Raw genomic sequence first — 202,741 nt, 5'->3', positions numbered from 1 at the left:
GAAACGGCGTTTCGAGCTATTGGGGAGAAGCTGCCAAGGACTGCTCGGCGGCCATGTCAGGCTACTATAAATGAGGAAAGCCTGAGAGCAGCCTTGGGTGACGCCTGTCAATGCACTTGACAGTCAGCCCCCCGTTTTCTGAAGCAATGTCCAAGGCCTGCCTTCCGACAGGGATGGACTGCATCTTGAAAGAGTTCCCCCGGCGCAATCCGCGCCTGAGGGAACCCCTGATGGCACGACTTTACCCGAATACAGACAAGGCCCGTGTTATCTTCGCCAGCCAGGCGGAGGAACAGTTTTACCAGCACTGCAAACAGCTCAGCAGTGACTGGACGGTTTATTACTCCTGCACTCTCACCGGTATCGAAGGTGATCAGGGCCTGACGGATAATGAAATCGACTTTGTCCTCTATCATCCGCGCTACGGTCTTATCGTGATGGAAGTCAAAGGCGGGCGGATCTCCTACAACCCTGACAACCTCCAGTTTTATACTGAAAACCGCTTTGGCGAACGATTCACGATCAAAAATCCCTTTGCCCAGGCCTTGAACTGGAAAAGCCGTTTCCTGCGCTATCTGAGAAAGAAAAACGTCAAAGTCCCCATGACCCACATGGTGTGTCTGCCGTCGGTGCATGAACAGGATTTTCCTGATCGCCCGGATGTCGAGACGATGCTTCTGATTGGCCGTCAGCGCCTGGAAAATCTGGAGAAAGCCCTGACGCAAGCGGTAACCGCCGCCCAGCCTGAACGGTTCCTGCAGTTTGAAGACGCTGCCGACGCTCTGGATAAAATTCTGCGCGGCTCGCATTACACCAGCCGGCTTTATATCCGCGATTATATCGATCAGCATGAAAGCAAGGTCAAGGATGTTGAGCATATTCACGACACCCTGATCTCGCCGATGGTAAGCACCAAACGGCTGGCCGTCGAAGGCGAAGCCGGTACCGGGAAAACCATGCTGGCCATGGCCCTGGCCAAGCACTTCCGGGATCTCGGGCAGACGGTCCTGATCCTGTCACCGAATCCGGTTCTGAACCAATATATTCAGGAGCAGGTCGGCAGTCGCATCGAGGTGCAAACCTATGCGGAGTTCGCCTCGCACTTCGGCGTGGATATCCTCAAGCGCGCGCCGGATTTCGAAGGCAGTCGCGAGGACTGGATCCAATACGTGGGGCCGGAGCGTCTCAAGGCCTCCATCCTGAAAAGCACCAAACGCTTCGATGTGCTGCTCTGTGACGAGGCTCAGGATGTGCAGCCCTTCTGGTGGGAATCGATTGAGGCCTCGCTGCAGAGCCCCGAGAGTCACTTTTATATCTTCTTCGATCGGAGCCAGGGTGTCTTCGGTTCCGGCTCTTCTGAGGGCCATTTCGTGCCCGAGGATGTGCTTCCGATCAGCACCCCTTACTTTCCTCTGGTGAATAACTATCGCACGACCAAGGAGATCTCGACCTTCTCGCGCAATTTTCGGACGGGACGGCAGATCCTGAACAGCCATTCCGGCCGACTCGGATATATTCCTGAGCTGATTTTGTACAAGGATGGGGCGGAAGCGCAGGAAAAGATTCAGGAACTTGTAACACGCCTTTGTGACCAGGAAGGGCTGCGAAGCGCAGAGATTACAATCCTGTCAGCACGACGCCCCTTGCAGGAGGGGTCGGTCCTCCAAAATGTTCAGAAATTAGGCAATTTTGAACTATGCGATATTGGCAATAATCGAAAAGCACCAAGGACCCAGCAAACCCTTGCTGTATCTACTATTCAGGCCTTTAAGGGCCTTGAAACCTCGGTGGGCATTATCGCCAACCTGAGTGAATACAACATGCCGCTGAGCAATCCGATTATGGCGAGCCTGCTGTACGTGGCCTGCACGCGGGCCAAGCACATGTTATATATTTTACTCCAGGATGATGATCCAAAAAAGGAGGCCATCCAAAAAGCTATTGATGCCATCAGCAATAAAGGGTCCCTGGTCATTGGTGAAAATTCGCATGACCATGCTTATGCAGGGACGGTCAGTTACTTCAATCCGGAACGCCTCGGATGGCTTACGGTTGAAGACCCGAGTCTGCAGCGCTCGACGCTGATGTTCTTTCCATGTGACTTGAAGGATATAAGCAAGGATAAAATAGAAGTGGGTACCCGCTTGAGTTTCCGGGTGCGGCTCGAAGGTTTTGCACCGATTGCAACGGATTTGAAATTGATCAGGACGACCCCGCTGGAAAGCGAGGCGCCTGTTATCAAAAAAGTGGAAAAAACCAGGAAAATAAAGCCAAAGAACGCGAAAAAGAGCGGCGTGGCTTAAGCCAGACCAATCTCTTTCAAACGCTGCATCAGATATTCATCCGCCGTGATGTTCGGATAAACCTGCTTGCCACCTGTGGCTGCAATGCATGAGGGCAGCGGGTTCAGGGACACTTCACCGCGCGCATGCACAAAGAAGGGCGCAGAGTAACGACGTTCACGGCTGTTATCCGGATTCACCACGCGATGCGTGGTCGACTTGAAAAAGCCGTTGGTCAGGTTCTGCAGCATATCGCCGGCATCCACGATAATACAGCCTTTGGGTGTGACCACAGGCACCCACTGATTGCGACGATCCAGGATTTCAAGTCCGGATGCTGTGGCATCAATCAGCAGCGTAATGAGGTTGATGTCCTCATGAGCCCCGGCGCGAATACTGTTGGGATCACGATCCGCAGGAACAGGCGGATAATGGATCAGACGCAAAATCGAATTCCCATCGACCGCAGTATCACGAATCGAGGATTTTTCCTCGCCAATATACAGGGCGCAGGCTTCCAGAATGGAAAAGGCCGCGGACTCCAGACGACGATAAACGTCGACCATCACGCGGTGGAAATCCTTCAGCTCCTTGGGCCAGACGTTCGCAGGATAATGAGCGGAGCGTGGATGTTCGGCCGATAGTTCCTGACCCACATGCCAGAATTCTTTCAAATCAGGAGCCTTGGAATCCTTCGCATGCTCCTTGCCAAAGGATGTGTAACCGCGCTGGCCTTTGAGTCCAGGCACCTCGTACGATCGCTTGGTGGCCTCGGGCAGGTTGAAGAGTTCAGCAGTCTGAGCGTAGGTGTCGCGGATCAGCTCGGGACTCACGGTGTGATTGGTCAGAGCGAAGAAACCCATTTCCCGCAAGGCATTGCCCACGTCTTTAATGAAGCGGTCCTTCTGCTCCGCTGTGCCGTGCAGGTAGTCATGAAGATCGACGACAGGGATCGAGTAATGCGAACTCATGGAACTCTCCTCATCGAGGTCTGAAAAAAGGTGCTGTAACGGTGGCTCTTGACTAACAAAACCCACAAAGGACTGCAAAGTCCATCTTTCGCTAAAACATATCCAAAATTTCGAAGGCCTGGTCTGGCCCTTGGCATACATAAATAATAAAGGCGCTTCCCCTTGCAGGGAAACGCCTCATTTTGCGGTTTGAGTCAGACTTAATGGGTTTTGCCACTCTTCGCACTCGACTCATGAGAAGCCGATTTGCGCGCGGTTTTCATGGGGCTGTCCGGGCCATTCCGATAATCGTAATAAGCCATAATGGATTCGGCCGCGAGGTTGGTGGCTTTGAAACGCCAAAGATTTTCCAGCATCACGACCGCGGCCACCGCAATTTCGGGGTCCTCCAGAGGGTAGATGCCGGCGAACCAGGTGGTCAAACCCTGAGGATGATTGCCGGTCAACGTTCCCGTTTTTCCACCTACCTCCGTGCGCAAAAGGCGCAAACGACCGCGGCTGAATGCATGCTTGGCGGTTCCGTCCATGACGGTTGAATCCATAATGCGTTTCAAATTAATGGCGGTTGATTCTTCAAGAACCCGGGTTCCTTGATTGGGCTTGTTGGCTGGTGTGTCCTTGAAAAAGCGCAGGGGCATCGCGATGCCGTTGTTCGCAATCACGCTCTCCTGCCAGGCCGCGTGTACGGCAGAAATGGAAACGGATCCAAATCCGGCAGCAAACTTGCCAATGGTATGGATGCTGGATGATGTCGCTTTGGGTTCGCGCAGAGGACTGGGCGGCACCAGGAAGTCGGCAGGCAGCGACTGATTGTTCCAGCCAAGTCTCTTGGCCATGTTCAGAATGGGGCCGAGACCGATCCGATTCACCGCAAGCTTGGCAAAGAAACCATTACAGCTGTTGCCATAGGCGCGACGCAGGCTCAGGCCATGCCTGGGATTGCGGCTTTCCTTGGGCGGCCAAATGCCGCGCGGATGCACGTGCGAGCAGCCTCCAAACATGCTGAGGGTTGCTTCCGTGTCCAGTTCCGCAATTTCAAACGCTGTCGCGGCCACAACCGTCTTGAACAGAGAGGCCGTTGGAAACCCGATGTGCAGGGCTGAATGCGTTTCGGCACCCCACTTGCCGGGGTCCTCTCCCTGTGTCATGGCGAGGATTTCCCCGGTTTTCACATTGATTATGACCACGGCTGCGATGGGGCTGCCGCCATTGCGAATAAAACGCGAGATTTGATTCTGAATTTGAGGCACGATAGTGACAGGACGACCCGCCAGGAGGGGTGTGCTATCGGTATCACTCCATTCGGGCAGGTCAAGGGGCAGGGTGGTGACACTCTGCGGCTTGCTGCTGTCCGCAACGGGTTGAGAAGCTGTGGTATCGTCGCCTTTCTGAGCCGAGGACTGCTGACAGGCAAGACAACCCGCCAGCCACAGAAGAGAAAAATAGAGCCGGCCCCGGCGAGTAGTATGGGAGTTTGACACTCTTATCCTCTACCATTATAAAGGTTTTTTTATGGTTGGATCGAAATTTTGAGCTGTTATGAGCCTATTATACAGGATCAGAAGATTTTTTACACGGCCTTGGATACTATTGCAAACTCTGCGTTCTTGCTCATGGACGCGCAATCCGCGATAATATTGGGTCGGGCCGTATAGGAGTTGCGTTATCACTCTCTTTTTCTACTTGATTCTGGAAATCATGCCGCAGTTTGTGACGGTGTTTTGCGTCATGAGCGCTGTCATCGTGATCTCGCAGCTGGTTCGGCTTTCGGAAATTCTCGTGACTTTCGGTCTTTCCGTTGAAAACCTGCTCCTGCCTTTTCTCTTTATCCTGATGCCCTTCATTTCCATCATTGTACCCATCTCGATCATGTTTGCCATCCTTTTAGCATTCAGTCGCCTGTCTGCGGATGGCGAATTCACGGCCATGATAGCTTCAGGATACTCCCTGCGTCGCGCCCTGCGGCCAGTCATGGCGATCACGTTCGTCGCCTGCCTCATCGCCTTGGTGGGCGCGGTTTACTTCGAAGCCTGGGGCCGACGTGAGACGCTGCAGTTCTATCATCGCAAAACTCAGACTGAATTAGATAACATGATTCGCTATCGAATGAAGCCTGGAGTTTTTCTCGATGACTTTCTGGGTTACGTGCTCTACGCCGAGCATATCTCGCCGGATCGCACGCGTTTTGAAAATGTGATGCTCGGCCCTGGTCACAACACGCAGAATCAGCACTTTACTCTGCTCGCGCCAGCCGCTGCCATCACGGGTTCGGTGGAAACAGGTGATTTGCGCATGTCGTTTGACTATGGAATCATCTACACCACCAAGGCTGACAATGATGATGTATCCGTCATCAAATTCAAACGCGCCGAACTCGATCTGCTTTCGATTTTCCGCGAGCAGATTTTTGGTCCCGGATCCACGGAAGACGACTATCGCAGCTATACACCCATTGAGCTGAGCCGCTTTATCGATTCGCTCAAGGACACCAAGGATCCCAAGGAGCGGGAAACCTGGCAAAAGGCACGGTTTCTTTTTCATCAAAGACTCAGCATGCCCTTCGCGTGTTTCGCTTTTGCACTCTTCGCCATGGTGCTCGGAATCCAGGATGAACGGCGCGGGAAGAGTCATGCCTTTCTTGGTTCCAGTCTTGCCATCGTCATCGGCTACATTGCCATGATGTCATTTAAATTCCTGACGGAAAAAGGACTGCTCTCCGCACCTTTAGGTGCCTGGTTGCCGCACATAATCATGACAGCTTTTGGTGTCTTTTTGGTCTACCAAAAGAACCGCCTGCCACCCTCGGAATCCGTCTTTGATTTACGTCATATTCCCGGCTTAAGGAATTTGCGTAGGCGTGCTAAAATGCGCGCAGACTACGGGTGACGAGCATACAACTGATCGCTGGTCGAGCCGCTGCAAGCGTGATATGACTGGGGACACTCTTGGATGAGGGTTCAGCCGGGTCTAGGCGATAGCCATTCAACAGCTTGAAGGTGGAGTCATGAGACGAGTTGTCATCACAGGTTTGGGAATCGTTGCACCGACCGGTAACAATGTACAGGAAGCCTGGGAGAATGCCGTCGCTGGTCGCTCAGGAACCGCCCGCATTACCCTTTACGATCCCACAGGGCACCGGGTTCAAGTGGCCGGTGAAGTTAAAAATCTAAAAACTGACGGCGTCATTGACCCCAAGGACGCCAATCGACTCAGCCGCTTTATCATTTTTGCAACCATGGCATCCGATGAGGCCCTGAAAGACAGCGGACTGCCGCTGGATGTGAATCAGGACCGCAATGGCTGTGTCATCGGTGTCGGAATGGGCGGCATTGCTGATATCGAAGAGTCGACCAAAACATTGATGGAAAAAGGTGAGAAACGCATCTCGCCATTCTTTATTCCTTACGCCATACCTAACATGGCAGCCGGGTTTGTATCCATTCAGTATGGACTGCGTGGACCGAATGCCTGTACCGCCACCGCGTGTTCCAGTGGAACGCATGCCATCGGTGAAGCCTATCGCTTCATTCGTGATGGTCTGGCGGATGCCATGGTTTGTGGTGGCGCGGAAAGTGCTATAAGTCCTCTGGGGATTGCGTCATTCGCTGCGTTAAAAGCGCTCAGTACAAATAATGACGAACCCGAACGGGCTTCACGACCTTTCGACCTGAATCGCGATGGCTTCGTGATGGGAGAAGGGGCCGGCATTCTGGTTCTGGAAGACCTGGAAAGCGCCAAAAAACGTGGGGCGAAGATTTATGCCGAGGTTATCGGCTATGGTCTTTCCGGTGACGGACATCATATTACGGCGCCTCGTGAACGGGGCGAAGGTGGACGTCGATGCATGCAGATGGCACTGGATTCAGCAGGGCTGGTGCCGGAAGACATCGACTATATTAATGCCCATGGAACGTCGACCAAGATCAACGATCAGTATGAGTCGGAAGCGATCATGGATCTCTTTGGCGCTCATGCCCATAAATTGGCGATCTCCTCGACCAAGGGTGTGACAGGGCACTGTCTCGGCGCAGCGGGCGGCATCGAGGCAGTCTATACTGCGCTGACGATTCATCGCAGTCTGGTGCCACCCACGGCGAATTTTGAGACGCCGGACCCGGACTGTCCGTTGGATTACACGACTCGGGAAGCCATCGAGAAAAAGGTGCGTGTCGCCCTGTCGAATTCCTTCGGATTCGGAGGCACCAACGCGACGATCGCCCTTCGTCGCTACCAGTAAAATGTATTTTTTCAACCTGCTGTTTGGTGTACAAGCAGCAGGTTGTTGTTTTTTTTGGCCATGCCAACTAAAAAGACAGCGGCAAAGCCCAAAAAATTCGTAATTTTACAAGATCTCAAGTTTTGAAGGGTGAGAAATGACTGCGAAGAAGAAGACTCCCTTGGAGCGGGCTCCCTTGGAGCGGGCTCTCCTTGTCCAGATGTACAAGGACATGGCCCTGTTCCGCAGATTTGAGGAACGTGTAGGTCTGGCCTACACCAAGCAGAAGTTTTCCGGCTTCTGTCACCTCCACATCGGCCAGGAAGCTCTGGCGGTTGGGGTGCAGAGCGCTCTCCGTGATACGGATTACATGCTCAGCGGTTATCGCTCCCACACCCAGGCCATTGGCAAGGGCATTTCACCCGAAGCGGTGATGGCGGAGCTCTTCGGCAAGGTCGATGGCTGCTGCCGTGGCAAAGGCGGATCGATGCATATGTTCAGCAAGGAGCATCGTTTCCTCGGCGGTCATGGAATCGTCGGCGGGCAGACTCCTATCGCGGCTGGCGTGGGTTTTTCCATTCGTTATCGCAATGAAGATGATGTCTGCGTTTGCTATATGGGTGACGCCGCCACCAACCAGGGGCAATTCTTTGAAGCCATGAACATGGCCGCGACCTGGGACCTGCCGGTGCTGTTCATCATTGAAAATAACAAGTACGGCATGGGTACCGATATCCGGCGCACCACCTCGGTGGACGCTCTGTGGAAGCGTGCCCTTGCTTTTGATATGGCTCATTCGGATGTCGATGGCATGAACGTGGTTACCGTTCATGAGCATGTGAAGGCCATCGTCGATCAGATGCGCAAGGATCATAAGCCTTATCTCCTCGAAGCTCTGACCTATCGTTACCGCGGTCACTCGGTGTCCGATCCCGGAACCTACCGGACCAAAGAGGAAGTCGAAGACTATCAGAAAAACCGCGACCCCATTTTGCAGCTCGAACGTTATATGACAGAGCTGAACCTGGCGTCGGAAGCTGAGTTCAAGGCCTGGGACAATGAGGCCAAGGAACGTGTGAAGGCGGCGGAGGAGTTTGCGGATAACTCGCCGAATCCGCCGGTTGAAGAGCTGTGGGACCACGTTTTGGTTCCTTGAGGGGAAGGAGAAAATACAAATGGCGATTATATCAGTTCGTGAAGCCCTGGGTCAGGCGATGGCCGAAGAGATGGAACGCGATCCGAACGTGTTTCTGATGGGCGAGGAAGTTGGTCTTTATAATGGTGCTTATAAGGTTTCCAAAGGTCTTTTGGATCGCTTTGGACCACGTCGTGTCTGGGATGCGCCGATTTCCGAACTCGGCTTTGCCGGTTTAGGTGTGGGCGCGGCGATGACGGGCACGCGGCCCATTATCGAATTCATGACCTGGAACTTTGGGATTCAGGCCCTGGACCAGATCGTCAACCACGCTGCAAAAATGCTTTATATGTCCGGTGGACAATTCAATGTGCCGATCGTCTTCCGCGGTCCCAATGGGGCAGCGCACATGCTCGCGGCGCAGCATAGCCAGGCTTATGAGCCGATGCTCACCAACATTCCTGGTTTGAAAGTGGTGACCTGTTCCACGCCTTATGATGGCAAGGGTCTTCTGAAGTCCGCGATTCGGGATAACAACCCCGTGTTGTTCCTGGAAAGCGAGATGATGTACGGCCTGAAAGGCGAAGTGCCGGATGAGGAATATGTTATTCCCCTGGGTGTCGGCGACATCAAGCGCGAGGGCACGGACGTGACCGTCATCGCCTGGAATAAGGTTCTGCATAAGGTGACGGAAGCTGCGGAAATCCTGGCCAAGGACGGCATTTCGGTCGAGATTCTGGATCCGCGCACGCTGCAGCCTTTGGACGAGGATTTGATCTTTGCCTCCGCCCGGAAAACCCACCGTGTGGTGATCGTTGAGGAAGCCTGGAGTTTTGGTTCGGTGGGTTCGCAGATTGCCGATCGCATTCAATTGGAATGCTTCGATGATTTGGATGCACCGATCGGTCGCGTGACCAATGAATTTGTTCCCATGCCTTACAACGAGGCCCAGGAGGAGCGAGTGTTGCCCTCTGTGGAACGCATTGTGGCAGCGGTGAAAGAAGCTCTTTACCTTTAAAACGCAGCAGGAAGTGTTATGGCAGAAGTCATAGAAATGCCCAAGCTCAGCGACACCATGGAAGAAGGTGGAATCGCTGCCTGGTTGAAAAAAGAAGGTGATTTCGTCAAGGAAGGCGAAGCGTTTGTCGAGATTGAAACCGACAAGGCGACGATGGAGTACAATTCCCCGGTCGAAGGCACGCTGCTCAAAATATTGGTGCCAGCGGGCAAGGCTACTGCCTTGAATGAGCCCATCTGTGTGATCGGTGAGAAGGGCGAAAGCTTTGACCTCGGAAAATTGGGTGGCAAGGCGCAAAAGGAACCAGCCAAAGCTGAAGCTCCGAAGACGGCAGCTGCTGCGGCTCCGGCTCCTGCGAGAGGTCCGGCCCCTGCACCCGCGAAGGCGCCAGCCCCGCCTGCCGGCGAGCGTTTTCGGGCATCGCCGCTTGCCAAAAAAGTGGCGGAAGAAAAGCGTATTGATCTGCATCAGCTTCAAGGCACAGGGCCGAACGGTCGCGTTGTGATTCGCGATGTGGAGCAGGCTCTGGCCGGTGGCGGCGCCGCGCTTAAGTTGGCCACGCCGGCGAAGGAAATCACAACTCCGGTTCAGCCGATTCCTTTGCCCCAGATTGGCGATCAGGATATTCCTGTGAACATGATGCGCAAGACGATTGCCAAGCGTTTGCTTGCGGGTAAAAACGAGGCGCCGCATTTCTATTTGACCCGTTCTGTCAACATGAGTCGCCTGAATGCCTGGCGTCAGCGTTTGAATGCCGAGGCCGAAGCTCAAAAGCAGCCCAAAGTGAGCGTCACGGATCTTCTGATCCTGGCCGTATCGCGGGCGCTGATGAAGCATCCCGAAGTGAATTCCTCGTGGCAGGGTGATTTTATTCGTCGTTACGGAGCCGCGCACGTGGCTGTGGCCGTGGCGATTCCTGATGGTCTGATCACTCCTGTGGTCCGGAATGCCAACCAGCTGGGGGCTCGGGATATTGCGCAAATAACGAAGGACCTGATCGGGCGGGCCAAGTCCGGTTCCCTGAAGCCTGATGAATATCAGAATGGGACCTTCTCCATTTCAAACCTGGGAATGATGGGTATCGAACACTTCACGGCCATCATCAATCCCCCCCAGGCCGCAATCCTGGCCGTTGGGGCGACCGTCCCCACCCCTTGGGTCAATGAAGCGGGTGCGGTGGAGGTTCAGCCACGGATGACCATGACCATGTCCTGCGATCACCGCGTCGTGGATGGGGCTGTGGGCGCGACCTTCCTGCAAACCCTGGCCTCGTACCTGGAAGATCCCTTGCTGATCCTGTCTTAAGCTGTTACTAGAAAATTGAAGGGGTCTCCGCGAGACCCCTTTCCGCGTCTGAATGGCCCTATAGTTAAATGGATATAACGGTCCCTTCCTAAGGGACAGTTCTTGGTTCGATTCCAGGTGGGGCCGCCATCTTTTGAAATCAAAGACAAAATCAAATTTAATGATAGATGCGGGCCCGCTTCGCGGTCCCAAGGCTTTATGTTGTGCCTGCTTCGCAGACTAAGAGGGGCTCTCCCAAATCGTAGCAATGGCGTTCGGTTTAGACTTCGTGCCTGAATCTATGTCATTCGGATCTTGACCCACTTTCCAATTGGCCTCCTGGACTTTCTTTCGTAACTTCTGTTGGGTCTAAAACGCTGCCTATATCGACCGACTCGAATGAACAAGGCTGAAAAACATTCAATTAGGCGCTTCTTTCCTGCGGCGAAAAGAATTGGCAATTGGTCACGGATGCTTATCAAGCAATTCTTGAAATTGACGCGAAACGGTTCGCACGTGGTTCGTTCTTTTTTTTAATATAGCGCTTTTTTCGGAAGCTTTTTTCGGCTAAAGGCAAGTTTGATTCAATTTCATTCGAAAATATTCTACCCAAAGTTATCAAAAGCATTTGCGCGAATATCTCTTGTTTTACTGACGACTCACATCGTCCATGGAAAGTCTCTATTTCCGTAACCCGCTTCAAAGTTTTGAAAAGATCCTCTATGTCCCATCGTTTTGCGTACAGATCCATCAGCCGATCTGGCGAATAGGCGTCCTTGTCCAGCAAAGTTGTCACCAAATAATATAGATTTCCTTTGATTCTGTATTTTACAAGACGGAGACGAATGCGATCCAACTGCCTTAATCTCAGTCTGGCCTTTACACGTCTCGTGTATCGTGAGCTATCCGGCTTTATGTCAATTTCATTGTCCATCGTGCGACGCTCAATAAGCTTCTGGAGTCGACCCATGTTCCCTTTACTTTTTATTCTAAAAACAGCATGAATGCCTCGCGCTATGTGCTCTTTTGCCAAGTCGTAACTGAAATAACCTCGGTCATAGACGACCACGTCTCCTGCCTTTAGATAATCGAGATGCAGAGGAACACATATGCGCTCACTCATGAGTGGCTCAAGCTGGAAATCGTATGGGATCTTTGATGCGAGATCAAACAAGCAACTTAATAATCCTTGTGGATAATGGCACGACTTATTCGACGGCATGTACCCATTCTCTTTGAGTTCTACTGGGAGATTGATTTTACTGGCATCAATCGCAAATATGCGGTGTCCAAGCCACTTATTGCTTTCGCCGCGGCCCTGCATGTATGCTTCAATAATTTCACAATGGATATCTCGAAAGACTTTGGGGTTTAATTTGGATCGCGCTTCAGAAAAGGATGAAGCTGATATTGGCTTTGAAGAGCGGAGTCTGGGAATAGCGAACTGCACTGCAGGCCAAAGTGAAGAAATGCTCGAGCTATAGCCTTGCCTAGAAAATGATATGCGAAGAAGAATTAGAATGAGAAGAAAAGAATCAACCTTGCGTTTTCTTACTATCCACTCTTTGTCATACCGGGATGCAATCTTTCGGACGATAGCGGAAATACTATTCCAGAGCCTTGCGAATTGATCATCGTCCATGATTAGAATTCTCCAACTTGTGATAATAGAGTCACTTGAAGGAGTCTATCCCATCATTTTATCAACTTTAATAGGAGGTTATATTCATAACCGAATGCCATTGCAAATCGTAGTGGGTCCATCTCTGGAGCCCTTTACCGGCACATGTTCAAAACCCTGAGTCGATAGTTTTTGAACTTCTTAGAACCCTAATAGGGCTGATGGTAAGCCTTGGCAAGTGCTTTCGGAAAACAATACCCAGCCAATCCTTCGAGCGCTGAATATAGCGGAGTCGTCACCTGCTTTCATGTCCTTCAACTCAGCAAATGCTTTTCAAATGATATTGCAGCTCTCCATCAATCTGAAGAAACCCTTAAAACCCGAGAGTAAAAATCTGAGAGAGTTTTCATTCCCATTTCTAATGTTGTTTCGCGAAGGCTGCAATTTTTTGCCATGGTCTCATATTCACCATGCCAAGAAAATGGCGGCATGCTGATTGTTGAAGGAATTTCGTGCGTGGCTCGATGTTTGAATATGTCCTGGAGAGCTTGCCGGCACTCCTGCTCATCGACGTCATGCTGATTTATTATGATCACAAGATCGATGAGATCCTTGACTCTGCTGTTTCCTTTTTCGCGCGGTTTTGTAAGAGCATGGACTTTCTCGGCGAATTTTTGAGGCGACGTTATGGTCGTGGCTTCAGAATCGACGTCTGCTATTTCATTAAGAGTTTTTGTTTTGACTTTCTCTATCCTGGATTTATCTAGAAAGTCTTCATGCGTAACATCTATCAGGAATGCTTCGAATTTTCTTCCATCCATCTTTGCAGTGACAGGATATCGATAACCACCGATGTCCAATTCGAGCGAAGCCCGTCCGAATTCAAAGTCAAAGTATTTGCTTGGCCAAGTGTCTGGTTTAATATTGGAAAGATCTTCGAGAGTCATTCTTATCGAAAATTCGACATTATCAGTGGCTGTTTTGAGTCGATATACGAAGTCCATGTCTCGTGTCGGTCTTGCTTTAAGCGTATGCGCTGGATTTTTGAGTTCCATGGCATAACCGCCTTTCAAGATAAATGTGCCATCGCCAGAAATACGTTCCAGCAAAGCGTCAAATGCAAATTTTCGGCGTATTGTGCTAATGTCAGAACCATCTTTTTCGGCTTTTTGCCTGATACGATCTTCGATAGCGCTTCGGGCGGCCTTTGCATCTTTATAGTCTCTCAATCACTGTTCTCCAGACTTGTAAAGAGTTTGCGAATTTTGACTTCCTCAGAGGCTTTAATGAGTCCTATATCAAGAGCTTTTTCAAAGGTGTTTTTGAGGAGAGTCATTTGGCCTAGATGATATTTTAGAGAGATCGCAATTGCATCAGCCGCTCTTTGCAGGGGAAGACCGTTGTGAAAATGGATCTGGCCTTCTGTAATCTGGCTATCGAGTTTATATGTTTCAAACGTCAGTGGAGGCTTCTTTTCAGTTTTGTAGTTGGCCTCAACGACGAACTGAAGTGACGAAGGCATGAGTTCGGTGATGCCCATGATGTCAAGCGCAGAGATGGCGCCGATTATTCCATAATAGCCACCATTTGGCTTTTTGAAAAATGATGACATCATATGATAGTCCTCGTGCTCTCCTGATGGAACGAGGGTCATCCTATACAGGCCAGTTGCCACCTTTTTGAGGGTGCCTGTTTCGACGAGGTGCCGGATGCTGCCATAGGCAATGCCGAGTTGAGCTATTTCAGCGGCGGTTATAAAACCGCCGCTTTCTATAGATCGCTCCAGTATTTTATCTTTGGCTGTCACAACTGCATTCCTGACATGTTAACGTTCATAGACTAATATCGGTATATTTAACAGTGGTTTAAGAGAAACCACAAGAAATTTGTGGTTTCCTATAAGTAATTGTAATTAATAATATTTTTGTCACACGAACAAGTCAGAATAGAGAGGTAGAACGCTAAAATGACGATGCCGCTTGAACCCAAGGGATCAACAAATCCAAGCGATTTCTTTTGAGATTCCGAAAAGAGTTGAGCACACCTGCAATGATTTCAGTGCGTTCTGTGCGCGCCTTCTAAAACTTACTCGAAATCAAAATCAAACAGGTTGATTTTCAACCCCGCCGTTTGCCTATTTTTTCGTCACGATTTTGGGTTCGATTCCAGGTGGGGCCGCCATCTCCTTCGTCAGAGCCGAAAAATCCAGAATCCAAGCTAGAGTGGTGCCAGCGTTGCGGTCACCTGGACTTTTATAGGCGTTTGATAGACTGAAGCGCTTTATTTTCCAGTAACTGCTTTTTCCAGTAGAGCAAGACGCCGTTCAAAGGTCCGCCATTTTTCTGCAATTCTCACACAGCAGACTCCTTTCGAAGAATTCAACTTGCCTTAAGCGCGCTCTCATCACAAAAGTACATTATTCCGTCACCACTTGCTGAATGAGAGGAATGCCAAATCAAGACTGAAAAATACCTGATCGTGTTCGGCGAGCACCCTGAACAGCAGATCAAACGTCATCTGGATAAGATCAAGTCTTACAAGGAAGCCCAATGGCTTTACGATGGCCTTCTCTATCAGGAGGAGGATTTGAGCGAGGATATCGTGAACATTATCTTTCGGGATCCAAAATTTGCCCCGAATGCCGTTATGGACAATAGCAAGTGGCTTTCGCCGCAGCTATTTGGCAATAATCAGCAAGTCTGGCGAGCGGCTCTCGCGCAGTGCTTTGCGATGACGGCTCGTCATCAGATACACTGCTTTTCGTATGTGGATTGAGGTCAACTATGGACGGAACTCAACGCCAATCCATCAAAGTCGGTCTGAAAGTTTCCATCGTTCTTAAGAAGGATCAAAAATCAGGTCATTTAACCGAAGGAATCGTCAAAGACATCCTCACGAACTCGTCTTATCATCCGCATGGAATCAAAGTCAGGTTGGAAAATGGCGAGGTAGGACGGGTCAAGGAGATTCATCCGTAGAAGCGAAAAAGAATAATGAGACACTTGCCGTCCTCGTTTGATGAAAACCGGGTGCTTTCCTTTCGGAGCTGGTCCATGATGATCGGTAGGACGATTCCTATTGGATGCAGGCCGGGAGTGAAACGTTGGCAAAGTTTCCGAAGAACGTATGGGTCCTGGTCGTCGCAGCACCACTGACGATGTCGGTAACCTCTGTTATGGTCCTGGCTGGCAGCTTCCTCGCTCGGAATATCGCGCCAAGGCCGGAACTCGCGACTCTTCCCATAGCTTTTATAGTCATCGGCATGGCTGGGGGTGTGGTGCCCTCGATTTATCTTATGAAAAAGTGGGGCCGGCGCACGGGTCACCTTGTGGGTATCAGTGCTGCCCTGCTGGGATCCCTGCTGGCCATGACAGCTTCACTGCTTGGAATTTTCGCCCTGCTTCTTTTCAGCTCACTGTGTTTCGGCCTGAGCCAGGCTTTTGTTCAGCAGTACCGCTTCGCAGCCATTGAAAGCCTCGATGACCCCAGGCAAACGCCCCAGGTGCTTTCGTTTCTTATGCTGAGCGGTATTGTAGCGGCCTTTATCGGCCCTGAAATCGCGGTCCGCGGCAAGGACTGGATTCCCTCAGCCGCAGGTTTTGCCGGTTCCTTCCTGCTCCTGGCGCTCTTCAGCGCCACATCGTTTATCATCATGCTGAATTTTAAGAATCCGGTCTTCAAGCAGGAGATCATAGCCAGCCCGAGCAGGGGATTGTCCGAGATTGCCCGACAACCTCTTTTCCTCCTGGCCATGCTTGCAGCTGTCGTCGGCAATGGGGTCATGAGTTTTTTGATGACCGCGACGCCCTTGAGTATGCATGATATCGACGGGATTGGCCTCAATCACACCAAGCAGGTGATACAAAGCCACATTATAGCCATGTTCGCCCCCTCACTCGTGTCCGGGTCCTTGATTAAAAAGTTCGGCATCGCACCGATACTGGTCGGCGGGTCCCTCATTTATGTCGCGACCCTCGTGATGGCCTGGAGCGGACACCAGCTCCTCCATTACTGGTGGGCTCTGGTCCTGCTTGGATTAGGATGGAATGCTCTCTTTCTGGGAGGCACGACCCTTCTGTCCCAGTGCTATGCTCCCCACGAGCGATTCAAGGTGCAGGCCTTGAATGATTTTTCGGTGTTCTTCCTCCAGGCTTTGGCGTCGCTTTCTGCAGGATGGATCCTGTTCCGATACGGCTGGTCCATGATTGTGATCATCGCCGCGCCTTGTGTCCTTTTTATTCTGATGTTCTGCCTCTGGTACCTCGGACTTCATTGGCGTCGCCGGCCAATATAGTGGATACCAAGGCGGATCGCATTCTCCCGCATCTGCATATTGCTTCAGTGCTTGAATGGGGAGTTTCGGGGAACCCCTCACCCGGACAACTCTATGATTAAAGGGTGGATCGCCCTGGAAGTTCCATGCGATTAAGCTGATGATCGTAAAATACCGAATTTTTCCAGATTATTGCATAAGAGCCTCACTTGATGCCTGTTGTGTAACATCATAGTCAGACCCTTTGGATTGTTTGTCCTGCGTGGCGGGTGCTTCGGGAAAACAGGGGCATACATCGTGTCCCTGGCCTTCCCCGGAGACGACGAAGGATGACCTAACGCCGACTCCCTTGTAACTTGGAAAGCAAGCGCAGGAACTCCAAATAGAGCCAAATCAAAGTCACCATGAGGCCGAAGGCCGCATACCATTCCATGTACCTGGGCGCCCTGCGCCTGGCTCCCTCTTCAATGAAGTCGAAATCCATGACCAGATTGAGCGAGGCGATTACGATCACGAAGAGGCTAAAGCCGATGCCGATGATGCCCCCTTCATGGACGTAGGGGATGCGGACGTTGAAAAAACCGAGGACCATCTGCAGCATGTAGAAGAGGAAGATCCCGCCCGTGGCCGCGGCGACGCCGAGCTTGAAGTTCTCCGTGACTTTGATGAGCCCTGACTTGTACGCCATCAGCAACGCCAGGAGCGTTGTAAACGTCAAGCCGACCGCCTGGATAACGATGCCGGGGAAGCGCGCTTCGAAAAAGGACGAGATACCGCCCAGCGCCAGTCCCTCGAGCGCCGCATAGAGCGGAGCCGTCACGGGTGCCCAAGTCTTCTTGAAGACCGTGACGAGAGCCACCACAAGGCCGCCGAAGACTCCCACCATCATATACAGATTGATGGCGCCGGGATCGCGCATGGTAAAGAACAGGTTCCAGACATAATAGGCTGGCACCAGCAGAATGAGGAGCAGGACCAACGTCTTGTTCACCGTTCCCTGAATCGTCATCTGATCCGCGGGTGATTGAGCCAGCGTGCCGCGAAAGGTGTCGGTGCTGAGGGCTGGGTTTGATGAGCGCATCATCGTCGAGGTCTCCCTTACGGTTGCCGTCATAAAAAGATCCGGGTCTATCCTAACATCGTTCTCAGGCCTTGTGCCAACCTCTTGATGACCCGGTTCTGTATGCAAACTACATGGAAAGCGCTTTGATCTAAGCAAAATCGAGAATATTGAAATGTCAGATGGGACGCCCCAGCCTTAAATTCTGTGTATGCATGGTCCCGAGGTTCACGGCCCACGGACCCATTCTTGAACGCAGATCCTGCACCTTTTAGATGCGCATAACGATATAATATTGCTGGTCTATATTTACCAATTTCAGGTTTTCTCACGGTATTCCGATACGTTTTCTGCACATTGACTGAAAGGAAAAAAGCCATGGCAGGACTCGTATCCCAAGTTTTTTCTGTGTTGATTTCGTTGACTCTGGTGCTTTTTCTGGGCGCCTGCGGTCAGAGTAAAAAATCCGGGGGCACAGCAGCTGCATTGGCTCCCATTGCAGCAGAAAACACCGGGGTTACGTCCGGCAGCGGTGATGCCGTGGCTGTCCCTGCTGACCAATGTAAAGAGGACGACAACGAAGGTGAGGATGAAGAAGATGACATTGAGGTCGAAGTGGAAAATGGTTTGGCTCTGAAAAAGGATAAACCAAAGAAAGATAAGAAGGTCTGTGTTCCGAGCACGGGCGTAGGTTCCAATCCTGCTGCGACCGGTTCAGCTTCTTTAGTGGAAGGCCAGAAAATATACACTGCCAATTGCCAGATCTGTCATGGAGCTCTTCCAGGACAAAAGCAGGGCCGGTCAGCGGAGGCGATTCTTGCCGCTGCCTCGCTTGGGACACACAAGAGTATCACGCCATGGCCGGCAGCCGCTGCCTCGACGCTTTCTGCGGAACTTGCAGCAGAATCCCTGGCCTTGGTGTTGAAATAAGCTTTTGAGGTCTGTGGCCTCCCATGTTGGGAGGCCTGGCCCAGCTTTCGCTCAGCTTGTTGTATAGTTTCCGAACATTGGGCGGGCGTTGTTCTGATTCACGGACAGCGGAGGTCGAGGCTGGAGATTTGTTTTATTTCAGGCCAAGGCCGAAAGCGAGAGCGTTCGCGCCTAGGAATTTGGCTCCATAGGGATTGGCCATAGCCTCGTCCTGAGTGGTTTCCACCCAGTGGTTGGCCTGATCCACGCGCCGCATGAAAATGATGCGTTGGAAAGGAAGCCTGTTTTCCACAAGGGCGCGATCCAGATGTTTATTGTAGCCGATAGGAAAACCTATCAGCACATTGTCGGGAGTCCTGACCATTTTCCTCAAAGCTTCAAGGGCCTGGATGGGCTTATTGGGGTCTTTGATTTCCTCGTCAAAACCTATGTGCTCCAAAGTGGAAATCGAAGCAATGGCGTCATACTGCTTCCTGGGCACATAGTCGACGATATCCGTATTGATCGCGTCACGATGCTTTTCGTATTTGTCCACGACATCATGCGAAAAAGTGCCGAAGTATCGCGAGACGTTTCCGAGTTCGAGAATGTTTTTTCCTCGATGACGTTCCAGAAACTTCAGAAGGATAGGCACTTCCACACAGCGTTCATTGCGCCAGGTAGCTGTATAAGGGAAAGCGGCATAGTGATAGGTCTCGCCGTCATAGTGGAATGACTCACGGCTATACGTCAGAAACTTATAAGGGTAGGTCACATACACGGAAACTTTGTCAGCAAGCTGAAACAGCGTTGAAGCCAAGCCCCGCTCTTTCCATAGGGTAAAAAAACGTCGACTCAAACGTGTAACTTCTGACATATTTGGACCTGCTCAAAGTAAAGCGGAGGATTAAGTAGGCTCCTGATTTTTACCTTAGCCCTGCCGCTTCGTCAATCTTGTAAGCTTAGTTTGCCTGTCGGTAAGAGTTCTTATCTCTGCGGTACATAGTGAGTGATCTTGGCATAAACATTTTGAAATTAATAAGCGTAATCTTCGATGCCGCCAGCGTAGCAAAATGCCACCTAGAAAACTCATTTCATCGGGAACATGTCGCGAAATCCTCCGCCCCATAAATCATCGCAAAGTTTGGCTGTCCAAAGTCGGATCAACTCATGATGAGTCACCGAACTTCGAGCCAAAGCTGACCTGCCCTTTCTTCCAGAAGCTTATTGTCGGACAACCTTAGGACGCGTTCAGCTGATGCAATCGTTTCAGGGCGATGGGCAATGATTATACGGGTAATCTTGAGTTCTTTGATCGCGTTATTAATGGCCCGTTCCAGGTCAACATCGAGGTTGCTGGTCGCCTCGTCCAGGAAGAGGATGCGAGGCTGTCGATAGAGGGCGCGTGCCAGGAGTATGCGTTGCTTTTGGCCGCCGGAGAGATCTGAGCCCATGTCGGAAACCAGACTATAATAGCCCATGGTCATCGCCATGATTTCGTCATGAATGCAGGCGATCATCCCACACTGTTGAATTCTTTCCATACTGGGTTCCGGGTCAAAGAACGCGATATTTTCTGCGACCGAACCTGTCAGCAGACGATCGTCCTGCATAACGGTTGCGACCTGACTGCGATATTCCACCGTGACCTTGCGGATATCATGGCCGTCCACCAGGACCTCACCCTTTTCAGGATCCAACAGACCCAAAAGAATCTTCACAAGAGTGGTCTTGCCTGATCCCGATGGTCCTGTAATGGCAACGGATTCGCCGCTGCGAATGTCAACACTGAGGTTTTCAAAAAGGTACGGTTCCTGTGGGCTGTAACGGTACGAGAGGAACCTCGCGGAAAGGCTCCCCTCCAGGCTGATCCGCGTGGGATTGGGCTGCATGAGCTCCTGATTCTGCAGAACAATGTCGCCCATGCGCTCCAAATGCAGGCTGAGAAGCCTGAAATCAAGGAATTTCTCAATAAGCGACGCCATTCTCTCGGTGAACTGGGTCTTGTAGGAAAGGAAGGCCACGAATACGCCGATCGTCAGGTCTCGATCGAGTACGCTTCTGGCGCCGAGATAGATAACCAGGAGGTTCTCCAAACCGAACAAAAGACGATTGGCAGCAGTGCCCCATATCTTCGCCTTGCTGGCGCGGACACTGGCGTTCATGACTTTCATGTAGAGCTGCATCCAAACTGTGATGCGGCTCCTCTCGCCGCCATAGAGCTTGATGGCTTGAATGCCACGAATGGTCTCCAGGAGATTGCTATTTTCCATGCCTTGGGCCAGGAGGACCTCTTCGGACGCCTGGCGATAGGCCCGATAGGCAATCGTTCGCAACACAGCATAAATGGCCAGCGTCGCCAGCACCAAAAGAGAAAGTCGTGGCGAATATGCTAGCATCAGGATAAAGGCCAGACTCATGATGACCCCATCAATCAGGACGGAGACAATCTCTTCGGTCAGGATGCGTTTGACAAAATCCAACGAACCAAGACGTGACATGATATCGCCGACGTGCCTTTTTTCAAAGTAAGTCAAGGGTAGATAAATCAGGTGCCGCACGAGATTACGGCTCATCTGCACGGCAAACTGGGAGCCAATATAAAGTACGATGTAATCACGCAGAAGATTAGCGACCGCATAGAATACGGCTACAAATCCAAAAGAAATGCACAGGAGATTGAGCAACGACAGATCGTGGCTCGTCACGACTTCATCGATCACGAACATGGAGAGATAAGGGCTTAAAAGAGTAAGCGCCAGGAGCGCGCAGCATACGGCCAGGAGGAGACCGACGCTTTTCTCTATACCGACCAGATTTGACCAAAACTGCGACAGGCGGATTTTCTGGGTGTAAACAACAGGTTTGAAATCTGCATGTGGGCTAAGCTCGAGAGCTACTCCTGTGAAGGATTTGGAGACCTCCTTCCACGCCAAGCGTCTCCTGCCGACAATAGGATCCAGGATGGTGACAGATTTGGTCGTCACCTTCTCGCATACGACGAAGTGGTTCATGTCCCAATGCAGGATGCAGGGAAGTTCCAGAGAATTCATATCGTCCAGTTCAACCCGAACAGGACGGGAGTCGAGTTTCAAGTCTGCTGCGATGTCTATAAGATGTCCAAGGTGGAGACCTCGCGATGAGACGGGGAAGCGAAGCCGCAGGGCGCTCAGGTCAATATCGTGGCCGTGGTAGTTTGCAATCATGGCGATGCAGACAAGGCCGCACTCGGTGACTTCCGTCTGCAGCATTGGCTGAAGAGACCGGCGCTTGAAGATCTTGTCAACGTCAGTCCATTCCATGCCAGCCCCGCGCTCTGTAGAACGGATCCATTATCCAGTCGATAAGGCGACGCCTGCCGAGGAGAATATCGGCCTCCAGGAGAAATGCCGCGCTTTGATCCACTTTTTTCAGTATGGTTTCGGCTTTGCCGATAAGCTCCGCTTTCACAAGAAATCGAGGTTCTTCAAGAGTCATGTTACTCAAGTCCTTTGGATGAATCGGTACGCGGCTAACGGTCTGCACTTTGGCTCGAAAGGTGCCGTATTTTGCAGGAGGAAACGCCTCCATTTGCAGCCATACATCCTGACCGTTCCTAATGAAAGGCGCTGCCTGGGAGGAGACGAACAAGTGGACTTCGAGGTCAGCATTTCCAGGAACCAGAGTAAAGAGTACCTGTCCCGATTGGACCGTCTGGCCCGAGTGAACGATGAGGCCACTCACGTATCCAGGACTGAAGGCCTTCACAACCATGCTCTCTTCGCTGTTAATGTCAATCAATCGAATCCGGATCTCAGTATCTTCTTCGTCCAGTTTGGATAGCTGCGATGCAAATGACTCTTTGAGTTTCTCGAGCTGCAGCTTTTTTTCTCTGGATGCATGGATAAAGCTGAATTTTCTGCGCGTTTCCTCAGCAATGGCTTCATCTATGCCGGTGACAGTGGCCAGATGGCTTTCGTATTCACTTCGGCTGATTACCTTTTGCTGATAAAGCCGCCGGGCAGCCTCAAAAGTCTTGTCGGCCTCAGCTTTCTGCCGCTGTTTGCTCAACAGGATTTGCTCGACCTGAGTACGGCTTTGATCATGGTCGTGAATCTGGTTGAAGAGCTCTTCCGTCTCGAGCTGAGACTTCTTCTTCAGTTGGTTTCGCTGGGCCTCAAGTTGAGCGATGCGGCCTTGCAGCTCAGTCTCCTGCTCCCTGAGTCGACCCTTGTTATTTCGGAGAAAGGACTCGCGGGAAATGGTGAGCAAGGGCTGACCCTCTTCAACCCAATCACCTTCCTTGACCATAAGTTCCACAATCGAGCCGGACACTTCAGACGATACCGTGGTCAGGCCCTGCTTGGGCAAAAGAATACCTGTCGCTCGTTCCTTGCGTTGGTAACTGCCAAATAGCAGTACAAGGATGCCAGCAATCGCCACCAGGCCGTAAAAAGCGACGATGGTCTGAAACCGGGGACGCCAGAGAATAACGACATCGCCAATGAGTTTATTGCCTTGTTCGGCCAGCACTTCTTTGCGAAAGAGATCGTACTCTTCATCCGAACCTTCCTCTGGAACTTCGCCTGGAGGGCTGAGATCGGGATTGGATTCCATAAGCAAAGGCTCCCTTGTCTTATAGGAATATCGGCATTTACAAGCATTTTTTGATAGGGACCGGTTGCATAATATGGATAAAACGGAGGGAAGCCTCAGTCATGTTCAGGGGATTGCGTTCTTTTGTTCGGTCAGGTCGTGTTGGCCGCAAAAATCAAAAAGCGTCTGAATTGCCTTATCATCAAGACGCCCTATGGCGTTCCAATGTGTCCAGAGGAGTGAAAAAAAGTCGTGAAGGGATCGGTAGTATATCTGATGGGCCTCGTGGAACTGAGACATTGGCGCCAGGGACGCATCGAAGGATTTCAGGCCATTTCTATGCTCTTCCATGACGGCAGAGAGATTTTTTCGGGCATATTCTTTGAGTCGGCGCGCGTGTTCAAAACGCTTTAGAAACAGGGCAAGTTTTTGTCCAATGTCTTTCTCCACCAGCTTTTGATTCTGGCGAACCTTCATCAACTCCATCTCGGCTATCGCAAGCCGGGTGGAGGCCAGGTGCGTCGCGTAACTGCTCCTCCATCCTTCAAATATGGTCCAGTTCAAAGATAAACCTACGGTCCTGAGTTCACCCGCCCTTGGCTCGACCAAACTGGTGGATCCCTGCGAGTCGATGGCGTAGGTTTGTGATGTACCTTTGAAAGACTGCCACTCTGCAAAGGCCGATATACGAGGCCAGTATTCAGCTTGGGCCTCGTTCAATGCACTTTGGAGACGCTTTTCCTTGAGAACTGCCAACGCCACATCGAAATCATCTCGGTGCGGCTCTGCCTGCAGGCTGTCGATCCAGCCTTTACTGGGAATAAATTCAGGCTTTCTCAGACACAGCCTCAAATCATCGAGTGCCGCCCAGGTTTTCAGCTGATTGACCAGCTCCGCAAGATTCACCTCAACCTGCTGGGCTTGAAGTTCGATCTGGCTGATGCTTAGGTCCCATTGAAGAGCATGGTCCCGAGTACGGAGTTCGCTATCCAGTGCCATCTGGCCCTGCTGCTTCAGGCGATCTGTCAGCGGATGGAAAACTTTGCGATAGTGGATCTGCTGATCAGCGAGAAGTACAGCCCGCCAGTAGGTGAGCAAAACAGCCAATCGCAGGGCATCACGCCTGCCCTGCAGGCGACGATAGTCCCACTCTCTCGTCATCCTGACCGCCTGCAGTCGATGCCATAATCCAAGATCAAATAGGACCTGCTCCACGCGTATGCTTGAGAGAATCCCGCGATCGGTAGCAGACAGCTCAGAATATTCACTGGTCTGATCAAAGTAGTTGATGTGGGTTGAAATCCGGGGGAAAAGAGCACTCTGGTCTACGCCAAATGATTCCTCAACCCCATCTTCTTCCAGCCGGATCGAGCGGATTTCTGGATGGTTATGCAGGATTTTTTCCCAATACTCCCAGACGGAAGAAAAGGCGATATCTGCGCCAAAGATCACGCTGAATATCAGGATCACTATGATTTGGTAAACCTGCAAACCTTACTCCCCTCTTCCGTGGAGCGTTTCGGCCTTTTTCTGGTTTCGGTTAATGCCCGAAAAAACAAGCACTGCAGTGTTCTCGAGAGAGAAAGGAAGCAGGGTCCATCCCGGAAAGAGGTGACCGTGCTTCATTTCGCTTTTTATACCAGGACCCTGCGTCGCTTGAGTAACTTGCAAAATCAGGACATAACATCGGGCATTGATTATGAAATAAATCTTAACTTGGGAAGGTGGAGGGCATGGCCGATAAGGGATGAAATTCAATGATCAAAATGGCCCCATCGGGGGTGTCTTCATCTGAATAGGAGAATTTCCATGAAAAAGCCAATCCCTGTGAAGCAAGTGAAATCTGTTAGCGGAGGCCGACTGGTACGCGAAATACGCTAGTGCCACCTTCAGCGGATTCTGAAATGACCAAAATGGGCACCATCGGGGTGTCTTCATCTGTTAAGGAGAAAGTCGATGAAAAAGCCAATCCCAGTGAAGCAAGTGAAGTCAGTCAGTGGAGGCAAGCTGCCCTTCCAAAGACTCGTACGCGAGTAGTGTTGATACGTTTCCGCGGGTCCCTTCCGGGGGCCCGTTCTCCGGCCAAAGCAAGCAGCCTGCACACGACAAATTCTCGCCCTAAATTCTTTCATAGATGAACTTTTCGGTCACGATAGGGTCCGCATAAGGATCGAGTGTCGCACGCACATAATCAAAAGCCAAAATAATTACTTGGATAAATCATTGAATTTATGGAATGATTTGGCAAGATCAGTCGAGGTTGCAAAATTGCTCGACGAAATATATTTCGTAAACGATCAAGTCGGCTCTTGGTGTTTCGACATTTCCAGTTAAGCCAGAGTCAAATCATCCGATAAATAGCTATCCTTTTCGCTATTTTTGGATACAAGAATGTTCGACTTGGTCTCGCTGCGCTTCAGCCCCCACCCAATACTCTTCATCCCGATACGAAGAGTTTGGCTGACGGCATTGCTGGCCATCCTGATCTCCGGCTCTCTTTTGGCGAATCCTTTGAATCTCACGTTCGAACAATGGAACCTCAAAATCGCGGATGATCCACACGCGGTTCACCGCATGATCGAACAGTCGTGGAACGCTCTGGATCCGGTGCAGACGCCTGATATTTACCTCCGGACTCTTGCCATGGATTGCCTTGTTCGGGCCCAAATTGGCAAGGATTTCCGGGACGAAAAAATCATCGAGGAAGGGCTACATCAAGCTTTTCGCGCCGAGGCGTGGGACGAGGCAATTCTACTCACTTCATGCAAAGCACGCATCCGAACTAAAACGGGTCAGTATGACGAAGGGCGTCACCTGCTGGAAGAGGCTGTCATGATGGCGGCACAGCATGGGAGAAGCAGCCTTCAGATCCGAACTCTGGTTCTCCTCTCTGATATTCACCTCTATAACAATGACCTCAGAAAGGCGCTGGCTCTACTTCAAGAAGCTCAAGTTATCCTGGAGAACGACAATAAGCTCGCACGGATTGAAAAGGAGCGCCTGAAGGTGGAAATCGCCATGGGGCTGGAAGCGGCCGGATCCCATGATGTTGGCATCAAAATTTATGAAAGCGCTCTGCAATTCTTTACACAGGAAGGTCTGCGTAACTATCAAGTGGTAATGCACTATAACTTGGCCGTATACTACTCATCCCGAGGCACATCCGCAGACCTAACCAACGCACGTGCCCACTTTGAATCCGCTGCGGATATCGCACTCAGTTTGCAGGATGAGCTTTCTTATGTTCCAGCGCTCTCCGGAATTGCTGACATTGAACGGCAACTGAAGAATTATGCGCTTGCTGAGCGCCTGATGGAAAAAGCCATCAATGTCATCAAGGATAAGGACAGTGCTTGGTGGGCAGAGAGCCTTATCATCCTTAGTGCTATAAAGAAGGATCAGTCAAAATTTGAAGAAGCACTCGCTACTCTGCAGAAAGCGGAATCTATTCTACCCAAGGGGGAGGCAGCCACGCTGGAATCCATCAAGATAAAAAAGGAAGAAATTTTCCTGGAACTCGAGCGGTACCAGCTGGCATATGAACTCCGCAAAGAGGTCTCCGAATCCCGGATTGCCAAACTCAAGAGTGATGCAGAAAAGGAATATTCCAAGCTGAAGGTGGATCTTGGGCTCGCCGTCGAGGAGGAGAAGGCAGCCCTTCTGCAGCAGGAAAACGACCGCGAGCGCAAAATATCGTATTACAAGACCGTTGCCACCGTCTTTCTGGGTGCACTCCTGCTGGCTCTTGCCATCTCCATGGTCTGGCTCAAAATTCAGCACGATAAAATCAAAAGCATGCAGCACTACATTCAGGAAAATGTCCTGCAGCGCTTTCTCCCACCTCAAATCATCGAAGGCGCCCTGTCGGGCAATTCCCCTCTGGACGATGCCGCACAGGAAGCCACGGTCACCATCCTCTTCTGCGATCTGGTGGACTTCACTTCGTCCTCAGAACGTCTGGGGGCCGATAAGATTGCCCGCGTTCTGAACCAGTTCTTCAAGGAAATGACCGACGAGATCTTCGAAACACACGATCGACAAGTTCATCGGCGACGCGATCATGGTCCTGTTTGGAGCTCCGATCCATGCGGAAGGTTCAGCCCAGGCTCAAAAGGCCTTCGCCTGCGCCGAGCGCATTTTAAAACGTATGCAACAATTGAATGAACGTTGGAGGGAAGAGGAAGGCGCGGAGTTTGCGATACGGATCGGTGTGCATCAGGGCCAGGCGATCGTCGGTTCCTTCGGCAGCCAGAAGCGCAGCGACTATACAGCCATCGGGCTTCATGTCAACATCGCTGCCCGGATTGAAACAGCCGCCCAACCCAATACCATCTATTTCAGCGAAGCGATTGCCAGGCATCTCGCTCCGAATCTCTATACGTCGACGGGCCACTTTCGCCTGCGCGGCATCAGTGAAGAATTGGAACTCTTCACCAGCCTTCCCGCAGAGTCCAATGCCCAGCGGCTGGTCAGCTAAACCACTATTCGATCAGTCCAGCCAGCCCGGTTTCCAATGGTCCGGATCACGAAGGGACGCGCGGCTCACCCAGACCCGCACACTCCTATCGCAAACCGCCATCATCTCAAGTTCCAATTTTCCGGATTCCGAGCGACGCCTTGCGGTGATGCGGTAGTGCTTCCATCCCGCAAGGTTGCTCGTCGAGGTCCAGTTGGAATTGATCAAAAAGAGTTTCTTCGAGAAATGTCGATGCCTGGATTGCATGATCCTCTCTCTTACTTGGACTGGCGGCTCAGGATGGCAAGCATCATATCCGCGAGATACTCACTCGTCGGCACACTCAGATGCAGACCGTCGGGAACCAGGTCCTTCATCGTATAGCGCTTGCCTTTGATCTCAAGATAGCCGTCCTTCAGCACCTGCCGATGCAACTGATCGAAGGGCATCAGAAAGCAATCCTTATAGGAAGCGCATTTCCTCTTGATCTCCTGATTCAGTTTTGTCCGTTGAACCTGGCGTCCGGGCAGCAGTTCCGGAATCTCGCCGAGGACGATCGGTAGCCCAAGGCGCGAGGCCTGGGACATGATGCTGTCCAAGGCTTTAAGGCTGGGCCCGACCTCGGAAAGAGTGGAATCCCAGAAAAGGAAGTCAACCGCCATGATTATGCTGCGATCCTCAAGATGCTTCGGACTGATCTCCTTGATCACATCACGACCGGGTCGGCCGCCAAAGGCTATGGTTCTGATTTTGGACTTGTCCGTATAACGGAGCGCGAGGGTCTTACCCGGACTGGATGTGCTCCAGTCAGCACTGACGCTGGCCCCTGTGATCAGAGGTTTTTCAAGCAGTGTGGCGGGCGAAATGCTACTGGCCTGGGCCGCGGTATGAAACGAAGCGGCCGCTGTCGCAGCGATCGCTGTGCTTTTCAGAAGGTTAATAATGTTCATAAGGGAGTCTCTTTCATGATGCATGACAGGCGGCATGATCATAGGAGTTCCTTAATGAAAATTCACTAAGCAGCCTCACCAGGGCGGACCTTCGATCGAACACAAATTTTTGTTTGATTTATCGCGTCAGAGAGGGTTGGAGAGGGGAGCGCAGCCCCGTGGACTGCGCTTAAGAACAGATCCAATCAGGGAGCAGCGGCAGCAGCCGGAGCGGCCTTCGCTTCTTCTGCAGCCGGAGCAGCAGCCGGAGCAGCAGCAGCTGGTGCAGTGGCTTCAGCAGCCGGAGCAGTGGCTTCAGCAGCTGGAGAAGCAGGAGCTTCCACGGGCGCTTTTTCCACGGCCTGAGGAGCTTCCACGGCTGCAGGAGCAGGAGTTTCCGCAACAGGATCATCAGCCTGAGCAGGCTTCACAGCAGCTACAAAGAGACTCGATACCCAAAGGCCATCCGTGGTTTTCAGCCAGGTGTTTTTCTCTTCACCCGTTAACGAGATGCCTTCACCAAACTTTGCCAGGCGTGCGACGGCATGGCTTTTTCCAGGACCCTGACGCACGTTCAAAAGCGAAGTCGTGGGATAGACAATCTTTTCAGCACTGGCCGCAGGCGCAGGTGCTGCGGCTGGGGCCGGGGCTGCGGCTGGGGCTGCAGCCAAATCCTCAGCTTTAGCGGATTCGGCCTTGGCCTCAACCGCTTTGGTCTCTTCAGCAGCCTTTTCCTTGACGTCCGCCTCAGGTTTGGCGGCAACGGAAGCGGGAACGTCCGCATCAGTTTTCAGATTTTCCGCTTCCGTTTCATCCGAGGTGGAAGAACAGGCCACAGAAAGACTCAGGATCAGGCTCAGCAACATCGCGGATTTCATCAAAAGAACCTCCACTGTCAAGAATTTCGACACCTGAAGGGTGTCTGGGCATAGGCACCCGAGACAGGACGGGCACCTAAGGTCGAAGCAGACCCTTGACAGCAAGATCCTCGCCATGGAGAGAAACCTTAACGGCGGAAGAACTGCAGCAGTGAACGCGCCCGATAGGGTTGACCAATTCGCACGAAGTGCCAGCCAAAGAGAATAAACCAGGCAAACAGCGCCGCCACCAGACTGGCCCCGATGAGCAGATCCAGCTGGCGTTCGGGGGATCTGACCGCAATAAGGATCACAGCGACCATGGTCATCGACACCGCAAACGCCGCGAGCGCCATGCGGCTGCCCAAATGGTGCAGGACCTGGGGCAGATTCTCAAGCTGTGGGTTCAGCGCCCGCACCTGTAGATTGCCCGATTCGGCATCGTGCAGAATCTGATCCAGCTGGGTGGGAAGCTGCTTCAGCATGCTCGACAGCCCGGTCACAGATGCCAGCGAATCCTTCAAAAGCGTGCCAGGTGAAAGGCGTTCCGCCATGAGACGCTGAATATAAGGCTGCGCGATGTCCAGAGCATTGATGTCTGGATAAAGATTGCGAATGAGACCTTCAATGGTCAAACTTGCCTTGGTCAGGACGGAATATTCCGGCGCCAGCTTGATTTGAAAGCGCTGCGCGGCGCTGACAAATTCATCCGCAAGTTCCTGGGATCTAAAATCCTGCACGCGGTTGACATTCAGATAACGATCCAGAATGCGCGTGATTTCGGCCTTGAATTCGCTCAGGTTGATCCGCTTCATAGGGGTTCCCATCCGCAGGAAAACCCGGGCGATGGTGCCGGCATCGCGTGAAATGGCGGCAATAATCAGAGTCACGATATCCGCACGCTGATCATCCCGAAGCTGTCCCACCAGACCCAGATCAATCATGCAGATCATGCCCTCATCATTGATCAGGATATTGCCGGCATGCGGATCGCCATGAAAGAAGCCATCGATCAGAACCTGCTTGCAGGCGGCATGCAGAATTTCGGTAACGGCGTGTTTGGCTTCAGGCGACTGCGGCACGATGCGGCGCAGGGAACGACCGGCGAAAAATTCCATGGTCAAGACCTGGTGGCTCGAAAGCTCGGGATAGGGTTTGGGCACCACAACCTTACGCTCCGGATCCAAAAGCTCGCGTGCGGTTTCAAGATTGGCCAGCTCCTCCGTAAAGTCGAGCTCACGCAGAAGCGCGATTTCAAATTCAGCCACAATCTCGGAGGGCGCGAGCAGCCGCATTTCCTCAATGCTGACCTCGAGGGCCTTGGTCAACATGAAGAGAAGATCAAGGTCCCCGCGCATGGTCTGCTCGATCATGGGACGCTGCACCTTGACGATGACGCTCTCACCATTCCGGGTGACGGCCCGATGCGTTTGAGCAATGGAGGCGGTGGCCAAAGGCTCGCGACTGAATTCTGCAAAGAGTTCGGACAGGGGTTTGCCGAGACTGCGTTCCACCACAACCTGGATGGCCTCAAAGGGAACCGGGGGAGTCTGATCCTGGAGACCCTCGAGCGCGGTGATATAGCTCGCCGGCATGATGTCAGGACGCATGGACATGATCTGGCCAAATTTTATGTAGGTCGGCCCCAGATCCTCCAGCAGGCGCCGAAATCGAGTCGCAGCAGGCTGATCACGCCAGCGTTCACTTTGACCCTCAACCTTCACCTGACTGAAAAAGATTTTTCCGATCGATGAGCGGAGAAAGAGCTCGCCGAAACCATGGCGGGCTATGATAAGAAATATAGCCTGGAGTCGCTTGATGTCCCGGGCTGCCACGCCCAGAATGGAGTTGCTGGGTTCAAGGGATTCTTTATCATTATTGTTGCTGGCCATATCACACCCTTTGGGGTTTATGTTTATGGCAATATAGCTCAAATCACAGGGTTTTTCGCAGGCGTTTTTCAATGTCATGTCACCCTTTAACATCAGGATGGAAGCCATGCAAAAACACACGAGTATCAATCGGCAGGTTCTTTTAGCCAGTCGCCCCACAGGCAAGCCGACGGTTTCGAATTTCAAGCTGGTTGAAACCCCCATTCCCGAACCTCAGGATTCCCAGGTTCTCCTCAAGACGCTGTATCTGTCCCTGGATCCCTACATGCGCGGGCGTATGAGCGAGGCCCCTTCGTATGCGCCGCCCGTCAAGCTTGGTGACGTGATGTGCGGAGGCACGGTGTCGCGCGTGATCAGCTCACGTCATCCGCAATTCAAGGAAGGGGATCTCGTTCTCGGTTACGCAGGCTGGCAGGATTATGCCATCTCGGATGGACGCGATCTGCAGCCTCTTGGTGAAATGGGCCAACCATCCCTGGCTCTGGGTGTGCTCGGCATGCCTGGTTTTACGGCGTACATGGGCCTCATGGATATCGGCCGGCCGCAGAAGGGGGAAACGCTGGTCGTGGCTGCGGCGACCGGGGCGGTGGGCTCGGTCGTCGGACAGATTGGCAAGATTATGGGCTGCCGCGTGATCGGCATCGCCGGCAATCCCGAGAAATGTCACTATGCGGTCGCGGAGCTGGGCTTTGATGCCTGTCTCAATCATCATGAGGCGAAGCTGGAAGACATTCTGCGGGAGGCCTGCCCTGAAGGCATTGATATCTATTTTGAGAACGTTGGCGGCAAGGTGCTGGACGCTGTTCTGCCTTTGCTCAATAACAAGGCGCGCATACCCGTCTGCGGTTTGATCGCCGATTACAATCGCACCGCTTTGCCGGAAGGTCCGGATCGTTTGGGTCTCCTGATGAGCCTGATTCTACGCAAGCGTCTTCTGCTGCAGGGTTTCATCATTAGCCTCGACTATGGTCCCCGCTATCAGGAGTTCCGGCAGCCTATGGAACAATGGGTCCGCGAGGGTCGCATCAAGTATCGTGAGGATATCGCCCTTGGCCTTGAGAAAGCCCCCGAGGCCTTCATAGGGTTATTGGAGGGTGCGAATTTTGGCAAGCTTGTGGTGAAACTTTAGAACCGACGGCAAAGTTCCGCAGGACCCAGGTGCTGATGGAATCCATCAGCCGGTTTCTTTGATCCACAAAGGTATAAAGATGATCCGCCTCGGTGTGGAGTTCGAGGGTCAGTATCCCGGAAGCATCCACGCCTTTTAACATGTCGTGAAACTGATTTTCATAATTGTAGAGATAATTGTAACCACCCGTGTAAATCACGAGGCAGGGCATCTTTCGTTCGACAAAACCCTGGAAATCCAGCCGAATCTTGTCGAGCGTGGGAAAAGGCACCCAGAACTGATCCTTGGCTTCCAGCTCCTCCCGATTTTCATCCGGGGAAAAGAGTTTGCGAGCGAGACGCTTCCAGTAGGCCCAGCTTGTGACACGATTGAGGACATAGTGTTTGTAATATTCACCGACCCTATAGGCATAGGTATCAACCATGGAAAGGCCGATCACGCGCGGATCCGCCTGGGCCACATAGTGGGCATCAATCGCTCCTGAACAGATGCCATGCAAAATGAATTCCTCGAATCCCCATTCCTTTTGCAGGTAATTCATTGCCTCGCGAACATCCAGCACAGGCGAGGCGATTTCACCCTTGCGGGGTAAACTATCGCCGCGTCCGGTCAGGTCGAAACGAAAGACCGGCAGGCCGAGGCGGGTCAGGGTGTGGCTCAGATCCACGGCGACCCGATTCGGTCCGATTTTATGCGAGATGCCGGTGTTCCAGGTCAGCACCACTTTCTTTGAAGGGCCATCCGGGTGATCCGCTGTCGCCAGAATTCCGGTCATTTCCTGATAACGTCCAAAGCGGACCGCGATCTGCTTCATGAAGCACCTCGAATGGCACTGATTACGGTGTGGATCAACTGGTTCGGAAAATCCTGGAACTGCAGAGCCCGGGCATTCCCCCATTTGAGGTTGTCACTGATCCGCATGAAACGGACTTCCTCGAGCCGGGATGTCAGATGCTCGATGAGATCGGCTGGATCCGGGCAGCCCTGGCTGGTGATAATGGTCGCGGCCTTGGCCTTGATGGTGGCCGGCAGACCTTCGAGATTTTGCAGCTGCCACAGGAGATAAGCTTGATGCGGAATCCCCAGAAGCTGTCCGTACAACGCACTGGGCGCATAGGAAGGAGCGTTCCGCAGATGAAGCTGCAGCATGGTCTCCTGCATGGCTTGCGCTTCCGTGAGGCAGGCCGATCCATCCAGGATGGGATCGATCAGAATAAGCTTGCGAACCCGCTCGGTGGCCACGGCCTGCAGGGCCAGAGGGCAGGCGAGCCTGGTGGCCACGAGCGAAATGCGGCGAATCAGGCCGCTGCTTTTCATATATTGGATGGCGTCCTGAATATTCGCCCGGCACTGGTTCAGATCGTAGTCCCGGCTTTCCCCTTCGGAGTCGCCGGTGGCAAAATAATCGAAACGCAGGGTGTAATAGCCTGCCATCTGAAGGCGTTGCGCGATCTGCCTTTGAGTCCAATGGAATTTCTTGACTTCATAAGGCGCGGGCGCGCAGAAAATCACTCCTTCGCGCAGATTGGATGCCGATGCGGGAACGCCGAGCTGCCCATAAAGCTGTTTATGGGCCGACTCGAAGAAAAAGGGCTGTTCTGGAAAGGACGTGACGCTGGAGCTCATCACTGGTTGCTCCTTTGTTCGAGCGGCATGGCTTCCGGTTGAGCCTCCCTGCGTCCCTGATCGATGCGATAGACGAGCTGCTCAAAGGTCGACGTCAAAAGATCCGCGAGGGAAATGGGCTGGCCCGTGGCCTCGCTGATTTCCCTGGCGATAATAATGGCGAGCAGCGAGTAGCCGCCCACATCGAAAAAGTTGCTGTCCTTGGAAAACTCATCCACTTTCAGGCGGGCCTTCCAAAGATTGCGCAGGAATTCCTCGGTGGACTGCGCAGCCGGTTTGGATTGGGCCGGCTCCAGCCCTTCAGCACAGGAAGCCCTCAGGATCTTGCGATCGATTTTCCCATTGTGGGTCAAGGGAATGGCATCAATGACCTTGATCATATTCGGCAGAAAGTAGTCGGGCAGACTCTTCCGCATGAAGTCCTTCAGCTCATGTTCATTCCAGTCCTGCCCATCGCGCCGTTGCACAAAAAGCACAATACGCTGATCGCCCTGGGCAAATTCATGAACCACGGCCGCGGAAAGCTTGACAGCAGGATGGGAATTGGCCACCGCTTCAATCTCACCGAGCTCGATGCGATAGCCACGGATCTTCACCTGATCATCCGCGCGGGATATGTACTCGATGATGCCGTCCTTCACAATGCGGGCCCGGTCACCTGTATTGTAGATGCGTTCCCCTTCTGCAAAAGGACTGGCGATGAATCGTTCCGCGGTAAGGTCCGGCCGGTTCATGTAACCGAGGGCGAGGGAAAGCCCGCCGATATAAAGGTCACCGATCTCTCCATCCGGAACAAGCTGCATCTTCTCATCGAGGATAAGGATCGTATAATTCTCGAGCGGACGCCCGATGTATTTATGATCCTCGGGTGCTGTGACCTTATGGAAGGTTGCCCATACGGTGGCTTCCGTGGGGCCATAAACATTGTAAGTGGTCTTCAAACGGGGAATCAATTTCTCAGCCAGATCACGTGGGAAGGCTTCACCGCCGCAGAGTCCTGTCAGTTGCGAGGAGCCCTTCCAGCCGCTTTCGGTCAATATCCTCCAGCCCGATGGCGTGGCCTGGAAGAAAGTGACCCCATGTTCCTCTATGGTTTGGGCCAGCTTCTTTCCATCCAGTGCACTCTCTGAATCCATCAGGATCAGGGTGGCTCCGGTCGCAAGCGTCAGAAAGATTTCAAGCACAGAAATATCAAAACAAATCGTGGTCAAGGCCATCAGGACATCCTGATCCGCGAAGGCAATAGCCTTGCGCATTGAATGCAGGAAGTTGACCGCGGCCCCATGAGGGATTTGCACGCCCTTGGGTTTGCCGGTCGAACCTGATGTGTAAATCACATACGCAAGGCTATCCGCCGGGAGCTCGAATGTCAGAGCCTCATCGCTGCAGGCCATGATGGCCTCAGCTTCCTCGTCCATGGCGATCATCTTCACCGTTTGAGGCATGGTGAGGGTCTCGGCGTATTCCTCTTCCGTCAGAATAAGCTGAAGTCCGGAATTTTCCGCCATATAATGGAGGCGATCATTCGGATAGGCGGGATCCATCGGCAGATAGGCGGCACCAGCCTTGAGAATGCCCAGCATGCCCACAATCAAGTCCATCGATCGGTCCATCGAAATGCCGACCACATCGCCGGGCCTGACGCCATTTTTCTGCAGATAACGAGCGACCCGGTTGGAGTGTCGATCCAGTTCCGCATAGGTCAGCGCTTTGTTGCGATAGCGAAGCGCAACCTTATCGGTATGAAGCGCCGCGGCCTCAGTCACCAGCTGATGCATGGAACCGCGGACGCCAGGGCGGGCCGCAGGTTCAGGGGCCTTCTGCTCTGAAATAATGGTATCGAGCAGGCGCCGGAGCGCCGGAGCTTTCAGCACATCCTTCAATTCGAGCTCAACACCAAAGCGGTCCTTCACCTGCTCGATCAGGCGGATGGCCAGCAGCGAATGCCCGCCCTGATACGGAAAGCTTTTATCCCACTCAACGCGGGCCAGTCCGAGAAGATTCTGCACCATCTTCAGAAAATCAGCTTCGATGGAACCGGCTGAAGTGGAAGGAGCGGGCCCGGCGACGGCCGTGGGCTTTGATGCCAGCTCTGACTGCAAGGTGGATAAACGGCTCTCCGGCTGCGACGCCAGGGTCATGAGAAGATTTTGATACACATCGAGGAAGCGGGCGATGGTGTCCGAGTCGAACAGCTGCTGGCTGTATTCCGCCGTGATATGCAGATGATCCGGATGCTCCTCCACCCAGACGTTCAAATCCGTGGCCGGAGCAGCCCGTGAAACGTCGCCCATGAACTGCATGCTGAGGCTGCCCATGTCGTAGGACTCGCGATTCACTTTTTCAAAGGAGAAAAAGGTCTGGAACAGCGGATTGCGCGCCGGATCCCGACGCAGGCCGAGCGTTCGCAGAACTTCATCCAGGGGGGCATCCTGGTGGTCGAAGGCCGACATCACAGTATCCCGCACCTGGCTAAGGAAAACCTTGAAGGACAGGTCCTTGTCCGCGGAACTCCGCAGGGCCAGGGTGTTGGCAAAGAAGCCGATCATATCCTGCGTCTCGGGATGACTGCGACTGGCAATGGTGGTTCCCACGATGACTTCGCGCTGTCCCGAGAGCAGCATCAAAAGATATTTGTAGCTGGCCAGAAGCAGCATGAAAGGGGTCGCACCCTGCCCGGTCGCAAGTTCCCAAAGGCGGCGCAAGGGTTCCTTGGCCAGGGTCAGAGTCAGCTGGGAATCCACCTCCGGCTGCTGCCGTGGTCGCGGTTTATCGCTGGGCAGGGACAGAACCGGCAGCGGCTGGGCACCCAGATGCTGATGCCAGAACCTGACCTGTTCGGCCATCGCTCCACTTTGGACCCAGGCCTGCTGCCAGGCCACGAAGTCGGCATACTGAAGGGCCGGTCGGGTCCGATCCACAGGGGCACCGGACACCATGGCTTTATAAACAAGTCCAAGCTCGGTCAGGAAACGCTGGATGGAAATCAAATCAAAAACGATATGATGGGCATTCAGGAAAAAGATGTGCTCGGCGTCACTCATTTTGAAGAGACGGAACAGAATCAGTGGGGGCTGATCCAGACGGAACGGTGTTTTTCCGAGCTGCTCCAGGAGAGCCATAACCTTGTGATCCCCTTCGGCACGGGGGAGCGAGGACAGATCAATTGTTTCAAAGGCCAGCGGTACGTTCGCGTTCACCTTTTGATAAATGGCGTCCTTTTCAAAGTGATAGCTGGATCGCAGGATATCGTGCCGGCTCACGACCAGCTCCAGGCTTTCGGCAAAAGCCTGGGCATTCAGGGCGCCTTTGATGGAGAAGTAGATAGGGATATTGTAGGTGGTGGCCTGGGGATGAACCTGGGCATGCATCCACATACGTCTTTGGCTGAAGGAAACCAGGGATAAGGTTTGGTCCTGCGCCTTCAGGGGCATGATGCCCTCGGCTGACGCCTGATTGGGGCGGCTCAGCTGCGTTTCCACATACTGGGCCAGGCGTGCCAGGGTATTCTCCTGTTTGATCAGAAGACCACTCGGGAGGTCAATCCGGAATTCCTTTTTCAGACTCGCCGATACCTGGGTCAAGGTCAATGAATCAAAGCCGAGCTCAAGGAACGCCAGATGCTCATGAGAAGGCGCAATGGTCATGTCGGAGGCATCGGCAAATATTTTGCGGATCTGTTCCTTCAAGCCCGGTGTGACAGCCTGCCTGTCGACGGCCTTGGGAACCGGTGCTTCAACCGGAGCGGATTCAGGCTCCGGCATCGGTGCGGGCGCAGGGACGGGTGTGTCGTCGGCAGGAATGGTATCGAGCCAATGGCTGACCTTTTCAAAGGAATACGCAGGCAGCGGAATTCGACTCCGCTTTTCGTTGGCAAAATAACGCGCCCAATCCATGGAAACACCTTCGCACCAAAGCGAGCCGATGGCCTTCAGAAAGCCCTGATAATCATCCTCGCCGGCCAGGGTTGGAATGGCTTTCATCTGCATCGGGTCCACCGCGGCCTTGCGAGCCAGAACAGTGGCCGTATCCCGTGGACCCAGTTCCAGCATCAAATAGGGTTTTACAGACCAAAGCTTTTTGACGCTGTCGTGAAATCTCACAGCCTTGCGCATATGGTCCGCCCAATATTGAGGGCTCTGCGCCTGCGCCGCGGTTATCCAATCGGCAGTCAGGGTGGAAACATAGGGAATTCTGGGCGCCTTCAGTGGAACCTGCTCGAAGACCCGCAGGAAATCGTCCGTGATGGCGTCCACCGTCGGAGAATGGAAGGCATGGGACGTTTTCAGGACCCGACAGCCAATACCCTTTTGTTCCAGTTCGAGACGCAGGGCACTCAACCGCGCGCTCGATCCCGCCAGCACACACTGCCTGGGACCGTTGACAGCGGCGATATCAATGGTGGCATCCAGGTACTTGCGCGCATCGGACTCGCTGATATTCACGGAGAGCATGGAGCCAGGGGCCATGGTCTGCATCAGCTGGCCACGTTTGGCGACCAGCATCAGAGCATCCTTCAGTTCCAGGACCCCGCTGATCGTGGCGCAAGTAAATTCCCCTAAACTATGGCCCACCAGAGCTTCCGGTTTCAGGCCCAACTGTAGAAAGTATTGCGCCAGTGCGTATTGAATGATGAAGAGTGCCGGCTGCGCATACTGCGTTTGTCCCAGGCGCTCCTGAGCCTGCTCATGCTGCCCGGCGGAAGGATACATCAGCGTTCGTATGTCGAGTCCCAGAATGGGCTGCAAAAGGTCAGCACAGGTATCGACGGCCTGCCGGAATACGGGCTCATGCTGATAGAGAGTCCGGCCCATGTTCACGCTTTGCGTTCCCTGTCCGGGAAACATGAAGACGAGAGGAGGATTCGGACGACTGATCCGGACTTCGCCTTCACGTGACAGGGCTTCCAGGGCTTCCGCCTGGTTTTTAGCCAGGACAAAGGAACGCTGAGCAAAAGCCTTGCGTCCCTGCGCGAGGGTGTATTCGATATCGGCAAGATTGAGGCCGGCATGCTCCCGCAAGTGGTTCGCCAAATTCTGGCGATTTCGCTGCAGAGCCCCCTCTGTTTCCGCCGAGAGCAGAATGAAATGCTCCGGTTTCTGACTGGAAGTGGCCGCCGGGGCCGGAGCTTCCTCGATGATCACATGAGCGTTGGTGCCCCCAAATCCAAAGGCGCTGACGCCGGCCCGCAGAGGCCCCTCTGCTTTGGTCAATGACACCGCTTCGGTTGGTATATAGAAGGGCGAATTCGCAAGATCGATCCCGGGATTCGGGCTCTTGTAGTTGATATTCGGTGGCAGTTTCTTGTGCTTCAAGGACAGGAGCGCTTTGATAAGACCCGTGACACCGGCCGCGGCATCCGTATGACCGATGTTGCCTTTGAAGGCCCCCAGGGCGCAGAAGGCTTTTTTATCCGTGAAAGGCGCGAAGGCGTCCTTGAGCCCCTCGAACTCAACCGGATCACCGAGGAGGGTTCCGGTGGCATGCGCCTCGATAAAGGACAGACTTTCCGCGGAAACCCCGGCGTCCTTCAAGGCTTTCCGAATGACCTTCGTCTGACCCGAGGCACTGGGAGCGAAGAAGCTCATCTTGTCCAGACCATCATTATTGATGGCGCTGCCAATGATCACCCCATAGATGTGATCGCGATCGCGAATGGCATCATCCAGACGTTTCAGGACCACAAGGCCCGCACCGTCACTGAACATGACGCCGGTCGCATCGGAGCTAAAAGGCCGAATGTGACCATCGCTGGCGAAGGGGAGGCCAGGGCCATGCATGAATCCGGCTTTTTGTGGGACATAGATGGAACACGCGCCGGCCAGGGCGATGTCGCAGGTGAAATTTCTGAGACCGAGCACGGCCTGATCCACCGCAACCAGTGAGGTCGAGCAGGCGGTATTGAGGCTGACACTGGGACCGCGCAGATTGAGTTTATAGGATACGCGTGTGGCCGCATAATCCTTCATATTGCCGACCGTCGTCGTCAGGCTGCCGACTTTTTGAATCAGATCCTTTTTGTCGAGAACATTATGGATGTGATAGAAGTTGTCGCCGATTCCACCATAGACACCGATGTCACCCGGGAACTGATCCGGGTCATAACCCGCGTCCTGGAGCGCTTCATAGGCCACTTCCAGAAATACCCTTTGCTGCGGATCGATGAGTTTGGCCTCTCTGGGGCTGATGCGGAAAAATTCGGCATCGAACTTGTCCACATCGGCGAGAACACCTCGCGAACGCCCGTAGTTCGGATGCAGGCGTTCCGCGGCCGGGACGGCAGGATCAATCTCGTGCGGTTGAAAGGTCGTGATCGACTCGACCCCGGCGTTCAGATTGCGCCAGAACTCGGCGACGTTGCGCGCACCGGGAAAGCGTCCTGCCATGCCGATGACGGCAATCTTCGGTCGCCCTGCTGCCGGTGCGTTCGCAATCGATGTGTTTTCCTGAGGCAGCCCTGGACTTTTCTTTTTGAGAAGCTCGAGCTGATCCTTGATGATTTCCATTTGCTTGGAAAAGAGCTCGCATAGATTGGCTTCGTTGGGTTTGTTAAAGTCCGACATGTTATTTCCTCAAGCAAGGCTCACTCCTGCCACTGAAACTCCGCAAGTCCAGTTCAGGCTTTTCATATCAAGAGAGGCGTGCCAATGTTTATAGACACACGTGTCTTGTGGCAAGCAGTTTGTTACGGAGCTTCTCTGGGATTTCGAAGTTCATAAAACTTTACCAGAGGCCGATTGCATCCTTGCTGAAGCCACCTCAGGCAAGCCAACCCAGGGTCGCAGTGGGGCTTGACTTCCGGGCGTATATGCAAAGCTTGAACCGGCCGATCTGTGAAGGCAAGTTATTGGAAACGCGTGGGGTTTCGGGGCGGGATAGGGAGCGGCGTCATCTTCCTTGACGCCAGTTGCTATGATTTTTGAATCGGCTCAACGTCGATGATATCAACGCCATCCGATTCCCGAATAAGAGTTCCAGGCTGGCTGTAGAAGCCAGACTGATGGACGATAATATGCCCGCTGCCTACCTGTTTCCCCATCCATGATTTCAGAGCTTTCACAAACAGCGTGCGCGTCCATGGGATAAGCAGAAGCAGGCCCAGGACATCCGTAATGTAGCCGGGAATGATCAGGGCCGTGGCGCCCCCAAGCATCAGAAGACCTTCCAGCATGGTCTGGCTCGGGACCTGCCCGCTGCGCAGCTGCTGCTGGGCCTGCGTATAGAGGCGGAAGCCCTGACTTCGGGCCACGCTCACCCCGAAGATGGCGGTCAGGAATATCATGCCAAGCGTCCAAAGCCATGCGCTTTGACCTCCCCATCGGGCGCTCCACGCGCCATGGACCTGAACGATCACGAAGAGTTCAAGAAATGGCATGATCATGAAGAGTAAAAACAAACGACCTAACATGGACTGCTCCTCGCATGAGCCAACAGGATAACCTTTGCCGCATGAGAAACCGGTAAAGGCTGGGACGAATGACGGTGCATCGTAACACGCCTACCCGGTTCCATCCAGGCAAGGCTGGGATGAATGCGCCATGCGAGCATGAAAAAGGGCCCGTGTGGTTGACGGCGGGAACCTGATCCTTTTACTTTAGGTTACCGCCGCAATCCCGTAAGGTGACAGCATGACTTTTTTGAGGCACTTCATTAAGACTTTTTTGAAAAACACCACCATGTCCTGGCCTGTGTTTCTGCTCAGCGTTCTGCTCCTGCTGACGGGCGCTGGCTCAGCCTGGTATGTGAATCACCTCTATCAGGACCTGTCGCAGGTTGTGGAACTGAATGTGGCCAGCGTGAGAGCGGCTGAAGAGCTGGAGATCGGCCTGCGGGAAATTCGCAACGAGCTGAACGAGTATATTCATGGGACGGCGGATATTGATGAGCTGGACCTCGAGAGTCTCTTTCGAAACACGGATTACTGGCTTGCGGAAGCCGAACGCCTCGCGACCACGCCGCATGAAAAGGAAATCATTGTGCGTTTGAAAGCGGGCTATCGGCATTTTCTGGACAGCATGAATCAGCTGCTGAGTGGTGTGGACGACCGCGAGTCGCGCAACGCGTTTCGGTCCCTGATTTATGGCATCCTCACGAAGGAGATTATTGCCCCGGCTCATGAGTACCTCGATTTCAATGAAGCCACCATGCAGACCCTTTCTCAGGAACATAGGATCTTTTCGAAGCGCATCGCCAACGGTCTGATGGTTATTGCCATCTGCGGGGCGATCGGCGGGTTTGGGGCTGGTGTGCTGGTCGCGCGTCGCATGGCCCGTTCACTGGTCGAGCTGAATCTGCCTTTGACCCTGGCGGCCGGTAAACTCAGTGAGATTGTGGGACCCATCCGCATCGCGACGAGTGCCAATCTCACGGAATTGAAAAGCCTACTGGATGTCATCGCCGTCGAGGTGGATCGGGTTGTCATGCGTTTGCAAAAAACGCAGGCCGAAATCCATCGTTCGGAAAAGCTCGCGGCCATCGGCAAGCTGGCCGCCGGCACGGCTCATGAACTGCGCAACCCCCTTATGTCGATCAAACTTCTGATTCAGGCCGCTCTTTTGCGGGATGACCTTCTGAAAAAAGAGGATCTGGAAATGATGGAGCAGGAACTCATTCGGGTCGAGCGAACGGTCCAAAACCTCTTGGAATTTGGGCGGCAGCCTCTGATGTGTATCGAGCCGTTGAACCCGATCGACGTCCTGGATCCATGCATACGCCTCGTTCAAGGGCGGGCGCAGATCCAAGGCGTCAGCATCCGTACCCGGATCGAAGCTGAACCTGCTTCCCTGAAGGGCGATGTCAGTCAGCTGACGCAGGTTCTGTTGAATATTCTGATGAACTCATTGGACGCCACAGCTCATGGTGACGAAATTCAGATCACGGTCAAGACCGAGCGCCTCACGGACGATCCCGCGGCGCAACGCCTGAAATTTATGGTGGACGATACTGGTCCGGGCATTCCACCCGAGATTCTGCCGCGGATCTTCGATCCTTTCGTCTCCAGCAAGCAGACCGGCACCGGACTCGGTCTGTCCATCTGTCGGCAAATTATCGAAGCTCACGGCGGGGAGATATTTGCCGCCAACCGGTCCGTAGGAGCCACGGTGGGTTTCAGCCTGCCCATGATCCAGTTTTCCAGGGAGTAAGTTCATGACGAGAGTCAAGTCACTATTGGTTATTGATGATGATCGTGTGCTGCGCTATTCCATTCAAAAAAGTCTCAGCAGTGCGGAGCTTGAAGTCAAGGAGGCTTCGACCGCGCAGCAGGCTCTCGACATCATCTATCGGACGCCGCCGGATGCGATTCTGCTGGATCTCCGCTTAAATGAAACGTCCGGCATTGACGTCCTTAAGGAGATCAAGAAGGGGCATCCCAACCTGCCGGTCATCATGTTTACCGCGTTCTCAACCACCAGCACGGCGATCGAGGCCACCAAGTTTGGAGCCTTTGAGTATCTTTTGAAACCGGTGGATCTCTCGCGTCTGCGGCTGACGGTGCAGAAAGCCCTGCTGTCTCAGGTCCAAGGCGACGACCGCGAAGTCATCGCTGCCAACACTCCTGAAATTCTGCAGGATAGTGAGGTCTGCATGGTGGGGGACTCCGAGGCCATGCAGGAGGTTTACAAAAAGATCGGACGCTTTGCCCCGACTCAGAGCAATATCCTGATTCTGGGGGAAAGCGGCACCGGAAAGGAACTGGTCGCGAAGGCTCTGCATTATCACAGCCAGCGTCGGCAGGCGCCGTTTATTGTCATCAACTGCGCGGCTCTCTCGGAAAACCTTCTGGAGAGCGAGCTCTTTGGTCATGAAAAGGGTGCCTTCACGGGTGCCGACAAGCGGCGGGCCGGCAAGTTCGAGTATGCCCATGGCGGCACGATTTTTCTGGATGAAATCGCCGATATGCATCCTACAACCCAGGCCAAGGTTTTACGTCTTCTGCAGGATCAGCGCTTTGAGCGGCTGGGCGGCAATGAAACGATCGAAACGGATGTTCGTGTGATCGCCGCGACCAATCGGGATCTGACCGGAATGATCCAGGCCGGCCTGTTCCGTGGGGACCTCTACTACAGGCTTAACGTTTTTACCATAGCGCTTCCACCGCTGCGGGACCGCAAGGAGGATATTCCCGACCTTGTGCGATACTTCGTGAGCTGTTTCAAAACTGAGTTTGGCAAGGATCAGGTGGAAATCGATGCCCGGGTTTTCGATTGCCTCAAGCTTTACGATTGGCCTGGCAACATGCGGGAGCTGCAAAGCTTTGTCAAATATGCTCTGGCTCATGCCGATGGGCAGTCGATCCGGGTTGCACATTTGCCGTCTACCATCGTGAGGCGTTCCATGGGCACGTCTCTGGCTCCAGGGGACGATGCCCCGGCTTCCGAGAGCGCTTCGTCTCCGGATAGCCTCAACGCACTTGTGCAGCAATATCTGGAAAAGGGAGAGGGCGGCGTTTATGAGGTGCTGGTTCGGGTTCTGGAAAGCATCATGCTTCCCGCCGTGCTGGCGAAGACCAAAGGCCGTTTGCAGGAGGCTTGCGATATACTCGGTATTTCCCGAAACACGCTGAAGTCAAAAATGAAGGAGCACGGTATCAGTATCGACGCTCAGATTTCGTCAAAAAGTGACCAGCGGGATCAAAATTTGACAGTCTGGCCCTGACACCAGGCACGTGGGGAAGGGCTTTCCCGGCCCCGAGTGCATGGCACATATTCTGCACTCCAGTTCCTTACACTGCTTTTTTTTCTGGAGTCGTGCCTTGCTGGAATCGAATGATGCGAATCTGGAGTCCGAACTGATTCGCGTCGTACAGGAGCAGGCAGGGCCACTCAATCTTGAGGAGATATTCAGCTGCCTCTACGATCGCCGTGACCGTCTTTCCGAGCTGATGGCCACCCACAAGGAAACGGCACTGGCGAAACGAAGAGTCAAACGCAGTCTGGACCGATCCGCCCATCGTGGACTTCTGGAAACATCCTGGGAGAACGGCCAGGTCTATTACCGAGCCTCACAACATTTGGCCTTTGCTTCTGAACCCCAGCGGTTCGATTCCAGGCCGAGCGTTCATGATCGACTTCTGTTTATTTTCTGTATCGTCGCGTTCCTCGTTCTTGCCTCTGTCATTCTCTTTTTCTTTCCCGATGCTGAAAGCAGCGGAGTCCTGTTCTCCATGTAACAACTCCGAATTCAGAGGTGCCTCCTGGGGCACCTCAGTTTTCCTCCTGCTGAACACCCCAACGACCTGAACAACACACGACCTCCTGATATGCACAAGCTGCCAGGCGGAGGATCTTAATCCATTGTTTTTCATGGCAACACGACCTGACCCGACCTGGGTCTGATCAGCTTTGTTTAGAGTTTCGACATTTGCAAAAGACGAGGCTGCATTCTTACTCATAGGCAGCATTAAACGCACAAAAGTCCAACGGAATCAAAGACCTTCAACGCCTTGAGCGCCATGACCTGCTGGCCAATGTTTTGCATTATTTAAGAATCGAAAAAATCCCCAAGACATCGCTTACGTCTGTTAACTTTGGAGAGGGCTCATCATGTCTCGAAAACTATTGCTGTCTCTGACCTTAGGTCCTTCGCTCGTGCTGGCTTTTGGCGCTTGTAAAAGTTTGACAGTCCAGCTGGGGAAAAAAGACAAGGCATCAGAAACCAAGGCAGCCCACTCCGCAGATCAGTCCGGGCGTCTCTACCTGTCATGGAACTCCATGGAAGATAATCTCGCCCGCCTTGAGGAATTAAAAAAGGAAGGCGCTCGCGCTTTTCTGGAACGTTATCAGGATGAAGGTCGGGTGCTGTTCCGCTCCCTCTTCCGCCAGTTTCGTGATTCCGTTGTACGGAATGCGCACACCGAGCATAACTATGGCCTGAGCCTCCTGGGCTCTCTGGCGCCAGGTCAGTGCAGGATCCTGGACAATCCTCAGGACCTTTTTGCAATGGAAGAGTATGGCGATATCCGTCCTCTGCTCGAAACCGCAGTTTTGTCCAAGCTGCGAGCCAGCGATGTGTCGCAGCTCAATCCCAGTCTTCCCGGTTCCATTGATACGGTCACCAAACTTGTCTTCTTTGAGCTGGGTGTGAAGCTGGATGGTGCGTCCAGCTTTGAAAAAACGGACACCCATGAGCTCATAAAAGCCGATATCGCGATGCAGGTCGTTCATGAGCAGGATGAAGCCATCGATCTTCAGGGTCCGGATGAGCGATCATTCCGCTTTTCGTTCGTCCATGAAGCGGTGGCTGATAATCAGCGACTGGATTTGGAAGCGATCGTGGCCAAAGGCATCTATGACAATGCTCCGGAAGGTACCCAGGACTTTCTGCGGATGAGTTATGCCAAAAAAAGAACCTGGCAGGCTCTGGAAGTGAAAAACGGCTGGCGCGTGGAAGGTCAACCGGAAAGCCTTGTCTACAGTCGCCGAATCGCGCTCTATCCCGAATCTCCGAACGGCCAGCAATTCAAACTGGTCGATACCATCGGCTATGGTATGCCGGATGCGTCGTCACGCAGTTTCCGCATCGATCTCGAAAAGCGTGAAGTATGTGCCTTGACGAACGGTGGCAAGGGGCCTCCTCCAGAAGAGAATCCAGGTCCTGGCAAGGATCCTGATCCCAAGCCCGATCTTCCGGATCAGAACGATCCGGGACAGAATGGTGATGATCCATCCCAGAATCAGAAATAAGCGGAGCGTGCCCCATGCTACGCCTGGGACTTGGGTTGATCCTTCTTTTCTTCACCGGCCCTTTGCTGGCCGGGGACAAAACCTTTCATTTGGGTTTGCTCACGAGTATTCCCGAGGCCAATGGCGCCGTGATGAGCCTGAACCTCAATCGCTTCCTGGCGATTCAAGGCACCTACAGCTGGGCCCTGCCGGTCAACGTTGAGGTCGGGGTACCCAGCAAGAAACTGGTGTCCCAGGAGGACTTTGCCATCCGCAGTCCCTTCCTTACCCTGCCTTTTACCGTTGACTTTGGTCCCCAGTGGTCACTGGGAGCCCTGGTTTATCCATTTGGCGGCAGCTTTTATGTGGGTCTCGCCTCGGCCCATCGAAGGGTGAGGATTCGCAGTCATGTGGAAAGCCCGCTGATCTTTGAAGACAGCGATTCCGAGATGCCGAGCAACACCAGCTTTGCTGTTGATCTGCGCACCGAGACCCGGCAGGACCTCCTGCGGGCCAGTGTCGGCCAGCGCTTTACGTTTGGTCCCCTCTTCCTGGGCTGGTACGGCGGCGCCACGCAACCTCTCCATGGTCAATCGCGAATTGAAACCCATGTGAATGTCAAGAACTCGCAGGCGAGCGATCGCACCATCGGTGCCGCTGACAACCTTGAGGAGGCCCGCATTTCCCAGGAAAATCTGGTGCGCGAGAAGGTACGGAATCTGCTCCAGGATTTTGAAAAGCAGGCCCTTCCTTTGGTCGGTCTCGAAATCGGCCTCGCGTTCTAATCAGGCTGATTTTTCGTTGAATGTGGTTCCGTTTTCTCGAAGCGGAAAGTTTATAATCAGTGCGAAGTCATGAAAGTCGGGATTCTCTTTGTGGGGTTCCCCGACGTCGATCATAATGCTGCCCCCCAGGCTTTCCAGGAGTTCACGCACCGCCTCCATGCCGATCCCGCGGCCGGAAATCAGGGACGTCTCCTGCGAAGTCGAGAGACCCGACTGGAAAATCATTTCCGCCAGCTCCTGCAGCGTCGCATCGCGGTTTTTAGCCTTGGCACGCAAGGCCCCAACGTTGAGTCCACGCCCATCATCGCGATAGGTCACCCGCAGCGAGCCAGCGCTATATTCCTGGGTGAAGAAGATGGTTCCATATTCATTCTTGCCTTTCCGGAGACGTTCATCACGCGCCTCGATGCCATGATCCATGGAATTGGCGAGGATGTGGCCAAAGGCCTGGCTCAGCCTGGCGTGAAATTCCTGAGGTATGGCCCAGGTCCTCCCTTGAAAGACCACCAGAGGCACCGCTTTTTTCAAATCCCGGGCGAGATCCTTGAGATTCTGAACCGGATCATGGAGCACGGCTTCCAGACTGCAGGCCAGCACTTCATTCCACTGCTGATAAAGCTGTTTGGATGGCTCCTGCAGGGATTGCGGCCCACCCTGCATGACATCCTCAAGAAAGTGGAAAAGACGGGTGGAGAGGTCCTCCGGGATGGAAGGGCGATCCGTCAGATCCTGCTGAAAGCCGAGCCGCACTCTCCAGATTTCGTCATAAAGCTGCAGAAGGTTCAGGATAATCGTCATGACGCCCAGCACATCACGCGGGCTCATGACGTCGAGGCTGAGCACGGTGGATTCCGCCTCGTGGATGCACTGGGTCAGCGTTCGCAGTTCATAGACCCGGGCGTCACCTTTAAGGGTATGAAGAAAACGCAGGATGCTCTGGCGATCGATGGACGCCGCCTTTTTGCTGATATCCTCGATTTCACGGCGCGTGCGCTGATGAAACTGCGGAAACTTGCGCCCTTTCCGGGTGGTCAACTCGCCCGTGATGAGAAGTTCCTTCTCCTGAGAACGCGCCTGCTCACGCAGAATCCGAAGCTGGGTCACGTCCCGCAGGATGACAAGCATCTTGTCGATCCGGTTCTCATGGCCGAGCACAGGCAGCCAGTCGATTTCAAGGTAAAGCGTCGTGCCATCATCCTGATGCAGGATCACATCGCGGATCAGGAGATCGCTGTTGACCTCATAACTGAGGTCAGGATCCCCGATGCAACTGAAGATGACCTGCCTCATTTGATCGATCACTTCCGAAGGCAATTGGCTGCGCCCAAAGATGAGCACGAAGGGATCCTGATCGGAAATATCAGGGGTGGAGACGATCGTGCTGAGATAATGGGAATACTCCGAGCCGATATGAAGTGTGCCATCGCGCAAGCCAATGGTCAGGATGCCCTGATTGATCGTGGCCAGAATCGACTGAATATCCCGTGTTCGCTCGTAGACGAGGCGATCGAGGCTGCGGATATGCTGCTCACGTTCCTCCAGGAGAGCCTCCTGAACAGCAGCCTTATCGCGTTCAGACTCAATGAGTTGAGCCTGGAGATTTCGCTGCTGCATGAGACTCTCCTGACGCTCGTGGTTGATCAGCGCCACACGTTCGCCAAGAGCCAGGGACAGCAGGACGAGCTCGAGCACGGCCCCGGTGAACTGAGCCCAGGCGCCGATCGATGTCCCATTGATGAATCCATTGTTGCTAAGGAGCATGATTAGATTGCTCGTCAGGAAGATCGTCCAGCCCAAGGTATAGTAGCGGGCGGGTCGATAGGAGAAGCTGCGATAGAAGCCGATGAACATCAACGAAACGGAGAAAAAGAAATTACAGCCGAGTGTGAAGGGCTTGGCCCCCAGCTCGAAGGTCAACCAGTTGACGATATTGATGGCCATCAGCACGCGGAAGACGCTGAGGAGACGACACAGCCGGGGCGCGCTTTTTTTAAGGTCGAGAAATTCAATGGAGAACGTTGCGCAGCAGATGGAGATGATGTCGATGGTGATAAAGATGAAATCCTTGAATATCCAGCCGTTTTCCATGTCTGGAAATACATACTGCTGCATGACGCCATGATAGATGGCGACAAAGATCGTATAAAAGAAGATGTAAGTGACATAAGCGGTATAGGCGCGGGAATTGAATTTAATGGAAATAAACAAGTTATAGAAGAACATCACAAAACAGACGCCAAAGAGAAGACCAAGAAAATTGGATTCCTTCACTTCAAAATGAAGAAAATTCCTGGGAGTCCAGAGGGCCAGGGAAAACTGGACCGCGGTGCTGGTTTTCATATGCACGTAGTAAGTATGCTGACCCGGGGGCACCGTAATCGGAAACACCGGATTCCGCGCCTGCACAGGGCGTTTGGACCAGGCAACGCAGTCGCCCAGAGTCAGCGATTGATAGCGGCCATCCGCATCGGGCCAGTACAAGGTGATAAAGTCGATCGTCGCATAGCGTGAGGCCAGGAGAAGATCAATGGCCGCCGTATTGGGGTTGTCGAGTGTGAAGCGGGCCCAGTAGCTGTGACCGCTGAAATAGCCGAGAGATGGGACATTCTGGGGCCGCGAGAAAAAATCCGCATCATGCGCTCCCGAGCGCAGATCATCAAGGTCCAGACCCTCGGGCGTATCCTTCAGGATTTCAAGATGGGGGCCCAGCCACACACCATTCGTCGCCGGACCGATCACGACAGGGTCTGCCTGCGTGCGATCCGTCCAGAACGTCAGTATGGTGAAAAGCATGATGAAAAAGCGAGTCATGTCCTTTTCGTCTCCCGCAAGCTTTATCGGAAGAAACGGATATCCTTTAAGGATTTCCTGGGAAGGACTTATCAAATTTCATGCAGCCGGCATCTGGAACCCATGAAAAATTGAAGGGGAATGATCGCGATTCCCGCAGGATGGGGCAGGGCCAAAAAAAAGCAGTTCCACGAGGAACTGCCTGGATGACGGTAAAATCAAGGGTGCTCAGCTGTTGATGGCCAGACGCCGCAGCACATACTGCAGAATTCCGCCATTCACGAAGTAGGCGAGCTCATCTTCGCTGTAGATGGCGCTCTGCACCTGGATCACTTCCCGGGTTCCATCCTTGCGCTGAATCGTGCAGTTCAGGTTCTGCCTTGGGCGCATGGTGCGGACGCCTTCGATAGTGAAGGTCTCATCGCCCGTGAGGTTCAAGGTCTTCCGGTTTTGTCCGGGCAGGAAGAAGAGAGGCAGGACGCCCATGCCGATGAGGTTCGAGCGGTGAATCCGTTCGAAACTTTCGGTGATCACAGCGCGCACACCCAAAAGATTGGTGCCTTTCGCGGCCCAGTCACGCGAGGAGCCGGTCCCGTATTCCTTGCCACCGATGACCACGAGTGGGGTCTTCGTTTCCTTGTAACGCATGGCGGCATCGTAGATCGACATGACTTCGCCGGTGGGAATGAATTTGGTGTAACCGCCTTCCTTTCCATCCAGCATTTCGTTCTTGATGCGAATGTTGGCAAAGGTGCCTCGCATCATCACTTCATGGTTCCCGCGGCGGGCACCGTAGGAGTTGAAGTCGACCGGAGTCACGCCATGATCGATCAAGTACTTGCCAGCCGGGCTATCCTTCTTGATATTGCCCGCGGGGGAAATGTGATCGGTCGTCACGCTGTCGCCCAGAATCGCCAAGGCACGTGCGCCAACGATATCGTCCTGCCCCACGGATTCACGGGGCATGTTTTCAAAGTACGTGGGATGCCGCACATAGGTGCTGCTCGGATTCCAGTTGAAGGTCAAACCTTTGCCAGCCGGGGTCTGCTGCCACTGTTTCGGACCTTCGAAGACGTTCGCATAGCGTTGTTTATACATCGTGGCGCTGAGCGAGTTCCTGATCGCATTGGTAATCTCGCTATTGCTGGGCCAGATGTCGGCGAGGTAAACGTCCTTGCCATCGGAGCCTTTGCCGAGCGAAGCCGTGGTGATGTCGATGGTCATCGAACCGGCCAGGGCAAAGGCCACGACCAGCGGAGGCGAGGCCAGGTAGTTGGCCTTCACATCCGGACTGATTCGGCCTTCGAAGTTCCGGTTGCCGGACAGCACCGCGGCGGCCACCAGGTTGTTGTCCTGAACAGCCTTGGAAATTTTCGGCATCAGAGGTCCAGAGTTCCCGATACAGGTGGTGCAGCCGTAGCCGACGATGTTAAAGCCGAGCGTATCGAGATGCGGCTGCAGGCCTGCCGCTTCCAGATAGTCCTTCACAACCTGGGATCCAGGTGCCAGCGAAGTTTTGACCCAGGGCTTCGAACGCAGGCCTTTTTCCACGGCTTTTTTCGCCAAGAGACCGGCCGCGATCAGAACCGAGGGGTTCGAGGTGTTGGTGCAGCTGGTGATCGAGGCGATCACGATATCACCGTGGGTCAGCGTGTATTTTTCACCTTCCACGGGCGCGCATTTCTTCAGGTCCGCTTCGACAACCTTGAAGTTCCTGGGCAGGCATTCATGGAAATTGCTGGCGGCCTTGCTCAGGGGAATACGATCCTGTGGACGGGACGGGCCCGCGATGCTGGGCTCGACGGTGTTGAGATCCAGCTCCACGACCTGGGTGTAAACGGCTTCCACCGCATTGTCACGCCACATGCCCTGGGCCTTGGCGTAGGCTTCCACCAGTTTCACGCTGTGTTCATCACGACCGGTAAAGCGGAGGTAACGCAGGGTTTCATCGTCAATCGGAAAGAATCCGCAGGTGGCGCCGTATTCGGGAGCCATGTTGGCAAGCGTTGCACGGTCGGCGAGACCAAGTTCATCAAGGCCGGGGCCGAAGAATTCCACGAACTTCTCGACAACGCCGAGCTTCCGCAATTTTTCGGTCACGGTCAACACGAGGTCAGTGGCGGTCAGGCCCTCTTTCAGTTTACCTGTAAATTTGAAACCGATGACCTCGGGCAGAACCATCGCCACCGGCTGAGACAGCATCGCGGCTTCGGCCTCGATACCGCCGACGCCCCAGCCCAGAACGGCAAGGCCGTTCACCATGGTGGTATGCGAGTCCGTACCGACGCAGGTATCCGGATAGGCCCATTTTTGACCGTCCTCTTCCTTCGTCCAGACCACTTTGGCCAGATATTCGAGGTTCACCTGATGGCAAATCCCGGTTCCAGGCGGCACGACGCGGAAATTGTCGAGGGAGTTTTGAGCCCACTTCAGGAATTCGTAGCGTTCGGCGTTGCGCTCGAATTCAAGATCAACGTTTTTCTGAAAGGCATCGGGGGTGCCGTAGTAGTCGATCATCACCGAATGGTCGATCACAAGGTCAACCGGCGACAATGGGTTGATCTTCTTCGCGTCGCCGCCCAGATCGATCATGGCCTGGCGCATGGCGGCCAGATCCACAACCCCGGGAACACCTGTAAAATCCTGCATGAGGACCCGCGCGGGGTGATAGGCAATTTCATGCTGCGATTTTTTAGTCGAAAGCCACTGCTCAAGAGCTTTAACATCTTCCTTGGTCACGATGCTGCCGTCTTCATAGCGGAGCAGGTTTTCCAAAAGGACCTTGAGCGTCATCGGCAGGCGGGAGATATCACCCAGTCCATTCTTTGCCGCATCAGGCAGACTGAAGTAGTGATACGTAACGCCGTCCACAACCAGAGTTTTATGGGAGCTGAACGAATCGAGTCTTTTGTGCGCCATGGAGACCTCGGGAAAGTGAGTCAACAATGTGCAGGGGAGCATACAGCGATTTTCCCGCTTTTGCATTAGTTTGTTACGTTGCCCCGCCTGCGTTTCCGAGGCAAGGTGGTGAGAGAAATTAGCTGTCAACATAGTTTCAAATCGTGGAATTCAATGAATGAAACACACAGATGCGCTGAAATTGAGTATCGTGGTTCCTGTTGCGCCGGGTGATAAGAGTTGGAAAGCACTCCTCACTCAGCTGGCCGTGTTGGCCCCTGAACATTCGTGGATCCTGTCCGTAAGCGATACAGGATGTGAACTTGAGAAGGATGATCTGGAAGCAGCCATGATTTATCATCGTTCGCTCTCCGTGGTCACCGGTGCGGCCGACCATGCGGACCAGATCAATCGAGCGATCATGACGGCTCCGACCGATTGGATTTGGGTTCTTCAGGCGGATGCCGAGCTTTCGCCCCTGTCGGTAGCCAAACTTATGGAATCCTTGCTGCTCAACCCGGACGCGCTGCATTCATTTGAATCGTTGCCGCATGGGACACGTCCTGGCCGCCGCTCCATGGCGCGGAGTCGTTCCTCGCTTTGGTCCATGCCCTTTGGTGATCACGGCTTTGCCTTCCATCGCCAGCTTTGGCAAAGTGTCGGCGGTTTTACCCGGGATTTGACCTACGGTGAGGATCATGTGTTTTGCTGGCGGCTCAGGCAGGCTGGTTTTCATGTCATCCGCGTGCCTCTTACGGTGCCTTTGAATCCTGGTCAACGCAGGCAACATCGGCCGCGGCGTTTGCCGCATAGGATGCAGGGACTTGGCTGAAAAATCGGTTGGCCCCGGCTTTTGGAATCTGTTACGAAGGGAACCGCAGGAGGATTCCCTTTGTTTGAAATCGATGATGAATTTATTCAACGCGAAAGGCTCAAAGCCAAGGACCTGAAAAAGTCCCGTTGGTGGCAGAATATTATACAGAAAACTCAGTGTTATTATTGCCTTAAGCCCATCAGTCGTGAGCAGGTCACCATGGATCATGTGGTGCCAATTAGTCGCGGCGGGCGCAGCACAGCGGGCAATCTGGTGCCGGCCTGTAAAGCCTGCAATGAGAAAAAGCGCAGTCTGACACCTGTGGAATGGGACGAATTTCTGCAGCAAGGCAGGACCTAGAAGCGACAGCTCCGCATCAGCCAGGCGATCAACGCCAGAAACAAAATCAACTGCAAATAATGATACCAGCGCACCGATTTATTGGATTTCTTTTCGGGACCTTTTTGGGTTTTGGTGAGTTTCCTGCCTCGAAGCGTCGCGCTGCGACCCTGCATGCGCTGGCGTTCAGCCGCGAGATCGATCAGATTATCTTTGGACTTCGGCTTATTGTCTGGCATAGGTGACCCGGCCTTCCCGATGTTCTGGGGATTATCCTCGCCATCATAGTGGAAAGCCCGGGCGAGGTACAGAGTTAGTGCTCGGGGCTGTGCCCGTCGGCCTTTGCTTTGACACTCTCGGGCGTAATTTCCATTTCCTCATCGTGCCCATCTTTGGCATGGGGATCTTCGTGCTCAATTTTTGGCTTGGCGTGTTCCACCTCGCTGTCAGCAGGGTGATCCGGAGCGTAATGATCGTTCTCATAAGCGTTATGAGTTGGCGTCATTTCATGATCTCCGGCGCTGCTGTCGCGATCATCCGCATGTTTGGGTTTCATGCTCAAGACGATCCCGAGACCGATGCCGAATACGATCAAACTCAGGAACAGGGCAACGATCCAGGCGACGGTTTGATTGACAGCCCGAGCCATAAGCGACTCCATGATGAGATGGACTTTATTTTCCTGGATTATATCTCAAAAATGGAGCCGGTTCCAATTTATCCGACGATGTCGCGCCGATTGAAGAAGAAGCAGGCGAGGGACATGAACACACCGATGAGCAGGAGGCCATAACCCAAACGGGAGAGGAGTTCCATTTGCGAAAGAAATTCCTTGCCGACTGTATATTGGGAGGCATCAAAGAGATGGAGATTCCAAAGGCCGGCAAGCGTCTCGACCGCCTGGCGTGTGGAAGCCGGCGTGTCGGGTGACAGCGTTTGCATGATGGGAGCTGTGATCAAACCCGCGACAAACATCCAGATGGAGCAAAACAGGGCCACGGCCGCGGAGGCCATGCTGGCAAAGAAAATGGAGACGGCCGCCATCACCAGCCAGCTCATGCTCAAAAGACTAAAGAGGATCACATCCCGCAGCGGCATCCAGCCCATGCCATAACCCAGGTAGATGCTCTGCCAGCCGGCGAGGAAGATCAGGCTGAGGAGCAACAGCGCTCCGGTCAAACCCAAAAATTTTCCGATGAGCCAGGTGTTGCGGGAAATCGGGGACGCCAGCTGCACCTCAAGGCTGCCTTCCTGTCTGGAGTCAGCGATGATTTTGTTTCCCCAGAAAATGGCCACCGTGGTGCCGGTCATCAGCCAGGCGAAGGAGCCGAGGTCATAAAGAATTTTGATGAATTCCTCGACCCCCCAGTAGCTCGCAAGGCCGGACATGATCAGGAGTCCGCAGCCAACCAGGGCTGCCGGCAGAAAAATTCTATCACGCCGCAAACGCAGAAACGTTTCCATGGAAACAGCCAGGAGGGATCTCATGCGCTTTTATCCTCGCTAAAGAAACTGAGCAGGTGATCCTCATCCAGACCTGAGGACTTGCGGAAATCGACGACCAGAAGACCTTTCACGAGACAGGCCTGAAGCCATTTGACAGCATCGGCATAATCCTTGAACCAAAGCTCGGTGCGGTAGGCCTGAGTCCTGAGATCCCCCCACATGGGCAGGCGGCTGGCCTCCTGCATGCTGCGCAGGGTCTCAAGAGAGCAGCCGGAGACCGCAAGGAAATGCTGCAGATTCTGCGCCGGGGAACCACTCGTGGCGCTGAGACTCGAATAGACGAGTTTGCCCTTGTTCATGATGTACACCTGCTCGCAGGTTTCCTTGATCGACCAGATATCATGGGTGCAAAGGACAATACTGGCCTGACGTTCGCGCAGCTGATTGATCAGATGAACCATGAGTTTGTAGCCGACCGGATCCAGACCGGACATCGGTTCATCGAGGATCACGAGTTCGGGACGATGAATGGTGGCCTGCGCCCACGAGAGGCGGCGTCCCATGCCTTTGGAGAGCTTGCCGACCTTTTTGCGACGGTGTTCCCAGAGCCCGACTTCACGCAGTTGCTTTTCGATCGCTTCCTTGTAATGTTTGGGCTTCAAATCCTTGGGATTGAAAACCCGCAGCTGGTGCGAAAGAATTTCCTCGCAGGTCAGGTTCCCGGGCAATTTATTGGTTTCCGGCATGTACCCGATCAGGCGTTTGTCTTCCAGCGTCAGTGGCCTGCCGCGGAACAGGACCTCGCCCTTGTCCGGCTTGATCAGGCCGAAGATGGTGCGAATGGTGGTGGTCTTGCCCGCTCCGTTATGTCCCATCAGTGCGGTGCAGGTGCGCTCCGGAAAACCGAAGCTCAGATCATCAAGGACGACCTGCTTTTTTTTGAAGAGGTCCTGGTCAAACACTTTGCGCAGATTTCTGACTTCAAGAATGTAAGGGCTGCTCATCGACCTGGGCTCCTTTCAAGGGGAAGCGGGAGCTTCCGGCAGTGCCGGGGCTTTGCCAAAGCTTTGCAAGAGTTTCAGAAAAGTATCGCTGCTTTCCGTTTCCGCAATGATCTCAAGACTGCGCTTAAGATCCTCGGGCGTCAGATCCTTTTCGCGAAGGAGTTTCTTGACGGTATTCTGCACATACTCCGGGGAATGAGGGCGCGAGGCGGCCATCATAAAAAAGCTGGCGGCCTGGGCCGGCTGCTTCATTTCAAAGTATTCCACATAACCCTGGGTCATGGGCAGGCGCCAGCTCATGGGAAAAGCCTTCAGACCAGCCAGAATAATTTCCTGGCAGTGTTCCGGCCTTTTGAAATCCTGCATCATGACGATGCAGGAGAGCATATAGGTCGTCTCCAGCTTCGGATGATGCCGGATCACGCTTCGGATCTGCCGCATCATGCCTTCGGCATCATCGCCCTTGCGCGGATCGAGCAGCGTCTGCAGCAGCCAGATATTGATGAAATCATCGTAAATCCCCTTGTGCCCCAGGGTCAGGACGGCGATCACTCCCGAGGAAAACTGTGAGAGCGGCGGCGCTGCGAAGATATCATACTCATTCCGCAGGGTTTTCAGTCGCTGATCATTGGTTTTCAGAAGGACGCCGATGAAGAGAAGAGAAGCCAGTACAGGTAAAATCAGGGATCGGAATCGAAGCAGCACAGGGACGGCCTCCACGAACACTATCCGGAACCCGGAAGGTGGCAAAGCCGGTCCATGAACCGGCCCTGCACGATATTACAGGCCGCGAGCTGCGTAACCGCGCAGCATCGCCTCGAGAACTTTTTGAACCAGAATCACGATGGCAAGCAGCACCATGGGAGCCCAATCGAAAGGCCCAGGAATGCGTGACGTGAATCGACGCAAGGGCCGATACATCGGCTCGGTTATATTGTAAATCATCTGGACGATCGGATGGCTCCGATCACCGACCCAGCTGACGATAACCGACGCAATGACCAGCAGCTGAATCATTTGCGCAAACATGGAAATAACGGCTGCCAATCCATCCAACAACGCAGCACCCATCAGGGCCTCCTCTTTACCATAACAAATATGCTAGACCTGCCTCGTGAAACATGCAAGCCCGTCAGCTGCCTGTCAAGCCATTGTGTTTCAAAAGAGCATCAGGTCGGGGCGGACGGCCGCGGAACCTTGTAAAGACGTCCATGGGGTGTTGACTGCCGCCCAGCGCCAGAACGGTTTCGCGGAAATCACGGCCCACCCGGGCGATCGTTGTCTCGTCCAGGCCTTCCTCCTCAAAGCGGCTGAAGGCATCGGCGCTCAAAACTTCCGCCCATTTGTAGCTGTAATAGCCGGCGGCATAGGAGCCCGCAAAGATGTGTTCGAACGTGCAGAGCGAACGATCCTCGGGAATGGGTTGAATGGCACAAACCTTCTGGGCGATCCGGCGGCTGACTTCCTCGACGGGGACCTTGCCGTCCGGATCAAAGCGATGATGCAGTTCCATATCATTCATGGCAAAGTGCAGCTGGCGCACCATAAGGTTGGCTGCATTGAACGTCCGGGCTTCATAAATCTTGCGGAAGAGATCATCCGGCAGCGATTCCCCGGTCTGGATGTGCTTGGTGAGGTTTTTGATCACCGACTTCTGATAGCACCAGTTTTCCATGAACTGGCTGGGCAGCTCGACAGCATCCCATTCGATCCCGTTAATACCAGCCACTTCCAGCTCGTCGACGCGGGTCAGCATGTGCTGCAGCCCATGGCCAAACTCGTGGAACAAGGTTTCCACTTCATCAAAGCTGAGAAGCGAGGGCGTGTTGCCCACCGGAGGCGTGCCATTGCAGACGAGGTAAGCGACCGGCAAAACCGATTGGCCATCCTGCTGCCCACGATCCAGGCAGGAATCCATCCAGGCCCCACCGCGTTTTTCCGCAGGACGGGAATAGGGATCGAGATAGAAACCGGCGATCTTTTGATTTCTGTCGTCAAAGACATCATAGAAGGAAACATCCGGATGCCAGCGCGGGAAATTGTCCGTGCGGGCGACGACCTTGATGCCAAAGAGCGTATGCAGGAGTTCGAAAAGACCGTTGAGAACGCGCGGAAGCGGAAAATAGGGGCGCAGCTCATCATCGGTGAAATCGAATTTTTTCTGCCGCATTTTTTCGAGATAATAATAGATATCCCAGTTCTGGAGGTCGCCCTTGAGACCGAGCGTCTGGGCAAAGGCGCGCAGTTCCTGCAGTTCCTCATGGGCCTTATGGGTCGAAACCTTGGCCAGATCCTCCAGCAGGCGATCCACCGAATTCACAGCCCCGGCCATCTTCATGGCAAGGCTGACTTCGGCATAGGTCTTGTAACCCAGCAGGCGCGCGAGTTCACGGCGCAGGCGCAGGATATCGTAGATATTCTTCGTATTGTCGAACTTTCCCGAAGAGGCCCGGCTGATATAGGCGCGATAAAGTTTTTCACGCAAAGGTCGCGAGTCGCCGTATTTCAGAAAGGGGATGTAACTTGGGAAATCCAGTGTGACCCGCCAGGGACCGGCTTCGGCGCTGGCTTTTTCGCCGGGACGGCTGGTCTGATAATTTTCCGCCCACATGCCGAGGAAGTTGGCGGGAATTCCGGCCAGATCCTTTTTGTCCTTGACGATCAGTTCAAAATCCTTGGTCGCATCCAGAACATTATTGGAATAGGTGGTCTGCAGCTGCGAAAGCTTTTGACTGATTTCGTTGAAGCGTTCCTGGGCCGCACCTTCCAGTTCGATCCCGGAAAGTTTGGCATTCAGAAGGAGATGCTCCACGATGCGCTTTTGCGCTTCGGACAGCGAGGGGAAGGACGGCTGCTCCTTCATGTTTTTCAAACCAACATACACAGCGCGACTTTGCGAAAGCCGCAGGGAGAAGCTCACAATTTGCGGCAGGCTGGCTTCATACGCCTCGCGCAGCTCGGGTGAATTTTTCACGCCGATCAGATGCTGGATGGGACTCCAGGTGTTATGCAGTTCACGTCGTATGGTTTCCAGTGGCACCAGGAGTTTGTTCCACTCGGGCTGGGGATCGCTCTCGAGTTTTTGCAGCAGCGATTCACAACGCTGCAGTACGTGATCCACTGCCGGTCTTACATGTTCTGGACGTATCTTATCAAAATGGGGAAGGCCACTATTCCCGATCAGGGGATTTTCATGCACCATCTCTTCTGTCCTCTTTTAGTCGTGCGCTCAGCCTGTCTGAACATTTCAGAATAACAGAGGGAAAGCAGAAGAGCGATGCTCAGACTTGACGCGGGCCGAGAATTGCGGTTCCGATCCGCACCAGGTTGGAACCGGCGCGAATGGCCAGGCCCAGATCCCCTGACATGCCAAGAGAGAGTTGTCCTTCCCCCACCTGGTCGGCGAGTTGCCGAAGACTTTGATAAAGCGGCGGGACCTCGCCTGTGGTCGCATCCTGAAATTGACTGGGCGGGATGGCCATGAGCCCGCGCAAACGGAGTTCGGGATTTTGGGCCAGAGCCGCAGCCAGTGCCGGCACTGCGTCCAGCGGACAACCGTGCTTCCCTTCCTCCTGATCGGCATTGACTTCGATCCAAACAGGGTAGGGGGTTTTGCCAAGATCGCGGGCGGCGCGGGCGATTTGCTCGGCCTGTTTCAGCGAACCCACGGTCTGAATTTCGCTGGCCACACTGACGATTTTACGGATTTTGTTGGATTGCAAATGACCGATGAAAATCCAGCGGATGGGAAGGTCGCTCAAGGCTTCACTTTTGGCGATCAGCTCCTGCGCATAGTTTTCGCCGAACGACGTCTGACCCCAGGAAAAAAGTGCGCGCAGCGGTTCGGGTCCATGGCCTTTGGTGACCACGAGGAGCTCGGGCGCGGCGCGCGTCCCGGCGTGTTCACGGATTTGGCTGCACACCTGGTGATAGCGATGCTCCAGATCCTTCGTTGCTTGGGAATCCATCCGGCTGTTTCCTTGTGCCCTCTTTTTCCATCAGGCCCGATTCGGCAGCCGGCATGGGCGGCGCGTATTCAGGCTGATTCATGGTATCGCCTGGTTCGGCTGGAAGGGCAAGCTCTTGCTTGGATGCGGGCATCTCGACCTCCTGCGGCAGGGGGCCGGGTGACCGATGAACAGGGAGATTCGGATGGGGCGGGGTTTGCCGGCTCAGAGGGACGAAGGTTGATTCCTGCTGAACTTCATACTGAGGGGCTTCGATATAAACATTGCCCCGAGCGTCAATGCGGACATTGACCTGCTCAAGACTCTGATTTTTGGCCGACGAGATGTCGACCCCATTGAGATAAATGACGCGGGCTGTGCTGCTGGACACGGGATAGGGCTGGCCAATCCCAGCCAGAAGCAGCAGGCATGGTCCCATCACGCTCATGAAAGCCTCCCTTGCTCGACTGAGGAGCCTTGCGTATGCTGGTTGTACGGACAACGTCGAAGACGGTCCCCTATAGAATTTATCATGTTCCGCCAGGTAAAAAATGATCAGCGGACGCTCAGGAGAGGTGAAGCCGATGCAAAAAGCGACTAAGAGCCAACAGTGGAGCAAGGGCCTGCAGATTCTGGCCCTGGGTTTGGGGCTGGCGGCCTGTTCGCCCAGTTTTGAAGGGACCTATAATGATCCCGCCGAGGCGGAAATCGTCGATGACAAATGGAGTGAAACCGATGCCCGTAAGACGGCGACTTCATTGATTCAACAGGTCATCAGCAAACCCTGGCTGACGGAATATGTGGCCAAAAACAATGGCCAAAAGCCCATTGTCATCGTGGATGAAATCGCGAATCGTACGGACGAACATATTGATACCAAGGCTTTGACCGAGTTCATGCAGGATGAGCTGATCAACTCCGGGAAAGTTCGGTTTTTGAACGCTGCGAAGCGCAAGCAAATCCTGGAAGAGATCAAGTATCAAAACTCCGGCACGACCGAAGCCAAAACGAGAAAGACCCTGGGCAAGCAGATCGGTGCTGACTTCATGCTGAGCGGCGCCATTTCCAATTCCGTGCATAGCCAGGGCGGGCTGAAGACGGTCACCTACCAGACGGCTCTGAATTTCACCGATCTTGAAACGACGGAAATCGTTTGGAGCGGCAAGGAACTGATCAAGAAACGCTTTAAGAGATCAGGTGCAGGGCTTTGATTAAATTTCTGCGGCATTCCGGGTTGGTCAGCGGGCTGGTCTTTTTTCTGACCGGCTGCGCGTCCTATTCGGATGACATAAGACAGGTGCAGACTTCGTTTCGCGCGGGTCAGTATGGGGAGGCTTTGCAGAAGCTGGAGGAATCCCCGCTGAAGGAGCAGACGCGGAACCGTCTGCTCTATTTGCTGGAAAAAGCCATGATCCTGGACCGTCAGGGTCAGCGTGAGGATTCCCGCAAGCTGCTTTTGAAAGCGGATCGTATCGTGGATGAGCTTTACACCACGAGTGTGAGCAAGGCTGCGGCCACCTTTGTCTTCAATGATTCCGCCCAGGATTATCCGGGCGAGGATTATGAAAAGGTGGCGATCCATACGATGCTGGCTCACTCCTTCATCGAGGATGGGGATCTGAAGGCCGCGCGTGTGGAAGCAGCGCGTATCAATACCCGCCTCAATGAGATCAACAGTTTTTATGAAGAGAATAAGAACCGTTACAAGGAGGATGCCTATGCCCGCTATCTGGCTGGCATGATCTATGAGGCGTTAGGTGAGGATGATTCCGCGATTGTGGATTACCGCGCGGCTTTGAAAATTTACGAGGGTGACTATCGCAAGATCTTTGCGACCCAAGCCCCCGATCATCTGGTGGTCGCACTTTATCGCCTTCTGGTGAAACGCAGGCGGGCGGATGAAGCCAAGGAGCTGAAGAAGAATTATGAGCTGCAGGGGCTGGATACCAGGGATAGCCTGGGTGAGGTCGTGGTCCTGCATGAACTCGGTGAGATCGCGAGCAAGGAGAAGTCGGAGTTCGTCATTCCGATCGGTTCAGAAATTGTGCGGTTTTCGTTTCCTGTGATTCGGCGCGTGAAAGCCCACTATGGGCGGACAGGAATCCGGATCGATGACGACCGCTCGCAGCCAGCGGACCTTGCGCAGAATTTTGATATGATCGCGCGGGAGACGCTTGAGGATCGGCGGGGCCGCATTGTAGCGAAATCCCTGGCGCGTCTTGTGATGAAAAGCCAGATGACCCAAAAGGCCCAGAAGGAATTCGGGGCTATCGGTTGGCTGGCTGGGAATATCTACGGGGCCGTGACGGAAACGGCTGATACACGCAGCTGGGCCCTGCTGCCCGCTGCGGTGCAGGTGTCACGGATTCTGTTGAAACCGGGGAATTACGATCTGACCATTTTCAATGATGGGAAGACGTCGCGTGTGCGCAAGGTTTCGATCAAGGCTGGGGAACTGCAGTTGATTCGGGATTACTGATCCCCTGCGGGGATGACAAGCGGGTGCGATGGCGAGCAGTGCGTCAGGGCCCGTGAGGGCCTCCGACCTGCTCACCCCGGCCTGATTCAACGACCGCGACCGCGGCTGGTTTGTACCCAGGTTTGATTATCCATCGTATTCCGCAAATCCTTCATGGCACGGACCGACTGAATACGCTGCTCAGCAATCATGTTGGAAGCTGCGTTGGTGGTTATCTGCTGGTCATCCGCCTGCTGATAAATGGCCAACAGAGTATCATAAATGCCGGACGCCTTCTTCTTGGCGATTTCCGCATCATAACCTTGAAGCTCCTGATACACGTTGATCACGCCACCGGCGTTGATCACATAATCCGGCGCATAAAGAATGCCGCGTTCCTTCAGCATCGCTCCATGTACGATTTCATCCAGCAGCTGGTTGTTGGCCGCGCCGGCCACGATCGGGGCCTTGATGTCCGGAATGGTTTGATCATTCAGGAAGCCACCCAACGCACAGGGTGCGAAGACATCGACGTCCAGCTTATGAATCTCATGCAGCTGAGCCGCTTCCGCGCCGTAGAGTTTCACGTTGGACTTGACCTTCTCAGGATCAATGTCGGCCACGTAAACTTTCGCGCCTTCATTCACAAGGTATTCCACAAGATGCGAGCCCACGGCGCCAGCACCCTGGATCGCAACGCTCACGCCCTTCAAGGCATCCTTGTTCAATTTATACTTCACCGAAGCCTTGATGCCCTGGAACACGCCCCAGGCTGTCACAGGCGAAGGATCGCCCGAACCGCCAGCCCGCGAGCTGACGCCTGTTATATAAGCGGTTTCCAGACCGACCTGTTCGATGTCGCTCACGCGGATGTTCACGTCTTCCGCTGTAATGTAACGACCGCCGAGGCTGTCCACAAAGCGACCGAAGGTCCGGAACAGCGCTTCGCTCTTCAATTTCTTGGGATCACCGATGATCACTGACTTGCCGCCGCCAAGATTCAATCCGGTCACAGCGTTCTTATAGGTCATACCCCTGGACAGGCGCAGCACGTCGCGCAGCGCTTCCTCATCGGACTTGTAATCCCACATGCGGCAGCCACCAAGAGCCGGCCCCAGGGTTGTATCGTGAATGGCGATAATCGCCTTCAACCCTGTTGTTTTGTCATGGCAGAAGACAACCTGTTCGTGCCCCATGGTGGTTAGATCTTCAAAAATAGCCATCCTATCCTTCCTTTTTGTCCTGGGTATGATTTGCAGCTCAAATCAGCCTACACCGGTACATGAGCACCAAGAAATACTCGAAGGGTTTGAAAATAGCAAGTAAGCCAAAGCCCTTGAAAATAAGGCGTAAAGCTCATGATGTAAGCTTCGCTCACCGCATGCAGCAAGGCCTCTCGCGCATCTGTTCTTGTCATGTTTGACTTATTAAGTTAGTACCAGATTTCCGTGGACAGGGTCGTTTGACAAGTGAAAAATCCACGATCCAGGCAGGACAAGAAAGGTACGACATGACGCAGTTTGATGTCATTGTGATAGGCGGTGGCCACGCCGGTTGTGAAGCCGCTCTGGCGGCGGCACGCATGGGCCGCAGGACTCTTTTGGTGACTCAGGTTGTGGATCGCATTGCCGCCATGTCCTGCAACCCCGCGATTGGCGGGACTGCCAAGGGTCATCTGGTCAAGGAAATCGATGCGCTGGGCGGGCAGATGGGCAAGGCCATCGACGCAACCGGTATACAGTATCGCATTCTGAACCGCAAAAAAGGTCCAGCCATCTGGTCATCGCGCGCTCAGGCGGACATGGACCTTTATCGCCGCTATATGAAGCACACGCTCGAGAACACGCCTAACCTGCACATTCGTCAGGATAGTGTTGAGGGACTTTTAATTGACAACGACAGTCAAACGCCGGCTGTGGTTGGCGTTGAGACGCGTCTCTTTGGTAAGTTTCATAGCCGAACTGTTGTGATCACGACGGGCACTTTTTTGAACGGCTTGATCCATATCGGGAATCAAAAAATCTCGGCCGGACGCGCAGGTGACGCGCCTTCCGTAGGTCTGGCGGAATGCATTCGTCATTTCGGCTTCCGTGTGGGCCGCCTGAAAACCGGGACCACGCCGCGCCTTGATGGCAAGACCATCGACTGGTCGGCATGCGAGGCCCAGCATTCGGATGACGATATCATCCCCTTCAGCTTTGCAACCAAGGCCATCACCCAGCCTTTGATCCCGATGTACATCACGTACACCAACCCGCGCACGCACGATGTCATTCGCAAATATCTGAGCGAGTCGCCGCTCTATAGCGGTGAGATCGTCGGCATCGGCCCGCGCTACTGTCCTTCCATCGAGGACAAGGTGGTGAAGTTCGCGGATCGTGAGGAGCATCAGATTTTCCTCGAACCTCAGGGTTACGATACTTGCGAGGTTTATCCGAACGGTCTTTCGACTTCGCTTCCTCTGCGGGCTCAGCTGGAATTCGTACGCACCGTGCGGGGTCTTGAAAAGGCCGAGATCATCCGTCCAGGCTATGCGATTGAATATGACTTCGTGGATCCGACCGAGTTGAAATCCACGCTTGAAACCAAAAAGCTCAGCGGTCTTTTCCTTGCCGGCCAGATCAACGGCACCACGGGTTACGAGGAAGCGGCGGCTCAGGGTTTGATGGCCGGCATCAACGCCGCCCGGAAAGCGGCTGATCAGGAAGGTCTGATTTTAAGCCGGGCCGAAGCGTATATCGGCGTTCTGGTGGATGACCTTGTCACCAAAGGCACCCAGGAGCCTTACCGCATGTTCACCTCGCGAGCGGAGCATCGTCTCTACTTGCGGGAGGACAATGCGGATCTGCGTCTGACGGAAATCGGCCGTGACATAGGTCTTGTGCGGGATGACGATTACAGCGGCTTTATCAGCCGGCAGAAATCCCTGGAGGAGCTGCAGGACCTTGTGAAAAACACGACGATTGGTCCGTATCAACTGCCGGTCGAATTCCTGGATGCCAAGGATAATATCGGCACGCGTCTGGATGCCATCCTCCGCAAACCCCGGGTTTCGATCTTCGATCTTCTGCCGCATGTTCCGATGCTTCAGACCTATGATCGGTCTGTCCTGCGTCGTTTGGAAATTGAAGTCAAATATGAAGGTTACATTGATCGCGAACGGCGTGCCATCCGCAGCTCGGAGCAGCTGGAACGGGTCAAAATTCCCAGTGAATTTGCCTTTGAAAGCGTATCCGGACTCAGCCGTGAGGTGGTGGAAAAGCTGAAAAAACACCGGCCGCATAACCTGGGTCAGGCGTCGCGAATCTCCGGTTTGACGCCGGCGGCGATCCAGATTCTGCATGTTTATATCACGATGTAGCGATCAGGTCCGAAAACCGCCAGTGCTTCGGCCACGGCTGTCGTAGGATACGCGCATGAGAACGCAAAACGACCAAAACTTCAAAAAGATCATCGAACGCCGGGACCCACGCTACGACGGACGCCTCTACTGGGGCGTCACCACCACCCGAATCTACTGCCGGCCGATCTGTCCGGCGCGACCCAAACCTGAAAACATTCGCATCTTCAAAAGTGCAACCGCAGCGGAAAAAGCCGGCTATCGGCCCTGCCTTCGCTGTCGTCCGGATCTGGCTCCTGGCAGTCAGCGCTGGGAAGGAACCGGCGTGTCGGTGGCGCGGGCCCTGCGTTTGATGGATGAACGGGCTGGTGAAGGTTTGACCGTTGAAGAACTCGCGGCCACGCTGGGCATGAGCGATCGGCATCTGAGACGGCTCTTCCTCGAGCATCTTGGGGCCTCGCCTGTGGAAATCATGATCAACCGTCGTTTGCATCTGGCGCGGCAGTTGATTGGTGAAACCCGGCAGCCGCTCACCGAAATCGCGTTTGCGGCCGGTTTTCAATCGATCCGTCGCTTCAACGAGGCCTTTCAGGAGCTCTATCACAAGCCGCCTTCCGCTTTTCGTCGGCAGACAACGCAGGATGAGGCGCCGGGCCTGCAGCTGCATCTCGCTGTGCGTGAGCCTTATGATTGGCCGTCCATGCTTCGGTTTCTGCGCGGTCATCAAACCTATGGAGTCGAGCGGGTGGATGAGACCTCGTATACCCGTTTCATTCCGCAGAAGGATCAGCCTCCGGGTCAGGTGCGGGTGACCTTCCAGGACGGAACGCTCATCACAGAATTTCAAAACATAAGACTACCCGAGCTGCGTCCGCTGATCGCCCGACTGCGCCATCTCTTTGATGCGGATCACAATCCTCATGATTTGCCGCAAAGTTCGGAGCGGCTGGCCCACGGGATTCGGATTCCAGGCTGCTTTGATGCCTTTGAGACGGCCGTTGGCATTGTGATCAGTCAGCTCGTTTCCACCGTTCATGCGCGCCAGATGCTGCGCAAATTGGTGAGCACGTATGGACATCGACTGACAGACGATGAGATTTTCACTTTTCCCAAGGCTGCGGTACTTCAGAGCGCGGAGCTGGAAACGCTCGGCCTGACCCGACAGAAAGCGGAAGCCATACGGCAGCTGTCCGCTCAGGTCAGTGAAGGCGGACTTGTGCTTTCGCGTCTGGCGGATCTGTCCGAAACCCGGAAAAAACTTGCGGCCATCCCGGGCATTGGTCCCTGGACCGTGGAATGGATCGCCATGCGTTGTCTCGGGGACGCGGATGCTTTTCCGCGTACGGATTTGATGATGAAGCGGACTGAGGTGCGGGACGTGGAACTCTGGACTTCACAAAAGTCTTATCTGACCCAAATACTTTGGCGGGACTACGTCAGATCCAAGGACGCTCAGAAAGGTGGCAAAACATGAATTCTTATCAATTGGCTGTGACCAGCAAAATAGGTTCACTCTATTTAATCGCATCCGCCGAAGGTCTTTCAGGTGTTTATTGGGACGAACAGAAAGTTCCTTACTTAAAGGATCAGTCTGATCCCATCGCGGCTGGCCATCTCATGGAAGCGGCCGAGCAGATTCAGGCCTATTTGAACGGCGAGCGCAAGGACTTTGATGTCCCCCTGGCGATGCAGGGCACCTCGTTTCAAAAGGAAGTTTGGAATGAGCTGCGCCGCATTCCTTATGGGCAGACCATCTCTTACCGTGAACTCGCACACCGGGTTCAACGACCCAAGGCCTGTCGCGCTGTAGGTGCGGCCAACGGCAGAAACCCCTTGTGCCTGATCATCCCCTGTCATCGCGTGATCGCCTCGAACGCCAGTCTGGGTGGCTATTCCGGGGGATTGGACCGGAAAAGCTGGCTTCTGCAACTCGAAGCTCTTTAAAATCTGCAAGCTGATACTGCGAATCCCGATTCCGGGATTCGCCACGATGAAAGAAAAAGACCACAGTTCACCTCACATCTGATCACCTTGAAATAAAATTTGGCCACTTGACCAGTTTTCAGTGCGTCCTTGGTTGCTTCAAAAGCGTGGCTTTGTTATCGCTGGAGGGTCTTAAGCTTTTCTAATAGAAGGATACCCTCTATGAGGCACGAACTCTCGAATCTGATTCCGGGATGGATGCTCCGTATTTCCCTGCCTTTGGCCTTCGCCCTTTGCCAAAACAGCGCAATGGCCCAAAGTCCGTCGACTGCCGTTGAAAAGACTCCTGACGCTGCCACTGTCAAAGAGAGCGAAGCCAGGAAAAAAGACAAAAAAGAAGAGCGCGTTGAAGTGGTCGGCTCGCGCCTGAAGCGGGTGGACGTGGAAACCGCGGCTCCTGTGGTCATCATGGAAAAAGAACAAATCGAAAAATCCGGTGCGGCCAGCGTCGGCGACTTCTTCCGAAAGTCCGCGGCCACCAGCCCCACAGGTAACTTTTCCGGCGGTAGCCGTTATGTATCATCCGGTGCTGCGACCATCGACCTTTTGGGGATCGGTGCCGCGCGGACCCTCGTTCTTTTGAACGGTCGTCGTATTCCGACCCTTCCCGGCCTCGGTGCGGTGAACGTGGATAACATTCCAACCGGAGTCATCGAGCGTATTGAAGTGCTCGCCGGTGGTGCTTCCGCGGTTTACGGCGCGGATGCGGTCGGTGGTGTGGTGAACATCATCACGAAAAAGGAATTCCATGGTTCGGAAGTTTCGCTGTTTGCGAACGTTCCGCAGGAGGCCGGTGGAACGGAGCGTTCGGCTACCGCCACGACGGGGATTGACCTGGGTGACGACTCGAACCTGATTCTTTCGATCGGTGGCCGCCAGCGTGATCCCATCGACAAACGCAAGAGAGACCTCTCGTTTGCCAACGATCCAGCCTATCTTTATACGAATACCACGGCGCCGCTCGGCACCTATTCCTATCGTCCCCTGACCATTGAGGGGGATAAGGTCGTTCGTGGCACCATGAGGGCCAGCGACAACTGCCCGACGGAATTGCGCCAGACCATCAGTCCCAGTACTCCGAATGACGTTTACTGTACCGGCAGGCGTTCCGACTTTCCTTCCGAGCTGACGCCCACGAAAGAGGAATTCTTTGGATCGGTTCTGCTCAACAGTGCGGTCGGTTCAGACTGGAACCTGAACGGGGTCCTGACCTACAGTGACAGCAAAACCACGTCGAATTCCGGCCGTGCCAACTACACATCCACTGATCCGGTGACCAACGCCCCGGTGATCCTGAGTGCGGCCAAGGCTCGTTCCCTCGGCCTGACCCTGGATGAGAACACCGATTACGTGCAGCTGTATGCACCCGTGGCGGAATCAGTGGATCGTAATCAGGTCAACCACTACAAAAACTCGGTCGCTGCGGCCAAGGTTGAGGGTGAGATTCTGGGCGGCTGGCGTTTGCAGTCGGGCCTCTCCTATACGTCGAGCCAGGTGGAGCGCATCGGCAAGAAGTACCGCAACTCGGAGTCGTTGCATAACCTTTACTTCAACAGCAATAACCTCGGCCTCGTGGCTGGTGCGGATCCACAGTTCATTCCGATCGATCCCGCGCGTAATTCGGCTGCATTCGACGCCGTCTTCGCCGATTTGAAAGCTGAGGAATTCAGCGATAACACCACCTGGGACGCCTTTATTGATCGCCAGCTCTTTGATCTGCCGGGCGGCCCTGTGGCCTTCAGCATCGGAGTGCAGGTCACCCAGGAAACCTTCAAGCAAACACCTGATGTGCGTGATATCGCCACGAACAGCCAGAACCTGGCTCTTTACTCGGGCACCTACGCGAACCGCGGCGAGGGCTCGCGGACATCCCGCGCTGTGGCAACCGAATTTGCGGCTCCCGTGACCAAATGGATGGATGTGGAAGGCGCTCTGCGTTTTGATAACTTCAGCGATTTCGGTGATACCACGAACTACGGTCTGGGCACCAAACTCAAGGTTGTGCAAGGCGTGGCCCTCCGTGGCCGTTATGCAACCAGCTTCAAGGCTCCGAACCTGGATTATTTGCATCAGGAAGGCGGCGGTGGATACATCAGCCTGATCGATGAAAAATGGTGTCAGACGGAGAAGGACTATGGGCGTCCCTGCTCCACCCCTGTCCATCAAATCTACATCGACTCGGTCGGCAACGAGGACCTGGATCCTGAACAGGGCGTCAACTACTCGGCCGGTATCATTCTGGAGCCTATCGAAGGGCTGACTCTGGTCTCCGATTACCACGCCATCAACCTGAAGAAGACCTTCGGCAACGACGATCTGCAAAGTATCGTGGAAGCCTGGTATGCTGAGAACCCCGACAATACGCAGGGCGGCAGGGTCTTTGACTTGAACGATGTCCGCGTGAACCAGGACGGTGTGATTACCAGTCTCGGCGTTCCCGTGCGCAACATGGGTCGCACGGAAGTGCGGGCTGTGATCTCCGAAGCCAACTATCAGCAGGCCGTGGGAAGCTTCCGCTTTGGTGCTGGCACAGAATACGCCCGCATGCTGTCCTACAAGTCGGCCGACAATGAGCAGACTCCTCTGCGCCAGAAAATTGGTTACATTGGCGTCCCACGCTGGAGATGGAACAACCAGCTGAGCGCCAGCGTCAACGACAGCTCACTGTCCCTCTATGGCCGCACCATCTCCCGCATGAGCACGGACCCTGAATTGGCTTCGGCCTACAGCCGCGAGGCCAAGGTCAGTCCTTATACGGAATTTGATGCGACGTTTGCCACCCTGATCGGCAATACCGGTCTGCAGCTTGGCGTTAACAATATCTTCAATACCATCGGTGGTATCTATGACGGCAATGCTGCGCGTACGGAGGATGTCGCGTCCCAGTACCTCTACTCGTACGTCGGTCGCAGCTATTTTGCGCGTGTGACTCAAAGCTTCTAAGTTCAATCCTTCAGTTCAAACTCGGGACCCATGGTTTTCGGACCATGGGTTTTTTATTGAAGCGGACTCGCCGGACTTGCAGCCGAAAAAGCCTTTTGTCAGAGTAGGGCCAGGATTCCTTCCTTGACTAAGGAGATACCGCCATGAGCTGGATGCCTTCGCGTGAACCTCAGTGTCATTCCCTGTCAGCGGATGATGGTCTGGACATGGTCATCCAGCCTCGAGCGCGCGACCTCAGTGGGCTTGCGGTCGCACGCCTTTTGCCGGCGATCGAACGCAAGATGGTCGGGCCCTTTATTTTTTTCGACCACATGCTGGCTCAGGAATTTGCGCCAGGACAGGGCATCGACGTGCGGCCTCATCCGCATATTGCCCTGGCGACGGTTACCTATCTCTTCGAAGGGGAGCTGGTTCACCGCGATAGTCTCGGGACCGAACAGGTCATCCGTCCCGGTGCCATCAATTGGATGACGGCCGGACGCGGGATTGTTCATTCCGAACGCACCGACTCTCAAAAACGCCAGGGCGGGGAGCGCTTTCATGGGATTCAGGTCTGGGTGGCCCTGCCTCTGGAACACGAGGAAACGGAACCCTTCTTCCATCATCACGCGCAGAAGGAATTGCCTGTAGTGGAAGGCCCGGGCTATACCGCTCGCGTATTGATCGGTGGGGCCTTTGGACAGACGTCACCCGTTCGTATTTTTTCACCAATGTTCTATGTCGATGTCGAGGCTCAGGCAGGAAGTTCGGTGGAACTGCCTCATGACTATGAAGAGCGGGCTCTTTACCTTGTGTCCGGTTCCGTCCGCTATGGCAATCAGCTTTTCGAGCAGCCCCAGCTGGGCATCTTTAAGAAGGACCACTCCATCAGACTCCACATTCAATCGGACGCCCGCTTCATCCTGCTCGGTGGTGCGCCTTTGGACGGGCCCCGGTTCATCTGGTGGAACTTCATATCCAGTTCCAAGGATCGCATCGAACAGGCGAAATTGGATTGGAAGGAAGGACGCTTCCCGAAGGTGCCCACGGACTCTGTGGAATTTATTCCGCTGCCGGATTCGTAAAATTAATTGATATTATTAGGGTTATGGAGTCAGCGGACGCCTACCTCAAGGTAGGCAACCTTCCTACCGATAGGTAGTTAATTGGTGGGAAGGGGAGACCATGTCCGCATCCAAAACCCGAAAGGAAGCCATTGAGGAGGGCCGCAGTTTACTGCAAAAACTCGGCTTTAACGGCTTCAGTTTTCAGGATATCGCCAATCGGATTGGCATCAAAAAACCAAGCCTTTACGCGCATTTTGCCTCGAAAGAGGAACTGGGCCTGGCGATGATCGCTCACTATCGCCATGATTTCGAGCAGTGGGCTGAAAAGCATAAAAGTGATCCCGTTCTGAAACAGATCGAAGGCCTCTTTCGCATCTTCAATAAATTTGCGCGTGATCAAAACAAGATCTGCCCTTTGACGGTTCTCTCGGCCGAGTATGAAACATTGCCGCTTTCGATGCGCAAAGCGTTGAAGGATATGGCCAAATTTCAGGAAGCGTGGCTGGTGGATCTGATTGAACGAGGCATGCGGGGCGGACACTTTCGTGCGGATCTCGATCCCTTGCAGACGGCTCACATCATTCAATCCCTGGGCTTTGGTGTCCAGCATCTCGCCCGTATCCACCAGGATACGGATCGCATTCTCGCCGTGAAGGCACAGATTCGTCATCTCTTGGAACCTGGGAGGTCTACATGAAGACTTTGCGTACGAGTTATATCGTTGGTGGTGTTCGGACTCCTTTCGTCAAATCGATGGGCGCATTTCATCATGTGCAGCGCATCGAACTCATGATCGCGAGCCTGCAGGAACTCAGAAAGCGTTATCACTTGGATCAGATGATCGTCGGTGATGTGGCGCTGGGTGCCGTGATGAACAGTTCCGCCGACTGGAACCTTGCCCGTGAGGCCATCCTGCGGGCTGGCTATCATCCGCATACGCCGGCTTACAATCTGCAGAGAGCGTGCGGGACCGGGCTCGAAGCCCTGGTGCAGGTTGCGAACAAGATCTCTTTGGGCCAAATTGAAACCGGAATCGCCGGTGGCGTCGACACCAATAGTGATATTCCTCTCGAACTGCAGGACAGCCTGCGCAAATTCTTTTTGAATCTTCCGCAGGCGAAAACCCTGCTCGACAAAATCAAAACGGTGACGACCTTGAAGCCGGATAGTTTCAAGCCACGCATTCCTGCGGTTGTGGAACCCCAGACCGGGCTGTCCATGGGACAGCATTGCGAGCTGATGGTGAAAAGCTGGGGCATCAGTCGCGAAGCGCAGGATCGCTTTGCCTATGAGAGTCATCAAAAAGCTGCGAAGGCCAAGGCCGCTGGATTTTTCGATGATCTCATCATCCCGGTTGCCGGCGTCAAAGGTGATGGCATCCTGCGAGCGGACACCACCGTGGAAAAACTCGCCAAACTTAAACCGGCCTTTGACCCTGAAAATGGCAGCCTGACCGCTGGAAACAGTTCCGCACTAACGGATGGCGCCTCTTCGGTGCTGCTGGCTTCCGAGGAGGCCATCACTCGCAACGGCTGGAAAGCCCTGGCCCGCTTTGTTGATGCGGAAGCCGCGGCGGTGAATTTTGTGGGTGGCGATGGACTCCTGATGGCCCCAACGCTGGCCGTCAGCCAACTGCTCAAGCGCCACGGTCTGAAGCTCCAGGATTTTGATTTCTATGAAATTCACGAAGCCTTTGCCGGTCAGGTGCTCTGCACACTGAAAGCCTGGGAGGATGCCACCTACTGCAGGGATGTGCTGGGGCGTTCCGAAGCGCTCGGCAGCATCGATCCCGCGAAGATCAACGTCAACGGCAGCAGTCTTGCGGTCGGGCATCCCTTCGCTGCCACAGGCGGGCGGATTGCAGCGACTCTGGCGAAGCTGCTCCATCAACAGGGCAAAGGTCGGGGTCTGATTTCCATTTGTACGGCTGGCGGCATGGGTGTCGCGGCGATTTTTGAAGTGTAAAAAAAGAGACGGCCGGGGAAGAACTTCCCCGGCCTGGAGCCATCACAGTCGTTGGCGAGGCATCATGTGAGACAGACTTAGAAGGAGTAGCCGACCGACGCGATGAATTCATTTTTCTGCAGAGTCACATCCTTGAGCTGGCCTTTCAGGCTGGCGTCGCTTCCCACTGCAGCCAGTTTCGAATCAATGGTGCCTTTCGAAAGCGTATCGCTGAAGCGGTAGCCGAGGCTCAGGTTCACATTCTCAGCGACATCAAAGCGGCCGCCCAAGCCCAGGTCATAGTTCAAAAGATCTGCACTTTCACGCTTCAGTTCCAGGCCGCCTGCCTTTTGATCTTCCGGATCCACCATGTGGTAGGAGAGGCCGCCCAGACCGTAGAGAGCAAAACCATCCTGCTTATAGAAGTCATAGCTGGCGTTGGCAGCGACGGACATATCGGAGTATTTCATTTCATCATCATCGCCGTCGTAGTCAGCATAACCCAGGCCGCCGCCCAGACGGAGAGCTTCGTTCACTTCATACTGAAGGCTGACACCAAAACCGGGAGCGGTGAGAGTATCAGGTTTTTCATCGTTGTCGTCGGTGATGCTGATGCCGGTGACGGGTTCCTGAATTTTGGCTTTGCCGAAATCCAGTTTACTTTGAGAACCGATGACTTCACCTTGAACTGTAAGGTCGGCGCTGTAACCCGAAGCAGCAAAAAGAAGAGCAAGAGCGGACACGGAGATGTTTGCGAGTTTCATGAAAGATCCTTTCTCGAATCATTCTTTGTTGGTTGATCGGTGACGGATGCCTCATCGCGTCACGGATTGGCTCTGAGCAAGAGCCGGTCCACCGCGGGCTACCCGGAATGGGTCACCAATAGATAGCCATGTAAGCCCAAAGAGGCGCGATTTTTGAGCAATTTGACGCGATTGGCCGGGCGACCGTGTCTTTTGAAGTCGAGTCTGTGTCCTTGAGGTTGTGTCCTGGAACTTACAGTCGGGAGGTTCTGGCATGCTTGATTAGGATGGCGGGGCCTTGGCCGCCAAGGCCCCGGAGCTTGATCAGATGTAGCCTGTGACGCAAAGATTTTCGGCCACCAGAAGCGCGCCCTTCGCGGCACCGGCTTTGGTGTTATGCGAGAGAAGAACGTACTTCAGACCGCCGAGAGCCTTTTCCTCGCGAATGCGGCCCACGTGGGTGGACATGCCACCATCCTGATCGCGGTCGATGCGCGGCTGCGGATGGAAGGGATCGTCATGCACGGTGAAAAAGTTTTTGGGAGCGGACGGCAGATCGCCGAAGTCCGTTTTGTATTCCTTGAAGGCGGCAATGGCCGCTTCCACCGTGGCGGGGCGCTCGGTGGCAATGAACACGGTTTCCGTGTGACCATCGGTCACGGGCACGCGGGTACAGGTACAGCTCACAGCAAAGGATGCCGGCACAAATTTTTCGCCCTGCAGAGCACCGAGAATTTTTTGCGTTTCGATCTGCACCTTTTCCTCTTCCTTGGGAATATAAGGCACAAGGTTATCGAGCATATCCAAAGCGAGCACGCCTCCGTTGCGACCCGCGCCGGAGGTGGCCTGCATCGAGGTCATGATCACGGTTTTCAAGCCGAAGGCTTTTTGCAGAGGAGCCAGGGTGCAGGCCATGCCGTAGGTCGTACAGTTGGGAATGGGCACGACAAAACCCTTCCAGCCGCGTTTTTTCTGCTGCGCGCGGATCATGGCGGCATGCGCGGTGTTCACGCCAGGGATCAGGAGCGGAACGTCCTCTTCCATGCGGAAGGCGCTGGCGGTGGAAACGACGGGAACCCTGGCCGCATAAAGGGGCTCCAGTTCCTTGGCGGCATCGGAATCAATGGCCGTGAAAACGATATCGATTCCATCGAGGTTCAGCTCAGGTGCCGACTCGATCATCATGTTGCGGAACTGCTGGGGAATGGGTTCGGGTTGCCACCAACCGATCTGGCCATTCGGGGCCCGGAGCGCATCTTCATAGCGCTTGCCGGCGGAACGGGGCGATCCCGCGAAACGAACAACTTCAAACCAGGGATGGTTGGCCAAAGCTGTGAGAAATTGTTGACCGGCGATACCCGTGGCGCCGACGACAGCGACTTTTTTCCTTATGCTCATCTTACGCTCCCCAAAACAAGAGGCCTTCTCAGTCCTCGGATGTTCCCTAAATCAAGAGGCCTTTCTCAGGCTTTGACAGGCTTATCAGCATGGAGATGCCATAGCAGAGTCCCGCCTCGGAATCCAGCGAGGAAAAGCTGGTTTGGAATGACCTGGCCCGGGATGGTGGACATGGAGCCTGACGGTGTCATAGGCTGGAAGGAGAAATGTCGCGCCTCTGCTGTCAGGCAGGGACGCGGGGCTGCATGGCGAGGAATTCATGAGTTTTTTAGGCATTTTCCGCCGCACGGGATATCAGGGACCGGTCTCCGATCATTTCGATGGGGAGCGGTTTATCATGCCTGGCAACCCCTTCGACAAGAGCCGCGAGGCGGTCCTGAAGTGGATGCTCACCCGGGAGAAGAGTCGCTGGCCGGCACGGGTGGATCAACCGCCCCAGGTTCGACCGGAACGCACGGTGGGAGCGGATCGCGTGGTGGTGACCTTTGTCAATCACGCCACGCTTCTTGTGCAAACCCATGGACTCAATATCCTGACCGATCCGGTCTGGTCGGAAAGGATCGGACCCGTCTCGTTCGCTGGGCCCAAACGCATTGTGCAGCCCGGGATACGTTACGAGGATCTGCCGCCGATTCATGCGCTGCTTCTCTCGCACAATCACTACGATCATATCGATATGGAAACCGTGCTGCGTCTTTTCCGGGATCATAAGCCGCGGATCCTGGCCCCGCTCGGTGATGGCGACTGGATGCGCGAGGCCGGGATTCCGGGCATCGAGGAGATGGACTGGTGGCAGACCCTGCCCCTGAGTGCGGATATCACGGCCACCTTCACCCCGAGCCAGCACTGGTCGGCACGTGGGCTTTTTGATCGCTGCCTCAGCCTTTGGGGGAGCTTTGCCATCAACGTCAAAGGACAGACTTTTTATTTTGCTGGTGACACAGGTTATGGACCGCATTTCAAGACGATTGCGGAGCGATTTCCGCGCATCCGGTCGGCGTTCATTCCCATCGGGGCTTATGAACCGCGCTGGTTCATGCGCTACCAACATAACAATCCTGACGATGCGGTCCTGGCTCATCAGGACCTGCGGGCGGAGCACAGCATCGGCATTCACTTTGGATGTTTTCAGTTAACCGATGAGGCCTGGGATGCGCCGGCGCGTGAATTGAAACTGGCTCTGGAAAAATACGCGGTCCCTGCCGCGGATTTCGCCGTGCCGCAGCCGGGCTCGGTGTTTTCCTATAAGCTTTAGACGCGCACAGTTTGCAGAATGTTTTGCAGCTCCTCTTCCGAATAGCGGAAGAACAGGCTTTCCGATTGATTGATGCGCCAGAGACCAGCGGGCATGCCGCGCTGCTTCTTGAGAAACTGCTTGCGGGTCACGTAGCATTCGCCGGCCAGGTCGTCGCGCATGCGGCTGAAATGGAGGGCTAGGATCGCGGCTTCACGGAGAAGCTGGGTCGGCAGGGCCTGGCGGATATCCGGCGTCACAGGTACGATCACATGAGAGCCGGTGACGCCCACCGCATGAAACCAGAAATCATTCGAACGCGCGGCCTTGGTCAGCTCATCATTGTCCATCGCGGACTTGCCGACAAGGATGCTATGGCCGGTGCTGGCCGTATAGGTTTTATAGGGTTTGCTGACCGGTTCCGCGGTTCCCGCCGAAGATGTCGTGCTCTGCAGCTCGGGCAATTTATATTTGCGAATCAGTTGCTGCAGGAAGGCATCGGATTTCTGTTCGCGCTGCAGCTCCTCCAGATCCTTTTCCAATCCACTGACATAGTCGCGCGCGATTTCATAATGCTTCTGACCCAACTCGCGGCCGCGCCGGGCCTTGTGCAAAGCCGCGAATTTTTTCTCCATGTTCTGACCCACGGTCGCTTCCGGATCGAGACTGATGACGAAGTCCTCGGGCAGACCGGTCAGAGTGGGTTCAAGACGCAGCTCGAAAGCCTCGGGTTTGACCATCCACGCATAGCTTTGCAGAAGGTTGGCTTCGCGTTCCTTTTGGAGCACGTCCTCGGCGGAGGGAATATCACCCTTGGCCTTTTCCAGGGTTTTTTTGCTGGTTTTGTGCTTTCGTTTGAGGCGGGACGTCAGATCCTTTTGCAATTTTGAAATGGCCGCTTCGGGCGCGTCTGTCTCCGCATCTTTCGCAACCGTGTCGTCCACGTTCGTGGCGTCACCACGCAGATCCCGCATGAGTTTCGGTAGAAGATCCGTGAGATCGGAGAACGTGGGACGCGGTTCGCCCTGATGTTTTTTGGTGAAGGTTCCCTTCTGGCCATAGCTGACAAACACGGTATCGTCCGGCGCCATCAGCGAGGCGAGCGGCGGCTTGCTGCCCGCCAGGCGCAGAAGCCAGGGCCTGGCGGTGTCCGGACCGCTCAGGAGAGGGATCCAATAGTCCCCCGAGGGCGGATGATGCAGGATGGATTTGATGGTGAAGGTTGCGATGTTCTTCCGCAGAATCTGAATGAACGCGTGATTGGCATCGGCATCCGCCGGCTTTTCCGCCTGCAGGCGGGTGCCAAAGGACTGCTGCCGCAGGTCGATAAAAAGGTGCGATTTTTTTGGAAATCCGGTTTCCCCAGGGGCGCCGAGCGGCTGGCATTGAAAGACGAGGCTTGGATCGCGGGCCACCCAGGTTTTAAGGATGCGGAGCTTATAGGGATGTGTATCAGTCATGACGTTTTCCAATATTGTCCTGATGGTCCTGCAGGCGACGTTTTTTGCGAGGCGGATCCTTTTCCCCGGCAAAGGGCTGAGGATCATCCCCGGGCAGGGCCACGTAAGGATCGATGAATTCATCCTTCATGTTCTCGTTGGGATTGTACCCCTCGATCGGTTTGCCAAAATCACCTGTGGCCAGTGCTGATTCCCGCAGCGCAGGTGTAATGAAATTCAGTTTGTACATTTCGTCGATGATCTGGGCATAGCGCCGGTGACCGAAGGTGGTCAGCTGCCTTTGCCGCAGACCACGGGAAAAACGGTTGGGGCTCGGCAGGACCAGGGCCAGGGGAGCCCCATCCTGGATGGTGAGCAGTTCGGGTGTGGTTTCAAAGAAATGTTCGGCAGCGGATTTGATGCCGAAGACCCCATCCCCGAATTCCACGAGGTTGATATACCATTCCAGAATCCGATCCTTGTCCAGGATCCACTCCAGAATTATCGCCCCCAGAGCCTCCCGAAGCTTGCGCAGCAGGGATTTTTCAGGCCCCAGAAAGACCATTTTCACCACCTGCTGGGTAATGGTGGAGGCCCCGCGGGCATAACGCTTCTTTTCCATATTGAAGGCGATGCTGTTGCGGATTTCCGTGAAATCCAGGCCGGCATGTTCATAAAATCGTGCATCCTCGGCCACGACAATCGCATTGATCACGTGGCGCGAGACCTTGTCGATGGGAACCCAGGACTCCTTGCCCGGACCAACCTCAAAGGTCTGGGGGCCGGACTTGGGCCAGCGGACGATGGAAATGGCTCCCTCCTTCAGGTCCCAAACCGGAGGGATGAGCAGGGCCAGCGCCATGAGGCTGGCGAGGATCAATACCAGCAGCGCAGCGAAGATGTTTCGCGGAAATCGCTTGAAGGATTGAAAGTCCATCCGCCGGCTCCTTGCTTGCAGGGCGCTGAAGTTCAGGCATACTGCAGACTCACACCCTCGCGCTTTAAACTGAACAGCGATTGACAGACGCTGTCGTTCAAATCAATGCCTAAACGCTCAGGCTTGATTCTAACCTGCGCTTTCTCAAAAGCCAATTCCAGAGCGAGCGGGGTGCTGCCCGGATTCTCCTGGATCATGTCCTGCAGGCGTTGCAAAAGACGCTGCTGCCGCTTCAAAGTCCGCGGATCCATCTCGAGTTGACTGGCGAGTTGAATGACCGCTTTTTTGATGACGTTACGACGCGTCTGCTGCAGAGGCTCCAGTCCACTGACGCGGACGTTGATTGAAACCCCATCAAAACCCTGCTGGATGCTGAGTTTCAAAAGCACCATGGAACCCGGTTCGGGGCGCGGACCTTCCGGCAGATCCCCTTCAAAGGACACGGCCTCCCAGCTGCCGGTTTCGTCCTCGATTTGAAAGTAGTTCATCTTCTTGCCGGTTTTGGTCAGTCGTTCGGATGTCCCGTTGAGCAGCGCCACCACATGAACATCCTTTTTCCCGATGTTCTTCGGAATATCCCCGACCCGCAGCTGGCCAAAGCGTTTGGCATCCATGGCAAAGCATTCCGCCGGGTGACCCGAGAGGAAAACACCCAGAAGTTTTTTCTCCTTATGCAGCCATTCAATCGGCGAGAGTGAGGCCTCAGCATCGGCTGCAGCCTCTTCCCAATCCGCCAGCTGCGCCTGCTGTGGATCATCATCGAATTCGTCGAAGAGCAGCCTTTGTCCCTGATTGCGTGCGGAATGATGCGCCTCGCTGTAACGCACCATCTCGGCCAGAAGATTCGTGAGTGTCAGGCGGGATTTGCCAAAGCCGTCGAGGGCTCCACCCTGGATCAAAAGTTCCAGGGTTTTCTTGCCGACCTGCCGCAGGTCCACGCGCTTGGCGAGATCCGTCAGCGAATGGAATTTGCCGCCCCGTTCGCGCTCCTTGATGATGGCTTCGATGGACGAACCACCAATCCCTTTGATGGCAGCCAATCCAAAGCCGATGGCCTTGGCCTTTGGCACATCAAATTCCAGGTAGCTGCGGTTGATATCGGGCGGATAGATGGTGAACTTCAGACGCCGGCATTCCTCGATATAACGCACGAGCTTGTCGGTGTTATCCAAATCGCAGGTCATGATCGCCGCCATGAACTGCTCGGGGAAGAAGGTCTTCAGATAGGCCGTCTGATAACTCACAAGTCCATAGGCCGCGGAGTGCGACTTGTTAAAACCGTAGGCCGCGAATTTCGCCATCAGCTCGAAGATTTCATCGGCGAGTTTTTCGTCGATGTTATTTTCCTTGCTGCCCGAGAGGAAACGCGATTTCTGCTTGGCCATTTCCTCGGGCTTTTTCTTACCCATGGCGCGGCGCAAAAGGTCGGCTTCACCGAGCGAGTAGTTGGCCATGGTCGCAGCGATTTTCTGCACCTGCTCCTGGTAAAGAATAATCCCGTAGGTATCGGAAAGGATGCCTTCGAGCGAGTCATGCGGATATTCGATTTCCTGCCGCCCGTGCTTTCTTTCGATAAAGTCATCCACCATGCCGGATCCCAAAGGACCCGGACGGAACAGGGCCACGACAGCGATGATGTCTTCGAAACGGCTCGGTTTCAGCTTGCGGAGCAAGGCCTGCATGCCGGAACTTTCAAGCTGGAATATGCCAACGGAATGCGCCGAGGAAATGAGATCATAGACCTCCTTGCGCTCGAGGTCGATGGTGTCGATATTGAATTTAGGATCCTTGCTTGCCCGAATGAGTTTGACCGCGCGCTGGATCACGGTCAGTGTTTTGAGACCGAGGAAGTCGAACTTCACAAGACCGACTTTTTCGGCATTCTTCATCTCATACTGGGTAATGAGCGAGCCATCAGGAGCCTTGTACACCGGAACGAGGTTCGACATGCCGCCATCGGCAATCACCACACCGGCGGCGTGCACCGAAGTATGGCGGCTCAGGCCTTCGATCTTGAGCGCGAGGTCGAGCATTTTCTGCATGTTCTCGTCCTTGCGGCCCTCTTCCAGAATGCGCGGCTCACGGGCCAGGGCATCCTTGAGCTTGATATCCAGCTCGTTCGGAATCAGCTTCGCAATACGATCGACCTTGCCGTAACCGATCTCCAGAACGCGGCCCACGTCGCGCAGGGCGGCCTTGGCCTTCATTTTTCCGAAGGTTGTAATCTGGGCCACGTTATCGGCACCGTATTTTTTCGTCACATACTTGATCACTTCATCCCGGCGATCCTGACAGAAGTCGACGTCAAAGTCGGGCATCGACACCCGCTCGGGGTTCAGGAAGCGTTCGAAGATCAGATTGAAACGCAAGGGATCGAGGTCGGTGATGCGCAGTGCCCAGGCTGCGACCGAACCGGCACCCGAACCCCGGCCGGGACCGACCGGAATATCATGATCCTTGGCCCAGTTGATAAAGTCCTGAACGATGAGGAAGTAACCGGGAAAACCCATCGAAATGATCACTTCGATTTCATATTCGAGGCGTTTCCAGTATTCCTGCTCGCGTTCGGGCGTGAGCGAGCGGCCATAAAGAACACGGATGGTTTTGAGGCGCTCCTCCAAACCTTCCTTGGCCAGACGGCGGAGAGCATCGGGCTCGGATTCCCCGCTGGGCAGTTCGAAACGGGGCAGGAAATATTCCCCGAACTTCAATTCCAGATTGCAGAGGTCGGCAATTTTCTTCTGATTCGCCAGCGCCTCAGGCCAGGCTCCATAACGGGCTTCCATTTCCTCATTGTCGAAGACATGAAATTCCGCATTCTGAATCCGATTGCGGAGGTGCCGCATGGTGAGTTCGTTTTTGATACCGGTCAGCACCGCGTGGGCTTCCGAGTCCTCGGGATTCAGATAATGGGCATCCGAGGTGGCCACGAGCGGCAAACCATAATGCTGGGCTGCGGCGACCAGCAGGGGCAGCATGCGTTTTTGCTGAGGTATATTGTTATCGATCAGCTCAATATAATAGCCGTCCTCTCCAAAGATGCTGCGCATCCGGGCCACGTGGGCATTCAGGGCGGTCACAATCGGGGCCAGCTCCTCGCTGGGATCCTTGAGCTCCGCGATCGGATCGCGGCTGTGCTGCGCAAGCATTTCCATCAGGCTGCCGAACTCTCCGCGCAGACAGCTCGACATTGCAATGAGATCCTGGCTCTGGCTGCTGAGATGTTCTTCCTTGACGGTGGGAATGGCATCGGTTTCCGACGCCTGCAAATATGCGGAACTCACCACGCGGCAAAGACTGTGATAACCTGCCTTGGAACGGGCCAGCAGCACAAGGTGGAAGGCATCCATGTTCCGCACGCGGTTGAAACCATTCTTGCTCAACTCGCGGCTGGCCGCGACCCCTTCCCAGTAGATTTCCGTGCCGAGTATGGGTTTGATGCCGTTGTCCTTGCATTTCCCATAGAATTCAATGGCCCCGAACATGTTGCCATGATCAGTGAGCGCCACGGCCGTATGCCCAAGTTTCTTCGCTTTTTTAACCAGATCGCTGATCCCGATGGCACCATCGAGCAGCGAGTATTCACTGTGAACATGAAGTTGCACGTATTGATTCGTAGAGCTGGCGTCCAATGGGCTTTCCTCGGAATGAAGGCGTAGGAGGAGCTGAATTCAGCTAAAACGACCTCCGATTATACCTGTGTGGGTCCGTACAGCAAGGCGCAGGAACGGCCAGACCCGGTTGGTGTGGCTTGATGACGGGCTACCGCCAGGTCATATCCGGATTTGGAATAAGCTTCCAAGAAATACTTCGTTCCGTGCTGGGGGCCGGGTCGTTAGCATGCCTCCTGACACAAGGGAGGATGCCATGCGCCTGCGCCGTTACCTTACAGGTTTTCTCGCCACCTGGCTGCTCATTTCCGGTCTGGCGGAGGGCAAACCCCTGCTGAACGTATCCTACGATCCCACGCGTGAGCTGTATAAGGACATCAATCGTGAGTTCATCGCTCATTGGAAGTCCATGACAGGGGAAAGCCTCGAGATACGCCAATCGCATGGCGGATCGGGCAAGCAGGCGCGAGCCATCCTGGACGGTCTGGACGCGGATGTGGCGACCCTGGCCCTGTCCTATGACCTGGATGCCCTGGCGGATCGCGGGCTCATGGCAGCCGATTGGCAAAAAAGGCTTGGCAGTCAATCCGCGCCTTACACCTCGACCATTGTGTTTCTGGTGCGGAAGGGAAATCCCAAAGGCATCAAGGACTGGAAAGATCTGATCCAACCCGGCGTCCAGGTGATCACGCCGAATCCGAAGACGAGTGGCGGGGCCCGCTGGAATTATCTGGCCGCCTGGGGTTATGCCCTGAAGCAGCCCGGTGGCAATGAAGCCAAGGCCCGGGAGTTTGTGCGTGCGCTTTATCACAATGTGAAGGTGCTCGATGCCGGCGCGCGAGGAGCCACCACGACCTTTGCGGAACGGCGCATAGGGGATGTGCTGCTGACCTGGGAAAATGAAGCATTTCTGGCCCTCAGGGAATTGGGGAAGGATCGGTTTGAGCTGGTGGTGCCCAGTGTTTCCATCCTTGCGGAACCATCCGTGGCGGTTGTGGATAAGGTTGTGGATAAAAAAGGGACGCGCAAGCAGGCGGAAGCCTACCTTCAGTTTCTTTACACTGAGAAAGCCCAGGACATTGTCGCACAGCATGGCTTTCGGCCGCGATCGGCCGCCGTTTTGAAAAAGCATGAGGCGCTTTTCAAACCCATCCAGCTCTTTACCATTGATGAACTCTTCGGCGGTTGGCGGGCCGCCCAGAAAAAGCACTTCAGTGATGGCGGCACCTTTGATCAAATCCACGGCGTGAGCAGCTGATCATGACAAGCCTGGCTGGAAAACGGTCCATCGTTCCTGGGTTTCGGCTGACCCTGGGCGTCACTCTTTTCTATTTGGTACTGATGGTCGTGATTCCGCTGGCGGGCCTTGTCTTCAAAACTTCGACTCTGAGCTGGGATCAACTTTGGCAAACCATCAGTGCGCCGCGGGTTCTCGCTGCGGTGCGACTCAGTGTTGGGGCCGCGCTGGCCGCGGCTTTGGTGAATGCGGTCTTTGGAACCCTGCTGGCCTGGGTCTTGATCCGTTATCAATTTCCGGGACGTTCGCTCGTGGATGCCCTGGTGGATCTGCCGGTGGCCCTGCCGACGGCGGTGGCCGGTCTGGCCCTGACGGCCGTTTATAGTGAACATGGAGTGTTGGGACGCCTGACGCAGAGCCTGGGCTGGCCCGTGGCGTTTACACCGACCGGGGTCTTCATTGCCTTGATTTTTGTTGGCATTCCTTTTCTGGTGCGCACGGTGCAGCCTGTTTTGCAGGATTTGGAAAAGGCGCATGAAGAGGCCGGAGCCACCCTGGGCGCTTCCTCGTGGCAGAATTTCCGCTATGTTTTGCTGCCTCAGCTTTTGCCGGCCATCGTCACGGGTGCGGCTCTCGCCTTTGGGCGTGCGGTGGGGGAGTATGGTTCTGTGATTTTTATCGCAGGCAATGTTCCCATGGTTTCGGAGATTGCGCCGCTGCTCATCATCAGCAAACTGGAACAGTACGATTACGCCGGGGCCACAGCGATTGCTCTGGTCCTTTTGGGTATTTCGATCATCCTCTTGACCGCGATCAATTATCTACAGGCGCGGTTGCAACGCTTTCGACAACCTTTGGTGTAAATCATGAGTGATACCGCATCCACACTTGTTCTGCCGACGGCTGTTCTTCCGGTCCGCAAGACGCTGGCTTTATCAGCACGCAAGCTGGTGCCGGCGGGATTGATCCTTATCGCTTTGACTTATTTTACGGTGATTCTGCTTCTGCCGCTGGTCACAGTGATGATGGAAGCGTTCAGCAAAGGGTTGACGTTTTATGCGGAATCGCTCCTGGAAGCGGAAGCCCTTGAGGCCATGCAGTTGACCCTTCTCCTGGCGATTCTGGTGGTGCCATTCAACGCCGCGTTCGGCATTGCGGCCGCCTGGTGTCTTGGCAAGTTTCGCTTTCCGGGCCGTGCGCTTCTGATGACTCTGATTGATCTTCCGCTTTCCGTTTCTCCGGTGGTGGCCGGTCTGGTTTTTGTCCTGCTGTTTGGGGCTCAGAGTGTTCTGGGACCCTGGCTCCTCGAACACGATATCCGCATTATTTTTGCCCTGCCCGGGATCTGGCTCAGCAGCCTTTTCGTGACCTTGCCTTATGTGGCCCGGGAGGTTCTGCCGCTCCTCGAGGCGCAGGGTCAGGAGCAGGAGGAATCGGCGGTGATGCTGGGCGCAAGCGGCTGGCAGACCTTTCGTTATATCAGCCTTCCGCAGATGAAGTGGGCCTTGATTCATGGCGTGATTCTTTGCAATGCCAGGGTCATGGGTGAATTCGGTGCGGTTTCGGTCGTGTCCGGGCATATCCGGGGCGAGACGAATACCCTGCCGCTGCTGGTGGAAATCCTTTACAACGAATATCAGTTTACCGCGGCTTTTGCGGCAGCCTCCGTTCTCGCGGTTCTGGCTCTCATAACTCTTGTGATCAAACGCGTGGCCGTCAAGCACAGCGTGACAGTATCGGAGCATTGAATGAGGATCTCCCTTCGGCAGATTGAAAAGGCTTTTGGCACCACTCCGGTTCTGCGTGGCGTGAGCTGTGAGATCGAGCCGGGTGAATTCGTTACGCTGCTGGGTCCTTCAGGTTGTGGGAAGACGACGCTGCTTCGTATTATTGCCGGTCTTGAGCATGCTGATCATGGATCCGTGCTGTTTGACGGTTTCGATGCTGCCCAGTGGACGATTCAGGAACGCCGTGTGGGCTTTGTCTTCCAGCATTACGCGCTGTTTCCGCATCTCAGTGTCTTTGATAATGTGGCCTTTGGTTTGCGCATGCGCTCCCGCCGCAGCCGGATGCCGGAGGGAAAAATTGCGAAGCGGGTTCATGATCTATTGGGTCTGGTTCAGCTCGGTCCGTTGGCTGATCGCTATCCCCAACAGCTGTCCGGTGGGCAAAAACAAAGGGTGGCCGTGGCCCGCGCCCTGGCGATTGAACCGCGGGTGCTGCTCCTGGATGAACCCTTCGGCGCGCTCGATGTTCATGTGCGGCAGGATCTGCGGGAACAGCTGCGAAAACTGCAAAAGGAGCTGGGGATCACCTGTCTGCTGGTGACCCATGATCAGGATGAAGCGCTGGCGCTTTCGGATCGCATTATGCTTTTAAATCAGGGCGTTATTGAGCAGATCGGGCAACCGGATCACCTTTACCGGGAGCCGGAGAGCTTTTTTGCGATGAATTACCTGGGCTCGGTGAATGAACTTCCAGCCCGTCTTGTTCAGAAGGGGCGGGACGGGAGGATTTTTGTGCGGGCGCATGATCTGGAACTATTTCCTGCAGTTAGCGGCTCACCCCAGGCGGCCATCACATCGGTGGTGCCACGGGGGGCTGTGATTCAGGTCGATCTTGAGGCTATTGATCCGAATTTTTCCGGGCCTTTGCGGGCGGAAATCCCTCGCGATCGTTGGGATGGTTTCGGCTGGCATCGCGGCCAGCTTGTGTCCTGGAAAATCAAGGCGTATAAAGACTTTCAGCGCCTGGCCAGCCAGGAATCATAGCCTTTCAGGACGGACCGCCAGCCATGAACTTTCAGCAGCTTCGCATTGTTCGGGAAACCATTCGCCGGGATTTTAACCTGACCGATGTGGCGGCTGCTCTCTACACCTCACAACCTGGGGTCAGCCGGCACATCAAGGATCTTGAGGATGAGCTCGGGATTGAAATTTTTGTGCGACGCGGCAAGCGGCTTCTGGGGTTGACGCCGGCCGGGCGTGAACTGGCGGAAGTGGTGGAACGTATCCTGGTCGATGCGCAGAATCTGAAGCGCATTGCGGATCAGTTTGCCAGCCGGGATCAGGGGCATTTGCTGATTGCCACGACGCATACGCAGGCGCGTTATGCTCTGCCGGATGTCATCAAAAATTTCAAGCGAAGCTATCCGAAAGTTCAATTGGGCCTTCATCAGGGCAGTCCCCGGGAAATCGCGGCGATGGTCGTGAGTGGTGAGGCGGATTTTGCGATTGCCACCGAGGGGCTGGATGCGGTTCCGGAGATTGTCACCTTCCCCTGCTATGGGTGGCATCACGGGGTGATCGTGCCGGTGGGGCATCCCCTTGGACAGGTGGAGCGGCTGACGGTTGAAGCGCTCGCTGAGTATCCGATCATCACCTATCAGGAAGGGTTCACCGGGCGCTATCAGATTGATGCGGCGTTTGCGGCGGTGGGTATGACACCGGATATTGTGCTGTCGGCGATTGATGCCGATGTGATCAAGACCTATGTGGAAGTTGGTTTGGGCATTGGCATTATTGCTTCCATGGCTTTCAACCCAGGGCGTGATCATGGGCTGCGGCTTTTGGATACGAGTCACATCTTTGAACGCAGCGTCACCAAAATCGGGCTGCGGCGTGGGCACTACCTGCGGGATTTTGCTTACCGGTTCATTGAGAACCTGGCGCCGGATTTGAAAGAGAACGCGGTGCGGGCGGCTTTAAGTCGGGAGTGAGTGAGCCGCGCTCCTTAGTCCAGGTTCAGGTCAAGCCGCAGGAGTTTGAAGTTGCTTCCCTGGACCCACAGCCTTTGATAAGGGTCCAGCGCAAGATCCAAAAATCCAACCGGCTCATCCGATTCCATCCTTGGACGAATTTCCTCTGGAGTCAAAAGCGTGACCCATTTCTTATCACGGTAAACATGAACGCCCTTCCCAAAGGACAGGAACATCAGACCGAGCCTGGTATAATGATAGCGGCCGTTCTGGGCATCAGCCGGCGGTTTCGGAATGATTTCCAGGTCACGCCCGTTATTCGTATAAAGGCGCAGCGGTGAACCGCTCGAAGCCTGGGTCAGGAGGTGATCGGGACCCACCTGCCGCAAGAAGCGTGACGTGCCGGGAAGTCTTTCCTCCATCCAGCTTCTTTCCTCCCAGGTCCGGGTCGTCTCATTCCAACGGAGAAAATTCCCGCCGTTGCTCACCAAAATTCGATCGGGAAGGAAATACCAGCGAATATTGACTTCGACCTTGAAGTTTTCCGGCAAGGGGACGGGAATCATCGCATCTCCGTCCAGAATCCAGACATCCCGCGAACCAGTGGCATGGGCCCAGATGCGACCCTGGACATCAGGATACAGCGCGAATTCCGGGGTGCTGGGAAACGTATGGAGGAGCTTGAATGAACCTTCCGCCGTGATCGCGTAGAGTCGCCTCCAATTATGACCATAGGTGCGACCCTGACCATCCACCAGCGTTTCCGCCAGGACGGAACCATCGCCTATCGTATCAGGGAACGCCTTGAGCCAACCCTGATCGGACGTCCCCCGCATCAGGCCACCGTGCGAGAACAGGAATTCCGGCAATCCTTCGGTGTTGAATCGGAATGAGGTGACCTGCGAATAGGTCTGACCATCCTTGATGCCGGCTTCCTCGCGATAGCTGTGCCACGCGACAGGATCAATACGGTGGATCGAGCGCTTGCCTTCCGTATTCGGTAGTGTCAGAAACCAGCGTCGGCCCTTCCCATCCGTTATGATCTTGCGATCAAATGCGGTAATGGAAAAACTCCCCAGTGGAAAGTAGTGAAACGTATCACTGGCGGTCCAGAAGCCAAATCCATGACTGGTAAAATGGGCATCACCCATGGCCGTGGTTGCCGAGTCGGGAAATGCTTTTATCAGCCGATCGGATCGTATCCAGTTTTGCGTTGATTCATCCCAGGTGGCATCGTTATAGGTAACCAAACCGTGTTCATCCAACTGAAGCGTGGAATAGGCCCGAAGAGGCGTCAGCCGCGGTCGAGCTTCCACCAGGCGCCAGCTGCCATTTTCGAAGAAGGCCACACCATCCCACAGAGTGGAGTCCGGCAAAGCACGGCCGAGCACCCACACCCGCTTTTTGTAATCCAGGACGATGTCGTTCTGGGAAACTGGACTTCGCGGAAGAGCCTCCCACGTTCCATCCGCCTGGCGCTGATAAATGGGTCCTTCATGACAACTGATCACCTCAGACTGGTGGCCAGCCACGGTCGTGATACGGCAGGACTTTGGATGGTCCAGGCGCTGCCATTGCTCATTCTGCCAAAGCCTGGCGTCGCCTGTTAAACCCTGACACCAAAATCCGGAGGCATGGTGCGCCCTCATCTCAAAACGGCAACTCTCGAGAACAGGATCATCCGCAATCTGCTCCCATTTCCCTTCCTTCCATACGGCAGCCCCATGGCTTTCAGCGCTTTTCCATACGACAAATATATCGCGGCTTTTATCCTGGACGCTCCAGAGGCGCGAGACATCCGTCGGGGTGGGCAGCTCAGCGCTATCCCAGTTTTGGCTGCCTTCGTTCCATCGATAAAAGCCCGGGCTTGCCATCACAAAAATCTGATCATCCCTGGCTCGATAAATCGCGCTGGGCACGTGTTCTGGAAGCGCCATGGGAAGGGGCATGAAGCGCTCCGGATAGATCCACAGGGAACGGGTGGCCTCTTCCACCTGACCCGCCTGATCCGAACTGCGAACGTGGACCCTCATTTCCATGCGCTGCGCTTTTTGGTTGGCCCAAAACTGACTCAGGGAAAAACGAATGTTGGGGCCGCATTTTCTATAGTCACCCAGCGTCTGCCCCGCGCAGGACTCGCCCGTGCAAATCACGTCCTTGCCGGGCAGGGTCAGCTGGCCGTTCACACGGAAATCCACCTTGCATTCCAGATCCTGTAAGAGTCGTGCATCGGAAAGCTCCGGATGCGAAACCGCCGCCACCGCTTCGACGTCCACGGCCGCATATTCCATCACACTCAAAGGAATATTCCAGGAAGGATTTTTCCAGGACACATCCAAACGCGGCGCCGAATCGGAGACAGCGAGTCGTTCGCAAAAGGTGGGCGAGCGATTGCCCGCGCGATCTTCGGCGTAAACGAAGTAATGGAAAAGGCCGGTTGTGTCGGTGCGTTTTTGTTCGATGGGTTCAAAGTTTTTTTCGTCCAAACAACGTGAGCTGGGGGCGCAGGCGACTGGGAGAGTCGGCAGGAGATCCTCATCCGCGGCCAGCTCTTCCCGACAGAAGCGTAATTCATAGCGAATCGGCGATTCCGCATACCAGGGCAGACGTTCGCCCTTTTTCACAGCAAAGGGTTGATTCGTGATGCCGCGGGCATAGCTCAGACCCTGGACTTCGGGCGGCTTTCTTTGAATATAAAGGGGACATTCCGCCTGGGAGGAAAGCTCCTGATCCCAGGCCTCCATGGAATTGCGATAACTGAGCTTAAGTGGGTAAACCCCTTCCGGGAGTGAAGGCGGCAAAAGATTGGCTGGTTGTGTCAACTCAGAAAGACCATAGGGTTTATCCAGCAGGAGCAGGTTCCCAGCCTGCAGCTGGACTTCAATCGATTCCAGACTGCCTTGAGCATTGATCTGAAGGGGTGAATTCAGATCACCTTGGGAATGGAGTCCGTCCTTGGGACAAAGGAGCTGGATATCGACGCTGATCTTTTTTCTAAGGACGAGTTCGGCCGCATCCCGCGACGCATCGGCCGTCACAGGGGCCGCAATATGGAGGCCGGCATCAGGAGCAAGCACCTGAATCAGTCCGGTTTCGTTCGGAGCCAGAAGGCAGCCTTTGGGCGTGACGTGAAGCGGCTCAATGTTTTTCTCAGGATCGACGAAGCGCGCCTTCACACCGGACAGTATCAAGTCCGTCGGTCTTTCTCCTGATTCCAGGATCAGGGCATAGGCTTTGCGATTGCGATCGATCGTATTCGGTTCCACACCGCAACGTATGGCGACAGCCTCGAAGTTTTCTTGAAACTTCTGACAGGATGACAGGAGCTGGTTGAGCAGCACGATCCCAATGAACAAAGAGTAGCGCAGCATGAAGACTCCTGGCTGGAGGTGCCCGCAATTTACACCGTCGGAATATGGAAATAAAGAAGGAAATGCCGGGGATGGGGAGAGATCAACCCCTTGCAGGCCAAGGAGTTGGATTTGATTCACAGAGCGGCCGCCAGGGCGGCCCACTGTTCCTTGATTCATTGCATGGCTGGAGTTGTCTTGAGCTTTTTCAGGATTCTGGCGCTGCAGGTGACGACGGTTTCGCCTGCGGGAATATAAAGGAATTTGCCTGTACTTTCGTCCTTTCTGTCACTGCAGATCCGGTTTTTGTTGATCAGATAACGGGAATACGCTTCGGCCGCCAGCTCCTTGGCCGTCTGGTTCCCGCCACCGTAATAAACTCCCAAAAACGTGGCTGCTGTTGCGCCAGCCGGCGTTATTCCAAGTCGAAAATCAAGGCTGTGCGCGGCTTCATGCAGGATGGTGAAAGGATGAATGTCTTTTTTCATCAAAGCCTTACGGGTAATCGCGATGATGCCACGTCCGGAAGCTTGCACATAATCCTTGATGTCCTGATCAGGAACACCCGTATTCATGGATTTGCCGAGCCAGGAAGCCACTTCCTGAGGCGCGAAGTAACCTCCGCCATCCGCCCTTGAACCTGGCAACTTGTCCACGATAAAAATCGGATCCAAGAGAGCCATCTGCCGGCTGGGAATCTTTGCCAGGACTGGGTTGATCTTGTCCAGATCATCCTGCACCAGATTGCTGGCATAGCTAAAGACGGGAGCGTTGTAGGTCAGGCCCTTCTCTTCTTTAAAGGCACGCATGTAAAGTCTTTCCACTTTAAGGCGGATCGTATGGAGGAGGGCCCGATCGGTTGCAGCCTCACGGATGGCCTTGCTGTGGATTTCAGCCGCGCGAATCCAGGCGCGACGTTTTGCGCCCAACGCTGGGACCTTTTGCCCTTGAACGAAATCGATGCCCTGCTGAGCTTTGTAATAGTCCCAGGCAGCCGTCGTCGCCTTTGCGGTTAAATTGTACTGCTTCAATACCGTTTGGATCTCAGCCCCGTTGAGCAGGTCAGAGAAAGCCTGCAGCGCAGGGGCAACGGCCGCCGCTTCGTGAAGCTCCGATTCCGATGAGGGTGTGAATTCACGGCCGCAACCCGCAAGGAACAGGGCAGGTGCCAGGGCCAACAAAGCACATTGGATCAGTTTCGTGGTCATGGTGTTGTCTCACTTTAAATTAGGGTTGAACGAACCTTGCTGTCATGGAAGACGTGGAAGGACCGGCAGCCTGGGTATCTCAGGCAGTACTGTAGGAAAACATTTTGTTGGGTTGTTTCGACAATATTCGACAAACCAATTTTTGTCCCGGCAACTGCCGTCATCCCGAGCGACCTGGTCCTTGGGACAGATGCGCTTTCCCTTGTCGTCCATCTGCAATTTGTCCTTTTCAAGTGTCAGCGTGCAGACCTTGTTCACACAGCTTTCACTTTTCTTGACGCTGCCCATGACGGCGGGACCGCCAACTTTGAGAAAGAGCTTATGCATCGCATCGCTCATACCAAATGGGCCAAGATTCTTCGAGTGCCAGTAGTATTTCCCGTCGGATGCCAGGACGTAGCGATCATCGGCATTGGATTTGAAAGTTTTGGGCTCCGTGAGAGGCACACCCCAGTTGATCGTTTTCTTGAGGAAAAATTCCGCAAAGGCATCGTCTCTTTCCAGTTTGACAACCGTGGCCTTGCTGTTCGCGGCCTTTGCCTTTTGCAGAAAGTAGGCATAATCGTGAGCTTTGACCAAAGCCCGCTCGACCTTGTCATTGGCGAATTCAATTTCATCCGCTTTCGGGATGCTGGTCCAAAGCATGTGATCGGCGAGTTTGTGAACGGCGTAGACTACGCCGCTTCCCCTTTCGGCACCGACATGGAAAAGTCTCCCTTCCTCAAAGAAATAGATATCGGCTACGCCGGTTCGGGTAAAAAAGCGAGCGAGAGGATCCTTGATTTTGGCGGCAAGCCTGCGCCATGCTGCGTAGACTCTCTTGTCCATATAGTAGGAAAATTTGTTTTTTGCGTATTGGGCCCGGACCATATAGCCTTTTTCAAAGGCCTGCGTCATGGCGGTTCCTTCTATTTTGGACAGTTCTTTCATGGCACCCAGCTCATTCTTGAGCTTTGCAGACGTCTGATACTCACGGTACATAAAGGCATCCGTGTGATGGAGTGAGAAAAGCCCTGCTTCACAATGTCCCAAATTCATGCTCATTTGAGCGACCATTTCAGGACCAAAGGCACAGTCGGCCAGGTCGAGCGTGGAATCTTCCAGGGCTCCGATGCAGGAGAGTTTCGCCTCCTCGAGCATTTCCTTATAGGTCTTCACCAGACTCAGGCCGGTTTCGGTTTGTAGCGGGACTTTGAATTCCAGGCCGCGGTCTTTCATGATGTTCAAGCGGGCCTCACAGGCTGCGGCCTCCAGGTCCTGCTGATTCAAAAAATCAAAGGTTGACCGGAAATCCTCCCAACTTTGACTGTCTTCCGCAGGGTCCGTGTTTCGCAACACATCACTATAAAGTGCGTACTTGCGATCGATGACGACGGAGGTCTGATCATTCAATGGTGTTCCGGTGCGCATATGTTCGTAAAGAAGGGCGAATTCCCCCGGACTTTCCCGCAATAGATAATGACTGCCGGTGTTGCCGAACAGATCTCCCGCGGCTTTTCCAACGTAAAGATAATTCACAGTTTTAAGCGGCAACTCACCAAGAGTTATGCCCAGCTTGTCTTCGGTTTGCCCCAGGTTTTCCAGCGTGGATTGCAGCGTGGCCTTCTGATGATCGCTGTCCACATAAATTGCCACGATGGCGTAAAGGGCATCACCGTGGCGATACTCCTTGAGAAATTGGTCACCACAGGTGCTGGTAAATTCACGAAAGCTGGTTTGCCAGGTGTCCTGCATGCTCTCTTTTAGTTTCGCATCGGCATGGACTCTCTCGGTCGCATAGGTCCTTTGAAACTTGATCAGGACGTTCATGACACGCGGATCCCGATCCAGCGTCAGAGCCAACTGGGCCAGGGGATCGCTGGAGGCCGCGTTGGTGATTTCTGAGAAAGGCACGCCGAGTCTTCCAGCTAAATCAACGGGACCATTCAGGCGTCCGATGGACAGCTCGCGGCTGCCGCCCTGCTGCCTAACCACAGTAAAGTCAAGACATTCAGCCATCGATCGACCGTTCAGAGAGTGGCGTCCCTGACCGAGCCATTGCGGAGTTTCATCCGCCATCAATTGCGAATGCGCCTTCTCAGTTCCCGGCGCGCAGGACGTCAGGATGCTGCCGACAGCTCCCGCAATAAGGGTTGATACGATTTGATGCAGCCTAGGACCCATAACATCTCTCCGAAGTTGGTTTTCGTTCCAGCGTCGACGGCAAGACGGATCCGCTTCGATTTTCCTGCGTAGACCCGCAGCAAAGGGGGTATCGGATCCGTATTGTCATGGAAGCCTCATCACCAGTCTGGAGAAGGATGGAACCCATGGGCGTTAGGATTGAAAAAAAATGGCGAATGGCGGCCGGCCTGTTCCTTCTGGCCCTGGCCGTCGGTTTTGGCTTGTATTGGAAAGATGGAAGATTTCACGCGTCCGCCGGTCAGGAGGAAACCTATGTGATCGATCCCGGCACGCAATTTGTCTATCATTTCCACTACGAGAGTCAGGGCCTTGGCCAGAGCGATGTACAGGGCACGTCCGATCGCGCCACTCCTATCGTTCCGAAAACGGAAGTGGACGTTGCCGTTGAGGGTCGACTCTATCTGAAGCTCCTCGAGTCCGAAAAGGACGTTCTGATCTTCGAGATGCATCTCAAACCGGACCGCTGGCGTTTTGCAAGTGGTGGCCTCTCCTTGCCAAAACCCACGGACGATTTTGCGGGATGGCTCAGGATGAGTCCCCGTGGTCGCATTGAAGGGTTCCAGTCTGACGAGGTTCAGTATCAGGAATATTCCATGCTGCTGGCGGACCTGCTCAGTCTTGTGGACCTTGAACTTCCGGTTCAAAAGAAAACGAAGTGGGCGTCCCAGGCTCAGAGTTTTCAAGGGGCCAGTCCGGTCACCATCCTCTTGAAAAATCGCAGCGGATCGCGGCTCACCCTCGAAAAGATCTATGGTTCCACGAGCGAACAGCATATTCAAGGCGTGGGACAGCATGAGATCGATCTACACAAATTCTGGAAACGCGTGGATGTGACCCGCGAACGCCAGACGACGGCACCACGTGGCAGCATAGCCAGAGATCGCAGCCGCCTTCAGCTCAAATCGATAGCAGAAGCCTGGGATCGCGAGGCACCGAGGCCGGAAAAACTCAGCATTTCCGAAACCATGAGCGGTGAGAATTATCAGAGACTTGTTGAACGTGATATGCATCGGCGTGAATTGAAAGGCCGCGGCTGGGATGAAATCCAGGCGCTCATGGAAGACCTTCCCCGGCTCACCCAACAGCAGCGTGTGGAACCCTATCTGGCTCTCAAAGCCTTCATTTATTTTCATCCGGAACAGATCGGGAAGCTCCGTGAGTATTTGGACCTTCCCTACAAGGACCCTCGCTGTTCCACTGTGGCCGCGGCCCTCACCGCCGTTGGCAACCGGGCGGCGCAGGAACTCCTGATGCAGGCTATCGACGCGTCCCAAGCCGGGAACCAGGAAAAATTCATAGCCCATCTGGGTCTTGTGGAACATATCGAAGAGTCAGCCGAACAAAGAATGCATGAGCTGGCTCGCGATCTGACAGTCCCGCGAAATCAAAGAGCGGCGGAACTCGCCATTGGCGTGATGGGATCCCGTCATCTCAGGCACGGTCGTGCCGATGGCCTTCAGCGATCGCTCGACTATGCACGGCAAAAACTTTCCACAGCCGACAGCGATCGGGACACGCAGCATGCCTTGCGCATTCTGGGCAATATAGGAGCGCCGGATCAGGTCGCGTGGATAGTTCCGTACCTGCAGAGCGAAAAGGAGGAAACCCGGCGGGAAGCTCTGCGGGCCATGCGCTCCGTGCAGGACGATCGCGCCTATTCCATCCTTCTGACGACACTTCAGCAGAGTCCCTCCGAGCGGTTGCGTGAGACGGCGATTGAAAATCTGAATGGAGGCGCGCAGGACCAGAGGACATTTGAAACTCTGAAGAATGTGCTCGTTCAGGAGCGCAATGACCGCATCATCCGGCAGATCGTAAGTCACCTGGCGAATATGAACAAAACTCATCCTGAAGTCCGGCAGCTTCTTGCTGATTATCTTGAAAATTGTGGTCGGACGGATGTGTGTGGTTTCGTCTCCAGTGTGTTGGCCAGTTTATAACAAAAGGGAAGAGTGCGATGCGAAAGTTCCATTCCATCATGATCATGCTTCTGATCCTTCCGCTCTGGAGCTGCGGCCCAGCGGATCACAGTCTTGTCAAGGATTCATCAGGCTTCATTCGGGATTACGATGAAGGTGCGATCAAGCGCATCAGTATTCGCCCCAGCAGCACGAAGGATCCCAATGTCTGCGTCATCAAGGAGGATGGGCAGGTCTCCTGCTTTACCCAGGATAAAAAGTTTTCTCTCGTCCCCTCGATTCTGGCTCTGGCTCCTTTGCGGGATATGGATGAAAACTGCCTGATTACCCATGAAGGGCGTTTGGTCTGTGCCTTAAAGGATTCCAACGATCGAAATTTTCATCTGGCTGAGGAGTCGCCCCAGCGCCGTGTTCTTGTTGCAGGTCAACAGGTCTGTGTGATCTCTTTGAAACAGAATGCGGATATCGCCCAGTGTTTTGCGGAAGGCGCCTCGAACCTCAACAAGTTTCGGGTCCTGGGGGAGAATCCCGCGTTCAAGGACAACGGTGCAGGCGTCGTGCATATTGCGCACGCCGAACTGGACTCGAAACGAATCCTGCTGTGTGGGTTGTCGAGTGGCCAGACCATCGGCTGTGATGTAATCGGGGCGGACAATGTCCCCTTCAAGGTCAAGCCTTTTCAAACCCTTCCAGGTCAGGGTTATTTGAATTTTGCGGTCAATCAAACCAGCATCTGTGCTGTCAAGGATTCCGGTGAACTGGCCTGCTATGCCGTGGGCAGTCAGACCCCGCTCAGCCTGCCCTCGGCCATCAACCGACAGGATGTGGTGGAAGTCACGGGTCAGCACAATACGATGTGCGCCCGTTATCAGAATGGCGATTTTACCTGCTGGTCGGGGGCTGCGGTCTATAATCGCCGGCGTTTCGGTACGGTTCAGCCCGTACTTAAAGTTGAAGCCAATCAGTGGGGGATTTGCGCTTATTTTAAGGACGAGCGCCTTCGCTGTCTGGAGCCGCGGTCAGGATCCCTCGTGTCCTACGAAGAACTCAAGGCGCAGCATCTGGTGAGCGCGAACGGCCAGACCTGCAGTTTCACGAACAGCGGGAAAGTCACCTGCTGGGGCGATACCCCGCACTATACGCTGCCTCAATCCAAACCGTTTCCGACTGGCAACGAACTCGCTCTGGGTGCCGCACACCTTTGCCATGTTGATAATGGCAAAGTCCTCTGTCAGGGAAAAAATGACAGGAACCAGCTCCAGGTTCCCACCACGATGGGCCCTGTGGTTTCCGTGAAAGCCGCGAAGGACCACAGCTGTGCGCTGGACAAGGACGGCAAGGTTGCCTGCTGGGGGGACAGTTCGGCTCTTCAAACTCAGGTTCCCTCGGACCTCGATAAGGCCAAAAAAATCTTTACCAGCCCTCATCTCAGCTGCGCGATCCTCGCGAATGATAGTCTGCGCTGCTGGGGGCGACAGGACCTGGTGAACAGCCAACCCCCTCCGGAGACTTCATTTCTGGACCTGGCGCTGGGTGAAAACCACGCCTGTGGGATTAACAGCGAAGAGCGCCTGGTCTGCTGGGGAGACAATTCCTATGGTCAGACCGTGCCGCCCGCCGCACTCACTCCCATCGTTTCGGTTGCAGCGGGTGCGCATCATACCTGCTCCATCAGTGAGGACGACCTGGTGCAGTGTTGGGGCAGGAATGATGCAACGCAGACAAGCGTGCCCACGCGTCACCTCTTCGGCAAAAAACTGGCTTTGGGCGACCGTCACAGCTGTGCCGTCGATGCCATGACGCAGCAGGTGGCCTGCTGGGGCGACCGCCAGGCATCGCAGATCGCACGCAACCTCGAATTGCAAAACGGGGCGACTGCGCAGGATTATTTCGCGGATCTGGCGCGTCATCACCCGTTTGGAAAAAATCCCGCCAAATGCCAGGCCAACGCCGCGCTTTGTGAATTTCCTACCGAGCCGGTCGTGAGCTTCCGGGGTTTCAGTTATACCAACGGGATCGGAACGGAAAAGTACAGCCTCTGGTATGACTATACTGTTCCAAAAACCTGCGATGTCAATAAACTGCATTTTGTTTTGAATGGTCATATCCTAAGGAAAGCCAGGCGACCCAAAGCCAATGAAACCTATGTTTCCGATCGTTTTGAGCTTTATATCTCAACTCCTCCGAGCGGCAACGCGAGCGATGACGGCGGTCAGCTTTTTGGTCCAGCGTTCCTGCAGCTGCGCTATCTTTCGGATGCTGGAAAACTCCAGACTCAGGTTCCCAAAGCCTGCGATATACGGATCAAACGCGTGATGTATGTGCCGACGGGTGCAACCATCAGCCAGTGGCATGCCCTGGCCAACGGAATGGTCGAGCAGCTGCAGGTTGGTCTGGATCACCTGGCCAGATTCAAGAAATATGAAAATGACTCCAATACGTTCTATGCGACGGGTATCAGCCTCTATGAGGTATCCATCGACAAGTATATTGAATCCGTTGTTGAGCTCCTGAGGGCGACGGATAAGGACGGTTCGCGTGTCGAAGGATTCGACTACAGCGTTCTGGATTGGGCTGAAGGGGACTATTACCGGCCACTGCTCGCCGATCCCCAAACGCTCCGGATCTTTGAGAGCCCCGACAACAGCGTGACCCATGAAACTTATGTCATTCGGCCGTTTGATGACCAACCCGAGTGGTACAAGGCTCTTCTGAGCCAGGATGATTTCAGAGCGGAACTGCAAATCCTGAACCTGAATATCAACTATGTCCTCAGTTTGAAATCCCTGCTGGAGTCGCGTGAGACAGCGGCCGGATCCAAAGCCGAAATCCATAGGGCTCGGGACATTGTCGCCAAAGGCATACTCTACACAGCCCTGGATCGCGTGAATCGTTTCCTGGATGCCATGAGTGCCCTCTCGAACTCACTGGATGAGGGATTTCGAGCCAACCTGGATCGCGCCATCAACGATATCAAAGATCAAAGTCAGTATCGCTCAAGCCAGAGAGAAACTCGTAGCGCAGGAGATCAACCATGAGGCTATTCCCACTGACCATTCTGCTAGGCCTTGGCCTGACGCCACCCGCGTGGGCTCAGATGCAGTCACGATACAACAGTTACCAGCTCGACAAGGAGGAGGCTCACCTCAACAAACAGTGGAAGCGCGTTGAGGAAGTGGCAACAGCCCATGCCCGCTATCAGAAGATCCGCAAGGACATGATCATTCAAGGTTACCAGCGGTCGATGGAAACCTGGTTCAACGATCTGAACGCCTGGCTGCAGGGCTGGGATCCGGTCCTGGAGGCCATGGAAGGCGATAACCTTGCCGATGAAGATCGGCAGAAGGCCATGCTGGATCTTATCAAGGTTCAACTGGCCAACCTTGATGCCATGACCGCCAGGATTTCGGGAATCAAGCGCATGGGAACTCAGGCTTATGATGCCCTGGATGCGCTGCCCTTTTTCCCTGCCGACTATATCGACGTTCTGGAAACGAGCCAGTCCGATACCTATGGTCCGCAGATCCAGGTTTACTGGGACCAGGTGCAGTCCAGCAAAAGGAATCTGCTCGATTCCCAGGATGCCCTGACCGAGGACACCACCAAAAGCCTACAGGACATGACCCGGTCGCTCGACAAGGCGGTTGTTCTGAAGATGAAAGCTCTGGCCGTGCAATTTCCTCGTCTGCGGGCTGCTGTGGCCAAAACAGAGGCCGCTTTGGTTCAGTTGCGCCATGTGGATAGCGTTATCGTTCGCTATCAGAATGAAAGCGCGGCGATTGCAAAGGAAATCATGGAAGAGAAAATCTTCGCGTCGCGCAACCATTTGGATGATTGGAAAAAGCGTATTGACGATGAAATCAGGAAAATTGAAACCAATCGGGACATCCCGAAGCCTGTAGCCCGGTATGGACGTGACAGTCTGCAGGGCCTGGTGCGTGTGCGTGAAGCTCAGTATGCTGACCAGCAGAGAACACGCTCGAAGCTGCAAATCTTTGCTTCCTTCTACGATAAGGAAATGTATGGCACCTTCGGCATGGTCAAAGCCTGCCTGCGTCCCACACGGCCTGCCGCCATGGATTGCAATCGTCTGCGTCTGATTCAAGGGTTCAAGCCGTCACAGATTCTGCAGCTCGATGAGAAGGCAGCCGCCTTTATGGAAAGTGAAATCATCAAATCAAGGGGTCAAAAAATATGAAAACCATATTTGGATTTGGTCTTGGCTTCTGCCTGATATCATTCCCGGTCCGTGCTTCCGATCGATTCCCTGATGCCTGGGAAACGCTCGAGGGTGCCACGCGTCCGGTCACCGCTCCTGTCTACGACGCTGTGATTTCCGATCTGCAGGATCAGGTGCAAACCAAAGCTCAAGGCATGGCGCGGGATTTTGTTCCTTTCAGCGCTCAGGATATTCAGGCCATCCCTGCGGAAGCGGCCGAACTGTTTCAGGAACTGCCGAATGGTCGCATTCGCTTCAAAAACCCGGCCGGGCAGGTCGTGGAGATGGCCAGGTCCGAATGGGTCAACTTTCTGAATGAGCAGGAACAGCGTGTATCCCAGCTGGGAGCGTCGGTTCGCGAGGCCACGGATCTGGCCTTGCAGGAAATCCCAACCGACGTGCTGAAGCATCGTGAACAGGTTTTAAACGAATTGCGGATGAATGCCCCTGAACTCCTCAGCAAGATCAAAGATCCTCTGCCTGAAGGGAAGTGCCCCAACCTGAATCTCAATGCTTTGCCAGCGGGATTGCAGAATATCCCGCTGACCTTGCCCGATCACACCGCGATCGACCTGCGCAGCTTTTTGCATCGCATGGATCGCACCCAAAGCGTCCTTTGCTCCATAGGGTATTCCATGTTGGATGAAGACCTGAAGGATGCTCTGCAAAACGCCCGGAATCTTGTGCCGGGATCGCCTGAATTGAAGAATCTGGTTCAGGATGTGCTGAACCAGCGAGGCGACGTTTTTAATAATCTCGGCCTCTCTGATCTGACGAAAGGCCTGAATCTGGAGTCGTTCGAAAAGCTGGGGAACTTTCAGGACATCGTTCAAGGATTGGACCAGGCGCTCGCTCTGGAGGATATTCCCGGCCCCCAGATGATCAACAAGCTCAAGAACAAACTCAATGTCAAGGAGCTGGATTCTCTGAAAATACCGCATATTCCTGATATCAAGCTGCCAGGAAAACCGGAGCGGACGCCGCTGAATATCAAGAAGAGGAAACGCTGGGATGGTCTGAATGTTGGCAAACGTGACGTTGTAGGTCTGGAGGGTTTTGCTGAGCTCGCGATGGGTGGCAGTGAAGTGGACCAGACGCTGCGAGCGGATGCCCAAACGAATCTTTATGTCTTTGGCATGCAATTCAATGTCGTGGACGGACTGGGTGAACTCTATGCGGGACCTGACGAACTGAGTGCAAAACTCCACGTGAAATTCGTTGGCGAGGATCTATTCGATCCTATCGAAGAAAAGGGTGACGTGAAATGGACCAAGGAGAATCTGGATGCTCTGACTTTTTCTGTGGAGGTGGGCTATCAGCAGACCTTTATGGTCGGACCTGTGCCCGTTGCCGTTCGCGCCGGTGGATTGATCGACGCTGGTTTTGGTTATAGCATTGGTCTGATCAATACGCGGATCATGGGCTCTGTCATTCCACACGTCTACATTGGTGGTTTTGCCACGGGTGGTGTGGGCATCGCGGGGCTTTTGAGTGGTGGCGCTGGGGCGGAACTGACCATCGTCGGGTTCCGCGCTCCCATCGCGGGCGGGGCTCAGCTGATGTTCGATGAGGAGGCCTATCCCTTCATCAGGATCTTCATTGATACTGACGTTGACCTGCATCTTCTGGATGGCCGTGTGTATGCCTATGCTGAGTTTCCCGTGCCGTTCAGGATCAAGAAGGAGAAAATGGATATCTTCAAATGGAAGGGGCCGGCCTATAATCACAAAATCATGAGCTGGAAGATCGACATTGGGCGTCGCGGAGCCAGCATGGGTGGCGATATTCTGGATCAGGATGATCGGGTCGAAGCTGCGAAGATTGAGCAGGCGATCAGTCTGGATAACCGAAAGGAAGCGATCGAGGACTATCGGAAGAAGCTGAAGGATTTCGCCAACCAGTCCTTCCAGTCCGTGATGGATGATGCGCGTACGGCCGAGGATCGGGCCGTGAGGAATCTCTCGGAAACGGCGCAAGGTCATAAGCAGAGGATGGACGAGAAGGTTTCCGAACTTTCCCAGCGTCTTTCACAGATCTGACGCTGGGCAGAGGTTCCTTCTTCTGATCTAGTGGGTGGTGACGGCAGCGACCTTTGCGGGCTCCGACTGCATCTCACCCAGATACTCGGGCAGCTGGACACCAGCCATCTTTGCGACTTCATGCAGCGGCGGCAGACTTTTGATCATGTTGGAAAGAAAGTTTGCCGTTGACGAAGAATCACCACTACCGGAATCCCAGACCGTGACCTTGTCGATCTTCACGTTTTTGATCGCCTCGACCTGGGTGGCCACGATCTGTTCAATCTTCTCGATCATCAGAAGGGAAGCGGCAGCCTTCGCATCGCCGGCACAGCTTTGGACCAGAGCTTCATAACCCTGGGCTTTGGCGGAAAGAACTTTCAAAAGACCCTCAGCCTCGGCTTCGTATTTCGCGATAATGGCATCCGCATCGCCACGAGCCCTGAGTCGGACCTGTTCCGCATCAGCCGCAGCCCGGATTTCCATCTTGCGGCGTTCGATCTCTTCGCGCACGACTTCACTCGCCGTCAGACGCTCACGTTCCGCCTTGGCCTCGGCCAGCTGGATTTGGACCTCGGCCTCACGCTGAGCAACCTGTGCCTGCTGGCGGGCTGCCGCTTCACGGACCGAGAGTTCGGCGTTGCTGCTGACGATCGCGGCTTTGGATTGGTTTTCACCGGCCACCGCTTCGGCTTCACGCTGGTGAATGAAGATACGCTGATCGGCGTGGGCCGCTTTTTTGCCTTTTTCGGCTTCGGCCAGGTTTTTGGCCACAGCGATGTCCTTTTCCATCAACGATTGCGCCTCACCGACTGCGGCGAGCGTTTCCTGCTGCTGCACATAGATGCGCTGATCCGCTTGGGCCGCTTTTTGTCCTTTGGCGGATTCGGCTTCAGTCACGGCAACCTGAACATGCTGTTCACGCTGGGCCTCGGCATGACCGATGGCACCAATCTTCTCCTGCTCCGCAACATCGATGCGGGCGCGGTTGATCGCTTCGGCGGCAGCCTTTTTACCGATACTGCCGATATAGTTGGATTCATCCGTGATGTCGGTGATGTTCACGTTGATAAGATTCAAGCCGATCTTATTGAGTTCCGGCTCCACATTCTTGCGAATTTCTTCGAGGAAACTTTCCCGGTCCTGGTTGATCTGCTCGATGGTGAGCGAGGCCACGGTGAGACGCAGTTGGCCAAAGATGATTTCACCAGCCATGGCTTCGATCTGCTCAGGAGAGAGGCCAAGGAGCCTTTCCGCAGCATTGTTCATGACCTCAGCCTGCGTGCTCACGCCAACCGTAAAGGTGCTCGGCACATTGATGCGAATGTTCTGGCGGGAGAGGGCATTTTTGAGATCGATATTGATCGTCAGCGGAGTCAGGCTGAGATACTGGTAATCCTGGATCAGTGGCCAGATGAGGGCGCCTCCACCATGAATACAGCGTGCTGTCTGTCCATCTCCGACCTTGCCGAAGACGACCAGAACCTTGTCTGATGGACAGCGTTTGTAACGTGAGGCGAGAAACAGCATGGTTATGCTGATAAGGCCAACGAAGGCGACAGCGGTGATAGCCCAAAGTCCGATGTGTTCCATGAACGTAACTCCTAAATATGGGGAACAATGCAAGGGGTGAGTTGGATTAGAGTGAGCGCGACACGCAGAGGGATCCATTGTCCTCGATCGCCTGGACGATCACGCGGTCTCCCTGTTCAAATGTCTCGTCCTCACGCGTACAGGCGTCCAGGGTCAGAAGCCTCTGGCGGATAACCACGGTGACTTTCCCGGGTTTATGTTTTTGGATGCGGGTGTAGACCGTGCCGCTGATGCCAAGGGCATCCTTGATGCGTAAATTGCCGCTGGATTGCAGCCCCTTGACCCATTGAAAAATGCGCGCCATCACCCAGGTTGTGAAAGCACCGGCTGCCAGAGCACCACCAACGGCCAGCCCGGGCGCCACTTCGCTTTCCCGCAGCAGGGCCAGACCCACCAGACCAAACATGGTGAAGAAGCCGCTGAGTCCTTGCAGCGAAAGAAGCTTGAAGCTCGCGTCGGCATCACCGACCTCGAAGAAATCCCAGTCGCTGCCGCCGATCGTACCTCCCAGGAGGTGCAGGACGAGCTGGACCAGGAGGATGACGCCCCCCACGACAGCGGACAGAATAAAAAGAGTGCTGATACCTGATGCCATAATGACCCTTAATGTTTTGAGGATCTTTTCACCCAGGAGAGACGAAGGAGGCCGCAATACATTGCAAATTTCGCAGCCCAGACCGCGAGCATCATTGCCGAAAGCGTCCTCAAATCGAAAAATTCTGTGTATGTCGCACTCCGGGCTGGCATAAATCGATATTTGATAAGTCATTGAAAATATAGAATTAAATTGTGATTTTTAGGAAGAATCTCAAGATTCTTTCAGGAACGGCCGAACCAATGCGGGTAAATTTTGCATACGAAGCTCTCGGTGCACTGACTAGAGGAAGGAATGCGGCCATGAGCAGGACCCAATTGGGGTTGACTGATTTTCTGAATCATATCAGTCGGCACCCCTATCATCCGACACTGGTCGAACGTTATCTGAGCCTGGCCTTTGAAATGCCGACTGCATTGCGTCGCGATGCGATGGATCATCTGCATCGTGTCCTGGTCCAGCCCAATCCCGCGCTGGCCTTGCGCTGCAGTTACCATTATAGGCAGTATATTCGTCATGAAAGCGGCCACGATCCTGAGGAAGAGATCTTTGTCCTTCAGCTGATTCAATCCTGCTTTCGTGAGCTGGGACGTTACAAGGCGGTCGCGATTATCGGTGATGAGATCGCGCGGATCAGTCAGGAGTGGAGTGACAAGCAGCCCCCTTCGCCGCCCAAAGTCAGCCAGGTTTATCCGCGCCCCAAGCTGGTGATCGACGCAATGGTTGAGTTGCATGATGTGCCGCAGAACACACCAGAGGACTCGTATGAGGCCTTGGGTCAGGACCTTCTCCTTGAATTTGTGCGACATCTGGGTTCATTTCCGTCCATGAGACATCAAAGCCTCGCCATGGAAAAACTCGTCCAGGGCATGGATGCCCTTTATCAAAAGTCCGGCCAGGTGATTGAGCATGCGATTCGAACCTATGGCCGGAATCCTTTGATCTGGACCAAGGATGGGGACTTTCGTCCCGACCTTGCGCTCCACCTGGTGAACAGTCGCGTGTTTCAGATGGGCAAGGATCAGTACACCGCGCTGCGCGTGCGGATGATCGTTGAAGTTTTAACAGCGTATTATGATCAGCCCGGGCGTCGTGATGTTGACCTCGAGGAGGAGCGTGGCGCACGGCTGAGATTGCTTGCGGAAATGATTCACGTGTTTCTGGATGCGGGAGTCAACTTCCCGTCGCTGGGTCGGGTTGCGTCCTAGTGTGACAGCAAAAACCTGACGAGCTGCGCGCGGTAGGGACTGTCGGGATCGACAAAGGCGCTGGTGTGGCCATGGACGTCCACATCGACCCACTCCTTGGGATCCACGGCTTTCTCGTAAAGGTCCTTGCCAAGATTGTAGGGAACCACGGGATCATGCGGACTGTGAAAGAAAATTTTTTTCATGGTCAGCTGTTCGATGAAATCAATAGGGGACCACTCATCCGACACCAGAAATGACAGCGGATACTGCAGGGGCCAGGTGAGGAAGAATCCGCCGAGCTTTTGTCTTGCGATTTTCCTATAGGACGAAAAACTGCTGTCGATCACCAGGCCACGCGCCTGTGGAGCCGGGCAATGGCTCAGAGAGCTGATGGCCACGGCTCCGCCCAGGCTTTGCCCCATCACATACATCGGATAGTTTTTTAGCTGAGGGTGCTGCTGAACCCAGCGAAATACGGCGCAGCCGTCTTCCACCAGACCGTTGCGGGTTGGTGGAACGGCCGACGATCGACCATATCCCCGATAATCAAAGGTCAGGACATCAAAGCCTTCCTGCGTGAGCCAGGCCGTGAACATGAAGTGGCTGGTCATATTCTCGGCATTGCCGTGAAAGTGCACGATCAGCTTTTTGTGGCTTTCCCTGGCGATCGATTTGAACCACCAGGCGGCCAGCGTAATGCCGTCTTCGGAAGGAATGCGCTCCTGGCTGAAGTCCAGTTCAAGCCTCTTGGGATCATAGAGGTCCTGCTCCAAAGGATGATAGAACACCCCATTGCAGGCGCTGATCCACAGGCTCGAAATGAAGGCCATGAACGTGAGGAAACCCTTTCGCAAAACCTGCCCCTAAAAATGCTGCAAGATCCCTATCTGGATATCACGCTGCAGCCTGGATTGATCCGATTTTTTCTGTTCCCAGCTCGTGTGGAAACGGACCTGCTGCAGCCTGGCCAAACGCATGCTGCCCTGCAATTCGCTCTTCAGGTACCAGTCCGCGTATCCATCCGTGTTCCAGCGCCGTGCCACGAGGCTGCGCAGGGTATAAGCCTGCGACCACGGTGTCGTTCCATGGACAAGAAACTCAGGTCCGGCCTGGATGAAGCCATTCGTCTGATCATCAGCACTCTCGGCACCCGTCGCCAGAGAGAGGAAGCCAGCGCCCAGCGGGGCGTGCGATCCCCGGCCCAAAGTCAGTGCCGCACCGCGGCTATAGCCGACCCGCGTTTCAGGGCAGAACGTTTGGGTTTCGCTTTGACAAAGGACCTGCCTATCATAGCCCAACTGAAACATCCAGCTGCGCGGCTGCAGGAGTCTATTGTATGGCTGCACCGAGATCACATTTAAAACATCGAGTCGGTCCAATGCCACCACCTGCGACTCCGGATCGAAGGAAAAACTCATCGGCATGATCTGCAGCTGCATGTCATCGGCATAGCCTCGGTTTTCACCCAGAAGATCATGCAGAACAGGTTGCCAGCTCAGACGCATGAAAGGATCGGCGCCTCGATCCGCACCGCTCAGCATCAGCCAGGATTCGGGAACGGCCTGCCGTGGGTCGCGATCCTGGGGCAGTCGTGTGAGAGACTCGGGCGCCTGCCTCGTTTGGCTGCGCTGCAAAAGGAGGTTGTTGCGCAGGGAAGCATAGCGTACAGGGGCCTGCGTGCCGGCCAGCTTCTCCTGGAAGTCGATGTATTCCAGGACCGAATCGAGGATGCGTGTCGATGATTCCCGGGTTTCCGATGGCGTTTGTGAACCAACCAACTCAGCGAATCGCTCCTGCTCGCTTGCATTCAATTGGTCATATCGTTCCTGGTAACGGCTCAGAGCGGACGGACGAAAGTTTGTTTCCAGGATCACCTCCGACTGATCCACCACGGCCTTCAAACAGGAACTGGGCGTCGCCCAGACCCGCATCCGCGATGAGAAATTCCAGCTGAGGTCGGCTGTTTCGAGAAGCTTGAGCATCACATAGGAGCAGTTGTCGTCAAAGTAGTAATAGTTGGCAAAATGGGGTCCAAATTCCCAGAGACTCAGAAGCATCTGTTTGATTTGATCCTGGGATGCCTTCAAAGGATATTCCCAGAGATCGCGGCTCTCGAGATTATTGTATTCCTGGATTTTCATATAGTAGGGCATGAGGCTGAATCGTCCCGGAAAGAAACCGAAAGCCCCTTTGAGATTATACAGGAGAGGATTGTTCGTATCGGTGAAGGCTGCAAAGTTAATCGAATCGTCCAGGAGGTCGGAACTCGTTCCGGCTTTCGAACGATGGAGGCGGAGGAAGATATGGCCGAACATCGAGGCCGGATTGTCCGGATAGAAGGAGGAGAAGACCAGGGATACGGATTCATACTGCCGGTCCTTCCACCATTCCTCAAAGCGTGGACATTGCACCTGGGGCAGGTCGCTTCGGAGACCGTCCAGTCTGTTTTCCAGAAACAGGCGTCGCGCAGGGAAGCGGCAAAGGGCATGCGTCTCCAGTTCGGGCCCCTTCTGCTCCTGAAAGAATCCTTGCAGGGTCGCACTCAGTTCCTGAAAAGGATCATCCTTTCCATCCAGCGACAGGTAGAACGTGGGATCATCAATCAGGCCATGGGCTCCGCGCACCAGACTATGATTTTCGTAGAAAAGGATCCGCTTCCAGGCCTCCTCGTCAGCGAGTCCCTGGCTTTGGGCCTTTTGTGTGTAAAGTTCGGAAAGCGCCGCCCCGGGCAGGGGGGCGCTCACCACGAGTATCAACGCTATGAAACTTGTGTAGAGAACAGAAACTTGCATGAGATATTAGCCGGCCTTTGTGCAGGATTTTGCGAGCTGGGGATCAGCGTTCACCACAGTCAGGTAGCGTTGCAGAACGGCTTCCGGCTCCTGATTCGCAAACAGTTCCGAGTAGTGATTCTGGCTCAATTCACCCAGACGGACCTTGTCTTCTTCCTGACAGCCGAGAACTTCAGCGAGAGCATTCAGATGCTCACCCGAACCCTGCGCGGCTTCTTTCGAGAGCGAGCTCAGATTCGCTGTCATGTAGACCTCCTGTTCCATGGCGGCGACATCCGAACGACCCTGCACGCAGTTGCTGGTGCCCGAGGTCATGCCATAGGTCTGATTCGAAGCGATGCCGTTCAGGAACCATGCGCCCACCTGGGGCAGGAGTTCATTACGGTCGATGACCAGGGCACCCAGGCCGCAACCGGCCATTCCGTATTTAGGACCCTTTTCTGCAGCCATAAGTCCTGTTGCAAACAATACCAGACACGAACCGACTAGAATATGTTTCATGAAGGCCTCAATGATTCAGGGTTGATGAAAGATCCGGGTTCAGCCAACGATCGCGCACTCTTTTTTCAGGACTTCGCGTTTCTTTAACTCGTCCTTGGCCGTGTCGAGGACGCCTTCAATGCCGGGAGCCTTGAAGATGGTCTCATAACCCTTGGCCAGCGTATCAATGGCTTCCTTCTGGACGTTGGCAGGACAGCCGAGGAGATCAGCGAAGGCGTTCAGGGTTGCACCACTGCCTTGGGCCATTTCCTTTTGCAGGGTATTGAGGTTGGCCGCGAGGAACTGTTCCTGCTTCATGACAGTGGCCATGTCCTTCGAAGGCAGACAGTTGGACGTTCCCGACGAGATGCCAAAGGCCTGGGAGTAGCTGGATTGGTTGGTCGTCGCTGCCGAAATCTGGCCTCCACTGGGCCCCATCAGCTGCGAGCCCAAGCCGCAGCCGGCCATACCGTAGTTACGCTTCGCCCAGGCATTGCCGGCAAGACCCAAACCCAGGACGAGGCACAAACCAATCTTTGATCCTTGAACGCACCGCATTCAGATTCTCCTTAATTGGGGGACTTTGAATGCTGATTGTGCCAACTTTCTGTAGCGTTTGCAAGGTTGCATGTAATCCTGGCCAGGGGGCGGGCTCTATTTATCCATTCTGCTGGAGAAAGTGGATGAGTTGAATCCGCTCGGCATCCGGCAGCGTGAGGCCTGAGGAGGCCGGTGGCATGGAACCATCCTGCAGCCGTCCGACCGGAGCTTTCTTAAAGGCCGCCTCATCACCGATAAATCGATACTGTGCGCCGAGTGAGCTGTCCTGGTTGTGACAGCTGCTGCCGGCGCAGCTGCGTTCGAGAATCGGATTGATGTCCTGAGCAAAGTCATAGGACGTTGTGTCCGTGGAGACAGAGGAAGCACCGCGGGCATTGAGGAGAGCGGGCGATTGGAAAATTTCGTGCAGCAGGGCATAGGGTGATTGGCTGGCTGCTGTCAGGAAGTTGGCCTGCTCTTCGCTGGACAGCGCGGACCAGGGTCGACCGGAAAAATCCTCCCAGGCCCGCTTGCTCATGCAGTCGGCAAAACCGGGACCGCGTTCGATATAGCTTTCCATTAAGGCGCCAGGCCCCGTGATGTCGAGACCAAAGGCATGACCGGCTTGAGAAAGCTGTTGAGGCCAGCGTTCATAGATGCCCTGATCGTTCCAGCCGAATAGAGTGGAGGCGAGGTTGTCCATTCCGTAATGGCAAGTTGCACATTCAGGCCTTGTGACGATGGATTGCCCGAGCGCATTGGTGTCAGGATTGACGAGCGTGCTGATGCTGCTCGTATTGAGACTGCCGTCCACATCATGGCAAAGAAGCGCATCGGTCAAAGCCCGAATGCGCGAACGGGGATTGTTGAAGCGCCGCATGAAAGCAGGACTGGTGACGATGCCCGACCGTTCCGCACCGATCGCGGGCACCTCGAACCAGGTTTTTTCCGTCATCGGAATTTGCCTGAGACGCACGAATTCGCTGGCTGTAGGAGCCGTCTGCCAGGGGACGATGTATTGGTTCACGAGATAAAATTGAGCGAGAGGACGGTTGCCATAGAGGGCCGGGGTGGAAAGAAGATCCTTCCAGGAAAGCTCGTTCGCGTAGACATAGGCCGCCCGATCCTTGAATTCCTGGGAAAGGTCCTGCATGAGACCCGGGCGCAGGGATTTGGGATAACAGAGGATCTGTTCCGGTCCGCAGCCGCAACCCTCGCGGAGAAAGCCATCGGCCCAGGTGCAGCCGTAGTAGGTGCTGTTGATGGTCACGGACAGCTGTGTGCTGACAATATTCGCACAGATCGAAAGCGTTTCCTCCGCGTTCAACCACCAGGCGCTGCTGGTAACAGCATTGGCGGATGTGCAGTCACCCTTGGTGGGGCTGTACCAGATGCCTTCACTGTTTTGCTCGAGGAAATAGGCATCATCGTTGACAAAGAAATAGCCGGGAGCGCCGAGCAGATCGGCAAAATATCGCGCGACCCTCTCCTGATGCGCGGGACTGGACAGCCACTCCTCGCGCAGCTCCTCCACGGTTTTTTCCGCTTGATAGACTGCCTCGGCCTCAGCGCGCGTGGGAGGGCGATCGCGCAAAATCTGGGACATATAACGCAGGGTGCGGAGGTCCTCGCGTGGACCACTCAGGGCTGTGGTGCTGACCAGAAGGAGCAGCCATTTAACCAAGGAGACCAAGGATCCGTCCTCCACTGATTTGGTTGGCAAGGACCGTAAAACCCATGTGATCGAGCAGAGTCGCCACGAGATGCTCCGGGGTGATTTGGGTTTCCGTTGTGCGCGGCGCGGGAGCGCCATTGACCCAGCCCAGAGCCTGGGCATTGTCATCCGTGCGGCCGATCACGGTATTGTCCTGAACACCCTTTCCGAGAAGGATGGCGGACGCGGATGGCCAATGGTCCGTGCCGGATCCCGCGTTCAAGCCGGGCGTTCGGACAAATTCCGAATTGATGAGAATCGTTGTGTTATCCATGAGAGACGAACCAGGCTGCAGCCCATCCTCGGTGGCCAGCAGATCGCTGATCAGTGTGGCCAGCTGCGCTGCCACCTGGCGCATGAGAGGGACATGCTGAGCGAAGTGATTGGAGTGGGTATCAAAACCGTCGATGCTGAGGGTCACATATGGGGAAAGGCCGGCGGCCAAGGTCAGGAACGCACTTGGTATAAGAGTCTCTGCACTCCAATCCTCGGTGACGCCGTAACGCGATTTGATCGCAGGATCGAGGATTAACTTTTGTCCCACACCGCTCGCATAAAGTTGATCGAGCTGTCCGGCTGCACTTTCCCATCCGGACATCGCCGCCTGGGCCTGGGTATTCTGTTGAGTCTTTTGCAGAGCGTCGAGCTCCTTGATCAGTTGATGCACAGGCTCAAAGGTGGACGTCTTCACCCACTCATTGTAAGGGCCGCGCAGCATATCGGAGAGCCCGGAACCACTCTGGGCCTGCAGCGGCGGATGGGTGAGTTTGCTGTCGCCCAGGGGAATGGGACCGCCGAGGACCACATGCGCCGGGAAGGTTCCTGAGGCTGCTCCCATCAGAGCTGCGAGGGAGGCATATTCACGGCTTCGGGAGAGACTCAGAACTCCGGAATACATGTAGTTCTGGGCCAGTTCATGCGCGGTGACTTCCGTGAAAAGCCCGTTAACAAAGGCCGTAGGTACGGAGGCCAGCGCCTGACGCAAGGGCTCCAGACCCCAGCCGCCGATGAGATTGTTCTTGGCAGAGACGGTAAAGGAATTCAGGCCTTGATAGGCGCTGTTGTAGACGGCGCTGGATGCCTTGCTGCCGATCGCAGGATCCGTCGCGAGTGCTGAATCCCAGCCGCCGCGCAGAAAGATATGAAGAAAACGGTGTTTCGGATCCGCCGTCAGGCTGTTCTCCGCAAGCATCAAAGAGGATAAGGGCAGCTGACTCCAGGTCAGAGCCTTCAGTGTTTTTTGGAGGAGCTCGCGTCTTGTGATCTTCATATCGTCCAAAACTCCTGAGCAGACAGCAGGGCATAGAGCGTCAGGGTCCAGACCGTCGGCGGCCATTGCTCGCGCTGCATGATTTCGATCGCGGTGGCACGGACCAGGGATTTTTCCGTTTCCGTTGGCGGACGCCCATAGAGACGCCAGTAGAAATCCTCGAGCTGGGTCATCCAGCGTTCGTTTTTGTCTTCATCGTCACCTGGATAATCCTCGGTCAGCTGGCAATGCTGAAATAATATGGGGCCCGTGGCATCCGGTTTGGCTTCGCGCCAGACCACAGCCGCGGCCACATCATAGGCGATGCGGCGAACGAGAAGGAGCGTCTGCACCTTGGGTATCGGATCTCGTTTATGCGCGCTGACGAAATCAATACCACCCAGGGGGACCCCATAGGCCTCCACAATCAGGTCGTGAAAGCGACCGTCCGGATCCGTCCAGCCGAGATCCAGCTCAAGGGCCTGTTTGATTTGATTGGAAATTTGCTCCGGCGTGAGACGCATCACGGCAGGTGTCAGATCCACAGCAGTGTCGAGCGTGTCATCCGATGGGTTGGAATCTTTTTGACACTTGCAACTGCTGAAGGAACTGATGATACAAAAGATGATGAATAGGGATCGTTTCATGCCTTCAACTCCACGATCCTGCCTTCGGCATTTTGTGGAATTTCCTAAGATGAGAAAAATTTTCATAAAAAACGGTTTATATTATTAAATAATATCAATATGTTAATTAAAGAATTTGGATTTTTAGCAATCGTCCGATTGAATAAGATCATCCCGCGCCGATAAGAATATCAGGTCACTTCTATCCAGGGACCATTGAGGCACCCATGCTTGGATTTTTTTTCATTCTGATCGCCCTGCTTTCTGTTGGCTGTGATCAATTCCAACAGATGAAAGCCCAGCGTCCGCCTGCGCTCAAAATCGAACGGGTGGTGCGGTGCAACAAGTACAAGACCTGTATTGTGGTGTTCGCCAATGGAACGCGGGGGCTGATGACGAGTCCGAAGGAAGGCGAGTACGGATGCAGGAGCATTAGTCATTACTCTTACATCCGCTGTGATGGACCCTGAAGTTTATTCCCACTCAATCGTGGCAGGCGGCTTGGTCGTGACATCGTAGACAACACGATTGATGCCGTTCACCTTTCGCACGATTTCATCTGACACACGCACGAGGAAACTGATCGGCAGGTCGCCGACACCCGCGGTCATGCCGTCAGAGGCCGTAACTGCGCGCAAGGCGCAGGTCTTTTGATAGGTGCGATTGTCACCCATCACGCCGACCGATTTAACGGGCAGCAGGACCGCGAAGGCCTGCCAGACGGCGTGATAGAGGTTTTCCTCGCGCAGCCTGTTGATAAAGATCGCATCGGCTTCCTGCAGAATGCGTACGCTTTCCGGTTCGATTTCTCCGAGAATACGCACGGCCAGACCGGGACCAGGGAAGGGATGGCGATCGACCAGCTGCTCGGGAATTCCGAGCTGACGGCCGATAGCGCGGACCTCGTCCTTGAAGAGGTAACGGAAAGGCTCGCAGAGTTCGAGGTGGAGTTTTTCGGGAAGACCACCGACGTTGTGGTGACTCTTGATGACCTTGGCGCCGGACCCGTGACCGGCGGATTCGATCACGTCAGGGTAAAGGGTTCCCTGGCCGAGATGTGTGAAGCCGGTTTGTGATTTGGCGAAGGACTCGAAGACCTCGATAAATTTGCGGCCGATGATCTTACGCTTTTGTTCGGGATCACTGACCCCTTTCAGGGCCGCGTAAAATTCCTGGCTGCGATCCAGAGCGGTGAGATGCACGCCGAGTCGCGCGAATTCATTCTGCACCCATTTGGCTTCATCCTTGCGGAGAAGGCCGTGGTCGACAAAGATCGCATGGACCTGCTCAAAGCCCAGGGCGCGGGTCAAAAGCACGGCCGCGACGGTGGAATCCACACCACCGGAGACGGCCATCAGAACCTTGCCGTTCCCTACGTTTTCGCGGATTTTGGCCAGCGAGGATTCCATCATGCAACCGGCGTCCCAGTTCAAGGGAGCCTTGCAAATGTCACTGATGAATATTTTAAGGAGTTCCGCACCGTGCTCGGAATGCTGGACCTCGGGGTGGAACTGCAGCCCAATCCAGGGGCGTTCCTTATGAGCCATCACCGCCACCACACCATCTTCGGTGCGGCCGAGCACTTCGAATATGCCGCTGCTGCCCTCGACATCATCGCCGTGGCTCATCCAGACGGTTTGCACCGCCGGAAGTTTTTTCAAGCTGGTGGCATAAGAGGGCACATGATCCAGTTCCAGTTTCAACTGAGCGCGACCGTATTCCCTCTGCGTTCCACTGCGAAGTTTTCCGCCGGACACACCGGCCATCAGCTGCATACCGTAGCAGATGCCGAGCACGGGTTTGTTGCTGCTTTTCACCCAGGCGGGCATGGTGCGGGCGCCCTCCTCGGTCACCGTATCCGGACCGCCGGAGAGGATGATGCCATGGTAATGAAAATCCTCGAGAGGCGCAGAACGGGTGCCGTCGATGACTTCAGCATAGACGCCCAGTTCCCGCAGACGCCGTGTGATCAGGAGCGTATACTGCGAACCGTAATCGAGAATCAAAATACCTTCATTGACAGGTCTTTGCATGCTGTGTTGCATCGGTGGCCTTCTTTCAATCAAGTTTATAGTTGGGCGCTTCCCGCGTTATGTAAACGTCGTGAACGTGGCTTTCGCGCAGACCGGCTGAGGTGATCTGTACGAAGTCGGCCCTTTCATGCAGGTCGGCGATGGTTTTGGCACCGCAGTAACCCATCGCGGAGCGGATGCCGCCGAGGAGCTGATAGATGGTATCGGAGAGCGTGCCGCGATAGGGAATACGGCCTTCGATACCTTCCGGCACGAGCTTGCCGGGATCGTCGACATCGCCTTGGAAATAACGATCGCGACTGCCTTTGCGCATGGCGCCGAGACTGCCCATGCCGCGGTATTGTTTATAGCTCTTGCCCTGATAGATGATGAGTTCACCGGGAGCCTCATCGGTTCCTGCAAAGAGGGAGCCGATCATCACTGTCTGGGCACCGGCGGCGAGTGCCTTGACGATGTCCCCGCTGAATTTGATGCCGCCATCGGCGATTACGGGCACACCGAGTTTACGGCCTTCCGCCGCGCAATCGAGAACGGCAGTGAACTGCGGTACGCCGATACCGGCGACGATCCGCGTGGTACAGATGCTGCCGGGTCCGATCCCGATCTTAACCGCGTCGGCGCCGGCTTCGACCAAAGCGCGCACGGCCGCGGGTGTGGCGACGTTGCCAGCGATGACATCGAAGCTGCCGCCGGGAAATCGTTCCCGAAGATGCCGGACGGCGTTGATCACGCCCTGCGAATGTCCATGCGCGGTATCGACGATGATGACGTCCACACCGGCTTTAATCAAGGCTTCCGCGCGTTCCAGGTAATCCCCACCGGCACCGACTGCGGCGCCGACCAGAAGACGGCCGGAGCTGTCCTTGGAGGCATTGGGGAAGGTCTTGGACTTGATGATATCCTTGACCGTATACATGCCAATCAGAGTTTTGTCGCTGTCGAGCACCGGGAGTTTTTCAATGCGGTGCTTATGCAGAATTTCAACCGCTTCATCCGGCGTTGTGTTCTTGCTGCAGGTGATGACATCCTGCGTCATGACTTCACGGACGAGGCGCTTGGGATTGCGTTCAAAGCGCAGATCGCGGCCGGTAATTATACCAACCAGACGACCGTTTTCGACGACCGGAAAGCCGGAGAACTTTTCCCGCTTCATAATCAGGGTCACATCACCGATGGTGGCATCCGGCGACACAGTCACTGGATCCTTGACGATGCCCGATTCACTCTTCTTCACAAGGCGCACTTCCTCGGCCTGATCCTCGACGCTCAGATTCTTATGGATGATGCCGATTCCACCGGCCTGGGCCATAATAATGGCGGCTTTGGCTTCGGTGACAGTATCCATGGCGGCAGAGACGAGGGGGATTTTAAGCTTGAGATGGCGCGTGAATTGAGTTTCGAGCTTGGCTTCGTGGGGAAGGATTTCGGAATGTTGCGGCACGAGCAGGACATCGTCGTAGGCTAAACCGATTTTGAAGGTTCGGCTTATATCAGTCATAGTGACCTTCCTTATGCTAGAGGGGTCCTTTTGAGAGCTGTTCATATCTTCATATAGTTATCTTTGCCGTAGGCGGGTTTCGATTTAAGGGCGGATACTAGCACCATCCCTATCGCAAGGGAAGAGCTGTTCCGCGGAAAAATTCGCTGAAATCGTCCATGGGTCGCGGTTGCCGCCCTTGCTTTGCACGCCAGTTTGCGCTAAAAGTTGCTGTTTCGCACCATGAGGTGAATCACCCGCTTGCCGAGGTTTTTGTGAATCAGAAACAGCTGGAACAGGAAATCGCCCGCCGGCGAACCTTTGCTATCATATCCCACCCTGACGCCGGTAAAACGACGATGACAGAGAAGCTCCTCCTTTACGGCGGAGCTATCAATATGGCTGGATCGGTCAAAGCCAAGCGCTCCAAAAAGTTCGCGACCTCCGACTGGATGGAACTGGAGAAGCAGCGTGGGATTTCGGTCACGAGTTCGGTGATGAAGTTTCCGTATCAGGACTGTGAAATGAACCTGATCGATACCCCGGGTCACCAGGACTTCTCGGAGGATACCTACCGGACTCTGACCGCCGTCGACAGCGCGCTGATGCTGATGGATGCCGCGAACGGTGTGGAAGAGCAGACCAAAAAGCTGTTCGAGGTCTGCGCCGCGCGGAATACGCCGATCATGGCGTTTATCAATAAAATGGACCGTGAAGGTCGTGAGCCCTTTGCCCTGCTTGAGGAAATTGAAACGACGCTCGGCATTGCGGTGACGCCGGTCACCTGGCCGATCGGCATGGGGCCGACCTTCCGCGGGGTTTATCATCGAATTCACAATCAGCTTTTGATCTATGAAAAGGATGCGGAGCGTTCCCGCCCTGTGCCTTTGAAAGGTCTGACGCTGGATGCTCCGGAAGTCGTGCAGGAGCTGGGGCCGGAGCTGGCCGAGCAGCTGCGGACGGAGATCGAACTGCTGGATGGAGCGGGAGAGGAATTTGACCTTGAACGTTACCGCGCGGGGAAACTGGCGCCGGTATTCTTTGGTTCGGCTTTGAATAACTTTGGTTTGGAGCCTCTGCTGGAAGCGCTCATCCAGACCGCCCCGGCGCCTCTGCCGCGTGCCGCGCAGGAGCGCGTGGTGCAGCCGAATGAGGAGAAGTTCTCCGGTTTTATCTTTAAGATTCAAGCGAACATGGATCCGAATCACCGCGATCGCGTGGCCTTTATCCGAATTTGCTCGGGTTACTTCCAGCGTGGGATGAAGGCGCATATCGTGCGTCTCGGCAAGGAGCATCGTCTCGGCCGTCCGACGCAGTTTATGGCACAGGATAGAAGTCTTGTGGATGAGGCGTTTGCCGGGGATATCGTGGGTATTCATGATCCCGGGGTTTTTAAGATCGGTGATACGCTGACCGAGGGTGAGTCGCTCCATTATACCGGCGTGCCCGTGTTCGCGCCGGAGCATTTCTGTCGGGTGACGCTGGCGGATCCGATGAAGTCAAAGCAGCTTTATAAGGCGCTGGATCAACTTTCCGAGGAAGGTGCGGTGCAGGTGTTCCGGCCGATTTATGGGACGGAGCAAATTCTTGGTGTGGTCGGTGTGTTGCAGTTTGATGTGGTGCAGTATCGGATTCAGCATGAATACGGGGTGAAGGTGAATTTTACCCGCTTGCCCTATGGGGCAGCGCGCTGGGTTTTCTGTGATGATCCGAAGGCGATGGAGGAGTTTGCGCGGGCGCAGGCGCATGTGCTGTGTTTGGATCAGCATGAGCAGAAGGCCATACTTTTGGAAGACCTCTGGCGTTTGAAGTTTTTGAAGGAGAGGTTTCCGAAAATTACGTACTCGGCGACGGCGGATAGTGTGCGGGCGGATGCCTGACGGTTTCATAGCGGGCGGCCAGTGGGCCGCCTAAGCATTTGTTGGTTGAAAATGGTGCGAAGTACTTGAATTACTTGGAACGATTTTCGCCAAGAATTTCGTTCAATATGCTTGAAATCTGCATAAACCGGTCTGGGCTCGGCATTCATTTTTCGGGTTGGACGGGGGTTTTTTATCAAGCCGGGGGTGCCCCGGCTTTGTCGTGTCACTGAAGAAGCGGCTGCATGAGCCAGTCCAGCTCTTCTGGAGATCCGGCAACGAAGGAATAGGATTTCGGTCCACAGGTCCTGTCGAAATAACACTGCTCATAGACGGTATATGTGAGGCGCACCTGATTTTCCAGGGTGCCATCGACCCTCTTTACAACCTCAGGCTGTCCATCGACTTCAACACATGGGTCCTTATAGTTTGGATTCGGAGCGCCGTAGGTTCCGTGAGCCGATGCACACCAGCCCTTTTCCTTCTTCACGCCGTTCGGATAAATGGTTCTTTCGTACGATTCCGCGCCGATTCCGAGCTCAATCCCCTTGCTGGCAAACCACTTTTTAAGAGCTGCGAGAAGGTCCGTGGTGGCCTGTACAGCCGCTTTAAGCCTTGAGTCATTCTTAGCCTTTTCCTGGGCGCGCTTATTGTCCTGGTTTTTCTGCGCTTGAGTGAGATAGCCGCCCCCGCTCGGATCTTCAGGGTCTTGACCGCAATTGGGCTCGGCGCATGGTATGTCAGGGTTCGGGCCACCGCCGGTATCGGCAATGGGTCCTGGAGCTGTGTACGGGAGTCTGGAGCCCGTGACCACAACGGTTTCGCTGGATGTCTCCTGCGCATAAAGCGCAGGCGCTGCGAGTATCATCATGAGTGCTATGGATTTCTGCATTGAAATGTCTCCAATATTACCAGCCTCCGAAGACACTTCTCCGAAGTCGAATGGTTCGGGACAAGAAAACCCACATGCCCCAGATCGAGAATACGGCGACAACCACAGTCAGGGCATTGCTTTCAAGGATGAGGGGACGCATGTTATTGAACATGTGCGTGACGATGGCCCACGGCAGACCGAGAAGGAAAAATGTTATTCCGAGCAGAATCCCCATGATAAACATGGGCACGAGGATGGCGACAGGATACACATCCGCATGCACCGCAGCGAAAACCATGGCTGAGATGATAAGCGCAGGGGCCTTGCCAATCAGGTGCGACAGCCCTCCGAGAATGGCGAGGCGATAGATGATTTCCTCAACTGTTGGTCCGAGGACCAACACAGAAAGATTTTGCAGAGATGATCGCGCCTCAATTGGCGGGATCTTTCCCGTCGCGATAACAGCCTCCTGTGCGGGTTCCGCGACAGTCACGAGTTCAACCCATGCGCCTGTGAGAATGGTGGCGATCATGATGCCACCAAGGATGAAGAGAATGGCCCACGGCGGGCTTAAGGGCACGGGTTCGTGTCTCCGGTCCTTGAGAAGAATCAGAATGCTGAGAGCGGCAATTCCATCGAAGAGCATGCGCAGCGGCGGCATCGACAGCGAACTCATCAGGGGACCGGCACAGATATATGCGATGGCGAGAAGAAGTGCAGCCAGATTTCTACGCGATTCGTTCTTCACCACCCCCTCCCCCGAAGCCAAGTGAAACAGACGTAAAAACAAAAAGATAAATCCAAATGGCTTGCAGCCTGAAAGCCTTGATATAACCAAAAAAAAGAGCGATCTCTGCAATTCAGTTAGGTTTTAATCCTTAAGGCCACTCGCATGCAATCGAGAACGGGTTGACAAGCGAACAAACTGCGCTCAAAAAGAACCGAACCGTGATCCGCGGCGAACCAAAGATGGGGACAAAATATGCAGGAAATCCTGGCCCAATCGATCCGGGAGTGGCTGGAGGCCAAGCCCAATAGGAGTCTCAGGATGCTCGCGCGCCTGACCTCCATTAGCTACTCATCCGTGAGGCGCGCAGCTGAGGGAACGGTTGAGCAAACGCAGGAGATCGTTCTCCCGATTGCATCCTTTGTCATGAGCCCTGGCCGGCTAAGCGAGTTCATCCGCGCCTACTTTCCAAAGCTTGAGAAAGCAGTTCTCGATGTTTACTACCCGGCAAACGACTCTGACGACATCATCGACTTCATTCTTTCCGAAGAGCATTCAGCTATAATCATGCTCTCCAGCTCCAGGCAGGGTACGACGCGCGAGGAAGTCGTTACATTATTCGGTGATGTCTCCGCCGAATACTTTGATGATATCGAGGCCTCAGGCGTGCTCACGGAAATAGACGGTAGGCTATATCTGGAGAAGGATATAGGAGGTATTTCCCTTCACCAAGGGCGAAGACTCCTTACGCTTATTGTAAGATCGTGCAGCAGAAAAGGGGACTCTATTCCCTTTGCGTCATACGCGAATGCAGGCTGGGAATCTCTTACGCCAGAAGCGACGAAGGATGTTTACCGCATCATGGAGCGCACAGGGAAGGAAGTACATGCGATCGCATCGAACCCGGAAAACAGGGGCGATGTGCTAGTGGCGTTCGGCATGCTGCATAATGTGATCAAGGGAGCTGAAAAGATATGAAAATATTCCTCACTTTTGTTCTCATCATGACGGCAGAAAAAGCGGCGCTCGCAGGCGTTTCCATTGGCGGTGGTAGCGGTTCCTCCAAAGCACTCATGAACCTCGTATCCGCGGCTTTCAGTCTTGAAAAGCTTCCATCTGTTCAGGTCAATACTGACACTTTGCGGAGGGTCGAGGCAAGGCTGTCAGTTGAAGGGATTGAGGCAGTTGAAATGCCTCTGGAAGGGTCTTCCATTGAGGTAAAAAAGATCCATTCATCCATAGTTGATACCGAAGTCACCAAGAAGTTTACTGCGGAATAAAGTCCTTATCGAACTCGGAATGCCTGTACCACTTTCGTACGGGATGGGCAGAATTTCAAATCTTTTTCCGAGGTATTCGTAAAGTTCGATAGCCCCTTTGAACGAATTCCGAGAAATTCGCAAAGGGAAGCTCATAATTTCCGCGGTGTATTTTGATGAGCAGTAAAAAAGTTTCAGGACCTATGAACAAGGACCGAAGACTTTGGAGTCTGTTACGAAAAACGTAAGTGGGAATAATTATGAGCATAAAATTAGCGTGTTTTTCAATCGTTGGGATCTCTCTCCTCTTTGGCTGTGGCAGCGACAGCGGCTCAAGCAATGATGCGACGGCAACAGGAACCGGCACAGAAACCGTCTCCGCCGAAGTCACGAGCTTGAAAGATCTGTCTTTGACGGGTGTGCTCGCTATTACTCTGCCTGACTCCGTAAAAGGCAATGGGACAGCGGCCGGCCTGCGCCTGGCAGGTCAAAAGTCGTTCGAGGCCTGCCAACTCCGTGATCAAATGCGCGAGGCCCTTTCCAACATCGCGATGGTGAAAAGCCAGTTCTGTTTTATTGAAAATGACCCCAATATTACTTTTGGCAAAAAATATAATATCGACCTGTCTTCCATGTCTGGCGGTCCCGGCGGCGATCCCGGCAGCGGTCCCGGCGGCGATCCCGGCAGTGGTCCCGGCGGCAGCGGTCCCGGCGGCAGCGGTCCTGGAGATTTCACACCCCCTGGTCTGCGCCTCCAGGATTTCGAAATGCCCACTTCCATTCAGGTATGGATTGATAACTCCACAGCAGGCAAGATTACCGTTTATATGTGCCAGGACAAGGTCCTGTCTCAGATGATTTCGGTTTCCGGTGCCAAGGAAGGAGTTTCGAAGGGAACTGTGGTGATGAAACAGTCCCTCAGCGGTATGACGTTTCATCGGGCGATGAACTTCGATAATAAGTACACCGATGCGGACCGTACGTCGGTCACAATTAAGGAATTGATCGACGTGTCTCAAGGGGATCAGAGCTTCTCGGCTCGTCGCCTGCTTTCCCTGTCGCTTGCGGACACTGGCGTCAGCAAAGCGCTCGCGTCCTTTACCGGCAATATGGGGCAGGGCGAGTCATCATTCGCTTCCATCGGTGCCTTTGACGAGGACTTTGGTTCTGTGATTGCCAAAGGTTCAATGACCTTTGAAAGTCAACCCATGACCTTCAGTAACGAGTCCTTCTTTGACGGCAAAAGCTACGTCGTGGACCCAGCCGATTATCCTGAAGCATTCGGCGATGATGGGAAGGTGGCTTTAAAGCCTGAATCCGTACCGGGCTTCCTCGGTGCCGACTTTACGCCTGATGAGTTTCCGGCTGATGCCTGGGACTGCACCGGAACCGAAGATATTGAACTCGGTACCGAGTCCTCGGGTGATGCGGATATGTCCGCTTGCACGGAAAGCTGGGCTGAGTTGAGCCAGGAATCATGCTATGACGCTGCCTTTGCTCAAGGTGAAGCCGTGCAGATTGATGAGTCGAAGCAGGTGGATGCGGAAGAGTTCGAAGGCTTTTCCGAGGAAGATCTGGCTGCTGAACTGAAGTAATCGATTTCAAGAGTGATCGCGCCTCATCCCTTTGCAGGGAGAGGCGCTTTCCTGTTTAGAGATCGAAGAGAAACGCTTCAAGATCCTTGCGCTCATTCGCGTTCAATGCCTTGTAAGCTCTGACCGAAGCGGAGGCCTCCCCTCCATGCCAGAGGATGGCTTCCATCAGACTCTCCGCCCGACCATCGTGGAGCCACTGCACGCGGTTGCCATCCGCGGCCCGATGCGCATCCTTCCACTGCAGCGAAATATTCCCGGGTGGAAATTCACTGACGTGTGAGTCGGTGGCATGACGGACGTTCTTCAGGCCCCAGAGCGGCGCCGTTCGCCAAAGACGGCCGATGTCTCCTGGCATCCCGTCGGCGAGGTCCGGACCCATATCATGCAAAAGCAGGTCGGTGAAGGGTTGAATGTTTTGATGAGCGAGTTCAGGGAACCGGCTCGGGCCTGTTTTCAAGGCTTTGACGTGGCAGCTGCCGCAGTTGAGACGGTCGAAGATTTTCTCCCCGCGTTGAACGGCGGGATCCAGGGGACGCATGCGCGGCGGCACACCGAGGAGAGCGACATAGGTTTCGAGGGAAGCCAAAGCCTGATCCGGCAAGGGACCTTTTCCGCTCTGACAAGGCCCGGTGCAGTCGAGGGTTCCACGATGGCGACTGAGGACGCCCATATCACTGCGCAACGCTTCCGCGATCTGATCGAGCAGGCTCACACGATCCGCCTTCCAACCAAAGCGCCCGGCCTTGCCGTTGAAAGTACGCAGAATGCCTTTGTTTTGCGCGGCCAGGTCGCGGAGTGTGGACTCCGGAATGGCTTCCAAAAGACCGAGACCGATCATGGAGAGAGGACGGCGGGGAGAGAGGGCCATGCGATCATCAGCCAGAGTGCTGTCGACATGAAAACGCGGTTTTTTCAGGACCACCTCCGTTCCATCGTCGAGTCGCACCACACGGGTTTCCCAGTTCGACACCGTAAGCGAACCCTCACGATCCGGCCCCGAGGTTTGCAGCTGCTGCCCAATCCTCGCATGGGCAGCCCCGGAAGTTTTGTCGAAAGTCTTCACCACGGTATGATGAATGTCCTCGCCGTCCGGAGGCAGGAGCGATCCACCGTTATTCACATGACAGCTGCTGCAGCTGCGCACATTGTAGGCGGTGGATGCAAAGCCGGCCCGTTCCTGGCGATCCTCTTCAAAAAAGGGTGAAGGCTTGTCATCGGAATCATCCCGCGTGTGCTGACCGTTGGCCATATCGGTGTGAAACCAGGTGCGACCGAACATAAAGTCCTGCGAATGCGCCGGCTTTATGTTAAAGGCCTGCTGCTGCAGCGCCTTCCAGGGTTCCACGCGGACGGTGGGAATGGTCGTGCCGCCTCCCGCATAACGCAGGGCGGCGGGCACGATATCGGAACGATCCGGATCATCGATCAAAAGACCGGATGAGCCAATGCGGATGCGAAAGAACTCCGAATAGTAGGCGGAAATATTATGGACATTCGCCATCTTCTGTTTCTGCCAGGGTCCGAAACTTTCGTTCATGAAAAAGCGGAATTCAAAGGTCACCACCGACCCCACCTTCAGCCGATCCCGAAATGCCGCAAATTCCCCAGGTCCAAGTTCCGCGGTAAAAACCCGGTAGTCGCTGACATGTTTCATGCGCACGTTCAGTGCGAATTTGCTGCGTTCGGTTTCGCTCGGGGCATTGGGATTGCCGATATAAACGGCCGAGAAATCCGGCCCGCGGGTGGGTATGGCGTCCTGCGGCCATTCCGTGTAGAAGGTGAAGCGCAGACGGTTTTCTCCATCCGGCGTGAAGTCCTCGACTTTGAAGGACGCCTGACGCCCTTCCCAGTAGAAGGGATTGTACTTCGAAAAATCCATGTCGTTTTCATGCCGACGCCGCGGCCGAATCGAGGCTTCGGTTATGGCTGCGGCCTGGGCCCATGTGTCCCATAAGGCCAGCAGCAGAAGCCCTCCCCAACAAAAGTGTTTCATCAGTTTTACCCCCTTATGTTTGCCCTGAATCAAATTACGGAATCAAATCAGAAAAAAGCTCCCGGACGGCCAATTTCGGTCGACGATCCGTGGTGAAAAGGCCCCAATGTTTTTCAGGTTCCGCCGGATCTGGTCCTCCCTTCCAGTCCTCATCAAAGGCTTCAAAGAAAAACACAGGAATGCCCTGGCTTTCACTCCAGGCGCTCATCTCTTTGAAATAGCGCTGTTGCGCGAGTTCATTGGCGAATGACGTGGGAATGCCGATTCCATTGGTGACCGTGGTCCAGCCCGTTTCCCCGATGGCGATCGGTTTTTCCGGATGGCGCTGGCGCACGGCTTCATAGTTTTGCCGCGCGTAATCAAGAGCGACGTCAATGTTTTTGTTCTCCCAGATGGGATAGGTATGGATGGTGATGAAATCCAAAAGCTTGACCAGTTCGTCATGACCCCTTTGAAAGGGCACATAGTTGTCAGCCACCGTCACGGCGGTGGGCACGGCAGCCTTCACCCGCTTCACATAATGGATGACAGAGTCCTCCGGCACCAGATGGTCCGTCCAGTCCACCAGGATTTCATTGCCCACGCTGATGGAACTGACAATCCCAGGCCAGGTCTTCGCCAGCGTGATGGCGCGATCGACTTCAGCCCGGTTTTCCTCACGATTCTGCGCGAGTTCAGCTTCCGAATAAATACCGCCCCAGGGGCAGCCGGGATTGCTCACCTCGGCCTGCAGCCAGGCGCCGAGCATCACCCGTAACGGCAGTTTTTCCCTGGCAATGACTTCGAGAATCCTGGCACTCAATGAGCCGCTGCCATAGAGCCGAATCACATTCCAATGCCGACTCAACAGTTTGAGATCCTCACTGATCTGCGCTGCCGTCGGTTCGGATTGGCCCGGAGCCTGTCCCGGGCGATAGGCCGAGTAGGAAATGGCGCGAACCGTTTCCGCACGCGGGGCACCCAAAAATATTTCCTGGAAGCTCACGAGGGACGAGGAAGGTGGGGGCAGAGGCCCAGCGGCCGCGGACCGGGCGGACGTTGAAGCCGAGTCCGTGCAACTGCAGGCGAGCAAAGACCAGCTGCCAAGCAGCAGGGCGCGAATCCAGTTTTGCATGTTATCCTCCATGCGAGTCTGTTGTTGATTGTACTTATAACAAACTAATTGGTCACGACTGCAAGCGCTTTCCAGACCTTATCCAGCTTACCTTTTTTGAATATGGGTCATGCGGCCATTCTGGAGTTTCGGAATTTGAACGCACGCAGAGGCAGCTGCATGGGGCAAAACCCTAGGAAATAAGACATTACCGGGCGAATCCACAAAAGTCCGGGCCTGGTTGTGTATTTTGTTGTCATTCAGAACTTGATTTCGGGATTTGAGGGTATTAGTAGTGGTTTCAAACAAATTGTTCGACGGTTGACAAAGCCAGGAGAGACCCGTCATGGAGCTTCTGCGTCTCAGCAAGATCACGAAAAGCTATCGTTCGACCGGGCTCATACGCCGTAAGGAGCCTGTCCACGCACTGCGGGACGTATCACTCCATATAGACCGCGGTGAGATTGTCGGGCTGGTTGGTGCTTCCGGCTGTGGCAAGAGTACCCTGGGCCGCATCATTCTGCGACTCGAAAAAGCTGACAGAGGTGAACTTTGGCTCAATGGTTGCGAGATGTTCCAGGCGGAGCCGCGCGGCGCCTCGTTTGCGTATCGTTCCCTCGTGCAGATGATTTTTCAGGATCCCTTTGCCTCGCTGAATCCTGCACATGATGTGGCCTATCACCTGGCGCGTCCCCTCCTGAGGCATGGACTGGTCACGCGCGGGGAACTGGAATCGCGCATTCATGATCTTTTGCACATGGTGGGTCTCACGCCGGTGGAACGCATGGCCCGGGCCTATCCCTATGCGCTGTCGGGTGGTCAAAGGCAAAGAGTGGCGATCGCCCGCGCGCTGGCTGTGAATCCCAAACTGATCGTGGCGGATGAACCCACGTCGATGCTCGATGTTTCCATTCGCATGGACATATTGAATCTTCTCGCGCGTCTGCGGCGTGAGCAGGGACTCGCTCTGCTCCTGATCACGCATGATCTGGCCAGCGCACGCTATCTCACCGATCGGCTGATCGTCTTGAACCGTGGCGTGATCGTGGAAAGTGGAACGACGGAAGCTGTGATTACGAATCCCCAGGACCCCTATACTGCGCTGCTCCTGGATGCCATACGAAACCCAAGGCTGGAAAGAAGACTCTCATGAGCAAAAAACCATTTCCAAAGGATTTTCTTTTTGGTGCCGCGACCTCGTCGTTTCAAATCGAAGGCGCGACTGATGTCGATGGACGCTCCCCCTCGATCTGGGATCAGTTTTGCCAGGAGGAGGGCACCATTGCGGATGGCAGTGATGGGCGGCGGGCCTGCGAACATTATTTCCGCTTTCGCGATGATGTGGCCCTGATGAAGAATCTGGGGCTGGAAGCCTATCGCTTTTCCATAGCCTGGCCGCGGGTCCTGCCCGAGGGTTTCGGCAAGGTCCATGAGAAGGGCATGGCTTTCTATGAGCAGCTGGTTGATGAGCTTTTGGAAAAAAATATTGAACCCTGGGTTACCCTTTACCATTGGGATTTGCCAGCCTGCCTTGGTCATCAAGGCGGCTGGCTGCATCGCGATACCACACGGCATTTCGCAGACTACGCTCAGAAAATGGTGGAGCGCCTCGGGGATCGGGTGAAGCATTGGATCACCCACAATGAACCCTGGTGTGTGGCGATGCTCGGCTATCGGCGGGGCGAACATGCGCCGGGTATGAAGGATCCACGCTCAGGCTGGATCGCCGCGCATCATGTCCTGCTCTCGCATGGAATGGCGATGCAGGCGATCCGGAGCGTGCGATCAGATATCAAAGCGGGCATCACCTTGAATCTGACACCGGCGTATCCGGCCTCGGATTCGGCTGTGGATCGTGAGGCCACCCGCGCCTTTGATGGAAGTTTCAATCGCTGGTATCTGGATCAGGTTCTCAAAGGCTGTCTGCCGATCGATATGGTGCCCGAGGTGGAAGCCGAGTGCGGGGCTCTGGATTTCATGCGCAACGGGGACCTGGACCTTATGAAACAGGATATGGACTTCCTCGGTATCAATTACTATTCGCGAGCCATCATCCGCGGTGAAGAGAACGCGCCAGGTCAAATGCCACGTCGCCTGACCCAGGATCCCACTGATCTTACGGATATGGACTGGGAGGTCAGCCCGGAAGGACTCCGCGACCTGCTCGTGCGGCTGCAAATGGAATACCAGCCCCGGTCTCTTTACATTACGGAAAACGGAGCCGCCTATGATGATGCTCCGGATGCGCAGGGTCGCATTCGGGACGAACGGCGGGTTCGATATCTCCAGAAACATGCCCGTGCCATGCAGGAAGCGTTGGACCAGGGTGTCAACCTCAAAGGTTATTTCCTTTGGTCGCTCTTTGACAATTTTGAATGGGCCTATGGCTATCAAAAACGTTTCGGCATGGTTTGGGTCAACTATGAAACACAGGAACGTCTGCCTAAAGATAGTGCCCTTTGGTACCGCGATCTGATCCAGACAAGGGTCATCCCATGAAGTCTTTCGTCTTATTTTGCGCTTTATTTGTTATGCCGACACTGTTCGCCGCCACACCGCGCTTTACCATCGAAAAGGATGACAAAGGCGCGAGGCTGCTGCGCGAGGGTCAGGCCTTTATCATCAAAGGCGTCAACTGGGGATCCATCCCGGTTGGTGAAAACTACGCCTATGATTTCTGGGCGCGATCCGATGCGGATATTCGCGCGGTGCTGGATGCGGAAATGCCTCTTTTGAAAAACATGGGCGTGAATGCGATTCGGCAGTTTGCGATGATTCCGCCGCGCTGGGTGGCTTACATTTATGAAACCTATGGCATTCACACGGTGATGAACCATCTCATGGGTCGCTATGGCTTTATGGTGGATGGCGTCATGCAATCGCCGGTGGATTATTCCGAGCCGCGGGTGCGGGAGGCCATCAAAAAAGATGTGCTGGCCATGGTGGAGCGCTATCGGAATACGCCCGGCATCCTGTTCTGGATGCTCGGCAATGAAAACAATTACGGCCTGACCTGGACGTCGAGCGAGATTGAAAACCTGCCCAAAGGCGAGCAGGAAATCGCCAAGGCCCGACACCTTTATAGTCTTTTTGGTGAGATCACGGCTGCGATCAAGGCCGCGGATCCGGAGCACCTCGTTTCCATTTGTAACGGTGACCTTCAGTATCTGGAACTGATTGCAAAGCAGGTTCCGGCCATGGATCTGCTCGGCACCAACGTTTATCGCGGGAAAACCGCCACGGATCTTTTCACTCGCGTGAAAGCGGAGCTGGGAAAACCGGTGTTTTTTAGCGAATTCGGTGCGGATGCCTTCAATGCCCGGACCGGTCGTGAGGATGGCCTCGCGCAGGCGGAATACCTGAAAAGCCAGTGGCTCGATATCTATCAGAACAGCTATGGCCAGGGGCAGGCCGGCAATGCCGTGGGCGGCTTTGTGTTCCAATGGTCCGATGAATGGTGGAAGTACAAGCAGACGGAAAATCTGGCGCTTCATGATCAGACCGCGTCCTGGTCGAACGATGCCTACCGCTTTGACTATCAGGAAGGCTCGAACAACATGAACGAGGAATGGTTTGGCATCATGGCCAAGAGCAAAAATGATGCCCGTGGCCGCTATCAACTGACGCCACGCCCGGCCTATTTCCTTCTGCAGGATATCTTTGCCATCAACCCGGTCTCCACCGAGCGCAGCAGCTGGGAAAAACGTATCGCCAGCCTGGAACCACGGAATTATGAGCCGCAGTCGGAAGCGTTGCGTGCCTCAGGACGGCTGGCGGACCTCGAAAAAATCTATCTGAAGAGCGCCAGCCTTCGCATGGAGTCGATCCAAAGCTCCGGCCGCAATACCAACAAGACTCAAAGGGAAGGCTGGGCACCCCAGGATCATATGGAATCGGTGACCATGGAATGGGGCTGGAGACCTGATCCGCGCCTCGAGGCTAGCGCGGCCATCCATGTGCTCGGTCATGTGGCGCGGAACAAGATGGATGAGATCTTCTATGAAAATCGCGGCGTGCCCATCCAGGTCAAAGGCGAGGATGGCAAAACCGTAACGTTGAGTGACGGCGAAAGGGTGAAGCTCCATCGCGCGCAGTTTCAATGGAATGAGGATGCCTTCCTGCTGGAGGGCTTCTATCGCGCGCCTCATGGTCACTGGGCCGATGAAGGCGACTTTTTTGGTCTCTATCAGGAAACCTACGATATGGCGGGCATCGATCGCTATAATTCCGATGCGCCGAACGGTTTTGTTTTTACTGGCAAAGCCCATCTGGAAGGCTGGAAGGTTGCCTTTGGCCCACAAATCTACTGGGGTGCCAAGCCCATGGCGATCGTGAAGTACAGCGGCCAGTTCCAGGATCTTCACTATACGATCATGCATCAGCAGGCCTTCGGCGAACAGCAGGCCGTGACCACGAGCAGCGTGGCCGCCGATCCGGGTGGACGGGCCGCGAAGTCGAGCATCAGCTTTAAAACAGGATTTTTCGGCCTGAAAAGTGAGTGGGGGCTTTTGGTGGCGGGCCGTGAACGGATCGGCGATCGTTACGTGAGCACCGAAAAAACGGATGGCACAGGATTCAACGGTTCGAACTACAAGGTCACGGAAAATGCGCAGATCAAATCCATCGATACCCTGGCGGGTAAATTCCGTCTGATTGAAAGCGGGGGACGCGTCCCGTGGTATATTCAGGGCGCTTATCGCGGACTCGTGGCCAACGGAGGCCCCGACAGTTCCATCGTCCTCTCCAAATGGTCGCTCAAGCCTTCGGAACGCGGCAACCAATATAATGTGGCCGCAGGCTTTTCCGCAGGCTCGGGAGCCTTTGCCGTGGCACCGCAGGTGATCTATCAAAAGCCGCTGGTGGGACCGATTCCCCATGACCCGATCCTGAATACGGATCAATTTGATAATGCCACGGGCACCTATGTCCCGGGGCTGCGGCCGCGCAATCTTTTGAACGATACCTTTGCGGTGCTCGATAACCGCGAAATGCTCGGAGCGGAGCTGCTCTTTGTCTATGATCCCACACCGGACAACTGGTTTTTTGCCTGGGATAATGATGATCGGGAATCCGCGCCTTTTGCAGCCAGTCTGGATTTGATCTATCGTCGTTTCCCCACCAGCCGTGACAGCAATCTGGGTGTTCTGGGTGATGGCACCGTCTTCGCCTTTGCCTCGGCTCCACCGGCGGCTGATCTTTGGGATGCCGTGTTTCGTGCCGTGCAGGTGCTCTCGCCCGAGCTTCGCATGATCCATCAAATCTATGGCGGCACGGGTCAAGCCAACGGTGACAGTCCCCGTTTGATTCGGCGCTATGGCCTCGGCAGCACTTTGCGCTGGCAGCGTCTGCAGGGTCAATTGATGACCAAATGGAATGATTGGGGACCTTATGATTACTATCGTGACTTTAACCTGACCTTCCCCTTCCAAGGGCAGATCTCTATCGCCTATGGCCTGGAACCATTTCGCGTGGATCGTACTGTCAGTCAGGTCGGTATGCGTTATCAAATGCGAACCCTGGATGAGCATTCCCCACGATTCCCCTATGCTCCGGGTTCAGGTAAACATGGCAACGAGCAGGAGTGGACAACCTATGTGGACATCAATCTCTAAAGGACTTTGTTTGATCGTCATCCTTTCGGCGAGTTGCGGAAGCCCGAAAGGAGGCGGTGTGGAGCTGACCCCACTGGCGCTTGGGGATACAGGTCTGCCGACGCTGGAGGATAACGCCGGGATTCATCCCAGCACGGCGGTGCTGGAGGACTGGCAAAATCCCTTTTCCCGCGTGGCCATGAGTCCCGCGCAGCGTTGGAATATCACAGGCTGGGCCATGGAGGCCGGAGCCCCGCCCGCGCGTCTGGCTGCCATGTTCTATGCCTGGGCCACCGAACTGGCGATCGCCCGCAGTGGCGAAAGTCAATTTCAAACAGCGATCGCGCTCGGGGCCTTGGCTGCGCATGAAGGCCTGAGTGAAGAGCAGCGCACGCTCTACCGCAATGCAGCAATTCAGGCTTATCAGTCGATGCTCGACAATTTTAAAGATAGCGTCGGCTATACAGCTGAAGGATACTCGTACCGTTTGGTACCCTTGGCGTTTTATGCCATTCGTGACCTGGGCGGAACACCCCAGGGACGCTGGGTCGAAACCGTGGACCCCTACGGCAACAAGATCGTCGTGGAAATCTGAAAGCAAAGGATTCAAGGAATGGAAACTGTAGACGCGTCTCATATGCGAACCATGAACAGCACCACACTTCTGCGCATGATCTGGCAGGAGCAGGAGATTTCGCGTGCTGATATTTCGCGCATGACCGGCATGAGCCGTTCCTCAGTCTCGGCCATCGTTGCAGAACTTTTGGAACGTGACCTCGTGAGCGAACAGGGTGTACGTCATTCCACGAGCGGACGCCGGCCCATGATGCTCTCCTTTCACAGCGATGGTTACTCCATCATCGGGGTGGATGTCGGGGCCACGCATGTAGCCTTTGCCTTGATGAATTTGAAAGGCATGATCCGCGAGTCCCGCTTTCGACGCTGCCCGGTGCAAACGGAACCACAGCAGACCATGCAGCTGATCATGGAAACCATCCAGTCCATGAAGGAAACCGCCGACCAGGAGCGGTGCCCGGTGATCGGCATTGGCATTGGTCTGCCCTGTCCCGTGCATCCCAGCGAAGAGCATACGCCCATTCATGAGGGAATCCTGCCAGCCTGGAAAGGCGTGAATCCCCGGGCCCTGCTGCGTGATCGCTTTGGTTTGCCTGTGCTCTTTGATAATGATGCCAACCTTGGGGCTCTGGCGGAACTCTGGTGGGCGAAGGAGCCCGAGCGCAACAACCTTGCGTTTATTAAACTCGGCACCGGGGTGGGTGCGGGTTTAATTCTGAATGGCAGCATTCATCGCGGACGTTCAGGTCTGGCCGGCGAACTCGGGCACATGCTGGCTCATCTTCTGCCGCAGCCTGTCAGGCAGAACCTGAATGATATGCTCGGCACCGGCTGTCTCCTCAAACGGGCCCATGAGCTGGGACGGCAGAATCCTTTCAGCCTTCTGTCCGGTTGCAATCTGACGATGCAGCGCTGGATCGAATCCGTTCAGGCCAAGGATCCGGTGGCGGAGGAGATGTTCGAGGAGGTGACCTTTGTCCTGGGCTCAGCGCTGGCCAATCTTCTGGTGCTGCTGGATCTTGAATGCATTGTGTTAAGCGGGAGTATGAGCGCGGCCGGTGAGATGATGCTGCAGAAGATTCGCAGCGTGATTCAAAAGCAACTGATTTGGCAGGATCTGCACGCGGTTCCCCTGCGCTGGAGCCAGCTCGGCGAGCAGAATATCGCGCTGGGCGCGGCCACCATGATTCTGGAAAAAGCCATGAATGATCTTTCATGGTTTCCTTTGAAAACCTTGACCCGGACCGAATGGAATCAGGAAGGGGATGTGATCCATGCGAGCCCTCATTAGTGCCCTTGCGTGTTTAAGCTTTATTTCGCAGGCCTGCGTTCCCAAAGCCAGGCAGGAAAGCCGGCAGGTGCTGACCATTTCCGTGGAAAAGCAGACCTCCTTCATTCGCAATTTCAATCCGCTGCTCACTTCGGGCAGCGCCCGTGAATATTCCATCGGCGCCATCTATGAGCCGCTCATGATTTACAATCGCATGAACGGAGACTTCGTGCCCTGGCTGGCCACGAGCTATCGGTGGGAGGGCGCGGATTTTCGCAAGCTGCGTATGGTTCTGCGCGAAGGGGTGCAGTGGTCTGACGGTCGCGCCATGACCGCGGCGGATGTGGTTTTTACCTTTCAGCTGGTGAAAAAATTCCCTGCGCTGGATTCCGGTGCGGTCTGGAACTTTTTATCCTCAGTGGAAAGCCAGGGTCCGCATGAGGTTCTCTTCACCATGCAGGCGACCTACACGCCCGGCCTTGCGGTGCTCGCCAATCAGGTGATCGTGCCCGAGCATATCTGGAAGGATGTGAGGGATCCGGTTCAGTTTGCCAATCCCGATCCGGTCGGCACGGGACCCTTTACCCGCGTGACCCTGTTCGAGGATCAGGTTTTTGAACTCGGACGCAATCCCCTCTACTGGCAGGAGGGCAAGCCGCACATCGAAGGTCTGCGTTTTCCCGCCTTTGCCAGCAATGATCAGGCGAACCTGGCTCTGCTGCATGGGGAAGTGGATCTGGCCGGCAATTTTATTCCGGCCGTGGATCGGGTCTTTGTGCAGAAAAATCCGGAGTATCATCACTATTGGTTTCCCCTCGTCGGTCCGATGATTTTTCTTTATCTCAATACCCAGCAGGAACCCTTCGACAACCCCACCATGCGCAAGGCCATCAGCATGGCAATCGATCGCGAGCGCATCGCGGATGTGGCCATGTATCGCTATACGGAGCCGCCGCATCCTTCCGGGCTGACCGATGCCTATAAGCGCTGGCGCAAGGAAGCTTCCCCCGAGCAACGCCGCTGGATCGAATTTCATCCGGATGAGGCGACGGAAATTCTGGAGCAGGAAGGCTGGAAAAGACAGCGCGATGGCCAACGGCGCAATGCAGCCGGTCAGGTTTTGAGCCTGGAAATCACGGTGGTCAATGGCTGGTCGGACTGGGTGCGGGCGGCGCAGATTATTGCCAGCCAGCTGCAGGTGGTCGGCGTGGATGCCAAGGTGAAAGCCCGGGACTTCGGCTCGTGGTTTGAAGGCCTGCAAAAAGGCCAGTTTCAGGGTTCCATCAGCTGGTCGGGCGAGGGCACGGATCCCTATGGATTTTATCGTTGGATCATGGATGCCAGCACAGTCAAACCCCTGGATGTGCTGACGCCTGGCAACTGGCATCGCTTTGCGGATGACGGGGCGACAGCCTTGATGCGGGAATGGGAACGCACGGTGGACCCGGAACGGCAAAAGGAGATTTCGAATCTGCTGCAGGATATTTTCATGGTCGAAGCGCCTGCGGTTCCTTTGTTTCCGGCACCCGCCTGGGGGCTCTTCAATAGCAAACATTTTGAAGGTTTTCCCAGCGCGGAGAATCCTTATGCCGCGCTATCGCCGAACTTTCGCCCGGAAATTCTTTTGCTGCTGAATGAAGTCAAACCCCGGCAGAAAGGTTTGTAACATGATTCACCTCCTGCGCAGACTTGGTTTTTATGCACTGGCGGCCTGGCTTTCGATCACGATCAATTTTTTTCTGCCGCGTCTGGCTCCCGGTGATCCTGCGAGTCTGGTTTTTGCGCGATTTCAGGGGCAGTTGAAGCCTGAATCACTGGAAGCTTTAAAACAGGTTTTTGGTCTGACCGATGCGCCGCTCTATCAGCAGTATTTCACGTATCTCGCGCATCTCTTTCAGGGTAATTTCGGAATCTCGGTTGTTTACTATCCGGCGCCGGTGGTGGATGTCATCAGCCAGGGTTTCAAGTGGACCCTGTTCCTCGCCGGCACCGCGGTGGTGATCAGTTTTCTACTCGGTACCGGACTTGGAATTGTGGCCGCAGCCAAACGTGGTTCCTGGCTGGATAGCGTGCTGCCACCCTTTCTGTCGTTTCTGGGAGCGTTTCCATACTTCTGGCTGGCCATGCTGCTTCTTTATCTTTTTGCGTTTCGGCTCGGCTGGTTTCCTCTGGGTCATGCGACCAGTGATCGCCTGACCGATGCCGCGCTTTCCACCCGACTTTATGATTTGATCAGTCACGCCTTTCTCCCGGCACTCTCCATAGTCCTGGCGACGATTGGCGGCTGGATGCTGAGCATGCGCAACGTGATGATGGGGGCCCTGGGACAGGATTATGTGGCTCTCGCGGAAGCCAAGGGACTTTCGCGTTTTCGAATTATCTGGCGTTATGCAGCCCGCAATGCGCTTCTGCCGAACATGACTGGCTTTGGCATGGCTCTTGGTTTTGTGATGGGCGGCTCCCTGTTGACGGAAGTTGTTTTCTCCTATCCGGGCCAGGGTTTTCTTTTGGTCCAGGCGGTGCGCAGTCAGGATTTTCCCTTGATGCAGGGGCTTTTTCTGATGATCACGCTGGCGGTTTTGCTTGCGAATTGGCTGGTCGACCTTTTTTCCACGCTCTTGGACCCAAGGATACGTCTGGGGAGTTGATCTATGCTGCGACGTTTGCTTTCACAGAAAAAATCCGTCTGGGGTTTTTCCATCCTGCTTCTGTTTATCGTGATGGCCATCGTGGGTCCTTTTTTTACCCAGGATCCAAAGGCCTTTTTAGGAACGCCGCTCCAGCCGCCCGGCGGTGAGTACCTGCTTGGAACCACAGGCCAGGGTCAGGATGTGTGGGCCCAGATGATTGTGGGCGCACGCCATTCCCTGTTTTCCGCGCTCGCGATCGGAGCCGCCACCACGCTGATCGGGGTTCTTTTGGGGCTGGCCGGGGCGTTTTGGGGTGGAGTGGCGGACGAGGGGATTTCGCTTTTCACTAATATTTTTCTCGTGATTCCTGGATTGCCATTGGCCATTGTGGTCGCCGCTTATCTGCCAAGCGGTCAGATCACGATTGCGCTGGTGTTGATCGCCACGGGCTGGGCCTGGAATGCGCGGGTTTTCCGCGCCCAGGCTTTGAGCCTGAGGCAGCGGGATTTTGTTTCCGCGTCCATCGTCGGCGGGGAGTCGAGCCTGCGGCTGATGTTCTTTGAGATCCTGCCGAACATGGCTCCACTGCTTTTGTCGACTTTTCTCGGCGCGGTGATCTATGCGCTCGGAGCCCAGGTCGGACTTGAATTTCTCGGGCTGGGTGATATCTCCGCGATTACCTGGGGCACGAATCTTTATTGGGCCAGCAATGATGCAGCGCTCATGACGGAATCGTGGTGGACCTTTATACCGACCGGCCTTTGCATTGCGCTGGTGGGCTTTTCGCTGGCTCTTCTGAACTTTGCCATTGATGAAATCGCCGATCCGCGACTCCAGGTACAAAAAGTCTGGCGCCGCCGAGTGGGACGTTCCGATCCTGGTTTAACGCCTGTGGTGAGGACAGCCGTATGATGCAGATTGAGAATCTTTCCGTGATGATGGCCGATGCCGCCGGACCCGTGCCGATCATTGAAAATTTGAGTCTTGATATCAAGGGCGGGGAAATCCTGGGTCTGGCCGGGGAATCGGGCTGCGGAAAATCCACGCTGGCCAAGGCCATTCTGCGGATACTGCCGCCGCCGGCTTATATTGCGAGCGGCCGTATTCTTTATCAGGGACGTGACATTCTCGATTTTAGTGCCAGGGAGATGAAAGCCTTTCGCTGGCGGGAAGCGGCCATGGTTTTTCAAAATGCCTTGAATGCCTTGAATCCTGTGCTGACCATTCGGGAACAGCTGCTGGATACGATTCGGGCCCATCGCTCCCTCTCCCGGAGAGAAGCCGAGGATTTGGCCGCCGCGTGGATGGTGCGGGTTGGCCTTAAGGTCGAGCATTTGAAGGCCTATCCGCATGAACTGTCCGGAGGCATGCGGCAGCGGGTGATGATTGCGATGGCGCTCTTGCTGGAGGCGCCGCTTTTGATATTGGATGAACCTACGACGGCCCTGGATGTGATCGTTCAGCGGGAGATATTGCAGAAGATTGTTGAGCTGCAGACGCAGCAGAAGTTTTCCGTGCTGTTTGTCACGCATGACCTGCCACTCATGACGGCTTTCTGTGATCGGATTGCGATACTCTATGCGGGTCAGATTGTGGAATGTGGGCGCAGTGTGGATATTGCTGAGGATCCGCAGCATCCTTATACGCGGGGGTTGATGGCGTCTTTTCCTTCTCTTGATGGGGAGCGCATGCAGAAGCGTGGGATTGCTGGTTATCCGCCCGGTTTTACCAGTCGGCGGAAGACCTGTGCGTTTCAGCCGCGCTGCCCGGTGACCTGTGAGGAGGGAATGCTGCGGCCACCGCCGCTGCGGGTATTGAAGAGTGGGCATCAGGTCGCCTGCCACCAGAACTATCAATAAGAGTCAGTGCGGGATCACTGCAAAAACGTATCAAACTCCCGCGGTTCGAAGCTCCCCTTGGCATAAGGGTCCCAACTGACATGAGGAGCGATCTCGTGATCGGAGAATGCGATTTCAATGCGACCGTTTTCGTTGGTTGAAAAATAGCCTTGTGTTACGACGGAAGAAAATCGATTGCAATGGACGATTGGATCCTCCCAATCCGGATCTTTCCTGCTGGGTCGTGTCTGACAGTTGAAGCTTTTGCGCACGGCGTTATTCATGACGGCAAGGCCTGATGGAGTGAAGAGCCGATCACGCTTGATCTCCTGCCCATCTGTAACTCGATAAAACTTTGCGTTGCTTGATCCGCCTGAAGGGCGAGCTCCGGTATCGGAATAACTGGAGTCGAGCAACGTGACTATCCTGGTGCCAAGACGATCCCACGAGAAACCCTGTATGGTTTCAGAAACTCTATCACTGAGCGCCGCGTGAGCAGGAAGCCGGGATATCTCTTCGTAACTTAAGTTTGTACAATCCTGAGTGGTGACGATCGTGTCCTTTTCGTCCTTATAGTCCGCGGCATCGGAGGCCTTGTAAGCCTCGAAAGACCGATTAACCTCCTGGTTGAGCTGCTGCATCACCGGAATGGGAAGTCCGCCTGTTATGGTTTCCGTATGAATAGCCAAAACATTGATTTCATATTTGTTGGAACCCTCGATTTTTTTCTCGGCCACACGGCAGAAAGTTTTTTTGGTCTTTTGAAGGGGAGGAGCTCTGGCAAATTTGCTGATGCCCGGATCTTCCGCCAAGGCGGCGAGGCTGCCTTCACGTGTCAGGACCGAACCCTTCAGATCGGACTCCGTTCCCGACCTGAGATCCTTGACACGAATCCCAACCTGTTTGGGTTTCCGGTTGACGTCCAGTTCCTCATAAATGGTGTAGAAAAAATTTCCATTTCGAAATGAGAGAGAAGACAGGTGTTGGGAATCGGCTGACCATTGAAATTGTGTTCCGGAAACCTTGCGGTCCTTGGGAAACTCAAGCTCGACTCTGTGAGCCTGACCAAAGCGGTAGGTGTAGGCGGTGGGATTTGCGGACCTGGCCAGAGCCAGCCTTTTGCCCGATTTTTCTTTTTCCAATTCAAACCCGAACAGCAGAGTTTCATCCTGCCTGATCAGTGAAGTTTTTAGACACGTTGAACCGGATTTTGTGGCCGTCGGGCATGATGGGGAACCATTGGCCTTTGAAACGGGAATAGTGACGAGGGAAAGGAGCAGGAGACTTGAACGCACTGACAGCATGATTTCCTCGTTATTGTGGATGGGTCTGCAAAAGTCCAAATAAGGAGACGTCAGAGGCGTTCTTTTCGTTCACATTTTTTCCGGGCCGTATCCATGCCCTGGTTACATTGGCGGGTGAGTACGGTGGCATCAGCCCTTTGCCACCGCATAGGAAACACCGGCTTGAGAACCCATCAGAGTATGGAAGTGCTGTAAACCAGCATGACCTTCAGATCATCCGTACTGTAGAGCCCATAGCGCGCATAAAGAGAGCCCGGGTCGTTCGGATCCAGGTCGGTCCCGCCTGATTTCAGATGCGTATAGTGGACCGCAGTCGACAGGGACTTCAATGGTCCATCCGCAAAGGAAAAGCTCAGATCCAGGTTGTAACCGCGCTCATAGCCTTCCCGATCCGTTCGCTCGTGGTTCGCATTGAAACCGGAGATATGCCCCGCTTGAATCACATTGACTCCTGTATGGATCGAAAGAAGATTCCACTTCACGGCGGGCGGTTTGATCCCGAGATTCAAGGCCCGTTCACCATCCTTGTTGAAATCTGAAACGGCATTCCACCAGTAATCCAGGCGTCCCTGGCTGTTGCCATAGCCGGCGCTCATACGGGGAACGAACTCAGGCACCGCGCACCAGAAATTCACCTGCGTGCCGACATATTCCAGCGTGAAGGTCCAGGACTCCGGGGTGGAGAGCTGCATGCTGACGACATTCTGTTCCCCGAAGGAATCCTTGCGACCGATGAAATCCGCACCCATCACCCGAAAGCGATAGTGCTGATAATTGGCGGAAAAGTCGGAGCTGCCCACCTTGCCCTTCCAGCCGAGTTTGCCGAAATGCCGCTTTTGCCAGCCGGTGGCGAGACCCGCTGCGCCTTCCACATAAAGTCCGCCTTCGAGTTGATACTTGAGACCGGCCGTCTGCATTTCCTTGATCCTGTCGCCACCGGGATCCTGAAAATATCCATACTCCGTGGCCCAGGGTGTGCGATAGGCATCGGCCCAGGCGTAGTTGAAGGAGAGCCCCGCCCATTGCGCATCCAGCTGAGCGCCGCGATAGGTGCCCGGGAAGAGAAAGCCCCAGTTGGTTCCCAGGACGCCGGCATTGAGCTGATCATAACCGGCCCGCAGTTTCCACTTCATATCGCCAAGATCGTTTTGAACACCGAGCGTGGCCCGATTCAGCGCCACCCCATCAAGATCCGTATGAGCCCAAATGTTGGTTTTGCCGTCAACGCTATCCGCTGTCTTGGAACAGAAGGCCACTTCCGAACAGCGGTAGTCTTTCTCAAAGTTAACAGCTGCGATCCAGCCGAGATCGGCTTTCAACCAGCCGCCGAGATAACCGGAACTCATATCAAAAACAGTGTTGATGACGTTGGACTTCATTTCCTGTGAAGGCCAGACGGGATCCTTCAGGTTGCCATCGGTGCGCCGCCTATAAAAGTAACCGGTGGTGATCGAGGCCTGCTGCGCAAGAGCCTGCAGTTCGAGACCGAGGAGCAAAAGTATTCCGACGCGTATCCAGGTGGGTCGTGTCATGGCTGGCTCGTCAGCTGACTGGTTCCTGGTCCAACCCGGTACTGAACACCATAGGCCTGCAGGCGCGGCAGATGCCAGTGCTGAAGACGTTGAGCGAAGTTGTCCCAGTTCTGCAGACGCTCGGCTGTCCAGGCGATTTCAGCCAGAGCGACCACGCGGGGGAAGGCGCGATAATCAAGATCCTGCCGGGTCCAGATCGTTTCCGACCAGAGGTTGCCCTGCATACCGCGGATGTTTTTGCGATCCCGGGCGGAAAGATCCGCAGAAGCGCCCTTATAGGAATAGACCTTGGCCGTATCAATGGTTCCTGCCCAGTAGTAACCCGGCTCGCGAGGATCCTCGCTATAAGCCAGATCAAAGTAGAGATGATCAGCCGGATTCAGAATCACAGGGTAACCAAGGCGCACGATACGGTCGATTTCCTTGCTGGATTTCCAGGCAAAGGTGAGAACATCGCGATTCGGAAAACCGGGTCCGGCGATGATCTCTTCCCAGCCCGCGATTTTTTTGCCGTGCTTTTCCACCGACGCCTTAATTCTTTTAAAGAAGTAATTCTCCATATCAAGTTTGGTTTTCAAGCCTTCCGCAGCCATGAGCTTTTTGCACTTGGGCGAACGCTCAGGATTCCACACGCCTTCGGGCACCTCGTCCCCGCCCACGTGGATATAGGGCCCGGGGAAAAGTTCAGAAACCTCCTTCAGAATGTTATCCATAACTTCATAAGTCACCGGCATGCAGGCGGAGAGGACATTGTCGCGATAGGCTTGAACGCTTTCATAGACCGACTCATCCTCGGGATCCACGAGCTGCGGAAGGCTTTTCAAAAGGGCACGCGCATGCCCCGGCATGTCAATTTCCGGAATGATTGTGATCTGACGCTCTTTCGCATAGGCGACCACATCACGAATTTCAGCCTGAGTATAAAAACCGCCCTGTTTTTCCGGACCGGAACCGAGCGCAGGAGCCAGCGGCAAACCAAAACCGCGGAAGGCACCGACGTCAGTCAGCTGAGGATAGGCACGAATCGCAAGACGCCAGCCTTCATCATCGGTGAGATGCCAGTGAAATTGATTCAGCTTATGCATGGCCATTAGATCGAGGAGACGCTTGACATCAGCGATGGGACGGAAATTTCGCGCCACATCCAGATGAAGTCCCCGCCACGCGAAACGTGGATAGTCGGTGATTTGAACCGCGGGAAGCATGGCCGTTTTTTGGGGAGGCGGATTCTCCTGATAAAAGGCTGCGGGAAGGAGCTGGCGCAGACTCTGCACCGCGTAATGAAATCCGGCAGGATCCTTGGCCTTGATCGTGATGAGGCGCGGCTTGATGGTCAGGCTATAACCTTCGGCCTCTGGAAATTTCGCATCATGAGCCAGGCGGATAACGGCAGCCTTGGCTGGAGCTTTCTCCACAAGATTGAGACGCAAACCCATCGCCGCGTGCAGAGCGTTACTGAAAAAACGGGCCGCATCGGCAGCGCCAGGCGCCTTGCCATCGACGATGAGAACAGTGGACGCATTCAACTCAAAACCGGGGCCTTTTTTGGCTTCATATTGAACAGGCCGCGGAATGAGAGGAACGGCCGGTTTCGGACCAGCGGCAAGACGTGTGAAGATACGGTCACTGGCCACGGTGGGGCGCTTGCCGTCATCGATCGGTGCCTCCACCTTGAGTTCCCGCAGCTGCAGGCGCCCCGCAGCATCCTGATAGCTCACGAAAAAACCGGCTGGCGCATCGGTTCCATGCTTGAGAAACCACTTGCCGAGCAGTTCCATCTCAACCTTTTGGCCTGGAAGAAGAGGCTTCGCGGGGTCCGTGCTGCGAACGGAATAAAAATCACCGTTGCGATCCTTGCCTTCGACAATCCGGGCTCCACTCAGCTTCAGGATGGGGCGCACAAAACTGAAATGCAGGGTCCAGTCCTTGTACGGTTCCGTGCTGGTATTTTCAAACTTCATGGACGCCCGGAACGTATCGTCCGGCTTGTTTTCCAGAAGTTGGAACGAGACGGCCGGCCCCGAACCCTGCGCCGTCTCTGCATTTGCCGTTCCTGCTGCCCAGCACAAACTGATGAGTCCCAGAAGAGATGCGATCTTCATAGTGGTTACTCCTGAATCAGTGCACTTTGTGTGCATTGTTTGGGGAAGTAATACCAATCCAAAACCACTTTGAGCAATGTCTTCTTCTGTTTCCCCTTTGAAATTTTGTAAATGCGAATGTGTTGGATAGTTACATGTAACTACACAAAGTTCCTCATTGTCTGAACTGGTATTAGCGTGGTACTCACATGTCCATATTCGGCTTCTCAACACAAGGGAGATGAGCTTTGCACAGACGACCGAAATGTTTTGCGGGTGCAATCATCAGTTCTCAATCGCTGGACCTGCTTGTCGAGTCGGAAGCAGGGGAGCGTCTTATTTCCTGCTCTCTGCCACCTGTGCCGCAGGATGATCCGGCGGCGCTCTGGAATGGATTGACGGCATCCCTCGGGGATCTGCCTCTGCACCAGGTGCATCTGGCCCTGGGTCTTGATACCGCGAAAACCTCGCAGTTTCGACGGCAATTGATTGAAAACGCACCACGCTTCTGTTCGCTGGAAGTCGCCAGCGATATTCATATGATCCTGCTCGGCGCTCACGGTGGTGAGCCGGGACTCGTGTTGGGTCTTGGCTCCAAGGTCCTGGCGCAATGCTTTGATGCCGAGCGCCATTCCCATCGCAAGGGCGGCTGGGGTTTTCCTTTTGATATCGGCAGCACCGGCTGGCTTGGCTGGCAGGCTCTGTCGCAGACGCTGTCCCTGCTCGATGGCCGCCTTTCGACGGAATTCAGTGACGCGATGCTGCACCAGGCTCTGCTGGATCAGTGTGGACCGAGTCCGGAAAAAATTCGTGACTGGCTTCTCGCGGTTCAGGCTGCTGATTATGAGCGCCTGGGGTATCTCGTCCTGGACCACGCTGATCAAAATGATCCGGCCGCTCTGGGACTCATGCAAAAGGCAGCGGATGAAATCGGCCAGTTGATTCGCTCGTTTGACAAGGACCAGAGTCTGCCTTTAAGCCTTTTTGGTTCCGCCGCAGAACGAATGAAGCCCTATCTTCCGCCCTGGCTTCAAAAGTGGGCCGGACCTGCGCGTCGGACCGCTTTGGATGGTGCGGTGCTGATGGCCCGGCAGCCGGATTTGCACGAGATCTGCATCGTGCCGCAGATGTCGTGGAAGGTGCAATCCACGTCGAAACTTAAGAATTCGATCGATGCTCTGCGGCCGGATCCGGACGCGACAACACCGCTCTATATTCAGTTGAAAAATAAATTTGCTCAGGCCATCCAGAATGGGCTCTGGTCCCCTGGTCATGCGCTGCCTTCGGAGCGTTATCTGTCCGAAGCGCTGGATGTGTCGCGCATCACCATTCGCAAGACGCTCGAATTGCTGCTGGAGGAAGGTTTAATCGAACGCCAGCAGGGCGCCGGAACATTTGTGAAGCAGAGGATCGAACAGCCGATTTCCGTGCTGACAGGTTTTTCGGACGAGATGAAGGCCCGCGGCATTCAACCGGAAACGCGGGTGCTGGAAAGTTTTATCCGCACCGCCACGGCGGAGGAGGCTCTGACGCTCAGTCTGAAACCGGGACAGCAGGTGGCTTTCCTCAAACGCTTGCGCCTGGCGGATGGCAAGCCGGTGGCGGTGGAATATTCGGTTCTGCCGCGACATGTGCTGCCGAATCCCTATGTGATGACGGGTTCCCTTTACGCCTATTTGAAAATGCAGAAGTTAATGCCCGTGCGCGCGCTTCAGCATCTGAGGGCCAATATCGTCAGCAGCACGGAACGTGATCTTCTCCAGGCGAACGATGATACCGCGGTGCTTTATATCACGCGCGTCGGCTACCTGGCCGACGGAACGCCGGTGGAGTTCACGCATTCCTACTACCGTGGCGACAGTTATGATTTTATCGCCGAATTGCAAACGGACAAAAATGTTGAAGCGACTCCGCAGCATCGAGGACGGGCTCCTCTATGACAACACTCCAGGGTCGCATTCTGACAACACAGGGATGGGTGAATGGTTTTCTCACCTTCGATCACCGCATTACAAGTGTGGAACGGAGCCTCGGCGCCTCGACGATGAAGACCATCATCCCCGGATTTATTGATCTGCATGTGCATGGGGGTCAGGGTGCGGATGTGATGGAAGGCGCGGCGGCCATTCGAAAATTGGCACGCTGGCACGCCTCGCATGGAACCACAAGCCTTTTGGCGACCACAATGTCGGCGCCGCTTCCGGAACTGCGCGGGGTCCTGCGTGATGTTCAGGCCGCCTGTGAATGGCCCATAACCGATGGGGCGCGGGTGCTCGGCGCGCACCTTGAAGGCCCTTTTATCAATCAGGACAAACGCGGCGCTCATCCGCCGGTGGCGACACCTGATCCGGATGGGCATGAGATTTTGGATCTGTGTGCGATGGAGGCTGTGCGTGTGATCACGCTGGCCCCGGAAACGATCCAGAATCATCGGGTTTTGGACTGGCTGAAAAAGGAGGGGATTCGGGTGCAGCTGGGGCATTCCAAATCATCCTATGAAGAAACCGTGACAGCCTTGCAGCAAGGAGCCTCAGGTTTCACGCATCTTTTCAATGCGATGTCGGGCCTGCATCATCGCAACCCCGGGATGGTGGGAGCGGCCTTTGCCCGCGCGGAATATGCAGAAATTATCCCGGATCTTTTTCACGTGCATCCGGGGGCGATGCTCGCGGCGTTTCGTGCCATACCGAGGCTCTACTGTGTGACCGATGCCTCCGCAGCCAGCGGCATGCCCGATGGAGCGTATCCCCTCGGTTGCCAGCAGGTTTTCAAGTGCCCCAACGGTGTGTATCTGGAGGATGGAACCATAGCCGGCAGCATCCTGACCATGGACCAGGCTCTGCAAAATCTTTTGGAAATCGGTCTATCGTTGGAGGAAGCCGTCTGCCGCCTTTCGCTTTATCCGGCCGACTACCTGGGCCTGACCGATCGCGGGCGGCTTGATGTTGGCGCGTTTGCGGATTTGATCGTCCTGGATGCGAACGGAAGGCTCGAACAGGTTTATGTGGAGGGAACAGCCATTGAAGCATCTCATGATTGAAGAGGCGCTCGCGGCGCCCCGCTTGATACAGCAGCATATCGACCAGCCGCATCCGCAATGGCAGGAATTTTTTCAGGAACTCCGCACGCGATCCGTCCTGCAGCTGGTGACTATAGCCCGTGGCAGTTCGGATCATGCCGCTCAGTACTTCAGCTATGCGGTGGCTCGTCGCATGGGGTTGATGCCGGTTTCCCTTTCCCCTTCGCTCCTGACGTTGCACGAGGCCGCGTTACGCTGGGGTCACGCGTTGACCCTGGCCATTTCCCAATCGGGTGCAAGCCCTGATCTTTGTCATGCGATGCAAAAGGCAAAGGACGGAGGAGCCCTGACCCTGGCCCTGATCAACCAGGCGGATTCGCCCCTCTCCCGTGTGGCTCGTCATGTTCTGCCCATGGGCGCCGGAGAGGAACGCAGTGTGGCGGCCACCAAATCGTTTCTCCTGAGCCTTGTGAATGCTGTGATGATGCTGGGCTTTTGGGAGGACGATCAGGCACTTTGGTCCACGTTAAAGCGTTTGCCGGATCGCCTGGACCATGCCCTGCAGATGACCCGTGATCATAACCTGGATTTTGTGCAGGCTTCGAGTCTTCTGGTTTTGAGCCGCGGCCAGGGACTGCCCATCGCCCAGGAAATTGCTCTGAAATTCAATGAAGTCTGTCGTCTTCCGGCTCTGGCTTATAGTGCGGCTGAGTTTCGGCATGGGCCCATGGCTTTGGTGCGCGCAGGCGATCCAGTGCTGGTGATCGGTTTGCGTGGACCGGAACTGCCGGGTCTTTTGGATACTGTGAATTTTTTGAAGGAGCTAGGGGCATCCGTTATCTTTGTGGCTCCGGAAGGAACGCCACACGCAAGCATGCCCTATCCTGTGGACGGCGATGCGCTCTGTGATCCGATCGTGGCCGCGCAGATTCTTTATCCCTTGATCGCAAGGCTGGCCTTGCGACGCGGCTATGATCCCGATCAGCCCGCGCATCTGCGCAAAGTTACGATGACCTTGTAGCCTGATTTTTTTCGAACGTTGCAACACAGAGGCCATCTTTATGGTCATGGGACGGTTTTGCCTTTTTTTAACCAGGAGGAGGGAACATGAATACAGAGAGCGTGAGATCCAGCCTTGCTTCCATGAGCGTGCTCGGTGCCTTGCAAAAACTCGGGCGCGCGTTGATGCTGCCGATTGCTGTGCTGCCCGTTGCGGGTTTGCTGCTGCGACTGGGATCACCTGATGTCCTGGACATCGCCTTCATGAAGGAGGCCGGAGCCGCCATCTTTGGTCACCTGGCGCTGATTTTTGCCATCGGCGTGGCGGTGGGACTAAGCAAGGATAATGCAGGTGCGGCCGCGCTCGCTGGAGGCGTGGGCTATCTGGTGCTCACGAGTTCCTTGAAAGCCCTGGCACCTGATGTGGACATGGGAGTACTGGCCGGCATCATCAGTGGTGTGCTGGCCGGGCTTGCGTACAATCGCTTTCATACCATTCGCCTTCCGGAATGGCTCGGATTTTTTGGAGGCCGACGCTTTGTTCCGATTGTGACGGCCGGGGCTGCTCTGGTTTTATCTTTTATCTTTGCCTTTGTCTGGCCTGTGGTGCAGGCGGGAATTAATGCGGTTGGGCAGTGGATTATTCATTCCGGAGGCATAGGTGCCTTTGCCTATGGAACACTCAATCGTCTTCTGATTCCCACTGGCCTGCATCAGGTGATCAACAGTCTCGTGTGGTTTGTCTTCGGTGAATTCGAGGGAGCAAAGGGCGATCTGGGACGTTTCTTTGCAGGGGATCCCACAGCGGGAACTTTCATGGCCGGCTTTTATCCGGTGATGATGGGCGGTTTGCCCGCGGCCTGCCTGGCCATGTATCACATGGCTCCGGTGGAGAAACGCAAGGGCCTCATGGGCATGCTGCTCGGTGTGGGGCTGACCTCATTTATCACGGGTGTGACGGAACCGGTTGAATTCATGTTTATGTTCCTGGCTCCCGCTTTGTATGTGGTTCATGCCGTGCTTACCGGTCTTTCGCTGGCACTCTGTTATATCCTGGGAATCAAAGCCGGATTTACCTTTTCCGCCGGCGCGATCGATTTTGTCCTGAGTTATAAGCTGGCCACCAACGGCTGGATGCTCCTTCCGCTCACCGCGCTTTGGTTTGGTCTTTACTATGGATGCTTTGTTTTCTTCATCCGGTTTTTTCAGATCAAGACACCGGGACGCGAGGGGGCTGAAGTTCAGACCGTCACCGTTGTGCCCGCAACGTCCGGCACCCCAACCATTCCTGCAGCTCAATTTATTCACGCCTTGGGTGGAGCGAAAAACATCGTGCACGTGGATGCCTGTGTCACCCGTTTGCGCCTTGTGCTTCGGGATAGTTCTCTCCTGAAGGACGCCGAACTGAAAAATCTGGGCAGCAAGGGTACCATCCGACTCGACCGGACCCACGCTCAAGTCATTCTGGGGTCTCAGGCCGAGCCGGTCTGTGATGAGCTGCGCAGGATCCTGCAATCCGGATTTTCCATTATCGCGCCCATTGATGGCGAGATTCTGCCTCTGGATCAGGTGCCTGATCCTGTCTTTTCCGACCTCCTGGCTGGTGATGGAGTGGCCATCAAGATCACCGGAGATCGGGTGGTGGCCCCCTGTGATGGCATTATCGAAAAAATATTCAAAACCAACCATGCCTTTGCCATGAGGGCCGATTCGGGCGCCGAGATTCTGGTGCATGTTGGCCTTGATACCGTGGGTTTGAATGGCCAGGGCTTCACCCGCGTGGCTCACGAGGGTCAGCGGGTCAAGAAGGGTGAACCGATTTTCGTGCTGAACCTTGATGTGCTGACCGAAAAGGCCAAATCGCTTATTACGCCGATTGTGGTGGCGAATTCCGATGCCTTTCAGATTCTTCACAAAAGCCAGGGTCCTGTGGTCGCAGGCCTGGACGCCATCTTCACCATCGCTCAACCGACTCAATAGGGGACCGGACGTCATGTACACCAGGACTGTAAAATTGAACGCCAAGGATGGATTGCATACCCGCCCGGCCGCTCTTTTTGTGCAGGAAGCCAAGCGTTTTGCGAGTGAGATTTCCATCGAAGCGGGAGGCAAAAGTTCGAGCGCCAAGAGTCTGTTCAAGCTGCAGCTCTTGGAACTGAGTCAGGGTACTGAAATCAGAATCGTGGCTCAGGGAGAGGATGCCCATCAGGCGATTGAGCATCTCAGTGAATATCTTGGGAATCTGAGGTGATGTATGACGAGCACGGAATGTATCCAGGGAACGATCGCTTCGCAGGGCTACGCGTATGGACAGGCTTTTCTGTGGCGTGAAGGACCGGTTCGTCTGAAACCGGGCGCCGAGAAAGCGACCGACTGCAGCCATGAGGTGAAGCGTCTGAATCAGGCTCTTGCCACTGTGCGACGGCATATTCAGGATGTGCAGGACAAGGCTGAGACGCTGTTTGATGAAGCCACTCAGGCCCTCTTTGAAAGCTATCAGATGCTGTTGGATGATGAGGAACTCCTGGAGACCATTACGGACCTCATGGAACGGGAAAGCATTCGTGCCGAGTATGCCGTCCATCGGGTAATGGAGGATCATGCCAGGGCCATCAGCCTTCTCGATAATCCGTATCTGAAGGAGCGGGCCACCGATATCCGCGATCTGTCGCAGAGGATCCTCAAGGAACTGCTTGGCATCGTCCCGGGACCACTCCCTGATCTGACCGATCGCATCCTGGTGGCTGAGGATCTATCGCCGGCGCAGTCGGTGCAACTCAATCTGCATACCCTGCAGGGACTGCTCACCGATCTCGGCGGCACGACGTCGCATACTTCGATCCTCGCCCGGGCCTTGAACATTCCAGCCATCGTTGGAACCCGGCATGCAACGCGCATGATACAGAACAGTGATTGGGTGTTAATGGATGCCGTGAGCAACCGGGTGTATGTGAATCCGGACCCTGAGCTCGTGCAGCTCTATGAAGCCTCGCGCGCGCGGCATCAGGAGGAACATAAGAGGCTGGCGGAACTTGTGCATGTGCCGGCGCAAACCCTGGATGGTCATGCGATCACGCTGGCAGCCAACATCGGTTTGCCCGAGGAAATCCCCGCGGCCTGCAAAACCGGGGCGCAGGGAATCGGGCTTTTTCGCACGGAATTTCTGTTCATGAATCGTTCGAATCTGCCGGACGAAGAGGAACAGTTCGCAACCTATCGATCCGCACTGGTGCAGATGCATCCGCATGCCGTGATCGTGCGGACGATGGATGTGGGCGGCGACAAGGATCTGCCGCATCTTGGACTTCCGAAGGAGGATAATCCCTTCCTCGGTCTGCGGGGCATTCGGGTCAGCCTGCGCCGGCCTGAACTCCTGCGGACCCAGTTCCGCGCCCTGCTGCGGGCCAGTGCCTATGGCTCCCTAAAGATCATGTGCCCCATGATTGCCACGGTTGAGGAAATCATTGAAGTGCGGAGCGTGCTGCAGGACGTGCGGGAGGAACTCACAGCGGAAGGGATCAGCATCGCCTCGCACGTGGATCTCGGCATCATGATCGAGACGCCCGCGTCCGTGATGCTGGCTCACCAATTGATTCGCTATGTGGATTTTTTCAGTATCGGGACCAATGATCTCACGCAGTATACGCTCGCGGTCGATCGCGGCAATATCGAGATCCGTGATCTTTATCAGCCCTATGCCCCGGCTGTGCTGCTGATGATTCATCAGGCGATCCGTGCCGCGATCGGTGCCGGCAAGTGGGCCGGCGTATGTGGGGAGCTGGCGGGTGATCCCCGGGCTGCTCTCCTTTTGATTGGTTTTGGTGCGACCGAACTGAGTATGAGCGCCGGTTCGATCGCCCGTGTGAAACAGGCTCTGATTCAAACGCATCATCATGAACTCAAGGAATGGTCGGAAAAGGCTCTGCAATGTGCCACGGCAGCCGAAGTCAGTACGCTGCTCGAGGCATTGAGGTCGCACATATTTCAAGACTAGAGGGGGTTTCTGATGAAAAAGTGGTTCATGTCAACGGTATTGGCCGCCTGTCTGGGATCAGGATCCGTGGCGGCGGAGGTGGGACTTTACAGCCTCCTGGCCGATGATGCCGACGCACGCTACCCGAGTCATGCGGATTGGCAACCGGAACTGCATCGCTATCAGCAGGAAGGATTCAGCACGCTCTATTTCACGTTCATTCGCCCGGATACGATGAGTGTGCCACCGGCTTTCACGCGGCTCGCGCGCAGTCGCGGTACGAATCAGCCGGGAGCGGTCCCGGCTGGAACGCGCATTATCTTTGCTGTCGGCGGCATCGCTTACAGCACGGGTATCAATCCCTGGCCCTGGCTGACCTCACCGGAAGCCGCCAGGTCCATGGCGCAGCGCGTGGCCCGTTGGTCGCATGAACATGGAGCGGATGGCATTGATCTGGATATTGAAGAGGGAGCCGGCAACGATCGCAGAGCCGGGAAAAATCTGGTGGAGTTTGTGCGGGAGTTGAAACGTCTCAATCCGAATTTTCTCGTGACACTGCCGGTCTATGGCTACCCCCAGGTGGATGCGGCCAATACTTTGGTGAATGCTGCGTTTGGACCGGATGGAACGGATTACGGTCTGGTCGATTCGATCGGCATTATGGTTTATGAAGGCACCATGGCCCTTGATTACATCGGCAATTACGCAAAGATTCCGGGCAAGGATCGCTGGGAGGGTTTTCCGATTCAGGCCGATGTGCCCAAACGGAAGATTCTTTTGGGGCTCAAGGGAACAGCCTCTGATGCGACGATTCGTTCCATGACGACGGCCGTGAAAGCTCAGAATTTAGGTGGAGTGATGGCCTGGTATGGATCGGTTTTGCATCAGGGGCAGAAGGCCCTGCAGTATAGTACCGAGTGGGATTCCAGTCGGATTCAGAGTGGGGAATGGCAGCAGGCCAAAGTTCAATTGAGTCACTGAAGGACAAAGCTCCATCCGACTTTGACGTCGGATGGAGTTCCTGAAGCTTTAGATTTTCATGCCAAGAGTCAGCGCGATTTCCTGACCTTCCAGAACCACGCCTTTCACTTTCATCTTATCCCGACGGGTGCCTGTGAGAGCAAAACCCTGGCCGTTGTAGTTATTCCGGATGGAAGCGCGACCGCTGGCCACCGTGCTCGAATATTTGTATTCGAGACCCAGATCGGCGCCACCCAGATTCAGGGAACCGCCTAAACCAACGTCACCGTTTACGATAGGGGTGTAGCGGCCTTCGGTGGTGCCGAGTTGCTCATCATCAAACTCCTGAGCAAGCTGCTGACGGGACAGACCGCCCAGAATAAAGACCTTGCCCGTTTCTGTTTTGGCGAGGTTGATGCGGGTGAAGGCATTCAAAATGGTCTGGTCAATTTGAACTTTTGTCGTGGGATAGTAGCGGGCGAAGCTCAGACCCAGACCGAATTCCAGAGTGTCATCAATCGCATTCACGGCCGCGATACCAAAACCTGCGGTGTTGAAGTGGTCTTCATTCATGGTGAACGTGTCTTTGCCCAGGCCATCGGCGACATAGATGACTTCTTCCGAGTCGAGGCGCAGGTTGGTGTGGAACGCGCGGGTTTCAACCTGGACTTCCGCCAGTGCGGAAGAGGCTGTCAAAGTGGCTAGAAGAGCGGTTGCGAGTACTGCTTTCATTTGGGTCTCCTGTTGAATCTCATGTGATGGACACAGCCTCACGTTCGGGCTGCGAAGGAAGACGAGATTCGGACAGGTTTATTGCAGGATCTTCCTGAGCTCAATAGGCAGTGCTGCCGTAGTTTGTTTATGTGGTTCAATGTGGTGTGGAAACCCGGCCTGGACCGGGTCCTGGGGCTTACTGGGGTTTTTGCGATTTAGCGTATTCGAGAGTCTGCTGAATCAATTTGCGATGGCCGGAGCGGGCCACGGTTTTATTCGCCAGGTATTCCTTGCAGACCGCAATCAGATCATCCCAGCGGGAGACTTCCACATAGTAACTGAGAAGAGTGTTCAGGGCGGCCTCACCCTGCTCGGTCTTGGGGGCGAGTTTGATCAGACCATCGAAGCGCTTCATGGCATTGTCGTAGTGTCCGAACTCGAACAGAGTCTGCGCCGCCGTATAGAGCGCGGGAATGTTCTGCTCGTCCTCGGGCCAGTTTTTATAAAAGAAATCGATCTTTTCAATCAGAGTGTTTTTGCTTCGGGTCAGAGGCACAGGGCTTTTCGCCTTGCCAGGCTCGGGAAGTTGCGGCACGGCCTGTGTGGAATCCCAGTTGGCGGCCGCGACGACGAGACTGTAGGCTGCATCGCGGCGATGCTGACTTTTGGTGTCATTGGCGATTTTGGTCAGGAGCTGAATCGCCCGCTCCATCTCACCGTTTTGAAAGACCAGCAGCGCATAGTTGTAACGGGCTTCATCCTGCGCATCACTGTTGGGATACCATTCCATGAAGAGATCATAGTAGCTCTTGCTGATCACCATCAGCTTGCTGGCATCATAAAGGGGCTGACCTTTGACCGCCTTGGGTGGCGGCTGGGAAGCCATCTTCTCCGCTTCCTGCTGAATTTTGGAAGCCGTCAGAATCAGGTGATTCGACAGCTGTTTTTGATAGCTGTCCACCAGCTGCTTATCCTTCCGCCATTCCTTCATCCATGGGTTCTCATCATCGAAGAGGGAGCGGATTTTTTTATAGCCTTCGAGAACCTTATCGAAGCTGCGGGTCTGGATGAAAAGGTCGATCTGGCTCATGAGATTGCGCGGATAGTAGCGACTTTCCGTTTCTTCGGGCAGATACTCGGCGAAAGCGGATTCCGCCAGCCTGCTGTCGCCATCGCGGATGGCATCAACAGCGAGGTAGGTGAGATAGGTGTGATAGCCGGCCTTGGGCTTGTTTTCCTCGAAGTATTTTTGCACTTCGGCCTTGGGACTGCGCATTTCAGCGAAGACCCAGGCGAGGTCGACGGCGGCCTCCTCTTTCAGTTTGAAGACGGGTTTATAGGCATCCCAGTCGTTCATCAGCTTATGCGTCAGGCGCAGAGCCACGGCCGCTTTTTCCAGACCCGCCTTGCGTTTCGCCTCATCCTTCTCGGTCTGGGTGCGCATGATATGAACCCAGGCCAGCTTGTAGATGGCATAGGGGCGAACCGGAGTCGTCTTGTTATCCATCACGCTTTTGAGAAGACCTTCCGCTTTGTCGTATTCCTTCAGCTGGAAATGGTATTCCGCCAGAGCGAGGTTCACATGCGGCATGAAACTGGACTTGGGGAAACGCTTTTTGAACTGATCGAGGAAGAGGAACAGATTGGAGTTCTGCGTGCGGGCCAGCAGGCGAATCAGCAGGTACTGGTTGCGATCCTGTTCAAAGGTGGTGTCATTGACGAGTTTACGGGCAAAACCCACGGTTTTGAAGGAATGGGATTCAATTTCCGATTGCTTGGGAATCCGGCTGCGGGCGGTGGCATCCTGCAGACGCCAGTCCTTGGATTTGAAGTAAAGCTCGCGTTCGGCCATCATGCGCTGAAAAGCGGAGATTTTCAGGGAAACCTCGACCATCTGCTTGGCCAGGAGGAAGGCGCGGCCGCTGCTTTCCTTGGAAAGGTCGATCTGCTCGAGGGTTTTGAGTTCCTCCACATATTTGGCGTGCGCTTCCTTCAGGTCCTCAAAGTCCTCATCGAAGTTCAGGTCGGAGAGGAAATCCTCATGATCCTCGTAACGGGGGGCGGCGGCATAAATATCCTCGGCCCAATGGCGAACGTCGGGACGCATGCGCTCCGAACGGATGGAACCATTCAGCAAGGACGAGGCGATAAGTCCCAGGGCAATCGCTTTCATAATCAACCCACAAGTTGCAAATGGAGTGTTGGTTCCCTCCATTATGCCCGAACTTGGGACCGGGGGCCACCCCGCTGCGCGGGGGGCTGGGGTTCAGACCTGCACCTCCGCATCACGCGCCCAACCCGAGGCATGCTTGATGGCCGCTTTCCACATTCCGTACAGGCGCCGTCTTTCGCTTTCCGGCATTTGGGGTTCGTAACGCGCGTCGCGCTGCCAGAGATTTTTGAGAGCATCGAGATGCGGGAAAAACCCGGTGGCCAGACCGGCGAAGTACGCGGCTCCCATGGCGGTGGACTCCAGGCAGCGCGGACGCACAACCGCTGCGGCCAGAATATCCGCCTGGAACTGCATCAGCGCCGGGTTCGCGGAGGCCCCGCCGTCGACCCGCAATTCCTTGAGCGGGATGTTGGCATCGGCCCGCATGGCTTCCACAAGATCACGGCTTTGATAGGCGATGGCTTCCAATGCAGCACGGGCAATGTGTTCACGTCCCGTTCCACGGGTGAGGCCGATAATCGTGCCACGAGCATAAGGATCCCAGTAGGGTGCTCCCAGACCGGTGAAGGCCGGAACGAAATAAACGCCGCCATTATCCTTGGCTTTGGCGGCGAGGGCTTCCACGTCCTTGGAATTGGCAATCAGACCAAGTCCATCGCGCAGCCACTGCACCACGGCTCCGGCGATAAAAACGGAACCTTCGAGGGCATAGGTCGTTTCCTTGCCCAAACGCCAGGCAATCGTGGTCAGTAGTTTGTTCTGTGAGACAATGGGCTGGCTGCCGGTGTTCAGGACGAGAAAGCAGCCGGTTCCATAGGTGTTCTTCATCATGCCGGGCTCCAGGCAGAGCTGACCAAAGAGCGCTGCCTGCTGATCGCCGGCCACTCCTGCGATCGGTGCCGCGTGACCGAAGAGTTCCTTGTCGATCGTGCCGTAAATCTCACTCGATGATTTCACCTCGGGCAGCATCGATTTGGGCACTTCGAAAAGATCGAGCAGCTCCTGATCCCACTCACCCTTGTGAATATTGTAAAGCATGGTGCGACTGGCATTCGTCACGTCAGTGGCATGGACCTGACCGCGCGTCAGTTGCCAGATCAGCCAGCTGTCGATCGTGCCGGCCGCGAGTTCACCGCGCTGCGCCTTATCCCGCGCCCCTGGCACCTTTTCCAGCAGCCAGCGGATCTTGGTCGCCGAAAAATAGGAATCAATCACGAGTCCGGTTTTGCTTTGAATTTTTTCGCTGTAGCCTTGCGCTTTCAGCTGTTCGCAGTACGCAGCCGTACGACGATCCTGCCAGACGATGGCGTTGGCAATGGGGCGCCCGCTTTTGCGATCCCACACAACGGTGGTTTCCCTTTGGTTGGTAATGCCGACGCCGACCAGGCGATCCTGTCCGCTCAGCTTGCGAAGGAGGTCCTTCACCACCCGGGCCTGCGAGTCCCAGATCTCCTGGGCATCGTGTTCCACCCAGCCCGGTTCCGGGTAAATTTGACGGAATTCCTGCTGAGCCATGCCGGCCACTTGGCCTTGCTGATCGATCAGCAGCGCGCGTGAACTGGTGGTGCCCTGATCCAAAGCCAGAAGATAGCTGTTTCCGGTCGCCATGAATGTGCCTCCCGTTGTGTCCGTCCATTGTTTTGAGATTCTTGTAGCGTTTTTTGCGTCCTCAGGAAAGGGTCAAAGCCGTAACCATCCCAGGGGACGCCGCATGAATTCCATTTGGACATGAACATAATCACCCGAATTGACCTTCCCTGCTGATTTTTCCTATTCTGTCGGTGGTATTCACTTCCCTGTGTGAGGTGCCCGTCAACTACTCGCCCCTAAAGGGACAGGCTTGTAAGGAGGAATCCAAGTAGGCTTCACGTTGACCCGACTCAGCAAGGGAGAAATCCCAAAGCTACGTTGCGAGCAAATACATAGGCACCTTGAGATGCTTCTCCAGTCTCAGGCTCTGCGACAAGTGGTTAAACAGGTGTAAGGGGTTTAGGCCAGTGCTGCTTGTACACAAACTGCCCGCAACATTGTCCAGGAGACTTTTACCCGCGAAAGCGGAGACCGAAAGGTAACTCATTTGCAAAGAGTCTTGGTTTTAGCAACCACAGGTCGGCAGCTCATGCCTTGCCATCCAGCAAGGGCGAGGGCCTTACTGCGCAAAGGGAGGGCGAAGGTCGCGCGTCGCTTTCCCTTTACCATTCAACTCAAGGATCGAGAGACGGGCGTTTGCCAGCCCCTCGAACTTAAACTTGATCCGGGCAGCCGAACCACGGGCCTCGCTTTGTCTTTGGAAGGAAAGCGGGGAAGGCGCATCGTCTTCGCTGCAAACATCGCTCACAGAGGATTGGCCATACGCGAGGCATTGACCACCCGCCGAGCCATTCGCCGTTCTCGAAGAAATCGTCATACCCGCTACCGCGCTCCGCGCTTTGACAACCGAAGAAGACCCCAAGGCTGGCTGCCACCCTCGCTGCTCTCACGGGTCGAGAACGTTTTTAACTGGGCGAAAAAGCTTCAGCGCTTCTCCCCGATTCGCGCCATTGCCATTGAAACCGTGCGTTTTGATACACAAAAGCTCGTCAACCCGGAGGTCTCGGGAGTTGAGTACCAGCAGGGAGAACTCCTCGGCTACGAGCTGCGCGAATACCTTCTCGAAAAATGGCAAAGGGCTTGTGCTTACTGTGGAAAGAAAGACCTGCCGCTGGAAGTCGAGCATATCGTCCCTAGTTCCCGAGGCGGCAGCAATCGTGTCTCTAACCTGACCCTGGCCTGTCGTCCTTGCAATCAGAAAAAAGCTTCACGCTCCGTTGAAACCTTCGTCAAGGATAAGTCAAAGCTAACTAGGATCCTTAGCTTTGCCAAGGCTCCCCTTAAAGATGCAGCCGCTGTAAACGCTACGCGCTTTGCGATAGCAGAACGACTCGCTAAATTAGCCCTGCCTCTCAGCCTTTGGTCTGGAGGCAGGACCAAGCATAACCGCATGCGTCAGGACTATGCAAAGGATCATTGGATTGACGCCGCCTGCGTTGGCGAGAGTGGGACGAAGGTCTATATTCCACCTAAGCTCAAACCCCTTAAGGTTCAGGCGACAGGACGCGGTAGCCGGCAGCAGTGCCTCATGGATCGTTATGGCTTTCCACGAACCGGACCCAAAGCGCAAAAACGCGTTCACGGTTTCCAGACAGGGGATATCGTCCACGCTGTCGTAAATCAGGGAAAGAAGAAGGGGAAGTACTCGGGCCGCCTGGCTGTGCGCAGTACGGGGAACTTCAACATCAAGACGGGAACAGAAACTATTCAAGGAATTCGTTACAAGGATTGCCGGATCTTACAACGATTTGACGGGTACATGTATGCCTAGGCCATTGAACAAGCTTATCTCCGACCTGGGAGCTAGATGGCTCTCTTTTCCTCCACCCCCTAAAGGAGGTGGTTTCCAAGGGAGCAAGAACGGATGAAGTTCGACAATCTGCATCCATGGGATCTCCGTCCCACCGAGGCCGTGGCTTTACAGAAGGAACTGGCGTCACGGGTGAAGCTTCAGCCTTTGCCGGCCGCGTGCGATCTGATCGCGGCGAGTGATGTGTCGTTCAATGTGGGCGGGGACACGCTCTTTGCCGCGATCGTGGTCATGAATCGCAAGGATTTTTCAGTGGTCGAAGAGGTCACGGTTCAGGATCGAGTGACCTTTCCCTATGTTCCGGGTCTGCTCTCGTTCCGCGAACTGCCGATACTCCTGCAAGGCTTTGCGCAGCTGAAGGTGAAACCGGATCTTGTTCTCTGTGATGGACAGGGGATCGCGCATCCGCGAAGGCTCGGCATTGCCAGTCACCTCGGGCTTTGGCTGGGGATTCCGACCGTCGGCTCGGCGAAGAATATACTCTGCGGAAAATATGAAGAGCCGGATGATACGAAGGGCTCAAAGACCCCGATCATTCATCACAAGGAAGTGATCGGCTATGCGGTGCGGTCCCGGGCGAAGGTCAAGCCGATCTTCGTTTCTCCCGGGCATCTTGCGGATCTGGATTCGTCGGTGGATCTGGTCATGAGCCTGATCGATCGCTACCGCATCCCGGTTCCCATCCGTCACGTCCATAATCTTTCGAATGCCGTGCGCAAGGAAGGGCAGCCGGTCACGTCCTTTCACTCACAGCCAGCTTCAGACCAAGACCCAGAAACGTCAGCCCAGCCAGGCTTGTGATCCACCGCGAGAGACGTGAACTGCGGCGGATGCGATCGCTCAGAAAACCCGCGAAAAATGCGAGGCAGAGGCACCAGACGGTCCCCGTGAAAATGAAGGTCAAACCCAGAGTCAGAAGCGCCAGGGCCGGATGGGGGCTGTCCTTGCTGACAAACTGGGGCAGCAGCGCAAGAAAAAACAGGGCGACTTTCGGGTTCAACACATTGGTGACGACACCCTGCCGAAAAATTTTGAAATAATTCAGGCTGTCCTCTGCGACCCGCGTTTCGGGAAGTACGGAGGGCGATCGCAGCATCTGGATGCCGAGGAAAATCAAATAAGCCGCACCCAGCATTTTGATCACAAAGAATGCGGAGGAGGAGGTCATCAGGACAGCCGAGAGACCGAGGGCTGCTGCGATCGTATGCACGAGGCAGCCGGTTGAAATTCCCAAGGCTGAGGCGACACCCGACCGGGGCCCCTGGGCCAGACTGCGGCCCAGAATATACATCGTATCGGGACCCGGCGTCAGGTTCAGGAGAATGGACGTCACGATAAAGAGGGAGTAATCATGAATCCCGAACATCACGTTTCCTTGAAGTGCAGCAACACCTGAATATGCGGCAGAGGTTCCGGTGGATTCGGCATGTAAAGAGTTTTCCGCCAATACATGGCCGCATCAGGAAAGCGTTCCGCCATCGCGTGAAGATTCGGCAGTTCATTTTCAAAGGCAGCGATCACCCGGCCCAGGGGTTCCACCTTATTCAGAGCGAGCACTTTGAACTCCAGATCGTTGATGTCCGGATCCTCTTTCAGAATGTAATGAACGCGCGCGTCATCCGATGGGAAACCCATGCGGCGCATCGCCTCGAACGTTCCCTGGCCCATGCCGGGAATATCCCGGCCGGTCAGATACACAAGGGTCGCGCCGAGGTCATGACAGTGCCGCACGAATTCCAGAGCGCCGGGAAAGGGTTTGTCATCGACCAGATAGGGATAAGTGAAATAGTTCTGGCGCCAGAAATTAAAGAGCTGCTCGCCGAAGAGTTGATTGCGTATCCCTTCCTGAGCCAGGGTGTCGAGCACGCGATACTGGACGTTCTCCCAGCTCATGCGTTCGACCAGCTGACATTCGAGCGCAAAACTTTCCTTCACGTGACTTTGTTTGATGAAGTCATGAATCACCCGATGCTTGCGATGACGGCAGTCGATCAGCGTATCATCGAGGTCGAAAATAATCACAGGCTGTTCGCCGCCTGTGCGGGTTTCTTCAATGCGACGTTGAAACGTTTCAAATAAACTCATGAGCGATTTGCCTTTTCACCAGCTGAGAATAGTGGCCCTGACGGTGAACCAGCTGATCATGGCGCCCCTGCTCCATAATGCGGCCGTCCTGGAACACCAGGATATTGTCACAATGCTGAATGGTACTCAACCGATGCGCGATAATAAAGCAGGTGCGACCCCGTAGTGCCTCCAATATGGCCTTTTGAATCAGGGCTTCGCAGGGCTCGTCAACATTGGCGGTGGCCTCATCGAGGATCAGAATCGCCGGATTGCGCAGCAGCATGCGGGTGAAGGCGATCAGCTGGCGCTCGCCCATGCTGAGATTGGAGCCGCCATCCTGAAGGATCGTATCCAGCCCCGCCGCGAGTTTATCCATCACCAGGGAAAGTCCGGTCCGCCGACAGGCTTCCAGCACGGCGTCATCGGAAGGGTGGGCGCTTGCGGGAATCGTAACCAGCAGGTTTTCCCGCAGGGTTCCCTGAAAAATCACCACATCCTGGGACACTATTCCGATCTGTTCCCGCAGCGCTGTGCGATCCCACTGTTCGAGCGGCACTCCATCGATTCGAATTTCCCCCTGCTGGATCGGATAAAGCTGTGGAATGAGGTGCACCGTCGTGGATTTGCCGGAACCGGTCTTGCCGACGAGGCCAACCGAAGTGCCGGGTTCGACCTTGAAATCCACACCCTTAAGCACCGGCTGATCGGGCAGATAATGCATCCAGACCTGATGAAATTCCACAGCGCCCTGCACGGTGGCCCGGTGCGTTCCACTGGGGCCGAGGACAGAGGATTCCTCGGTTTCATCGAGCATCTTGCTCACGCGTTCCGAAGAGGCGATGGCATCCTGGATCAGATGCAGTTCAAAGGAGAGCTGCATGATAGGACGAAAGTAACGTTCCGCATAGCGAATGAAGGCCACGAGCAAACCGATGGAAATCTGCTGATCCAGGGTCATGTGCCCGCCCCACCAGAGGATGATCACAATCGGCAGCGAGCAGAGAAACGCCGCCAGCGGTCGGATGAAGGTATTCCAGTTCATCAGCTTGCAGGCAGAGTGCAGCATTCCTTCAGAACTTTGTTGAAAGGTCTTTTGACTCCATTTTTCCAGGCCAAAAACCTTGATCACCGGCAGACCATTGATCAGTTCCGCCAGCTGGGAATTGATGGCTGCGGAGCGTTTTTTATAGTCGCGCAGCCAAAAACGCACTGGCTTGCGCATCAGAACGGTGAAGATGATGGCCGGCAGACTCGAAAGACAGATGAAAAAACCGATCTTGAAGTTGGTCAGCAGCATGGCGATCAAAACGGATACGACCGTGATCAAAGCGGTCAAAACCCGCGGCAGGGTATTGCTGAAGAAGGATTCAATTCCCTCCACATCCGCCGTCAGACGGGTGATGGTGCGACCCAGCGGCTGCTGATCATAGTAGGTCATCGGCAGCTGATTGAGTTTGCGAAACAGGGCTTCGCGAATCTGCAGGGCCACCCTGTTGGTGACATAGGCAATGCCGACCCGGCCCTGGTAATAGATCAGGATATTGAAGCTTTCAATGGCCAGAATCGCGGCAATGGTTCCGATCAGCATGGGCCAGGCCTGTTTTTGCAAAAGGAGTTCCGCCAACTGGCCCATGAGTTTGGCCGATAGCATCAAAAGCCCGGCGGAGGCGATCACAAGGCCCACGCAGAAGAACAGGCGACCGCGCATGCCGTGGCTGTGTTGAAAGAGGGCAATCACAGCGGAAAAATCACCCTGTTGTTCAATCGTATCCTGTTGGGGCTGCATGACTTAAACCTCCACCACAGCATCGAGAGGCTGTGGGCTGCGGTGTCCGGATTCAGGAAGGCGGGTCTCGGTCCGCTCCACGCGATGCAGGTGTCCATCCTCAAGCCGCAGGATGCGATCACAGAGCTGGAGCGTTGACAGCCGATGGGCCGTCCAGATCACCGTTAGTCCAGCGAGTTTCGCATTCAATTGGTTGAGTATTCTGGCTTCGGTAATCGAATCCACTGCGCTCAGACAGTCATCGAAAATCAGGATCGGGGAGGGCTTGAGAAGCGCACGAGCCAGGGCCAGGCGTTGCTTTTGACCACCGGAAAGATTGATGCCCCATTCTCCAATCCAGCAGTCGAGCCCGCCCATGAATTTCTGGACATCATCCCAAAGTTCAACCGTCTTCAGAGCGTCCACCATGGCCTCGTCATCCGCGGTACCCATGGGGGACAGGTTGTGGCGAATCGTGCCGGCGAAGAGAAAGGGTTTTTGTGGAACCATCGTCACCTGCTTCACAATCCAATCGCGCTGCCCCTGCTCCAGACTCAGTCCATGGATCTGCACCAGTCCGGAATGATGTTCCAGAAGACCGCCGATGATATTCACCAGCGTGCTCTTGCCCGCACCGATCGGGCCGATGAGGCCGAGCTTTTCCCCGCGGGGAATAATGAGATTGATGTGGGTCAGCACGCTCTGGTTTTGATCATAGGAATAGGAAAGGTCCTGAAGGTGGACGGCCACGTCGGGATTATGGAAGCGGTGGACCAAGGCTTCGGATGTCGGTTTGGTTTCGCGCTCCAGATTGTAAATCTCGGCAATGCGATGATAGCTCGCAAAACCGGTTTGCCATTCCGAGATCACCGATCCGAGTTCGAAGAGCGGCGACTGGAGAAGGAGCACATAGGACTGCAGAGCGATGAACGCGCCGATGCTGACCCGCCCCGCCTGAACCTCCATCACTCCATAGGTAAAGAGGATGCCGTAGGCAATGATCGTCGGCAAAGCGCCAAGCACGAAGATCCGCCAGCTGGCATGCAGGACCTTGAACTGGCGATCCGCATATTCCCGGGCGTGGCTTTGCAGCTTCTCCTGCCAGACCTTTTCACTGGCGGTGGCGCGTTGCAAACGGACGGTTTTGACCGCCTGGGAAATCAGATCGGAAAGCAGGGACAGCTGCTCCTGCGCCACCTGATGAAAGGTGTATTCCAGGCGGCTGATGCGGATGATGTAGCGGGGCAGGAACGGAATCACACAAAGGCAGAGCAGCGCGAGCTTCACATGAATCATCAGCATGGAGGCGACGGAAAGCGTGGTGAAAAATATCAGGTCAAAGGTCAGAACGATCGTAAAACCATGAATGAAACGCGTCTTGTTCCAATCGGCCGTCGCCCGGTTCATCAAATCGCCGAGCGAATAGCGGTCGAGCAGCGAGAGGGGCTGATCCTTGAGGACGGACCACAGCCTTGTCTTCATCTCATGTCCGGCCAGGTGCGTTTGCCGGGCCAGGATCTGGCGCCAGCCCACGCGTCCGAGCCAGCCGAGGGTCAGGGAAATCACAAGCCCCAGCACGAGGCGATCGAGCGTGCCGTGGGGATCCACTGCGGATTTATCGGTGAGAACTTCGATCGACCATTGAATGAACTTCGGCAGAAACACTTCTGAAATGCTGGTGATCAGCATCGCAAGAGTGCCCAGACCATAGGCCAGTCGATGCTTTCGCAGATTTTCAAGAAAGAGACGGGACGGACGATAGCGCATGGATGAACTGGGCCTTCCGATTGATGAAGTTGTTCAGCAGCGTTGAAAGGAGAGGGATGCCGCGTGTGCCTGTCGTTCACAGGCAACAGCCGCGAGAGATGGCAATCGACACCCGGCGTTATATACAAACACTATAACCCGCCCGCGGTGCCATTCCAAGTTCATCAGGAAGGATTTGTTTCCGAGTACTGAGCGGTCCCCATGATGTGATACCCCGCGTCGACATGTAGGATTTCGCCTGTCGTCATGCGCGCATAGTCGCTCAACAGAAACGCGGTGGCGGCTCCCACATCATCCGCTGTGATGTTGGACCGCAGTGGCGACGACTGCTCATAGAGTCCCAACATTTTCTTGAAATCACCGACCGCGGAGGCCGCCAGTGTTTTCACCGGCCCGGCGCTGATGGCATTCACACGCAGGCCTTCCAAACCCAATTCCGCCGCCGCATAGCGAACGGCCGCATCGAGCGCAGCCTTGCATACGCCCATCAGGTTATAGCCGGGCATGACCTTCTCCCCACCAAAGTAGGTCATGGCCACGATTGCGCCGCCCTTGTTCATATAGGGACGGGCGGCACGCGCCACAGCGAGAAGGCTGTAGCAGCTGATATCCATGGCCGTGGCAAAACCGGCACGGCTTGCCATGTAGGTGGGACCTTTCAGATCCTCAGTCGGCGCATAGGCGATGGAATGAACCAGAAAATCAATCGAACCCATCGTCTCATGGACCTGAGCAAAGAAGGCTTCGATATCGGTATCCGTGGTCACATCACATGACGCCACAATGGCCGGATTCAGATCCTCGGTCACCTGACGAACGCGCGCCTCGTTGCGTTTCCGTTCGCCTGTGTCCGGCAGAAAACTGAAGCCGAGCCCGGCGCCTTCCCGATGCAGAGTCCGGGCGACAGCCGTGGCGATCGAGCGCTCATTGGCAATACCCATTACAATGCCGCGTTTGCCTGCAAGCAGTCCCATAGTTTCTCCTCACTCCATGTCCGTGGCATACGATTCAAAGTCTTCCAGAATCGTGCTTTCCGAATGAATGCGTCCGTAGCCGGAATTTTCGCAGGCATCAGCGATCTCGTCGATCAGGTTACTGAGCTGCATTTCCTCGCGATGCACGGCGGCGACCACGATCCCTGCCTGTCCGCCTTTATAGAATTCATCCACAATCTGGATGCTGATCTTGAATCGCTGACGCAGTTTATCGGCGAGCTGGGCCAATTCCTTGGCATCACGTGGCGTGGGTTCTGGTTCGAATGTAAGTTTGGATACGATGAAGAACATATGACTCTCAACGTTTTATAACGATAGCCAAGGTTATAGGGACCTCCCGCAGAAAAAGCATCCGGTAATTATGGGTATGGGCGAGGCGCCAGATACGGGGCAAAGAGCCGGTTTTGCGGGTGGATTGACAGGCGTCCACCCAACGGCCCTCTTCATTCCAAAATAGCCTGGATTCGTAGGGTTTTTCTGCGGCGCAGAGCTGCGTACGAAAAGCATCGGGGTGAACCTGTAGCTTATGACGCATGGCGATGATCGTACGCAGCGACACGTAGAAATTGGCCGAGTTCCAGGCGCCTTCTCCTGCGAGAAAAGTGAGCAGCAAAAGACCCCAGACTCGTCCCATCAAAGTGCCTCAGTCGAACGGATTCAGTTCATCCAGTTTCAGTTCGATGCCCAACTGCTGTTCAATCGCCCCAAGCTTTTGTTTGGCCGCGTTTCCGACAAAAGCAATCGAGGCGATCGCCAGCAAGAGCCCAAAGACGGATACGACAATGTATTCCAGGGCGGCTCCACCGGTTTCGGGATTCGGAAAGAAAATTCTCATGAAAACTCCTGTAAAAGACTTGAAATGGTTGGACCACAGGTTTTAGGAAAAGCCGCGGGCCGCAGGAAGGGACATCTTCTTGTGGAGGAATGGAGGGCCGAGGTAGGATACTAGAGGCTGATTCCGATTTTGCAATTCCGTGAAAGGTGAGGCGTCGATGCAAGAACAAAAGATGTCACTGGAACATGCGGCTCGATTGGTGCAGGACCTTAAACGCGACGTGTCCCAGTCCATCTTTGGCCAGGAAGATTTGATTGTGGAAGCCATCTGCTGCCTGATTTCAGGCGGACACATACTCATGACCGGTGCCCCTGGTCTGGCCAAGACTTCGCTGGTCCGTGTTTTTGCCAGGCATCTGCACCTGCAATTTGGTCGCGTGCAGTTTACCCCTGACCTTTTGCCGAGCGACATCATCGGCTCGGATATTCTGAATATTGAACCCGAGACCGGACGCAAGGCCTTTGAATTCAACAAAGGGCCGATCTTTGTGAACCTGCTCCTGGCCGATGAAATCAACCGCGCCTCGCCGCGAACCCAGTCGGCTCTGCTGGAAGCCATGCAGGAACGTACCTGTACCGTGGGTGGGCACGCCCATATCCTGCCGGACCCCTTCATGGTCTTCGCCACGCAGAACCCTTTTGAATCGGAAGGCGCCTTCCCTTTGCCGGAAGCGCAATTGGACCGCTTCCTTCTGCATACGCTGGTCGATTATCCGGACCAGGACGCGGAAGAAAAAATTCTGCAGGCCCATGCGCAGGCGAAGCTGGTGGGCGAACAGCACGGAGATCAGGCTATGGAAGTTCCTGCAGAGCGCATGTCCGTGGAAACGGTCAGGCAATTAATCAATGCCAAACAGCAGGTCGTTGTGCCTGATGAACTTCTCGGTGTCATCAATCGACTGGTACGCGCCACCAGGCCACAGGATGCCAACTGCCCGGATCACCTCCGCCATTTGATTTGGTATGGTGCGGGTCCACGGGCCGGCATCAGTCTTTTGTCGGTCTGTCGTTCCCTCGCTTTGCTCGAAGGTTCGGATACGGTTCGCTGGCGTCACGTGCGGCGTCTGGTGAAACCGGCTCTGCGCCATCGGATCAAACTCGTGGTGCAGGCGCAGAACGAGCAGAATGCCGAGGACGTTTTCATTGAAAGTCTCCTCAGGCATATCGAAGAAACAGCCCATCTCGCTGTGAAAGGATGGATGTAATGCCGAGCCACGCCTCGGTTCCTCATTTGGGTCAGTTGACTCCGTATCATGTGTTTGATCCCTCGGGCTCGCAGCCGGTCCGCACCATGCGCTTTCACGGCAGTCAGCGTCTGAATCTAATGCGCCCGACCCGAATGCCGGCCAGCAGCCGACGGTATACGGTCGGTGATCCGGTGCAGCTGATCGATTGGCGGGCCTTTGCGCGGACCGAACAGCTGGTGATTCGCGAACATTTCGATGAAGCGAGCTGTCGGGTGCGGATACTCGTCGAGGATAGCCCGACCTTGAACTGGCCGGATGGACGCCTCTTGAAAGCCATCGGCCGGCAACTCTGCACCAAGCGCGAGCTGAGCTGGCGCCTGGCGCTGCATCTTTGTTACCAGTATCTCAAGGCCGGTGATCATGTGAAGCTTTACCGCCTGCAGCAGGATGATCTGCAGCAGGTGATTGTGCGCTCACCGACGGAACTGGCCATTCACTTTGAACAGCTGCAAAAGGATGCCTTCCAGGATTTTGACAAGGTGCCCACGGAAGCCCGTTCGCTCTCCGCTGTGCAGGCCGAACGATCCGATGTTTTCATCTGGATCAGCGATGGCCTGAATGGGATTCCACCGTGGCTGCTCGAAAAAAAAGGTCCCATGACCAGCTGGATTCATGCTCTCTCCTCCCTGGAAGCGGATGTGTCCTGGATGCAGGCGGACGATTCCTATTTCGAGGAAGCGCCCGTGCATCGGGAATATCTGGGTGACATCCTCCTGGAAAAGCAGCATCTGCAGAAGGGCATCGCGCAGTGGATGGAAAGCATGCAGCATCAATGGGTCAAAGTGCATCGGCATTATCTGCAGGTGCATGATGCGAGTTCCATCCAGCGTTATCTTTTTCACCTGGAACAGTCCTGGCATACGGCTAAAGCCGCCCTTACAGGGGAAAGGATCGGTTGATGGGAAATCAGGGCAGCGGTCCTATGATGATGGCGACCCTCTTGACTGCCGCTTTGGGTCTTGTGATCTGGTTTATCGTCCGGCGGCAGAAGGACCGCTACTGGCTGCCCATCTTACGTGTGATTCCGCTTGAACTCACCGTGCTGCCGAAATTCCGCTGGATTCCGCCACCGCTCTGGCCGCTCATCTGTTTCTTCGTGGCTGCCATCGCGCTCGGCATTTATAGCTTTCAGCTGGCCGAACCGCTTTTGAAGTCGGATGACCTGGATCTGCGGCGGACTCATATCCTTTTTGATATGAGTCCCTCGCATGCGCTGGGCATGACCACCAGCGCCTATGGAACGGAAGCGCAGAAACTCATTCAGGCGATGGACGGCAAGGCGCGTTTGAGCTACAGCACGACCACCGATCCGACCATTTACCTCGACGCGGATATCAAACGGGTGGCCGCGATTCTTCAGGCCCAGGGTTTTCATCGCGCCGGTGTGAAACTCGGGGCGACAGTGGAAAGTCTTTTGCGCAAACTCTCCGATATCGATCAGCTGATTGTTGTCTCTGACAGCGACCTGGCCAGCTGGGAGGATTTCAACTGGCGTTATCTCGAAAAAAAGATGCAGATCTCCTGGTATCCTTTGCCTGATCGTCCGCAGTCCATGGACAACATTTTCATTGATGAAGCCAAACCGAAGGCCAGCGGCAGTGCGGCCCCGACCGGGCTCTGGCATGTGACGCTGCGCCGCACGGGAGAGGGCAAGGTGATTCAGGGCCGTCTCACAGCGGAACTCGATGGGCAGGCCTTGATCAGTCAGAATTTTCAATTTGAATCGAACATGAAAAGCCTCGAGTTGGAAGTCAACCTGGCTCTGGCGGAGCTGCAGAAAAAGCAAAAGGACAAGGCCACCAGCCTGGTCTGGACCGTGACGCCGGCCGGACCTGAGGATCTTCTGCCTGACAATGAATTCCGCAGCTGGCTGCAGCTGCAGAATGAAGATGCCCTGATCATTTCCAAACCGCGTGGTGAAATGTTTCTCGAGGATCCCATTTTTCACCTGAAAACCAGTCTTGAAGTGCTGGGCTATCAAACCCGAAGGATCGACCAGATTCACCGGAACCGCAATCACTGGACCGCGCCCTCGCTGATCGTCAGCGAAGTGGGTCCTGCGGCTTCGGTCCAGGCTTTCTGCCCCACCTTCGTGACGGAACGCAGCACGCTGGAACGCAGACGTTCGGATGCTCTGGTCTGGCTGCTGCCGGGTGAGGACCTCGGCAGCTACGATGGGATCTGCACCTGCTTTGCGGCTCTGGCTCAGGCGCCGAAGCCTTTGACGGGAAAACCTTCCTACTGCGAGAACGTGGAGCATCGCGATCAGTATGTTGGCATATTGCAGTCGATCGGCGCTTTGCAGCTGGGTGGAGACATCGACAGCCCCCTCGGTGCGGTGGCCATGTCCCTGCGCAACAAGGAGCTGGGCCTGCGGATCGTCGCGTTCACCATACCTTTGAATCCTCTACGGGCTGGACAGATCAGTTATGGACAACTGCCCTTAATGCTCCGCGCCGTACTCCAGGCCACCGGGAAAAAATATGCGACCGGGTCTGATAAGCAGATCAGCTGGCCGCGCATCGAGGATATTTCGCAGGCCTATGAAAATCCGGATGTCAAACTCAGCAACGTGCCGCTTGGCGAAAGTCTCGGACGCCGCACCGTTCCGGATCAGATGCCGCCGCAGTTGAGTTTTGGAACCAAAGGTCTGGTGCGGGAGAAGGCGGCGTCGGGTACGGAAAGCGATGCCCGGCCCTGGATTTATCTCTGTCTCGTTATTCTGGTGATCGCCGTCTGGCTGGAAATCATCGGCAGTGGTCTGCGGCGTCTTTTGCAAAAGTATCCGTGGTCCGTGCGGTGGTTCATTCTGCTGCTGGCCCTGGGAACCTGGCCGCAGCCTTCGGAAGCTGGCGTGCAGCTCAATCTGCTCGGTTATCCAAGCACGCCGCGCCTTGGCTCCCTCCGCAAGGATGTGGCGGGCCGGACCAGCATCGAATTGGATAATCAGATCATCCATAGCCCCGGCGTGCAGAGGAGCATGTACCAGCAGCCCTGGCTTTGGGTCAATCGTCCCCAGATTCTGGAAGCCATGGACAAGACCACATTTGGTGAGTTGTCCGGATGGTTGCAGCGCGGTGGTTTTCTGGTGGTCGAGAATCACAACGGCTCACAGGCCTTTAAACAGGCTGTTTTGGAAGCGATTCCCAAAGGCGCCTGGAAACCCATTCCACCTGATCATGAACTCATGCGAAGTTTTCACCTGCTCGCCTCGCTGCCTCAGTGTGGCAATGTGGTTTGGGAAGGTTTCCATTTTGATCAGCGGATTGCCATGGTGCTGGTGCCTGGTGATTTCCTGCGCTTTACTTTGAATGAGCCAGGGGCCGGCAGCTGCTTTGAAAAATTTACGCACGAGCAGGCGGTGCGGGTTTTCATCAACCTGATGATGGTGGCCCTGGCGACGGATTATAAGAAGGATCAGATTCATCTTCCGGAAATTCTGAAAAGGCTGCGCTAACGCCTTTCAGCCTCCGGAATTCATGCAGAGGTTGCGCTGAGTGCAGGACTTTCGAGAACTTTTTATCGCCGTGTGCGTTGGTCTTGTGATTTTGGCTGGGCTGTGGATTCGCCGTTACGGCTGGCAGCGGGGTCTTCTGGCCTTTGTTTTGCGGGTGGGCTGGGTCGCACCCATTCTGCTCGCCGTCTTTCCCCGGATGGACAAGGAGCTGATTTCCAGTTCGGTGAGCCTCAAGACCATTCATATACTACGCGATGATTCCGCGAGCATGAATGATCCGGTTTCCCGGCTGCGGACCACAAACCTTTTAAGCCGTCTGGATGAATCCTGTCGGCAGATGGCCTGCCGTCTGCAGGAGACGAAGCTCTCGGAAATTTCCGATGAGGTGGGGGAGGGCTTTACGCCACTGTCTCTCGGCATTCGCAGCTGGCTGCCGCTCACGGGTGTCGATCCCTGGATCGTTCTCTCCGATGGTGGGGATTCGCAGCCCAACCAGCCGTGGCCCCAGCAGCTCAAGGACATGGGACGCCGTGAAGGTTTGCAGCGGGGTCTGATCCTGGCGAGCCCGCATGCCGAGCAGGATAACATCTGGCTCGATATGGTGGGTGGACCGGATTTTGGTTTCGATCAGAAGAACATTGAACTCGAAACCACTGTGTATAGGCGTGGAAAAAGTCTGGATCAGGAGCTGACGGTTCAACTCCAGGCCTCGGTGCTGGCCCGCAATCTGGCTTCGCTCAATGTCACCTTCCGCCCCGGGGAATCGCAGCTGACGGTCACCATTCCTCTGCCGCCTCTGCCGCGCGGGACGCATCTGATCAAGGTGCAGGCGCTGCCGGTTGGCAATGAATCCACGATCTGGGACAACACCCTTTATAAAAGTCTGGAGATCCTGCCGAATACGATCGGCATCCTGCATCTTCTCGGCTCACCGAGCTGGGATGGGCGCTTTGTCCGGCGTTATCTGAAGTCCGAACCCAAGTATGACATGATCAGTTTTTTCATCCTGCGTGATCCCACCGATGTGCAGCTGACCAATGAACGTGAACTGAGTCTGATTCCGTTTCCGGTGGACCGTCTCTTCAATGAGGAACTGCCGAACTTCCGCGCCGTGGTCATTCAAAACTTTTCGCTCTATCAATTTCTGGAACCCGCTTATCAAAAAAATCTGGTGGACTTCGTGATGAATGGCGGAGGCCTGCTCTTTATCGGGGGACCTCGCGCTCTGCATGAACTCGATCTCAGCTCTTCGCCATTGGCCACGCTGCTGCCCTTTAAAACGCCAGGCGTGGCACCGCGCAACGACAATGTCAGCGACTGGTTGAACCCACCGGCCGTGCCTTATGATCCCGATCTGCGCTTCACCATCAAGGCCGCCGAACCTGATCGCGAAAAACGCACGCTGGCCACGGTTTTTGAAGACTGGATCAAACTTGATCTGAATCTGTCACCCGAGGATTCCTTCAAAGGCCTGCATCGACTCGATCAGGTGCAGCTTCAGGAGGAGGGCGTGACGCCTCTTTTGATGGCGGAAACTGCGGATGGTCGGGAGAGTCTTCTGGCGGCAGCCTCCTATCCAGGCAAAGGACGCGCGATCTGGCTCTTTTCCGATTCCCTTTGGCAGCTCGCGATGAATCCTGGCCCCAAGGGATCGCGTGAAACCTATCACAGTTTTCTGCGCTCGGCGATGACCTGGCTCCTGCGTGAGGAGATGCAAAGACCCCTTTGGCTGCAGGACCTCAGTCTGCAAACGCAGGGTTCCTATACGCCCTGGTCCGTGCGGGTGCGGGGTCCGGCCGCACGCTTTATCAATGAAGGCAGCGACTGGCAGTTTCGAGTCTGCGGTCAGGTCGTGCCCTCGAAGGATGTTCTGCGACAGATGGTGAGCGGGGATCAGTGGGTGCTGAGCGGTTCCCTGCCGACCCGTTTGGCCAGTGGTCTAGCCTGTGAACTCAATATTGAAGGGGCCCATCCGGCCTTCGGTCAGGTCAAAGCCTCGATCTATGGTGTGGTGCCCGAGGTCTTCGCCGATCGGGAAATGGAAGGTTCCTTCAATCGCTTGAGTCAGCTGCAGACCCTGACCGGCGCGGCTCTGGTTGAACTGGAAAGCGAGCAGGAAACGGTGCAAATCCAGGATTGGCTGTCCAAGGTTACCGGCGATCTCACGGCCATCAAACGCACCGAGCAGAAGGTGATTCCGGACTACTACTGGGTCTTTTCCACAGGCTGGGCCCTGCTTCTTTTGCTCTGTCTGCCCTTGGAGGTTATCGTGCGGCGTTGGGATGCGCTGTTTGGGACCCGCGGTTTGCATCTGAGCCACGAGCTGCCTAAAAAATCAGGTGAAGACGCGCCGCCTGAAGTCCTCGATGGGCAGCGGATTGTTCGTCCTAGTTGACGTACCGAGTTCTGGAGCTAACGCCAGAATCCTCTATCCTTCCGCGTTTCCAGTTTGCTAACCTGGACACTGATGGATTGCATGGCCTTGAGGAGTTCCTGCATGGCGGTAGAACCAAAACGCGTTCGTAAGTTTCTCAGTAAAAAAATACAGCAACTCAATGAAATCGTCGCTGATCTCGATAGCCTCGTCACAGAAATCGGCAGTGACTTTTATCGCGTGAGCATTTTCGGATCGGCCCGGATCAAGCCGGACACCGACGAGTACAAGCAGGTCTATGCACTGGCGAAAAAGCTTTCGCAGCAGGGTGTTGATATCGTGACCGGCGGTGGACCAGGCCTGATGGAAGCGGCCAATGTGGGAGCAAAAGAGGGCAGCAATCAGAGCCGCTCCTATGGTTTGCATATCGAATTGCCCTTTGAAACCGATGCGAATTCCCATCTCGATGTGAAGTACCATCATCGCCGCTTTTCATCGCGCCTGGATGAATTCATGCGGATCAGCCACGCCGTCGTGGTGACCCCTGGCGGCATCGGAACTCTGTTGGAATTGTTTTACACCTGGCAGCTGATGCAGGTCGGTCATATCGCGCCGAGGCCCTTCATTCTGCTCGGTGGCATGTGGGAAGGTCTTCTGGATTGGATGGAAAAATATCCGCTGGACCGCAAACTGATGGACCGCAAGGATTTTGACCAGATCGTTCTCGTGCGGTCGGTGGATGACGTGGTGACGGCTTTGATGCCGAGCATTCAGGAGTTTTACAGGAAGAAGGCCGAGGCGGAAACGCAAGCCTGAGCCTTTACTCCTCCACCTCCCGCGGCTCCTCCAGCCCTTCCACGCTGAGGGCTTCCCAGTAAGGCAAAACGGTAGCGGGGGTGCCGCTGACTTCCAGAATCTGGCGGCTGACCTGCAGGACCTGGAGCAGTTTCAGTTGACCGGCTTCCTTCTGCTGCTGCAGCGCGGCGACGGCTTTTTTCAAAGGTGGCGTGAGTTGCGGCAGGGCCTCGTCCATCCACTGGGGTGGCTTGCCGGCCTTGACCAGAACCGCGACCAGCTGTCCGGTCTGTTCCATTCCCTGTTCCAAAGCGGCCTGAAGCTCGGGATTCAGCTCGGGTTTGGCAATCGCCCGCAGACTCTCCTGCCACATCCGGGTGTTCTCCACGAGGCTTTTTTCCAAGGAACCTTTGAGGGCAATATTCAGCGCAAAGGGAGGTGTGACATTCAGACACTTGATATGTTCGGTCGAATGAACACAATTTCCGACCTCATCAAAAACACCGCGAAAAGCATAGCAGCGTTCGATATCGGTGCCCCCTTCATCGCAGCTGATGCAGAAGGTGTCCTTGACCCGCACTTCAAGACGGCAGCGCGGCGGCAGACCCGGCCGGGTTCTCTGAAATGAGGCTATGGTTTTCGCCGACGGATCCCGGGCCTCACGCCCGCCAAGGTTCAGCGGAGGATGTATGACGCGCGCGACTTCACCCTGCGGCCCGCAGCCGGTCTGCATAAGGGCGAGACCAAGAAAAATAGCGCTGATGCTTCGCAAGGCATGCATAGGAAAAGCCTTTAAGGCGGTGACTCCTTAATTATGACTCATTTACGGGACCCCTGCAAATTGCTATGGGTCAGGAAGGTCCCTTGATGAATGGAAGGATAAGTTCATGCAGGTTTCTGATGCTCTGGCGGTCCTGCGTCCCCTGGCGACAGACGTCGATTTCTATGAACTGCGCTGGATGCGAAGGTCGCATGAACAGCTGGCCGTTCGCCAGGATGTGGTGGAACCGCCGCGACTCGTCGAGGATGCGGGTTTCATGTTGACCGTCTATCAGGGCGGAGCGGCTGGATATGCCGCCACCGCTGATACGTCACGCGCCGGGGTGGAACAGGCCTTTCAAACGGCGAAACGCCGGGCCGAACTGAGCCGCGGCTGGTCGGTGACCCATTATGCGGCGGATCCTCTGCAAAAACAGATCGGACGTTATCAATCGCCCATTCGCCAATCCTGGGATGAGGTCCCCCTCGGTGATCGCATTGATCTTCTGCGGGAACTTTGCCGCGATCTCAAACGCAATGATGCGCGTTTTGTTGATCATCAGGCGCAGCTGCATTTCAGGCGCTGGCACATGCGCCTTGTGAATTCCGTGGGTACGGATATCGAACAGACCTTTGATATGATCAATCCTCTTTTGGGTGTGACTGTTCATGACAAGGGTGTTACGGAAATGCGCAGTCTGAATGGTCACGCCGCCTGTCGGCAGGGTGGCTTTGAGGTGCTTGATCATATCGGTTATCGCGCGGCGGCCCGGCAAATTCATGAGGAGGCTCTTGAGCTTCTTTATGCAGAAAACTGTCCGACCGGTGTGATGGACCTGCTTTTGGCGCCTGATCAGATGATCCTGCAGATTCATGAATCGATCGGTCATCCGCTGGAAATCGATCGCATTCTGGGGGATGAACGCAACTATGCCGGCACCAGTTTCGTGCGGCCGGAAATGTTCGGGACCTACCAGTATGGTTCCGAGCATTTGAATGTGACCTTTGATCCGACCCGCGATCATGAATTCGCCTCCTATCATTTCGATGACACAGGCACCCGAGCCGAGAAGACCTTTTTGATCAAAAACGGTTTGCTCGTCGCGGGTCTGGGCGGACAGCTCTCCCAGCAAAGATCCGGGCTTCCCGGTGTGGCCAATGCCCGCTCCGTTTCCTGGAACCGGCCGGCCATCGACCGCATGGCGAATCTCAATATTGAGCCAGGTCCTCACTCCATGGACGCCATGGTGCATGCTGTCGAACGCGGTATCTTCATGCAAACCAACTGCTCGTGGTCGATCGATGATTCCCGCAACAAGTTTCAGTTCGGTTGTGAATATGCGCGTCTCATAGAAAACGGCAGGCTCGGGCGGGTCGTGCGGAAGCCCAACTATCGGGGAATTTCGGCCAACTTTTGGCGTAATTTGACGATGGTTGGAAACGAGGGGACGAGCGATATTTTGGGAACGGCCTATTGCGGAAAAGGTGAGCCAAATCAGGCAATTACGGTTGGTCATGCCTCGCCGGCCTGCCTTTTTTCAGCGGTGGAAGTTTTTGGGGGCGAGGGATGAAAAAGGCCTATTTTTACGAACTGATGGACAAGGCGGAGCGCAGTCTGCATCGGGACGAGGACTTGATCCTGGCTTTTCAGGGCGAGGATTCCGAATTCTGTCGCTTCAATCAGGGCAAGGTTCGACAGATCGGCAAGGTGCACCATGATCGGCTTCTCGTGCGCTTGATTCACGATCAAAGGCATGCCCTTTGTGAGCTGACACTGACCGGGCAGATGACCGAGGACGCGTCGCGCGTTGCCTCCACGCTGGGTTCCTTGCGCGGGATGATTCCGCATCTGCCGGCGGATCCCTATCTTCTGCAGAACCGTGAACCAAGGTCGAGTGAGCGATTGGAAAAAAATCGTCTGCCTTCCATTGAGCAATGGACGGACGCGGTGCGGCGTGAAACTCGTGGTCTGGATTTTGTCGGCATTCAGGCTGCCGGTGGCATCTATCGGGGCTTTGCCAATAGCCTGGGTCAACGGAACTGGTATGAAAACTACAATTTCAATCTCGACTGGAGCGTCTACCACGAAGCGGATAAGGCGGTGAAAGCCAACTACGCAGGACTCGAATGGGATGACCGGACGCTGCAGAGTAAAATGCAAGGCTGCCGCGAGCAGCTCGAATATCTGAAAAAACCAGCGGTGACGATCAAGCCCGGAGCTTATCGTGTGTATTTAACACCGATGGCTCTGGCGGAAGTCATGAGCCTTTTGGAGTGGCGCGCATTCGGCGTCAAAGCTCAGCGGACCAAGGCTTCTCCGCTGCGGCGTCTGGTGGAGGGTGAGCAGCAGCTGGCTCCGGCCATCCACCTTTCCGAGGATGTCGCCGGTGGTGTGGCGCCGGATTTTGATGACTTTGGTTTTACCAAACCGCGTTCGGTTCCGTTGATCACAGGCGGCAAACATCAGGGCGCTCTGGTTTCGGCGCGCAGCAGTCGTGAATATCAGCTCGAGCCCACCGGGGCGCATGAAGGGGAGTCACCGGAGTCCCTTTATCTGCAGCCGGGAACCCTTAACTCGCAATCCATTCTGAAGCAGTTGGGCGACGGCCTTTATATCAGCAATCTTTGGTATATGAATTTCTCGGATCCCGAAGCCTGTCGCATGACCGGCATGACCCGCTTTGCCACTTTCCGAGTGCAGAATGGAAGCATCCAGGGTCCGGTGAATGTGATGCGCTTTGATGAATCGCTCTACCGCATGCTCGGCGAAAACCTTCTTGGACTCACCGATCAGAGTGAATTGCTGCTCAGCAGCAGCACCTATGACAGCCGCTCGACGCATAGTCTGCGGCTGCCGGGTGCCTTGATCGATCGCTTCGCCTTTACGCTTTAGTCTTCGAGAAAGTTGACAACACCGCTGGACAGATCCAAAACTGCGCCAAGGATCTGCAGGCGGCCGAGGTTCACCATCTCTTCGATGATGCGGCTGGAATGCGAGAGCTGGCCCACCGACGCGCGGACATTGGCCTCCACCGCGCGCCTGACCTTTTCCTCATCGCTGATATTCTGGATACGGGCGATGGCATGGATATGGGGTTTGATGCGACTGACAATATCATTCAGCCCTTCACTGGACAGGGCTTCCTTGGTCTGAATATGGCGCAGAGTGGTGGTGACAGCCCCGCACTGGGTATGGCCCATCACCATCACCACGGGTGTTCCAAAGGTGATCGCGGCAAACTCCACACTGCCGACCAGTGAGGGAGCCACGATATTGCCGGCCACACGGATCACAAAAACGTCCCCAAGATCCTGATCAAAAATCATCTCCACCGGAGCCCGCGAGTCCGAGCAGCACAGCACCACAGCCTTGGGCGACTGACCGACCCTGGCATACTCCTTCAACTTCATTAAAGAGGCGCGGGAGGAATGGATCGACATTCCGGCCAGAAACCTTTGATTGCCAGCCTTGAAGTCTTCGATGATCTGCGCCTGTTGCTGTTTGATGTCCTGCATGATGGGGCTCCCTCTAAGGTTTTCTTAGGCTCTAACGAAGTTCCACGGAAGTTGCCACCCGAAATTGCCAGGCCCAACGTTCGGACGTACCCCGAATTCTTTCAAGGAGGGTCGGGCCGAAAATTAATTGACGGTAACATTTGGAATATATTTATAAAATATGGGTTATGAGATTCTTGCCAGGCTTTCGTGCCGATCAATAAAAAGATCAATCACACGAGTCCAACCTGGAGAAGCTGACTTATGGTAAAGCTCTTCGATAGTGAACAGGGCAATATAGCAGCACCGCTCATGGTACTCGTGGGTGGCGTTTCGCTATTCCTGGCCCAGGGCGAGATGAACAATGTGAAAAATCGAGTGTCGCAGGTCCGCGAAGAAAGCCGCAATAATTATATGGGGCAGCAGAACGTTTCCGCTCTGCAGCAGGCCGCGCGGCTTCTCGTTGGCGATGTTCCTCAGCTGGCTGCACCGGTACGCCTGGACCCCTATATTCCTGCGAATTTCATCTGTGAGCAAGGGCGTCAGCTGACGGCGGCCAACGGCCTCAACTGGCAGTCCACGGGGCAGTCCATCACCGTGCAGACGCTGACTCAGGATCGCCTGCAAAATAGTGGTGATGCCATATTCAATCAGCTGAGTCAGGGCAATGCGCCGGCGGTGACGACAAATGCCACCACGCAGCTCAAGGTTCTGGGCTGGAAGTGCAACAACTACCTCGTGGAAGGGGTTTATGTCGAGGCGGAGAGCACGAGCCCCGGGACAGGCTCAACGAGCAACAAGAAATCGAAAACCAAGGCTCTCTTGGCCATGGCGCCTCCGCCTCCGTCCACCTGTTTATTTTATGCCAAGGATGCTGCGGGAAATGTCTATCCCAACAACAAGAAGCCGACCACCAATCTTGAGTTGCCCGTTCCCACCACGGCTGCCGAGGTTTATTTGGAGTGCAACAACGTCGTCACGGATGCCGAAGTCTTGAATAACGGTACAACACTTGGCGCAACAAATTCCTATCCTCTCACGGCGGCCAATCGCATCGATGACGCTCAAAAGCTGTTGCTGGGTCCTTTACCCCTGGTCCCAGGAAACAATATCCTTGAGGCTCTGGTATCACAGGTCGATGGTACCAAGATCAGCCTCGGCATGACACTGACCCTGGACTTTCCCGCCCCGGCTCCTGATCCGATTGCGACCAGCCCGGTGGAAGACCCGATCAGCAGCAAGAAGAAAAAAGATTGTTCCTCCAAATGCCTCTATCTGCCTGGGGAAATCTATCCGAACCTCTGTGATGACCGCCTCGTGCACAAGGATTACTATAATAGCGTCAGCCCCAAGCATTTCGTCTGTTATCAGTGCGGTGTGTACATAGGATTCGATCCGGAAAATGACTGTCAAAACGTGGGACCCGTGGGGACGCGTGGACCCGAGGGTTGCTTTGCGAAAGATACCCAGATACGACTCCCTGATGGTCGTGACGTTTCCATCCAGAGCCTTAAAGCCGGTGACAAGGTTTGGAATCCTCTCTTGAAGCGTGCAGTCAGCGTCGCGAAAGTTGTGCGAGGTCCGGAAAACAAACCTCTCTATCAGATCGTGCAGGGCGATCGCACGGTGCGTGTGACGCAAACGCATCCGTTTGTGACGCCACTCGGCCTCATTCCCGCCTCGCAGCTGCGAGTAGGTGACCTGATCCAATCCGAGGATGGTCGCTGGGCTGCGGTGGATGCTGTGGTGAAAGAGACCCAAAAGTATGATGATGATGTCTTTAACCTGGAATTGGCGGCTGATGCTTACACGGAAGCTGCGCATATGGTGGTCGCCAATGGTATAATGTCAGGAGATCTTTTTCTTCAGAAGCGCGTGCAGAGCCGTCCTCTGCTGGAAGCTTTCAGACTTGCAAACATGGATGAATTTGAGCCGTGAAATCATCGCGCCCCAAAAAGCCAGTGTCCCGGACGCCCGGAAAAGGGCGTGCCGCGGGCAAACGTTCTTCAAAGCTTCCCCTCGCCCTTGGTATCGTTCTCTTCGCAGGGCTGGTGGTCTGGAGTTTCAAGCGTCCGCCCACCGAGGTTCCGGCCACCACCTTGAGCGCCAAGGCAGGCGAACCAAAAATTATTGAAAATCAGAAGCAGCTCACGAAGATGCAGAAGGCGGGACATCAGCGTGCCATGCAGCTTGTGGTCGAACGCGCGGCTGGATTGGAACCTGTGCCCTTGCGCAAGGAAAAGGGGCGCCCGCCCGCCCTCAAAGTGGATGTGAAATCCTTTACGCGTGGCTGCATACCGGGTGACCTTGATATCATCCGGCAGGATATGGAATTCCGTGCCAGCTCAAATCCGCAACTGGTCCTCAGCCTGGAACCGTTGGATGCGCGCAGCGAGATCAAACCGATTCAAAAGAATGTCAGCCTTACGGAACTGAGCCAGGGCTTTTCCACGCAATTTGTCCTGGAGCCGATGGAGGAGCGCAACCTGATGGGCCTTTTCCTTTGCAGCGCCCGAAAAGGCGAGGGCTGTGCTGGCCAGGAACGACCTTCGATGAGCGAGCTGGGAGCGTTGCAAAACGAAATTCGTTTTGGGCGGCGCCCGGCAGGCGACTATCAACCCGGGAATAAGACATACTTTTTCCTTTTCCTGGTTGCTTATCCCGACCGCCTTTTGATTCATGATCCGCAGCAGTCCCTGGAGTCGAGTCAAAAGCGGCTTGAGGTCGCCATGGCCAAAGGCGGTCAGCCGGTTTCCCCACTTCTGATGACCGATGTGATGAATCGTCTGCGCGCCGCAGGTTCGCTGCCTGCCATTGTGCAATCCGAATCGGTCCGCATTCAATTGCCGTATAAGGAGGCTCGATGTCCCTGAATCTGCGGTCATCTTCAGGCTCGGAGGCCGGCTTTTCCTTGATTCAGGTGCTGGTCTCCCTCGCTTTGCTCAGCCTTTGCGTGGGTCTCTTTTTTCAGGCCCGCAGCACCAGCTTCAAGGCGCGTAAAAGCGCGGACAGCGCGGCCACGATCACGGATGTTAATGACGCCTTTGTATCCGAACTTTCCGCCATCATCCGGGACGTGGACGCGAGCACCCCCGGTTGTCTCGATTACGTCGGGCAGATCACCGATCGCCGCCTGGCCAAATCATCTGACGCCTCCACGATCACTCACAGCACCAATGTCGTGCAGCCGCAGTTCATCGCGGCTGGCCTCGACAGCAAATCCCGTGATTCGCTTCAGTCCCAGTTCGGCCAGGAACCGCTCCGCTCCGCCATCAAACGTTGCATGAGTCCACGTCAGCCGGCGAATGCCAGCCAGCCGAATGCCAATATTTTTTATCTGTGCATGAATATGAAACAGGATGATGCGGCCCCGGCAGGTTCCTTTTTGAATGCGCCCTTTGCGTTTGCCGAAGTAGGCTGGCAGCTCGTGAACCTGCAGACCGGAGCGAACATGTCCTGTACGGATTTCGCCAGCGCGGACAAGTCCGCGGGTGCCAGGGTCTACTATTCCATTTACTGGGCTGTGCCCATGAGCGGAACGGTGACCATTAAAAAACACATCAATACCTTTACAATGGGAAAATGAAACATGAGGTCTACATCGGACACTCAGGGTTTTTCGCTGGTTGAGGTCTTGATCGCAACGGCCATCATAGGAATTCTGCTGGTCATCGGCGCCCGCTTCTTTCGCCAGGCGGATGATGGCCGAGCGGTCGGCAAAGCCCGTGAAAATGCTCGGACGGTGAACGATCAGCTGCAGAAACTGATTGAACGGGATCTCCGCTTTCGTGATGTGTTAGTTCCCGTGGTCGTGTCCGCCGATCAAAAAGTTCTCACTCTGACCCGACGCCAGGCTTTGGATATGAGTGACCTGACTTCAGCCGATGAAACCTATACAATTCGCTTTGCCACCGTTTGCCGACCCGTTCCTGCCGAACTTTCCGGCTATGCCGATCTCAGTGCGCAGCTTACAGGACCGGGTTTCACCAACGCAGGCGACTGTCTGAAGGCGGTGAAGTGTGCGGCCGGAGAGTTGCCGCGAGTCGAAATTACTGTACCGACCACGGGACGGATTCCACCTTATCCGCAAAAGGTCTTTCCTTCCCCCGCCCTGATCAGCAAATCCTTCCGCAATCATGCGGTCGCCTCCGCTGCCTGTTTTGTGGAGGCCGATGACCAGATTCGCATTACCGTCGACAGCGTGTATCCGATCAGCAAGGATCTGTATGCCCCGCTCAGTCAGGACAAATCATTTTCGTTGAATTCAGCGGATTTTAAGATGCTGCCGCAGGAACATCAGCTGTAAAAGGCGAGGAGGAGAGGAACGAGCAAGCCTGCAGGAGCAGGCTTGCGGGCGAAGCGTTTAGCGCAGAACGGTGTGCGTGTCATCCGTCGGATGCTTATCCCCTGACGGCGTATCCTGTTGAGCCAGCTGCCAGTCGGGAAGCGTGCGCAGCGCGTTTTGCACGAGCTGATTGAATTTGGGCAGCTGATTTTTGGCAACCGGGTCCGCCGATGGGAAGCGCAGGCCCAGTGGATCCATATAACGACCGTTTTCATAGAAGGCGAAGTGGAGATGCGGTCCGGTGGCGAGACCGGTGGAACCAACATAACCGATCACCTGACCCTGCTCCACGTTCGAACCTTTGCGCAGACCGGTGGCAAAACCCTTCAGATGCAGATACGCGGTCGAATAGGTGCCGTTGTGCCGAATCTTGATCATGTTGCCCGATCCACCTTTGCGGCCGATCGACTCGATGGTGCCGCTGCCCACAGCCATCACGGGAGTTCCCGAAGGAGCACCATAGTCCACTCCATTATGCGGACGATGCACGTGCAGGACGGGATGAAAGCGGCTGCGCGAAAAACCCGAGGTGATGCGTCCAAACTTGATCGGACTTTTGATGAACATGCGCTTCAGGCTTTGACCGTTCGGGAAATAATACGAGGCTTTTTCGCCTTGCGCAGGAAAGCGGATACCCGTATAGACCTGACCATTGTTTTCATATTCAGCGACCAGGATATTGCCCCAGCCGATGGTTTTGTCATCGACCAGCTTTTGTTCCACCGTCAGGCGCCAGCGATCGCCGCGTCGCACTTCGCGGTTGAAGTCGATCTGCCAGGCAAAAACTTCGGCCAGACTGGTGATGAGCGTGGGATCCATGCCTACGAATTCAGCAGATTCCCAAAGGCTATTGCTGACGAAGCCGTGAAAGGTTTTTTGGACGACGGTAATCGGATGTTCGATCCTGGAAGCCGTCCACTCAAGCCCGGGGCCATTTCGTTCTATTACCAGGCTTGAGTCGGCGGCGTGTCTCAAGGCCAATTTCAATGGTGTATTGCGCTCCGGCCCGTCCCAGGTGAGTTCGAAGGCGGTTTCCGAGGCGACGTCCTGCAAAGGCAAAATGGGCTTCGCGGCTTTCACGAGCTCCAGGATGGTTTGCGGATTAAGACCCTCGCTTTTCAGCGTTTGATATATGCTGGAGCCTTTTTCGACCTGATGCCGGGTCACGAAAACAGCCGGAGCTTCGACCTTGCTGGTTTTTACAGCTGGGCTCACAGGTTGTGGCTGAATGCTGTCACGATTTTGAGACGGGTTACATGCGGGCTGAAGGCATAGAATTGCAGCCACTGCGCAGCTGCGCAATTTGAACATGCCAGTTCCCTCCTTTGAGTTGAAATTCCATTATAACCCAACAGGTTCTGAAGTCGACAAGGGAACCAGCAAATTCCAGCTGTGTCAACCCAGAAAAGCCGGGAGCACTTTGATCGATCTATCTCCATTCCTTGGGCTGCTTGAGCCGCGCGATAGGAGCTGAGGTGAGCGTTGCAGATGGCACATAGTAACCATCTGATGTACGTGACCATTCACCTTCTTCATTAACCAACGGATGGTCGCCCTGTTCAAGGTTTCGCAGGGCCGTTCCATTCGGATTGTCGTAAAGTTTCGATCCACCGGGCGTTACATAACGCACAACGCCACCGGTCGCAGCGCCACCACCGCCAGGCGCCGTCGGATTTTCTGCAACAGGGGCCAGTACGCTGTCTGGATCTGACTCCGCCAGCCCATTATCTGTTGCGCCCATATTAACATTTGGTGACTCCAGAATATCTTCACTGGCGCCATTGATCAATGCACCATCGCCTTGATCCCCCTCATTCAACCCAAAATTATTGTTGCCGAGGCCATTATTGCCATTCTGGCCAAGATTGTTGTTCCCGAACATGTTGCCCTGATTGTTGCCGAACAGATTGCCCTGATTCTCGCCGGTGTTCATAAAGTTGGCATCGTCGCCATTGAGAAAGTTATCCTCGGCCACATTATTGAAGCCCTCATTGTTCATGTCGTTCATGCCCTGGTTGAAGTTCGGGTTGTTGCCCTGGTTGTTCCCCATGTTGTTGCCCATGTTGTCGCCCATCATATCTTCATTGCTGAAGTTGCCCTCGTTCTCCATCATCATGTTTTCATTCATCATGGCGTTGTCCTCGGCGAACTCCTCCTCTTCAACGTTGGCGGCTTCATTTTCTTCACCGGGTTGAACGGGGTCTTCGGTGGGATCAATTCCACCTCCAAAGCAACCTACGAGCAGAAAAGAGATGAGCAATGACGAGAGCATGAGAATCGGTCTGCGAATGGTTTGCACCTTCATGACGTCCTGTCCTTTAAGCCTGAAAGTCAGTCACCTCACGTCCTGCGAGGCAATGAATAATGATCTTTCGCAAAACATCTCGGCCGTCGCCCGGCAAAACTTTAGCCGTGGAAGGCAGAATCTGCCCCTGGTATGATCCGGTACCGGAGGGCACACGAGTGGGTCAAAAATTTCAGAAGTGGTCAGCCCATCAAACGGAGCGTCCGCGCAATCTGGCCGATATTTCCCGAATGATTCGACAAAATCGCCAATTTTCGGCGATCGACCAACTCCAGTACGGAGATTATGGTCTTTTGGATGCCGTCGCTGTGATTAGCGAGTCCATTCGCCAGGGTAAGCGCATTGCCCTTTATGCTGACTATGATGTCGATGGCACCATGAGTTGTGTCAGCTGGATTTGGTTTTTTGAGGCCATCGGCTTTACGAACTTCACGTGGTACATCCCCTGCCGCTTTGAGGAGGGCTACGGCCTCAACCTGCAGGCCGTCCAGCATTTGATCGATGATGAGAAAGCCGATCTGATCATCACGATGGATACCGGCATCACGGCCAACCGCGAGGCCGCCTACTGTAAAGAGCGCGGGGTCATCTTTGTCTGCACCGATCATCATAAGATTCAACCGGAAAAGATGCCGGATTGCATTATTCTCAATCCGAAGATGCATCCGAGTCCCGAATATCAGGAACTGTGCGGGGCGGGGATCACCTTTGTCCTTTTGCGCAAGATAGCTCAACAGTTTGCTGTGTCCGCCCAGGCCTGGAACGATATTCTCGCTTTGGTCGGCATGGCCACGATCTGTGATGTGGTGCCGCTGAACGGGGTGAACCATAAACTGGCGAACATGGGCGTGCGCTCTCTCCTGAAGAGCGAGCGCAAGGTGCTGAAGCGTCTGAAGGAAGCCTGCGCCTTGAATAAAGGCCTGGATGAAAAGGATGTGGGCTTTCGCATCGGTCCACGAATCAACGCCGTCGGACGCTTGCATCATGCCCGTGAAGTGATTCATGCCTTTATTCATAATGAGCCGGAGGCCCTGGTCAGCTTCATGGATACCTGCAATGAAGAACGCAAGCTGATCCAGAACCGCATTGTGCGCGAAGCGCAGGTTCTGGCCAGGCAGCATGCGGACGAGCCGGTGCTGTTTCTGGGTTCTGAAGGCTGGCACACCGGAGTGGTGGGCATCGCGGCCAGCAAGATCGCGGAAACCTTCTGGCGCCCGACCTGGCTCTTTGAGCGGCAGGAGGAAGTCTGCAAGGGTTCGGCACGTTCCATCCCGGGTTTTGATGTGACCGATGCCATGGCCGCCGCCGGGCATCTTTTCGAAAAATTCGGCGGCCACCGCGCGGCTGGTGGTTTTACCTTCAAACGCGAGAATGAAGAGGCGATTCGCACCGCTCTTATTCGATATGCGCAGCAGATCAAGGTCATCGAGCCCGATATCTGGACCAGCAAGGTCCATTTTGATTGCGAGGTGCCCGGGCACCTTCTGCATCTGGACCTTGCCTATGAACTCGAACACATGAAACCCTTTGGTCATGGATTCGAGGAGCCGCTCTTTTGCATGGAAGGCGAAGTCAAAAACGTGCGCTTTCTCCAGGATCGCGCCACCGGCGAGCCCAAGCATACCTCTGTGATGGTGATTCCGGACGGTGGAGCCATGCAGAAGATCATGTTCTTTCATGATGTGATCGAAGATTTGGAATTTGCCAAACGCGCCCGCTTTCTTGTCCATGCGGGCAAGAACACCTTCCGCGGCCAGACTTCACTCTCGCTGATGGGAAAGGACTGGGAACCAATTCCGTGACAGTTTAAAATGGGGAGGCCCCATTTGCGACAGTCAACAAAGGAATGCATCATGCCCGGTCCATCGCCCTGGTCCCGACGGCTTTTGTTTGCAGGTCTTCTGGCATCAGGATCCGCGCAGGCGTTTACCTATGAGGTGCTGTATGAAGACACCATCGGCCGCGATGCCGTTGTCTTCGGACGGACGCCGGGTTTTCAAGCTGTCGCCAAATCCGTACTGCTCGACGGTTCCGTGAAAACCAGCGGCACCGAAACCCGGACCTTTGATCGCAATGTGATCAATTATGTCAAGTATATGCAGCAGTTTGCGATCGGCAGCAATGCCTCCCTCCGCCTGACGCTTCCCGCCCTGGTCAACTACCGCAAGGAGGAGGGCGAGCAAACGCCGGTGATCGTCACGGAATCCACCTGGCTGGAGGCCAAGCCGCGGCTGGAGTTCGTTTATGCCACGCAGAATGCGCTGGACCTTGTTCTCGGCGTGGATGGCTACCATGTGACTGAATTCGAGGCGAAATCCGAATCCGCCCTCTTCACCGCGACCGACAAGTACGAGGCCGCGAGCGCTTCCTACGGACACCTCGTGGTTGTGAAGCATGGCGGAAACTTTGATGGTGGCTTTTCCTTCAAGGCTGCAGCTGAAAAAAAGCGCAATGTGACCAAAAGCACGAGCATCGATGAATCGACCTTTGTGGTCGAGGATCGCATCTATGATCCCACCACCATTGCCATCTTCATGCGGACCAAGGTGAAATGGGGTCTGATCTTTGGGGAATTCGCTGCCATTGAAGCCAGCGGTGGCGGCAATCGCACCGATCGGGGCGCGACCGTGAAGGAGGATTATTTCCGGGTCCAGCTGGCCGGATTCTTTCCCCTGTCCGGCGCACTGGACCTCGAATCCACGCTGATCTACAAAAGCCTCTCCTATGCTGACAATCGGAACGTGTCCATGGATACCATCCCCATGCTGGGGCTTCAGCTGAAGCTAACCGCCAATATCGGGGTGCCGGTTTTCGGCGGACTCATCGGCGTTCAGGGTACCGACGGGCAAAGCATACCGGAATTTAACGCCCGGTATAAATTGTTCGGAATTGGCGGAATTGCTGGAATCCAATCCAATTTTTAACCATACGCAAAACGTAGAAATCAAAGAAGTAACTCAGGGAACTGAATATGTCAGGGGATCTGCCGAATGACTTGAGGTGGAGGGACTCCTATGTTTGGCCTGCGTGTGCGTCGCCCGCGAAGCGTACCCTGGGTAAGGATTATGATCCTGGCCCTGGTCTGGCAGATTTTGCCTGGCTGTTATGTCTTCAGAAAGAAAAGCCTGAACTCCGGAACCCGCGAGACCAGCACAGCCGAAGTCCTGGGTGCCTCCCTGGGACAAAAAGCCGGCAGCCTGGATGAAGCGGCCCTGGCTGAAGTTCATGCCATCACCACAAGCCATGCCCCTGCCGGCGTGCGGCCGGATCCTGATACCTTCGTCCGTCAGCTCCTTTTGCAGTATCGGGAGCAGGGCTCAGTCGTCGCCCGTGAAATCGGTCGCGTGGAGGCCTACCGCATGCTGCTCGGTGGCGCGAGCGATAACTTCGCGATCGTGCCCCAGGAGAGTTATGATGCCACCTCCCTGCTCGCGGAATTAAAAGTGGCGGAAGAGATCTGTGAAGGGCTGGTGAATCCCGATGAATGGCAGCATGCCGGTTGGGATTCCATACTGCCCGCGGATCCCGCGGACACCACGACCAACATCAGATTCTTGGCCCAGCGCCTCATTGGATTGCCGTCGAGTCAAATCACAGACGAGGCCCTGACTCAGCTCAACGAAATTCTGCAGACAGCGCTGGTGGATGGGCGTGTGACCCAGGCCAGTTATATTCCGGTCTGTGCCACCCTGCTGCTCGATGCGGAGGCTTTGCTGTTATGACCATCATGCGCAGAATTTTTATCGCCACTCTCCTGCTGGGACTGTACAGCGGCACCGTGCAGGCTGCCCAGGACCTTCCGGCCGCTCTGAGGCGGGCCCAGTATCTTTTGACCGGAACGATGCCGACCGATCAGGATTTCGCGACGAACGCCGTTTCGGATGCCGCTTATAAAACCGCCGTGCGAACCTTCCTCGATGGCGATGGCTTCTATGATTCTGTGCTGCGTTATCATGAGCGCGTGCTGGGGGTCGGCCTTCCCGATGAATATCTGCAGGAACTCTTGCGCGACGACATCGATGGCAAACAGGAAAAATTTGCCAGCATCACCTGCGGTCGCCTCGATGGCAATAACGGCCGTTTCCGCTGCATCTGGGCGAGCAACCAGGATTCCCGCCTCGGATCCGGCTGCCCTCTGGCCGCGGAACAACCGGTCTCCGTTTTCTGGTATCCCGGCATTGTCGCCTGGGCCTGTCCTTCGATTGTGAAAGCCTGCGGGCAGGATCTCAGTTCGTGTTTTGTGGAAAGCCCGAATGAAGAGGAAGCCCGCAATGCCGAACTCGGCACCACGGAAACCTTTGACTCCCGCTATGCCGTGATCAAATCCCTGAGCCGTCAGGCCGCAGGCCTGGCCACGGCGGTGGTGGTGCAAAACTATCCTTATACCAAGGTTCTGGAACCTGGACTCACAGCCGTGGATGGGGCCGTCGCGCATTTTTATGGGCAGCGCCATCACTTCAAGATTGATGAACTGAACCTCAGTGAAGAGGTCGTGGACATCGTGCGCAGCACGGCCTTCCTCGATACACGGTTTCGTCTCCTGAAAACCTCGGGCTATGACTATAGTTCAGCGGGCATCCTTTCCACCTTCGGCTGGCTGCGTCGTTACGATAAAAATCGGACGCGAGCCAACGAGCTGTATAAACGTCTTCTGTGTCGGGAATTCACCGCGGATCTCCCTCGTGTGTTCCCTCAGGATCCCGGCAACCTGCGTGAGGCTCCTGGCTGTTCGGGCTGCCATCACGTCCTTGATCCCCTGGCCGATTTCTTTCTGGTCTGGGGTGAGGGTGGGCAGCTCTATAGCGGCGCTCAGGCCACCGTCTCCACCACCTTTAATAGTAAAACCGGGACGAGCCTTGCGGATCTTGCCAACATCATTCGTGACGACAAGGCCTTTGCCACCTGCACCGTGCAAAATGTTTGGAAGTGGCTCATGGGCCGCAAGTTCTATATGGATGAGGAAAGTCTGCGCACCAAACTCACCGATTATTTCCTGACCACCAATTACAGTTTCCGTGAGCTGGTTTATGCGATCAGCACGCATCCCGCTTTCCTGGAAGGCACGCGCAGCGATGGGATTGCGACCGATCCTTTGCATGATCCGCCGCTCGGCGAGTTCCCGACCACCGCCACGACTTGTGAGGATCGGGCCTATACCTTTGCCGGTGATGTCGAGTCCCGCGTGAATCTTTGCACGGGCTGTCACAACGGTTCCGGCGGTCGTCAGCCCCTGAGGACGGAAGAGGAGTGGCGACCCATACGGGCCATCGCCATTCAAATGATGGCCTCCGGCATTATGCCTCCAGGACCTGCGAATTCTGAGGTTTTCAATCTCAAGGATGCGGTCACCTGTTGGCTGGAGAAGGATCCATGAAAAAGAAAATCGACAAGCAGGCTCTCAAGGAAAGCATCATCAAAGGTCCTGGCCATGGACACATCTGTCATCCAGCGCAGCTGCCGGATTTGACCCGGCGTGAGCTGCTGCTCGGCGGCACTTATATGGCAGGATTCCTGATGGCCTCGCAATTTCTGCCAGGAGCTCGCGCTCTGGGGGCCGGACTGTATCCTCCTCAGCGCCGCCTGGTATGGATCAATATGAGCGGTGGTTGGGATATTCTCGAAATTACCGATCCCAAACCCTCCTCCACGTCCGGCATCGACATGATGTACGACTGGGGTGCCGCGCAAACGCTGGCGGGTGGCACGGACAGGATCGGGCGCTGGCTCACGAATACGGCCGCCATGGGGCAGGATGTTGTGGTCGTGCGAGGCCTGAATATGGGAACGACCTCGCATGACGCCGGACCCGTGTATATGGATACCGGTGTGCTCAGCAACTCGGGTAACGTGAACGCCGCATCCATTCCTGCGATCGTGGCCAGTGAAAGCAGCGCAACCATTCCCATCATTCAGCTGAATGGTGGGATGAACACGAAGATCGACCGTGGACTCCTCAGTCCTGTCTCCGTGGTGCGGGCGCAAAACCTCAACCTTTATCGGTCCATGTACCCCGAAAGCAGCGACGCCCTTGAGCAGAAGATGCTGGTGCTCAACTATCTCAATAGCTCCATCGAACGGGCCAGGGCCCGAACCGGTGAGCATGATCGGCTCAATGCCGTGGCTTCGGCCCATTCCAAGATTCAGACCCAGTTCAGTGAGAATGTGGGCAGCAAGCTGGAGTTGACCAACGATGACCGTTCGCCCTTTACTGTCAATGCCCCGATGACAGTAAACAACGGCATGCGGGATTCCTTTGCTCTGTCGCTCAAGCTCCTGAAGAACAATCTCGTCACCTGTTTGAACCTGGGTGTCGGTGGTTTTGATACCCATGCCGGCCAGGAACGTTCGATGCAACCCATCGTGGAAAGTTTCGATTATCTTCTGGGCCGCTTTGTTGCCGAGCTGAGAGCGGCCAACCAGCTCGACAATACCCTGATCGTCATTTATTCTGATTTTGGACGGACTCCCAAAGTGAATAATAGCGCCGGTCGCGATCATTGGCCTGTGGGCGGTGCTTTGATGGTCGGCGGCGGCATTCTCGGGGGACGGGCGGTTGGCGTCACCGATGACAACCTGCGGACGGTCAGCATCAACAGGGAAACGGGTGCCGAGGAACCTGGCGGCTCCTTCACCCTGAGTCCGAGCAATCTCGGAGGTGCGGTCCTGGAGCTGACCCTGGGCGCAACCTATACCACAACCTATCGGACGTATTTGGAATCAATTCCTGCCCTCACCCGACTCAAAACCAGCTAAAATGGTTTGTGCGTCTTGCGTGAAGGATGAATTATCCAGGAAGGGCCGGCCATGAAGCCAATGAAGGCTTTCGTTTCGCTCTGTCTACTCGGTTCGCAAACTCTGCTCGCAGACAATGTCGAGGAGCGAGCCTGGCCTGTCACGTCTCTTCTGATACCGAATCCTTTTCAGGTGAACCCGGCCGCCATTCCCACCGATCGCACGATCATCGGCGGCCTGCGGCTGGATCGGCGCGAGGAATCCCGCTATCTCATCAATCCCGATGGCAATGCCCCGGCACGGATTCAGCATGCCACCAATAAAAGGGATGTGGCCCTCGGCTTTCAACTGCCGTTGGGCGGTGCCGCCTTCGGCCTCTCCGGGGATGAACATTCCCGGCAGATCACGGGAAAATCCGATCAGAGAAACGGCGAGGTCTTTGAGGAATTCTGGGTACGCGATTACAAAATGAAATTCGTGGTCGATCTTCTGCCCCAACTCCGCGGGGCCTTTACATTCCGCTACCAGTCGCACGAGGCGGATCTGCTCGGCGGCTACGGGGTGGGCAATGATGATCGAACCCGATACAAGGGTACGATGTCGGGTTATTCCCTGGGTGTGAATTACAAGGTTGGCAATGCCCTCAACATTGGCGTCTTTACCGCCCCGCCGCTGCGGGGCAAGGCCACCATTGAAGGCGAACAGAAGATTATTACGGATCCCGGACTCGGTGGTCTGGAGCTGGGTTTTAAGTATTCCGATCGTCTGTCCCTTGGGCTTTCCGTTCTAAAATGGTCCTATAAACACGATGATCGGGACGAGGACACGACCAGTCCCGTGAATCAACGAAATATCTTTCTGCGCGGTGTGGAAGTCGAGCAGTATTTCCGCAAGACCCTGGCCATTGGCATTGGGGCGGAATTTGCTATTCTGCCGATGGTGGGCGTGAAGGGCAGCATCACCAAACAGGAAGGCGTGTTCCTGTTTGATCCGACCCTTGTCCCCGGCGATAACAAGGATGTTGAGACCAAGTTGGTTTCGAATGAACTGCGGCTGGGTGGTTTCATTCGCAACAATCAGTTCTTTGTCGAGCTGGTTCTTATGAAATCCAGCAAAAGCAAGGATAGAGTCCGGGTTCGGCGCAACGGGATCACCGCTCTTGGCGACTACGAACACGACGACTCATCCAATGTCCTTGTGCTCGGTGCCGCATTTTAGAGGATACTCAGAGTTTTCGAACGGGCAGGTTCGCAGCCGCGGGCCAGGCGGCAATCCGTTCCTGCGTCTCCAGGATATCCTTGCTTCCCGGTTCCTTCCGATTTAGCCAGACATCCGGCAGAAACACGAGCGGAAAGGCTGGCAGTTCACTCATCAGCTGCTTGTCGAGACGCGACAAAAGCCTTTGCAGATGCCCCGGCTCGGCATCCCTTTGCATGCTTTCCAGGATGCGATCGACCACATTCATATCCCAGCCGCTGTAGTTGCTGCCGAAATAATTGTTATCCGAGCTCGGGATCGCCAGCGAGTGCATCAGGTTGATGGGCGGCGACAGAGGCGGCAGCTTCCAGCGCATGCAGGCCATATCCTTGAAGCGACGCTGGGGCAGGGTCTCCTTCACATACTCCGCTTCAGGCACGACCTGCAGCTGAACATTCGCCCCGATTTTGCGCAAATCCTCCAGGACCGGCTGATAGAAGCCTGACTTCATCCGCTCATCCGAACAGGTCAGAACGAGATTGATCTTCTGCCCATCAATGGTGAGCGTTCCATCCGGGGCCTTGCGTCCCCTGATCTGCTCCAGAAGCTGGGCAACGCGTTGCGGCTGATAGGGATCGCTGACCTTATCGTTCATACGCTCCAGCTGGGCCGGATGCAGGGAGGTGAAAGCCGCCGCTCCATGACCCTGCAGCTGCTTTTGCACCAGTGTTTGCCTTTGAATCGCATGCTGCAGGATCTGCCGCAGCTGAGGATTGACCAGCAGGGGACTGCGCAGGTTCAGAATGATCAATTCCAGTGTATGGCCGGGCCGGCTTTGCAGACCGAACTTCTGTTCGAGTCCAGGCACCTGCTGCCTGAGTTCCAGCCAGTCGAGCCAGCTCAATTCCCCTTCAGCGGTTTGATCCACGTCTCCGTTCTGCAGGGCCTTGGCCAGCGCGGGAATTCCATTGTAAAGACGCAGCTCCAGGTCCTGCGTGGGCGCCTCCTCCCATTCCCCTTCCGAGTTGGAAACGAGCTGCCAGCTGTCAGGGCCTGCCTTTTTCACAACATAGGCACCGTAGTAGAGCCCTGGATCCTGCAGACGATTCCACCAGGCGGCATCCTTGGGATCCTTTTGCAGCTTTTGAATAACGTCGGCCTTGTGCGACGGCAGCAGCGAGATCGCAAAGAGTTGAAAGGCATCCGGACGGCGATGCGTGAGGATCAAACGCATTTTGTTCTTTTGATCCTTATCCATTTCTATGCGGCGAATGGGCAGCAGAGGATCCCTGCCCTTGCCGTAATCCGTCAGGGCCATGGTTTCCAATGTGTATTTGACATCCTGTGGCGTGATGGGAGAGCCGTCGCCCCAGGTCAGTTTCTTTTTCAGTTCCAGCTCCACCATGTAGGTGGTCGTGCTCTTCTCTTCATCCCGGCGGCTCATGAGTTCCGGAGTTTCCTTGCACAGGATGCAGATGATGCGGCCATCGTTTCGCACAGTGAGGATGGGAGGATTGGTCAGGTGCCGAACGGTTTTGCTTGCCCCGGCCTTTTGCATCAGGGGATAGATCTGTGAAGGATCCTCCAAGCTGCCGATAACAAATGGTTTTCCGAAGGAATGAGATGCCATACCCAAACCGAAGAACATGACCAGCCACCCCAGGACGGCGCGGCTTTTCCGGGAAACAAACTGTTGCATCGCGGCATTTTCCTTTCGAAACAGACTCCTGACATGTTCAATCATAGGGGAATGCTTTGAGGGAAACCAGAGCGAACCGTGGGAACCACGCCGGAAAACAGCGCAGACTTCCGTTTTTGCCAAGGCCCCTGTCCTTTGGTTTGTGGAATTTCCACCGATACCGCTAGAGAGACCATCTCAGCAAGGAGTCGGATTGAGCCGCGAACCCGGACATTGGTTACAAAGCCCATCAGTCAGTTTTCGACTGGCGGTCGGGATTTCCTTGTTCTGGATTGTGATACTCACCCTTTGGGAGCTGTCACCCCTCGCGGTTGAAGCGGAAACCCGCATCGTCAATCCTCTGCTCTTTCAGATGCGGCAGCGTCTGGAGCGCGCGCCCCAGGTCAACGAACACATCAAGTCGTATGGGATGGATGACCGAACCATCTCCTATATGCAGAGTTCCAACCTGAAGCTGAGTCAATGGGTCGAACTTTTGGAGGCGATCGACTCGCGTTCGCCCAAGGCCATCGTGATCGACTCCGTGTTCTCGGTCACGGATGTGGCGCCGGATGAACAGGCCGAACGCATCGAGCTCGCCGGGCGTTTGAAAGCCCTGAAAACCCCTATTTTGATGGGTTCCTATGCACGTCTCACGGAAGTTCGAGGGCGTGAATCCTGGGATCTCAACGATCCAGCCTTCGATGTCAACAACTACCTCCGCCAGCTGCCCCAGTCCCCGCTGACCCCGGAGCAGGAAGCAGCCGCTCTGCCGGTGGTTGATTACGGCAATGGCTTCGTCTATGGACCCGATGTCTTTTTACGCGACGCTCTCCATCGGATTGGACATATCCATTACGGACAGAAGGAAGGCCGCTTTCATCCCTTTATCCGTCTGAACAAGGACCGGCTCCTGCCTCACGTGATGGTCCGCGCCATTGACGATGCCTATTTCAAACAGGGCCAGCTCTATGTGAATGGCAGCGAATTGCCTTTGTCCCGTGACGGAAGTGCTTTTATCAACTTCCCGGATCGAGCCGGGATGGCCAATTCCGTGCGACCTTTGCGCCGCCTCTTGAAGCCCAGTCTGCAGCAGCGGGAACTCCAGCGCATCGGTCCGGATGATTTTGTTTACATTATTCAGATGTATTACACGGGCAACGTCGACTTCAAACCCAGTCCGATTGGAATGATACCGGGTGCCTTCTCGCATCTGGCCGTGCTCAACAGCATGCTGCAAAAGGAATGGCTGCGGCCGATTGAAGCCGGCCCCTGGCTCATCGCAGGCTTCGGCTGTTTGTCCGGACTCCTCGCCTTCTGGTTGAGCCCGGCTATGTTGATCATGATCCTGGCGGGCACGCTCTGCCTCTGGGCTCTGATATGTTTTTATGCCTTCGCCTGGCTCGGCTGGGTCTTCCCCTGGTTGGGACCCAGCATGAGCTTTTTCTTCGTCGGACTCAGCATTGCCGGCTTCCGGATTCGGGCGATGGAATTGAAGTCGTGGTACATCAAGCAAACTCTGCAGGGCACGGTGGAAAAAACCGTCCTGAATGAACTGTCGAAGCATCCTGAGCGTCTCGCCCTGGAAGCACGGGAACGGGTCCTCACCATCATGTTTATCGACATCGTGGGTTTCTCGCTGATGGTCGAAAATCAACTGCCACGGACCGCTTTTGAAAGTCTCCGCAGCCTCATCGAGGAACTGAGCGCAACCGTCCATCGACACGGTGGAATCGTGAACAAAACGCTCGGGGATGGGCTGCTTTGTTTCTTTGGCTATTCCTTCCAGGATGACAAGGAATCCACCGATCACGCCGAGCAGGCTGTTCTTACCGCTCTCGACATTCAAAGGTCCAACGTGCCCCGCATGATCCGCGCCGCCAAGCGTCGGGAACCGGTGTTTCCTTTGCGGATTGGCATCAATACGGCCGCTGTGTTTCTGGGCAACCTCGGCAGTGGCGAAAAGCTGGATTTTACGGTTATCGGCAACGGTGTGAACTTCGCCAAGCGACTGGAAGGAGCCTGCCTGCCTCATTCCGTGCTGGTGGGACCGACGACCAAGGAACTGGTGGAGCCACTCGGCACCATCAATGCCCGGGCCAAGCGGCGGCTGATTGCCATCAAACATCACATCGAAATGGTCGAGTCCTGGGAATATGATCCGTTCCTCAGCCAGCCAGAGCTGCGCGCACAGGCCGAGGAGGTTTACAAAACCACAGCCTACCTGACCAGGGTGGAGCGCCGTTGGAGCGTTGCCAAACCGGAGCGTATTCTTCTCACAACTTTATCCGGACCGGCTCATCTGTTAAATTTCTCTTCGACGGGCATGAGCTTCTCTCTGCCGGGCCTGATTCCCCGTGGCACCAGCATGGAACTGAATATTGACTCGATGGATGGCGTCCTGCATCAGCAGCTGGCCGGTTTTGGCCTGCAAAAGATCCAGGTGGAAGTTCGTTGGGTGCAGAAAAGCGAAGAGCGTTATCTGCATGGTGTTCGCTACCTGGATCTGGATGCGCGACAGACAGATCTCATTACGGATCTTTTATGCCAATACGCTCTTGCAGAATTCGACGATATTTCAGCGGATGGCGTCGCCTCCTGACAGCTTTCCTCATCGGCTCCCTATCCCCCTATGGTTCAGGGGCCGCAGCCTGCCCCGGCTTTCGCATGATGCATCAGGTTCCCTTGAAACAGCGCTGGACCCTTCCCCGTTCCAATCTGCATCTTTTTGCGTTCCGACCCGATTGGCCCGGTCGCTGGGTCCAGCTGCCCTTGCAGCTCGATCCTTTGGATGAAGAGGGCGGTCTGCTCTTCCCCGAGGACAAGGACTGGATGAAAAAGCCCATCGTTCCCTTCGATCGGCTGACCTTCTTTACGAAGCAATTTGGCCCCAAATTCGATGGAAAAGGCGCGGGTCCATGCCAGTCCACCAATGTTGTGGAATTGGATGCGCCCGGAGGGTTTGCCTACCTCGCCAGCTGTCCTGAGGCCTTTGTTCCCAAGGATTTTACGGATCCGGTCACACTGCAGGAAAAAGACCGCATGGTCACGGCCAAATACTATCGATACCACTACAGCGAGCGCAATCATCTCGTCTTCGATGCGATCCATCTCGCTGACCCGGCCTTCCAGACCTTTCATCCGGTTGCTTCGCAGTCCGATCTTCTGATCGTGGGGGATGTGAAGAATTTTTTCACGCTGCATTTCGATTCCGAGGACATCGACGCCTTTATTTCCTCCAAACGCAGCGGGGATATGGGGCTGATGGGAGGACTGAAATTTTATCTGCGCATCCTCTACTTCAAGATCAAGATGTCGCTCATGCCCGAGGTCAACTTTTTCGATGATTCGGTCTTCATGCCGATGATTCTGACCCTGCCTGTGAATGCAAAAAAATATCTGCGGCGCGGCAGTGGGATTTACTATACCTGGCTTGGCGACAAGGATACCGAATGGCTCTGGGACGCGAGCGAACTCGAAAACCTGGATCTGCAGGTCCTGAACCCCGACTTTGAGGGTTCGGCGCGCATGCCCTCCGAGAAGTATTGCGATCGCAGCAAATGCCGCTATAAGATACTGGGTCGCAATCACGGACGGCTCTTTGCGCTGCACTTTGAAATCAGTCGCAAGGCGGCTGAACTCGGTTTCTTCCCACGGCTCATCCGTGACATGCCGGCCGTGGAAAAAATGATCAAGCATCCGGTCAGTCGTTATCCCGCTCAGAATCGCATCGGCGTTTACTTTGAAACCGCGCAGATGCCGGAAGGTGAACATACCTGGGATTTCTGGATCCATTTCCCTGAGCAGGAAAAAGACAATTGCAAGGTTAATGTGAGGGCCCGGTTTTTAGCCCGGGCCCCTTCGTCTATGGAAAAAAAATGATGGTTGGGATTAAAGTTCTTTTGCATGTGGCCTGGATACTCCCCTTGCTTTGGGGACGGCCGTATCTGGCCGTAGCCATGCTGCTGTTTGTGGGCCTCTGTTACATCAAGGTTTTCAAGTTTCGTCAGCAGCTGGCCGATCTGTCTGCACGTGGGGGTGACCCTCAAAAAGAAGCTTCCCTCCGTCATGCACTCAAGCGTTGGCAGTCCGTAACCTGGCTAAAGGACTCTTAAGCGACCAGGTGCAGGCGCGTCTGGGCTTGCGCTACGAGCTGCTCTGCCTCATCCGCATTCAAACAGTAAGTCGAGTGAATATATTGGACGACTTTATGAATTTCCATGCCGCCTTTCAGCAGCGTCGATATTGCTAGTAAGATCGCTCTTTTGGATTTTTCTGACATGGTCTTGTGCCTCTCTGTTTCACGTCTCCACCCAAATAAGAGACGCGATTCAAGGAAAGACATTGCTCTCTTCAGAAAAAAAATAAACTCCAAAAAACTGTGCAAGCGCTGCTGAGCTTACCGAAAGGTTGTTCATGATTGGCTGGACAGTTAGCTTCTGGGTGATTCCTGGTGTTTACGAACCCCATCAAACGTGACAAGAATGGGGCCGTGGGCTGATAGAATCTTCAAGTCTTGCGGGACTATGCTCAGAGATGAGCAAGGCATTCAAGCTGGAAATGATAATGGATCGATCGGAATGATCGATCCATTTTTTGTGGTCAGAGTTGTTTTTCCACAAAGTCCCAGTTCACGAGGTTCCAGAAAGCCTCGACATACTTGGCCCGGGCGTTGCGGTAGTCGATGTAATAGGCGTGTTCCCATACATCGCAGGTGAGCAGCGGCTTCATATTCGTTGTGATCGGGCAGCCGGCGTTGGAGGTTTTCTCGATGCCGATCGAGCCATCCTGCTTTTTCACAAGCCAGGCCCAGCCGGAACCGAATTGAGTCAGCGCTGCATCGGTGAATTTTTCCTTGAAGCTTTGGAAGGAACCGAAGTTCTGCTTGATCAGATCACCGATTTTTCCCTTGGGCTCGCCGCCGCCTTTGGGGCTGAGGCAGTACCAATAAAAGGTGTGGTTCCAAACCTGAGCGGCATTGTTGAACAGTCCGCCCTCGGTGGTTTTGATCAGCTCTTCAAGGCTTTTCTCAGCATTGGGAGTGCCTTCAACCAGCTTGTTGAGGTTGGTCACATAAGTTTGATGATGCTTGCCGTAGTGATATTCCAGGGTCTCGGCGGAAATATGAGGCGCCAAGGCATCTTGGGCATAAGGCAGTTCCGGGAGTTTAAAAGCCATTGGTTTTCTCCTGTAAGTAAGACAGATCGTGACTACTATAGGAGAGCCGTTTCCCCAGAACAAGTGAATAGGCGCGGCATCCTACCTCTTTGCATGACTGGGCCGCCTGGACCTGGGGGTTTTCTGGCAGGCTCCAGGGCTCTCACATCAGGAAATCGGCCACGATCCGGCTGGCGAGTTGTGCCGAAAGCTCTTTCACCTTGGCTTGCAGCGCTTCCTCATAGTTGAGATAGGCGCTGGAGGCGGGCGTGATGGTTTCTGAGCGCAAACTTTTAAAGGTCGTCCCGGCGCTATAATTGCGTGTGAAAAGCACAGCCCGTGTTTTGAGATCGTGCACTTCGACGTTAATTGTCATGTTGACGGCTTCATCTGTGGTTCGATTGCCCGCGCGCTTGAGGTTCCGGAATTCCCCGGGAGCAGGCTTTTCCGTTTCCGTAACCACCGGATCCCGATTGATGGCCTCACGGCTCGGTGTGCCTGTGGGATTGACGGAAGCCCGGTTGAGCGTGATCAGCATGATGGCGTCCGCTTCGTCCTGGCTTGTCACCATCAAACGACCGCTGCGGGCCAGTTCCCTTTGCACGGCCGACCAGAGCAGTTCATGCGGGATGACTTCGCGGCTCACATCATAGACGGCTTCCACAGCGATGGTGCGGACCCCAACGGGTGGGCGCAGGGCGGTATTACTGAAACGATAGACGCAGCCTGCATTGAGTGCGAAGAGAAGCAGGCAAATTCCGCCCATCTTTATACGGCTCAAGGGTTTCGATACAATAAGAAGGGACACGATGAATCCTGATTGAAATGAGGAGCACGGCGCCTATGTCTTTTTCGACCCCGGCGGGGACAACAAGACGCCCAGTGATCCCCAGTGTAGCGAGTGCCGATGCTGAGTTCAATCACTGGGTGGAACGCCAGGGCTTGCGGGACTTCAGGGATGCCAATGGGGGCCTCTGGCAGCTCCAGTTGAAGCTGCAGCAGCTGCCCCATCCCCAGGACACGCAGGCCACCCTCTACCGCCTGCAGATCGGTCTCAGCTGCGTGCTGCATACGCGCCATTTGGTCGAGGTCAGCGCCTATGATTCCGCAGACGATGCACGGCTTTTGCAGCTGCTGGGCGAGGACCAGGTTCCCGTGGAAATGAAGAGTCGGCTGTTTGAAAACGTTAGTCTTGAAAACCTGCGCGGGCAGCTGGCGGATGAACTTCTTAGAATGCGAAAATCACTGGAAAAAGTTGATTTGAATAGCATGCGAAAACGCGTCATTGGTCAGTGGATCGATCGCAAGCAACGCTTTGGAAGCAGGATTCCGTCTTCCTCTGCGGACAAGATAGATCTTGATGTTTGAACGGTGTTTGATATATTCCCTCAGTTTTTTTGCGGAAATCGACGGGCGTATCGAGTCTGAAATCACAGCGGGAGATCGAGAGACTTATGGACTTTGTTCCCGAAATAATCGACGAAGCAGTGATCCTCAATGCGGTCGACATTTGCACGACAGGCAATGACTGCCGTCCCTGTGCAGAGCTGGCCGTTGGCATTCACAACTGGCTTGTGGCCAACAAGCTGCATTATCTGATCGTTGATTTTCAGGATGAGAAGGACGTTTGCACTTCCATTCTCGCCGAGCTCCTGCAGCTGAAAAAACGCCTGCGTTATCCCTTCCTGTTTTGCGGCATGATGGAAGGTCCCAAAAAATTTCTGAAGTCCTATGCCTATAGCGATTATCCTTTTTTCGCCGTTCCGGAAGATGCCATAGCGCATTTGCGCAAGACGCAGCCGGACGTTCTGAAAGCGGATCTGTCCGCTGTGAAACAGGGTGAGCCCATCCCCTGCACGCGTTCGCGGACTTATCGTCCCGAGGACACCGAGGAGACGGAAGAACCCGATGCGGATCCTGAAGCCTAATTCAAACGCCCCATGGCTCCGAGCTGTTTTTCGACCTGTTCCAGACCCTCGGCAGCTTCGAGCCATTCCTCTTCCAGCTTTTCCAGCCGCCCCGTTTCCTCCTGCAGCGTCCGGTTGAGTTCCGTCGCTTTCACGTAATCATTCGGGTCGAGATCCGCCAGCTTTTTTTCGAGCTGAGCCAGGCCATGCCGCAGCTTGTGCTGATCCGCGTCGAGTTTTTCCATGCTTTTTTGCAGGCGGCTGCGATCCCGCTTGAGCTGTTTGGCCAG

At 54.9% G+C, this 202,741-nt stretch carries 162 protein-coding genes and 1 tRNA gene (2 of these 163 running past the window's edge); 87 read left to right on the top strand and 76 right to left on the bottom strand.

Features of this window, described 5'->3' with window-relative positions; all coding sequences use genetic code 11:
- Positions 1-74, top strand: partial view of a protein-glutamine glutaminase family protein gene (locus tag OLTU_RS29005; RefSeq protein WP_141736220.1) — the end only. 775 nt of this gene lie to the left of the window's left edge; only the last 74 of its 849 coding nucleotides appear in the window; the start codon falls outside the window, past its left edge; it ends in the stop codon at positions 72-74.
- A 156-nt stretch (positions 75-230) separates the two neighbouring features.
- Positions 231-2,303: an NERD domain-containing protein gene (locus OLTU_RS29000; RefSeq protein ID WP_176737061.1), complete on the top strand. Its 2,073-nt coding sequence runs from the start codon at positions 231-233 to the stop codon at positions 2,301-2,303.
- Here OLTU_RS29000 and OLTU_RS28995 read toward each other — a convergent pair.
- Together OLTU_RS28995 and OLTU_RS28990 are read right to left on the bottom strand one after the other, a co-directional pair.
- Positions 2,300-3,253, bottom strand: a complete 954-nt coding sequence (locus tag OLTU_RS28995) for an isopenicillin N synthase family dioxygenase (RefSeq protein WP_141736218.1) — start codon at positions 3,251-3,253, stop codon at positions 2,300-2,302. The two genes, OLTU_RS29000 and OLTU_RS28995, sit on opposite strands and share 4 nt — an antisense overlap.
- A gap of 200 nt (positions 3,254-3,453) precedes the next feature.
- Complete coding sequence (locus OLTU_RS28990; protein ID WP_141736217.1) at positions 3,454-4,734, bottom strand: penicillin-binding transpeptidase domain-containing protein; 1,281 nt, start codon at positions 4,732-4,734, stop codon at positions 3,454-3,456.
- 202 nt (positions 4,735-4,936) lie between these two features.
- Here OLTU_RS28990 and OLTU_RS28985 point away from each other — a divergent pair, with 202 nt between their 5' ends.
- From OLTU_RS28985 to OLTU_RS28960, 6 genes are all read left to right on the top strand, one after another.
- Positions 4,937-6,139, top strand: coding sequence for an LptF/LptG family permease (locus tag OLTU_RS28985; RefSeq protein ID WP_281181256.1), 1,203 nt, complete (start codon positions 4,937-4,939; stop codon positions 6,137-6,139).
- 118 nt (positions 6,140-6,257) lie between these two features.
- Positions 6,258-7,490, top strand: coding sequence for a beta-ketoacyl-ACP synthase II (gene fabF / locus OLTU_RS28980; protein WP_141736215.1), 1,233 nt, complete (start codon positions 6,258-6,260; stop codon positions 7,488-7,490).
- Positions 7,491-7,626: 136 nt separating this feature from the next.
- Positions 7,627-8,625: a pyruvate dehydrogenase (acetyl-transferring) E1 component subunit alpha gene (pdhA, locus tag OLTU_RS28975; RefSeq protein ID WP_176737060.1), complete on the top strand. Its 999-nt coding sequence runs from the start codon at positions 7,627-7,629 to the stop codon at positions 8,623-8,625.
- A 19-nt stretch (positions 8,626-8,644) separates the two neighbouring features.
- Positions 8,645-9,622 (top strand): pyruvate dehydrogenase complex E1 component subunit beta, encoded by a 978-nt coding sequence (locus OLTU_RS28970; RefSeq protein ID WP_141736214.1) that lies wholly within the window; start codon positions 8,645-8,647, stop codon positions 9,620-9,622.
- Positions 9,623-9,640: 18 nt separating this feature from the next.
- The gene (locus OLTU_RS28965; RefSeq protein ID WP_141736213.1) at positions 9,641-10,927 is read left to right on the top strand and encodes a dihydrolipoamide acetyltransferase family protein; all 1,287 of its coding nucleotides are present in this window, start codon (positions 9,641-9,643) and stop codon (positions 10,925-10,927) included.
- A 54-nt stretch (positions 10,928-10,981) separates the two neighbouring features.
- Positions 10,982-11,056 (top strand) — tRNA-Arg (locus OLTU_RS28960).
- 328 nt (positions 11,057-11,384) lie between these two features.
- On the opposite strand, the gene OLTU_RS28955 is transcribed toward OLTU_RS28960, so the two are convergent.
- From OLTU_RS28955 to OLTU_RS28945, 3 genes are all read right to left on the bottom strand, one after another.
- Positions 11,385-12,548, bottom strand: a complete 1,164-nt coding sequence (locus OLTU_RS28955; protein WP_141730814.1) for an IS4 family transposase — start codon at positions 12,546-12,548, stop codon at positions 11,385-11,387.
- Between the two features lie 335 nt (positions 12,549-12,883).
- Positions 12,884-13,756 carry a nucleotidyl transferase AbiEii/AbiGii toxin family protein gene (locus tag OLTU_RS28950; RefSeq protein ID WP_141736212.1) on the bottom strand — a complete coding sequence of 291 codons (873 nt, stop codon included), beginning with the start codon at positions 13,754-13,756 and terminating at the stop codon, positions 12,884-12,886.
- Positions 13,753-14,334 (bottom strand): type IV toxin-antitoxin system AbiEi family antitoxin domain-containing protein, encoded by a 582-nt coding sequence (locus tag OLTU_RS28945; RefSeq protein WP_141736211.1) that lies wholly within the window; start codon positions 14,332-14,334, stop codon positions 13,753-13,755. Before OLTU_RS28945 ends, OLTU_RS28950 begins: the two co-directional genes overlap by 4 nt.
- A gap of 671 nt (positions 14,335-15,005) precedes the next feature.
- On the opposite strand from OLTU_RS28945, the gene OLTU_RS28940 reads away from it, so the two are divergent.
- The 3 genes from OLTU_RS28940 (at position 15,006) to OLTU_RS28930 (ending at position 16,821) form a co-directional block, all read left to right on the top strand.
- A complete protein-coding gene (locus OLTU_RS28940; RefSeq protein ID WP_141736210.1) occupies positions 15,006-15,302 on the top strand; it encodes a hypothetical protein in 297 nt (98 codons plus the stop codon).
- A gap of 8 nt (positions 15,303-15,310) precedes the next feature.
- On the top strand, positions 15,311-15,505 hold the full coding sequence (locus OLTU_RS28935; RefSeq protein ID WP_141736209.1) for a YwbE family protein: 195 nt from the start codon (positions 15,311-15,313) through the stop codon (positions 15,503-15,505).
- Between the two features lie 125 nt (positions 15,506-15,630).
- The gene (locus OLTU_RS28930; RefSeq protein WP_176737059.1) at positions 15,631-16,821 is read left to right on the top strand and encodes an MFS transporter; all 1,191 of its coding nucleotides are present in this window, start codon (positions 15,631-15,633) and stop codon (positions 16,819-16,821) included.
- Positions 16,822-17,134: 313 nt separating this feature from the next.
- On the opposite strand, the gene OLTU_RS28925 is transcribed toward OLTU_RS28930, so the two are convergent.
- Positions 17,135-17,881, bottom strand: a complete 747-nt coding sequence (locus OLTU_RS28925; RefSeq protein ID WP_141736894.1) for a Bax inhibitor-1/YccA family protein — start codon at positions 17,879-17,881, stop codon at positions 17,135-17,137.
- Positions 17,882-18,238: 357 nt separating this feature from the next.
- On the opposite strand from OLTU_RS28925, the gene OLTU_RS28920 reads away from it, so the two are divergent.
- On the top strand, positions 18,239-18,790 hold the full coding sequence (locus OLTU_RS28920; protein ID WP_141736207.1) for a hypothetical protein: 552 nt from the start codon (positions 18,239-18,241) through the stop codon (positions 18,788-18,790).
- 133 nt (positions 18,791-18,923) lie between these two features.
- Here OLTU_RS28920 and OLTU_RS28915 read toward each other — a convergent pair whose 3' ends face one another.
- The 4 genes from OLTU_RS28915 to OLTU_RS28900 form a co-directional block, all read right to left on the bottom strand.
- On the bottom strand, positions 18,924-19,589 hold the full coding sequence (locus tag OLTU_RS28915) for a class I SAM-dependent methyltransferase (RefSeq protein WP_141736206.1): 666 nt from the start codon (positions 19,587-19,589) through the stop codon (positions 18,924-18,926).
- A gap of 358 nt (positions 19,590-19,947) precedes the next feature.
- Positions 19,948-22,071, bottom strand: a complete 2,124-nt coding sequence (locus tag OLTU_RS28910) for a peptidase domain-containing ABC transporter (protein WP_141736205.1) — start codon at positions 22,069-22,071, stop codon at positions 19,948-19,950.
- Entirely contained in the window at positions 22,058-23,365 is a 1,308-nt protein-coding gene (locus tag OLTU_RS28905; RefSeq protein ID WP_141736204.1) for an HlyD family secretion protein, read from the bottom strand. Before OLTU_RS28905 ends, OLTU_RS28910 begins: the two co-directional genes overlap by 14 nt.
- Positions 23,366-23,470: 105 nt before the next feature.
- Positions 23,471-24,835 carry a TolC family protein gene (locus OLTU_RS28900; RefSeq protein ID WP_141736203.1) on the bottom strand — a complete coding sequence of 455 codons (1,365 nt, stop codon included), beginning with the start codon at positions 24,833-24,835 and terminating at the stop codon, positions 23,471-23,473.
- 900 nt (positions 24,836-25,735) lie between these two features.
- Here OLTU_RS28900 and OLTU_RS28895 point away from each other — a divergent pair.
- The gene (locus tag OLTU_RS28895) at positions 25,736-27,508 is read left to right on the top strand and encodes a tetratricopeptide repeat protein (RefSeq protein WP_141736202.1); all 1,773 of its coding nucleotides are present in this window, start codon (positions 25,736-25,738) and stop codon (positions 27,506-27,508) included.
- Positions 27,405-27,821, top strand: a complete 417-nt coding sequence (locus OLTU_RS28890; protein ID WP_141736201.1) for an adenylate/guanylate cyclase domain-containing protein — start codon at positions 27,405-27,407, stop codon at positions 27,819-27,821. Before OLTU_RS28895 ends, OLTU_RS28890 begins: the two co-directional genes overlap by 104 nt.
- 12 nt (positions 27,822-27,833) lie before the next feature.
- On the opposite strand, the gene OLTU_RS28885 is transcribed toward OLTU_RS28890, so the two are convergent.
- From OLTU_RS28885 to OLTU_RS28870, 4 genes are all read right to left on the bottom strand, one after another.
- Positions 27,834-28,067: a TIGR02450 family Trp-rich protein gene (locus OLTU_RS28885; RefSeq protein WP_141736200.1), complete on the bottom strand. Its 234-nt coding sequence runs from the start codon at positions 28,065-28,067 to the stop codon at positions 27,834-27,836.
- Positions 28,068-28,078: 11 nt separating this feature from the next.
- The gene (locus OLTU_RS28880) at positions 28,079-28,750 is read right to left on the bottom strand and encodes a hypothetical protein (protein WP_141736199.1); all 672 of its coding nucleotides are present in this window, start codon (positions 28,748-28,750) and stop codon (positions 28,079-28,081) included.
- 185 nt (positions 28,751-28,935) lie between these two features.
- Complete coding sequence (locus OLTU_RS28875; RefSeq protein WP_141736198.1) at positions 28,936-29,607, bottom strand: SH3 domain-containing protein; 672 nt, start codon at positions 29,605-29,607, stop codon at positions 28,936-28,938.
- Between the two features lie 128 nt (positions 29,608-29,735).
- Positions 29,736-31,478 carry an ABC1 kinase family protein gene (locus OLTU_RS28870; protein WP_176737058.1) on the bottom strand — a complete coding sequence of 581 codons (1,743 nt, stop codon included), beginning with the start codon at positions 31,476-31,478 and terminating at the stop codon, positions 29,736-29,738.
- Between the two features lie 106 nt (positions 31,479-31,584).
- On the opposite strand from OLTU_RS28870, the gene curA reads away from it, so the two are divergent.
- Positions 31,585-32,607 (top strand): NADPH-dependent curcumin/dihydrocurcumin reductase, encoded by a 1,023-nt coding sequence (gene curA / locus OLTU_RS28865; RefSeq protein WP_141736196.1) that lies wholly within the window; start codon positions 31,585-31,587, stop codon positions 32,605-32,607.
- Here the strand turns inward: curA and OLTU_RS28860 are convergent.
- From OLTU_RS28860 to OLTU_RS28845, 4 genes are all read right to left on the bottom strand, one after another.
- Positions 32,555-33,421, bottom strand: coding sequence for an alpha/beta hydrolase family protein (locus OLTU_RS28860; protein ID WP_141736195.1), 867 nt, complete (start codon positions 33,419-33,421; stop codon positions 32,555-32,557). The two genes, curA and OLTU_RS28860, sit on opposite strands and share 53 nt — an antisense overlap.
- A complete protein-coding gene (locus OLTU_RS28855; protein ID WP_141736194.1) occupies positions 33,418-34,233 on the bottom strand; it encodes an alpha/beta hydrolase family protein in 816 nt (271 codons plus the stop codon). Before OLTU_RS28855 ends, OLTU_RS28860 begins: the two co-directional genes overlap by 4 nt.
- Positions 34,233-40,796 (bottom strand): non-ribosomal peptide synthetase/type I polyketide synthase, encoded by a 6,564-nt coding sequence (locus tag OLTU_RS28850; RefSeq protein WP_141736193.1) that lies wholly within the window; start codon positions 40,794-40,796, stop codon positions 34,233-34,235. The genes OLTU_RS28855 and OLTU_RS28850 overlap by 1 nt, the downstream gene beginning before the upstream one ends.
- A 347-nt stretch (positions 40,797-41,143) precedes the next feature.
- Entirely contained in the window at positions 41,144-41,641 is a 498-nt protein-coding gene (locus OLTU_RS28845; RefSeq protein ID WP_141736192.1) for an FxsA family protein, read from the bottom strand.
- A gap of 220 nt (positions 41,642-41,861) precedes the next feature.
- On the opposite strand from OLTU_RS28845, the gene OLTU_RS28840 reads away from it, so the two are divergent.
- From OLTU_RS28840 to OLTU_RS28820, 5 genes are all read left to right on the top strand, one after another.
- Positions 41,862-43,376, top strand: coding sequence for a sensor histidine kinase (locus OLTU_RS28840; RefSeq protein ID WP_141736191.1), 1,515 nt, complete (start codon positions 41,862-41,864; stop codon positions 43,374-43,376).
- A 4-nt stretch (positions 43,377-43,380) separates the two neighbouring features.
- Positions 43,381-44,889 (top strand): sigma-54-dependent transcriptional regulator, encoded by a 1,509-nt coding sequence (locus OLTU_RS28835; protein ID WP_141736190.1) that lies wholly within the window; start codon positions 43,381-43,383, stop codon positions 44,887-44,889.
- A 97-nt stretch (positions 44,890-44,986) separates the two neighbouring features.
- A complete protein-coding gene (locus OLTU_RS28830) occupies positions 44,987-45,403 on the top strand; it encodes a hypothetical protein (RefSeq protein WP_141736189.1) in 417 nt (138 codons plus the stop codon).
- Positions 45,404-45,776: 373 nt separating this feature from the next.
- Positions 45,777-46,916, top strand: a complete 1,140-nt coding sequence (locus OLTU_RS28825) for a hypothetical protein (protein WP_141736188.1) — start codon at positions 45,777-45,779, stop codon at positions 46,914-46,916.
- A gap of 14 nt (positions 46,917-46,930) precedes the next feature.
- Positions 46,931-47,680 (top strand): hypothetical protein, encoded by a 750-nt coding sequence (locus tag OLTU_RS28820; protein ID WP_141736187.1) that lies wholly within the window; start codon positions 46,931-46,933, stop codon positions 47,678-47,680.
- Here OLTU_RS28820 and OLTU_RS28815 read toward each other — a convergent pair whose 3' ends face one another.
- Positions 47,681-50,491, bottom strand: a complete 2,811-nt coding sequence (locus OLTU_RS28815; protein WP_141736186.1) for a 7TM diverse intracellular signaling domain-containing protein — start codon at positions 50,489-50,491, stop codon at positions 47,681-47,683.
- A 207-nt stretch (positions 50,492-50,698) separates the two neighbouring features.
- Positions 50,699-53,389 (bottom strand): aconitate hydratase AcnA, encoded by a 2,691-nt coding sequence (gene acnA, locus OLTU_RS28810; protein WP_141736185.1) that lies wholly within the window; start codon positions 53,387-53,389, stop codon positions 50,699-50,701.
- A gap of 157 nt (positions 53,390-53,546) precedes the next feature.
- Between acnA and OLTU_RS28805 the strand changes: the two genes are divergently transcribed.
- Together OLTU_RS28805 and OLTU_RS28800 are read left to right on the top strand one after the other, a co-directional pair.
- Positions 53,547-54,200 carry a hypothetical protein gene (locus OLTU_RS28805; RefSeq protein ID WP_141736184.1) on the top strand — a complete coding sequence of 218 codons (654 nt, stop codon included), beginning with the start codon at positions 53,547-53,549 and terminating at the stop codon, positions 54,198-54,200.
- Positions 54,201-54,260: 60 nt separating this feature from the next.
- The gene (locus OLTU_RS28800; protein ID WP_218110344.1) at positions 54,261-54,542 is read left to right on the top strand and encodes an HNH endonuclease; all 282 of its coding nucleotides are present in this window, start codon (positions 54,261-54,263) and stop codon (positions 54,540-54,542) included.
- On the opposite strand, the gene OLTU_RS28795 is transcribed toward OLTU_RS28800, so the two are convergent.
- From OLTU_RS28795 to OLTU_RS28755, 9 genes are all read right to left on the bottom strand, one after another.
- Positions 54,539-54,760 (bottom strand): hypothetical protein, encoded by a 222-nt coding sequence (locus OLTU_RS28795; protein ID WP_141736182.1) that lies wholly within the window; start codon positions 54,758-54,760, stop codon positions 54,539-54,541. The genes OLTU_RS28800 and OLTU_RS28795 overlap by 4 nt on opposite strands.
- Before the next feature lie 74 nt (positions 54,761-54,834).
- The gene (locus OLTU_RS28790; RefSeq protein ID WP_141736181.1) at positions 54,835-55,170 is read right to left on the bottom strand and encodes a hypothetical protein; all 336 of its coding nucleotides are present in this window, start codon (positions 55,168-55,170) and stop codon (positions 54,835-54,837) included.
- Positions 55,171-55,238: 68 nt separating this feature from the next.
- Positions 55,239-56,009 carry an ABC transporter permease subunit gene (locus OLTU_RS28785; protein ID WP_141736180.1) on the bottom strand — a complete coding sequence of 257 codons (771 nt, stop codon included), beginning with the start codon at positions 56,007-56,009 and terminating at the stop codon, positions 55,239-55,241.
- Positions 56,006-56,971: an ABC transporter ATP-binding protein gene (locus tag OLTU_RS28780; RefSeq protein WP_141736179.1), complete on the bottom strand. Its 966-nt coding sequence runs from the start codon at positions 56,969-56,971 to the stop codon at positions 56,006-56,008. Before OLTU_RS28780 ends, OLTU_RS28785 begins: the two co-directional genes overlap by 4 nt.
- Positions 56,972-56,986: 15 nt before the next feature.
- On the bottom strand, positions 56,987-57,676 hold the full coding sequence (locus OLTU_RS28775; RefSeq protein WP_141736178.1) for a hypothetical protein: 690 nt from the start codon (positions 57,674-57,676) through the stop codon (positions 56,987-56,989).
- Positions 57,677-57,751: 75 nt separating this feature from the next.
- Positions 57,752-58,042, bottom strand: coding sequence for a YggT family protein (locus OLTU_RS28770; RefSeq protein WP_141736177.1), 291 nt, complete (start codon positions 58,040-58,042; stop codon positions 57,752-57,754).
- Between the two features lie 61 nt (positions 58,043-58,103).
- Positions 58,104-60,173: a M3 family metallopeptidase gene (locus OLTU_RS28765; protein ID WP_141736176.1), complete on the bottom strand. Its 2,070-nt coding sequence runs from the start codon at positions 60,171-60,173 to the stop codon at positions 58,104-58,106.
- 79 nt (positions 60,174-60,252) lie between these two features.
- Complete coding sequence (locus tag OLTU_RS28760) at positions 60,253-60,939, bottom strand: YggS family pyridoxal phosphate-dependent enzyme (RefSeq protein WP_141736175.1); 687 nt, start codon at positions 60,937-60,939, stop codon at positions 60,253-60,255.
- Entirely contained in the window at positions 60,875-61,366 is a 492-nt protein-coding gene (locus OLTU_RS28755; RefSeq protein WP_141736174.1) for a hypothetical protein, read from the bottom strand. Before OLTU_RS28755 ends, OLTU_RS28760 begins: the two co-directional genes overlap by 65 nt.
- A 136-nt stretch (positions 61,367-61,502) precedes the next feature.
- Between OLTU_RS28755 and lpoB the strand changes: the two genes are divergently transcribed.
- Complete coding sequence (gene lpoB / locus OLTU_RS28750) at positions 61,503-62,129, top strand: penicillin-binding protein activator LpoB (protein ID WP_176737057.1); 627 nt, start codon at positions 61,503-61,505, stop codon at positions 62,127-62,129.
- The gene (locus OLTU_RS28745; protein ID WP_141736172.1) at positions 62,126-63,397 is read left to right on the top strand and encodes a COG3014 family protein; all 1,272 of its coding nucleotides are present in this window, start codon (positions 62,126-62,128) and stop codon (positions 63,395-63,397) included. The genes lpoB and OLTU_RS28745 overlap by 4 nt, the downstream gene beginning before the upstream one ends.
- Before the next feature lie 86 nt (positions 63,398-63,483).
- On the opposite strand, the gene OLTU_RS28740 is transcribed toward OLTU_RS28745, so the two are convergent.
- The gene (locus OLTU_RS28740; protein WP_141736171.1) at positions 63,484-64,599 is read right to left on the bottom strand and encodes a Glu/Leu/Phe/Val dehydrogenase dimerization domain-containing protein; all 1,116 of its coding nucleotides are present in this window, start codon (positions 64,597-64,599) and stop codon (positions 63,484-63,486) included.
- Positions 64,600-64,886: 287 nt separating this feature from the next.
- Here OLTU_RS28740 and mnmG point away from each other — a divergent pair, with 287 nt between their 5' ends.
- The 7 genes from mnmG to OLTU_RS28705 all read left to right on the top strand — a co-directional run bounded on the left by mnmG (position 64,887) and on the right by OLTU_RS28705 (position 74,653).
- Positions 64,887-66,737, top strand: a complete 1,851-nt coding sequence (mnmG, locus tag OLTU_RS28735; protein ID WP_141736170.1) for a tRNA uridine-5-carboxymethylaminomethyl(34) synthesis enzyme MnmG — start codon at positions 64,887-64,889, stop codon at positions 66,735-66,737.
- A gap of 55 nt (positions 66,738-66,792) precedes the next feature.
- Positions 66,793-68,190, top strand: coding sequence for an Ada metal-binding domain-containing protein (locus OLTU_RS28730; RefSeq protein ID WP_141736169.1), 1,398 nt, complete (start codon positions 66,793-66,795; stop codon positions 68,188-68,190).
- Complete coding sequence (locus OLTU_RS28725; protein ID WP_141736168.1) at positions 68,187-68,660, top strand: methylated-DNA--[protein]-cysteine S-methyltransferase; 474 nt, start codon at positions 68,187-68,189, stop codon at positions 68,658-68,660. The genes OLTU_RS28730 and OLTU_RS28725 overlap by 4 nt, the downstream gene beginning before the upstream one ends.
- Before the next feature lie 201 nt (positions 68,661-68,861).
- Complete coding sequence (locus OLTU_RS28720; RefSeq protein ID WP_141736167.1) at positions 68,862-71,642, top strand: TonB-dependent receptor plug domain-containing protein; 2,781 nt, start codon at positions 68,862-68,864, stop codon at positions 71,640-71,642.
- Between the two features lie 143 nt (positions 71,643-71,785).
- A complete protein-coding gene (locus OLTU_RS28715; protein WP_141736166.1) occupies positions 71,786-72,706 on the top strand; it encodes a pirin family protein in 921 nt (306 codons plus the stop codon).
- A gap of 100 nt (positions 72,707-72,806) precedes the next feature.
- Complete coding sequence (locus OLTU_RS28710; protein ID WP_141736165.1) at positions 72,807-73,385, top strand: TetR/AcrR family transcriptional regulator; 579 nt, start codon at positions 72,807-72,809, stop codon at positions 73,383-73,385.
- Positions 73,382-74,653 carry an acetyl-CoA C-acetyltransferase gene (locus OLTU_RS28705; protein WP_141736164.1) on the top strand — a complete coding sequence of 424 codons (1,272 nt, stop codon included), beginning with the start codon at positions 73,382-73,384 and terminating at the stop codon, positions 74,651-74,653. Before OLTU_RS28710 ends, OLTU_RS28705 begins: the two co-directional genes overlap by 4 nt.
- Positions 74,654-74,730: 77 nt before the next feature.
- On the opposite strand, the gene OLTU_RS28700 is transcribed toward OLTU_RS28705, so the two are convergent.
- Together OLTU_RS28700 and asd are read right to left on the bottom strand one after the other, a co-directional pair.
- Positions 74,731-75,396: an outer membrane protein gene (locus OLTU_RS28700; RefSeq protein WP_141736163.1), complete on the bottom strand. Its 666-nt coding sequence runs from the start codon at positions 75,394-75,396 to the stop codon at positions 74,731-74,733.
- Positions 75,397-75,699: 303 nt separating this feature from the next.
- A complete protein-coding gene (asd, locus tag OLTU_RS28695; protein ID WP_141736162.1) occupies positions 75,700-76,773 on the bottom strand; it encodes an aspartate-semialdehyde dehydrogenase in 1,074 nt (357 codons plus the stop codon).
- Positions 76,774-77,032: 259 nt separating this feature from the next.
- Between asd and OLTU_RS28690 the strand changes: the two genes are divergently transcribed.
- Entirely contained in the window at positions 77,033-78,028 is a 996-nt protein-coding gene (locus OLTU_RS28690; RefSeq protein ID WP_141736161.1) for an MBL fold metallo-hydrolase, read from the top strand.
- On the opposite strand, the gene OLTU_RS28685 is transcribed toward OLTU_RS28690, so the two are convergent.
- From OLTU_RS28685 to dnaE, 3 genes are read right to left on the bottom strand one after another with little or no spacing between them, the layout of a single operon-like run.
- Positions 78,025-79,467, bottom strand: coding sequence for an NFACT RNA binding domain-containing protein (locus tag OLTU_RS28685; protein WP_176737056.1), 1,443 nt, complete (start codon positions 79,465-79,467; stop codon positions 78,025-78,027). The two genes, OLTU_RS28690 and OLTU_RS28685, sit on opposite strands and share 4 nt — an antisense overlap.
- Positions 79,460-80,383, bottom strand: coding sequence for a biosynthetic peptidoglycan transglycosylase (locus OLTU_RS28680; protein ID WP_141736159.1), 924 nt, complete (start codon positions 80,381-80,383; stop codon positions 79,460-79,462). The genes OLTU_RS28685 and OLTU_RS28680 overlap by 8 nt, the downstream gene beginning before the upstream one ends.
- Before the next feature lie 32 nt (positions 80,384-80,415).
- Positions 80,416-83,988, bottom strand: a complete 3,573-nt coding sequence (gene dnaE, locus OLTU_RS28675) for a DNA polymerase III subunit alpha (RefSeq protein ID WP_176737055.1) — start codon at positions 83,986-83,988, stop codon at positions 80,416-80,418.
- Positions 83,989-84,250: 262 nt separating this feature from the next.
- Between dnaE and OLTU_RS28670 the strand changes: the two genes are divergently transcribed.
- The 5 genes from OLTU_RS28670 to OLTU_RS28650 are packed head-to-tail and all read left to right on the top strand — an operon-like array spanning position 84,251 to position 88,949.
- Positions 84,251-85,252 carry a sulfate ABC transporter substrate-binding protein gene (locus OLTU_RS28670; RefSeq protein ID WP_141736157.1) on the top strand — a complete coding sequence of 334 codons (1,002 nt, stop codon included), beginning with the start codon at positions 84,251-84,253 and terminating at the stop codon, positions 85,250-85,252.
- A gap of 2 nt (positions 85,253-85,254) precedes the next feature.
- Positions 85,255-86,094 (top strand): sulfate ABC transporter permease subunit CysT, encoded by an 840-nt coding sequence (gene cysT / locus OLTU_RS28665; RefSeq protein WP_141736156.1) that lies wholly within the window; start codon positions 85,255-85,257, stop codon positions 86,092-86,094.
- 3 nt (positions 86,095-86,097) lie between these two features.
- Entirely contained in the window at positions 86,098-86,979 is an 882-nt protein-coding gene (gene cysW, locus OLTU_RS28660) for a sulfate ABC transporter permease subunit CysW (protein WP_141736155.1), read from the top strand.
- Positions 86,980-88,002: a sulfate/molybdate ABC transporter ATP-binding protein gene (locus OLTU_RS28655; RefSeq protein WP_141736154.1), complete on the top strand. Its 1,023-nt coding sequence runs from the start codon at positions 86,980-86,982 to the stop codon at positions 88,000-88,002.
- 23 nt (positions 88,003-88,025) lie between these two features.
- On the top strand, positions 88,026-88,949 hold the full coding sequence (locus OLTU_RS28650) for a CysB family HTH-type transcriptional regulator (protein WP_141736153.1): 924 nt from the start codon (positions 88,026-88,028) through the stop codon (positions 88,947-88,949).
- A 14-nt stretch (positions 88,950-88,963) separates the two neighbouring features.
- Here the strand turns inward: OLTU_RS28650 and OLTU_RS28645 are convergent, their stop codons facing one another.
- The 3 genes from OLTU_RS28645 to OLTU_RS28635 all read right to left on the bottom strand — a co-directional run bounded on the left by OLTU_RS28645 (position 88,964) and on the right by OLTU_RS28635 (position 95,649).
- Positions 88,964-92,299 carry a hypothetical protein gene (locus OLTU_RS28645; protein ID WP_141736152.1) on the bottom strand — a complete coding sequence of 1,112 codons (3,336 nt, stop codon included), beginning with the start codon at positions 92,297-92,299 and terminating at the stop codon, positions 88,964-88,966.
- A 155-nt stretch (positions 92,300-92,454) separates the two neighbouring features.
- On the bottom strand, positions 92,455-93,486 hold the full coding sequence (locus tag OLTU_RS28640; RefSeq protein ID WP_141736151.1) for a hypothetical protein: 1,032 nt from the start codon (positions 93,484-93,486) through the stop codon (positions 92,455-92,457).
- A gap of 42 nt (positions 93,487-93,528) precedes the next feature.
- The gene (locus OLTU_RS28635; protein ID WP_141736150.1) at positions 93,529-95,649 is read right to left on the bottom strand and encodes a hypothetical protein; all 2,121 of its coding nucleotides are present in this window, start codon (positions 95,647-95,649) and stop codon (positions 93,529-93,531) included.
- A 146-nt stretch (positions 95,650-95,795) separates the two neighbouring features.
- Here OLTU_RS28635 and OLTU_RS28630 point away from each other — a divergent pair, with 146 nt between their 5' ends.
- Genes OLTU_RS28630 through OLTU_RS28615 form a run of 4 tightly spaced genes read left to right on the top strand, consistent with a single transcriptional unit; the run spans position 95,796 to position 103,847 of the window.
- Complete coding sequence (locus OLTU_RS28630; RefSeq protein WP_176737054.1) at positions 95,796-97,610, top strand: HEAT repeat domain-containing protein; 1,815 nt, start codon at positions 95,796-95,798, stop codon at positions 97,608-97,610.
- 17 nt (positions 97,611-97,627) lie between these two features.
- Positions 97,628-100,627 (top strand): RCC1 domain-containing protein, encoded by a 3,000-nt coding sequence (locus tag OLTU_RS28625; protein WP_141736148.1) that lies wholly within the window; start codon positions 97,628-97,630, stop codon positions 100,625-100,627.
- Positions 100,624-101,787, top strand: coding sequence for a hypothetical protein (locus OLTU_RS28620; RefSeq protein ID WP_141736147.1), 1,164 nt, complete (start codon positions 100,624-100,626; stop codon positions 101,785-101,787). Before OLTU_RS28625 ends, OLTU_RS28620 begins: the two co-directional genes overlap by 4 nt.
- On the top strand, positions 101,784-103,847 hold the full coding sequence (locus OLTU_RS28615) for a hypothetical protein (RefSeq protein WP_141736146.1): 2,064 nt from the start codon (positions 101,784-101,786) through the stop codon (positions 103,845-103,847). The genes OLTU_RS28620 and OLTU_RS28615 overlap by 4 nt, the downstream gene beginning before the upstream one ends.
- A gap of 27 nt (positions 103,848-103,874) precedes the next feature.
- Here the strand turns inward: OLTU_RS28615 and OLTU_RS28610 are convergent, their stop codons facing one another.
- Together OLTU_RS28610 and OLTU_RS28605 are read right to left on the bottom strand one after the other, a co-directional pair.
- Positions 103,875-105,419 carry a flotillin family protein gene (locus OLTU_RS28610; RefSeq protein WP_141736145.1) on the bottom strand — a complete coding sequence of 515 codons (1,545 nt, stop codon included), beginning with the start codon at positions 105,417-105,419 and terminating at the stop codon, positions 103,875-103,877.
- A 46-nt stretch (positions 105,420-105,465) separates the two neighbouring features.
- A complete protein-coding gene (locus tag OLTU_RS28605) occupies positions 105,466-106,014 on the bottom strand; it encodes a hypothetical protein (RefSeq protein WP_141736144.1) in 549 nt (182 codons plus the stop codon).
- 302 nt (positions 106,015-106,316) lie between these two features.
- On the opposite strand from OLTU_RS28605, the gene OLTU_RS28600 reads away from it, so the two are divergent.
- Positions 106,317-107,222 (top strand): hypothetical protein, encoded by a 906-nt coding sequence (locus OLTU_RS28600; protein ID WP_141736143.1) that lies wholly within the window; start codon positions 106,317-106,319, stop codon positions 107,220-107,222.
- Here the strand turns inward: OLTU_RS28600 and OLTU_RS28595 are convergent.
- The 7 genes from OLTU_RS28595 to OLTU_RS28565 all read right to left on the bottom strand — a co-directional run bounded on the left by OLTU_RS28595 (position 107,219) and on the right by OLTU_RS28565 (position 114,626).
- On the bottom strand, positions 107,219-108,058 hold the full coding sequence (locus OLTU_RS28595; RefSeq protein WP_141736142.1) for an alpha/beta hydrolase: 840 nt from the start codon (positions 108,056-108,058) through the stop codon (positions 107,219-107,221). The two genes, OLTU_RS28600 and OLTU_RS28595, sit on opposite strands and share 4 nt — an antisense overlap.
- Positions 108,059-108,067: 9 nt before the next feature.
- Positions 108,068-109,996, bottom strand: a complete 1,929-nt coding sequence (locus OLTU_RS28590) for an Lnb N-terminal periplasmic domain-containing protein (protein WP_141736141.1) — start codon at positions 109,994-109,996, stop codon at positions 108,068-108,070.
- 6 nt (positions 109,997-110,002) lie between these two features.
- Positions 110,003-110,497, bottom strand: coding sequence for a DUF3015 family protein (locus OLTU_RS28585; protein WP_141736140.1), 495 nt, complete (start codon positions 110,495-110,497; stop codon positions 110,003-110,005).
- 39 nt (positions 110,498-110,536) lie between these two features.
- Entirely contained in the window at positions 110,537-111,034 is a 498-nt protein-coding gene (locus tag OLTU_RS28580) for a DUF3015 family protein (RefSeq protein WP_141736139.1), read from the bottom strand.
- A 100-nt stretch (positions 111,035-111,134) separates the two neighbouring features.
- On the bottom strand, positions 111,135-112,700 hold the full coding sequence (locus OLTU_RS28575) for a hypothetical protein (RefSeq protein WP_218110342.1): 1,566 nt from the start codon (positions 112,698-112,700) through the stop codon (positions 111,135-111,137).
- Complete coding sequence (locus tag OLTU_RS28570) at positions 112,693-114,000, bottom strand: DUF1501 domain-containing protein (protein ID WP_176737053.1); 1,308 nt, start codon at positions 113,998-114,000, stop codon at positions 112,693-112,695. The genes OLTU_RS28575 and OLTU_RS28570 overlap by 8 nt, the downstream gene beginning before the upstream one ends.
- Positions 113,997-114,626 carry a hypothetical protein gene (locus tag OLTU_RS28565; protein WP_141736136.1) on the bottom strand — a complete coding sequence of 210 codons (630 nt, stop codon included), beginning with the start codon at positions 114,624-114,626 and terminating at the stop codon, positions 113,997-113,999. The genes OLTU_RS28570 and OLTU_RS28565 overlap by 4 nt, the downstream gene beginning before the upstream one ends.
- 206 nt (positions 114,627-114,832) lie before the next feature.
- On the opposite strand from OLTU_RS28565, the gene OLTU_RS28560 reads away from it, so the two are divergent.
- Positions 114,833-115,075, top strand: a complete 243-nt coding sequence (locus OLTU_RS28560) for a hypothetical protein (protein WP_141736135.1) — start codon at positions 114,833-114,835, stop codon at positions 115,073-115,075.
- 3 nt (positions 115,076-115,078) lie between these two features.
- Here the strand turns inward: OLTU_RS28560 and guaA are convergent, their stop codons facing one another.
- Together guaA and guaB are read right to left on the bottom strand one after the other, a co-directional pair.
- Entirely contained in the window at positions 115,079-116,650 is a 1,572-nt protein-coding gene (guaA, locus tag OLTU_RS28555; protein ID WP_218110341.1) for a glutamine-hydrolyzing GMP synthase, read from the bottom strand.
- Positions 116,651-116,663: 13 nt separating this feature from the next.
- Entirely contained in the window at positions 116,664-118,136 is a 1,473-nt protein-coding gene (guaB, locus tag OLTU_RS28550) for an IMP dehydrogenase (RefSeq protein ID WP_141736134.1), read from the bottom strand.
- A 254-nt stretch (positions 118,137-118,390) separates the two neighbouring features.
- Between guaB and OLTU_RS28545 the strand changes: the two genes are divergently transcribed.
- A complete protein-coding gene (locus OLTU_RS28545; protein ID WP_245676842.1) occupies positions 118,391-119,995 on the top strand; it encodes a peptide chain release factor 3 in 1,605 nt (534 codons plus the stop codon).
- Between the two features lie 205 nt (positions 119,996-120,200).
- Here the strand turns inward: OLTU_RS28545 and OLTU_RS28540 are convergent, their stop codons facing one another.
- Both OLTU_RS28540 and OLTU_RS28535 read right to left on the bottom strand, forming a co-directional pair.
- Positions 120,201-120,845, bottom strand: coding sequence for a hypothetical protein (locus OLTU_RS28540; protein WP_218110340.1), 645 nt, complete (start codon positions 120,843-120,845; stop codon positions 120,201-120,203).
- Between the two features lie 37 nt (positions 120,846-120,882).
- The gene (locus OLTU_RS28535; protein ID WP_141736131.1) at positions 120,883-121,596 is read right to left on the bottom strand and encodes a CPBP family intramembrane glutamic endopeptidase; all 714 of its coding nucleotides are present in this window, start codon (positions 121,594-121,596) and stop codon (positions 120,883-120,885) included.
- Positions 121,597-121,830: 234 nt separating this feature from the next.
- On the opposite strand from OLTU_RS28535, the gene OLTU_RS28530 reads away from it, so the two are divergent.
- From OLTU_RS28530 to OLTU_RS32160, 3 genes are all read left to right on the top strand, one after another.
- The gene (locus tag OLTU_RS28530) at positions 121,831-122,553 is read left to right on the top strand and encodes a hypothetical protein (RefSeq protein ID WP_141736130.1); all 723 of its coding nucleotides are present in this window, start codon (positions 121,831-121,833) and stop codon (positions 122,551-122,553) included.
- Positions 122,550-122,855 carry a hypothetical protein gene (locus OLTU_RS28525; RefSeq protein ID WP_141736129.1) on the top strand — a complete coding sequence of 102 codons (306 nt, stop codon included), beginning with the start codon at positions 122,550-122,552 and terminating at the stop codon, positions 122,853-122,855. Before OLTU_RS28530 ends, OLTU_RS28525 begins: the two co-directional genes overlap by 4 nt.
- 239 nt (positions 122,856-123,094) lie before the next feature.
- The gene (locus OLTU_RS32160; protein ID WP_176737052.1) at positions 123,095-124,429 is read left to right on the top strand and encodes a hypothetical protein; all 1,335 of its coding nucleotides are present in this window, start codon (positions 123,095-123,097) and stop codon (positions 124,427-124,429) included.
- A gap of 55 nt (positions 124,430-124,484) precedes the next feature.
- On the opposite strand, the gene OLTU_RS28510 is transcribed toward OLTU_RS32160, so the two are convergent.
- Together OLTU_RS28510 and OLTU_RS28505 are read right to left on the bottom strand one after the other, a co-directional pair.
- Positions 124,485-126,422: a di-heme oxidoredictase family protein gene (locus OLTU_RS28510; RefSeq protein WP_141736126.1), complete on the bottom strand. Its 1,938-nt coding sequence runs from the start codon at positions 126,420-126,422 to the stop codon at positions 124,485-124,487.
- Positions 126,423-126,456: 34 nt separating this feature from the next.
- The gene (locus tag OLTU_RS28505; RefSeq protein WP_141736125.1) at positions 126,457-127,536 is read right to left on the bottom strand and encodes a glycosyl hydrolase family 17 protein; all 1,080 of its coding nucleotides are present in this window, start codon (positions 127,534-127,536) and stop codon (positions 126,457-126,459) included.
- Between the two features lie 325 nt (positions 127,537-127,861).
- On the opposite strand from OLTU_RS28505, the gene OLTU_RS28500 reads away from it, so the two are divergent.
- The 9 genes from OLTU_RS28500 to OLTU_RS28460 are packed head-to-tail and all read left to right on the top strand — an operon-like array spanning position 127,862 to position 139,441.
- Complete coding sequence (locus OLTU_RS28500) at positions 127,862-128,668, top strand: ABC transporter ATP-binding protein (RefSeq protein ID WP_141736124.1); 807 nt, start codon at positions 127,862-127,864, stop codon at positions 128,666-128,668.
- Positions 128,665-130,014, top strand: a complete 1,350-nt coding sequence (locus tag OLTU_RS28495; protein WP_141736123.1) for a GH1 family beta-glucosidase — start codon at positions 128,665-128,667, stop codon at positions 130,012-130,014. Before OLTU_RS28500 ends, OLTU_RS28495 begins: the two co-directional genes overlap by 4 nt.
- 32 nt (positions 130,015-130,046) lie before the next feature.
- The gene (locus OLTU_RS28490) at positions 130,047-133,127 is read left to right on the top strand and encodes a glycoside hydrolase family 2 TIM barrel-domain containing protein (RefSeq protein WP_218110339.1); all 3,081 of its coding nucleotides are present in this window, start codon (positions 130,047-130,049) and stop codon (positions 133,125-133,127) included.
- A 58-nt stretch (positions 133,128-133,185) separates the two neighbouring features.
- On the top strand, positions 133,186-133,701 hold the full coding sequence (locus OLTU_RS28485; protein ID WP_141736121.1) for a hypothetical protein: 516 nt from the start codon (positions 133,186-133,188) through the stop codon (positions 133,699-133,701).
- Between the two features lie 18 nt (positions 133,702-133,719).
- Entirely contained in the window at positions 133,720-134,973 is a 1,254-nt protein-coding gene (locus tag OLTU_RS28480; protein ID WP_141736120.1) for an ROK family transcriptional regulator, read from the top strand.
- Positions 134,957-136,618, top strand: coding sequence for an ABC transporter substrate-binding protein (locus OLTU_RS28475; RefSeq protein WP_141736119.1), 1,662 nt, complete (start codon positions 134,957-134,959; stop codon positions 136,616-136,618). Before OLTU_RS28480 ends, OLTU_RS28475 begins: the two co-directional genes overlap by 17 nt.
- Position 136,619: 1 nt before the next feature.
- Positions 136,620-137,600, top strand: a complete 981-nt coding sequence (locus OLTU_RS28470) for an ABC transporter permease (RefSeq protein ID WP_141736118.1) — start codon at positions 136,620-136,622, stop codon at positions 137,598-137,600.
- Between the two features lie 3 nt (positions 137,601-137,603).
- A complete protein-coding gene (locus OLTU_RS28465; protein ID WP_141736117.1) occupies positions 137,604-138,494 on the top strand; it encodes an ABC transporter permease in 891 nt (296 codons plus the stop codon).
- Complete coding sequence (locus OLTU_RS28460) at positions 138,491-139,441, top strand: ABC transporter ATP-binding protein (RefSeq protein ID WP_141736116.1); 951 nt, start codon at positions 138,491-138,493, stop codon at positions 139,439-139,441. The genes OLTU_RS28465 and OLTU_RS28460 overlap by 4 nt, the downstream gene beginning before the upstream one ends.
- Positions 139,442-139,455: 14 nt before the next feature.
- Here the strand turns inward: OLTU_RS28460 and OLTU_RS28455 are convergent, their stop codons facing one another.
- The 3 genes from OLTU_RS28455 to OLTU_RS28445 form a co-directional block, all read right to left on the bottom strand.
- A complete protein-coding gene (locus tag OLTU_RS28455; protein ID WP_141736115.1) occupies positions 139,456-140,724 on the bottom strand; it encodes a hypothetical protein in 1,269 nt (422 codons plus the stop codon).
- A 173-nt stretch (positions 140,725-140,897) separates the two neighbouring features.
- Positions 140,898-142,256 (bottom strand): OprD family outer membrane porin, encoded by a 1,359-nt coding sequence (locus OLTU_RS28450; RefSeq protein WP_141736114.1) that lies wholly within the window; start codon positions 142,254-142,256, stop codon positions 140,898-140,900.
- Positions 142,253-144,358: a family 20 glycosylhydrolase gene (locus tag OLTU_RS28445; protein ID WP_176737051.1), complete on the bottom strand. Its 2,106-nt coding sequence runs from the start codon at positions 144,356-144,358 to the stop codon at positions 142,253-142,255. Before OLTU_RS28445 ends, OLTU_RS28450 begins: the two co-directional genes overlap by 4 nt.
- A gap of 227 nt (positions 144,359-144,585) precedes the next feature.
- On the opposite strand from OLTU_RS28445, the gene OLTU_RS32555 reads away from it, so the two are divergent.
- From OLTU_RS32555 to OLTU_RS28410, 7 genes are all read left to right on the top strand, one after another.
- The gene (locus tag OLTU_RS32555; protein ID WP_218110338.1) at positions 144,586-146,277 is read left to right on the top strand and encodes a UTRA domain-containing protein; all 1,692 of its coding nucleotides are present in this window, start codon (positions 144,586-144,588) and stop codon (positions 146,275-146,277) included.
- Positions 146,274-147,377, top strand: a complete 1,104-nt coding sequence (nagA, locus tag OLTU_RS28435; RefSeq protein WP_141736112.1) for an N-acetylglucosamine-6-phosphate deacetylase — start codon at positions 146,274-146,276, stop codon at positions 147,375-147,377. The genes OLTU_RS32555 and nagA overlap by 4 nt, the downstream gene beginning before the upstream one ends.
- Positions 147,358-148,377, top strand: a complete 1,020-nt coding sequence (locus OLTU_RS28430) for an SIS domain-containing protein (protein ID WP_176737050.1) — start codon at positions 147,358-147,360, stop codon at positions 148,375-148,377. Before nagA ends, OLTU_RS28430 begins: the two co-directional genes overlap by 20 nt.
- 122 nt (positions 148,378-148,499) lie before the next feature.
- Positions 148,500-150,335: an N-acetylglucosamine-specific PTS transporter subunit IIBC gene (nagE, locus tag OLTU_RS28425; protein ID WP_141736891.1), complete on the top strand. Its 1,836-nt coding sequence runs from the start codon at positions 148,500-148,502 to the stop codon at positions 150,333-150,335.
- A gap of 13 nt (positions 150,336-150,348) precedes the next feature.
- Positions 150,349-150,606 (top strand): HPr family phosphocarrier protein, encoded by a 258-nt coding sequence (locus OLTU_RS28420; protein WP_141736110.1) that lies wholly within the window; start codon positions 150,349-150,351, stop codon positions 150,604-150,606.
- Positions 150,607-150,609: 3 nt separating this feature from the next.
- The gene (ptsP, locus tag OLTU_RS28415; RefSeq protein ID WP_141736109.1) at positions 150,610-152,349 is read left to right on the top strand and encodes a phosphoenolpyruvate--protein phosphotransferase; all 1,740 of its coding nucleotides are present in this window, start codon (positions 150,610-150,612) and stop codon (positions 152,347-152,349) included.
- A gap of 12 nt (positions 152,350-152,361) precedes the next feature.
- A complete protein-coding gene (locus OLTU_RS28410) occupies positions 152,362-153,309 on the top strand; it encodes a glycoside hydrolase family 18 protein (RefSeq protein ID WP_141736108.1) in 948 nt (315 codons plus the stop codon).
- 48 nt (positions 153,310-153,357) lie between these two features.
- On the opposite strand, the gene OLTU_RS28405 is transcribed toward OLTU_RS28410, so the two are convergent.
- The 3 genes from OLTU_RS28405 to glpK all read right to left on the bottom strand — a co-directional run bounded on the left by OLTU_RS28405 (position 153,358) and on the right by glpK (position 157,783).
- Positions 153,358-154,020: a hypothetical protein gene (locus tag OLTU_RS28405; RefSeq protein ID WP_141736107.1), complete on the bottom strand. Its 663-nt coding sequence runs from the start codon at positions 154,018-154,020 to the stop codon at positions 153,358-153,360.
- A gap of 178 nt (positions 154,021-154,198) precedes the next feature.
- Positions 154,199-156,175, bottom strand: coding sequence for a tetratricopeptide repeat protein (locus OLTU_RS28400; RefSeq protein ID WP_141736106.1), 1,977 nt, complete (start codon positions 156,173-156,175; stop codon positions 154,199-154,201).
- A 93-nt stretch (positions 156,176-156,268) separates the two neighbouring features.
- On the bottom strand, positions 156,269-157,783 hold the full coding sequence (gene glpK, locus OLTU_RS28395; RefSeq protein WP_141736105.1) for a glycerol kinase GlpK: 1,515 nt from the start codon (positions 157,781-157,783) through the stop codon (positions 156,269-156,271).
- A 469-nt stretch (positions 157,784-158,252) separates the two neighbouring features.
- On the opposite strand from glpK, the gene iscB reads away from it, so the two are divergent.
- Positions 158,253-159,536 carry an RNA-guided endonuclease IscB gene (gene iscB, locus OLTU_RS28390; RefSeq protein ID WP_141736104.1) on the top strand — a complete coding sequence of 428 codons (1,284 nt, stop codon included), beginning with the start codon at positions 158,253-158,255 and terminating at the stop codon, positions 159,534-159,536.
- Between the two features lie 93 nt (positions 159,537-159,629).
- A complete protein-coding gene (gene nfi, locus OLTU_RS28385) occupies positions 159,630-160,376 on the top strand; it encodes a deoxyribonuclease V (RefSeq protein ID WP_141736103.1) in 747 nt (248 codons plus the stop codon).
- On the opposite strand, the gene OLTU_RS28380 is transcribed toward nfi, so the two are convergent.
- The 8 genes from OLTU_RS28380 to OLTU_RS28345 all read right to left on the bottom strand — a co-directional run bounded on the left by OLTU_RS28380 (position 160,309) and on the right by OLTU_RS28345 (position 167,004).
- Positions 160,309-160,941 (bottom strand): LysE family translocator, encoded by a 633-nt coding sequence (locus tag OLTU_RS28380; RefSeq protein ID WP_141736102.1) that lies wholly within the window; start codon positions 160,939-160,941, stop codon positions 160,309-160,311. The genes nfi and OLTU_RS28380 overlap by 68 nt on opposite strands.
- Entirely contained in the window at positions 160,941-161,660 is a 720-nt protein-coding gene (locus OLTU_RS28375; RefSeq protein WP_141736101.1) for an HAD family hydrolase, read from the bottom strand. Before OLTU_RS28375 ends, OLTU_RS28380 begins: the two co-directional genes overlap by 1 nt.
- Positions 161,647-163,428, bottom strand: a complete 1,782-nt coding sequence (locus tag OLTU_RS28370; protein ID WP_141736100.1) for an ABC transporter ATP-binding protein — start codon at positions 163,426-163,428, stop codon at positions 161,647-161,649. Before OLTU_RS28370 ends, OLTU_RS28375 begins: the two co-directional genes overlap by 14 nt.
- Before the next feature lie 3 nt (positions 163,429-163,431).
- The gene (locus OLTU_RS28365; protein ID WP_141736099.1) at positions 163,432-165,174 is read right to left on the bottom strand and encodes an ABC transporter ATP-binding protein; all 1,743 of its coding nucleotides are present in this window, start codon (positions 165,172-165,174) and stop codon (positions 163,432-163,434) included.
- Positions 165,175-165,338: 164 nt separating this feature from the next.
- Entirely contained in the window at positions 165,339-166,148 is an 810-nt protein-coding gene (locus OLTU_RS28360; RefSeq protein WP_141736098.1) for an enoyl-ACP reductase FabI, read from the bottom strand.
- Positions 166,149-166,157: 9 nt separating this feature from the next.
- On the bottom strand, positions 166,158-166,460 hold the full coding sequence (locus OLTU_RS28355) for a DUF503 family protein (protein ID WP_141736097.1): 303 nt from the start codon (positions 166,458-166,460) through the stop codon (positions 166,158-166,160).
- A gap of 7 nt (positions 166,461-166,467) precedes the next feature.
- Positions 166,468-166,803 carry a hypothetical protein gene (locus OLTU_RS28350; protein WP_141736096.1) on the bottom strand — a complete coding sequence of 112 codons (336 nt, stop codon included), beginning with the start codon at positions 166,801-166,803 and terminating at the stop codon, positions 166,468-166,470.
- Positions 166,804-166,812: 9 nt separating this feature from the next.
- Positions 166,813-167,004: a hypothetical protein gene (locus OLTU_RS28345; protein WP_141736095.1), complete on the bottom strand. Its 192-nt coding sequence runs from the start codon at positions 167,002-167,004 to the stop codon at positions 166,813-166,815.
- Positions 167,005-167,161: 157 nt separating this feature from the next.
- Between OLTU_RS28345 and OLTU_RS28340 the strand changes: the two genes are divergently transcribed.
- The 5 genes from OLTU_RS28340 to OLTU_RS28320 all read left to right on the top strand — a co-directional run bounded on the left by OLTU_RS28340 (position 167,162) and on the right by OLTU_RS28320 (position 174,897).
- Positions 167,162-168,208 carry an AAA family ATPase gene (locus tag OLTU_RS28340; protein ID WP_141736094.1) on the top strand — a complete coding sequence of 349 codons (1,047 nt, stop codon included), beginning with the start codon at positions 167,162-167,164 and terminating at the stop codon, positions 168,206-168,208.
- Positions 168,208-169,149, top strand: coding sequence for a DUF58 domain-containing protein (locus OLTU_RS28335; protein WP_176737049.1), 942 nt, complete (start codon positions 168,208-168,210; stop codon positions 169,147-169,149). The genes OLTU_RS28340 and OLTU_RS28335 overlap by 1 nt, the downstream gene beginning before the upstream one ends.
- Positions 169,149-171,707, top strand: a complete 2,559-nt coding sequence (locus tag OLTU_RS28330) for a DUF4159 domain-containing protein (RefSeq protein ID WP_141736092.1) — start codon at positions 169,149-169,151, stop codon at positions 171,705-171,707. The genes OLTU_RS28335 and OLTU_RS28330 overlap by 1 nt, the downstream gene beginning before the upstream one ends.
- A 40-nt stretch (positions 171,708-171,747) precedes the next feature.
- On the top strand, positions 171,748-174,102 hold the full coding sequence (locus tag OLTU_RS28325; protein ID WP_141736091.1) for a hypothetical protein: 2,355 nt from the start codon (positions 171,748-171,750) through the stop codon (positions 174,100-174,102).
- 102 nt (positions 174,103-174,204) lie between these two features.
- A complete protein-coding gene (locus OLTU_RS28320; protein ID WP_176737048.1) occupies positions 174,205-174,897 on the top strand; it encodes an LOG family protein in 693 nt (230 codons plus the stop codon).
- 4 nt (positions 174,898-174,901) lie between these two features.
- Here OLTU_RS28320 and OLTU_RS28315 read toward each other — a convergent pair whose 3' ends face one another.
- Positions 174,902-175,609 (bottom strand): hypothetical protein, encoded by a 708-nt coding sequence (locus tag OLTU_RS28315; RefSeq protein WP_218110335.1) that lies wholly within the window; start codon positions 175,607-175,609, stop codon positions 174,902-174,904.
- Between the two features lie 154 nt (positions 175,610-175,763).
- On the opposite strand from OLTU_RS28315, the gene OLTU_RS28310 reads away from it, so the two are divergent.
- Both OLTU_RS28310 and OLTU_RS28305 read left to right on the top strand, forming a co-directional pair.
- Positions 175,764-177,206, top strand: coding sequence for a TldD/PmbA family protein (locus OLTU_RS28310; RefSeq protein ID WP_141736088.1), 1,443 nt, complete (start codon positions 175,764-175,766; stop codon positions 177,204-177,206).
- Positions 177,203-178,528 (top strand): TldD/PmbA family protein, encoded by a 1,326-nt coding sequence (locus OLTU_RS28305; RefSeq protein WP_141736087.1) that lies wholly within the window; start codon positions 177,203-177,205, stop codon positions 178,526-178,528. Before OLTU_RS28310 ends, OLTU_RS28305 begins: the two co-directional genes overlap by 4 nt.
- Here OLTU_RS28305 and OLTU_RS28300 read toward each other — a convergent pair.
- The gene (locus OLTU_RS28300; protein WP_141736086.1) at positions 178,525-179,151 is read right to left on the bottom strand and encodes a carbonic anhydrase; all 627 of its coding nucleotides are present in this window, start codon (positions 179,149-179,151) and stop codon (positions 178,525-178,527) included. The genes OLTU_RS28305 and OLTU_RS28300 overlap by 4 nt on opposite strands.
- Before the next feature lie 243 nt (positions 179,152-179,394).
- On the opposite strand from OLTU_RS28300, the gene OLTU_RS28295 reads away from it, so the two are divergent.
- The 4 genes from OLTU_RS28295 to OLTU_RS28280 are packed head-to-tail and all read left to right on the top strand — an operon-like array spanning position 179,395 to position 183,436.
- Positions 179,395-181,068 carry a Hint domain-containing protein gene (locus OLTU_RS28295; protein ID WP_141736085.1) on the top strand — a complete coding sequence of 558 codons (1,674 nt, stop codon included), beginning with the start codon at positions 179,395-179,397 and terminating at the stop codon, positions 181,066-181,068.
- On the top strand, positions 181,065-182,003 hold the full coding sequence (locus OLTU_RS28290; protein ID WP_141736084.1) for a hypothetical protein: 939 nt from the start codon (positions 181,065-181,067) through the stop codon (positions 182,001-182,003). The genes OLTU_RS28295 and OLTU_RS28290 overlap by 4 nt, the downstream gene beginning before the upstream one ends.
- On the top strand, positions 181,994-182,716 hold the full coding sequence (locus tag OLTU_RS28285; protein WP_141736083.1) for a hypothetical protein: 723 nt from the start codon (positions 181,994-181,996) through the stop codon (positions 182,714-182,716). Before OLTU_RS28290 ends, OLTU_RS28285 begins: the two co-directional genes overlap by 10 nt.
- 3 nt (positions 182,717-182,719) lie before the next feature.
- Positions 182,720-183,436, top strand: a complete 717-nt coding sequence (locus OLTU_RS28280; protein ID WP_141736082.1) for a PulJ/GspJ family protein — start codon at positions 182,720-182,722, stop codon at positions 183,434-183,436.
- A 57-nt stretch (positions 183,437-183,493) separates the two neighbouring features.
- On the opposite strand, the gene OLTU_RS28275 is transcribed toward OLTU_RS28280, so the two are convergent.
- Both OLTU_RS28275 and OLTU_RS28270 read right to left on the bottom strand, forming a co-directional pair.
- The gene (locus tag OLTU_RS28275) at positions 183,494-184,690 is read right to left on the bottom strand and encodes a M23 family metallopeptidase (protein ID WP_218110334.1); all 1,197 of its coding nucleotides are present in this window, start codon (positions 184,688-184,690) and stop codon (positions 183,494-183,496) included.
- A gap of 214 nt (positions 184,691-184,904) precedes the next feature.
- The gene (locus OLTU_RS28270) at positions 184,905-185,780 is read right to left on the bottom strand and encodes a hypothetical protein (protein WP_141736080.1); all 876 of its coding nucleotides are present in this window, start codon (positions 185,778-185,780) and stop codon (positions 184,905-184,907) included.
- Between the two features lie 59 nt (positions 185,781-185,839).
- Between OLTU_RS28270 and OLTU_RS28265 the strand changes: the two genes are divergently transcribed.
- From OLTU_RS28265 to OLTU_RS28240, 6 genes are all read left to right on the top strand, one after another.
- Positions 185,840-187,582: a single-stranded-DNA-specific exonuclease RecJ gene (locus tag OLTU_RS28265; RefSeq protein WP_141736079.1), complete on the top strand. Its 1,743-nt coding sequence runs from the start codon at positions 185,840-185,842 to the stop codon at positions 187,580-187,582.
- Between the two features lie 51 nt (positions 187,583-187,633).
- A complete protein-coding gene (locus OLTU_RS28260; RefSeq protein ID WP_218110333.1) occupies positions 187,634-188,704 on the top strand; it encodes a hypothetical protein in 1,071 nt (356 codons plus the stop codon).
- Positions 188,705-188,794: 90 nt separating this feature from the next.
- Positions 188,795-189,502 carry a hypothetical protein gene (locus tag OLTU_RS28255; RefSeq protein ID WP_141736077.1) on the top strand — a complete coding sequence of 236 codons (708 nt, stop codon included), beginning with the start codon at positions 188,795-188,797 and terminating at the stop codon, positions 189,500-189,502.
- Positions 189,499-191,154: a hypothetical protein gene (locus OLTU_RS28250; protein ID WP_141736076.1), complete on the top strand. Its 1,656-nt coding sequence runs from the start codon at positions 189,499-189,501 to the stop codon at positions 191,152-191,154. The genes OLTU_RS28255 and OLTU_RS28250 overlap by 4 nt, the downstream gene beginning before the upstream one ends.
- Positions 191,151-192,533, top strand: coding sequence for a DUF1501 domain-containing protein (locus OLTU_RS28245; RefSeq protein ID WP_141736075.1), 1,383 nt, complete (start codon positions 191,151-191,153; stop codon positions 192,531-192,533). The genes OLTU_RS28250 and OLTU_RS28245 overlap by 4 nt, the downstream gene beginning before the upstream one ends.
- Positions 192,534-192,584: 51 nt before the next feature.
- Positions 192,585-193,730: a hypothetical protein gene (locus OLTU_RS28240; protein ID WP_141736074.1), complete on the top strand. Its 1,146-nt coding sequence runs from the start codon at positions 192,585-192,587 to the stop codon at positions 193,728-193,730.
- 7 nt (positions 193,731-193,737) lie between these two features.
- On the opposite strand, the gene OLTU_RS28235 is transcribed toward OLTU_RS28240, so the two are convergent.
- Complete coding sequence (locus tag OLTU_RS28235; RefSeq protein WP_176737046.1) at positions 193,738-195,408, bottom strand: ABC transporter substrate-binding protein; 1,671 nt, start codon at positions 195,406-195,408, stop codon at positions 193,738-193,740.
- Between the two features lie 193 nt (positions 195,409-195,601).
- Here OLTU_RS28235 and OLTU_RS28230 point away from each other — a divergent pair, with 193 nt between their 5' ends.
- The 3 genes from OLTU_RS28230 (at position 195,602) to OLTU_RS28220 (ending at position 199,502) form a co-directional block, all read left to right on the top strand.
- Positions 195,602-197,989: an adenylate/guanylate cyclase domain-containing protein gene (locus OLTU_RS28230; RefSeq protein WP_176737045.1), complete on the top strand. Its 2,388-nt coding sequence runs from the start codon at positions 195,602-195,604 to the stop codon at positions 197,987-197,989.
- Between the two features lie 65 nt (positions 197,990-198,054).
- Positions 198,055-199,269, top strand: a complete 1,215-nt coding sequence (locus OLTU_RS28225; protein WP_141736071.1) for a hypothetical protein — start codon at positions 198,055-198,057, stop codon at positions 199,267-199,269.
- Positions 199,266-199,502, top strand: a complete 237-nt coding sequence (locus tag OLTU_RS28220; protein ID WP_141736070.1) for a hypothetical protein — start codon at positions 199,266-199,268, stop codon at positions 199,500-199,502. Before OLTU_RS28225 ends, OLTU_RS28220 begins: the two co-directional genes overlap by 4 nt.
- Here OLTU_RS28220 and OLTU_RS32155 read toward each other — a convergent pair.
- The 3 genes from OLTU_RS32155 to OLTU_RS28210 form a co-directional block, all read right to left on the bottom strand.
- Entirely contained in the window at positions 199,499-199,669 is a 171-nt protein-coding gene (locus tag OLTU_RS32155; RefSeq protein ID WP_176737044.1) for a hypothetical protein, read from the bottom strand. The genes OLTU_RS28220 and OLTU_RS32155 overlap by 4 nt on opposite strands.
- A gap of 320 nt (positions 199,670-199,989) precedes the next feature.
- Complete coding sequence (locus tag OLTU_RS28215; protein WP_141736069.1) at positions 199,990-200,565, bottom strand: superoxide dismutase; 576 nt, start codon at positions 200,563-200,565, stop codon at positions 199,990-199,992.
- Positions 200,566-200,707: 142 nt separating this feature from the next.
- Positions 200,708-201,352 carry an LPS assembly lipoprotein LptE gene (locus tag OLTU_RS28210; protein WP_141736068.1) on the bottom strand — a complete coding sequence of 215 codons (645 nt, stop codon included), beginning with the start codon at positions 201,350-201,352 and terminating at the stop codon, positions 200,708-200,710.
- A gap of 35 nt (positions 201,353-201,387) precedes the next feature.
- On the opposite strand from OLTU_RS28210, the gene OLTU_RS28205 reads away from it, so the two are divergent.
- Positions 201,388-201,912, top strand: a complete 525-nt coding sequence (locus OLTU_RS28205) for a hypothetical protein (RefSeq protein ID WP_141736067.1) — start codon at positions 201,388-201,390, stop codon at positions 201,910-201,912.
- A gap of 86 nt (positions 201,913-201,998) precedes the next feature.
- Positions 201,999-202,472 (top strand): hypothetical protein, encoded by a 474-nt coding sequence (locus tag OLTU_RS28200; RefSeq protein ID WP_141736066.1) that lies wholly within the window; start codon positions 201,999-202,001, stop codon positions 202,470-202,472.
- Here OLTU_RS28200 and OLTU_RS28195 read toward each other — a convergent pair.
- Positions 202,469-202,741: the final stretch of an ABC-F family ATP-binding cassette domain-containing protein gene (locus OLTU_RS28195; protein ID WP_141736065.1), read on the bottom strand. Its footprint extends 1,689 nt past the window's final position; the window shows 273 of its 1,962 coding nt (coding positions 1,690-1,962); its start codon lies beyond the right edge, outside the window; it ends in the stop codon at positions 202,469-202,471. The two genes, OLTU_RS28200 and OLTU_RS28195, sit on opposite strands and share 4 nt — an antisense overlap.

Source organism: Oligoflexus tunisiensis (assembly GCF_001748245.1).
In the GTDB taxonomy this organism is placed as follows: Bacteria; Bdellovibrionota_B; Oligoflexia; order Oligoflexales; family Oligoflexaceae; genus Oligoflexus; species Oligoflexus tunisiensis.
This window is presented reverse-complemented; position numbering and strand designations above follow the sequence as displayed.

Bases quoted from the DNA above. Each gene is read 5' to 3' on its own strand.
- OLTU_RS29000 (WP_176737061.1), top strand. From the start codon at position 231: ATGGCACGACTTTACCCGAATACAGACAAGGCCCGTGTTATCTTCGCC.
- OLTU_RS28995 (WP_141736218.1), bottom strand. From the start codon at position 3,253: ATGAGTTCGCATTACTCGATCCCTGTCGTCGATCTTCATGACTACCTG.
- fabF (WP_141736215.1), top strand. From the start codon at position 6,258: ATGAGACGAGTTGTCATCACAGGTTTGGGAATCGTTGCACCGACCGGT.
- pdhA (WP_176737060.1), top strand. From the start codon at position 7,627: ATGACTGCGAAGAAGAAGACTCCCTTGGAGCGGGCTCCCTTGGAGCGG.
- OLTU_RS28970 (WP_141736214.1), top strand. From the start codon at position 8,645: ATGGCGATTATATCAGTTCGTGAAGCCCTGGGTCAGGCGATGGCCGAA.
- OLTU_RS28965 (WP_141736213.1), top strand. From the start codon at position 9,641: ATGGCAGAAGTCATAGAAATGCCCAAGCTCAGCGACACCATGGAAGAA.
- OLTU_RS28955 (WP_141730814.1), bottom strand. From the start codon at position 12,548: ATGGACGATGATCAATTCGCAAGGCTCTGGAATAGTATTTCCGCTATC.
- OLTU_RS28935 (WP_141736209.1), top strand. From the start codon at position 15,311: ATGGACGGAACTCAACGCCAATCCATCAAAGTCGGTCTGAAAGTTTCC.
- OLTU_RS28925 (WP_141736894.1), bottom strand. From the start codon at position 17,881: ATGCGCTCATCAAACCCAGCCCTCAGCACCGACACCTTTCGCGGCACG.
- OLTU_RS28920 (WP_141736207.1), top strand. From the start codon at position 18,239: ATGGCAGGACTCGTATCCCAAGTTTTTTCTGTGTTGATTTCGTTGACT.
- OLTU_RS28910 (WP_141736205.1), bottom strand. From the start codon at position 22,071: ATGGAATGGACTGACGTTGACAAGATCTTCAAGCGCCGGTCTCTTCAG.
- OLTU_RS28905 (WP_141736204.1), bottom strand. From the start codon at position 23,365: ATGGAATCCAATCCCGATCTCAGCCCTCCAGGCGAAGTTCCAGAGGAA.
- OLTU_RS28895 (WP_141736202.1), top strand. From the start codon at position 25,736: ATGTTCGACTTGGTCTCGCTGCGCTTCAGCCCCCACCCAATACTCTTC.
- OLTU_RS28890 (WP_141736201.1), top strand. From the start codon at position 27,405: ATGGTCCTGTTTGGAGCTCCGATCCATGCGGAAGGTTCAGCCCAGGCT.
- OLTU_RS28885 (WP_141736200.1), bottom strand. From the start codon at position 28,067: ATGCAATCCAGGCATCGACATTTCTCGAAGAAACTCTTTTTGATCAAT.
- OLTU_RS28880 (WP_141736199.1), bottom strand. From the start codon at position 28,750: ATGAACATTATTAACCTTCTGAAAAGCACAGCGATCGCTGCGACAGCG.
- OLTU_RS28875 (WP_141736198.1), bottom strand. From the start codon at position 29,607: ATGAAATCCGCGATGTTGCTGAGCCTGATCCTGAGTCTTTCTGTGGCC.
- OLTU_RS28870 (WP_176737058.1), bottom strand. From the start codon at position 31,478: ATGGCCAGCAACAATAATGATAAAGAATCCCTTGAACCCAGCAACTCC.
- curA (WP_141736196.1), top strand. From the start codon at position 31,585: ATGCAAAAACACACGAGTATCAATCGGCAGGTTCTTTTAGCCAGTCGC.
- OLTU_RS28860 (WP_141736195.1), bottom strand. From the start codon at position 33,421: ATGAAGCAGATCGCGGTCCGCTTTGGACGTTATCAGGAAATGACCGGA.
- OLTU_RS28855 (WP_141736194.1), bottom strand. From the start codon at position 34,233: ATGAGCTCCAGCGTCACGTCCTTTCCAGAACAGCCCTTTTTCTTCGAG.
- OLTU_RS28850 (WP_141736193.1), bottom strand. From the start codon at position 40,796: ATGTCGGACTTTAACAAACCCAACGAAGCCAATCTATGCGAGCTCTTT.
- OLTU_RS28845 (WP_141736192.1), bottom strand. From the start codon at position 41,641: ATGTTAGGTCGTTTGTTTTTACTCTTCATGATCATGCCATTTCTTGAA.
- OLTU_RS28840 (WP_141736191.1), top strand. From the start codon at position 41,862: ATGACTTTTTTGAGGCACTTCATTAAGACTTTTTTGAAAAACACCACC.
- OLTU_RS28835 (WP_141736190.1), top strand. From the start codon at position 43,381: ATGACGAGAGTCAAGTCACTATTGGTTATTGATGATGATCGTGTGCTG.
- OLTU_RS28825 (WP_141736188.1), top strand. From the start codon at position 45,777: ATGTCTCGAAAACTATTGCTGTCTCTGACCTTAGGTCCTTCGCTCGTG.
- OLTU_RS28820 (WP_141736187.1), top strand. From the start codon at position 46,931: ATGCTACGCCTGGGACTTGGGTTGATCCTTCTTTTCTTCACCGGCCCT.
- OLTU_RS28815 (WP_141736186.1), bottom strand. From the start codon at position 50,491: ATGACTCGCTTTTTCATCATGCTTTTCACCATACTGACGTTCTGGACG.
- acnA (WP_141736185.1), bottom strand. From the start codon at position 53,389: ATGGCGCACAAAAGACTCGATTCGTTCAGCTCCCATAAAACTCTGGTT.
- OLTU_RS28805 (WP_141736184.1), top strand. From the start codon at position 53,547: ATGAAACACACAGATGCGCTGAAATTGAGTATCGTGGTTCCTGTTGCG.
- OLTU_RS28795 (WP_141736182.1), bottom strand. From the start codon at position 54,760: ATGCCAGACAATAAGCCGAAGTCCAAAGATAATCTGATCGATCTCGCG.
- OLTU_RS28790 (WP_141736181.1), bottom strand. From the start codon at position 55,170: ATGGCTCGGGCTGTCAATCAAACCGTCGCCTGGATCGTTGCCCTGTTC.
- OLTU_RS28785 (WP_141736180.1), bottom strand. From the start codon at position 56,009: ATGAGATCCCTCCTGGCTGTTTCCATGGAAACGTTTCTGCGTTTGCGG.
- OLTU_RS28780 (WP_141736179.1), bottom strand. From the start codon at position 56,971: ATGAGCAGCCCTTACATTCTTGAAGTCAGAAATCTGCGCAAAGTGTTT.
- OLTU_RS28770 (WP_141736177.1), bottom strand. From the start codon at position 58,042: ATGGGTGCTGCGTTGTTGGATGGATTGGCAGCCGTTATTTCCATGTTT.
- OLTU_RS28765 (WP_141736176.1), bottom strand. From the start codon at position 60,173: ATGGTGCATGAAAATCCCCTGATCGGGAATAGTGGCCTTCCCCATTTT.
- OLTU_RS28760 (WP_141736175.1), bottom strand. From the start codon at position 60,939: ATGGATTCCCAAGCAACGAAGGATCTGGAGCATCGCTATCACCAGGTG.
- OLTU_RS28755 (WP_141736174.1), bottom strand. From the start codon at position 61,366: ATGAGCGTGATGGGACCATGCCTGCTGCTTCTGGCTGGGATTGGCCAG.
- lpoB (WP_176737057.1), top strand. From the start codon at position 61,503: ATGCAAAAAGCGACTAAGAGCCAACAGTGGAGCAAGGGCCTGCAGATT.
- OLTU_RS28740 (WP_141736171.1), bottom strand. From the start codon at position 64,599: ATGGCTATTTTTGAAGATCTAACCACCATGGGGCACGAACAGGTTGTC.
- mnmG (WP_141736170.1), top strand. From the start codon at position 64,887: ATGACGCAGTTTGATGTCATTGTGATAGGCGGTGGCCACGCCGGTTGT.
- OLTU_RS28730 (WP_141736169.1), top strand. From the start codon at position 66,793: ATGAGAACGCAAAACGACCAAAACTTCAAAAAGATCATCGAACGCCGG.
- OLTU_RS28725 (WP_141736168.1), top strand. From the start codon at position 68,187: ATGAATTCTTATCAATTGGCTGTGACCAGCAAAATAGGTTCACTCTAT.
- OLTU_RS28720 (WP_141736167.1), top strand. From the start codon at position 68,862: ATGAGGCACGAACTCTCGAATCTGATTCCGGGATGGATGCTCCGTATT.
- OLTU_RS28715 (WP_141736166.1), top strand. From the start codon at position 71,786: ATGAGCTGGATGCCTTCGCGTGAACCTCAGTGTCATTCCCTGTCAGCG.
- OLTU_RS28710 (WP_141736165.1), top strand. From the start codon at position 72,807: ATGTCCGCATCCAAAACCCGAAAGGAAGCCATTGAGGAGGGCCGCAGT.
- OLTU_RS28705 (WP_141736164.1), top strand. From the start codon at position 73,382: ATGAAGACTTTGCGTACGAGTTATATCGTTGGTGGTGTTCGGACTCCT.
- OLTU_RS28700 (WP_141736163.1), bottom strand. From the start codon at position 75,396: ATGAAACTCGCAAACATCTCCGTGTCCGCTCTTGCTCTTCTTTTTGCT.
- asd (WP_141736162.1), bottom strand. From the start codon at position 76,773: ATGAGCATAAGGAAAAAAGTCGCTGTCGTCGGCGCCACGGGTATCGCC.
- OLTU_RS28690 (WP_141736161.1), top strand. From the start codon at position 77,033: ATGAGTTTTTTAGGCATTTTCCGCCGCACGGGATATCAGGGACCGGTC.
- OLTU_RS28685 (WP_176737056.1), bottom strand. From the start codon at position 79,467: ATGACTGATACACATCCCTATAAGCTCCGCATCCTTAAAACCTGGGTG.
- OLTU_RS28680 (WP_141736159.1), bottom strand. From the start codon at position 80,383: ATGGACTTTCAATCCTTCAAGCGATTTCCGCGAAACATCTTCGCTGCG.
- OLTU_RS28670 (WP_141736157.1), top strand. From the start codon at position 84,251: ATGCGCCTGCGCCGTTACCTTACAGGTTTTCTCGCCACCTGGCTGCTC.
- cysT (WP_141736156.1), top strand. From the start codon at position 85,255: ATGACAAGCCTGGCTGGAAAACGGTCCATCGTTCCTGGGTTTCGGCTG.
- cysW (WP_141736155.1), top strand. From the start codon at position 86,098: ATGAGTGATACCGCATCCACACTTGTTCTGCCGACGGCTGTTCTTCCG.
- OLTU_RS28655 (WP_141736154.1), top strand. From the start codon at position 86,980: ATGAGGATCTCCCTTCGGCAGATTGAAAAGGCTTTTGGCACCACTCCG.
- OLTU_RS28650 (WP_141736153.1), top strand. From the start codon at position 88,026: ATGAACTTTCAGCAGCTTCGCATTGTTCGGGAAACCATTCGCCGGGAT.
- OLTU_RS28645 (WP_141736152.1), bottom strand. From the start codon at position 92,299: ATGCTGCGCTACTCTTTGTTCATTGGGATCGTGCTGCTCAACCAGCTC.
- OLTU_RS28640 (WP_141736151.1), bottom strand. From the start codon at position 93,486: ATGACCACGAAACTGATCCAATGTGCTTTGTTGGCCCTGGCACCTGCC.
- OLTU_RS28635 (WP_141736150.1), bottom strand. From the start codon at position 95,649: ATGGGTCCTAGGCTGCATCAAATCGTATCAACCCTTATTGCGGGAGCT.
- OLTU_RS28630 (WP_176737054.1), top strand. From the start codon at position 95,796: ATGGGCGTTAGGATTGAAAAAAAATGGCGAATGGCGGCCGGCCTGTTC.
- OLTU_RS28625 (WP_141736148.1), top strand. From the start codon at position 97,628: ATGCGAAAGTTCCATTCCATCATGATCATGCTTCTGATCCTTCCGCTC.
- OLTU_RS28620 (WP_141736147.1), top strand. From the start codon at position 100,624: ATGAGGCTATTCCCACTGACCATTCTGCTAGGCCTTGGCCTGACGCCA.
- OLTU_RS28615 (WP_141736146.1), top strand. From the start codon at position 101,784: ATGAAAACCATATTTGGATTTGGTCTTGGCTTCTGCCTGATATCATTC.
- OLTU_RS28610 (WP_141736145.1), bottom strand. From the start codon at position 105,419: ATGGAACACATCGGACTTTGGGCTATCACCGCTGTCGCCTTCGTTGGC.
- OLTU_RS28605 (WP_141736144.1), bottom strand. From the start codon at position 106,014: ATGGCATCAGGTATCAGCACTCTTTTTATTCTGTCCGCTGTCGTGGGG.
- OLTU_RS28600 (WP_141736143.1), top strand. From the start codon at position 106,317: ATGAGCAGGACCCAATTGGGGTTGACTGATTTTCTGAATCATATCAGT.
- OLTU_RS28590 (WP_141736141.1), bottom strand. From the start codon at position 109,996: ATGCAAGTTTCTGTTCTCTACACAAGTTTCATAGCGTTGATACTCGTG.
- OLTU_RS28585 (WP_141736140.1), bottom strand. From the start codon at position 110,497: ATGAAACATATTCTAGTCGGTTCGTGTCTGGTATTGTTTGCAACAGGA.
- OLTU_RS28580 (WP_141736139.1), bottom strand. From the start codon at position 111,034: ATGCGGTGCGTTCAAGGATCAAAGATTGGTTTGTGCCTCGTCCTGGGT.
- OLTU_RS28570 (WP_176737053.1), bottom strand. From the start codon at position 114,000: ATGAAGATCACAAGACGCGAGCTCCTCCAAAAAACACTGAAGGCTCTG.
- OLTU_RS28565 (WP_141736136.1), bottom strand. From the start codon at position 114,626: ATGAAACGATCCCTATTCATCATCTTTTGTATCATCAGTTCCTTCAGC.
- OLTU_RS28560 (WP_141736135.1), top strand. From the start codon at position 114,833: ATGCTTGGATTTTTTTTCATTCTGATCGCCCTGCTTTCTGTTGGCTGT.
- guaA (WP_218110341.1), bottom strand. From the start codon at position 116,650: ATGCAACACAGCATGCAAAGACCTGTCAATGAAGGTATTTTGATTCTC.
- guaB (WP_141736134.1), bottom strand. From the start codon at position 118,136: ATGACTGATATAAGCCGAACCTTCAAAATCGGTTTAGCCTACGACGAT.
- OLTU_RS28540 (WP_218110340.1), bottom strand. From the start codon at position 120,845: ATGATGATACTCGCAGCGCCTGCGCTTTATGCGCAGGAGACATCCAGC.
- OLTU_RS28530 (WP_141736130.1), top strand. From the start codon at position 121,831: ATGCAGGAAATCCTGGCCCAATCGATCCGGGAGTGGCTGGAGGCCAAG.
- OLTU_RS28525 (WP_141736129.1), top strand. From the start codon at position 122,550: ATGAAAATATTCCTCACTTTTGTTCTCATCATGACGGCAGAAAAAGCG.
- OLTU_RS32160 (WP_176737052.1), top strand. From the start codon at position 123,095: ATGAGCATAAAATTAGCGTGTTTTTCAATCGTTGGGATCTCTCTCCTC.
- OLTU_RS28510 (WP_141736126.1), bottom strand. From the start codon at position 126,422: ATGAAACACTTTTGTTGGGGAGGGCTTCTGCTGCTGGCCTTATGGGAC.
- OLTU_RS28505 (WP_141736125.1), bottom strand. From the start codon at position 127,536: ATGCAAAACTGGATTCGCGCCCTGCTGCTTGGCAGCTGGTCTTTGCTC.
- OLTU_RS28500 (WP_141736124.1), top strand. From the start codon at position 127,862: ATGGAGCTTCTGCGTCTCAGCAAGATCACGAAAAGCTATCGTTCGACC.
- OLTU_RS28495 (WP_141736123.1), top strand. From the start codon at position 128,665: ATGAGCAAAAAACCATTTCCAAAGGATTTTCTTTTTGGTGCCGCGACC.
- OLTU_RS28490 (WP_218110339.1), top strand. From the start codon at position 130,047: ATGCCGACACTGTTCGCCGCCACACCGCGCTTTACCATCGAAAAGGAT.
- OLTU_RS28480 (WP_141736120.1), top strand. From the start codon at position 133,720: ATGGAAACTGTAGACGCGTCTCATATGCGAACCATGAACAGCACCACA.
- OLTU_RS28475 (WP_141736119.1), top strand. From the start codon at position 134,957: ATGCGAGCCCTCATTAGTGCCCTTGCGTGTTTAAGCTTTATTTCGCAG.
- OLTU_RS28470 (WP_141736118.1), top strand. From the start codon at position 136,620: ATGATTCACCTCCTGCGCAGACTTGGTTTTTATGCACTGGCGGCCTGG.
- OLTU_RS28465 (WP_141736117.1), top strand. From the start codon at position 137,604: ATGCTGCGACGTTTGCTTTCACAGAAAAAATCCGTCTGGGGTTTTTCC.
- OLTU_RS28460 (WP_141736116.1), top strand. From the start codon at position 138,491: ATGATGCAGATTGAGAATCTTTCCGTGATGATGGCCGATGCCGCCGGA.
- OLTU_RS28455 (WP_141736115.1), bottom strand. From the start codon at position 140,724: ATGCTGTCAGTGCGTTCAAGTCTCCTGCTCCTTTCCCTCGTCACTATT.
- OLTU_RS28450 (WP_141736114.1), bottom strand. From the start codon at position 142,256: ATGACACGACCCACCTGGATACGCGTCGGAATACTTTTGCTCCTCGGT.
- OLTU_RS28445 (WP_176737051.1), bottom strand. From the start codon at position 144,358: ATGAAGATCGCATCTCTTCTGGGACTCATCAGTTTGTGCTGGGCAGCA.
- nagA (WP_141736112.1), top strand. From the start codon at position 146,274: ATGACAACACTCCAGGGTCGCATTCTGACAACACAGGGATGGGTGAAT.
- nagE (WP_141736891.1), top strand. From the start codon at position 148,500: ATGAGCGTGCTCGGTGCCTTGCAAAAACTCGGGCGCGCGTTGATGCTG.
- OLTU_RS28420 (WP_141736110.1), top strand. From the start codon at position 150,349: ATGTACACCAGGACTGTAAAATTGAACGCCAAGGATGGATTGCATACC.
- ptsP (WP_141736109.1), top strand. From the start codon at position 150,610: ATGACGAGCACGGAATGTATCCAGGGAACGATCGCTTCGCAGGGCTAC.
- OLTU_RS28410 (WP_141736108.1), top strand. From the start codon at position 152,362: ATGAAAAAGTGGTTCATGTCAACGGTATTGGCCGCCTGTCTGGGATCA.
- OLTU_RS28405 (WP_141736107.1), bottom strand. From the start codon at position 154,020: ATGAAAGCAGTACTCGCAACCGCTCTTCTAGCCACTTTGACAGCCTCT.
- OLTU_RS28400 (WP_141736106.1), bottom strand. From the start codon at position 156,175: ATGAAAGCGATTGCCCTGGGACTTATCGCCTCGTCCTTGCTGAATGGT.
- glpK (WP_141736105.1), bottom strand. From the start codon at position 157,783: ATGGCGACCGGAAACAGCTATCTTCTGGCTTTGGATCAGGGCACCACC.
- nfi (WP_141736103.1), top strand. From the start codon at position 159,630: ATGAAGTTCGACAATCTGCATCCATGGGATCTCCGTCCCACCGAGGCC.
- OLTU_RS28380 (WP_141736102.1), bottom strand. From the start codon at position 160,941: ATGTTCGGGATTCATGATTACTCCCTCTTTATCGTGACGTCCATTCTC.
- OLTU_RS28375 (WP_141736101.1), bottom strand. From the start codon at position 161,660: ATGAGTTTATTTGAAACGTTTCAACGTCGCATTGAAGAAACCCGCACA.
- OLTU_RS28370 (WP_141736100.1), bottom strand. From the start codon at position 163,428: ATGCAGCCCCAACAGGATACGATTGAACAACAGGGTGATTTTTCCGCT.
- OLTU_RS28365 (WP_141736099.1), bottom strand. From the start codon at position 165,174: ATGCGCTATCGTCCGTCCCGTCTCTTTCTTGAAAATCTGCGAAAGCAT.
- OLTU_RS28360 (WP_141736098.1), bottom strand. From the start codon at position 166,148: ATGGGACTGCTTGCAGGCAAACGCGGCATTGTAATGGGTATTGCCAAT.
- OLTU_RS28355 (WP_141736097.1), bottom strand. From the start codon at position 166,460: ATGTTCTTCATCGTATCCAAACTTACATTCGAACCAGAACCCACGCCA.
- OLTU_RS28350 (WP_141736096.1), bottom strand. From the start codon at position 166,803: ATGGGACGAGTCTGGGGTCTTTTGCTGCTCACTTTTCTCGCAGGAGAA.
- OLTU_RS28345 (WP_141736095.1), bottom strand. From the start codon at position 167,004: ATGAGAATTTTCTTTCCGAATCCCGAAACCGGTGGAGCCGCCCTGGAA.
- OLTU_RS28340 (WP_141736094.1), top strand. From the start codon at position 167,162: ATGCAAGAACAAAAGATGTCACTGGAACATGCGGCTCGATTGGTGCAG.
- OLTU_RS28335 (WP_176737049.1), top strand. From the start codon at position 168,208: ATGCCGAGCCACGCCTCGGTTCCTCATTTGGGTCAGTTGACTCCGTAT.
- OLTU_RS28330 (WP_141736092.1), top strand. From the start codon at position 169,149: ATGGGAAATCAGGGCAGCGGTCCTATGATGATGGCGACCCTCTTGACT.
- OLTU_RS28320 (WP_176737048.1), top strand. From the start codon at position 174,205: ATGGCGGTAGAACCAAAACGCGTTCGTAAGTTTCTCAGTAAAAAAATA.
- OLTU_RS28315 (WP_218110335.1), bottom strand. From the start codon at position 175,609: ATGCAGACCGGCTGCGGGCCGCAGGGTGAAGTCGCGCGCGTCATACAT.
- OLTU_RS28310 (WP_141736088.1), top strand. From the start codon at position 175,764: ATGCAGGTTTCTGATGCTCTGGCGGTCCTGCGTCCCCTGGCGACAGAC.
- OLTU_RS28305 (WP_141736087.1), top strand. From the start codon at position 177,203: ATGAAAAAGGCCTATTTTTACGAACTGATGGACAAGGCGGAGCGCAGT.
- OLTU_RS28300 (WP_141736086.1), bottom strand. From the start codon at position 179,151: ATGCAGGACATCAAACAGCAACAGGCGCAGATCATCGAAGACTTCAAG.
- OLTU_RS28295 (WP_141736085.1), top strand. From the start codon at position 179,395: ATGGTAAAGCTCTTCGATAGTGAACAGGGCAATATAGCAGCACCGCTC.
- OLTU_RS28285 (WP_141736083.1), top strand. From the start codon at position 181,994: ATGTCCCTGAATCTGCGGTCATCTTCAGGCTCGGAGGCCGGCTTTTCC.
- OLTU_RS28280 (WP_141736082.1), top strand. From the start codon at position 182,720: ATGAGGTCTACATCGGACACTCAGGGTTTTTCGCTGGTTGAGGTCTTG.
- OLTU_RS28270 (WP_141736080.1), bottom strand. From the start codon at position 185,780: ATGAAGGTGCAAACCATTCGCAGACCGATTCTCATGCTCTCGTCATTG.
- OLTU_RS28265 (WP_141736079.1), top strand. From the start codon at position 185,840: ATGATCTTTCGCAAAACATCTCGGCCGTCGCCCGGCAAAACTTTAGCC.
- OLTU_RS28260 (WP_218110333.1), top strand. From the start codon at position 187,634: ATGCCCGGTCCATCGCCCTGGTCCCGACGGCTTTTGTTTGCAGGTCTT.
- OLTU_RS28255 (WP_141736077.1), top strand. From the start codon at position 188,795: ATGTTTGGCCTGCGTGTGCGTCGCCCGCGAAGCGTACCCTGGGTAAGG.
- OLTU_RS28250 (WP_141736076.1), top strand. From the start codon at position 189,499: ATGACCATCATGCGCAGAATTTTTATCGCCACTCTCCTGCTGGGACTG.
- OLTU_RS28245 (WP_141736075.1), top strand. From the start codon at position 191,151: ATGAAAAAGAAAATCGACAAGCAGGCTCTCAAGGAAAGCATCATCAAA.
- OLTU_RS28240 (WP_141736074.1), top strand. From the start codon at position 192,585: ATGAAGCCAATGAAGGCTTTCGTTTCGCTCTGTCTACTCGGTTCGCAA.
- OLTU_RS28235 (WP_176737046.1), bottom strand. From the start codon at position 195,408: ATGCAACAGTTTGTTTCCCGGAAAAGCCGCGCCGTCCTGGGGTGGCTG.
- OLTU_RS28225 (WP_141736071.1), top strand. From the start codon at position 198,055: ATGATGCATCAGGTTCCCTTGAAACAGCGCTGGACCCTTCCCCGTTCC.
- OLTU_RS28220 (WP_141736070.1), top strand. From the start codon at position 199,266: ATGATGGTTGGGATTAAAGTTCTTTTGCATGTGGCCTGGATACTCCCC.
- OLTU_RS32155 (WP_176737044.1), bottom strand. From the start codon at position 199,669: ATGTCAGAAAAATCCAAAAGAGCGATCTTACTAGCAATATCGACGCTG.
- OLTU_RS28215 (WP_141736069.1), bottom strand. From the start codon at position 200,565: ATGGCTTTTAAACTCCCGGAACTGCCTTATGCCCAAGATGCCTTGGCG.
- OLTU_RS28205 (WP_141736067.1), top strand. From the start codon at position 201,388: ATGTCTTTTTCGACCCCGGCGGGGACAACAAGACGCCCAGTGATCCCC.
- OLTU_RS28200 (WP_141736066.1), top strand. From the start codon at position 201,999: ATGGACTTTGTTCCCGAAATAATCGACGAAGCAGTGATCCTCAATGCG.